The following is a 230,686-nucleotide window of genomic DNA, read 5'->3' as shown; positions in this document are numbered from 1 at the left end:
ACCTTAAAAACAATTGAAGAGCCGTTGCAAACTGCTTCAGCTGTAGAATTCTCAGGAGACCTTTACCTTTCACCGCTTGTAAAATCAATAGCACAGCAGGAAAACATCTCTGAATCTGAACTGAAGTCTATCAAAGGAAGTGGTTTAGAGGGCAGAATTACAAAAGAAGATATATTAGCCTACGTTTCCAACAGAGGAAGCCAGCCAGCTCAACAAGCTGTACCGGTACAGGAGGCAGCGCCTGCAGCGCCAAAAGCTCCGGTTTCGGCACCGGTATCTACTGTTTCTGTAGCAGCAGGTGATGAAATCATCCCGATGGACAGAATGAGAAAGATCATTGCTGAAAACATGGTAAAAGCAAAGCATATTGCTCCACACGTGACTTCTTTCATCGAAACAGACGTTACCAACGTTGTAAAATGGAGAAATAAGCATAAAGATATTTTCGAAAAACGTGAAGGTGAAAAACTAACTTTCATGCCGATTTTCGTGAAAGCGATCGTGAAAGCAATTCAGGATTTCCCAATGATCAATGTTTCTATCAGTGGCGACAACATCATTAAAAAGAAAAACATCAATATTGGTATGGCAACTGCTTTACCAGACGGAAACCTTATCGTTCCTGTCATTAAAAATGCGGATCAGTTATCCCTTTCAGGCTTGGCAAAAGCGATTAATGATTTAGCGTACAGAGCAAGAAATAAGAAATTAAGACCTGAAGATACTCAGGGAGCTACTTATACGATCTCTAACGTAGGAAGTTTCGGAAACCTTATGGGAACTCCGATTATTCCTCAGCCTCAGGTCGCTATTTTAGCGATCGGAGCTATCGTTAAAAAACCTGCAGTTCTTGAAACGAAAGACGGTGATGTAATTGCCATCCGCCAGCTGATGTTCATGTCTCACTCTTATGATCACAGAGTGGTAGACGGATCTCTAGGCGGAATGATGCTTAAACATGTTCACGATTATCTTCAGAACTGGGATCTGAATACGGAAATTTAATCCATGATGATTGATAAGTGATCTCTTATCCAAAAGATATGTTGAACTTGTCAAAACATCTTACCATACAAAACCTCCGAAAAATTCGGAGGTTTTTTCTATTAAAAGATTATCTGTATTTTTAAGTCAATCCCTCTCTGAAAGTATAAATCATCCAATTGCCTAATTAAAAAAACAACTCTATTTTCAGCTATGAACCGATCTTTTTTAACAGGATTCGTTTTAATATAAATGCTTTAAACCTTATTAACACAACAGAGCCGATATTCTTTCCACTGGTCGTATATTGGGTATAGGAATTATCCTGAAATAATTTTATCTTTAAAAACGTACAAATTTGCATTCATGGAATTAGATTTCAGAAAATTACATCCTTCTAAACTATTTGACTTTTCTAAAAAAGAGGAAAGTTTAATTCTGGAAGTTTATGAAAAGTTATTTGAAAATTATGACCTTTCGGTGATAAGGATTGAACAGTCTCCTTATAATGAGTTCAAAACTGATGACGAAAATCCATTGATCGCTCCAAAAATAGTTTACTGCATTACAGACAGGTACAAAAAGTTTTCTTTTTATCTGTTTATTGTCAATAAAAAAGGAACAACGGTAAAAGGAGCCCGTACAACCAGTGAATATGACAGTCTGCAAATCTGGGGACTCAAAAAATTAAATGATAATTTTGGGTTTATTACCATCAACAAAAAGAAACTCGCTGATAAAATAGCAGGAATTTTCAGCAGTTTTTCTATTAATTTCAATAAAGATTCGGACTTTAAAGATTTCTATGTTTTGGGAAGTGATCAGTATAAAACCATGTCATTTTTAACCCTTGATAGAAAAAAAACAATCAAAGCATTCCCTGATGACGAGTTTCAACTGACCATTAAAAACAACCTGTTAAGTTTTGGGTTACCTAAAGATCTTTCTGTAAACAACGCTTTAATGACAGCCAACTTTCTCAAAGAAATCTAATTTTACCTTTTTAACTTTGTGCCCTATAAAACAAACCAATGCTGAAAATTTTCTCCCTCCTGCGAAAAGGCCTTAAAAAGTCTTTTGACAACATCCGCAACGAACAGCTGAAGAATAACCTTCTTCAGGCGATTCCTTTCTGGATCGGATCTGTGATCACCGGTTTTTTTGCGGTGATGTATGCCAAGATATTTGCATGGGGAGAGCATCTGCTGAATTTCATGATGAACTGGCACGCCTGGACGATTTTCATTATTGCTCCCATCGGTTTTGTGCTTTCCTGGTGGCTGGTGAAAGAATTCGCACCCTACGCCAAAGGAAGCGGCATTCCACAGGTGATGGCAGCTGTGGAACTGGCCAACCCAAAGGAACACACCAAGATCAGGAGTCTTTTAAGCCTAAAAATCATTGTATTCAAAATCATTTCATCCGTCGTTCTGGTCATCGGAGGTGGCGCTGTGGGACGTGAAGGGCCAACCATCCAGATTGCCGGTTCCGTTTTCAGAAAAGTGAATGAATACCTTCCTCACTGGTGGCCGAAAATATCAAAGAAAAATATGATTATGACCGGGGCAGCAGCGGGACTTGCAGCGGCTTTTAATACTCCTTTGGGCGGAATTGTATTTGCGGTGGAAGAATTGTCAAAAACACATATCAATTATTTTAAGACTGCTTTATTTACGGCGGTAATCATTGCAGGTTTAACCGCTCAGACGCTAGCCGGATCTTATCTGTATCTTGGATATCCGAAAACAAATGATGTTTCGTTAATGGTGATGTTTCCTATCATTCTTGTTGCCGGAACTTCAGGAATTCTGGCCAGCCAGCTATCTGTCCTGATGCTTAGAATGAGCGACTGGAAAAAAAGAAAGCTCAAAACTGATAAAGCCAATGTTATTTTTTTGGTGATCTGCGCACTGTTGATTGCTTCCATTGCCTATTTCATCAACAGGGAGATTCTCGGATCGGGAAAGGAAATCATGGAACGGGTCCTTTTTACAAAAGATAAGCACGAAGACTGGTATGTCCCGATTTTAAGAATGCTTGGCCCTGCCCTTTCTTTTACTTCCGGTGGCGCAGGCGGAATTTTCGCTCCCGCTCTGAGTGCCGGCGCCAGCATAGGATCTGTGATCTCCGGTGCCATTCACTTAACCCCCAACGAAACCAATGTGGTTATTCTGGCCGGAATGGTAGCTTTTCTTACAGGAATAACCAGAGCACCTTTTACATCGGCTATTATTGTGCTGGAAATGACGGACAGACATTCATTGATCTTTCATCTGATGCTGGCAGGAATGGTGTCTTCTCTTCTTTCTATTCTGGTGAGCAGGCATTCATTATATGATGTGATTAAGGTCAATTTTCTGGCTGAAATCAGAAGCAAGGAATAGTTTTGCAGTAAGGATCCCAGATTTCAGTCCCGGAGTAATAGATTGATCAGAGTTTATAGTATTCATCATCTATATTCAATATCTCTCATTCTTTGTTCCTTTCTTCTCACCATCCATCACCACTTTATATCTGCTCACAAATATTCACACAACTATTGTATATTACAAATATATTTTCTAATTTTGCACCTCGAAATAATTAACAAATTCATTTAACATTATGAACAATTACGAAACTGTTTTCATTTTAACTCCCGTTCTATCTGATGCTCAGGTAGAGGAAGCAGTGAAAAAATTTGAAGATCTTTTAAAAGAAAAGAACTGTGAAATCGTTGCCAAAGAAAGCTGGGGACTAAAAAAATTAGCGTATCCAATTCAATTGAAAAAGAATGGATTCTACACTTTAATCGAGTTTAAAGGTGAAGGTACTGTAGTTGCTGACCTAGAATTAGCATTCAAACGTGACGAGAGAGTAATTCGTTACCTTACTACAAAACTTGACAAGCACGCTGTTGAGTACGCTGTAACTAGAAGAACTAAAATCAAAGCGGCTAGAGCTTAATTATTAACCCTATTTTTTAAAAAAGACAAGACATGGCAATAGACGAAATGGCTAAACAAGCCTCTGCTGGAGGAGAATCAGAAGTAAAATTCCTTACTCCACTTGATATCAATACAAAATCTGAAAAGAAATATTGTAGATTCAAAAAATACGGAATTAAGCACGTTGATTACAAAGATGCTGATTTCTTATTACAGTTTGTAAACGAGCAAGGTAAGATCTTACCAAGAAGATACACTGGAACTTCTTTAAAATACCAAAGAAAAGTTTCTGCTGCAATCAAAAGAGCAAGACACCTTTCTTTACTACCTTACGTAGCTGACTTATTGAAATAAGACAAAAAAATAAATAAAGGAAGAGGGCAACCTCTTCTTTTGTTGCTGAATAAATAATTTTAATTCTAACGATTTTTAGAGAAAAGACAGAAGGTAAAAAGATAAAAGATGTAATGTCTTGGTTCTTACCTCTTTAGTCTTGGTTCTAAAACTAAAAACGGACAACAACAATGGATATCATCCTAAAAAAAGACGTAGAAAACTTAGGACTTGAGTTTGATACAGTAAGCGTAAAGCCTGGTTATGCAAGAAACTTCTTACTTCCTCAGGGAATTGCACTTTTAGCTACTCCTAAAAACAAAGCAGCTCTTGAAGCTACTTTAGAAGCTAGAAAAGAAGAAGAAGCTAAACTAATCGCTACCGCTAACGGTGTAGTAGATCAGTTAAAGAAAACTTCTATCACGATTCCTGCAAAAGTAGGTTCTGGTGACAAGTTATTCGGATCTATCAACAATTCTGACCTATCTGCTGCTCTTGCTAAAGCTGGAGTTTCTGTAGAGAAGAAATACATCAAAATCCCAGGGAACACTATTAAGAGAACTGGTAAAGTAACTGCAAACATCAGACTACACAGAAATGTTGAGTACAACTTCGAATTTGACGTTGTATCTGACGCTCCGGTAGAAGCTCCTAAACCAGCTGCTCCTAAAGCTAAAGTAGTAGAAGAAACTCCTTCTGAAGAAGCTTAATATCTACAGAGATTTTCTCAAATATATAAACCACTTCGCTTGAAGTGGTTTTTTGGTTTTAATCCTATTTTGAAGCTTCATCCCGCTATCCACTCATACTCCTCACGCCAACACACTCCAGCTTCCAGTTGCGGGGTAACCGTTCCTATCGGGGCTAGGACATTCGTCGCCATCATTACTTTTTGTCATTGCGAGGAGTGTAGCGACGAAGCAATCTCAAAACAAACTTCACACTGCAACTTCTTCACCATTTAATTTGTCATTCCATAGGAATCTAGTCTCCTTTTGTAGAGATTGAGTTATAAAACTATTATTGAGATTGTTTCAGAATAACAAACTTAGTGGAACACCCAATCTATTAAGCTAAATTTTCTTGCACTAAGAAATTGCTTCGTCAATGACCCCAAAATACAGTAAAACATTGCACCTCTCTCACTCACCGATTCCCTTTCAGCTTCTGCTGATATTCCGTTGGCGGAACTCCTATTACTTTTTTGAAAATATTACTAAAGGAAGATAAACTGTTATACCCTACCATCATCGCAATCTCATACATATTGTACTTTCCTTCCAGCATGAGCTCCAAAGAACGGGTGATCCTCAACGCCCGCAGAAAACGGACGTAATTCATGCCTAAAATCTCTTTAAACTTCCGGGAAAGGGTTCTTGTACTCATTCCAAATTCTTTTGCCGTAGATTCTATGGTAAGAGGCTTTTCAAGGTTGGCATGAATGTACTTGGCAATCTTCAGCAGCGTTTCATCTTTGGGAAACGGATGCTGAACCGGAAAAGCCAGCTTTTTATCTCTTTTTTCAGGAAGAATTCCTTTCAAAGCTTTGAGGAAATAATATTTTGGAAGATCATTTTTTGTGATTTTCCCATCCCAATCTTTTGTATATAAAATCATTTCTCTCAGGAGATGACTCACTGAATAGATGTTAATTTCATCAAAAAAGCCATTTTCATTTTCTTCTTTTTTAAAGTAAAAATTATAAAGATCCACTTTAGGACTGGTTGAAAAAATATAATGAGGGATTCCTGCAGGGATCCACATAAAACATCTTGCCGGAAGATACCAATGCTTAAGATCTGTAAAAACATGTACTATTCCACCCTCTGCATACACCAGCTGGGCAGAACTGTGATGATGAATCTCTGTGGTCACGTTTCCAGCGAGCACATTATAGACATAAAATTCAGCATCATCTTCCTCTACTGCTTTAAAATGGCTGTCATTCATTAATTAAAGGTAAGAAGAAAATTTCACATTGGCGCAAATGAGCAAATCTTTTTCTGTTTTCACAAATCAGGTCCGATGCTCTCCACCGTAACTTTGCAGCATCAAAATCACTTTAGCAAAAATCCTTTAAATAAATTATGAATATGACATTTAACGCATGCCGATATCAGTGCATGTCGTTGTGCTTACTGCTGACAGGCAGTTTTTTACACTCACAGATGATCGATTACCAGCGTCTCAGTCTTCAACAGGCGATAGAGACTGGTTTAAAAAACAACAAAAACATTCAGATAAGCCATTTAAAACAGCAAATGTCTGTCACCAGGGAAAAAGACCTTGCAATGGAAAAGTTACCTGATATTGAGTTCCATACGAGTTACAATCAGGTCACGAACCTTTTCCAGCATCAAAACGGTTTTTTCAATACGGCCACCAAGTATGACATCATCAACGGAATGTATGATTTTACCCTCTCTGCGTCTATTCCGGTATACATGGGTGGAAAAATTAAAAATACAGAGAAAAAAGCAGCCATTGACACTGAAATTTCGGCATTGAAAACCCATCGCGATGAAAGGCAGCTTAAAATGGAGATCATTACAGCCTTTCTTCAGATCCATCATCTCAAAGAACAACAGAATCTTATTCATGATAAAATGAAGGAAGATTCGATCAATATCAAGCAGGTCAAATCTCTAAAAGCTAATGGAGTGGTCACAATCAATGAAGTATTGAGAACCTCTTTACAGCTATCAAATCATACCATGAGCTGGACAGAACTGGACAATGATATTCAGATTGCGGAACATAAGCTTAAAACCATCCTTTCGCTTCCGGAAAGCCAGGAAATGCATGTGAATACCGAAGATCTTATCTCCGACAGAGCAGAAATTCCTTACATCAGTGAACTAACCGAAACGGCCTTGGATAAGAACGAATCGGTAGAAATGACCCATAAAAACCTATCATTAAAGGTACTGGACCAGAAGATCATTAAAGCAAATTATTTACCTAAGATCACAGCAGGTGGAGAATATTTTATAAAATACCCGAATATGATGTTTTTTCCTCCTGAACCTTATGCCTACCGTTTGGGAATGCTGGGGGTGAATCTAACCTATCCTATCGAAAATCTGTATAAAAATAAGTACAAAATGCAGGAAGCCAAAGAAAATATTGATCTGGCAAAACTTCAGATTGAGGAGAACGATGAGAATGTAAGACATAATGTTTATGAAGCGTACAAAAAGTTTGAACAAACCGATCAGAAAGTAAAAATCGCAGAGGAAGCTATTGGCCAGGCTAAAGAAAACTATCGTATTGTAAAGACAAAATATGCTAATAAGCTAAGTCTCATCACCGAACTCATCGATGCAGACAATGCTTATCTGGAGGCTGAATCCAATCTTATCTCCGTAAAAATTAACCGACAATTAAAATATTACCAACTCCAGTACACCATTGGCAACTTATAAAAACTATGGCAAAGAAACAACTGACACAAAAAGAAAAAAGAATTAATAAAACGATCACGCTTCTTGCCTGGATCCTCATTATCAGTGGAATTACAGGAATGGTAAGTTTTTATCTTTTTTCAAGAAAAAATGTCACCACCAATGATGCTCAGATCGAACAATATATCACTCCCGTTTCCAGTAAGGTTTCAGGCTTTATTAAAACCATACAGTTTGATGAAAATCAGTTTGTCCACAAAGGAGATACGCTTATTATCATAGACAATCGGGAATTCGTTAATCAGGTTAAAATGGCCGAAGCAGGGCTTCATGCCAATGCTGAAAATATCACCACCATAGAAAGTGGAGTTAACACCAAAGAAAGTGACTCCAAAATTATCGATGCCAAGATTGCTTCAGCGAAAATCGATATATGGAGAACGGAACAGGATTTTAAGAGGTACAAAAACTTGGTTTCTGAAGATGCAGCAACTGAACAGCAGTTTGAAAATGTAAAAGCATCCTATGAGCAGGCAAAAGCTAATCTTTTAGCTTTAGAACAACAGAAAAATGCTGTAAAGGCAGGTGCCAGCGAGCAGCAGACTAAAGTAGCCCCGGTGAAAAGCCAGATCCAGCAAAGCTCTGCAAGCCTGAACAATGCTAAACTTTTCCTTTCCTATACCGTGATCACGGCTCCTTATGACGGCTGGGTAGGTAAGAAAACCATTCAGGAAGGGCAGCTGATCAAAGAAGGTCAGGCTCTTGTACAAATGGTAAGCAAAGAAAAATGGATTATTGCCAACTATAAGGAAACACAACTTGGACAGATTGATCCGAAACAGGAAGTAACCATCACCGCAGACGCTTATCCTGACATTGAATTTAAAGGAAAGGTGATTTCCGTATCGCCTGCATCAGGTTCACAGTTTTCACTGGTAAAACCCGACAATGCTACAGGAAATTTTGTTAAGATTGAGCAGAGATTTCCGGTAAAAATTATCCTTGATAACAATCAAAATAACGAAAAGCTTCTTTCCGGAATGAATGTTCTGGTAAGTGCGAAGAAAATATAGTGATTTTGTGTGAGTGTTAGAGAATGTGAGGGTGTGTGAATTATTAAAACAGTTGAGTAGGAATGCAGAAGAATACTTTAATAATGATCACACCAGCACATTTTTAAAAGAATACATGATAATAGTCAATACATAGCCAGATTAGATTTTTTTTAACGGAAAGGCAGAACTGCAGTGACGGGCTACTGATGATTCATTAGCATTTGTCATTTACCTTTTACTTTTTTTACAACCTGCTCTTTTGTCTTTCCGTTTTTTTTTTCATTATAAAAGATCTTCAGGCCTATCAATACATCTGTACATTACTTAATCCCAATTAATTATACCAATACATCCTCATGCAACATAATACCGTGTATCATCAATGGGTTCCCCAATGGCTGAAACTGCCACTCCTGGTACTCGCCTTATTTCCCCATCTGATGCTGTTATCTATTTTACATTCCAACAGTGCTTTTACGTCTTCTTTTATGGATGTAGACTCAGATGACATTCAGTATTTAATGATTTTGATGTACGGAACATTTGTAGTCACCCTTTTGGTTTTGCAGCGGTTTATGGCTTATTTCAGTGTGAAATATTATATCCTTCTCATGTCTTCGATTTCGGTCATTATTCTTTATGTATTATCCGTCACCAATAATTATCAGGTCATTCTGGTGATAAGGTTTCTGGAAGGAATCTTCGGATTGATGGAAGGCGCCATCTTTCTTCCGCTTATCATTGCTGAATTAAAAACGAAACACGCCAAGGTTATCGCCTATCTTTTTATGTATACTATTATGCTTACAGGAGGAACGGTAACAACTTCTTTACTGAAATCAAGCATTGAGAATTATAATTTTCAGCATATGATCCTGATGATGGTTTATTTTCACATTTTTGTCCTGATTATTGGCATCGCTCTTTTCAATACCAACAGGTTTTTTCCTAAAATGCCTCTTTATCAACTCGATATTACCAGTTGGTTTCTGCTGTGGGCCTGTCTGCAGTCCGGAGGATATGCAATTATTTACGGCAAAAGACTGATGTGGTTTGAGTCTGATACGATTACCCTGTGTCTTTTTATATTTCTGCTTTCAGGAGGATTATTTATGCTCAAACAAAGGAATTCCAAAAGACCGATCTTTCATTTTGAAGTTTTCAGTTCAAAGAATGTTATTGCAGGAATGATTCTTTTTTTCATTTTTTACCTGATCCGTTCCGGGCTGAATAATGTGTACAGCATTATGGCTACGGTCTGGAAATGGCCATGGGATTATATTGTCAATATTCAATACTGGAATGTAGCAGGAACTTTATTGGGGGTAATTTTATCAGGAATATGCCTGATGCGGGGAATTTCTTCAAGAATTGTTTTCTTTACCGGATTTCTGCTTCTGGCCGTGGATTGCGCATGGTTTACCTATACCTTTTATCCTGACACTACCCTTTCAACGATCTGTCCGCCTCTATTCCTGCAGGGAATTGCCCAGGGATTACTGTTCACCCCGTTGGTTTTCTTCCTGATTTCTGGAATGCCGGAGCAATATGTAGCTAATGCAACCGCTTTAGGAACAACAACCCGTTTCTGGACCACCGCCATTGGGTATGCTCTGATGCAGAATCTGATGCTCTTTTTAACGTTAAAACATTCTGATACTTTAAGTTTCAATTTAACCGATACGAATCCTGTCTTCTATAGCCAGTGGAGCCAGCTGTTTGGCGCCAATCTGTCTAAACTTCCTGTTAATGAGTCTTTATCTATGACTGCCGGAACATTTAAAGCCAAAATAACAGCGCAATCCATCCTTCTTTCCAATATGGAAATTTTCACGGGATTGTTCTGGCTGGCTTTGATCACAGCATTTGCTCTGCTACTCTATCACCCTGTAAAAATTGCAGTGAGAAACATTATGTAATTTTTAGGCCGAAAATTTGCTATAATTCAGGAAATTTGATTTTATGGAAATTCAGGAAATCGTATCGAATCAGAAAGCCTTTTTCAAAACCCAGCAAACGAAGAACATCAAGTTCAGAAAAATGTATCTTGAAAAACTTCGGGATATCGTTATCAAAAATGAAGACCTTTTGTATGAGGCCATCCATAAGGATTTCGGAAAGTCAAGGTTTGACACTTTTACCACGGAACTGTCCTTTGTTCTGAATGATATTGATTATTATCTGAAGAATGTAAGTTCGTTTTCAAAACCTAAAAGAGTGACAACCAATCTGTCTAACCAGATCGGGAAAAGCAGTATTCATCCTGAACCTTTAGGCTGTGTTCTGGTTATCGGTGCCTGGAATTACCCCTATCAATTATCGCTCTCTCCTATGATTGCTGCCTTAGCTGCGGGAAACTGTTGTATTTTAAAGCCGAGTGAAATAGCCGAAAATACAATGAAAGTGATGGCTCAACTCATCAATGAAAACTTTCCTCCTGAATATCTGTATGTTTATGAGGGCGGAATTGATGAAACCACCGCACTTTTACAACTGAAATTTGATAAAATATTCTTTACAGGAAGCACAAAAGTAGGAAAGATTGTATATAAGGCTGCCGCAGAGCATTTAACGCCCGTTGTCCTTGAATTGGGCGGAAAATCGCCTGCCATCGTCACCAAAGATGCCGATCTTGAAGTCGCAGCCAAAAGAATTGTATGGGGTAAATTTCTCAATGCCGGACAAACCTGTGTAGCTCCCGATTATCTGCTTGTAGAAGAATCTATCCATGAACAGTTTCTGGAAATGCTCAGAAAACAGATCACAGAATTTCAATACGGGCCGGATGCTGAGCAGTATACAAGAATTATCAACAGGAGAAATTTTGATCGTTTGGTGAAGCTTATCGATAAAGACCAACTCTATTTTGGAGGAAATTCAGATGAAAGAAAATTATATATAGAACCGACCCTTTTAAATAACGTCAACTGGGAAGATGAAGTGATGCAGGAAGAGATTTTTGGTCCTTTACTTCCTGTTATAAGTTTTAATAGTTTCAACCTTGTTCTCAACACGATTCTGGATCTTGAAAAACCACTTGCAGCCTATCTTTTTACCCGAAATTCTGAGGAAAAAGATGCCTTTACCGCTAAGCTTTCTTTTGGTGGAGGCTGTATCAATGATGTGATCATGCATCTAGGCAATGACAGACTGCCTTTTGGAGGCGTTGGGAACTCAGGAATCGGAAATTACCATGGAAAATTTGGTTTCGAAGCTTTTTCTCATCAGAAATCTGTTCTTGAAAAGGCAACCTGGGGCGAACCTAGCATTAAGTATCCTCCCTACTCTGAAAAGAAATTAAACTGGATCAGAAAATTATTATAAAAAAACCGGGAAAATTTCCCGGTTATATTTTATGATTTAGGTGCCCATTGAGTAAAGAATTCCTGTACTTTTTCTTTACTGTACCCTTTTCCTTCTTCAAGCACTGAACTGTCCTTTAGGACATGAACCACTTTGCCGTTTTTATCTAAAACAATGAAAAACGGATAACCCAGCTTTTCTTTGATATCAACATATTGGCTAAAAACCTTTTCATTTTTATTTTCAGGTGAATAATTCAGGTGATAATATAAATAATTCTTGTCCACTGTTTCTTTTAATTCTGGAGTATTCTGCACAAAATTATTAAAACGGAGACACCAGATACACCAGTTTCCACCAGCCTGGATTATAATATTTTTACCTTCTTTTTTAGCTTTAGCCACTAATTTTTTGATATCAGCCTCTGCATTTGCTTTCGGGTCGTAAGGCTTGGGAAGTTTTGCCTTTTCTTCACCTGCTTTCTTCTTCGCATCCAGTTCTGCATGATCCGCTTTCACCAGAAGCGCATGATCCTGCTTTCTTTCTGCCGGCTGATTTTTGGTATCCTGTGAAAAAGCAATGACACTTAATCCCAGAAAGGCTATGATCGACAATTTTTTCATAACATAAAAATAAAAAAAATATTACTTATTACAAGCAAAAATAGAACCATAATTTTATTATCACTAAATTTGCATGTTTTATGAATTTCTTAATCAAAATATTATATTTAATTTCTAAACTTCCGCTTAAAGTATTGTATATTTTTTCGGACGTTATGTTCTTTCTAAATTATTATTTGGTAGGATACAGAAAAAAAGTGATCACTCAAAATTTACGAAAATCTTTTCCTGACAAGTCAGAAGAAGAAATTGCCGTGATAAGAAAGAAGTTTTATGAAAATTTCTCAGATTATCTGGTAGAAACCATCAAATCTTTCAGTATTTCCGAAACGGAGTCCAGAGTAAGAATGCAACACATCAACCAGGAAGTGTTTCATGAAGCCAAAGCCGAGGGCAAAAATATCATCATGCTTGCCGGGCACGTCTTTAACTGGGAATGGATCAATGCCCTGGCGAGAATTATTCCGCAAAAACACTGCCATCCGGTCTACAGAAAGGTAAACAGCGATTTCTGGGAAAACCAGATGAAGAAAGTCAGAAACAAATTTGGAAACGAAGCGCTGGAGGCTAATGAAGTGATCATGAATATCTTCAGATCTAAAAATGATGGCGAATCAGCGTATATGTTTGTGGCCGATCAAACGCCGCATGTTGCCCATGTCAACTACGGATTAGAATTTTTGCATCAGAAAACCCCAGCTTTTATCGGCTATGATAAACTGGCCACCAGAATGGACCTTGCCTTTATTTATTGCGAAATGAAAAAGGTAAAACGAGGCTATTATCAGGTCAATTATCACAGAATCTATCCTGACGGTGAAAAGTTTACAGAGCATGAAGTGGTAAGAAAATTCCATAAACTTCTTGAAAATACACTGCACAAGCATCCTGACAACTATTTATGGTCACACAGAAAATGGAAATACCAGGACTCGATTAAAACGTTTGATTCCGAAAAAATATAATTCTGATGCCTACCAATTTAGCAGTTGCCATTTTAAACTGGAACGGTAAGAACTGGCTTGAAAAATTTCTTCCAGATGTTGTCCGTTTTTCTCAGAATGCTGACATTTATGTCATTGATAATCTTTCAACTGATGATTCTATAGATTTTATAGAGCGTCAGTTTCCTACTGTAAAAATCATCAGAAACGATAAAAACTATGGTTTTGCAGGAGGATACAATGAGGGTTTAAAAGAAATAAAGAATGAATATTACTGTCTCCTCAATTCTGATGTAGAAGTCACGGAAAACTGGATCAATCCCGTTATGGATCTTTTTGAAAAAGACGCCTCCATAGCCGCTGTTCAGCCTAAAATCTTATCGTTTAATAATAAGAATTATTTTGAATTTGCTGGTGCTGCCGGTGGTCTGATAGACAATCTGGGCTACCCGTACTGCCGCGGACGTATTTTTGACAGTCTTGAGGAAGATAAAGGACAGTATGATGACGAAAAAGAAATTTTCTGGGCTTCGGGCTGTTGCTTTTTTATCCGTTCCAAGGATTTCTGGGCACAAAAGGGTTTCGATGAGAGATTTTTTGCCCATCAGGAAGAGATTGATCTTTGCTGGAGACTGATTAACTCGGGAAAGAAAATCTTCTACACCGGAAAGTCCAAAGTCTATCATGTAGGTGGAGGAACGTTGAACAAGCAGAGCGCTCAGAAGACTTATCTCAATATGCGAAACAATCTTTCGATGATGGTGAAAAATCTTCCTTTTCCCCAACTGATCGGCATCATCTCTTTAAGGCTTGTTTTAGATGGATTTGCGGGAGTTTATTTCGGGCTGAAAAATGGTTTTGCCCATTTCTGGGCTGTTTTAAGAGCGCATTTTGGATTTTACGGACAGCTTCCGGGAACTTGGAAACTTCGTCAGAAAAATCAGAAAGATGATTTCTATCAATCGAAGTGGCTTATTTTTAAACATTTTTTAGGAGGAAAATAAAAGTTAAGCCTATAAGGGATTCTGTTTTTATTGAGAATCAAAATTTTAATTTCATGAAGACTTTTTCTAGCACTGTTTTTTTAAATATCCCATATTTTGGCTTAGTAAAGAGTAGGATTGTTTAGCATTTCAAAATCATTTGATTTCAGAAAAAATTTATATCTTACACGTTAATAATTTTTAGCACCAGCCGACCTATTAAACGTCAAATCATCGATTCCAGTTTATTATAAAGCAGTATCAGCTACTTATCATTCATAATTTTAAACCCATCACTCATTAAAATGGATTTTTGCGCAATAGATTTTGAAACAGCCACTCACGAAAAAAATTCGGCGTGCGAAATGGGCATTTGTGTTGTTCAGGATTCCAAAATCGTTGAAACCAGAACCTGGCTTATCAAACCTCCGAGCTTTCCTTATTTCAGCAGATTCAATATTGATGTTCATGGAATAAAACCTGAAGATGTAAAAGACGCGCCTACCTTTGATGAGATCTGGTATGAAGCTGAAGAAATGATGTACGGATCGCTAATGATTGCCCATAATGCAAGTTTTGACGCAGGTGTTTTAAGGGGCTGCTTCGATCATTATGGAATGTTCACCCCAAAACTGAATTACCTATGCAGTATTCAGCTGGCCAAAAAATCATGGAACTATCTTCCTAAATACGGTTTGAAACATCTGGCAGAACATCATCAGATCAGTCTGAATCATCACCGTGCAGGCGATGACGCTGAAGCTTGTGCAAAAATAGCCCTATTGGCTTTTGAAAAGCTAATCATCACTCAAAATGAAGAAATACATGGCTCTTTTCTAAATAAATACATAAAAAAACTATAACTAAAAACTTAAAAAACTTTTACTTCCGGCTGCTTTTATAGTCAGCAATCTAATCTTTGCAAAAAAGCTCAGAACTTACTTATGAAAGTGTTTTTTAGGAACAAAAGAATTAGTATCAGGAAATCATTCAGCCATAAAAGTGTATCCTAATCCGGTTAAGGAAGGTTTTATTGAGATTAAAGGTCTTGATGATATACAATGGACTAATATTTACAGTTCTGAAGGAAGACTTCCTCCAGTACAATTCTTCTGATTTAAAATGGATGTTTCCTGTCTTTCAAAAGGAGTCTATTTTCTGGAAGCTAAATCTTCGAATGGCATAAGCGGACACCGATTTATCAGAGAATAATCAATACAAATTCGTGGAAAGGCAAATCTGCTTTTAAAAAGTAAAAGCATGATGCTGGAAAAAGGGAGCTCATAAGATGAGAAAAGACAATCTAAATTAAGTTTTCTTTTTTATGCATAAAACTTGTCAGATATTAAATAGTAAAGGACAGCTTCCTTCTTCTAACATCATTAAATCCTATTTTTCCACTTCTGATTCAGGCTAATTGCTTAAAACTTCAGACAACAGATTAAACTTCGGGATTTCTATCTCAAAAGTTTCCTGAGTATCCATGTTTTTAACAAGGTATTTGCCGCTCATATTTCCTACGCCGGACCGAAGCATAACATTGGAGAAATAAGCGAAATTTTCGCTTACCGGAATCTCCGGTGTCAATCCTATTACTCCATCGCCTATAATCTCAGTATATCCAAAGCCTACGTCGAAGATCAGCCATTTTCTTTTAATTACTTTAATCGGAAAACTACCGTCGTTTTCTATCGTAATATTATACTTGAAGACGTAACGGTTTTCAGATGGATAACTGTTTTTACTATCATATTCAGGTATTACTGAAACTTTGATATTGGAAGTCATTTTTGAGAACATCATCTTAGTATTTTCTTAACAAATACAAAAATCTCGCCTTTTTAAGGCGAGATCGTAAGTTATATTATAATTTTATTAAAATCTATAATCCAAGGCCTTTTCTTTCGTCACCTCCCATTAATATTTCAACAGGATTGTCGATACCTTCTTTTACCGCTACAAGGAATCCTACAGACTCTTTTCCGTCGATAATTCTGTGGTCATAAGACATTGCTACATACATCATTGGTCTGATTACAACTTGTCCGTCAACAGCTACCGGTCTCTGGATGATATTGTGCATTCCAAGGATAGCAGATTGTGGCGGGTTGATGATAGGGGTAGATAACATCGATCCAAAAGTACCACCGTTTGTAATCGTAAATGTACCTCCGGTCATTTCATCAACTGTAATTTTACCGTCTCTTACTTTGGTAGCAAGATCTTTGATGTTAGCTTCTACTCCGCTGAAAGACATATTTTCTGCATTTCTCAATACAGGAACCATTAATCCTTTAGGACCTGAAACCGCAATTGAAATATCGCAGAAATCATAATTTATTTTAAAATCTCCGTCGATGGATGCATTCACATCAGGATACATTTGTAATGCTCTAGTAACCGCTTTTGTAAAGAAAGACATAAATCCTAGTCCTACTCCATGTTTCTGAGCAAATTCTTCTTTATATAATTTTCTTAATCTGAAGATTTCAGACATATCCACTTCGTTGAAAGTGGTCAGCATCGCTGTTTCGTTCTTTACAGAAACCAATCTTGAAGCGATTTTTCTTCTTAGAACTGAAAGTTTAGTCGTCGTCGTTGTACGAGCACCCGTTGCAGTAGAAGGAGTTCCTCCTAAAGCAGGAACTGCAGCCAATTCTGCATCTGTTTTAGTGATTCTTCCGTCTCTTCCGCTTCCTGAAACCTGTCCTGACTGAATTCCTTTCTCGTCAAGGATTTTTTTAGCTGCAGGAGATGGAGCTCCCGTTGCATAAGTTTGTGGAGCAGATACCGGAGCCGCTGGTTTTGGCGCTTCCTGTTTAGCAGGTTCAGCAGCTTTCGGAGCTTCTTCCTGTTTTGGAGCTTCAGCAGCAGGAGCACTTCCGCCTGCAGGTTTAGCAGCATCCACATCAATTAAACAAACTACCTGACCAACCTGTACTACATCACCCTCTTCTGCTTTTAATGTAATGACACCGCTTTGTTCCGCTGGCAATTCAAGAGTTGCTTTATCTGAGTCTACTTCTGCGATGGGCTGATCTTTTTCTACGTAATCACCATCTTTCACAAGCCAAGTTGCAATTTCAACTTCTGTAATGGATTCTCCCGGTGAAGGAACTTTCATTTCTAAAACTGACATATTGAGTATTTTTTATTTTTTAATTGGGTATTATTCTTAATTACGCTGTCACGGGTCTTTTTGCAGGAGCATCATCTCTGTCGAAAACTCTGTTGATCACTGCATTTTGGTTTTTCTCAAACATTTTGTGGCTTCCCGGAGCCGGAGCACCGCTTGGTACCGGAGCTACAACCTGGATTCCTGTATCTCTGAAATTTCTCAGGATATAAGACCATGCCCCCATGTTTTCAGGTTCTTCCTGAGCCCAAACCAATTGTGTTCTGTTGTCATATTTGCTGAAGATCGCATCTATTGCATCTGCCTGAAGCGGGTACAACTGCTCTAATCTTACCAATGCAATATTTTCACAATTCAGTTCTTCTTTCTTCGCTAATAATTCGAAGTATAGTTTCCCTGAACACAACACTAATTTTTCAACTTTTTTAGGATCTGCAGTAGGATCGTCCAATATTGGCTGGAATGAACCGTTTGCAAAATCTTCCAGTGGAGAAACCACTTTAGGATGTCTCAATAAAGATTTAGGACTCATTACGACCAACGGCTTTCTGAATGACCATTTAAGTTGTCTTCTTAATAAATGGAAATAATTGGCAGGTGAAGTGATATTGGCTACCACCATATTTTCGTTCGCACAAAGCGTTAAGAATCTTTCTAATCTTGCAGAAGAGTGTTCTGCTCCCTGACCTTCCGAACCGTGAGGCAAAAGCATCACCAATCCGTCCTGGATCTTCCATTTCTCTTCAGCTGCCGCCAGATACTGGTCAACGATGATCTGAGCACCGTTTACAAAGTCTCCGAACTGAGCTTCCCAGATGGTCAATGTATTAGGAGAAACCATGGCATATCCATAGTCGAAACCTAAAACTCCATATTCTGAAAGGTGAGAGTTGAATACATCAAATCTGCTTTCTGACACGTGTCTCAAAGGAATATACTCTTCTTCTGTATCTTCAGTTTTTACCACCGCATGTCTGTGAGAGAATGTTCCTCTTTCCACATCTTCTCCGGAAATTCTTACATTGTGGCCTTCCACAAGAAGGGTAGCATACGCCAACCACTCGCCAAGAGCCCAGTCTAATGAATTTCCTTCGATCGCCTTAACACGGTTATCAAACAGTCTTGTAATTTTATTGATGAACTTTTTATCAGCAGGAAGAGATGACATTTTAATAGCCAGTTCTTTAAGCTTCTCTAAGTCAAATTTTGTATCTACAGGAATCTGAACAGCACCTCTTTTTCCGATAGGATAATTGATCCAGTCATCTGCCATGAACAGGTCCATTGCATTTTTTTCAATCTCCTTGGAAGCATCAAAATCTTTATCTAAAAGTGCTTTGAAATCTGATTCCATTTTGGCAATCACATCGTTGGACGTGATGCTGTCCTTAAGCAATTTATCTTTATAAATTTCTCTTGGATTTGGGTGTTTTGAAATTAATTTATACAGATTAGGCTGCGTGAATCTAGGCTCATCTCCTTCGTTGTGCCCATATTTTCTGTATCCTAATAAATCGATATAAACATCTTTCCCAAACTTCGCTCTGAAATCTGCTGCAAAATGCATTGCATGAACTACCGCTTCAGCATCGTCAGCATTAACGTGCATCACCGGCGATTCTGTTACTTTTGCAATATCTGTACAGTAGGTTGAAGATCTTGCATCTGCATAGTTAGTCGTAAATGAAACCTGATTGTTAACAACGATATGAACAGTTCCTCCTGTTTTATATCCTTCCAGCGTCATCATCTGAGCTACTTCGTAAGCAATTCCCTGACCGGCAATCGCACCGTCACCATGGATTACGATTGGAAGAATCTTGGAACCGTCTCCTTTGTATTTGTCATCTATCTTCGCGCGGCAGATCCCTTCTACAAGAGCTGCTACGGTTTCAAGGTGGGATGGATTCGGGGTAAGGTTGATGGCTACTTCTTCTCCTGAAGCAGTTTTCACTTTTTTAGATGATCCCAGGTGATATTTAACGTCACCGGAGAATACATCCTCTTCGAATTCTTTTCCTTCAAATTCCGAGAAGATTTGCTTGTAAGATTTTCCGAAAATGTTTGACAACACGTTCAGTCTTCCTCTGTGAGCCATTCCCAGAACTACTTCGTCTACTCCTAACTGAGAAGATCTCGAGATCAACTGATCCAATGCAGGGATTAAAGTTTCACCACCTTCCAGCGAGAATCTCTTTTGTCCTACAAATTTGGTGTGAAGATAGTTTTCAAAAGCTACTGCCTGATTTAATTTTAATAAAATCTCAGTTTTTTCATTTGCAGAAAGACTTGGGTGGTTTTCGTTCACCTGAAGCCATTTCTTGATGAAGTCTTTTTCTTCAACGTTGTTGATATACGTGTATTCTACTCCGATAGAATCGCAGTAGATACTTTCCAAATGCTTGATCAGGTCCTGTAGTGTTGCAGGTTCTTTCATTCCTGTTTCAACAGCACAGTTGAATTTCGTATTTAAATCCTCCTTGCTAAGACCGAAGTTCTCGATGTCTAAAGTAGGCGTATAGTGTCTTCTTTCTCTAACTGGGTTGGTCTTTGTGAACAAGTGCCCTCTCGTTCTGTAAGCCTCAATAAGGTTTACTACCTTGAACTCTTTTTTGATGTGCTCAGGAACTTCTCCGCTGGATACTGCCTGAGAGATTTGCTGTACTGCCGGAGCAGCGTTGGCCGGGGCCTGAATGTATTGAACGTTATCATCATCTCCATAGTTCTCCAAAGCAAAATCGAAACCTTGAAAAAAGGCTTTCCATGATGGCTCCAAAGAATCCGGGAATTTTAAGTACTGTTGGTATAAATCCTCAATTAACTGAGAATGAGCTGCGTTTAGGAATGAAAATCTGTCCATTATTACAGTTTATCTATTATTAAAATTTATTTGTAGAATTAATCTTCAAATTTAATAAAAAAAACCGAGTTAAGACAGCCTGAGACCGTTAAAAAAAATTAAGAAAAAAATAATTAAAAAAAAATCACTTAAACACTGATAATGAGAGCTTCATGTTGACCTCCTGCCCTTCGATCGGACGTTCAATAAAGGTCTGACGGATATCTCCGAAGCGCATCTCGTCTTTTTTGGCCTTCTGAATCAGCTGCTGAACTGCCCTTATTCTGCCTTCATAATTTCCTTTGTAGTACATCACGTAATTTTGAGAAGCATTCACCGTACGGAAATTGAAGTTATTATCCGTTACTCCAATCTTTTTGGAAAGTGGAATTCCCATGAAGTAAGAAACCTCTTTGTCTTTATAATTATCCGCATCGGTAATAAGTACAGGAAAGCCGAATTCATCGTCTTTTTTGCCCAGATCCATTGTTACATAATTATAAATCTTACTGTAATTCATCACAATATTTTTATAAAGGGATTCTTTTTTGTTGGACGCACTTACATTGATTCCCAAAAGCACCTTACTTTCTTCATTTTCCACCATCAGACTGTCATATTTGATGGAAGCCATCTGGTTATCTTTTTCCACTTTATTACCCAAAACATTTTTGAGGTTAACCATACTTTTGTCAATATTTTCAGCAAACCGGTCTTCTGTCCAGAAATTCTCTACTCTCCTCAACACAGAAAGTTTTGGGGTGTGGACAAGCCATGTAATCTTTGTTTTTTCTGCAGAAATGGCTTTAAATTTAACATCAACTACCGTAGGATTTTCGTTTCTGTCCTCGAAAAGCTGATAACGCAGACTTTTTTCAGGGTTTTCGTAGCGGATGAACATTTCTCCGTCTGTATCATTTTTTGGATCGACATAACTGATTGCCCCTCCCTGGCCTTCATAAGGCGTATAATAATCTATATCAATAGACGGTGAACTCGTAAAAAAGTTATTCCAGCGGGTAAAGTGCTGAAGATTATTAAACTGGGGAAAGACTTTATCGATAGGATAATCGATCTCTTTTTCTATCTTAAAATCCTTGTTTTCATCTACAAAATAGTACATGGAAGCAGCATAAGCTCCTACCACTAAAACAAGAATTACGGCTATAATTTTAAAAAAACGCATCGCACAAAAGTAATACAAATAAAAAAAGTGACCAATATCATGATCACTCTAGTTTTTAGGTTTAACACTTATTAACCTCATGAAGGTTAAAGTCAGAAAAAATGGATAATGGAAGATGGAATACTATTTGGGAATTTAATTATTCAAATTCCTTCGTGATTCTTTTGGTAGGAAAATTTCACCCATCAATCTTCCATCTCCCTTTCTATTCAGCCTATATGAGTTCCGGAAGGAAGAACAGCTCCTTTTTTCACCACAACAATTCCATCCTGAACGGAATGGGTTCCGTAGTCGCCGTCCGGAAGATGTTTCCCTCCAATAATCTTCACATTGTCTCCGATGTAGCAGTTTTTATCAAGGATCGCCTTCTCAATGTAGCAGTATTTTCCGATTCCCATATTGGGACGCCCGCTTCTGTCGTTGATGACAATTTCTGTCGTATTCTGGTAAAAATCGGCCCCCATTACATAGGAATTGACGATGGTACTCCCTTTGTCTATCCTGGTTCTGTTTCCGATCACAGAATTTTCGATCTTATCAGCCATAATGATACATCCGTCTCCGAAAACAGCTTTACTTACGTAAGAACCGTTGATCTTTGATGGCGGAAGCATCCTTGCTCTGGTATAAATGGGTGAAGAAGAAAACAGGTTAAACTGCGGAAGATCCTGACAAAGATCCAGATTCGCTTCATAAAATGATTCTATCGTTCCAATGTCTGTCCAGTAGCCTTCGTACTGATAACTCAAGGTTTTATATTTTCCGATGGAGTTTGGAATGATATCTTTTCCGAAATCATCACCAGCCCCGTCTTCAAACATTTTTTTCAAAATCGTTCTGGTGAAAATATAAATTCCCATCGATGCCAGATATTCTTTCCCTTTATGCTTGTTTTCCTCTGAAACTTCAGATTTCAGGCCATCCAGGATATCATATTCCGGCTTTTCATAGAAAGAGGTAATGTTGCCGTCATCATCAGATTTTAAAATTCCGAATCCAGTAGCATCTTTCGCCACTACGGGAATGGTAGCAATGGTGACGTCGCCTCCGTTTTCAATGTGAAAATCCAGCATTTCCCTGAAATCCATCTGATAGAGCTGGTCACCGGAAAGGATGAGAATATAGTCATAATCATACTTTTCCAGGTGCTTCATCGACTGGCGTACTGCATCTGCCGTTCCCTGATACCAGCTTTCATTTTCCACATTCTGCTCGGCAGCAAGAATATCTACAAATCCTTTGCTGAAAATGTCAAAGTGATAAGAATTCTTGATATGTGAATTTAAGGAAGCTGAATTAAACTGCGTTAAAACCAGGATTTTATTCAGTCCTGAATTCAGACAGTTAGAAATAGGGATATCTACCAGCCTGTATTTTCCTGCAATAGGAACTGCCGGTTTAGATCTTGAATATGTTAACGGGAATAATCTTGTCCCTCTGCCGCCTCCCAAAACAATGGAGATTACATTTCGTTTCATAGGTATCTTGCGTTTTGTTGAATTAAATTTACTGTTGTATTCTTAGTGTTAATTGCTATTTTAAAGCACTCTTTATTCTTGTATACGAATGCATTGACATCCCCCAATGACCCGAAATTTATTCTTATTATTCAGTTCCATCATTTTGATTATCCTTTTCTAAATGGAAAGAATGGTGATTATGAGGAAAAATAATCCGGGAGTTTTACTCCCATCAGTTATTGTATAAAGCTATATATTTTTCAGCAGATTTCTCCCATGCAAAATCAAAATTCATGTTGGCATGAATAAGTTCTTTCATGACCCCTTTCTGATTATAAATCCCTAATGCCCTGTTCATTGCATGAACGATATCGTCTACTCCCGGATAGGTAAAGTTCAGTCCTGCTCCTCCTGTTGAAATATCTTCTACGGTATCCCTGAGTCCTCCGGTGTATCTTACAACAGGTACCGTGCCATATCTCATAGAATACATTTGGTTCAGTCCGCAGGGTTCCACTCTTGAAGGCATCAGCAGAAAGTCTGCCGAAGCATAGATCTTATGGGAAAGATGTTCTTTGTACCCGAGATCTAATGCAAAATTGGTATAGGTATATTCATACTCTTTCAGCTTGTTTTCAATATAACTATTTCCGGAACCCAGAATCATAATATTCAAGGCGCCATAGCTTTGTTTGATGCTCTTCCAGACAACATCAGGCAGAAAATCTGCTCCTTTTTCCGTAGCAAATCTTCCAATAAAGGCAAACAATGGAAGATCGGGCTTTAAACCATATTCCTTACAGAGCTTTTCTTTATTCTTCTTTTTTTGGGCCACTGCATTTTTTATATTGAAATTAAAATCCAGCATCGGGTCGGTCTCAGGATCCCAAACTTCCGTATCAATTCCGTTGATAATACCGTATGCTTTCCCAAACTCTTCACGCACCAAACTCTCCAGTCCTCGGAAGCTGATAAAAAGTTCTTCCAGATAACCCTCTGAAACGGTTGTAAAAGCGTGAGAACATTTGATCATACTTGCCAGTGGATTGATAAAACCGTTCCAGTCCATTAAACCCCATTTGTAGGCATCAAAAGACGGCAGATAATTCGCCATATTCCAGCTCATCATTCCCTGATACTCTCCGTTGTGGATGGTTCCTATTGTTTTTACTCCTTTTAAAAATTCAAATTCAGGACAATGCTGGGTCATAAAAGGCACCAACCCTGTATGGTAATCGTGACAGTGCAATACATCGGGACGAATCTTCATAGCACTCAGCCAATGCAATACACCATGCTGAAAAGCGATAAACTGAAAACTTTCGTCCTGATAACCGTAAGGGTTTTCTCTGTCTAAAAGCCCCGGTATTTTTACCATATAAAGCTCAAATCCCAAAACATCTGATTTCTCCTTCATAACCTGAACCTGAAGCATGTCCGGGCCCTGATGAATGAAGCCATCAAAAACTATGTCAAACTCATGATGATGAACAAAAGATTTGTTGTACCAGGGCATAACTACCTTAGCGTCTATCCCTTTTATTTTATTCTGATATTTTGGCAGCGCGCCCACAACATCAGCCAGACCGCCCACTTTGGCAATCGGGTAACATTCTGTACTTAGGTGATATATTATCATAGTCTTTTCCTTACTCATTCTTAAATATCGTTTATTTTTTATTCTAAACCATCTGTATTCCGTTGTCCATTCACATTTTTACTAATCCTAAAAATAGGAATCAAATGGCCGTCTTCCAGCCTTTCCCGTTGAATCACAATACTGATCTCTTGTGATGTGAATGTCAGGATTCCATAGTTTTGTAATCTATCTATATCAAATGGTTCCGATCTCTCATTTTCGGAATGCATTCTTTTAAGCTGTACCTTACCATGATCTGATGCTTCAATATCTTTCAATTCTGCATGATCAATGGATTCTGCAGAAAAGTAACTGAACATAAAGTCAGTTTGATCGATCAGGTATTGTATCATCAAAACTGCTTCGTCATCATGGGCCGTAAAAATGACTTCAGATACCCTATTGTCTGAAAATTCTACTTTATGTTTTTCTATTTTAAAATGAAAAAAGTAAAGTTCTTTATTCAATCTCCCTTCTAAAAGAGGTGGATCAAATCCTGCTTCATCAAATTCTTTCAGTGTTTCTTCATCGAAATCCAATCGTACAGTGTATTCTTTTATTTCCCTGTACTCTTTTCCTAAAATATCTAAAACCTGAATCATTTCTTATGCTGTTTTATCCTGTGAATCTTATACTTTTTATCTTTTTTCTGTCTTAAAACAATACCCGCCAGCGGAGGCAGCTTTATCGTAATGGATTTTGGATGCCGCATCCATTCTTCAGATTTTTCATTCAAAATATCCGCATCTGCACCACTTCCATTGTATTTCTGATCGTCGGAATTAAGAATGACTTCCCAATGCGTTCCTGCATTGACTCCTATTTTATATTCTAAAACATTAGGAGTAAGGTTGAGAATCACCATCAAAACATCCTCTCTCTTTTTACCTTTCCTCAGATACACATAGACAGAATTCTCAAGATCATCAGCTTCTACCCATTCAAAACCGTTTTTATTAAACTGATTTTCATAGAAGGCAGATTCATCACGATAAAGATGATTCAGATCCTTTACGAGAGTCTGCATTCCTTTATGAACAGGATACTCCAGCAAATGCCAGTCCAGACTGCGGGTAAAATTCCATTCGCCTGTTTGTGCAAATTCGTCTCCCATAAAAAGAAGCTTTGCTCCCGGATGGGTATACATATAAACATACAATGCACGGAGATTGGCAAATTTCTGCCATTCGTCTCCCGGCATTTTATAGATCAGACTTGCTTTTCCGTGGACCACTTCATCATGGGACAGCGGCATCATATAATTTTCATTATACATATATACGGAGGCAAAGGTGATTTTATGGTGGTGGTATTTCCTGTTTTCAGGAGCTTCTTTAAAATAATCCAGCGTATCATGCATCCACCCCATCATCCATTTCATTCCGAAACCTACTCCACCGTCATGAACGGGTTTTGTAAGCAAAGGAAAATCTGAGCTTTCTTCGGCTATCGTAATAATACTGTCACCAAATTCTTTATAAACCGCTGTGTTGAACTCCTGGAGAAAAGCTTTAGCTTCAAGGTTTACATTTCCGCCTTCAATATTGGGTTCCCACTCGCCTTCATTTCTGGAATAGTCCAGATGAAGCATCGATGTGACTGCGTCTACCCGAAGTCCGTCAGCGTGATATCGGTCTAACCAGAACATGGCATTGGAAATGAGAAAGGATTTAACTTCATTTCTGCCATAATTAAAAATATAGGACTTCCAGTCGGGATGAAAACCTTTTCTCGGATCTTCATGTTCATACAGATAAGAACCGTCGAAACGGTGAAGTCCGTTGGCATCACCCGGAAAATGAGAAGGGACCCAATCTAAAATTACTCCAATATCATTTTTATGAAGTTCATCGATCAGAAACATCAGATCCTGAGGAGAACCAAACCTTGATGTCGCCGCATAAAACCCTGTAATCTGGTATCCCCAGCTCGGATCATAAGGATATTCCATAACAGGCATCAATTCAACATGGGTAAAGCCCATTTCTTTTGCGTAAGGAACCAATTTTTCAGCGATGTCACGGTAATTCAAATACTTTTCCGGAGCGTTGCCTGGCCTTATCCAGGAACCTAAATGAAGTTCATATACCGATATCGGTGCGTCCAGACTGTTGATTTCCCGGCGCTTTTCCATCCATTCTTTATCGGTCCACTCATACCAGGTCGTAGAAACCAATGAGGCAGCCTGCAGATTTTGCTCCCAGCTCAAAGCATAAGGATCACTTTTTTCGAGAATTTCTCCTCTGGCTGTTTCTACCGCATATTTATATAAAGTTCCCCAGGTAAGTCCGGTTATAAAACCTTCCCAGATCCCGGATCCATCCCATCGCGGGAACAGAATATGATCTTTATGATTCCAGTTATTGAAATTTCCTATCACGGAAACTTTTTTTGCATTGGGAGCCCAGACCGAAAAATAGACGCCTTTTACACCGTCTTTTTCAACAGAATGTGCACCAAATTTCCCATACAGCTTGTAGTGTCTTCCTTCTTTGAAAAGGTAGACATCATGGTCAGTAAACAGTGTATAGGTTTTAACAGAATTCATCAAGATATTATTATACTTTATTTTTCTTTGAAACTACGAAAATTCCCTGCAATAATGGTTAAAAATTAATCAAATAATTATTATGTTAATTACTCTCATTTCGGCACATTGATCAAATATATTATTTTTTACATTCATTTTTTTATGATTTTAAAACAATCTTTTTTATAAATTTAGCTGCCAATTTATATTAAACACATAAGATGAGGTTTGAACTTTATACAGAAGAAAGCGACGACAGAACGGTATACATCACCGGAAATTTCAACAACTGGAACCCCAGAGATTCCAATTATCAGCTTAAACAGCTGGATTCACACCATTATTTCATTGAGATCAATAGCGAAATCCTTGCCGATATTGTGGAATACAAATTCACGAAAGGAGGTTGGGAAAATGTAGAGCTCGACAAATATGGAAATATCACCCCCAACCGTAAGGCTGAAAAGTCCGCGGGAAAGGCATCAGATATCATAGAAAAATGGAGGCTCAACTGGGGACCTTTCAAAAAAGAATTCTTCCCGATTGCAGAAGTGATTTCTGACGAATTTTATATTCCACAACTTGAACGGTACCGGAAAGTATGGGCTGTTCTCCCCTATGATTACTATGTTGCAGACAAAAGTTATCCTGTCCTTTATCTTCAGGATGCTCAAAATCTTTTCAACGAAGGAAGCGGGTACGGAAACTGGGAAATTGATAAGAAACTTTCTATCCTTGCGGAATACAGCCGTGGCGATGTCATTATTATAGCTATAGAACACGGCAGTGAAGAGCGTATCAAGGAATATATTTTTGATAATGATCATGTAGCCAATGGCTCTGAGGGTAAAAAATACATCCGCTTCATCACAGACACTTTAAAACCTTTTGTGGATGACCACTACCGCACCAAAAAGGATCGTGACAATACAGGAATCGGAGGCAGCTCTTTAGGTGCACTGATCAGCATTTACAGTGGTTTTCTTTATCCGGAGGTTTATTCTAAACTGCTGATTTTCTCTCCGTCACTGTGGGTAGAGCCGAATAATAATTTCCCGATGATGAACTTCAGAGTTCCGTTTAAAACAAAGATCTATCTCTACGGAGGAGGTCAGGAAGGCTCTAAGATGGTCAAAAGAATCCATGTTTTTGAAGAATATTTAAAACGCTGGGAGAAGAAAAATCTTTTTGATTTTGAGTTTAAAACCAGCATCAATCCGGAAGGAACCCACAGTGAATTTTACTGGTCTCAGGAATTCCCAAGAGCTATTGAATGGCTTTTCTACGACAACACAGAAAATCCCGTAGAAGTACAACCACAACAACAAAGTATTAAAAATTAAGTTTATGAAACTAATCAATAAAAAAAATAAAAACTACACCCAGATTTTTCAACTTTTCACAGAAGAAGAATGGAAAAAATCGGGTAAAAAATACAATAAAAATATAGCCTCCTTTTTCAGCGGAAAGAAACATGAGGTATTTATTCATACTGATTCAGAAAGTATCACTTATCTGATCGGCTTAGGAAAATCTACCCTGCAGAACTTCGAAGTCCAGCAGGTGGCGGTAAAATTTACTCAAACCCAGAAAGAAAAAATCCAGGCTGCGCCTACTTTGGTTTTAGCAGATTTTCTGAACGAAAAACAGTTCTCAGAATTCGTAAAAGGCTTATTGTTGGGAACTTACCATTATCCTTTTGACAAAAAGCATGCGTTCTGGAACTCCAGATTTGAGATTCACTTTGAAAATTTAAGCCAGAAAAAATTAGATGGTATCAGTGAAAAAGCCGAAGCACTGGCTAACGGGCAGACGGCCTGTCAGGAATGGCTGAACAAACCGGCCAATCTTAAGAAACCAGATATTTTAAGTCTTTACCTTAAAAATTTAGCAAAGAAATACGAGTTAAAGTACACGGTATTTAACAGGAAGAAATGCGAGGAATTAGGTCTTGGCGCTTATCTGTCAGTCAATCAGGGAAGCGCTTATGATGCTGCCTTTACGATCATAGAATATAAAACCCAAGTAAAAAATGCCAAAACATTTGGTCTGGTGGGAAAATGCGTTCTTTTTGATACCGGTGGAATCTCTCTGAAGAATCCGGACAATATGCACTATATGAAGTCTGATATGGGGGGTGCAACAGCTGTTATCGGAACATTAATTTACGCAGCAGAGATGAAACTTCCGGTGAATATCGTGGCGGTACTTCCTATCACAGACAATGCAATCTCTGAAAATGCTTTCCTTCCAAGTGATGTCATCACTGCTTACAACGGAAAAACCATTGAAGTACTGAATACAGATGCAGAAGGCAGAATGATTCTTGCAGATGGTCTTTCTTATCTGTCAAAAAACTATAAAACAGATTTCCTTATCGATCTTGCGACGCTGACGGGAAGTTCTGTCAGAATGTTCGGTGATACTTGTGGAGCGATGTTTTCAAACAATGATGAATTGAAAAATATTTTGATAAAAACCGGAGATACCACCAATCAAAGAGTATGGAATCTTCCTTTGTGGGAGGTATGGAAAGATGATATTCAATCTGATGTGGCAGACCTTAAAAATATCTCAATGAAACCTATCGGAGATTGTATCGTAGCCGCTAAATTTTTGGAGCAGTTTATTGAAAACCACCCTCGATGGGCCCATCTGGACATCGCAGGTGTTGCCTTCGGAAGTACGGGATACGCAAAGGGGAAGGCAGCAACCGGTTTTGGAGTACAATTGCTGGCCGATTTAATGGAAAATTATCACTAAAAATTAGTTTTTTTCAAAAATTCTCTGTATACTTGATTATAGATTCTCAAAAACGCAGTTTATTTCTATTTTTACCATTGATTAATCAATAGAAATACGCTTTTATCTTTGATAATTTACTAAAAATTAAAAAACATTATATGGAGGAGAAAATTATAGTATGTATTTCGTGCTATTACAAGGGCTATGACTTCATGGATGAAATGAAGAAGCTCGGTAACAAAATCATCTTAGTAACATCAGAGAGTCTTAAAGAGAAAAACTGGCCATGGCATGCTATTGACGAGGTCTTTTATATGTCTGAACTGAAGCCATCTGTGTGGAATCTGGAACATCTCGTTCAGGGATTTTCACATCTGATGAAAACCAGAAAAATAGATGCTGTGGTCGCACTTGATGACTATGATGTAGAAAAAGCAGCACTGATCAGAGAAACATTCCGCATTCCCGGAATGGGACAGACTACTCACAGGTATTTCAGAGATAAACTGGCGATGCGTCAGAAGGCAAAAGATTCGGGAATCAATGTTCCTGAGTTTACGGCAGTTTTTAATAATGATGAGGTCAACAATTTTACAGAAAAAGTTCCGGGTCCGTGGGTATTAAAACCCCGTTCGGAAGCATCTGCATCGGGCATTAAAAAGTTTTCTTCCAAAGATGACCTCTGGGCTGAACTGGAATCACTCGGGGAAGAGCGACACCTGTTTCTGCTTGAAAGCTTTAAACCAGGAGATGTTTATCACGTAGACAGCCTGACCTTTAACAAAGAAATTGTCTTTACCTCGGCTTCCAAATATCTGGCTCCGCCTATGCAGGTTTCTCATGAAGGAGGGGTATTCCGATCCAAAACTCTGGGAAGATATTCTGAGGAATTTAAAGCTCTTGACGAAGTGAATGCAAAGGTTCTTTCCAGTTTCGGACTTCTCAACGGGGCTACACACACTGAATTTATCCGTGGAAAAGCTGACGGGAAATGGTATTTCCTTGAAACCTCTTCCAGGGTTGGTGGTGCCCATATTCCTGATCTTGTTGAGGCTTCAAGCAATATTAATATCTGGCGCGAATGGGCCAAAATTGAAGATGCCCTGCTGCGTGGAAAAAGCTATAAGGCTTCAAAACCTACCGGTTACTATTCCGGACTCATCGTAGCCCTGATCAAAGACAAACATCCTGATTACACTGCTTTTGAAAGTGAAGAAGCGGTCAGTTTCCTTCCGATTGATTACCATGTGGGAATTGTTTATAAATCTACAGACCCGGATATCATACAGGAAAGATTAGACAGCGCTGCAGAAAAAATTCAGGCTGAAATGCTGAATATTTTACCTCCCAAAAGCAAATTGACCAGCTAAAACACCGTATAACAAAAGAAAATTTATAATGCCGCATATAGAACATACAGATTATTATTCAAATATATTGGGAACCCGTCTTAAGGTAGAAGTTACCGGACATTATGGTCATCCGATCATCATGTTTCCCACTTCTCAGGGACAGTATACCCAAAATAACGATTTCCATCTTAATGGAAGTATCAACTGGTTTGTAGAACAAGGGAAAGTAAAACTTTATAATATTCAGACTATTGATGCATGGAGTTTTTATGACGAAAAGATTTCGCCTCAGCAAAGGATAAAGAATTATGAGCTGTATATGCAGTTTCTTATCCAGGAATTCATTCCCTATATCCAGAAGATGCACAAAACCCACCGTGTTGCAGTGGCCGGAGCAAGTTTCGGAGGTTATCATGCTGCCAATTTTGCGTTCAGATTTCCGGATGTAGTTTCCCATTTATTCTGCCTTTCGGGAGCATTCAGCATCAGGAATTTTATGGATGGATATTCTGATGAACTGGTCTATTTTAATTGCCCGAAAGAATTTGTGAAGAATGATGAAGCCTGGAAATACAAGCATATGCACATTGTCCTGAGTACTTCTGACCAGGATATCTGCAGGGATAAAAACATTGAAATGGCTGAGATTTTACGCTCAAAAGGGATTGATTTCTGGTATGATGAAAGAAAATGGATCAATCACGACTGGACCTTGTGGAGAATGGTATTTCCCACATTTATAGGTGCCTTTTTTTCCTGAAAAGCAGTACATTTAAGAAGATAAAATAATAATACATACACCAATTAAAAAACAGAAATTATGGCAAAAAAAGTGGGAATTCTATTCGGTATGGAAGATACATTTCCTTGGGCGTTTATCGACAAAGTGAATGAACTGGGTGGCGGAGAAATCATTGCTGAACCGGTAAATATCGACAAACTAGAACAAGGCGCTGATTACGGCTATGCAGTCATTATCGACAGAATTTCGCAGGATGTTCCTTTTTACAGAGCGTATTTGAAAAATGCAGCACTCAACGGAACTTATGTTATCAATAATCCTTTCTGGTGGAGTGCGGATGAAAAATTTTTCAATAATGCACTGATGTCAAAACTGGGAATTCCGCTTCCTAAAACGGTATTGCTTCCTTCGCACGAAAGACCAACTGATACCTCCGAAACCTCATTCAGGAACCTTAAGTTTCCTCACGACTGGGAATATATTTTCGATTACGTAGGTTTTCCTGCTTATATGAAACCTCATGACGGTGGCGGCTGGAAAAGCGTTTACAGAGTTGAAAATCCGGATGATCTCTGGAATAAATTAAGCGAAACAGAACAACTGGTCATGATGGTTCAGGAAGAAATTGTTTTCGATGATTACTACAGGGTTTATTGTCTGGGTAAAAAATATGTTCATATTATGCCTTATGAACCCCGTAATGCCCATCATTTGCGATATGCCACAACACATCAGACTCAGGGGGCAGAGCTGGAAAAACTATTAAAAACGATTCATGATTACACGATCACTATGAATGAAGCCCTCGGCTATGATTTCAATACGGTAGAATTTGCAATCAGAGACGGAATTCCCTATGCTATCGATTTCTGCAATCCGGCTCCTGATGCAGACCGAAATTCTGTAGGCGAGGAAAACTTTGCATGGATCGTTGAACATTCGGCTAAACTGGCTATTGAAAAAGCTAAAGAATATGTTCCTGGAAAACCTAATATTTCGTGGGGCACCTTCGTAAAAGATTCAGTAAAATAAATATTTAAATAAAAAACACGAAAAGAAATGCATCAATTTACCATAGGAATCGAAGAAGAATATCAGATTATTGATGTTGAGAGCAGAGACTTAATATCTCATGTTTCGAAAATTATTGAAGGCGGAAAGGCGGTTTTAAGCGAAAATTTAAAACACGAAATGCACGAATCCATGATTGAAATGGAAACGGGTATCTGCCAGAATATTCAGGAAGCGAGAGCTGAACTTACGAATTTAAGAAGGCATTTGATTAATACCGCCCATGAACAAGGCCTTCGTGTTTCCGGAGGCGGAACGCATCCTTTTTCCAACTGGGAACACAATACCATCACCAATGGTGAACGTTACAACAAGATTGTAGATGATATGGGAGATGTTGCCCGCGGAAATCTTATTTTCGGGCTGCATGTACATATCGGAATTCCCAACCGTGAAGAAGGGGTCAGAATTCAGAATGTAATGCGCTATTTCCTTCCTCACGTGTACGCACTTTCCACCAATTCACCTTTTTGGATCGGAAGAAATACGGGTTTTAAATCATACAGACAGGAGATCTTCGTCAAGTTTCCAAGAACAGGGATTCCGAGCTATTTCAATTCATTAGCGGAGTTTGACAGCTATGTAGATCTTTTGGTAAAAACGGGAACCATAGATAATGCCAAGAAAATCTGGTGGGATCTCCGGGTACATCCATTCTACCCTACTATAGAGTTCAGAATTTGCGACATGCCATTGAGAATAGAAGAAACGGTATGTATGGCTGCTATTATGCAGTGCCTGGTTGCAAAAATTTATAAACTTCACCAGCAGAATCTGAGCTTCAGAAGTTACAGAAGACTGCTGTTAAACGAGAATAAATGGCGGGCTTCAAAAAGCGGAATCGAGGCCCATCTTATTGATTTCGGAAAAGAAGAATCTGTTCCCTATCCACATCTGCTGAAGGAACTTCTGGAATTCATCGACGATGTTGTAGATGAGCTGGACTGCAGAAAAGAAGTGGAATATGCCTGGACCATTTTAGAAAACGGAACGGGTGCAGATCGTCAGCTTCAGGTATATAAAGAAACCGGAGATCTTACCAAAGTAGTAGATTATATGATCTCTGAAACGGAGTATGGTATCACCCACGGAGAAATGGCTTCATAATATTTTTGGTAACTTTACAAAAAATATGAAGTAGTTATGAAAGATATTCGAATCGCTCTGCTGGATATGAACAACAATCATGTCAATCAAGGCTTTAGAAATATTAAAGAGATTTCCGAGGCATTCCAGCAAAGCTCTGAAGAAAATGTGATCATCCAAACATTTGAGGTAAGGTTCAAGAATGAAATGCCGAACATTGACGATTTTGACATTTTTATTTCTTCGGGCGGACCGGGAAATCCACACAGAGAAGGTCTGGAGTGGGAGGACAGATATGCAGGTTTTCTTGATGCTGTTTTAGAGCACAACCAATATAATGAGGATAAAAAATATCTGTTCCTGATCTGCCACTCATTCCAGTTGGCAAGTATTCACTGGAAGCTTGGTAATATCTGTAAAAGAAAATCTTATTCTTTTGGGGTAATGCCCGTTCATAAAACAGAAGAAGGAGAGCAGGAATTTTTATTCAAAAATCTTCAGGATCCTTTTTATGCCGTAGATTCAAGAGCTTATCAGTTTATTGAACCGGATATGGACCGTTTTGATGAGTTGGGGATGAAAATCATGGCCATTGAGAAATCCAGACCGCATATCAATCTGGAAAGAGCGGTAATGGCTGTTCGTTTCTCGGATGAAATCTTCGGGACCCAGTTCCATCCGGAAGCTGATCCGCAAGGCATGATCGAAAATCTGAAAGACGAGAAGAACAAAACGGCAATGATCGAGAATTTCGGAATGGAGAAATATCTTGAAACGGTAGACAGAATAGACGATGAAAACAAGATCATTCTTACGAGAGCCCAGATTCTGCCAAGGTTTCTTCAGTCAGCAAAAAAAAACATTTTGAAAGGAAGTGAAGCTTTAGCGTAAACTTTTTATACAATCAATAAGATATTGTATTAACCATAATAAAACTAAAATCGGGCAATCACTGCTCGATTTTTTAAAATCAAACCACAAAGAAAAAAATATGATCCCAAAATACAGAAAGCAATTTAACCAGGAGTTTTCGCAGGAGAAATACGAACAACTTAAAGATCGTCTCGCTCAGAAAGGAGGTATTGAGCCGGCATTCCGAATTTCAGAAAGTCCGCTTTTTCTTACCCATGAATTTAAGAACAAACTCCTTGACGCCAGCAACAGTATTATTGACCAAATCAAAGAACTTCCTGCTGAAACTCTTTATAAAGCAGTTCCTGAAAACTGTAGGGTTCCCAACGACACGCTTCAACCTCACTTTTTCACAATAGATTTTGGGATCTGCAGAAGCGAAAACGGAGCCATAGAACCGCAACTGATCGAGCTGCAAGCCTTCCCATCATTATATGCTTTTCAAAAGACTTTTGAAGAAACTTTTTGTGAGGTCTACCCTTTTCTCTCGGAAATCAGAAATAAAATGCCTGATGATGAGTTTAAAAATCATTTGAAAAAACTGATCGTAGGCGACGAAAATCCTGAAAATGTTATTCTGCTTGAGATATTTCCGGAAAAACAGAAAACAGCCATAGATTTTGCATTAACAGAAAAATTACTTGGTATAAAAACAGTCTGTCTGACGAAAGTAAAAAAAGAGGGCCGGAAATTATTCTATGAAAATGATGGACAACTCTTTGAAATCAAAAGAATTTACAACCGTGTTATCTTTGATGAACTGGACCGGATTCCCGATGTAAAAGCCGGATTTGATTTCCGTGAAGATATTGACGTAAAATGGATCACTCATCCCAACTGGTTCTTTAAAATCTCGAAGTTTCTTCTTCCGATGCTGAAACATGATTTTGTTCCGAAAAGCTATTTCCTGCATGAATTTCCTGAACATGAAAACCTGGAAAACTTTGTATTAAAACCTTTGTTTTCATTTGCGGGCAGCGGGGTGAATTTAAATCCTACAAAAGAAATCACAGAAACTATCATCGATAAGGAAAATTATATTTTGCAGAGAAAAGTAACTTATGAACCTATTTTTGAAGATATTAACGGTGAGTTTTCAAAAGCAGAGATCCGTCTGTTGTATGTATGGCATGAAGACCAGGAACGCCCTATTCTGCTGGAAAATCTTGGAAGAATGACAAAAGCAGCGATGGTCAACGTAGATTTTAATAAAAAGGATGCGATTTGGATCGGAAGCTCCAATGCATTTTTTGGAGAGGAATAGTCTTTAGAATAAACCATCATGAAATCATTTTTAATCCCTAATTTTTAATAATTACAGAAAGACAATAATGACTCTTCAAAATGTTGATGAAACCATTTTTCAGCCGCTTGGCCTGAAACTTTTAGATGCAGAGGAAGATCTTGAATGCAGAGAATATTCTGGTTGTAGCTTTACCCTGAATGGTCTGAACATTAAATTCCGTACAGCAAAAATAACGCCTGCAAAAACAGGTCAGTTCGTTACGATATGGAAACGGAATGACCAAGGAGAAACAGCTCCGTTTGATTCGGATGATCCTTATGATTTCTATCTGATCTCAGCCTCAAAAGATAATGAGAAAGGTATTTTTATTTTCCCGAAAGAAATACTTGTAAAAAAAGGAATCTTGTCTCATGAAAACAAAATGGGAAAAAGAGGAATCAGGGTCTATCCTGATTGGGATCATACAGAAAGCAAACAGGCAAAAGCTACTCAAGTATGGCAGATGGACTACTTTATTGATCTTTCTGATCGATCAGAATTATATCTCCAAAAAGTTAAACGATTGTTTGATTTTAAATTAAAACAGTCTGTATCTTCATTCAAAGCTACATAAGTAATGTGTATTTTAATGGTTTAAATGAACTTTTCTAAAACTTCACATTTAAACCAAAACCTATAAACCAAAACAGCGGCTGAAAATTCAGCCGCTGTTTTTATAATTATTGATCTTCCTATGAATTTTTATCTTCTTCCTGAATCTCTCTTGCCTGATACTCCTGAACAAGGTCAATAGCATTCGAAATAACGTCACTTAAAGCGGTGATAAAAGTCCCGTCCTCAGCCATTCCCATGGCATGCTTAAGGGCTTCTATTTCTTTAGGAATGATCTCATAGCTTACATCTCTTCCTGCTTCATTGATCCCGTCAATGATCAGTCCGTTGATCTCTTCTTCCGTTCTCCCTCTCAGATGCTTTTCATTTCTGATGATGATATAATCAAACATTCGACCCGCAATTTTACCGCACTCACGGATATCACTGTCACGTCTGTCTCCCACTCCGGAAATAATACCAATTTTCTTTGTAGATTCTACATTTTTAAGATAATCTTCGATGGCCTCGTACCCTGAAGGGTTATGTGCGAAATCAATCAGAACCTTAAAACTTTTGAATTTAAAAATATTCAGCCTTCCGGGCGTAAGCTGCGCACTTGGAATAAAAGTTCTCAGCGAATTAGAAATATCTTCAATGCCAAAACCATAGAGATAACTGGCTAAACTGGCTGCCAAAACATTTTCGATCATAAATCTCGCCTTGCCTTCCATTGTAATCGGGAAGTCTTTGGCTTTTCCTATTCTGATCTTCCAGTCTCCTTTTTTGATGGTTACAAAACCTTCTTCATAAATGCAGGTAATTCTTCCTTCTTTGGCAAACTTTACAATATGAGGATTGTTTTCATCCATGCTGAAGATCGCGATATTGCTGTCAATATCATTCATGATCTTCATAGAATATTCATTATCAGCATTCAGTACGCTCCAACCACCTTTCTTCACACTATCCAGAACAACTCTTTTTACCTTGGTAAGGTCTTTCAGATTATGAATGTCGTTCATTCCCAAATGATCTTCCTCAATATTGGTCAAAACTCCTATATCACACTGTGAAAAGCCTAAGCCTGAACGCAGGATACCTCCTCTGGCTGTTTCCAAAACAGCAAACTCTACCGTAGGATCTTTTAAAACAAATTCAGCAGAAAGTGGTCCTGTGGTGTCTCCTTTTGTTAACATGGTATTTTGGATATAAATACCGTCGGAAGTTGTAAAACCTACTCTGTACCCGTTGCTTTTTACAATATGGGAAATCAGTCTTGTTGTTGTTGTCTTGCCATTCGTTCCTGTTACTGCAATAATAGGAATCGTATAAGGCTTTCCGGGAGGATAGAGCATATCCACAACCGGAGCAGCTACATTTCTTGGAAGACCTTCACTTGGTGCAAGGTGCATTCTGAATCCCGGTGCCGCATTCACTTCTATGATCGCAGCTCCGCTCTCTTTTAAAGGCTGTGTAAGGTTTTCAGCCATTATATCAATACCGCAGACATCCAGACCTATAATTTTAGATACTCTTTCAGCCATCGTTATATTTTCAGGATGTACCATATCTGTAACGTCTATGGATGTTCCTCCCGTAGAAAGATTAGCCGTTGATTTTAAATAAACTATTTCTCCTTTCTGAGGAACTGTTTCAAGGGTATAATGGAGCTTTTCAAGAAGTTCCATGGTGTCCTTATCCACTTCTATTTCAGTAAGGACATTTTCGTGACCATATCCTCTTCTCGGATCGCTATTTTCTTTATCTATCAGCTGCTGAATGGTCATTTCACCATCGCCTACTACATGAGCAGGAACTCTTCTTGCGGCAGCCACCATTTTATTATTAATGACTAAAACCCTGAAATCATATCCGGTAATGTATTTTTCTACAATGACTTTTCGTGAATATTTCTGGGCATGCTCCAATCCTATTTTTGCAGCTTCCCAATCGTTGACGTTAATGGAAGAGCCTTTTCCATGATTTCCGTCCAGCGGTTTCAGAACGATAGGATAGCCAATTTTACTGATCACCTCATTCAACCCTTCTTCGTCTACAATCAGATCCCCGATAGGAACCGGAATAGCAGCATCATGAAGCATTTTCTTTGTTAATTCTTTATTGCATGCAATATCTACTGCAATGGAGCTTGTTTTTCCTGTAATGGTAGCCTGAAAACGCTGCTGATTTACCCCATAACCAAGCTGTACCAAAGAATTTGTTCCTAATCTGATCCATGGAATTTTTCTGGAAACAGCTTCTTCCACAATACTACCTGTAGAGGGTCCCAGACGGACCCGTTCTCTGATCTCCTTTAATTTGTGAATACAGGCCTGAATATCGTATTCTTTATCTTCAATAAGAGCTTCAGCGATTTTTACCGCTTCTTCACCAGCATAAATCCCCGCATTCTCTTCAATATAATTAAAGACCACATTATATATTCCCGGTGATTTTGTTTCCCTGGTCCTTCCGAAACCTACATCCATCCCTGCCAGCGTCTGTATTTCCAGCGCTATGTGCTCGATGACATGTCCCATCCAGGTACCTGTTTCTATCCTGTGAAAAAATCCGCCTTCTACTCCTTCTGAGCATCTGTGGGTAATCAGAGATGGAATAAGTTTTTGGATTCTCTCTCTGAAACCGTCGATCTTATTCGTAGGATAATTTTCCATTTCTTCCAGGTCCAATCTCATCTGTATCAGCTTCTTTCTTCTGATACTCCAGATATTTGGGCCGCGTAGTGCCTGTATCTTCTCAATTTTCATAATCTATTTGCATTTTTATCAGTTAACAATAACTCCTTCAAAAATCAAAGATAATGTAAAACCCTAAACGAAACTATACCACATTTAAACATTTCTCAAAAAAGAATTAAAATAAATTAACAATCCTAAAACATTAAAAACCATTTAAATGTGGTATGAATTTCGCCAAATGTCAAATATTTTTTAAATTTGCACACTATGATGAGACCCGTTGGAAAATTAATTATTATCGGAGGCGCTGTAAACAAAGGAAGTTTTGCAGAAACCGATTTCGATCAGAGCATTGAAAAAAACCTTAATTTCTTTGAAAGAGGAATCTTGAGAAAGATTATCAATGAATCAAAACACAAGGAAAATTCTGTCATCGAAATTGTGACGACAGCGTCCCAAATCCCTCAGATTGTAGGTACCGAATACAAAAAAGCTTTTGAATTTCTGGGTGCCAAAAATGTAAACATCCTAGACATCCACAACCGTGAAGAGGCCAATTCTGATGCTATGGCAGCAAGAGCCAATGCTGCAGATGTGGTGATGTTCACAGGAGGAGATCAGCTTAGACTGACTTCTATTCTGGGGGGAACAAGATTTCACGATACTATTTTACTGAAATATCAGGAACAGGATTTTATCTATTCCGGAACTTCTGCTGGCGCTGCCGCAGCTTCTGAAAACATGATTTATCAGGGAAGCAGCTCAGAATCTCTTTTAAAGGGAGAGATCAAAACAACTCAGGGACTTGGTCTGATCGATAATGTCATCATCGATACCCATTTTGTACAGCGAGGCAGAATCGGGCGTCTGTTCCAGGCAGTGGTTAATAATCCGAGAACCTTAGGAATTGGTTTGGGTGAAGATACCGGACTTTTTATCCATGATGATGTCATGACTGCTGTAGGTTCCGGGCTTGTGATTCTGGTAGACGGAAGATTTATTAAAGACACCAACCTAACGAATATCAATCTTGGAGAACCGATTTCAATTGATAATCTTACCGTACATGTCATGTCTATGAATGACCATTACGATCTTACAACGAAGAAACTCACAATCGAAAACTCACAGTTTAATCCGATACCTCAGGATAAATAGAATATCTCTGTTTTCAGGTACAACTTTAATAATATACACCCTTCTTTTGAAGGGTTTTTTTGTAGAAATCAGGGTCGCTAAAATAAGTGATAAGAAGAAAGTAATTCACAGCGAATAATAAGATACCGATATCGGGAAAATTCTTATCTTGTCTCTTTATTTTGAAAATACACGAGTATGCTAAATGTAATGAATTTAACTCTTAAATTTAAAACGCAACTCAAAACCCGAAACCCATAAATTCCTATGAAAATCATCATCCACGGCGGTTTTTTCTCTGAAAGCGACCAAAGCCATGAAGTAAAGACCGCAAAACAAAATTCTTTAAAACATATAACAGAACAAGCCTTTGAATATCTTCGGACGCATTCTGCTTTTGACACGGCAGCTTATGCAGTTTCTCTATTAGAAGACGATCCGTTGTACAATGCAGGTATCGGCTCACAGATCCAGAGCGATGGGGTAATCCGCATGAGTGCGGCTATTATGGATGGTACAACACAAAAATTAAGCGGGGTGATCAACCTTCAGGATGTGAAGAATCCTGTTTTTGTAGCGAAGGAACTGATCAAAGAAGATGACAGGGTCCTTGGCGGAAACGGGGCCAAAATTTATGCATCTGAGCATGGATTTGAAAATTTCTCAACTGAAATTCCACAGAGAAGAAGCGAATATGAAGCTAAACTTAAGACCGGAGGAAAAGGAACTGTAGGCTGTGTAGCGCTTGATAAGGATGGAAAACTGGCGGTAGCAACCTCTACAGGCGGAAAAGGTTTTGAGATTCCGGGAAGAATTTCAGATTCAGCAACTGTGGCCGGAAATTACGCCAATTCTATTTGTGCGGTGAGCTGCACCGGCGTAGGAGAAGATATTGTAAGCAACGCCACCGCTGCAAAGATCGTCACCAGAACCACCGATGGAATGAGCCTGAAAGAGGCCTTTAGTAAAACCTTTGAGGAACTTAAAACGATTGATGGCTTTGCAGGAGCGATCGCCATTGATAAAGATGGAAATATTTACCATCAGGATTCTTACCCTACGATGGTCTTCGCAAGTTTCGACGGAGAAAATTTTGATATCTTTCAATAATTTTAACATTTATTTATCATATGATTGAATTTTTTGGCACGTATTTTACATATTGATTAGTAACAAATTTTAATACAACATTTTAAAAAATAGAAATCATGGGAAATAAGACAAAAGGAATACTAGCTTTATTAGGTATTGGTGCTTTAGCATATTGGAAATACAAAAATTCTTCAGAGGAAGAAAAGCAGGCAGTAAAAGATAAAATTAATACGGCAAAGGACAATCTAAACAAATGGGGAAATGATGTAAAAAGCAAAGCGAATGATGTTGCTTCCCAGGTTCAGAACAAGGTAGATGAAGCTAAAACAAAAGCTGAAGACGCTTTGAGCTAAAAGCAAATTAGTTTTTTTAACATTCATATATAGAAAGTCATCATAGTCTTAGGATTATGATGACTTTTTTTATACTCAATGTTATGATGCCAATGAAGAAAATACGTTTCGACTCTCCTTTACACCAAAGATTTTTTTTGCTTAAAATTCTTGTCTTTTCTTCAGGGATAAATTCAAATTCTATTTTTTTTGTCCTTTTAGACTATACACTAATGGCATTTTATTGCCAAACTGTGAAATTCTCCATTTACCCTTTTCAAATTCTTCAACATGGTTGAAGCATGGGTATGGCGACCAGTCAAATTCCTGAAAAGTGTCAATTCCTATTTTATGTTTGATCAAATTCTGCAAAACTTCTCCCAAAGAATGATTCCACATCACATATTCCTGAACAATATCGGCTGATTTATCCGCATAGGTTCCTTCATAAGTTTCTAAGATAGGTTTTTCATTAAAATAGCTGTAGGTAACCTTTGTAAAATCGTCATCGAACATCCAGACTGCCGGATGAAACTCTGCCATCACAAATTTCCCGCCCGGTTTTAGAAAGTGGCTGATCACTGCTGCCCATTGATCAAGATCAGGAAGCCAGCCGATTACTCCATAGCTTGTATAGACGATATCAAATTTTTCATCCAGAATATCTGGCAAAGTATAGACGTCCGAACAGATAAATTTGGTATCAGTTCCACATTTTTTTGCAAGATCTTGTGCTGCTTCAATGGCTTTATCAGACAAATCCACACCAGTGACTTCGGCTCCTATTCTGGAAAGGGAAATAGAATCCTGCCCAAAGTGACATTGCAGATGCAGAATACTTTTGCCACTGACCTCTCCTAAAAGCTCAAGTTCTATAGAGTTGAGTGAACTTCTCCCCTGTAAAAATTCATCCACAAAATAAAAATCCGACTTCAAATGTGGATCTACCTTGGCGTTCCAGGATTTTTTATTGATTTCTAAGTAATTTTCCATGGTTTTATAGTTTAGGCTAATATAGCCAATCTTTTTAAATCTTCTTATAGGGATGTACAGAAGTTATTTTGGAGCCCGGTAATGCTCTTCTCAGCTTTTCAATTTCCACTTTTGAAATTTTATTTCCCCAAAAGTATAAATGCTTCAGGTTTTTAAGATTTTCAATCCCGTGCGGCAAGATTTCCAGATCACAGTATGAAAGATCTATAACCTCAAGATTGGAAGCATTGTATAATTCATGGAGAGGAATGCTGTCTGAAAAATCAAATACCAGGAATAACGATTGAAGTGTAGTTACTGTAAAGTTTCCATCCCATCGATTGGTAGAGCATTTTCCCCTGCTCTGTTGCTACCAGAAAATTCTTGGAAATACCTTTAGATAAAGCGATCTTTTCAAGTTCCTGCATCAGGAAACTGGCGAGACCTTTTTTCCTGTGATTCTCTTCTGTTAGAATTCTGTCATATACTGCGAGATCGTCTATAAGCACAATACGACCTATAGAAGCCTGTTCCCCGCTTTTTGTAGTAATCTTGACTACTGTTGTGGAATTATATTCTTCGGATTCAATCCGGTATCCCTGACAAATATTTGTTACAGCATTCTTCATCGGTCCGAAACAGAACATCATATATCCGGGAGGCTGCAAGATCCATTTTTCTGAAACCACTTTTGTGACCTCATCCGGAGAAGCGCAGACTTTGAGATAAATCCATGGCTCATCAATCTGGTTGGAGAGTTCAATAAAATCATTATTAATCTCAGAAAAGACATATCGTATTTTTTGTTTTTCCTCTCCTACTTCTACTTTAAAACCCGAATAATGTCTGATGGGAAGTGGTAGTTTTCTTGATAACGACCAAGCTTTCAGCCATTGCTCAACGATATCATGAGATCCTTTAGGTTCCATGCTTTTGCCGCTTTTTATTTATGAAAGCTGCTCCAGCAGTTTCTTTTTCTGCTCTGTAAATTCTTCTTCGGTCAAAATTCCGTTTTCTCTTAATTTACCTAGTTTTTCAAGCTGTTCAAAAATAAGAGCCGATGCTGCTTCTTTTGTGGGAGCTATTTGCTTCTCCACTTTAACCTGATTATAAATTTTGCTGATAAACCCGTAGAATCTTTCCGCATCCAGCCTGTCACAGAAACATTCGAATTCCACGACTCTGTCTTCTGTGTGAATTTTTATCACCGGAGATATAGGATTGCTTACAAAACTTACTTCGGTGATGCTTTCGTTGGAATATGCATTTACCTTTACCGGGGCAAACATAGCCTTTGAGACCGAAACCATTCTTTTTGGTGTGACCAGTAAGATTCCGGCATCTACTGTTTTTAAGAACTGGGCATCTGTAGCTGCAATAATTACTTCATCCACAGCAAGTATACGCGGTAATTCTTTGATTTCCCCTTTTGTAAACATCGACAGATTGGCCCCCACCTGCTCCAGCTGATATTTTATTTCCTTCAGTCTTCTCTTATAAATATCATTCGGCATATCACCGGATTCATTAAATTGAACCAGACTTTCTATCTGAATTTCTTCTGTCTTTTCCCTGGGATTTTCATTTTCCTGTTCCATTTTTCCTGTTTGAACAAGGTTTTTAATATCATTGATACTGAACGCGTTGAGGTTATACAAAAGTTCCTGATGGGTACTGCTTACTTTATCCAGGCATTTATTACACAGATTTCCTCCGTCTGAAAGTTTGTTTTCGCCTAAAAGGGTGTCTATCGACGTCAGTTCAGCGTGGCATAATGCACAGGTATTGCTCATTTTTTTGGTGTTTTTAAAGTTTAGCCAGCAGCTTTTTCTTTTGTTCGGCAAATTCTTCTTCTGTAAGAACCCCTATTTCCCGAAGTTTCCCCAATTTTTCAAGCTGATCAAAAATAACCGCTGGAGCTTCTTTGTGTTCAGAATTCGATTGTGCAGGATGAGGTTGCTGTACTATTGGCTGTTGTTGTATCTTGGCTTGCATCTGCTGAAGTCTGATCTGATCCTCAGAACGTCCTATATAATCCTTTACAGCATCATAGAAGTTTTTGGCAGCACTCTTTATATAAAGTTTAAATTCCGCTGTAAAACCAGGGGTATAAACTTTCAGTGTTGAAGACATCAGGCTGGTATCATGTTGTACCGAACTAACTTTGTGCAGCGGAAACTCGTTTTCAAACACACCGCCAAAAAACTTTTTATCAATAAAAATGATTCTTTTCTCTGTTGAAACTACGATTCCTTCCAGATTATTATAAAGATATTTCCCTTCTGCAATCGCGATAAGTTTTTCATTTTCATCAAGAACATTGACCAATTCCTCCACTTCACTGTTTACAAAAAGGCTGAGTTTGGCACCCGTTGCTACAATTTGATCTTTTATTTCGTCAAGTCTTGAAGGTGCGTCTGGTGTATAGGTAAACTGAATACTTTGGGATGGGGTTTCTACAATCCTGGGTTGCGCGATTTGTATGGTTTGAAATTCTTCAGTTTCAATGGCCATCTCCTGTTCCGCAACTCCGTTCAATACCATATTTCTTATCTGGACAATATTATAATTTCCAAGGTCGGATACAAGATCTTTATTGATATTAGTGGCTTTATTCAGGCACTTATTGCAGAGAATCCCTCCTTCCGAAAGTTTGTTTTCGCCTAAAAGCGTATCCATCGATGTAAGCGGAGATCCGCATAAAGAACATTCAGTGTTCATCTGGTTTTATGTTTAATAGTTTACTTGATTAATGCTAAACTGTATTTGCATTAATCCAAATTACAAATTTGTGTTGATAATGAAAGATAATATTACAATCTTTCCAGTAATTTTTTCTTTTGTAATGAAAATTCTTCCTCTGTTAATATTCCCCCTTCTCTCAACTTCCCCAGCTGTTCCAGTAAAACGAAAACAGATTCTTGATGATCATCCTCTCCTTTTGTGCCATCCTGATTATGGCCAAATATAAAGGTATTCACTCTTTTATTAAATTCTGAAGCCATCATTTCACCAACTTTTCCAATGCCGAAAACTTTATCTTCTGTATAAACAGAAATCATCTCCTGAGGTTTCAGATAATTGATTAAGGTAATTTTTTCATGAGGAATTACTTCCATAAAATCTGCTGCGATTCCTTTTAAAATCACCCGTCGATTGGTAGATAGAAGAAAAACGGCATTACCGTCATAAATTCCGTCGATAATATGAATCATATTTTCACTTTCCATCAGAAAATCAGAAAAGTCACTCATTTCTGATTGTGCCCATGAAAAAAGATCGGGATTTATTTTTCTGATCTGATATTCAATATTTTCCATGATTCTTTTTTAGAGCTTCTCCATGAGTTTTTTCTTCTGCGCAAAGAATTCTTCTTCCGTTAAAATTCCACTGTCCTTCAATCTTCCCAGCTGTTCCAATTGATCTAATACGGTAGATTCTGATTTACTTTTAAAGTATTCTCTGGGACGGGCCATAAAATCTCTTACTTTTTCACAAAATAATTCTGCATAATATTTCCCAACGTTATCGATCTCCAGAATATTCTCAGAGATATGAATATCTATTGAGGCCAGCATCAAAGACTTTTCATATTGTATGGAGCTTACTTTATCATAAGAAAAATCTTCTACTTTCAGTCCGTACATGAACTCTTTGTCTACAAAAATCAATCTCCTTTCTGTGGCAACTAAGATAATATGGTGATTGGTCAGTTTATTTCTTCCCTCGATCAGATACACAATTTTCTCATTCTCTGAAAGTATATCCGGCAAGGCGTGAATTTCTTTTCTGGCAAAAATAGTGGGATTGATGTCTAATATTTCCAGCTCATCTTTTATTTCGTCTAATCTTGATTTTTCACTCATTATTTGTTTTTATAAATGGTAGATATTACAAATTTAATTTTTTTCTAAAATACGGAAAGGCCTAAGCAAATATTTTAAATCAAATTATTTCGTGTGCCGATATCTTCTTCAATAGTAAACAATGCTTCGGAGTCAATAAAATAAAAAAGCATTACCGAATAGATAATGCTTTTTATTTATATTTTTTCAGATATTATCCTAAAAATTCTTCCAGGGAAAGTGTTTTCTGCTCTCCGGCAGCAAGATCTTTAAAGGTAACCTTTCCGTTTTTAATTTCTTCTTCTCCTAAGAAAACAAGGTTTTTAATTCCTTTCTTTTCCGCGTAGGTAAACTGTTTATTTAGTTTTGCATTTTCAGGGTAAAGCTCAGCAGAGATTCCTTTTTCTCTAAGTTGCATAATCAGTTTTAAGGCTTCTACCGTTCCTTCTCCTCCAAAATTAGCAAACAAATATTCTACTTGCGTTGAAGCTTCTTCAGGGAAAAGATTAAGCTCTTCCATCACCAGGTAAACCCTGTCCAAACCAAATGACACCCCAATTCCCGGAATATTTTTAACTCCGAAAACTTCTGTAAGGTTATCATATCTTCCTCCACCGCCAATAGATCCCATGGCTACCTCATCTGCTTTTACTTCGAAAATAGCTCCGGTGTAATAATCGAGACCTCTCGCCAGTGTAATATTGAAGACAAGATTTTGCATGTCTACCCCAAGATTCAGAGATTGTGTCAGAACAAACTCCAGCTCTTCTACTCCTTTCAGCCCGATTTCACTGTCTGCAAACTTCTCTTTTAGCTGCAGAAGGTTTTCCAGCGCATCATCTGACTGATTAAATAAAAATTCTAATTTATCAATAGATTCCTGAGAAATTTCTCTTTCCAGTAACTCTTTTACCACACCTTCTTTCCCGATCTTATCGAGTTTGTCCAAAGCCACGGTAAATTCGATCAGTTTATCTGTAATCCCAGCATATTCTGCCAAACCGGAAAGGATCTTTCTGTTGTTCATGTGAATGGTAACAGGAATTTTAAGGTCTGAGAACGATTTCAGGTACAGCTGAACCAAATCCACTTCCTGCAACAGGCTTTCACTTCCTACCACATCTGCATCACACTGGTAAAACTCTCTGAATCTTCCTTTCTGTGGACGGTCTGCTCTCCATACCGGCTGAATCTGATAACGCTTGTATGGAAAGGTAAGCTTTCCATGATTCATCGCCACGAATCTTGCAAAAGGTACGGTAAGGTCGTAACGAAGTGCTTTATCAGAAATTTGCGAAATCAGTTTCTGATGGTTTTTATTGTCCCAGTCTTCCTGATTCACTTTTGAAGCATATTCTCCTGAATTTAAAATTTTAAAAATAAGTCGGTCTCCTTCTTCTCCGTACTTTCCTGTCAAGGTCGAAAGATTTTCAAAGCTCGGTGTCTCCAACGGCTGAAATCCGAATAATTCGAAATTCTTCTGTAAAATATTAATGATATATTTTCTTCTGGAAACTTCCTGTGCTGTAAAATCTCTGGTTCCTTTTGCTAAACTTGGCTTCATTTTTATAATTGATAAATGATATTAATAATTAAACCTACTTAAACTAATCCGAAAGTTTAAACCACAAAAGAGACAAAAGCAAAGCACTTAAGTTTCATTGAAGTTGATCATAAAAATGGTTTATAAGAACACTTAAGTTTTGAAAATCTTTTATTTTCTCCCTGACATCATTTTATATAAGTCAAGAATCAAACTTTAATATACGTTCTCTAAAGTCTTTTTCTAAAATAACTTTTACAGATTGAATAGATAAGCAGTGCAAAAATAAGGAATTGAAAGGACTTTTCCGAAACATAAAAAACAGGGGAAGAAATCTTCCCCGGCTTTCGATGCATTATCAGTATTGGTCTGGGAAATCAGACGCTTTCCAGGATTTCCAAGATCTCTTCACCATAATTTTCAATCTTATGTTTTCCGAAACCTTTGATGTCAAGCAGCTCTTCTTTTTTCACCGGCTTGTATTTGGCTACAGACATGAGTTCTTTATTGCTCGCGATAAAATATGTGGGGAGATTCTGTTCTTTCGCCTTCTCTGATCTCCAGTATTTCAGGGCATCTAAAATTTTTTCCTCATCGGAGTTTAAAACGTCATTATCTGCAGAGTACTTTACTGCCTTTGGTTCTTTCACTATACTTTTAGCCGCTTTGGGCTCTTCAAAATACAGGACAACAGACCAATAAGATTCATCATTTACAAAAGCGGTTTCCACTTTTATAATTTCGTTCACTTCCAGAAATTGATCAAGCATTTTCTGATCTTTGTAGAGAAATTCTTCGGTAAGTCTGATTTTAAAAACTTTTACTTTCATCATTTGTGTTTTTAGTATTATTTACCTCCCAAAAGAAGAATTTCATCAACTCTGATCTCTGTAATATATCGCTTCACGCCATCTTTATCATCATACGATCTGTACGTAAGCTTTCCTTCAATAGCAATTTCTTTTCCTTTAGGTACAAATTTTTGAAGGATCTCAGCTACTTTTCCAAAAGCAATCAGGTTGTGCCATTGCGTTTCTTCTACCTTTTCGCCTTTGGCATTGGTGTAATGATCGCTGGTTGCCAGAGACACACTGGCTTTTACGTTTCCGCTTTCGAAGTTTACGGTTTCAACTTCTTTTCCTGTGTAACCAATTAATGTTACTTTGTTTCTTAGTGACATAGCTTTAAAATTTTTAAGATTAATAATTCAGATAAGAGACGTTCACTGTGTTTCTCAAATCTCTGTTGCAAAGATTGTCACGTTGCAGCACCTTAATCGGTTATAAACTATTTAAATTCGCTTGTAGTCGTTTGTAAATGGATAGTGAAATTTTTAAAATACTCGTTTTATTACATTTTATTTACTTAAAAAACTTTTATCCATTTTTAGATTGAAAATATCATCAAAGAAAACCACCTTACAACATAAATTTCATTACTGCTCAAAAGACATTAAAAATCAAGCTGGTGTCAACACTTTTTTTGCTTACATTTTTTAGAGTAAGAATAAAAAAAACAGATTGATTCTTACTCAAAACTACCCGTTTTCAAACGGATAATTCCGTACCTTTGAGGAAATATCATCTATGAAAAGGAATATCGATATTTTTGAATTCCCTCTCCATCTCGGGCTTAAGAAAAAGAATCATGAAACGGAGCCCGGTGTGAAAAAACTCCCGGATTGGCTCAGAAAATTTGATTTTCATAAAGAAATCAATCCAGCCCATATTTTCAGACTGGAAGCACCCGACTACTCCATGGAATATGATCACGAATCGGGTGTTTTAAATGCTGAAGGCATTATCGAATATACCAAAGAACAGGCCGATTTCATCTCGGAAAACCATCAGAAAAATACGTTCAATATTATGCTTGGTGGCGACTGCAGCATTCTGATTGGAACTGCTCTGGCCTTGAAGAAGCTTGGAAATTTTGGATTATTTTATCTGGATGGGCATACTGACTTTATTCCCGCTCATCTTTCAGAAACTTCCGCCGCCGCAGGAATGGACCTCGCCATTATTACCGGAACAGGTCACGAAAAATTAACCGATATTCGAGGGCTGAAGCCTTATTTTTTAGAAGAAAATATTTACTGTGCAGGAAATGATGAAACAGATGATGAAGAATATGTACAGCAGATCATCAATTCTGACATTCATTACTTTGATCTTTACGAGCTTAGAAAAAAAGGGTTCGGGAAAACGGCAGAGGATTTTCTAAAAATGATCAGCAGCAAAGCGCTGGATGGATTTTTCATTCATCTTGATGTGGATGTTCTGAGTGATGAGCTGATGCCCGCCGTAGACAGCAGAAGGGAAGACGGAATCGACTATGCAGATTTAAGGGAAATTCTGAAACCGCTGGTCCATTCTCCCCTATGTTTCGGAATAGAGATCACGGTTCTGGATCCTGATAATGATGAAACCGGAACCTATACCCAAACGTTTGTAAAGAATTTAATTCAAATAATAAAAAATAAAGAAGACTAATGAAGAAGACAATCAAAAGAACATTCAGAGTTTCAAAATACGTGATCTATAAGGAAACGCTTGTTGACTATAAAGAGCATTTCTGGTCATTTCTGGGAGCGTTCGTAGGAATTGGTATGATTGCTTTTATTCAGTCCCATTCCGTATCCGCTACAGAGAATATATTCCTGATCGGGTCTTTCGGGGCATCCAGTGTTTTGATTTATGGAGCCATTCAGAGCCCTCTGGCTCAGCCAAGAAACCTGGTGGGCGGACACGTTATTTCAGCCATAGTGGGTGTTACCGTCTATAAAATTGTTCCTGACATTATCTGGCTCTCTGCGCCGCTGGCCGTGGCCTTTTCCATTGTGTTGATGCAATATACCAAAACACTTCATCCGCCCGGAGGAGCTACTGCCCTTATCGCTGTGAGTTCTGTAGGAAAGATTCCCGAACTGGGATACTGGTATGTTCTTTCTCCGGTCCTGTCAGGGTGTATTATTCTTCTCTTTACAGCTTTACTGTTCAACAATATGACCGCGAACAGAAGCTACCCTACCCACAACAGGTTCAAAAGACTGCTGCGAAAAAAACATGAGCATACACACAAAATGAAAAAATAATAAACATGGAATGTCTTGAATGTGGCGAAAAAATTATCGGAAGGTCTGATAAAAAATTCTGCAATGATGCCTGCCGGAATGCCTACAATAATAAGCAGAACAAAGATTCCACCAATCTGATGCGAAATGTAAACAACAAACTTCGCAAAAACTACCGTATCCTGATGGAACTGAATACGGATGGTAAAGCAAAAATAGCAAAATCCCGAATGGATGGCTTGGGTTTTGATTTCGATTACTTCACCAATCTGAAAGTTTATAAAAACGGCTCTGAATACAGGTTTATTTATGATTATGGCTATAAACTTTTAGAAGAAGACTTTGTTCTGATTGTAAGAAATCAGGCTTAATTTTACACCATTCAAAAATAAAGTATTATGAAAGAAATTGTTCTGATAACCGGCGGCGGCGGTATGATCGCCCGTAAGTTGTCTAAAAAAATAGAAAAAGATTATACCGTAAGATTTCTTACCCGAAAGAAGAAACATGAAAATGATTTTGAATGGGACCTGAAAAAGGGAACGATGGATGAATCTGCGCTGGATCATGTTTCCCACATCATCCACCTTGCAGGAGCCAATATTTCTGAAAAACGCTGGACAGATGAGCGAAAAAAAGAATTAATCTCCAGCCGGGTAGATTCTGCAGGACTTCTTTTGAAAACTTTGAGAAAGAAGAATATTAAACTTAAATCCTTCATTTCCGCCTCTGGAATCAATTATTATGGAACCGTAACTACCGATAAAATCTATACGGAACAAGATCCACCGGGAAATGATTTTCTGAGTGAAGTGGTGGTGGTATGGGAAAAAGCAGCAGATGACTTCAAAGAGCAGAATCTTGCCGAAAGAGTGGTAAAAGTAAGGACAGCCGTGGTACTGTCTAAAGAAGATGGTGCCCTGAAGAAAATGCTTCCAACCATACAATACGGAATAGGATCTCCTTTAGGAAGCGGGAAACAGTATATGCCATGGATTCACATTGAAGACATCTGTTCTATCTATGAGTCAGCTTTGAAAAACACCCATATGGACGGCGCTTACAATGCGGTTTCTCCACAACACACCACCAATGAAAATTTAACGAAAAAGATCGCGGAAGTTCTGAAGAAACCTTTATTTATGCCCAATGTACCATCATTTGTTCTGAAACTGCTCTTTGGAGAACTTTCAGATGCTTTGCTGGAAGGTTCCCGGGCTTCTGCACAAAAGATTTTGGATACCGGATTTCAGTTTCAATTTCCTGATCTGAAAAAGGCATTGGAAAATTTATTAATTCATCATCAAACAAAATAAAAATCATTCAAAAGATTTTATCGATACAACTATGCAGAATCCTAACATTACTATTCTTACAACAGAAATTTTATCAGACAACTGGTACACCCTCAATAAAGTCACTTACAGCATAGAAAAGAAAGACGGCACCAAGGAAACCCAGAGCAGAGAAGCTTATGACAGAGGAAACGGAGCCGTAATCCTGCTTTATAACAAATTGACAGGAAAGGTGATCCTTACCAGACAGTTCAGACTGCCCACTTTCATCAATGGAAATACAACAGGAATGCTTATAGAAGCCTGCGCAGGTTTACTGGATAATGATCATCCCGAGGAATGCATCAAAAGAGAAACTGAGGAGGAAACAGGATACAAAATCTCAAAAGTGGAAAAAGTATTTGAAGCCTATATGTCACCCGGCTCTGTAACAGAGATTCTTCATTTTTTTACCGCTGAATATTCAGCTGAAATGAAAATCGCAGACGGCGGCGGACTGGAAGAAGAAGGTGAAAATATTGAAGTTTTGGAACTTCCTTTTGAGCAGGCACTTTCTATGGTAGCTACAGGAGAAATCATGGATGCCAAAACCATTATGCTGTTGCAGCATTTACGGATTAAAGGTATTCTATAAAAATACGATGAGAAAGTTACTCCTTGTTTTTGGAGGTGATGCGTTTTATTGGAAAAAGGAAAAATAAAGTATCTTGGAAATTTAGATATCGAACCCAAAAATGAAGAAAAGAAATTAACAGATGTCTTAAAAATAAAAGAATCAAATGATGGGATCACTTTTACATTTGATACAGATTCATTACTGTTGAAACCTGGAAATAAAGATATCATCATCAAAAACAATCATGTACAATATGTTTATGACCATCACTCATTAAAATTACATAGATAGCCGCTGAAGCTTACAGACCATTTTGAAAACCAGATAAAAAGATAAACTGACAATGATACAGGATCATATTACGATAGAAAACCGCCATAAAGATTTCATTAAAAAAGTCACCGAAACGGAAATCATCTATGCATTACAGGATGACAACGGATTTGCCGTCTCCTACTCCAACGAGCTTGAATATGAAGATGGTGAACCTGTACAGATCATCTGCTTTTGGTCTGATGAGGCAAGAGCAAAATCTTGTATTAACGACGAATGGAGCCATTATAAAATTTCATCTATTCCCCTGAACGAGTTTATAGAAAACTGGTGTCTCGGGATGAATAATGATGGTCTGGTTGCAGGAACCAATTTTGACAGTAATTTATTCGGTTTTGAAGCAGAACCTTTGGAACTTGTGTTGGATATTATAGAAGAGCTTAAAAGAACAGGTAAAACCATCAATCTGGTAAAGTTTGAAAATATCCAGGATATGGAAACACAGATCAAAGATGTTTTAAGCAGCTAAAATAAAACCATCACTATTAATAAATTTAATTTGGCAGAAACACGAATAGCACCAATTTCGAACACAGATTTTCACGAAAAATTGGTACTGTTTGTGGAAAACATTCGTGTAATTTGTGTTAAAAAAAAAGAAAATGGAAATAGAAAACATAGACCACATCGTTCTCACGGTTGCCAGTATTGATCAAACTGTAGAGTTTTACACTTCTATTCTGGGCTTCCAGGCAATCACTTTCGGGGAAGGAAGAAAAGCGCTTACATTCGGAAATCAAAAGATCAATCTGCATCAGAAAGGTCATGAATTTGAACCGAAAGCGGAAAATCCCACCTGCGGCTCCGCAGACCTTTGTTTTATTGCAAAAACGGATATTCAAAAGGTGATGGAAGAGCTTAAACAGAAAAATATCGAAATTATTGAGGGAATTGTCGAAAGAACCGGTGCTCTGGGGAAAATGAAATCTTTGTATTTCCGCGATCCGGATATGAACCTGATCGAAGTAAGTAATTACTCATTACACTAAACCTATTTCAGCCTATTAAGATCAAACAGGATTTCTTTCTCTTTCAAATCTAAAATAGTAATTTTACAGCTGCATTATAAAAGACATTTCAAAAAAACATCGCCTATCCGGATCTATGAGAAAATTACTAATTCCCCTTTCATTGGCTCTTTCTGTAACAGTCTCGGGGCAGAAAAAAAACACCAAGACCAATACTCTGGTATTGTACACGTACCAAACCTTTAACTGTGACAATACAGGGTATTTTGATCCCGAAAAATATAAAAAAGAGGAAATAGATGGGGTTAATAAGCTTTTGTATCAATTCAGCAGTGGTCTGTTTGACAATCATACTGTCTTTAAACTTTCTGATCTGGACGATGTAAGAAAAAATAAAAACATCTATCTGCAGCAACTGGAAAAACAATACCAGGAAAAGAAAAAAGAGCTGTACGGTATACTGGTCATCAATCTTCCGGAGTGGAAAAAACTTCACCAGGAAACTATTCAGACTTTTGAAAACGAATATCAGCTGAAAAAAGAAGATCTTATCGCCTATTCTGATCCTGCCTCGTTGAAAAACAGCAAATATTACAGTACCTGCAAAGAATATATTGATGCAGTTTCCTCTCCCGACAAACAAAAAATGTACACCGTCTGGAAAAACTTTGCCGAAGCCAAAAGCAAAGAAAATTCTAATCCACAATTAGTAATGGATAAATTCAAGGCCCAATTCAACGATCCAAGGAAAGATGATTATGCCCTGATTCAACTGATTGGTTTCGGCTTTTACAACTGTGCCAATGGTAGTTTCAGACCCGACCCGAATGATGAAGGAACGCTCTATGAAAAATTTGATAAGGTCTTTACAAAACTGAAGGCAGATTGTGATGAGCCGTGATTTTGATTTAAAGATTGAAAAATTGAATGATTAAAAAATTATAGTAACAGTATTCGTTGGGATACTGTTTTTATTTTTTTAAATATTCACTCCATGAATGTTTTTCACTTCAGCCATCACAAAAGTACTGTGCGCGCTACCGATGGAATCTACTGAACCCAGTTTATTGAATACAAAATCCTGGTAATGCTTCATATCCCTTACCTGAACTTTGAGCAGAAAATCAAAATCTCCGGAAATATTGTAACATTCGGCAACCTCGTCAATCTGTACAATTTCTTCCACAAATTGATTTCCCACGGAACGGTCATGGATCTTAAGTTTGATCTGACAAAAAACCGTAAAACCTCGATTCAGTTTTTCTGCTTCCAGAACCGCTGCATAATGTTTAATGTATCCCTCCTGCTCCAGCCTTTTCACCCGTTCGAAAACAGGTGATGGTGAAAGATTAATTTCTTTTGCAAGCTCCTTTACCGTCAGTTTCGCATTCTTTTGAAGGATTCTAAGCAGCTGAAGATCCTTTTCGTCAAGTCTTTCCACAGAATAATATTCTTTTTAGGGTTATTTTTTTCAAATGTACAGAATATTTAACTTTAAAATAAAATAACGAAAGAATTATATTCTTAATTTAAATCATTATACCAATCAATTCACTTTAATCAATACCTTTACTCCAGATTTTGTTCTTTAACATTCTTCATCAAACAGAAGAGGTTTTACTTAACGTAGATTAATAGGGAATCGTGTGAGAATCACGAGCTGTCGCGCAACTGTAAGTAACGCATCAAAGGTTTTTATCCATGGATATCCACTGCGAAAGCGGGAAGGATGATAAAAACTGTTACAAGCCAGGAGACCTGCCTATTCTGAATGGACAATGCTTTCGCGGTTTGAAGCTTTTTAAGTCATACAGATGATACTTTTTGAACGTTTAATTTTCAATAGTTTTGATTTTAAACGCAAATATTTTTTATACTAATGCCTTATTTTAGGTTGCAAAGAGATGTGATTAATCGCTGATGAAGCTTATAAATAAAACGTTAGCTTCATAAAATCAATTTATTGATTCCTTTTTGCTTTCTTAACCTATAAAGGAATTTAAATTAAAACTTTGCGTTAAAAACTTTAAACCTATTCTCAAATTACGCCCTCACTGTATCTATTCTATTTCTGAAAACCTCTCATCGTCGGCATTGCGAAGCATTCTAAAAGAACTTTACCATTATTATTTAATTAAAAAGTTGAAAAGAAAATGCAAACACACCTACTTGGCTATCCGCGTATTGGTAGCAACAGAGAATTGAAAAAAGCCTGCGAAAATTATTGGTCGGGCAAAATCGTTTTAGACGAATTACTTGAAGTTGGCAAAACCATCGTACACAGCAACTGGAACCTGCAAAAGGAAGCCGGAATAGATCTTATTCCATGTAACGATTTTTCCTACTACGACCAGGTTTTAGACATGACCTTAACCGTGGGAGCGATTCCGGAACGTTATCAGGAAATTGCTTTCAAAAAATCTGAACCTGATCTCTATTTTGCGATGGCAAGAGGTTTTCAAAAAGACGGTCTGGATATCACCGCAATGGAAATGACGAAGTGGTTTGACACCAATTATCACTATATAGTCCCTGAATTTCAAAAAAATCAGGAATTCAGATTATTCTCCAATAAAATCATCCAGGAATTCATCAGCGCAAAACAAGCCGGAATCAATGCAAAACCTGTCATTATCGGTTTGCTGACTTATTTATTATTAGGAAAAGAAAAAGAAGAAGGTTTCGATAAGCTGGATTTAGCTCAAAACTTACTTCCGGTGTATATTCAGATTTTAAAAGAACTGGAAAATCACGGTGCAGAATATATTCAGTTTGATGAGCCTTTCCTAGCATTGGATTTAAATGAAAAAGCAAAGAAAACCTATCAATTGATTTATACGGAAATCAGAAAACAATTTCCGAATTTAAAGTTCATTTTGGCCACGTATTTTGATGGTTTAAAAGATAATCTTTCACTGGCAGCTTCACTTCCGGTGGATGTTTTACACATTGATCTGGTTCGCGCTCCTGAACAGCTGGATGAGGCTTTACAGGCTATTCCTCAGACACTGAGCCTTTCTTTAGGGATTGTAGACGGAAGAAACATCTGGAAAAATGATTTTGAAACATCATTACAATTTATAGAAAAAGCAATCCATGCCATCGGTTCAGAAAGGGTTTTCATCGCTCCATCCTGCTCACTTCTCCACTCCCCTTTCGATCTTGATTCAGAAAAAAATGAAGATATTCTATCGCCTGAGATCAAACAGTGGCTGGCTTTTGCCAAACAAAAAGTCTATGAAATAGTAGCACTAAAAAAACTGGCTTCCGGAAAAGCAGATTACCAGGCATTACAGCAATATGCCGAGAACAAAAAAGCCATTGATGCCCGTAAAACGTCAACGCTGATCCATAATCAGCAGGTAAAAGACCGTGTAGAGGTAACTACTGAAGATGATGCAAAAAGAAACAACCCGTTCAGTACAAGGAAAGAAGAGCAACAAAAAGTTCTGCAACTTCCTATGTTTCCAACGACCACCATCGGGTCTTTTCCTCAAACTAAAGAAGTAAGAACCTGGAGATCAAAATTCAAAAAAGGGGAACTGACTGCCGCACAATATGATGATCTGCTAAAAAAGGAAACGGAAAGAACGATCCGCTGGCAGGAAGAAATCGGCATCGATGTATTGGTTCACGGGGAGTTTGAGCGAAATGATATGGTGGAATATTTTGGCGAACAGCTCGAAGGATTTGCTTTTACTCAAAACGGTTGGGTCCAAAGTTACGGAAGCCGCTGCGTGAAACCTCCGGTCATCTATGGTGACGTGCATAGACCCCATCCAATGACGGTTTACTGGTCTCAGTATGCTCAGTCTCTCACTCAAAAATGGGTAAAAGGAATGTTGACAGGGCCTGTAACCATTCTTCAATGGTCTTTTGTGCGTGATGACCAACCTCGTTCATTGACTTGTCAACAGATTGCTTTGGCGATCCGCGATGAGGTAAACGATTTGGAAAAAGCAGGCATCCGAATTATCCAGATAGACGAACCAGCCATCAGAGAAGGACTTCCTCTCAGAAAATCCGAATGGCAGCAGTACCTGGAATGGGCTGTAGAAGCTTTCAGAATTTCAGCTTCTGGGGTAGAAGATACAACACAGATTCATACACACATGTGCTATTCTGAATTCAATGATATCATTCAGAATATTGCGGATATGGATGCTGATGTGATTACCATCGAATGTTCCAGAAGCCAGATGGAATTGCTGCAGGCTTTTGCTGATTTCAAATATCCGAATGAGATTGGTCCGGGAGTGTATGATATTCATTCACCAAGGGTTCCTTCCAAAGAGGAAATGATTTATCTGCTGCAAAAAGCACAGGCCGTCATTCCGGCACAGCAGCTTTGGGTAAATCCTGATTGCGGTTTGAAAACCCGTCATTGGGATGAAACGGAAAAGGCGTTGATTGCAATGGTGGAAGCCTCCAGGGAAGCAGCCGCAGCTTATGTACTACAGGAAAGCTAAAGATACAATCATTATAATTTGTAAGCAGGAGTTTTTACTTCTGCTTTTTTATGTTTTGGCTAAAGACCTTGTTATGCAAATTAAATGACAAGTGGTCTTAAGCCCGTTCCTGTTGGATTTTTTAAGAAATAATGTTAGCCAAATTAATCTCAAAATATTTTTTTCAACATAAAAAATTACCGTAGTTTTGATACCAAATCCATCATCAAACGATTATCCCTAATGAAAAAAACCATCATCGTTGCAAGCCTGTGCATCATCACATCAAATTTATTTGCACAGACCGAAAAAAATCCTGATCTGAAACCGGATCAACAATCGGATCAGAGCGTTAAAACGGATAATGACAAAGATTTTGAACGGTGGATAAAGGAAAATAAAGTTCCAAATGTTGGACTTGGCATTATTAAAAACGGAAAAATTGAAAAGATAAAAGTCTATGGAACATTGAGGAAAGGAAATGCAGCACCTGAAAATACATTATTCAATGTAGCTTCCCTCACTAAACCAATGACAGCCATCGTGGTCTTAAAATTGGTCAGTGCAGGAAAATGGAATCTTGATGAGCCTCTGGACAAGTACTGGACAGATCCTGATATTGCGCAGGATCCCAGAAATAAAAAGCTGACAACCAGAATCATCTTAAGCCACCAAACAGGATTTCCTAACTGGCGTTGGATGAATGCTGACGGAAAACTGAATTTTCAGTTTGATCCAGGAACAAAATATCAGTATTCAGGAGAAGGTTTTGAATATTTGAGAAAAGCTTTGGAAAAGAAATTCAACAAAACACTTAATCAACTTGCCGAGGAACTTATTTTTCGCCCTTTAAAGATGAATGACACCTCTTATATCTGGAATGAAAAAAAAGATGTGATACGATTTTCAGAAGGCTATGATAAAGACGGTAAAATGTACGAAACCGTAAAAACAGAAACATCCAATGCAGCAGATGATCTTATGACCACTGTATCAGATTACAGTCGGTTTTTAATCAGTGTGATGAATGGTGACGGACTTTCTAAAAAAGTTTTTAAAGATATGAAAACCAGTCAGGTGACTACTAAACAAGGGAAATCATTTGGTCTGGGCTTTGAAATCTACGATTTGGGCGATGGAAATATCGCATTGTCACACAGCGGAGCAGACAAAGGAGTACAGACCCTGTTCGTTATCATCCCTAAGACGAAAGACGGGATTGTGATTTTCACTAATGTGGATGATGGCTATAAAGTCTATGAGAAGCTTGTAACAGAATATCTGGGAAATTACGGCAGGAAAGTTATTGACATTGAGACGAAGTAAATTCAAGCTCTTATAAGCTCTATTTCAATAATGAAGGAAATTACAAAATATTCATCTTCTAAAGAATTGAAATCCAATGTAAAAAGCGCACCAGAATTCTGATGCGCTTTTATATTGTATTATTCTGAGAATTATTTCCCCGATTTATTCTGCTTCTCATTAAGCCTGCTGATTTCTTCTTTGAGCAAGCTAATATATTCCTGCAAATTCTTAATTAAAGAAATGCTGAGTTCATTATTGAATGTATTAACATTTCCACCTCCGCCACCAGAGGCAGCTCCATTAAATGTTGAGTTATTATTGTTAATGATCGTTGTAGCTTCCTCTTCTTCGTAAATTTCCTCTAGCGGAACCTCCAGAAAAGCAGCAATTTTGTCCCATTCCCTTTGTATAATCCTCACATCACCACTTTCTTTTCTGCTATAATTAGATACATCGGTCGCAAGAATATCAGCAATCTGCTGCTGAGTATATCCTTTTCTCTTTCGTACTGTACGTAATTTTTCTTTTTGCATATTTGCTTTTTTACAAATATAAAAAAAATAAGGACGAATAAATCATCTATCATTTGTATTTTAAGGATGCTGAGTTCAGAATCGTAGCAAGAACTGAAGGATCCATTTATTGTTTTTTTACCTAAATAAATTCCTTTGAAGAGATGATTTCAGGAGGAAGCCTTGTCAAGGTTTAAAACCTTGACAAGGCTAACGAGCTTATCCCTTTGGTAAAAAACAAAAAACACAGTGGATTTTATTTATTTCTTAAACATGAAATAAATTAATACTGAATAACTTACGATTTTCAAATTAAAAAGCTTAATTTTGCACCCCGAAATAAAGGATCATACATATGAAAAGAGTTGGTGAACACAGAAAGCTTCTTGGAGTTGATAAAACTGTCACTTTAAAGGAATTAAAAACAATTTACAGAAATACGATGAAAGATTCGCATCCTGATAAATTTGCCAATGACGAAGCCGGAAAGCTGGAAGCAGAAGAAAAAAGCAAGGCCGTGATTGAAGCCTACCACTTTTTGGTAAGCATCAACGAGGAAACGCAGGAAAAATACAAAGAAGAATACACGGAAACGATCACAAAATCTAATATTCAGGATTTTTATCTTGAGAAAGCAGTGTTGAAGGTTCAGCATCTGAACGGAAATATGTATGAATATATTGGTGTTCCAAGAAATACGTATATCAAAATGGTGAATTCTGATTCTCCAAGCCGTTTTGCAAGAAGACACATTTACGGAAGTTTTATCTACAGAAAAGCCGGTGAGGCGATGGCAGATTAATTCTCCAACTACCATATAATATAGGCTTTCAGTTCATTCTGAAAGCCTTTTTTTATGATCAAAAAAAAACACTTGACATTTTACAGACAAGTGATTTATATTTATCGTTTATCGGCGACAAATTTACAATTTTACAGGCATAGACCAGGTATGACATTGAACCTTCCAAACTGAATTTTCTAAAACCCAGGTAACGGAATATTTACCTTCACCAATAACTTTCTTACTTAACAGCTCAATATCTTTGAAAATATCAAACTCAAATGCTAAATTTTCGCTGACCATAAGATTTTCTGCTTCAAAAATCACATCAACTCTACCCAAGCCGCCTTTCATAAATTCAAGAATACTTTCATTTCCTTTAATAGCTGGTTTGCCAGGGGGAAAAATTAAAGCAGTTTCTGAATACACATTTTTGAAAGTTTCGGCATCTGCACTACGCCAGGCATCAGTCCAGACTTTCATTGTAGGTTTCGGCATCTTTTAATTTTTTCGTTGAAAATAGGTAAAACCTGCATCTGTTCCACCACCCCCAAAAGCAATAGCAATATTCAATTGTGCAATGGCTTCCAGATTACGGGAATTTTTAATTCCACCAACAATAAACCCATTAAAACCAGCATCATCAGCTAATTTTTTTATTGTTGCAGACGCTTCTGTATCATCAGACGCAATAAAAGCCGTTAATTTCTGACCATCAAACAGCTGTTTATCTTCTTTCATCACATCAGCAAAAATGGTATTGAATGCCTTTACTACTTTACTTTCGGGTAATAGACGAGCCGTTTGTTCGCCACCACTGTCTTCACCTAAAAACAAAGGAGACCAATCAGAAATGTTGATAGCATTCGTAATATCCACTACAATTTTACCTTTTAAAGCTTCCTTATTTGCCGTCAAAACATCGTGCATTGCAGAAAAAGGAATAGCAAAACACACTACTTCCCCAAAGGAAATAGCATCCACAACAGGCAGTTGACTATCATTCGGATTTTGTGTTCCGTATTTTACGGTATGACCAGCATTCGTAAATAAGGACCCAAGACTTGATGCTACGTTTCCAGCACCGATGAAACTAATATTCATAATTTACTATTTAAATTGAGTTGCAAATATCAGAAGGTATAGTTATTTTTGCAAGTAGTTACTAAATTGTATGGTAGTTACCAAAAAGTAAGTACATGACATCAAGAAAAGAAAATTCAGTTAATTTAGAAAATGAACTGGCATTAGAAACAGACTGCCCTTTTATTTTTGCGTTATCATTAATGGGTAAACGTTGGAAACCTGCCATACTTTGGAAAATGACCGAAGGAATCTATCGTTTTGGCCAAATGAAAAGAGCTATTCCTCAAATAAGCGAAAAAATGCTCACACAACATTTGAGAGAATTAGAAACAGACGGACTTATTACAAGGACAATTTACCCTGAAATGCCACCAAGAGTTGAATATGCCCTGACAGAACTAGGTTCATCTTTACAGCCGATTTTAGAGCAACTAAATAACTGGGGAGAAAAAGCAAAGAAAACCAAAACAAAGAAATAAAACAGTCTACAACAAGACTTTTATGCTTATGCCTAATTCAATAGTTTAGTCAACCGCGTAGCTGTTATTCTTTACTTCCCTTAAAATAAAAAACCGTATCATTTTTTTGATACGGTTTTTCGGTTAATTAAGGTTAAATATTTTAGTCTATGTGTTTCGGAGTATATCCGTCTTCACTTAGTTCTTTATGGTCATATTCAGCTTTCATTTCAGCATCATAGTCTACTTTTTCACCTTTGCCCATTCTTCTCAGAATTGAATCAAATAATGAATACACTACTGGTACAATGATCAACGTCAGGAATAATGATGAAGTCAAACCACCAATGATTACCCAAGCCAATCCGTTGTTCATCTCCGCTCCTGCTCCTTTTGCAATCGCAATCGGGATCATACCGAAGATCATGGCAATCGTTGTCATCAGGATCGGACGAAGACGTGCGTGGTTAGCCTGAATCAAAGCGTCATGCGTATTGGCACCGGCTTCTTTTCTCATATTCGCAAAGTCGACAATCATAATCGCGTTCTTTGCCACCAGACCAATCAACATGATCATCCCCAGCATCGTAAAGATGTTTAATGAATTTCCGGTGATGGCCAAAATAACCATTACCCCGATCAATGCCAAAGGAATTGAGAACAATACCACAAACGGATAGACAAATGAATCGTACAGTGAAACCATTACCAGGTAAACCAATACAATAGCAGCCATCAATGCAATTCCTAACGTACCGAAACCTTCAGTCTGGTTTTCCATATCACCACTCCAGATATAGCTTACTCCTGCCGGTTTAGTCTTCGCATTATCCATGAACTGAGCTGCCCATTCGTTGGCAACATCTCCTACAGGACGACCTACAACTTTAGATTTTACCTTTACAGAAGGCGATTTATCTCTACGTTCCAATAAACTTGGTCCGGAACCCATTTTTACATCAGCAAACTGGCTTAGTCTTACCTGTTCTCCCTTAGGGTTGGTAAACATAAGATTTCTTACATCATCAATAGACTGTCTGTTCGCATCGCCAAAACGGATGTTGATATCATATTCATATTCTCCGGCTCTGAATTTTCCGTCTGTATTTCCACTGAATGCAGTCTGCATCGTTTGTCCTACACTGGAAAGATTTAAGCCTAAAGACGCCATTTTATCTCTGTCGATATTCACCTGAACTTCCGGGTTTCCAGAGTCCGTTGATAATTCTGCATCTACAGATCCCGGTACTTTTTTAAGCAATTCAAGAATTCTGTTCGCTTCTTTATTGGCCGTTTCGTTATCCTGAGCTGTCACCACCATTTCAATCGGTGCATTATCTGCTCCCATTAATCCGATCGGTGCTGTTTTAAATTCAACTCCTGTGAATTTTTCTTCTAAGGCTCTTTTGATTTTTGCAGATTTGATATCTGTACTTTCATTACGCTCAGATTTATCAACCAAGATCACCTGGATCTCGGATTGGTACAAGGTAGCCTGTGCCCCACCAAAACCTGATGACTGCTGACCGACCGTGGTGATCATATCCACTACATCTTTATCATTTCTAAGGTATTTTTCAACCGCTAAGGTCACCTGATTGGTTTTTTCTACGGAAGCATCTTTTGGTAATTCCATCTGAACAAGGAACTGTCCTCTGTCCATTTTAGGGAAGAATTCACCTCCAATAAATCCGAAAGCCACCAACATGAATGAAGAAATCAGGATAATGAACGTTACGATAACGGTCATCACTCTTCTTAATGTAGATTTCAATGCCCACTCCAGAATTCCTGTGATCCAGTGCGTGAATTTTTCCAATTGCTTTTCAAACCAAAGAATAAATTTCTCAAAAGGATTTTTACCTGTCAAATGCACCAGTTTACCATATCTTGAAGATAACCAAGGAATGATGGTAAATGAAGCTAATAACGAGAATAATGTCGCAATAACTACCGTGACACAGAACTGCGCCAGGATATCAGATACCAAACCGGAACTCATCGCAATCGGTAAGAATACCACCACAATTACCAGGGTAATAGCCGTTACCGTAAATCCAATCTCCGAAGCACCATCGTAAGCCGCACGGATTCTGCTTTTCCCCATCTCCATGTGACGGTAAACGTTCTCCAAAACAACAATCGCATCATCCACAAGGATACCCACTACCAATGAAAGTCCAAGTAAACTCATCAGGTTCAAGGTATATCCCATCAGATACATTCCGATTACCGTTGCAATCAATGACATCGGAATAGAAACCATTACGATAAATGCGTTTCTGATGTTGTGAAGGAACAACAACATTACTACTGCTACAAGGATAATCGCCAAGAATAAATCGAAGATCACGTGGTCTGCCGCTTCAAGCGTAAAGTCTGTGGTATCATCTACAATATTGATCTTAATGCCCTGAGTTTTATAATTGTCCTGAACATTGGCAATTGTTTTCTGAATCGCTTCTGAAACCGATACTGCATTGGCATCAGACTGTTTCTTAACCTGAAGTAAAATCGTTGAATTCTGGTTGTATCTTGCTACTTTTTCAACATCTTTTTGGGTATCGAAAACCGTTGCAATATCAGATAAACGAACCTGAGCTCCATCTTTATTGGAAACTACAAGATTGTTCATTTCCTGTACGCTTCTGTACTTTCCGGAAAGTCTGATCGTAGACCTTGATGTTCTCGTTTTCAAAGCTCCCGTAGGGAAATCCAAGTTGGAAGAAAGAATGGCCTGCTGTACATCTGCAATAGCCAGACCGTACCCCTGCATTTTCTTTTCATCTAAACTTACCTGAATTTCTCTCTCTTGTCCTCCTACAAGATCCACCTGAGCTACCCCGTTGACACGGGAAAAAATAGGTTCAATCTTTTTATCTAAAAGGTCATAAAGATCTTTATTATTAAGCTTATCACTGGAAATACTCAACGTCATGATCGGTAAATCATCCAGTGAGAATTTTTGCAGTGAAGGCGGATCTGCATCGTCCGGAAGATCTGCCAGAATAGCATTTACTTTTCTCTGGGCATCATTCAACGCATAGTTTACATCGGCACCGGTATTCAGCTGAACCATAATAACCGATAAACTTTCGTAAGATGAAGATTCTACTTTTTTTACGTTTTCCAGTGAACCTACGGCATCTTCAATCTTCCGGGTGACCGAAGTTTCCACCTCAGCAGGCGAAGCTCCAGGATATACCGTAGAAATGGTTACCATATTGGTTTCAAACTTCGGAATCAACTCGTACCCCATCATGGAGTAACTTAATAAACCACCCAACGTAAGTATCGTAAACAATACGATAACCAGGGATGGCCTTTTAATGGATATTTCTGCTAACTTCATGTTATCTTACTTTACGATATTGATTTTCGAACCGTTATCAAGGTTGATCTGTCCGCTGGTAATTACCTGTTCACCGCCATTCAGTCCGCTTAGGATCTGAACTTTATCACCGTATACTTTTCCGGTTTGTACTTTGATCAGTTTAGCTGTTCCGTTGCTTACGATAAACAATTGTCCTGAACTTACTCCATTCACGAAAGCTTCCGCAGGAACAGTCAGCATATTTTGAGTTTCAGCACCGTGATTGGTTTTGAATAAAGCCGTTGCATACATACCCGCTTTTAAGTTTCCTTTATTCTGAACTTCAATTTCAACAGGGAAATTTAAAGAGGCATCACTTTTAGGAGCAATAAATGTAATTCTACCGCTGAACGAATCTTCAGGTAAAACATTAACAGTAATGGGAACTTCCTGACCTAATGCAATTCTTCCCACCTGGCTTTCGTCTACCAGTACAGATAATTTAAGGCTGTTGATATTAACGATTTCAAACATCGAAGTTCCGATGGAAACTACCGTTCCCGGCTCAACCATTTTTTTGTTGATCGTTCCACTGATTCCGGCACGGATACTTGCATCATTTACTCTTACTCCCTGTGCTCTTACCGCTGCCTGTGCATTTTTCAACTGCAATCTTGAATTGTCAACCTGCTGCTTGGTAACACCTCCTGTTTTAAAGGCATTTTCATAACGCTGATTGTCGATAATAGCATTCTGCAGGTTATTTTGAGCCTGCGCTACATCTACTTCAATAGCATCTTTTTTAATGGTGGCCAGAGTCTGTCCGGCAGAAACTCTTGATCCCTCTTTTACCAGAACATTTACAATACGTCCTGCGATTTCAGAAGACTGGTTCATTTCCTGCTTGGGAATGAAAGTTCCGTTCGCTGAGTAATCAGTATCGATATTTTCTCTTGCAACCGTTACCACATTCACGTTGATCTTATCAACCTGCTTGGCTACTTCTTTTACTTCTTTGGTCTGTTTCTCCTTATTATCTGCAATCTTGTAAGCCGCTAAACCGACTAAGACCGCTGCTACGATGATATATATTAAAGTTTTTTTCATTTTAGTTTATTATAAGTTTTGTAGTGTGTTCAGTTCTCCTTTAGCTTTTATTAATTTGATCTCGGCCTGTTTGTAATCCAGCAATGCGTTTGAATAGTTCTGTTTTGCCTGTGTTAAAGCATTTTCAGAATCCAGCACCTCAGTCAATGTTGCTAAACCGTACTGGTAGTTGGACTGTGTATTTTTCTGAACTCTTTCCGCAAGATCAACATTATCTTTCATGCTCTGAATATTGATAATGGCATTTTCCATATTGGCAATGGCATTTTTATGATCCAGATCCAAAGTCAGCTGTGTATTCTGGATATCCTGATCAAGGTCCTGGATATCAATTTCCGCCTGCTGAATTTTAGCTTTTGTAGCACCTCCTGTGAAAATAGGAACATTGATGTTCAAACCTATGGCAGAATAGTCGCTCCAAAGAACTCCGTTATTAAGACCGTTCGTTAAAGGAAATTTTTTCCCCATACCAGCCCAGCCATAGTTTGCGGTAAGGCTCACAGTAGGATAAAGATAAGCTTCGGTAGCTTTTTTGTTAAACTGAAGAAGCTCTCTGTTCTTATTCAAAACTTTGATTTCCGTACGGTTATCAAGATTTAAAGTACTTGCAATCAACTCCGGTTTTGGCTCAATTGTTTTTTCTTCAAGCTCAATTTCGGTACCGATAGGAACTCCCATATAAAACTTAAGGGCATTTTTTGAAAGCTCAACAGAATTGATTAATTGCTGCTTGCTTGAACCGATATTGGTTAACTGAACGTTGGTACGGTCAAGGTCAATCGCTTTTGCCAGACCATTATCCACTAAGCTTTTAATAACGTTTCTTACTTTTTCGGTATTCGTATAGCTTGCTTCTACCGTCTTCAGATTTTCTACCTGTACAAATACCTGATAATAAGCGGTTGCTACATTTTCAATGATCTGTTCATTCGTCAGCTGAGCATTCAAAACGTAGAATTCTCTTGTAGATTTTGCCGCTTTAAGACCTGTAAACACTCTCTGGTCAAATAAAGCCTGCTGAAGTTGTACGGAAGCAGTAGAACTCCAGGGTTGTCCCAACTGAGCTCTGATTCTTTCTCCACCAAACTCAAGCAAAGATTCCTGAATAACCGGATTATAGGTTAAACCTGCCGTCGCACTGATCTGAGGTAAAGCTCCCGCTCTGGCCTCATCAATTTTGTATTCAGCTTTTTTGATCTGTAACGCCGCCTTTTTGGCTTCTGCTTTATTCTGCAGTGCCTGCTTGATGGCTTCCTGTAAAGAAACCTGCTGCTGGGCAGATACGGATGAAAAACCGAAAATCATAAATGCTGCAGCTATCCCAATTTTTAGCTTTGTAGCAGTTATACGTTTTCTTTTCATAATAATATACTTCGTTTATTTTTTTAATGTAATTTTTCTCGTCAATGTTTTTGTTTCTAAAGGACGTATCATTTCATAAAATACTTTAACATTTTTTAATTTTTAAAAAGCATATTGATAATGATCTCCTTTCTTTCTGAAATAATCTTGTCATATTCCTCATCGCTGATCATCAGATTCTCCATAAACAAAGGCCTGATGGCACTTGGGAATACGAGCAGAGAGACCATATTCAGAATAAACTGAACCGGAGCCATTTTTTCAATATTTCCGAGTTCCATCTCTTTTTCAATATCTTTATAAAGAGTTTCGAGGACATCTTCTTCGATTTCTCTCTGATGACAATTTCCTTTATTGATCTGTGAAACAATATAGGTTTCCAGATAAGGATACTGAAGGCTTGTGGAAAGACTGCCTTCTACAAATTTGCTGATCTTTACTTTGAAAGGAAGATCTGCATTCTGAATGATCTTGGATTTTTCCTGTTCCACTCTCTGAGCTTCGTCGAAAATGATCTGAATCAGATTATCTCTGGAACGGAAATAATAGTTGATCAATGTTCTGTTCACTCCGGCTTCATCGGCAATCTCCTGGGTAGTAGCATCAAACTTCCCCTTCACAAAGAATAAATTCTTCGCTGTCTCCTTGATCAATTCCTGTGTTTGGTCTTTTTTCGCTTGATTTGACATTATTGTTAAACAATTTTGTGCAAATGTAAATCAAATTCTGTTTTTGACAAAATTGTTAAACAAAATAATTAAACATAATTGTTATGATTTGCATCATGTTTTTTGATGTTCAGTTTGAGATTATTATTATTTAATCTTTGACGGAAAGGGCATTTTTATATCTTTGCCGCAAAAAAAAATTAATAACTGATGCGAAAAATTTTATTTCTTTTCACGGTTCTCACCTGTGGATTTTTATTCTCTCAGAAAAACATTTCAAAAGAAAATCAATATTACTTTTACGAAAATAAAGGACAGATCGTTGATCAGGATGGCAAGGAAAATGCCGATGTAAAGTATCTCTTCCACTCTGCCGGATTGAATGTACAGTTGCGTTCTAACGGATTTTCTTATGATGTTTATCAATTAGAAAAAATAAAAGAAAACAACTCTAAAAAGACTCATAATTTATCTGATCAAAGGCAGGAAAAAATAAAATATAAATATCATCGAATTGATATAGATTTGGTCAATTCTAATCTTAATGCAGAAATTATTGCCGAAGATCAATCTCCCGATTATGAAAATTTTTATAACGTCCCGAGTAAACCTTATGGAGTAACAAACGTACACAGATTTAAAAAAGTGATCTATAAAGGTATTTATAACAATATAGATCTTGTTTTTTTTAAGCCAAAAGATACTTTAAAACCGATTGAATATAATTTTATTGTAAGACCAGGCGGAAAAGTTTCAGACATTAAAATGAAATTTAATGGTGCTAAAACATCATTAAAAGATAATAAAATCATGATGAAAGTTCGCTTTGGAGAGATTCAGGAAAACATTCCTCTTTCATGGTTACTAGAAGGTACATCTAAAAAGGAAACGGCGATTAATTTTAAACAAATTGATGAAAATGTTTATGGATTCATTGGTAAACAAGATGTATATAATAAAACTTTGGTTATTGATCCTGTACCTACACCTTTATGGATTAAAAATTTGTCAAATTGGGTATGGCATTCAGAGTATGGATATTATAGGGTATTAGCAAATTCTAATCAGGAGGTCTATACAAGTTTTACAACTATTGCAAGATATAATATCGCTACCAGCACCTATACTGTGATGGATTTTGATTCTCAAAACTATGGATATATCTCAAAATTTGATCCTTCAGGAAATAAAATATGGGGAACATATATTGGAAATCATCACAATAGCGGAGATGAAACCAATGTATTAAAAGATATCGTAATTAATAGCAACAATGATATATATGCTGTAGGCTACGCAAGAGATACACAAGCTGGAACAAATACTATTACAACTCCGGGAGCCCATAAAGAACATTCATCATATGTAAATCAATTCTACCCATCTGATAATACAGATGCCTTTATCGTAAAATTAAATGATAATGGTCTTAAAATTTGGGGAACTTATTTTGGAGGAGAGCATTTTGACGCTATTAATTCTTTAGTTCTTGATTCTAATGAAAATTTAGTATTGGCGGGTATTACAGCAGGTAATAACGGGATTGCAACTTCCAATGCTGCAATTTCAACCAATCTATATTTATATAACGGAACAGCATTTATAGCTAAATTCACACCTAACGGACAACAAGTCTACGGTTCATATTTTAATTTAAGATATGGAATAAAAAGAATAGCAAAAGATGACGCAGGCAATATATATGTAGCCGGAGACGTACATAGAGATTATAATAACAGTGGACCTGGAACACTCGGCACGCACCAACAGACAGTTATAGGAGAATCAAATGCATATGTAGCAAAGCTAAATGGTAATCTTCAATTATTGTGGGGAACTTATTTTGGTGGAAAAAACGGATATGGACTTCAGAGTAATTCTAATGAAGGAAGAACATATTCAAGAGATTTAAAAATAGATAAAGACAATAATATAATTCTTTTAGGAAATACGGATGCTCATGAAAGAATTTCAACACCTGGAACCCATCAGACAACACGTACATCAAATCTTGGAAACGATATATTTTTAACAAAGTTTAATTCGAATGGAAATCAAATCTGGGGTACTTATTATGGAGCTACAACAACCAATGCTGTAGATGATGACCAAGCTTTAGGGCTTTCTGTAGATGATAATAACAACCTTGTATTTGCCGGACAAACATCAAACAATGCTCAAATCGCTACTTCCAATGGATTCTTACCTAACAATGGCGGAGGTTATCATTCAGGCTTTTTTACAAAATTTAGTCCCTTAGGAAATCAAGTTTGGGGCTCTTACTTTTATAGAGGTATACATTCTATTTTTGCAAAAAGCAACAATATTTATACTTTAGGAGGAACTAATACAACCAATAACTTTGCAAAATTTTATGATTGTGCCGCAGGAATTTCTGCAACCTCAAACTCTCCTGTCTGCACCAATTCAACAGTCCAATTAAGCGCAACAGGTGGCACAACCTACAATTGGACAGGTCCCAACGGATTTACATCAAATCTGCAGAATCCCACTATCCCAAATGCTACAGCAGCCCATTCAGGAACTTATACCTGCCAGGTTTCAGGCTCGGGAGCTTGCGATGGTAGTTTTACGGTCAATGTTGTGGTTGGAGATATCTTAGCTCCTGTTCCGGATATTGCAATCTTACCCACTATCACAGGCGATTGCCATACGGTTATTACCAGTTTCCCAACTGCAACAGACCATTGTGCAGGAGCTATTACAGCTACTACATCGGATCCTCTCTCTTACTCACTTCCGGGAACCTATACTATTCACTGGAATTATAATGACGGAAATGGAAATATCTTTACACAAAATCAAACGGTCACTGTAAATCCTGTTCAGACTCCTATAGCAAACACTGCTCAAACCTTCTGTGCGACCAATATTCCAAAGATCTCTGACCTTCAGGTAACAGGACAGAACATCAAATGGTATGATGCCGCAGGAAATATTTTGCCGACTACTACTCTACTTATTAACGGACAGACTTATCATGTATCTCAAACTATCAACGGATGTGAAAGTGGTAAAATAGCGGTTCAGGTAACCATTAAAAGCACCCCAAAACCTACTGCCAATACGATGCAGGATTTCTGTGTATCAGCATCTCCTACTCTTGCCAATGTGACTATTACCGGTACCTCTGTTATTTTTTATAACGCTTCAGGAAATGTTATTCCTACAACTACACCTCTTGTCAACGGACAGATCTATTATGCGACACAAACGCTCAATGGATGTGAATCTGAAAAGCTGGCTATATCTGTAACCCTTTCTACCAATAATGTTCCGGCAACCAATCAGACTATAGTCTTTTGTAACAGTACCACAGCCAATACAATGAGTGTTAATCTTCATTCTTACGAAAGCAATATCATCAGCAATCCCGGAAACTATATTTTTACCTATACAGATAATGCAGGAAACGCCATCACCAATCTCACCAACTATATTTTAAATACAGGAACAACAGTCATTATTGTGAAGGTGGCTACTATTGACGGATGTTTTACCACGGTAAGACTGACCCTAACCCTGAATCCGAAACCCTTCATTGAGCTACCGGAAAAAATAGATTTCTGCCAGGGTAAAACGATTACCCTTGATGCAGGACAAGGCTTTACTAGCTATCTTTGGAGCACAGGAGCGACTACCCGAGCAATTACAGTTTCTTCTCCGGGCACCTATTCCGTAACCGTGAAGAATATTTTTGGATGTGAAAATACCAGAACCATTCAGGTAACCTATTCTGTTCTGGCAACAATTGTAGCGGTCAACATCAACAGTAATACCGCTACCGTTATTCTCTCTGAAACCGGAAACTATGAATATTCTTTAGATAATTTTACATGGCAGGACTCCAATATATTTACGCATTTAAGCACAGGAGAATACACGGTTTACGTAAGAACAAAATCAGGCTGTATCATAGGGCAAAAGAAATTCTCAATATTTAACATTCAAAATGCGGTGACGCCCAATGGTGATGGAAACAATGATACCTGGAAAATTGCCGGACTGGAAAATTATCCGGGAACAGAAATATATGTGTATGACAGAAAAGGATTTGTTATTTTAAAAGAAATCATAACCAACAAACCATTTGTATGGGACGGAAAATACCATCAGCAGCCTCTCGCTACAGGAAACTATTGGTATACAATCAAAGTTTCAGACGGAAGAACCTACAGCGGATGGCTTTTAGTAAAGAACAGAGATTAAAACAAAAACGAGCAGAAAATTCTGCTCGTTTTTTACTTTATACTAATTTTATTTTATCGTCCATAATTTCAACGATCTTATCTTTGTACAGTCCGCCGAGGGCCTTTTTAAAATTCTTTTTGCTCATCTGAAGCTCATCTTTGATCTCTTCAGGCGTAGATTTGTCTGACAGAAAAAGAAGTCCGTAGTTCTCTTCCAGTTTGTCAAGAATTTTTTGCTTGAATTCATCTACATTCTCAAAACCTTCAGGCTGCAAAGAGATATCGATCTTACCATCTTCACGGATGGCCTTGATGTATCCGCCTTCTTCTGACAATGGGTATAGTTTTTTGAAAACATCCGAGGTGTACACAAGCCCGATGTATTTTTTATTGATGACTACATTCCAGCCTAATTCACTTTCATTCATGATAATCAGGTCCACTTTTTCACCTTTTTCAAAAGGAAGATCCTGATACTGTGGATTTCTTTTGAATTTTGTAGTTCCTGTGATCAGTCCCAGAGCATCATCTACATAAAGATAAACCAAATATCTTTTTCCTTCAATAATTTTTGATTTCTGCTGTTTGTAGGGGATAAAAAGGTCTTTGATAATTCCCCAGTCCATAAATGCACCGCTCGGAAGACTTTGTACACAGCCCATTACGGCATACTCTCCTACTTCAGCCAATGGTATTTCAGTGGTGGCCTTTAATTTTCCGTCATCCTGATAGACAAAAACTTCAACATCATCATCAATTTCTTTGTCATCACTGGTGAAAACCTTAGGTAAAAAAGCTTTTTCACCTGATTCATCCACCAGGATCCATCCTGAATGATTTTTTTCTGAAATTTTTAAAGTCTGGGTTTTTCCGAGTTGCATTGAATATAAAATTAGCCACAAAGGTACGGAAAATTGAAGATTCTAAAACTACATATCCCATTTTACTCCAAATCATCGCATTCTTCTGTCTTAAAACTGCAGATAAAACCTGTACATTTGATCAAAAATTACTAAAAAAAGCATCTTCCTGTTTTTTATATTCCGTATACATCATTCTTATTGAGCAACGTTGAAATGAGCCTGAATACCTTTTAATTTCGAATCTATCTTTCCTAATAAATCGTTAGAAAGATGATCAAGGTTAAAGTGATTTTTCAATAAAAGAGTTAATTGATCCTGATCTGTCATTTCAGAGCTTTCTTTTCTTCCATCATTCCATCGGACCGTCAGTGTACTGTTAAAAAGAGCATATCTCGCCTCTTCATCTACTCTTGTAATCATCAGAAATTGATTAAACACAGAATTTGGACCGGTCGCAATATACCAGTTGGCCATTTCCAGATCTGAGAATTCTACTTCTTCGAGAGAAAATTTGTAAATAGGCAGCCACTCATCTTTTAAAACCTCCAGTCTGTAGAAACCATCTGTATCCACCAGGCGAAATAAACCGTTCGGAGTTTCCTGTTCAATACCTGTCTCCAATACCATCGGTGAAGTAAGGGTCATAGAACCAAAACCAACGTCTACCAGATACTTTACCCCTTCTATATCTGTACTGAGCATCATATGAGAGCGGGCGGTTCCGGTTCCGTCTTTACTGCCCCATACTACCCTTGCAAGGTGCATTTTAATGGTAAACCCTAAACTTTCCAAAACATTTTTAAACAGTGAATTTTGTTCATAGCAATATCCTCCACGCTGAAGCTGTACTAATTTGTTGAAAATAATATCCGACTGTAATGACGGAGTTTTTCCTGTAAAGGGATCTATATTTTCAAATGTGATATGTTTAGGATGAAGTTGATGAAGTGTTTTCAGTAGTTTTAATTTCCCTTCATTAACGTCTGTATTTTCAGCACCAATCCGTTTAAGATATAATTTCAATTCCTGGTTGTCCATAATGATGACCTTTTAAATGTATTTTTTTACAAATATCGGGATTATTCATGTTTGAGAGTAGCTTAAAAGAGAGAATTATATCGACCCATCAATCATTTCCTTTCTTCACAAAAAAAGAGAAGCAAAATGCTTCTCTTTAATCTTAAATATTTGAATTTTTAAATCTTTCAATCAAAAAATTACATATGGATCGATCTCTTATCTGTTGCATCCAATGCTGCTTCTTTAATCGCTTCAGCATAGGTTGGGTGAGCGTGAGAACTTCTTGCAATATCTTCAGCACTTGCACGGAACTCCATAGCAATAACGCCTTCTGCAATAAGGTCAGCAGCTCTTGCTCCGATGATGTGCATTCCTAAAACTTCATCAGTCTTTTCATCTGCAATGATCTTCACAAGACCATCGATATCACCACTTGCACGGCTTCTGCCTAACGCTCTCATCGGGAAAGAACCCACTTTGTAAGCGACTCCTTCTTCTTTCAGCTGCTCTTCAGTTTTACCTACTCCAGCTACTTCAGGCCAGGTGTAAACAACACCAGGAATCAGGTTGTAATTGATATGAGGTTTTTGACCTGCTAATTGCTCTGCAACCAACACCCCTTCTTCTTCAGCTTTATGAGCAAGCATTGCTCCTTTGATAACATCACCGATCGCGTAGATGTTGGCAACGTTAGTCTGTAGATGATCGTTTGTTTTTACTCTTCCTCTTTCGTCAAGTTCTACTCCTGCTTTTTCAAGCGCAAGACCGTCTGTGTAAGGTTTTCTTCCTACAGAAACTAAACAGTAATCTCCTTCTACCGTTACTTCTTCTCCTTTCTTATCTTTAGCTGTGATCTTTACGGTATCTCCGTTTCTTTCAACCGCAGAAACCGCAGTAGAAAGCATAAACTTCATTCCCTGCTTTTTAAGAACTTTAGTCAGCTCCTTACTTAAAGCTCCGTCCATTCCAGGAATAATTTTATCCATGAATTCAACAACAGTTACCTGAGCTCCTAATCTTAAGTATACAGAACCTAATTCAAGACCGATAACTCCTCCTCCGATTACCACCAGATGCTTAGGGATTTCTTTAAGGTTTAAGGCTTCTGTAGACGTAATCACTCTTTCTTTATCCAGTGAGATGAAAGGAAGTGAAGATGGCTTAGAACCTGTTGCGATAATTGTATATTTTGATTCGATCGTTTCAGAAGAACCGTCTTTTTTTGTTACTTTGATCTGAGTAGCAGATTCAAAACTTCCAAGACCTTCAAAAACAGTAATTTTATTTTTGTCCATCAAAAAATTGATCCCCTTGGTGGTCTGCTCTACGACTTCGTTTTTACGCTCAACCATTCTTGCGATATCAGCCTGTGGCTCATTGATGATAATTCCGTGACCTGCGAAATTGTGTTTCGCGTTTTCGAAATGCTCAGAGCTGTCTAAAAGCGCTTTTGACGGAATACATCCAACGTTAAGACAAGTTCCGCCTAAAGTTGAATATTTTTCAATAATTGCTGTTTTGAAACCTAACTGAGCTGCACGGATAGCAGCTACATAACCTCCAGGACCAGAACCGATTACGGTAACATCGAATTGACTCATGTTATTATATGAATTTGTTTGTTATTATCTTACTTAGTTCTCACAAATTTACTGATTAATTGCCACACCCCCAAGTGAGTTTTGTCAAGTTTAGGGATGAATTGAGGATTTAAAAAAAATAGTGATTATCTATTGGCACCGATCTATATATATAATTACAGTAAAACAAATCAAAGGAACTTCAATTTTAACCTCTCCTAAAGTCATCAATACTATTCCTAACAAAAGAACTATAGCATTTGCTCTATATTATGTTTATACAACTGCAAAAAATTAATCCTGAAATAATAAATATAACCAATATTCTGATCTATTCTTTACTTGATAACAGAACTTATGCATCTACATTCATTTTTCCACTTCCCAATATTCCGGTAGTTTCAAAAAACGAGCCGCCATATACATACCATTCAAGACTTTCCAGATAGTCAACTGCATTTTCAGGGGTTATTTGTAAGCGGTCTTTTTTTGAAACGATTCCTTTATACCATCTTCCCGATTTGGATAAATGCTCGAATTCAACAAAATAACGAATCCATATTCTTTGACAAAGTTTGCACTGTTGAATGGTTACTTCTGCATATCTTCCGGTGGTATGGTCTATTCCCAACTCAGAACTTCTGTATTCAGTATAGTCCGAAGTAGGTTTTTCACAAGCACATCCAATTTTGGGGATTTTATTCATTGAGGAATATTGATTTTAAATAAAATTAATGAGGGCCAAATGTAAAAAATATGAAGCTATAACGCAAATCCGCCCATTATTTCTTCACCAGATCAATCAAAACCTTCTCATATTTATCGAGAATGATATTCTTTGAAAACCTGGATCTGATCGAGTTTTTTATGCCATCCCGATTATGATTATCCTGCAGCACATTGATTAGTCTCTGGGAAAAATTGTCATAATCTTCAATATCTGCAACTTCCCCATTCACCTGATGCTGAATGATCTCATTGATTCCTCCCGGGCAGTTGTTGGCGAGAGAATAGGTCCCGCAGGCTCCGGCTTCCAGAAGAACATTCGGAAAACCTTCATACCTTGAGGAAAGGATAAAAAGATCGGCAAATTTAAGAAACTTGTAAGGGTTATCCTGCCTGCCATGAAAGATGACATTTTTTAATCCCAAAAAATCCTTCATCTGAATCAGTACATCTTTATCTTTACCATCTCCCAGAATATGGAGCAGGATATTTTCGTTTTTAAGCCTTGAAAAAACTTTCAGCAGATTATCAAAACCTTTTCTGGCTGACAGATTCCCAATGGCTACCACATTTTTATAATTGTATTTAAAACATTCCGGTTTCACAGCACCTTCCAGTTTTTCGTTGATAAAATCAAAGTCTACCGGATTGTTTATTTTAACGATTTTCTTTTTCTTAATATTAAAGTTATCAATCAGATCATGCATCATATCGTCGCTTTGCGCAATGATTTTCTGATAATTATTGTAAAAATTATAGAAGAATTTAATCTCTTTTCTGGTCACATGCTGAGATACTACATTGGTTTCGCGGGCGATAAACTTTGTTCGGGGAAAAAGTTTAATAAACATAGCCAGATATGCATTTACTTCGCCAAAACCAGAGAATACGACATCGGGTTTTCTGCGGTAAATTTCACCTAAAATTGGTTTTAGGGAATGCCGGATTCTTTCCGTATTGATATCAATAATTTCAACGTCTTTTTTCAGAAAATTGAGGTATCCGCCCTGTTTGCGGAGAAGCAGGATTTTCGGCTCAAAACGGTCTCTGGAAAGATGATTGGCAATGGTGGTAACAATCCTTTCTGCACCACCGGTTTCCAGGTCCGGCAGAATAAATATGACAGAAATTTTTTTCATTAGTTAAAGTTAGTAAAAAGTTTAGTTATCTTTCAAATATCCTTCCTGACACTAAGAACAAAAGTCAGCAAAATATAAAAGTAACTGACTACCTAAAAATAATTTTCAAAGAAAAAACCTGCCCCTGGGATTGAGTCTAACTTAGGTTGAATAGCAGGATAACAGGAAACCCATCTATGCAACTCAAAATTACTTTTTATTTTATCATTAACAGGAATAGAAACATATAGTCTATTGTTATAAATATTATGTTTTAAGTACAGTACTAAAAACCTTTTATCTATATTTTTCTCAGCCTCGGAAAATGACAAATCTACCATAGATCGTCCTTTATAATCCTTATCACCAACTTTAAATGAGTATAAAAAATAGAAACCTGTACCTCTTCCGTATCCTTTAATGCTATTTATTTTGCCAATTGCATATTCTCCTTGGTTTTTATAATTTTTTTTAAAGTCATCTCTCACTGAAAAGTCATAACAAATTATTGCTATTATTAGAAAAAATAAAATTATGGGATAATATCTTTTAAAAAAATCCATATAAATTAATTTATCTCTATTCATAAACTTTTAACACAATAAAAGCCCTTATAAACAGGGCTTTTATTGTATTCCGACTTGTTTTTTTTAGTTGGCTACATCACTGATGAATTTTATTCTTAGCATTCTCACTTCTTCATCAGAAAGCTCATCTCCAAATTCATCAAGAAGCACTTTCATGCTGTCACTTTCAGATTCGGTCATGAATTCCATAAAACCGTCTACAATATCTTCATCGAAATTATCTTCAATATAATAATCGATATTCAGCTTTGTCCCCTGATAAACAATACTTTCCATTTCTTTCAGCAGCTCGGTCATGGAAAGGTTTTTAGCCCTTGCAATATCTTCAAGATCAATCTTTTTGTCCGTGCTCTGGATAATGAAAACCTTATGGCTGGATTTGTTCGCCACCTGCTTCAGGACCATATCCTGAGTACGTTCTATATTGTTTTCTTCAACGTAAGTTTTGATGAAGTCTGCGAATTCTTTGCCGTATTTTTTAGCTTTCCCTTCTCCTACTCCGTAGATTTTAGCAATTTCATCCAACGAAACCGGATACTGGACCGTCATGTCTTCCAAACTTGGATCCATGAAAACCGTGTATGGAGGAATGCCGTGCTTTTTAGCCACTTTTTTTCTTAAATCTTTTAGCTGGCTGAACAGATTCTGATCCAGACCACTGCTGGCCTGCATTTGTACCTGCTCACTCTCTGCTTTGGTCTGACTGAGATCAAACTCTCTGTCTTCGGCAATTAAGAAAGTTTCTTTAGCCTCAGAATTTAAAAAATTCCTTGCCTTCTCAGACATTTTCAACACTCCGTAGGTTTCAATATCTTTTTGGAGAAATCCCTGAACTGTAGCCTGTCTCAAAATGGTTTTCCAGTAATTGTCTTTTTCTGCCTTACCAAAACCAAAGTAAGAAGTCTGTTCAAGTTTATATGATTTTGTGACTGCATTTTCTTTCCCGACGATGACAGAAATCAGATCTTTAGATTTAAATTTTTCTCCAGTATCTCTAATCAATTCAAGCGTTCTTGTAAGGTCTGCTGTAGCATCTTTCAATTTTGGGGGATCAGAAGAATTGTCGCACATATCGGCTCCGTCTCCTTTCACCGGATCGAAATTTTCCCCAAAATAACAAAGAATGTATTGTCTTCTGCTCATTGAAGTTTCGGCATAACCTACTACTTCATTGAGGAGCTGTAATCCGATTTCTCTTTCCGAAACAGGTTTCTGGGCAAGGAATTTTTCCAGCTTTTCAATATCCTTAGGATCGTAAAATGCAAGGCAATATCCTTCACCACCATCTCTTCCCGCTCTTCCTGTTTCCTGGTAATAGCTTTCCAGAGATTTGGGAAAATCATAATGAATAACAAAACGTACATCCGGCTTATCGATTCCCATTCCGAATGCAATGGTCGCTACAATAACGTCCACTTCTTCCATCAGAAATTTATCCTGATTGGCCACTCTTACTTTCTGGTCGAGACCTGCGTGATAAGGCAGTGCATTGATTCCGTTGACCTGCAACAGCTGGGCAAACTCTTCCACTTTTCTCCTGCTCAGACAGTAGATAATCCCCGATTTCCCTTTGTGATGATTGATAAATCTCACAATTTCTTTGTCTATATTGACTTTTGGGCGTACCTCGTAATAGAGATTGGGGCGGTTGAAACTTTCTTTAAAAACCAGCGCATCGGTCATTCCCAAAGTTTTCTGGATATCATCCTGAACTTTTGGTGTTGCAGTAGCTGTCAAAGCGATCACCGGAACATCGGCAATCCTGTCAATAATAGACTTCAGGTTCCGGTACTCCGGTCTGAAATCATGTCCCCATTCTGAAATACAGTGCGCTTCGTCAATAGCCACGAAAGAAATTTTCACTTCTTTCAGGAAATCCAGATAATCATCTTTAATCAATGATTCCGGAGCTACGTACAAAAGTTTGGTCTTGCCGCCTTTGATGTCGTCAAAGACCTGTTTTGTCTGTGTCTTGTTTAATGATGAATTTAAAACGTGTGCCACCCCGTCATCAGATGATAGGCCATTCACGGCATCTACCTGATTCTTCATTAACGCTATTAAGGGCGAAACTACTATTGCCGTACCTTCTGAAATAAGTGCCGGAAGCTGGTAACATAATGACTTACCTCCTCCTGTTGGCATTAATACAAATATATCCTTCCCACTGAGTAGGTTTTCAATGATTTGTTCCTGCTGGCCTTTAAATGTAGAAAACCCGAAATACTTTTTCAATTCGCCTGATAAATTGGCTTTTTTTGCGCTCATCTAATTTTCTATTGCTAAATTTGCATCCAACCCAAAGTTATAAAAATTCTGCTTAAAATAAAAGCGAACGAATTTATAAAAAATAAAACTTATATTAAATATTCTTTTTTAAATATAACGTTTTTCAATGGATTTTTTGTATACCTTATACTTATTAAATGGAAAGAACCGACATTATTTCAATTGCCAAAAGCACTTTAGCGATAGAAATTGCAGAACTTGAAAAATTAAAGAACAGAATCGGTGAGGATTTTGCCAAAGCAGTAGAGATCGTTCATTCGGCAAAGGGAAAATTAATTGTCGTAGGAATCGGGAAATCTGCTCATGTAGGCAACAAAATTGTGGCCACTTTAAACTCCACAGGTACCCCGTCACAGTTTCTGCATGCTTCAGAAGCCATTCACGGAGATCTTGGAGTCATTCAGAAACAGGATGTCGTTTTATGCATCTCCAATTCCGGAAACTCACCTGAAATTGCGAATCTTGTTCCTTATTTAAAAGATTATTCTTCTGCTCTTATAGGAATGACCGGAAATAAAAACAGTAAACTTGCCGAATTTTCCGAAGTTGTTCTGGATACGCACGTAGATGTTGAAGCCTGCCCGAATAAACTGGCTCCTACAAGTTCTACTACGATCCAAATGGCCCTTGGAGATGCCCTGGCTGTTGCTTTAATGGAGCTTAATGATTTCAGAGAGAAAGATTTTGCCAAATTCCATCCCGGTGGAAGTTTAGGAAAGAATCTTGTTTCAAAAGTAGATCAGTTCCTGTCTCCGCAGAAACCTCAGGTGGATGAAAATGCACCGGTAAGAGACGTTATTATCTCTATCAGTGCTTCAAGTCACGGGATTACCGTGGTGACTGATGAAGATAAGATCATAGGAGTGATTACAGACGGAGATTTGAGAAGAATGCTGATGAAGGGAGATGATATCACTAAGGTTCAGGCTAAAGACATTATGTCTGCCAATCCAAAAACCATTGAAAGTCATACTCTTGCGAAAGAGGCTATGAAAATACTTAAAGAAAACAATATTGGTCAGCTGATTGTTACAGAAAACGGAAAATATTCCGGAATCATAGATCTCCATACGTTACTGGATGAAGGAATCAATTAAATCGGTTCAACATTATTTTCACTGATCATCATCAATCATCAGGCGGTATTCATCAAAATACTGCCTGTTTTTTTCTGAAAATCAAACATAAAGGTATTTCCCTTATAAACTTGGATAAAATCCTTTCCAATAATTCTGAATACTGATTATTATTTCATAATTTCGCAATCTTAAACCGCTTCACTCTGACGAGTTTACTATTTTAGATAGACTGTAGTATATGGACGAAAAAAAAGAAATGTCCTTCTTAGGACATATTGGAGAATTAAGAGGACATCTTGTTCGCTCAATTATTGCAATTATCGTGGTTGCTTTTGCCGTAGGATTCAATATCAACTGGATCATGGACCATATCTTTTTTGGACCTACAAGAAATGATTTTCCAACTTTCAGGGTTGTCAATCATTTTTCGAGATTGCTTTTAGGCGAAGACAGTATTCATCTTCCCAAAGAGTTTCCGGTTCGTGTACAGAGGCTTTATCAGCAGTTCAATGTGATGATGGCTGTTTCCGTTTTTGGAGGAATCGTAGGTGCTTTTCCTTATATCGTGTGGGAGTTATGGAGATTTATTGGTCCGGCTCTTCATCCGAAGGAGAGAAAAAACTCTATCTTTATTATCAACGCGGTATGGATTCTTTTTATGACCGGAGTTTTATGCGGTTATTTCTTAATTCTTCCTTTTGCCGTTAACTTCGGTGTTATTTTCAAAATTTCAGATATTATCATCCCGCTTTATGACTTAAGCGATTATACAACGCTCTTTTTACAGGTTATTTTAGGTATGGGAATTATTTTCCTGTTCCCCATTCTTATCTATTTCCTTACCAGTATAGGAATTCTTACGCCCATGTTTATGAAGACTTATCGTCGTCATGCGATTGTTCTGATTATGGTTGTAGCTGCTATCATTACGCCTGCCGATGTTTTAAGTATGATCATGGCTGCTTTTCCACTGCTTATTCTGTATGAATTCAGCATCATCATGTGCTCTTTCACTTACAAAAAAGTACAGAGAAATGCTGCCAATCTTCCGGAAGTTCAGAATTAAAAGAACAAAAAGGGAAATAACTCACTATGCTTATCCGTAAAATTCACTTCCGTTTTTAGGGTATTTCTCTCTGTTAATACATTTCTATTGTGTGATCTTTCTTTAATACTTATGGATAAAGATTGGTTTGAAGTCAAGTGAAAATCTGTTTGACGCGGTAATTCTATGAGCTTGGCAGATAAATATTCTATTTTTGAATCGCATTCCATTAATCTTTGGGAAAACTCATGGATCCTAATTTTGTAAAAACATCATCTTACATAATAAGAATTTCACTTACAAAAACGCAATCAATAAAAAATACTAAAAAACAACTATAAAACACCTAAATACCTCTCTTTTTCATCAAAAAAATATAATATAATTTTCTATTTAATAACAAAATGAGGATTGTATTAATATTAATTTATTTTATATTTGCTTTTACGAAATAAATTATATTATGAAAAAGAGAATTATTCTTGTGTGCGCTTTGGCTTCAAGCTTTATTGGCCTTCAGGCACAGAACTGGGAACCCGTATCCCAAAAAGTGGCTCCGATAAGGAAAGAAGTGAATGTATTGTATGCTTACAAGGTAGACCTGAATGCTTTGAGAGGTCTTTTGAAAGACGCTCCTGAAGCAGGACAAGGCGGCAGCCCAGTGGTTATTTCTTTACCTACAACCAATGGAAAAGTTGAAAGATTTTACGTTTACAGTTCACCTGTTGTAGAGAAATCTATGGCAGACCGATATGAACTGGGAGCTTATTCAGGGGTTGGTGTAGATAATCCACACAAACAAATCAGATTCAGTACAGCTCCTAATGATTTCCAGTCGATGATATTTGACGCAGTAACCGGGAAATATGAATTTATTGAGCCTATCAATAAAGAAAAGGATGTATATGGTGTATTTTTAAAATCCAATAAACCCCAAGGCGGAAATCCTTTTGAATGCAGCACATTCGAGCCTGAGCAATCGAAAAAGGAAATGAGTAAGCTTCTTCAGTCTAAAAATGTTTTAAACTCAGGAAATACTCATAAAAGCAATGATCAAAAATACAGAACTTACAGATTAGCGATCTCTGTCAATGCCGAATATACGCAGTTAGCAGGAGGTGTTGCAGGCGCAGCAGTCCGTATTAACGCTACAATGGCAAGGGTAAATGGGGTATTCGAAAAAGATTTCGGTATCCACATGAATGTTCTGGATCTTCCGCAACTTATCTTCACAGACCCTGCCACCGATCCTTATTCTAATGTAATTCAAAATACAAATGGCAGCTACAGTGCTCCGGGAGCATGGAATCTTCAGGTACAGCAGACCATCACTGCAGCTATAGGAAATGCGGGTTATGATATCGGCCATTTCTTCGGCCACAGAGGAGGAGGAGGAAGCGCAGGCCGTGTCGGAAATGTTTGTATCAACCCTGCAAGTAATAATGATGCAACTTCAAAAGGAGCAGGAATTACCTCTCCTCTTATTGTAGATCAGCCATTTGGAGATACTTATGATATCGATTTTGTAGCCCATGAGATCGGACATCAGTTTGGAGGTGCCCACACCATGTCTCTTGCTTTGCATGGAGCACACATGGAACCTGGATCAGGATCTACGATTATGGGATATGCCGGTATTACCAATGCCAATGTTCAGATGAATTCTGACGCTTATTTCCATACCAAAAATATTGAGGAAGTACAGGCGTATGTGAATTCTAAAGAGTGTGGAACCATTACAACTATTACTAATAATACCCCTCCTACCATTCAGCCACTTGCTAACAAAGCAGTACCAAAAGGAACTGCATTTGCATTAACCGCTTCTGCTGCTGACGCGCAAAATGATCCGATGACGTATACCTGGGAACAATATGATCTTGCTACCACTACTTTCGGACCTGTAAGTGCAACCCGTAAAAACGGAGCCAACTTCAGATCTCTGATGCCTACAGTATCTCCTACCAGATATTTCCCTCTTCTTACTACAGTTCTGAACGGTTCTGTTTCCAATGTTGCAGGATGGGAAACGGTTTCTACAGTTCCAAGAGGAATGAGATTCAAAGTAACAGTAAGAGATAACAATCCTGATATTACCAAACAACAGACTCAGAGTGAAAGAATAAACCTGGAAATAGGAAATGACGGACCATTCAAAGTTACTTCAACGACTGTGTATAATAATACGGCCGGAGCTATTACCTGGGATGTTGTGAACACCAACAACAGTACTTATAATGTACAGAATGTTAAAATTGATTATACAACAGACAACGGAGCAACATGGACTGTAGTAACTCCTTCTACTCCGAATGACGGAGCTGAGCCATTTACATTCTCCTCTCTTGCCACCGGTTCTACCGTGAAGATCAGAGTAAGCGCCATCGATAATGTATTCTATGCCATAGGAAGTGCTACGGTAAGTGCCAGTGCCGGAGCTTGCTCTATTGCAGAACCTACAGGAATAGCGGTTTCAGGAATCACAATGTCTTCCGCAAACATTAACTGGGCTGCACTTCAGGGAGGACAGTACACCCTGAGATACAGAAAGGCAGGTGCTACTGCATGGACTTCTGCAACACTGAACGCCAACTCTTCTTTTGTATCAGGACTTGAAAACAGTACACAGTATGAATATCAGATCGCTAATATTTGCGGATCTACAACAGGGACCTTCTCTCCTGTAAGTAATTTTACAACATTAGGCTATACCCTATGTACCAACAATACCGCCAATCCAGCGGATGAATTTATATCAAATGTAACGGTAACTCCTTCAGGAGGAACTGCGATGTCCAATACAAGTGCAGGTTCAGCGTATACAAGTTATGCTGCAGATCCTGCAAAATTAATCACTCTTACTCAGGGAGCTTCCGGTAATACATTAAGCATTACTAAAGGATGGACAGCTGGTACGTACAACGAAGGAGTTACAGCATGGATCGACTTTAACAGAGACGGAAACTTCTCCGATTCTGAAATAGTGTATACCAGCGCACCAAGTGCTATCACCCCTGTTTCAGGAACATTCTCTGTACCGGCAAATGCTTATTCAGGGACTTCCAATACAACAATGAGAGTGGTATTATCCTATGAAGATCAGCCAACCAGCGGATGCTCTAATTTCCAATATGGAGAAATTGAAGATTATGCAGTAAAAATTCTTCCTCAGGCTTTAGGTACCAGCGATGTGGTTAAAGATAATGACGGAGTTCAGATTTACCCTAATCCAGCTTATGACGTTCTGAATGTGACTAATATTTCTTCTAAAGCACAGTTCAGTATTTTCAATATGGCAGGACAGGCTGTAATGAACGGTGCTGTTGTCAATCAGAAAATCCCAGTATCAAAACTGACTCCGGGAGTATTTGTCATTACGATTGAAGATAAAGGAAACGTTTCAAAACTGAAATTCATTAAGAAATAAGCCAATTATTTTTATACTATCTGAGCCCGGTTGTAACCGGGCTTTTTTGTTGCTATAGTCTAATAATGAGTTCTCTTGTGGCATTCATGCGCCTATTTTATATTTTTTTCAGTGAACGCTGCATTGTGCCATTAATTTTTCTATTTTTGAAAGAATTTAATTTGATTTTTAAATGAAAAAGCTGACCTATACACTTTTATTTGCTTCGGGCCTGGTCTTCGGACAGTTCTTTGAAAAAGACAAGGTTTTTACTAAACAGGATACTTTGAAAGGTTCCAACACCTCCTTCAGAAATTTTTGGGATGTTAAAAAATATGACCTTTCTGTAGAACCTGATTTTAAACAGAAAAGTATTAAAGGATATAATAAGATCAGCTTTGAAATTACGAAAGACATTGCAGATCCTGTTTTCCAAATTGACCTGCAAAAGCCGATGAAGGCTGATAAAGTAGAAGGTGATTTTCCGATTGCCAACTATAAGCAGGATGGTGATTTCATCTTCGTAACAGCAAAAAAGAAATTCAAAAAAGGAGAAAAATATACGATCAATGTAACCTATTCGGGAACACCCGTTATTGCTAAAAATGCACCCTGGGACGGAGGCTGGGTCTTCACTAAAGATGAAAAAGGAAATCCATGGATGAGCGTTGCCGATGAAGGAATCGGAGCCTCCATCTGGTTACCTACTAAAGATATATGGAGCGATGAGCCGGAAAACGGAATTATTATGAAGATCATTACTCCGAACGACCTTGTAGGCGTAGGAAACGGAAGACTGACTGATAAAAAAACGGAAGGTGGAAAAACCACATACACATGGGAAGTAAAAAATGCGATTAACGCCTACTCCATCATTCCCAATATTGGTAAGTATGTGAATTTTAAAGATACATTTAACGGGGAAAAGGGAAAACTTGACCTTGATTACTGGGTTCTGGACTACAACCTTGAAAAAGCAAAAAAACAGTTTCAACAGGTAAAACCAATGCTTTCTGCCTTTGAGTACTGGTTCGGACCTTATCCTTTCTATGAAGATTCTTACAAACTGGTGGATTCTCCGTATCTGGGAATGGAGCACCAAAGTAATGTTGCGTACGGAAATGGCTACACGAATGGTTACCGTGGCTCAGACCTTTCGGGAACGGGTGTAGGTCTTCATTGGGATTATATCATTATTCACGAAAGCGGACACGAATGGTTTGCCAATAATATTACCGCAAAAGATCAGGCTGATATGTGGATTCATGAGAGTTTCACGATGTATTCCGAAGTGCTTTTTACAGAAAAATACATGGATAAAAAGTCTGCTGACCTTTATGCCATGGGAATCCGCGGAAATATTCAGAATGACATTCCTATCATTGGAACATACGGGGTAAGAAACGAAGGCAGCGGTGATATGTATCCGAAAGGAGCCAGCATGCTTCACACGATAAGACAGGTAATTAACAATAATGAAAAGTTCAGACAGATCTTAAGAGGTCTGAACAAGGATTTTTATCATCAGACGGTTACCACCCAACAGATTGAAGAATATATGTCCTCAAAATCAGGAATTGATTTATCAAGTATTTTCAATCAGTACTTAAGAACGGTAAAGATTCCTACCCTTGAATATTCTCAAAACGGAGATTCTTTAAAATTCCGATACACGGATGGTATTAAAGATCTGAAACTTCCTCTCATTATAAATGGCGATCAAACCATCAATCCTACGGAAAGCTGGCAGACCGTGAAACTTAAGAAAAATACTCCGGTGGAGTTGAATAAGAATTATTATATCAATTATAAAAAGGTTCAGTAAAGCTAAAAGGCAAATTCGTTACCCGCGGATTTGCCTTTTTTATTTCCCTTCGCGAGCTAAAAAGAATCGCTCTTATATTGGAAAATCATTAAATCAATAATTTTATCTTCCAAATTTTAAGAAAAGTTTAATACTCCCTTCCGTAACAAATTGTTCAAAAAAACTACTATTTAAGTATAATATTTAAACCTAATGAGAAAAACAGCAATCACCCTGGGTATTTTCGCCGCTTTTTTGGCCAATGCCCAATCTATAAAGACTACAATAGATCTTGTGAATGTAAAAGACGACAAGGTAGCCGTTACGATGGAGTTTCCGAAAATGAAATCCGGAGACATTAAATTTCATTTTCCTAAAACGGTTCCGGGGACCTATTCTGTAGATGACTACGGAAGATTTGTGGAAGGAATCAAATTTTTCGACAATAAAGGAAGGGAGCTAACGTATACAAAAGTTAACGACAATACTTATTCATTAAAAAATGCTAAAGATTTAACCAGGATCACGTATCTGGTGAATGACAGTTTTGATGATGAAATGGATAATTCAAAGCATAAAGCAGTGTTTTCTCCGTCTGGAACTGATATTGAGGAAGGGAAAGTTTATATGGTCAATACCCACGGTTTCGTTGGATACATTGACAATATGCAGGACGTTCCTTATCAGCTGATCATTCAGAAACCTGCTGGCTTTTATGGCACAACGGCTTTGGTAGATCAGGATAAATCTGATGCTACCGATACTTTTACCCTGGCTAATTATGCTAAGGTAACCGATTCTCCACTGATGTACACGAAACCGGATTATATCACTTTCAATGCTGGAGGAATGGATCTGGTATTAGGCGTTTATTCTCCGACCGGAAAGTACAAAGCTGCCGATTTTAAAGACAATCTTGAAAAAATGGTATTGGCCCAGAAGAAATTTCTTGGTGACATGAATACCAATAAAAAATATGCGATCATGCTGTATCTTTCGGGAGGTGACGGACCGCAAATTAAAGGTTTCGGAGCTTTGGAACACCATGAGTCAACCAGTGTGGTACTTCCTGAAATGATGCCTAAAGAAGCTATTGACAAAACCATTACTGATGTGGTTTCTCACGAATTTTTCCACACCGTGAATCCTTTGAAAACACATTCTGAAGAGATCCACTATTTTGATTATGCAGATCCTAAAATGTCTCAGCATCTTTGGATGTATGAGGGCGGAACGGAGTATTTTGCCAATCTTTTCCAGATTCAGGAAGGCCTGATCAATAAGGATGAATTCCTTCAAAGAATCAATGAGAAGATCACCAATTCAAAGAATTATGATGATACCATGCCGTTTACGGTGATGAGCAAAAATATCCTGAAAGACGAGTACAAAGATCAGTACAGAAACGTTTATGAAAAAGGAACATTGCTGGCGATGTGTCTGGATATTGAGCTGAGAAAGCTGTCTAATGGGGAAATGGGATACCGTGATATGATCAGAAAGCTGTCTCAGAGATTCGGAGAAAATAAACCTTTCAAAGATGACAAACTGATTGATGAACTGGTAACGGTAACCGGCTATCCTCAGATCAAAGACTTTTACAATAAATATATTGCAGGAAACCAACCGACCCCTTATGCCGAATACCTGAATATGGTAGGCGTAGAAGCGAAGAAGAAGGATACACCTCCTCTTTTCTGGTTCATCAAAGATCCAAATCAAACTGGTTATAACGATAAGAATAATACTTTTGTATTTGATGAAAGCTCTGCCTTATCCCCTTTTGCAAAAAGTATAGGATTTAAAATCACTGACGAAATTGTTGCTCTGGACGGAAAAACAATCAATGTTCAGAATATGCAGGAGTTTATCAGCTATGCTAAATCAATCAAGGAAGGTCAAAACGTTACGGTTACCATTCTTAGAAAAAATGGTGACAAAACAGATAAAATAGATCTTAAGGGAAAAGCTGTTTTAGATAAAATGACGATTGAAAGTCTGCAATATAAAACGAATCCAACCCCGGCAGAACAAAAACTGCAGGATCAGTGGCTGACTGGGAAGAAATAGTGAATAGTGAAAACTAATAGATAATACGAAAGCGGAGAAATTTCTCCGCTTTTTTGATTTTATAATGAATTAAAATCACATAAAGTACAGGTTATAAATCGTGAGATTGCTTCGCTCTTTCCGCAATGAATAAAGAAATCTTCATGCTTTTTTAATCGTTATTCTGAAGGTGGTTCCCTTTCCAACTTCTGTCTGGGAAATTTTAATATCTCCGTTGTGGTATTCGTGAATTACTCTTCTCGCCAGGGAAAGTCCTAATCCCCAACCTCTTTTTTTGGTAGAATAGCCTGGTTTAAAGGCGTTTCTTGCCTGTTGCTTTGTCATTCCGCTTCCTGAGTCTTTTACTTCTATCAGAAGATTTTTATTCCTTTCAAAAACAGACATTTGCAGGGTTCCGATCCCTTTCATAGCATCCACGGCATTTTTCACTAAGTTTTCTATCACCCAGCTCATCAGAATTTTATTGTGAGGCACTAAAACGGTGTAAGTTGGAAGATGAAGACTGAAATCTATTTTCTTTGAGATCCTGGTCTTCAGATAATCATAATTCTGGACAATCGTCTCATTGAAATTCAGATCGTTGAGCTCAGGGACAGATCCTATTTTTGAAAAACGTTCGGAAATCGTTCTCAATCTTTCGATGTCTTTTTCAATTTCGTAGACGCCTTCAGATTCAGGGGTTTCCAGTTTCATGATCTCCATCCAACCAATCATGGAAGATAACGGGGTACCGATCTGGTGAGCCGTTTCTTTAGCCAATCCTGCCCAAAGATAACCTTCATCTGTTTTCTTGATGGTTCTTAGAAACCAAAATATAAAAAGGAGATAAGAAAGGATAAACAGTCCCAAAAAATAGGGATAATAACGTAAATTATTCAGCAGTTTTGAATTGTCATAAAAAACAAGCTGTTTAGCCCCTTTGGAGATTTCAATTTCAAATGGATCATAATTATTTTCCATTTTTGAAATCAGCTTTTTGAGTTCTTCAGGACTATCCAGTATTTCTTTGGGAATATTTCTGGAGCTTCCGTCAAAAATAAACGGATTTCTGTTTTCATCCGTTAAGATCGATGGAATCTGGTCATTTTCGGTAAGAATGGCAAAAAGCAGTTCCTGAGTTTCTGAACTTTTCTGCTGATTGTCCTGTAAAATTTTCAGTGCGGTAGCAAATACTTTAATTCTTTCCGCCTCTTTTTCCCTTAAACTTTTAATCAGAATATTGGACGAGACAATGAGTGCTATCACAATGACGGTAAGCAGGGTAAAAACAAACCAGTTATTTATTCTTGACAGAAAAGGGCGATTCTTCATTCAGTTTATTTATTTTAAGACATTCAGAATTTTCTGCAGTTCTGTACTTCCGCTTCCCTGATAGTTATTAATAATGATTGAAAATACATATTTTTTTCCATCTTTCGCAGTGTGGTACCCTGCAAAAGATTTGGTATCTCTCATAGTTCCGCTTTTCATCTTCATGCCGTTGTCCTGAACAGGAAAACCATCATAATAGGCATCAAACCAACTTTGTTTTTTTGCATACAATAAAGCCTGAACTTCTGCTTTGGCCGCTACATAATTTTGAGGAGAAAGTCCGCTTCCATCAGCAAAATTGATCATATTCGGGTTGATACCTTTTGATTTCCAGAAATCTTTCAGATACGAAACACCACTTTTAAAGCTGGAGTTCCCTTTCTTTTCTTTTCCTAAGGTCTTGATTAAAGTCTCTCCGTACAGATTAACACTCTTCCTCAGAAACCAGTAGACAATTTTATCCAGAGTCGGCGACTGGTACGTAAGAATTACAGTTTTTGGAGTTGCGGGCACCTGCTTACCTTCTAATTCAAGCTGTGAACTGGTGACTGCTTTTCCTGAGATTTCAATCCCGGATTCTTTAAGCCATTGCTGAGCTTCAGTTCCCAACTGCAGGGGTGGATTGGGCAAAGCACCGGAAACCGTTACTGTTTTTCCTGCCGGAAGCGTTCCGTTGATCAGGGCAACTTCAGAATGCGGAGCCGTAAAAATAAGGCTTTGATCAGAATTACCTCCTGTTTTGAGCTCGTTCAGCCATTTTAGATTTTCAACAGGATAAGAAAAGCCTTTAAACTCTGTTCCATTAATATTGATATCAAACTGATTTTCCCTCCAGTTGATTCCCCAGACTCCCGCTCCGTAATAATTCCCCAGATCATCCCATGGCCATCCTCCGGGAATGGTCTGATGGTCAAAATAAGAATCGTCGACCACCAGATTCCCTGAAATCTTTGTAATTCCTGAGTTTTTGAGAGCTTCAATGAACTTCTTCCTGAAACTTTCGGGCTTATAGGCGTCATAACGCCAGCTTCCCAATGTGGGATCTCCGTTTGAGGTGATGATGAGATCTCCGTTCAGAATTCCTGAAGACAGATTTCCGGAATAGCCGGCTGTTGTTTTAAAAGTATAATCTTTTCCCAGAGTTTCAAGCGCTGCTCCAGCCGTGAAAATCTTCTGCGTAGAGGCTGTCGAAAGGCCTTTGTTTCCCTGATATTCGTAAATAAATGTCCCGTTTTCATCGGTAACATAAAATGATAAACCTGATGAAACAGCCCCCGAAGAATCCATAAGATCTTTGGTGGCTTTATCCAGTTTCTGCGCCATATTCTGGGCAGACAGTATCTGAACCGACAGTACAAAAACTGCAAGTGTTTTTTTCATTGACATGTTTTTATAGATCTGAAATTCATTAATACACTTCGCCTTTACTCAGCATGACCGTTTCCAATTCAGAATGTGGATGAGTCAGTATATTGGATATAAACGGGAAGTGGACCAATGTCAATTCCTGATCAAATATAATAAAAATAAAGGCTTGTTTTCGTGAACTAAAGGGTACTTCCCGCCTCTATTTCATAAGGTTCCTTATCTTTTTCAAAGATTCTTGTCAGCTCGCTGCCTTCTACAGTAATGGTATTTCCAATTCTTCTGATCCAGTTTCCTTCCCGGAGGCCAACTACTTTCATATCATTCTGAGTCAGAAATTCTCTGATTCTGGTTTCTCTGGTTTCGCCGTTGTGTTTCAAATCCGGATTTGGATCAAGATAATGCGGATTAAGATTGAACGGAACAAGTCCCATACATTCGAAACTTGGCGGATACACAATAGGCATATCGTTCGTAGTCTTCATATTCTGACCCCCGATATTGCTTCCTGCGCTGCATCCCAAATAGGCTTTTCCGGTTTCAACATTTTCTTTGAGTACAGACATCAAGCCTTCCTCATGTAAAGTTTTAACCAATAAAAATGTATTTCCACCTCCAGTAAAGTATCCTTTGGCATTATTTAAAGCTTCCACTTTATCTTCAAATTCATGAAGACCTTTTACTTTGATATTGATTGCTTCAAAAAAGGAACGGGCTTTTGCGGTATAGTCGTCATGAGAAATTCCCCCAGGTCTTGGCGAAAGGCACGAAAATGATTTCATCAATTCCGTTATATAATTGTATTAATTCTTCTCTTAAGTACTCGAGATATTCCCCGCCAAAAAGCGTGGAAGTAGATGCTAATATGATATTCATACAGGAAAATTATATTGATTTAAAAAAAATTGAATGACAAAGATAAAGTCAAACATCAACGAATCAAAAATTAAGCTAAAAAAAAACAGATATCCGTTAATATTTTCTAAAAAAGCTTAAAGCTTCTAAAATTTGAGTCTTTATGGAATTATAATTGAACTTTAGACTATAGAATTTTAAAAATGTAAGATTATGAAAATGACTAAAATTAATATCAAAAATCTTTTTGTAGGATTAATACTTGTAGGAAGTGCAGGTTTTGCCAACGCACAGACCACTCAGACAGATAGCGCAAATACAACAGTTACAACCGCTCAGGCAGGAAGTAATTCAACCATAGATGGCCTTAAAAAGCAAATAGAAGCCAATCCAAAGGATACGGAAGCATTAGCAAAACTGGCAGCAGCCTATCAGGATGCTTCAGACTGGACCAATGCCATTGATACATGGAAAAAAATATCTGCATTATTACCGGACTGGACTCCATCATATTACAGCCAGGCGTATGCTTACCAATCGGCTAAAGATGATGCGAATGCAAAACTTTCTTATGAAAAGTATATTGCCACCGTAAAACCTGAAGAGGTTGAGCAAAATAAGAAAAACCTCGCCTATGCCTATTTCTATGTTGCTTTCGCAGAACAGCAAAGTGATCCTGCCAAAGCGAAAGAGCATATTGCCAAATCTATACAGTATGACCCTACCAATCAGGACGCTGTAAAACTTAGCAAAACTTTAAACTCTTAAAATAAAGTCTAAAAATTTTAACTGCCCCAAAAAGCCAGACGCTTTTTGGGGCAGTTTTATTTAAAAGTATTGTTTCAATTATACAATGGATTTGTGTTTATTTTTCACCTTCCTTTCAAGAATGAGGTGTGCGGCATCAAGCATTTTAGTGAGATGAATGTAGGGGCTAACAATATTTCTTTCCGGTACATTATCATAAACGCCCAGTGAAAAGTACACCATCCTAGACAAAAAATAGTCAAATTCATGTACGCTGTATTCTCTGAATGCTTTTTTAAAGACCAACAGGGGATTTTGGTATTCTTTCTCAGAAAGTAAACCAAGAGTGAATTGAGAGGTATTTTCCATCTGAGTAGTAGCCATCCATTTCTTTTCCTTCAGCGTAAAGAGATAGCCTGCACGAATAAACGACTGCATCGACTGGCGAAAGTGAAAAATGACTGCCGGATCTTCCTTTATCCAACTATTTCTCTTTACCGCGTAATGCATAATGTTGGTTAATCTCTTTTTTGAGGCAGCCAGGTCATACAACTGAAAAAAGGTGTCCATCAGCCGGAGTCCGGAGTGCCTTCTGCGAACCGGCCAAAATCTTGTTTCAAAATCTGTTCTATTGTTTTTCATGCGTTTGTATTTTTTTAATAAATAATTCTGTAATGTGGATTGTTTCGCTTCATCATTCACTGGTTGTATTGGATGGAGCATAGCTGTAAATTCCAGCTTACCAGTGTCCGCTGAATCTTATTAAATGATAAATAGGTATAAAATTAGTGTTCCCGTGAAAGCTCTAAAGCCGCAATAGATTGTACACTCTATTGTACTATATCATGATACTGTAGGTTGTGAGCAAGCTTAGAAAAATAGAATGATAGAAAAGCAGGACTGCCTGATAATAAAAACGGCATAGGATTCTACATTATCTAAACTGAAGTACTGGTAGATCTGAGAACAGATAAGAGCGCACACGCCTAGGTCGTGAACTGTTTACTTATCCTCTTGTTTCCTTAAAAATTACCCGTTCCCAGTGGAGAGACTCTAAGCAATAGCTTCTACATTTCTTTGAAGTATCACAAAGCTACTTTCTTGTAGCTTATTTTACAAAGATATGAAAAAAACAATTATTCGATACAAATTTGTATCGAATAATATAATTTAATATTTCAATTTTTACTATATGAAAGAATATAGTAATGAAGAAATTTATGCTTTAGGTCTACAGATTGGTTGTATAATCAGAGTTGAACGACTCAAGAAAAAACTCTCTCAAGAAGATCTTGGATTACTCATAGGTTCTAATAGCACTACAATTGGAAGAATTGAAAGATATAAAAACAGTTCTAATTGGGAACTTCTAATTAAAGTTAGTCAAGCATTAGAAATTGACTTTTATTCACTGTTTAAATTACAGTCATTGAATGAGGTCTTATTTGTCATTAAGGAGTGTTTTAATCTTGAAAAGAAATTAACCAAACAAAAAGAGAAATACTACTCTGATCTTGAGGAATCAGTAAAAACTGCATTTAAAAAGATAAAATACTAACTTTAAATTGGGATTTTTTCGTTATAATAAGATCCTCCGATTTTCGAAATCTGAAGTCTTCGAAATATGTTCAGAGGATTGTTTTTATTTGTTTTTTAAATAGAATGCCACAGGGGGGCTTTAAATTGGCTTATAAGAAAATGCTTTTTCAACGATATCTTCTGCTTCAAGATCTTCGTATTCCAGAGAAAAAAATAAGTTACTGGCATTGGGATCTGGTACGTTATCTAAAAATCTCTGCAACATTGCCTCATTTTCTTCCTCGTTTTTCCCAATAGCATTCAGTATATCTTTTGCCAATTGTATTAATTCATCTTTATTCATGATCATTGAGCTTAACTGGATAAGAGATATTTTTTTTCCCTGCTCTCCGAGGCCTTCATATTTTATTTAGACTAAAAGTTGAGAAAATTTGATATTAAATGATTTATTTTCCATCGATCTTTTTCCCAAAAAAATCTGTTTCACCGTGCAGATGACGGAGGATTTTCTCAACATTCCTGTCTATGCTTGCCTCTGTTTTCAGATTATTGATGTAGCGGATCAGTTCATGTTTTCTTGATGGCGTAAGGTTTTCAAAATTCTTCACTGCGACAGGACTGGATTTAATTGCCTCATCCAGTTTCGGATGAATGGAAATGCTTCGATCTGAATCATCATATTCTATAGAAACCTCAATGGTCTCTCCTATTCTTTTGGTGAATTTTTCAGCATCAACAAGTTGACATACAATCTCCATTCCCCTAAATACTTCATCAGGTTCTGTTTAAATTCCTTTCCATTGACGGTTCCTTTTACAGGTACAGGACTTTTGTTTTTGCCTGCAGCTTTGAAAATATCTTCCAGGATTTCATCAGGAACGAAAACAAAAGGATTAATGCCTATTATTTCAAGTACGGCTGTAAAACTGTTGTCTTTCATGAATAACAAAGTTACCATTTTACGCTGAAAAAGAGGCAGATTGCAGAATTCCACTTTGAAACTGGATATTACGAACTATTTTCTACACACCTATCTCATCTCTCATCTCTCATCTCTCATCTATTATCTACCCTCTATCCTCTATCCTCTATCCTCTATCCCAAAATTAAAATTTTCCACTCACAAAGGGAATCGTTATCTTTGCAGTAATAAATCTATCAAACAAATGAAATTTTTTATTGACACAGCTAATTTAGAGCAAATTAAAGAAGCAAAAGACCTTGGAATTTTAGATGGTGTAACAACCAACCCTTCATTAATGGCAAAAGAAGGAATTCAGGGGAGTGAGGCGATCAAGAACCATTATAAAACGATTTGTGAGCTTGTAGACGGAGATATTTCTGCTGAAGTGCTTTCTACGACTTACGAAGAAATGATCAAAGAAGGTGAAGAATTAGCGGCGATCCATCCTAATATCGTGGTTAAAATTCCTATGATTAAAGACGGGATCAAAGCATTAAAATATTTCTCTGATAAAGGAATCAGAACGAACTGCACCTTGATTTTCTCTGTGGGACAGGCTCTTTTAGCCGCTAAAGCTGGTGCTACGTATGTATCTCCTTTCCTGGGAAGATTAGATGATATTTCTACAGACGGACTTCACCTGATCGAGGAGATCAGATTAGTTTTCGACAATTATATGTATGATACTGAGATCTTAGCGGCTTCTATCCGTCATTCTATGCACATCATCGACTGTGCTAAAATCGGAGCAGATGTCATTACGTCTCCACTTCCTCCGATCTTGAGTTTATTGAAGCACCCATTAACAGACAGCGGATTGGCTCAGTTTATTTCAGATTCTCAGAAATTAGCTTAATCATCAACAGTTATTTAAGATATACAATCCCGAAATTTTCGTTTCGGGATTTTTTTTTACTTTAAAAGATGCATGCTAAATCGGAAGTTCTGTTGTCAATCAGGCGGTCCATTTTCTGCCGGCAAAGTTACAGGTCGCTTTTAGAAAACAAATTCCCCACTTTTTTCTTTTTCTGAAGGGATTTTTCAGTTTTGGATGCGGTCGTCCTGTACCCTATATCCGTCAGAGAATAGTCTATTAGTCTCTAATCAATATTTTTAATAACCTTGCAGGGATTTCCCACCGCAACGCTGTTCTCAGGAATATCTTTGGTAACCACACTTCCAGCTCCTATCACAGCATTGCTTCCAATGGAAACTCCGGGCAAAACCACGACATTTCCTCCCAGCCATACATTATCTCCAACGGTGATGGGATGGGCGTATTCCAAACCTTCGTTTCTCTGCTTCGCATCCAGCGGGTGTCCTGCGGTATAAAAACTGCAATTGGGTCCGATAAAAACATTATCCCCGAACTTCACTTTTGCACAGTCTAAAATGGTAAGATTATGATTAGCATAAAAATTCTCACCGGTTTCAATATTATATCCGTAATCACACCAGAAGGAAGGTTCAATACAGATGTTTTCTTTTGTTTTTCCGATGATCTTTTTAATCAGCGCATTTCTGTTTTCAAGATCAGAATTTTTAAGCTGATTGTACTCCAGGCAGAGGTCTTTACAGGCTATACGTTCATTGATCAGCTCTTTGTCATAGTTGGCATCGTATAAAAGTCCTGCTGCACATTTTTCTTTTTCTGTCATCCTAATTAAAATTAAAGCTCTAAAATTAAGACAATAAAAAGAAAAACAGGATAGTCATTAATAACCATCCTGTTCTCTATTAAAAATTTATGTAAACTACTTCGTCATATCCGGTTCGATCGGGTTGTTGTTTTTCAGGAGAGCTTCCTTCGTTTTCTTCTCCATTTCTTTAAATACCTGATTAGGATCTGAAAGTTCTTTCCCATCTGAAGTTTTCATTTTAAATGAGACTTTGGTATTTGAATCTCCTCCGCTTCTCATCATCATTTCTCTCATATTTTTGGTGGGATCATTCACGTAGGCTTTCCATACTTTTTTGTACTGGTCTTTGCTGATCTCCAGCTCTTTTCCACCCATTCCCAATATGCTCACATTGTCCGGAAGCCGGGTTTCTTTTTCTTCTGATGGACTAGGGATCGTTTTATTTCCAACTAAAGTCATGATATGTGATCCTGTTGAATCTTCTATCTTTACTATCAGCCCGGGAAGACCATAGAATTTATAGGGCCCGTCCTGAAAAGGAAGATCTGCTGAGAACCATGCAGTCCATTCTCTTCCTCCATAGCTTGTTACTGCCTTTTGGGTATTGTATTCCCCGATCTTCTGTTGATCCGGCAGAATTTTCCATTCCGGTTTTTTATCTTCTTTTATCTTGTACTTATCTGTGCTGACGGTTGTAAAAAAATAAGTTTTAAAATCAGGATAATCTTTAGTAACTTTATAAGATACCTGTCCTGGTCTGTCCCTCCTGTTGACACTGATGTTTCCGGTACCGGAATTGATTTGTTTTTCCAGCTCGGCTTTTGAGGTGGAATCGGCAACAAATTTGTCGTGGCTGTAATAAGCAGACCCTTTTTTGTTAATATCCAAAAGCATCATTTCCTTTTTCACCTCTTCTTTATTATTGGAATCCGGAATGAATTTGTATTCATAAAAAAATCTGTTGTTCTGGGCTCCGGCTGCTATTCCCAGAAGTAAAAAGAACAAAATTTTAATTTTCATAATCTGATATTAATGATAAAAAAAGCTTTGCCAATGGATAACTGACAAAGCTTAATGGTACTTATTTCTTTGTCTGAATTCTCATTTCACTTCGCCTGGTATTCAATCCATTATCTTTATTAATGGTAATGCTTGAAATATTTTCAGGTTTCAAGGCCTCAAATTCACCTTTGCTTACTTCCTTTCCGTCTATAAAAACCTGAGTATCATCCCACCCATTCATTTTAAGCTTTTTCACCCCGTTTAATGAAAGAGTTCCGTTAGCATCTCTTTTGATATAATCAGCTTCCAGCTCCATCATTTGTGGCTTACCTCCGGATCTGTCTGAATTGGTGTTTTTATACAAGTAGATGTTGGATCCACCATTCAGAGAAAGTTTTCTAGCTACTTCCAATCTTATTTTTTCGCCTTCTATTCTTGCTTTTTCTCCTTCAATACGGGCTTTTTCCCCTACAATTCTGGCTTTCTCTCCTACTATTCTGGCTACTTCACCCTGCAGTCTTCCGATTTCACCAGCTTTCATTCCCTCAAGACGGGCTTTTTCACCGGCAATTCTGGCTTCCTCCCCCATGGCTCTGGCTTTTTCGCCTAATTTCATGGCCTCCATTCTGGCTTTTTCAGCTTTTTTTCTAGCTTTTCGGGCTTCTTTTTCTGTCTTGGGACTCCAGTTTTGGTACCCTGAACCATTAAATTGCAGGACTCTTACTCCATGAGCGTTAGGCGGTGTAGCTGGAGCGTCCGGGAAATGAATACTCAGATTGGATAAATCCGGAATTTCTATCCCCAGGTTTTCTAAAGTCTTAGTTTTGTTTTTCCATTCATCAGATTTGAAAAAGTCATTCATCTTTTTCGTATCTACTGTGGTATAACTGAAAGCCATTTTAAAAGCATCCGAATTGGCTGCTTTTGACAATTCTCCCGAAAGTTCGCTGATCTCTTCAAGATTCCTCTGAAATTCTTTACTTTCAGGTTTCAGGGTTTTCAAAACTTTACTTTTTTCTTCAATTTTCTTTCCAAGTTCTGTGATTTTCTTTTCACTGGAAGATCCTTTTAAAAATTGGGGTTCTGCAACTTCCTTTTGCTCTATTTTCTCGCTTCGTATCGTGTCTTTTTTGATTTGGGAAACGGCTTTCTCAATCGCTATATTCGTTTCTTTAATTTCTTTGTTCTTCGCATTGACCATATAGGCAAAGGCTACTGAAAATAAAACTGGTAATGCAAAAATTCTTCGCGCATATCCGAATTTGGTTTGTGGTTTTTGTAACATTTTGAGTCGTTTTTTTAGATTTGAACTTAAAAACGGACTGGTGGCAGGCAACTGTGTTCCGGAAAAGTGGCTTGCTAAAAGCATCTGCGCAAATGCTTTGGTGTCCGATTGGTTAACGGCTTTTTTATCCGCCAGGTATTCGTGGATCAGACTGATCTCTTTTTTTATGATATGAAAAAATGGATTGAACCAGAAAACAGAGGTAATGATCTCAATCAATATCTTATCGAAAGAATGCTTCTGCTGAATGTGAACCATTTCATGTTTTAAAATCTGTTCTCCTACCTCAGAATTCAAGGTGATGGTATTTTTCCAGAAAAGATTTTTAAAGTATGAAAACGGCGCTTCGGTCAGGTTTGTACGGTAAAAATTGATCCCTTCAAAACTTTCTTTCTGAAACTGTTTTTTAAGCTTTTGGATCTTAAAGATCCCTACCATCAGCTTCCCTAGAAAATAGAGAGAAACCAGTCCCAGAGCTGAAAAAATAATTCTAAAATAAATGTGGCCATTGTCTATGTTTTTTTCTGTATTAAAATTCTGTATCTTATCTAGAAGCCTGTAGAGGTCACTACTCACTTCTATCGTAAAATCATCTACCCTGATCAGGGGCAGCAGCAGCGATATCACCATCGCACCCAAAAGATAAAATCTGTTATAGTGATGGAATGTCTTGTCTTTTAAAGACAACTGATAGTATAAAAACATTACACCGGAGCTTAATATTACTTTTCCAAAGTACAGAAGTAGTGTTTCCATGGTTTGTTAATTTTTCTTTTTGAGTTCGTTCAGAAGCATTTCAAGATCTTCTACGGTCATTTCATTCTTTTCCACCAGGAAGGAAACTGCACTTTTGTAGGAGCCTTTAAAATAATTTTTCACCAGACTTTTCATTGTTTTCCCGGAATATTGTTCTTTGGTAACCAATGGGAAATACTCATGCTGTCTTCCATATACATGGTAGTCTACAAATTCTTTATCCTTTAATACTTTTAGAATTGTAGAAACGGTATTGGTATGCGGTTTGGGTTCGGGAAAAAGATCCAGAACGTCTTTCAGAAATCCTTTTTCAATTTTCCATAAATACTGCATCACCTGCTCTTCTGCTTTTGTCAAATTCTGAATTTTCATATCCTTTCCATTTATAATTAAATCCTATATCACTAAAAAATTAGTTATACAAATGTAGACATAAAACTGACTTAAACAACTAATTTTATAGTGATAAATAAAAAATGCCTCTAATTAACTGATAATCAGATCAATAAATTTAATTAAAATATGTTAAATTTCTAACATCTCCGTCAAATGCCTGTTTAATTGATAGAAATTATTCATACAATGCGATTAATTTGCACTAAAAAAAGGTAAAGCATCCATATTTTTCATTTTCAGACTCAATAACTGTATCTGTTGAAATAATCCAAACTGTATCTGCAAGCATTGATGAAGTTTGCTGAAATTTGTATACATTGAAGTTCAATGTCAGAACAAATGTTGACTTTTCGGAGTGGAAACAGGTCAACTGACTCAATACATACACTTAAAAAACATAAGAATGAAAATTGCATTAGTAGGTTACAAAAAACAGGACAAGTTTGCCCAAGGGGTTACCAACGACGAAGACGCGGACCTTTTACATTTTTTAACAGAAAAAGGACTGGATGTTGTTCCGGCAATCTGGAATGATGAGAAGGTGGACTGGAGCCGTTTTCATGTGGCAATCATTAAATCTCCCTGGGACTATCACAATCATTTAAATGAGTTTTTGAATTGGCTCTATCGTTTAGAAAAGTTAAATATCAAAGTGTTAAACCCTGCAGAAATCATCCAATGGAACAGTGATAAAAAATATCTGAGAGATATTGCAAAAAACGGACTTCCTGTCATTGAGTCGGAATACCTTGATCAAGGTTCTTCTTTTGACGACCGATATTTTGGGATGTTTGACACTGATCAACTGGTGGTGAAACCTTGTGTGAGTGCGGGTGCTCAAAATACCTTAACGGTTAATAAAAACAACCTGAAAGAACGGACAGAAGAAATTGACCAGCTCTTGAAATCAGAAGATTATATAATACAGCCTTTTGTAGAAGAAATAAAAAACGGGGAATGGTCGTTTTTATTTTTCAATGGTCAATACAGTCATTGTTCATTAAAGAAACCTAAGAAAGATGATTTCAGAGTACAACATTATCACGGCGGAACGATTAGTTATCCAGTACCTGATCCTGTCCACATAGAACAGGCAAGATCCTACTTAAAGAGTCTGCCACAACCTACATTGTATGCCCGGGTGGATGGTGTACTCGTAAATAATTCATTTAAATTGATGGAACTTGAACTGATAGAACCTTATTTATTCCTTAATGGTGATGAAAATTTATTGGAAAACTATTATCAGGCATTAATGGCTTTAATTTCATAATGAAAGTTGGAAGAGGGAAATACGAAGTGATTATGTAATGCTCACAGTGAACGTTACCATACAGTATGGGTTCCTATTTTTTCTGAACTCATCAATTCCCTCTTCCGGCCTTCAACTTTCTTATTGGTTAAATCTAAATGATCATTACCATGGCAAAGGAGCCTTATCTCCATTTTTGTTCTCTGCATAATACAAAGATGACAGGAAATGGGATAAATAAGTAAACTCGGTATAACAATGTTGCATTAACCCAAAACCAATATCCTCCGACAGCGGCGTGTCGGTATCTGCGGCCAACGCGCCCAGGTAAAAATGACTTCTCAGCGTACAGCCGAAAGGAGTATCCCTGGCTACATGAAACATAAAACCATCTTCAGGATCTCCATTGCTATCCAATACTGTATCTTTTCCAAAACCAATTCTGGCATAAATAACTGCCCCCACATTTTCTTCAACATAAGCCTGTTGCAGCAAAGCCGGATTAAATATTTCCGCAGGATCATGAAATTTGATGGTAGCAGGTACAGGCGGAATATCGCCCAATGCTTCGGTAGCATGGATAGTGGCCCCGATATAACGCTCATTTTTCACCCATTTGTGGTCCCAGCCACTATGAAGAATGTGATCATGCGGATGCCACCATTTCAGATGTGCTGTGGTTTCGAAATAAGTAAACCACCAGTCCAGCATTTTACTTTTACATCCATGCAAATCTGTTCTCATGGACACCTGAAGCATTCCGTTTTCCAGTCTTTTTATGCCGGCTTCAAGTCTTAACGGTTTAGGAGATAACAAATGGTCAATATCCCAAAACAAGTTGCGCTGTTCTTCTTTATTCAGTCTCATATTACCTTTGATTAATTATTACTGATCAAAGGTAACTGGAGATCGCGATTAAAAAACTTAACCTTTGTTAAGCTTTTCTAAGAATTGTGATGACTTTGCTTCAGGATTCTGCTGTAGGATTCGGGAGTGATACCTAAAAACTGAGCAATGTATTTAAAAGGTACTTTTTGGGCAATATCAGGATAATGAGTCCGGATGAATTCAATCATTTCATTCTTACCATACAAGAGCTTCACATCAGTAATCAATATATCTTCGGCAATGATTTCAAGAACGATGTTTCTGAGTATTTTTCCGAGGCTGATTCCGTTATTATAATATTCCCTGAAATCGGAAGCCGTCATTGAAATTACGGTACAGGATGTGATACTTACAATCTGGTACCGGGATACGGTCTGGTGAAGTAAACTGTCAAAATTGGTACATAAATTTCCGGGCCGGAAAAACCTGCCAATCACTGTTTTTTCTCCTGCTGTAAATTCTGAGGCCAATATTCCTTCTGCTACAAAAAGTACATCACTGTGCCTGAGGTTGCTTTTTAAAATGACCTCATTCTTTTTGAAGGACTGCAAACGGGCATTTTTAATCAGACTACTCCACTCTTCATCCTGAGGAATCTCATTGAAATTGAACAGGACCCGAAGATGATCTTCCAAACTTTTATTTTTCACTGAAAAGGATTTGTAGGTAATACAATGTAAATATAAAGAAGATTTTAAATGTTCACATCCACACAAATTTCTGTAAAAGAATCGTTCAATAAAAGTATAATTAGGAACTTTAAAAAATACATTGACCTGTTTGTGCAAACAAGTAATTTAATTTAAAAATTGTATTAATAAAGACCTTCTCATCATCATTTATACAATAATGAACAAATTACATTATTGATTTGTTAAAATTTATTAAATAAAATTAAAATGAAGTTGTTTAAAGTGAGAAAATATATTTATTTTAGTGCTTTAAAAATTTCTCATGAAAAGATATAATTTACTGATTGTACTATTACTGCTTATTTTTAACGTGACTACGGCTCAAAAGAAAAATTCTCCGGCTGCTGATCTCAGTATCTTAAAGGAAACCAAAACCAAGATTGAAAATACGGTTCCTCTTGTGGTCAAGCATCTTCAGGCTATCGCTGATAAAGAGGGTGACAACACTATCGTTGCCAACGGAAAGGCTGGTTTAGGAAAAGAATATGGTATTCTTGAATCTGAATGGTTCCTGTACAGAAATAATATGAAGAACTGTATTCTGAACAATTCTTCCAAAAAAGCTAAAAAATGTATGGAATACCATACGCAATACCTGAGAAATACATTCATCAACTATGGTAACTATATCTCAAACCTTACGAGAAAGAACGGATATCTTGGCGTAGAAGGTGATACAAAATTCGATTTTAAACCGATTGATATTACTACAAAACTAAGTGAAGCTTATTTCAATGCCAATGACGCGGCAGGAAGAATGAAAGGGGATCAGAAAAAAGACTTTTTAGGACAAACAATGTCTGATGACAACAAATTGACTCCTTTTGCTCAGTTAGCTCAATAATATTAACCTTACGATCTATACTCAATCCTGCTTTTTTAAAGTGGGATTTTTATTTTGTCAACAATTTGCCATCTTTACTATTTCTCTGAATGACTAACCTCTTGCCTGGCCGGATCTTCTGTTATTTATTTTAAGCAAAAAAGAGAACTACGGATGCAGCTCTCTTTATGGTTCGGATATATACCTGTATTTCATCACTATATCCTGATGAAAAATCTTTCTGAAGGCTATTTGAAAAACGATCTCCGCCTGGAAAGCCCTTATAAATTACTCATAAAAACATTCCGGAAAAAGTAGAAAATGAGGCGGAGATCATTAAACATAAATATACTCTACAACCAGTCTCCTGATCATAAGAGCAGTACAAAAGTAAGCTTCAGGCCTGTACTGCTGAAAAAAATTGTGTAGAATTAAATCGTGCCCCTTGTAGAAGTAATACTACTTTTGAGACAATAGAATCAGCAGATCATAAATTCCTCTGAAAAAGAAGTGTGAAATTCATTCTATTCTATAAAAAACTCCTTCATTTCCACACTGTACATTCTCCACGTTTATTTCCACCAGTGATAATAATTGTGTAAATCATCACGCTCAAACCCACATCTCGGATAAAGCGTATTTCCAATATCATTGGTTTTCTCCGTTTCAAGCATCAGGCCGCAAGCGCCTGTTTCTTCACACCACTTTTTGCTGCGGTCTATCAATCCAACAGACAATCCCTTTCCTCTATACTCCGGATGAACAAATAAATCGCTCAAAAGCCACTGTTTCTGTAGTTTTGTATAATGGAATAATTTATACAACTGAACAAAACCCACTGCTTTTCCGTCTGTAATGGCAAGAAATATCTCTGATTCATGATTCAGGAATCTTTCTTTAAGGAATGCTTTTCCTTTTTCCAGATCAGATTCCTGGCGGTAAAAAATACGGTATAAGTTGAAAAGTTCTGCCGTTTCATTAAGATCTTCAAGACCTGCCTTTTTAATAGTGTAATTCATTTCTGTAATTTTTTTTATTGACAGGACAAAAGTATTTTTAAATAGGACTATATTTGTACTCCACATATTAAACATCAGGTAGTCCAGTATGTTTCCATTTGAACATGTCATTATTATCGATAAAGAGCACGGTACACCGCTATACAGACAGATTGCCGTCTCCATCATTAACGCTATAAGAACCGGAGTCTTACAACCCGGCGCCCATCTTCCGGGAACACGGGAGCTATCCAGAACATTGGGAATACATCGTAAAACTGTAGTTGCGGCCTATGATGAATTGTATGCACAGGACTGGATCACTATCGTTCCCAGAAAATACACTGCCGTATCTGACCATATTCCTTTTCTGAAACCTCAAAAATGGAATACTGCAAGTGTTCTTCCATCTTATGAAAACAGTTTCAAACTTCCGTTCAGAACTATCGATGAAAAGAAAGAAAAATCTGGAATATCTGTAATCCCTGAGCTTGTCATTGACGATGGTCATCCTGACGTCAGGATTTCTCCGATCGATGAACTCCTGAAAACCTATCGGTCTTATACTTCCAAAAGGCATACAATTAAAAATGCCAATATGGGAACAGAACAGGGTACTTTAAGACTAAGAGAAGAACTTGCGCAATACCTTTCCGAAACAAGAGGCCTCAATATCGGAGCAGAGAACGTTCTGATCACTCATGGTGCCCAGATGAGCATTTATCTTACCGCACAGCTTCTTCTTAGCCCTCAATCAACTGTTATTGTAGGAATACCCAATTATCCGGCAGCCAATGCAGCATTTGAACAGACGGGAGCAACCGTTCTGGAAGTTCCTGTAGATGAAAACGGTATGGATATCAAAGCTGTTGAAAGGATCTGCAGAACAAAAAAAATTGATGCTGTTTACGTGATTCCTCATCATCATTATCCCACAACCGTCACACTCAGCGCCGGCAGAAGAATGGAGCTTCTGGAACTTTCCAACACGTTTTCTTTCGCTATTATTGAAGATGATTATGACTATGATTACCATTATACTTCTTCTCCGTATCTACCTCTGGCAAGCGGCAGCCATAATGGAAACATAATTTATACCGGATCTTTCTCCAAGATTTTAGATCCTTCCCTAAGGATTGGTTTTATGGTGGCCCCCGGAAATTTTATTGAGCAATGTACTGCATTAAGAAAAATTATTGATGTGGGCGGTGACGGCTATATGCAGAATGCCTTAGCCTTTCTGATTAAAGAAGGTGAACTGAAACGACATCTAAAAAAAGCAAAAAAGATCTATCATCAGCGAAGAAACTTCCTGGACGTTTTGCTAAAAGATAGATTAAATCCCTATATTTCTTATGTTCTTCCTCCGGGAGGAATGGCCCTATGGATTACGTTGCGGCCCGAATATCCGGTGAGCCATCTGATTAATCTTCCTCAACTGAAGATTTTACGTGCTGATGAGGAGCTGAACGCTTTCAGGTTTGGCTTTGCTTCAATGGATGAAAAGGAACTGGAAACCACTGTCGATTTTCTACAAAAGACATTGAGTTCCATCTAAAAAGACTTTCAATCAGAAAATACCGTGTGTTTCAGATTTTATAAATGATTACAAATACATATCTTATCCTATGGAAAAGCATATTGAGATGACTGATCATGACTATTTCGAAGTTATTTTTTTAATGCCTATGCGGATTTATCCTTATCTTCAAAATATTTCGAGTAGTCTTCATCTAACTCTGCGTCGAAATTCCTCAGCATTTAATTGATTTAAGCCCGACAATATAAATAACAAAAAAAGAAGCAATAAAATTATTGCTTCTTTCGTTCTAGTAGCGGGAACCGGACTCGAACCGATGACCTTCGGGTTATGAGCCCGACGAGCTACCTACTGCTCCATCCCGCGGTGTATCTTTAGAGTGTTTACCGAAAACACTTAACTTAGTAGCGGGAACCGGACTCGAACCGATGACCTTCGGGTTATGAGCCCGACGAGCTACCTACTGCTCCATCCCGCGGTGTATCTTTAGAGTGCTTACCGAAAGCACTTAACTTAGTAGCGGGAACCGGACTCGAACCGATGACCTTCGGGTTATGAGCCCGACGAGCTACCTACTGCTCCATCCCGCGGTGTATCTTTAGAGTGTTTACCGAAAACACTTAACTTAGTAGCGGGAACCGGACTCGAACCGATGACCTTCGGGTTATGAGCCCGACGAGCTACCTACTGCTCCATCCCGCGGTATATTTTTAGAGTACTTACCGAAAGTACTAAACTTAGTAGCGGGAACCGGACTCGAACCGATGACCTTCGGGTTATGAGCCCGACGAGCTACCTACTGCTCCATCCCGCGTTATTGGATTGCAAAGATACGTCTATTTTTTAAAAATCCTAATTTTTCTTTTAAATAAAGGACTTTTATGAAAACTATTTTATTATTTGTATCTTTGTTTTATGGCAAAAATACTGAAAATTTACCCTGACAACCCTCAGGAAAATCTTGTGAATGAGGTTATTAAAACCCTAAAAAACGGCGGACTGATTATCTATCCTTCTGACACCATCTATGCCCTGGGATGTAATATTTTTGATATAAAAGCCATGGAAAAGCTGGCCCAGATAAAAAAAGTAAAGCTGGAAAAGTCTAAATTCTCAATTATTTGTAATGACCTGAGTCATCTTTCAGATTTTACAAGGCCTATCGATACTTCTGTTTTCAGATTTCTGAAAAGCCATCTTCCGGGGCCGTTCACCTTTATTCTTGATGCCAATAAGAGCCTTCCTTTAGCCTATAAAAATCATAAAACAATCGGTATCCGTGTTCCTGATCATCCTATTCCACAGCTTATCGTGGAAAAACTGGGTCACCCGATCGCTTCAACCTCTATTAAAGATGATGACGAGATCATTGAATATTCTACAGATCCGGAACTGATTGCCGAAAAGTATGGTCATCTGGTAGATATTGTCATCGATTCAGGATACGGAGATAATATAGCATCTACTATTGTGGATCTTACGTCCGGAGAACCGGAAATTATCCGTCAGGGAAAAGGAATTATTTAATGACCTATCAATTGTTGAGGAACTTCACCTGATTATTTAGATTATGAGTTTGAACGGAAAATATGCATTGGGAATTCTTTGCACCTTTGTCCTTTTGGCCGCAGTGATGCTCTATGTGTTTCCGTTTATTTATCTTTTAACGGGAATAAAGGCATTGACACCGGTAAATTTCTTCTATACAAGAATTGCGCTATGGACTGTTCTTGGATTGATCTTTCTTTACAGCCTTTTTATTGAGAAAAATAATTTTTTGATCTGGAAGGAAAAGAAGTACCCTGCCTTGTTCTATATCAAGGCCGTTATTGCTCTGTACTTTATTTGCGCTTTTGGCGGAGCTTTCCTCAACCTTATTGTCCAGCTTTTAACCCAGGAAGGGATGAGCAAAAAACTCGCTCAGATTTCTTCTGTTTTTAGAAATAATTATGGGCTGATTCTCTTTACCTGCTTTACGGCAGGAGCTGTAGAAGAACTGCTGATGCGGGGATATATCCAGCCGAGAATTGAAAAAATATACAATAACCCGTCTGTTGGCATCATGGTTTCTGCCGCTTTATTCGGAATTTTGCACAGCACTTACGGAACCATTGGACAGGTCCTGATCCCTTTCTTTATCGGAGCTGTTTTTGCTTCATTTTATAAAAAATATTCTAATATTAAGATTCTGATCATCTGTCATTTTGCGTACGACCTCGTGTCTATGATGATCATGAATTTTATTGACATTAAACATTTATCTGCATTCTAACATTATGAAAATTATAACTTCTCCAGCGAAACTGATGAACGTTGAGAATTCAACAGACCTACTGAGATCCACCACTCCCAAATTCATCGAAGAATCTGCATTCATACAGTCCTATTTAAAACATAAATCGCCGAAATACCTTTCCGAACTGATGGAAATATCACCTAAACTGGCTGATGAAAACTGGGAAAGAAACCAGAGATGGAAAGATAAACCCGCCGCAAAAGAATCAGCTCCGGCCATGTTCGCTTTCACAGGGGAAGTGTACAGGGGACTGGATGCTAAAACTCTGGATAAAAATGCTGTAGACTACTTACAGAAAAACTACAGAATACTTTCCGGATTGTACGGACTGCTGAAACCTTCAGATAAAGTGATGCTCTACCGACTGGAAATGGGACGTCCTTTTGAATTTGATCAATACAAGAATCTCTATGAATTCTGGAGAGAAAAAATTACAGATCAGCTTAATTCTGAAATGAAAAAAGGAGAAATTCTTCTTCATCTGGCCAGCAACGAGTACGGAAAAGTGATCGACAGGAAAAAATTAAACCATAAAGTCATTGATTTTGATTTTTATGAACTGAAAGAAGGAAAACTGAAAACCATCGTTGTGTATACCAAGCATGCAAGAGGTCTGGTGGTAAGATTCTGTGCTGAAACCAATGCCAAAACCTTAGATGATGTAAAAGCATTCAACTATGAGGGCTACCTGATCGATGAAGAAAAATCCACAGACACTAAACTGGTTTTTACAAGATAAATGACAATATCAGAATTTAAGAAATATTTCAAAACAGCACTTTCTGAAGTTTACAGTGATTCGGAAAGTGCTTTTTTGGCGGCTGTTTTTATAGAAAAGATTATCGGCATCGATTCATTTCATCAAAGAAGATTATCCGGTCAGGAACTTCTTCTGGATGATGAAAAACAGCTTATGCAGGTGATTTCAGATTTAAAAACCGGAAGACCTTATCAGCAGATCCTGGGAGAAACCGAGTTTTACGGGATGTCATTTTTTGTTGACGAGAATGTCCTGATTCCACGTCCTGAGACTGAGGAATTGCTTGAGATCGCCATTCATAAAATTCACGATCTGGAAATAGATGTCGAGGGATTAAAGATTCTGGACATTGGTACCGGAAGTGGTGTGATTCCATTGGTTTTAAAAAAGCATTTTCCCGGCGCTGACATTTCATCTATTGATTTTTCTGAAAAAGCTTTGGAAACGGCTAAACGAAACGCAGAACATCATCAGCTGGAGATCAGTTTCATTCATGGAGATTATCTTAATTCTGAATTATCCGAAAGCTATGATGTTATTATTTCCAATCCTCCTTATATAGGTATTGAAGAAGAAATTGAAATTGCCGATTCTGTTAAGGAATTTGAGCCTAAAATGGCTCTTTTCTCCCCAGTTCAGGATGCGCTGATCTTCTACCGGAAGATTGCCGAGGATTCTAAAAAGTATTTGAAAGATGGTGGCCTTTTATTTTTGGAAATTAATCAGAAGCTCGGCCCCGAAACCCTTGACTTGTACACTGAATATTTTTCTGAAGCCCAACTCATTAAAGATTTATCTGAAAACGACCGTTTTATCGTTGTAAAGAAATAAGTGATTTTATGTTAATTAAAAAATTACACAGATATCCTATTCAAAATAGGGTTATGCTTTAAATTTAACAGATATAAAAAAAACACAATAGAATACTATGAGGATCAAGTCTCTATGATTCCAACAAATAAAAAATTGGAAGGAATTTTATTTTGTTGAAAGTAGTAAACAGACCAAATCAATTTTGGAGAACTATTGGAAGATGAATTAAATATTTTTTCAAAATATCCCCCCTCACTAAAGTTTATTTTTGGATTTTTAATAAAATACAATGACTTACATATTAAAAATAATATTAATAATTCATTAATCATATAAAAATTTAAACTAAAATACGTTAATTAAATTAAAAACAGCGGATAGATTAAAATTAATCATCTGAAGCTGAGTACTTAAAACATTTTATTCGTAAATTTGCAAAAAACACGAAGGAATATGAATCTTACTTATGTAGCTTACAAAGCGACTTAACTCAATTTTCTTTTTCGACTATTTCAGATAAGACATAAAATGCTCTTCTTATAAAGCATACATGTTATATCTGTTATTGATTTTGGGAACAAAGGTCTCCTTATACCATTGCTGAATACAACAACTCATTATTTAAATGGATTGTTGATGGTACTTATTTCTTTAATAGAATTAGGTTGTCTTTGAATACCTTTTAAAAAAACATAAAAACAAAAAATACACAGATAAAAAATTATTAAGTACATCATGATTAAAAAATTATTTCTATCAATCGTTTTCGTAAGTTCATTTTCATTTGCTCAGATCGGTATCAATACCTCGACACCTGATGCAAGCGCTGCGCTGGATATTTATAGTCAAAGTAGAGGTATGTTGATACCAAGGCTTACCACTGCAAAAAGAGACGCTATTTCCAATCCGGCCACCTCACTGCTTATTTATGATACTGATAAAAAATGTTTAAGCCAGAATATTGGTACACCTACGAAACCTGACTGGTTATGTATAAGTGGTAGTGCTGTAAAAATGTTTTACATGCCTAGTGTTTCATTTGATACTTCCAGCAATGCCATTGGCCGAACTAAAGATTTGTATACATTGTATAAAACTCAGTTCGGATCTCCAAAAGCAAAGAGTACCAGTGCACCTGAAGCGATTCCTTTTTTTCCATCAAGTAAAGATCTTTACTATTACGTGACTGATGCTGACTCTAATGTATTCAGCAATATTTCTATTTCTGATGATGGTGTAATGAAATACGATGTAAAAGCAGCAGCTACAGACTGTTCTTTTATTAATATTGTTTTTGTTGTTAAATAATTGAGTTATGATAAAAAGTACCTCAATTGTACAAAGCAAAAGATTTTTGCTTATTTTTTCATTGTTTATTTTCTTCCAAAATATTCAGGCGCAGAATGAACAAGGAACCGGCTATCCGTATTTTGTTAACTTTACTCAGGGATTACAACCTCAGGAAGCCTACAAAGTATCTACCAGCGGTGTTCAGAATGACGCTACTTTTACCACCGAAGGATTACGAATGACCCGAAGTGTTAATAATATTTCAGGCGGGATTATCCTTGCTGATAAAATATTCAAAAGTGATCAGGGAATTAAATTCGAATTTGAATTTGCAATTTATGGAGGAAATACTAATGGAGGAGATGGTATTTCTATCTTTTTAGTAGACGGATCTATTCCTAAAGAACAGCTCAATATCGGATATTTTGGAGGAGGATTAGGATATAGTTTTGTTCGTGGAAGTGAGTCTACGGAAGGACTGAGAGGAGCATATCTGGGAATAGGTCTAGATGAATTTGGAAATTTCAAAACAACCTTTAACCAGGGTGAAAGAGTTAGAAATGGAATTTTTGGTGTAACATTAGCTAATGGGCGAAGCAATATTTCTTTAAGAGGTAAACGCGGAAATCAGTATCTGTCGGCATCTGAACCTGCGGGATACAATGGTTACCCACTACTGTATAGTACGGCTACCAATGTTTCCCCTTCCAGCAACAATAGATCCATTTATCTGGATACACAGACAGGGAAATTTATTGGCATTAAAAATCCGAATCTTCAGCAATTCAGTATTGAGAGTGGCGGAACTACGATTCCCCTAAATGAAAATGATGTAAGATTCCGTAAAGCATTTGTCACATTAATACCCAATCCTTCCGGTGGTTATAATATAACCCTGGAAATACAGCACGGAGATGTGAAAGAAAAAGTTATTGATAATTATTATTATCCTACTTCTCTGAAATATACAGAGAGTACAATATCCTCCAGTACGGTAAGAACTCTGGATACGTCACCCCCTTCTACTTTCAGAATTGGTTTTGCTGCTTCTACCGGAGCTGCTAAAAATATACATTTATTGAAAAACTTAGGAGTTACCAGACCTTATGCTGCCGAAGTAACAGATGATCTCTTTGAAGGATGTCCAGGGATAAAATCTACGTATTTCCCTTTACTTAATGATGCAGCTTATTCTTCCGCAAGTGGTCAAAACCCGCCAACCCTTTCTTATAACAACCTTGATTTTAGTTCATTTCGTTTTTTAGATATCAATGGTAATGTGATTCCGAATATAACAGGTGGAGTTTATACCAGCAGTCAGGGTACCTGGACCTATTCATCCACTACAGCAGCGCTTTCCTTCAGGCCCGCGATTGGATTCACAGGAGTTGCCCAAATACAATATGATATTAAAGGCGGCGGAAGCAATGGTACTGAAGCTCCTTACAATAAAGAAGAATACAGATCAATGCCAGCGTTGATACAGGTTAATATTTCAAGCGCAAATAACTGCAGCAAAGCCTGCGTTATTTCAAACAGGAATGTTACTCAGAAAATATCAAGATAATTTGATAAAAACCAGCTTTTAAAGCTGGTTTTTTCATTTTAACGGAGTGAAAATCAATGTTTATTTTTTTTAGTAAATGCTGAACGGCCACTTCAATCGCATTATCAACAAGCAGATACCTTACTCCCAATTCTTTTATTGATTCCCGGTTTGAAGTAATGATGATGGATTCTTAAAACTTTCATATGAGCAGAGCTCAGACTGGTCTTTATTTTCAGCCTTCTCAGGGCGTATCCGCTCTTTCCCATCATATCCAACATCGCATCCGGAATCAGAATCATTAAAGAATTCTCTAAAGGCAGGATTCACAATTATTACTTTTATTTCTCTGCTTTGCTGCAAAAAGATAATTCTCTGACTCCAGTTTGCTTTGGGCATAAAAAGAATAGGCAAAAGGATAAAGCTGTGGAATATTTTCGTTTCCCGGTACAGCAAAATTTTCATACCCTAAAGTATTGGCTGTACTAACGAAAAAGAATTTTTCCACTCCGGCCTCCGTAGTTTGAGAGAATAAATGGATGGTAGCATCATAATTCTGAGATTAATCCCTTAAGTGTTGGCAGAAAACTGCTGAATTCTTTTTTTTGTGTTTCCTGATGGCAAAGTATGAACGGTCAGTACAGGATAAAGCCTGGAAAAGGATTAGGCCAATAAATATAACATTAAAAACAGTCTGATCTTCAAATCCTCCAAATCGTTGCAATAGAATAATAACCTGAAAATTGCTGTACTTCAGGTCTGAAATTTTAAATTTAAAGGAAGGAGTGGTGCAAAATAACACACTGAAATAAAATATGACCGGAGTGAGAAACAGGATCATATGAACTGTAATTATAGAATGAATCTCAATCGATAATTCCTTAACCAACGTAAATACGCCATCCATCCAGAAGCTAGATGATAATAAAAGAAAGATCCCGAACCAGAAATTATCTTTCCTGTTTACCCGTAAAGGATTGGATCATTTCATTAGAGAAAGCAAAACCAATGAAAACCAGATTAATACAACGATGAAACCGTTTAATTCTGATGTGTTCATTGGTTTTGATTTTGTGATAAAAGATAGTGGTTATCCTATTCTCTTCCTGACAAAAATTTCGTAGCCCAGATAGATCAGTGGCAGCGACATGGCTCCTAAATAAAGAATATTACTCATAGCTTGTTGAGGATGCAGTGTAATAGAATAGACAAGTCCAAAGAATGCCCCCCCTAAATGAGCGGCATGTCCTAGATTATCCCATTGCTTAGGATTCAGCATCATATAAACAGAATATCCAAAATACAATGTTCCAAACAACCATCCCGGTAAAAAGTTAACGCTAATCTCATTAGGAGCCATTGCAATAGAAGCAAAAATGACACCCGAAACAGCTCCTGATGCTCCGATAGCAGAGTACCATGGCTGTTTTTTATAAATCATAAGACTGAATAAATTTCCAAGGATCATTGATCCAAAATAAATAATCACAAAGCCTATATTTCCAAAAAATGACGTCACAACTCCCTGGAAGAAGTATAAAGAAAGCATATTGAAAAATAAATGCATAAAATCGGCATGCAAGAATGCTGAACTGATAAGTCTTATATATTCTTTACGATTGGCAATTGCCCCAACGTTAAATTTATATTTCTCGAATAAAGCCGTATTATTGAACCCAAAGTAACTGATAATACAGGTTACGGCCATAATGACTAAAACAATTGTACTCATAATTTAAATTCTTAATTTTCAGGTTCATCGCTTTCAAAGAGATCCCCGATTACTGTTCGGTCATCATCCACAATACCGTCTCCGGTTTCCGGCTCTTCATATATTTCCGGTTCCTCTTCCACAGGTTCAGGAATGGTGATATTGATGGTTTTCACTTTAAATTTTGTAAACTGATTTCCTATGGCTTTTATTCCTTTTACAGTAATAAATTCATCCAGATGTATGATTTCAGCATCACGGTCTTTCCCTTTATCTTTAGCAAAAATAATCTCTGCTGTGGCACCGTTGGCCACAATCACGTTTTCAATGAATGATTTCGGATGTTCCGATGGCATAAAGGTCTGCAGATTCACTGTATTTTCCAAAAGGAATCTCTTAATAAAGTACATCTCTTTTTCTCCATCGTAATAAATACAGGTCACAGGTTGTTGTGGTTTCCACTTTTCCAGAACCAGATATTCATCATCGAAACGGTTCCCCAGATCGAAAGAAACCAACTTCACTTCACCGTTGGTATTAATGGTCAGAATTCTATCATCTCCTTTGAAGCTGCCTAAAAGAGTTCCTCTGGCATCGGCATTCAGTCTCCTCACCGTATCATCGAACCATATTTTTCTGGGAGCCAGCGTAGAAACACCTTCTTCCTTCATATCCACTTTTTTCACTGAATATTTGGTTACCAGATTTCCTTTAGAATCTCTTCCTTTAATGGCAAGATCAGAGAAATCGATTTCCATTTTATTTTTTCTGATTCTCGGATTGGGTTTTAGAAGAACGGTTACGGTTTCTGCTTCTCCGTTTGGATTAGCTGAAAAATAGAGTACTTCTGAACCTTTTTTATCGGAAGCCAGCGGATAGTCCGTGTTTCTGGTCACTGCAGTTACAGAAAAACGCTTCATATAATAAGGTCCTTCCCTGCCTTCGCGGTAGATCATATTGTAAACTGTCCTTTTGTCGTTCTTCTTCCATATGGCAACGCTCAGAAGGTCTTTTCCGACAAAGATTTTGGCGTCCACTTTTACAACCTTCATCGTTCCGTCTTTTCTGAATATAATGATATCATCAATATCCGAACAGTCGAAAAGATACTGGTCTTTTTTCAGGGATGTTCCAATAAAGCCTTCTTCAAAGTTGGCATAGAATTTCTCATTCGCCACCGCTACTTTTGTTGCATCAATGGTATCAAAAATTCTAAGCTCAGTTTTTCTTTCTTTATCTTTTCCGTATTTCTTCTGAATATTTAAATAATAATCAATCGCATAAGCAATCAGATTCGCAAGGTTGTATTTTACCTGCTCTATTTTGCCTTCAAGGGCTGCTATATTTTCCTTAAATTTATCTAAATCGAATCGTGAAATTCTCTTGATTCTGATCTCGGTCAGCTTTAAAATATCTTCTTCCGTTACGGCTCTTAAAAGGTGCTTCGTATGGGGCTTTAATCCTTTATCAATGGTTTTAATCACCTCTTCCCAGGTCTTTACCTCTTCAATGTCATGATAGATCCTGTTTTCTATGAAGATCCTTTCGAGCGAAGAAAAATGCCAGCTTTCCTGAAGCTCATGAAGTTCTATTTCCAACTCTTTTTTAAGAAGGGAAACCGTGTGTTCCGTGTTCATTTTCAGAATGTCGGAAACGTTCATAAACATCGGCTTGTCGCCTACGATCACACATGCATTCGGAGAAATGGTAACCTGACAGTCTGTAAAAGCATAGAGTGCATCGATGGTTTTATCCGGTGAGACATCATTATGAAGATGGATCAGGATTTCTACTTTGTCGGAAGTATTATCTTCAATCTTTTTGATCTTGATCTTTCCTTTTTCGTTGGCCTTCAGAATAGAATCAATCAGGTCGCTTGTTGTTTTTGAGAAAGGAAGTTCGGAGATCACCAGCATATGCTTGTCGGTATGGGTAATTCTGGCTCTCGCCCTTACCTTACCTCCTCTGTGTCCGTCATTATATTCTGAAACATCAAGATATCCTGCCGTCAAAAAGTCGGGAAACAATTCAAATTTCTTTCCTTTCAGATGGGCAACGGAGGCATTGATCAGTTCATTAAAGTTATGAGGGAGAATCTTTGTAGAAAGTCCTACACCGATTCCTTCCACTCCCTGAGCAAGAAGCAGCGGAAATTTAACGGGAAGATCTATGGGTTCATTATTTCTTCCGTCGTAAGATTTCGCCCATTCGGTAGTTTTTGGATTAAATACTACTTCCAGTGCAAAAGGAGTCAGTCTGGCTTCAATATATCGGGCTGCTGCCGCAGAGTCTCCGGTATAGATATTCCCCCAGTTTCCCTGCGTATCTATAAGAAGTTCTTTCTGCCCGATCTGTACCATAGCATCGGTAATGGAGGCATCACCGTGAGGGTGATACTTCATGGTATTTCCTACGATGTTGGCTACTTTGTTGTAACGGCCGTCTTCCAGTTCCCGCATAGAGTGCATGATCCTCCTCTGAACAGGCTTTAGCCCATCATAGACGGAAGGAATCGCTCTATCCAGAATTACATAGGATGCATAGTCCAGAAACCAGTCTTTATAAAGTCCTGAGACTTTTTTCAAGCTCTCACCTTCGTGCGAGTTTTCTTCTGTCGTCATCTGTTTTTAATCATTTTTCTCCTCATTCGCTTTTACGACTTTATTCAGAGAGATTTTTAAATCGTTTACTTCTTTTTGGCTCAAATAGGATATTTCATACTTGAGTATGGTAGAACCGCTGTTTTTACTTGAGATGGTAACATATAACCTTTTGATAAAAAACACACTTACCATTTCATACCTGATCAGTTTATACTTCGGAAATTCATCATGAAGCGCTTTATCCATGAAAGGAATAATGTTCCTGTTCTTAAAGTTCAGCGCTTCTCCATCACTGTCATACTCAAAGATCTGTCTGCCGTTGAGGTGAAAAACCACCAGCAGTAAGATCGGAAGAATAAGAAGTACGTAACTTTCTTTTCCTACAGCCTGAAACCTGTATTCATTAAGTAAAAATGCAGCAATCCCAAATACGACCAACATCAGCAGCAGCGAATGCATAAAATTATAAACTGAAGCTTTGTTGCGGTTGCTAAGTCTCATTTCTGGTTTTTATGTTTATTAGTTTATTTTTTTAATCAGCATCTGTATCCAGCATCTCTTTCTTATCAATGTCCGGATCTTCCACTACCAGATTTTCAAGGATAAACACCTGTCTGTCTGGGGTATTTTTTCCCATATAGAATTCCAGCAGCTGGTCTATCGTCTGGTCTTTACCAATCACAACAGGTTCAAGGCGAATATCTTTTCCGATAAAATGTTTGAATTCATCGGGAGAAATCTCTCCAAGTCCCTTGAATCGTGTAATCTCAGGGTTTTTTCCAAGTTCATTCAGAGCTTTGATTCTTTCCACTTCAGAGTAGCAGTATCTTGTTTCTTTTTTATTTCTTACCCTGAACAATGGGGTCTGAAGGATATACAGGTGGCCGTTCTTGATCAGATCCGGGAAAAACTGAAGGAAGAATGTAATCATCAAAAGACGGATGTGCATTCCATCCACATCGGCATCGGTAGAGATAATAACCTGATTGTATCTTAAGTCTTCAAGGCTTTCTTCAATATTTAAAGCGGCCTGAAGAAGGTTGAACTCTTCATTTTCGTACACTACTTTTTTGGTCAGCCCATAGCAGTTCAGCGGTTTCCCTTTCAATGAGAATACAGCCTGAGTTTCCACATCTCTTGATTTTGTGATGGATCCTGATGCAGAATCTCCTTCGGTAATAAAGATCTGGGTCTCTCCTTTTCTTTCGTTTTTCTGATCGTTATAATGCTGTCTGCAATCACGTAATTTTTTGTTATGCAGAGATACTTTTTTGGCTCTTTCCCTCGCCAGCTTCTGGATTCCTGAAAGTTCTTTTCTTTCTCTTTCAGAAATAAGGATCTTCCTTTGGATAGACTCAGCAATTTCCGGATTTTTATGAAGAAAATTATCAAGTTTACTTTTCAGAAAATCAATGATAAATGTTCTTACAGTAGGTCCGTTGGGGCCCATATCATTAGATCCCAGCTTTGTTTTGGTCTGGGATTCAAATACAGGTTCTTCTACGTTGATAGAGATCGCCGCAATGATCGATTTTCTGATATCTGAGGCATCAAAATTCTTATTGAAGAACTCACGGATTGTTTTTACATACGCTTCACGGAAGGCATTAAGGTGTGTTCCTCCCTGCGTGGTATTCTGGCCGTTTACGAAGGAAAAATAGGTTTCAGTCTGCGATTTGTCAGAATGGGTAATCGCTAATTCTATATCGGTGTCTTTCAGGTGAACGATAGGATACAGAATTTCATTTTCCATTTCCTCTTCCAGAAGGTCTTTAAGACCATTTTCAGAATAATAGGTTTCTCCGTTGAACAAAATTTTCAATCCCGGATTAAGATAGGCGTAATTACGCAGCATCTTGGCTATATATTCTTTTCTATACTTGAAATGAAGGAAGATATCACCGTCAGGAACGAAAGAGATTTCAGTCCCGTTTCGGTCTGAGGTATCTTTCTCCTCGTGGTTTTCTGTGATCAATCCTCTTGAAAATTCTGCCATCTTCATTTTTCCGTCACGGAAGGATCTTACGCGGAAATATTCAGAAAGTGCGTTAACGGCTTTGGTACCTACCCCATTCAATCCCACTGATTTTTTGAAGGCTTTACTGTCATATTTACCCCCCGTATTCATTTTAGAAACAGCATCTACAACCTTTCCCAGTGGGATTCCACGGCCAAAGTCACGGATACTGACTTTACCGTCGTCTACTTTTATTTCAATTCTTTTTCCTGACCTCATTCTGAACTCATCAATAGAGTTGTCCAGAATTTCTTTCAGCAGAATGTAAATACCGTCGTCCGCAGAGGAGCCGTCTCCGAGCTTCCCGATATACATTCCGGGGCGCAGACGGATGTGTTCCTGCCAGTCGAGGGTTCTGATATTATCTTCGGAGTAGATTGGATTTATTTCTTGTGACATATATGATTTCAGCAAACATACAAAAGTACGAAATTGTACAAAAATATCCGAATTTTTTCCATTCGATTTTTATCAACATCTAATCTTAAACATTGCACTGTTATCAATCAAATTATATATTTACAGCATTATTCAATATCACGTGAAAAAAATAATTCTTTTATGCTTATTTTATTTCATTTTGTTATCCTCATCATTATATTTTGCACAAATTCCCGGAATGGTCAATTATAATGAAGAGGATGATCTGAATAATTCAAATACCTATTCCCTGAGCCAGGATCGAAGTGGATTTCTTTGGATTGGAAAGTGACAATGGAATTTTCCGGTTTGACGGAAAGAAACTCAAGTATTTCAACAATAAACAAAGGCTAAATATTCAGACAGCTTTCTGATACTCATATCATTCTTGAGATCCATGATCTTACTGAAAAAGAACAAAGACCTCGAACCCGGATCAAACTTTATATACCACCTTATGAAAACCAAAACATAAGTATGCGCTGAAAATTTAGAATAAAATTTTTGATGAGAAATTTCACTTGTTCTGTTTTTTATTTCTCTTCAAGTTTTATAATCATCTTTTTAAGCATCACCGGGACAATTAACTGATGGAAAGGACGTACGGGCAGGAAATACAATATTCCCATCCAGTTATGGTATTTTACAGTCGTTGAAATCGTTAGAGAGTTTTTTCCGGTATTTCGTTTGGCTTTATCATAAAGAACAGAAACTCTGAAATCGAGATGCTTATCATTTTCTCCCATGATAATTTCATTTTCTGTCTTATCAAATATTTTGAAAATTCCCACCTGTTGCCCCACTTCAAGTTTAAGATCCCCGGGATCCTGTATTTTGCTGCGATCTGTTCCGGTTTTCAATCCAAACATTTTAACGATGCTGTTTCTGAAGGCGAACATTTTCTTCCCCCACTGAGGCGTACTGGAGAAAAAAGCCTTGCCTATCTCTGCGGTAGTAATGTTTCCATCTGCATTAAGTACTTCTCCCATAAAACTGTCTGTATAATCGAATATTACTTTTTCTCTGGACAGAGCAGATTCTTTGGGAAATTCAGTTTTTTTTATCTTCATGGTACTGATTTTAAGGCCATTTAGTCTTTGTTCTGACAAATGTAAGTGGCTTTGTGCAGAAAAGAAGTGAGCAATCTCAGCTTTTCATTAAAATTTATGTGAAGTATAGTTTTAATCAGAAAGCGAAATGCTACACTTAACTTCCATTTAATAACACTTATTAGAAAATAGACCAAACTTACCAATTCACATCATGAGAGATTTTAAAATCTCTTAAATTTATTAAAAACTAAAAAGTGCTCATCGACATTGATAAAGTAAGGGTTGAATATTTGGCCGAGCATTTTTATGATAAAAAGTTTTTCAAAAAACATTTGGTTTCTCTCGCAGGACGGGGAAATTCCACCGTTATGTTCTGAGGAATTCTTGGCTATATCAGAATCCATGATCCTCTTTTAAATAAAGCACAAATAAGCAGGGGGTCGTTTCAAAAGAAACGGCCTTTTTTATTAGGGCCTGTTTCAGGATTGCAAAAAATGAATTAAATTCGGTTACCTAAAACAGATCTTCATGATACAACTTCCTTTGTCTAAACTTTCAAATGTAGGAACTACCATTTTCAGCCAGATGACGCAGCTTGCCAATGAAAATGAGGCCATCAATCTTTCACAGGGATTTCCGGACTTTATGCCGGACTCAGAACTGCTGGATCATGTAGACTATTTCATCAAAAAAGGTTTTAATCAGTATGCGCCATTGGGAGGAATGATGCCATTGAAGGAAGAGATCGCCAGAAAAATCGAGAACAGTCATCACGCCATCTATCATCCTGATTCCGAAATAACGGTGACGGCAGGAGGAACCCAGGCCATTTTCACAGCGATTGCCACGTTTGTAAAAAAAGATGACGAAGTCATTATTTTTGAACCTGCTTACGACTGTTACGAGCCTACTGTAGAGCTTTTCGGAGGAATTGTAAAGCGTTTTGAAATGAAAGCGCCGGACTACGAAATCGACTGGAATGCGGTAAAAGGTCTGGTAAGTAATAAAACAAAAATGATTATTCTCAACAATCCGAACAACCCTTCAGGAAAGATTTTAAAGGAAAAAGACCTGCAGGAATTGGTGGAGATTGTAAAGAATACTTCCATCCTGATTTTAAGTGACGAGGTATATGAAAATATTGTCTTTGATGGAAAAAAGCATGTAAGCATCTGTCAATATCCTGAACTTAAAGAAAGAAGCCTTCTTGTGGCCTCATTCGGGAAACTCTTTCATGTCACCGGCTGGAAAACCGGCTATTGTGCAGCGCCTAAAAATCTTAGTGACGAATTCAGAAAAGTTCATCAGTTCAATGTTTTCTGTGTAAACACTCCTATTCAGCTGGCGCTGGCGGAATACATGAAAAATGATGATCATTATCGTCATTTGAATACTTTTTTTCAGGAAAAGAGAGACTTTCTGAGAAAAGGGCTTGAAGGGACATCTTTCGGCCTTCTGGATTGTGAAGGAACGTATTTCCAGGCCCTGACTTATGATAAAATTTCGGATAAAAACGATTTTGATTTCGCTTCCGAGCTGACGATCAGTCATAAAGTCGCTAGTGTTCCTTTTTCATCGTTCTATAAAAATAAAAGAAATGATCATGTGATCAGACTGTGTTTTGCTAAAAAGCAGGAAACTCTGGAAAGAGCCATAGACCATCTTTCCCGACTCTAAATCCTATATAAGGGGAGAAAGCAATCTGGCCAGATGTTCAAAGAAGACTTTGTATTTTGGCCTTTTCTTCCATGAATCAAGATGGATTTCCTCGCAGTCATTCATATCTTCACGAAACAGGTCCTGAAGCTTTCCGTTGATCTTTTGATCAAAAACCAAAGCATTGACCTCAAAATTCAGTTCCTGACTTCTGACATCCATATTGGCGGTTCCTACAGAGGAGAATATATCGTCAATAAGCATTGTTTTAGCATGAATAAACCCTTTTTTGTAAAAGAAAACCCTCACTTTATTCTCCAGAAGTTCCTCGTAATAAGAGTAAGCAGCAGCGTTCACCACGATTGAATCGCCTGATTTGGGAACCATCAACCTCACATCTACTCCGGAAATAGCCGCCTGTTTAATGGCGTTGAATACAGTTTCCACGGGGATGAAATAAGGCGTCACAATATAGATTCTTTTTTTGGCAGAAAGTATGGCAGATGTTGTACTCAGCATAATAGAAGGTTGGGTATCCGGTCCGCTGGCTGCCGTTTGGATAAGGGAACTGCCATCTTCAAGGCTTTTGGTAAAATAGAGTTGGGAGATCTCAGGGATTTTTTCCGTTGCAAAGATCCAGTTGCTGAAAAATAAAAACTGAAAATAAAAAGCAGCTTCTCCTTTCATATACAGATGAACATCTCTCCAATACTGTTTAGGATTGGGATTAATATATTTATCCGAAACATTAATTCCACCCGTAAAAGCTTCGGCTCCGTCTACAATAATAATTTTTCGGTGATCCCTGTAATTGACTCTGTTGGCCAGAAGCCTGAATGTGATTTTATTAACGGGAGATACTTCTATTGACGCGTCTTTAAGTCTTTGCAAGAGTTTCTTTCCAATTTTCCCACTGCCCATGTCATCATATAGAAAACGGACTTTTACGCCTTGTCCGGCCTTCTTAATAAGTAAATCCGCAAGTCTGTTGCCTATTGAATCATTATCATAAATATAATATTCAAGATGGATATGATGAATGGCTTTTTCAAGAACCTCAAAAACTTTTTCAAATTTTCCTTCTCCATTTACCAGTATTTCTGCATAATTCCCCTGAGATAACGGGGAGTGACCGGCATTATAAAGAAAATTAACTGTGGTCAGAAATTGATCCATCTGCTCCTGATGACTTTCCAGCGTTTTGTGATGGGTTTCGCGGATGTAGGTGCTTACAGCCTGGTAGACCTGCTCGTTTCTCTCTATTTTAAAGGTGTAAAATTTATTTTTCCTGTAATTAACGCCAAAAACAAAATAGATGATTATTCCCAGTACCGGAAGAAAAATAATCAGCATGAGATACGCAAGTGTCTTACTCGTATTACGGGTATCCATGATAATTTTTCCTGCCAGAAAAATAATTCCGATGAGATAAAGACCTTCAAGTCCCAGAAGAATGTACGGAAACTGATCGAAAAATTCTTTAAGCATACTTTTGGAACTTTGTGTATACTAAAGGTAAGTAAAAAGAGGAAAAGAAATAGGGGCTTACATAATAAAAAATGTACCATCAGCGCTATTTCAAAACTGGTGGTACATTTTAAACTGTATATTAAATGAAGATTTCTTTGCTGCTTCGCAACATCATGAGATTTCTCTTTCTATAAAAACATTCCTCCGGACGCTTCTATTCTCTGTCCGTTGATCCAGCCTGCATCATCGGTACATAGGAATGCAACTACCCCGCCGATATCATCCGGAAGACCGGCTCTTCCTAAGGCTGTAATATTGGAAATCATTGAATTAACATTTTGGTCGTCCCGCGTTCTTCCCCCTCCGAAATCGGTTTCAATAGCTCCCGGTGCGATGACATTGGCTTTAATTTTACGCGATCCCAATTCTTTTGCCATATATTTTGTGAGCATTTCCACACCCGCTTTCATAGAACCGTAAACAGATGATCCCGGCAGGGCAAATCTGGCGAGTCCTGATGAGATATTGATGATTCCACCTCCATCATTGATGAAAGGAATCATTTTCTGTGTCAGAAAGAAAACTCCTTTGAGGTGGATATTGACCATGTCATCAAATTGTTCTTCTGTAGTTTCCGTAATAGGAGAATATAATGCTGTTCCTGCATTATTAATAAGAAAATCAATATTTGAACTTCCAGTTTCTGCTTCCAGATGATTGGTCATATTTTTTATCAATGCATCAAAGCTTTTTACCTCTCTGGTATCCAGCTGGAATGCTGCTGCTTTCTGACCGATAGCCTTTATTTCATTCACTACAGCATCCGCTTCTTCTCTGCTGTTTTTATAGGTGATCATAACATCTAATCCTTTTTGAGCGATTTTAAGAGCTGCATTTTTTCCAAGTCCGCGGCTTCCACCGGTTACGAGTGCAATTTTTGTTTTTGTATTCATCTTTTTATCTTGTTATGATCAATAATTAATGGTACAAAGTTGGAAAATTTTGCTGAAGACAGGGTTGCCTGAATCAATCTGAAATTTGCACAATTCAAATCATGAACGAAATTCCATTGGGGTAAAAGATGTTTTTCTTTTAAAAAAGTTGGAAAAGTGGGCCAATTCTTCAAAACCCAATGCATAGGAAATTTCTGATACATTCCATTTGGTTTGTCGCAGAAGAATCTTGGCTTCCTGAATCATTCGGTCTGCAATACATTCTGTCGTTGTTTTTCCGGTACTTTCCTTTATTTTTTTATTTAAATAATTTACATGTACAGCAAGCCTGTCGGCGTAGTCTTTTGCTGTTTTCAACTGGAGTCGATGTTCCGAAGATTCAATAGGAAACTGTCTTTCCAAAAGTTCTATGAATAAAGTAACGACCCTTAATGAAGCATCATTTGAGGAAGAGAGTTTGGCGGCAGGCAGCAGTTTCTGTCCGTAGTGAATGAGTTCCAGAACATAGTTTCGGATGAGATCATATTTGAAAACATAATCGGAAGCTATTTCCTTTTTTATTTTGGTGAAAAGAGCTTCTATTTCGTCTGCCAGTTCATCTTCAATTTCAAATAACGGAACATTTCCAGGCTGAAACAGGGGTAATTCTTCCAAGGAGAACTGAGATTGCGCTTTAATAAAGAAGTCTTCTGTAAACACACAAAAACTTCCCGACTGATCCGGATCTTCCGGCACCCAGTGATAGGGAACTTTCGGAGTAGCAAATAATAAAGCATTTTTCTTAATCGCAATAATCTTGTCTGCATATTCTGCCCTGTTTCGCCCCCTGATTAAACTGATCTTATAGTATTTTCTTCTGTTGTAGGGCATTTCCGAAGTGGCTTTTGCCCTTTCAATAGTTTGTCTGATGTCGAATACATTAAAGTGTCCGATCTCTTTATGGAGTCCTTTTGGAAAAACACTTTCAAGATCTTTTCCCAGCTTGCCGGTCATCTCTTTATAAAAATCTTCAAGGGATGCGTGTGCTATTTTTTCCATAACTGACGGTTTGTAAAATTCAAATATACAAAGTTGGTGGGATATGAAAATTAAAAACATAAAAATTTTAAAATGAGATCATCTACCTATTTTTTATACCTTAGGTTAACTCAACAACATCATATTATTATGAAAAATCAAATTTTAGAAAAAGGAAAAAAGTTAAACAAGAGAGAACTGAGAGGTATTACCGGCGGATTAATGATGTGCCTTGATCCCAAAACCAATCAGTGCCGGATTTTTTCAAAAGGCTGCGCGGACCCTCAATGCCGTCTCTCTTTATTGGATTAGATCTTGAAGCAAAAATACCACTCCTCACCGGAGTGTTTTTTTTTATGAATATCCTAATTTAATCATGAATAAACCTCCATTAAATCACCATTTACCTCACTTACTTAAATTTTTATCATGATATTGTGATATAATATCAATTATTTTCTCTACTTTAGTTAAATCTAATACACTAAAAATCAAAACAATGAAAAATCAAGAATTACCAAAAGGAAAAAAACTGAACAAAAAGCAATTAAGAAGCATCACTGGAGGATTAATGGACTGCATTGATCCGATGACCGGAGGCTGCAGAAAAGTATCAATAGGCTGTGCACAATTGCAGTGCAGACCTACAATAGATCCTTTATAAAAAATATAAAAGCTGTTCAGTTAATGGATGGCTTTTGTTTTTAAATCATCGAATATAATTTTAATCTATTTTCCTCATCTTCGTTTTCAACTCAATCATTAAAAAATCAAAACAATGAAAAATACAATTTTACAAGGCGCTAAAAGATTAAGCAAGAAAGAGCTTAAAACTATTGCAGGCGGTAAGCTATACTGCCTGAGACCCAACCCTTGCATGGAACCTTGTGAACAGGCTCCTTCCCCGACCTGTACCTTAATTTCTGTCAGCTGCGTAGAAATAGAATGCAGACCACAATAATTCTCATCAATAATATAAAAAACTGATCAACAACAAGTAAAACTAAAAATCATGAACACAATATTTTTACATGCGAAAAAACTCACAAAAAAAAGAACTTAAAACTATTGCAGGCGGTAAACTGGACTGTATGAGATCAAATCCTTGCATGGAACCGTGTGAACAGATTCCTCCCGGTACCTGCACGCGAATTTCCATCAACTGTGCCCAAAAAGAATGCAGACCCCAGGTTATAGATCCATCCATTGATTAACTTTTATTACAAAAACCATAGAATTAAATTAAGCAAACCAAAAATCAAACCTCATGAAAAATCAAAATTTAAACAACGGAAAAAAATTAAACAAAAGAGAATTAAGAACAATTGTTGGCGGAAAGGAGATGTGCGTTGACCCTTTTACAGGAGAATGTAGAAAATATGGAAGAACATGTGCAGAACTGAGATGCCAGTTGATCATCATAGATCCTATTTAATTTTAAAATACAGTACCAATGCAAAAAGCGCTCCCACAATGTATTGTAGAAGCGCTTTTTTATTATATAACTAACTTTAATATATTCTTATACGTTGAACCTAAAGTGCATGATGTCACCATCCTGAACGATATATTCTTTACCTTCCACAGAAAGTTTTCCTGCTTCTTTGATTTTAACCTCAGAACCGTACGTTACATAGTCATCAAATTTGATTACTTCTGCACGGATAAACCCTTTTTCGAAATCTGTGTGGATCACCCCTGCTGCCTGAGGCGCAGTCCATCCCTGTCCAATGGTCCATGCTCTTACCTCTTTCACCCCAGCGGTAAAGTAAGTCTGAAGCTTTAATAAGTCATACGCTTTTCTGATCAAACGGTTTACACCGGGCTCTTCAAGACCCAATTCTTCAAGGAAGATTTCTCTTTCTTCAAATGTTTCCAGTTCATTGATATCTGCCTCGATCTGTGCAGCCAATACCACTACTTCAGCGCCTTCATTTTTAGCCATTGCTTCGATCTTTCCTATCCATTCGTTTCCGTTTTTAATAGAGTTCTCGTCTACGTTACAAACGTATAAAACAGGCTTTTTAGTTAAAAGCTGGATATCATCGATGATAGCCTGTGTCATATCATTAACCGGAAATTCTCTTGCATTTTTCCCGTCTTCAATAAATTTTTCCAGGTTTTGAAGGGTTTCATAAACAAGGATATCGTCTTTCTTTCCGGATTTGATGAATTTTTTAGCTTTATCCACTGCTTTTCCTACAGTTTCAAGGTCTTTCAACTGTAGCTCAATGTCGATAATTTCTTTATCTCTCATTGGGTCTACTGAACCTTCAACGTGGATGATATTTCCATTGTCAAAACATCTTAAAACATGGATGATTGCTTCACATTCGCGGATATTGGCAAGGAACTGATTTCCCAATCCTTCTCCTTTGCTCGCACCTTTTACAAGACCTGCAATGTCAACGATTTCAACTACAGCCGGCAATACTCTTTCAGGATTAACTAATTTTTCCAGCTCAAAAAGTCTGTGATCCGGTACAGAAACCGTTCCTAAGTTCGGTTCTATGGTACAGAAAGGATAGTTAGCGGATTGTGCTTTAGCATTGCTTAAGCAGTTAAAAAGAGTTGATTTACCTACATTCGGAAGGCCTACAATTCCACATTTCATATTGTAAAATTCAAAGTTTAATGTTCAATGATACTGTTTCAGGGTTCAAGGTCTCATCTTTAAAGTTTGTCCTTTATCAACTGTAGACCACTGAACTTTCAGCCTGCAAAGGTAGTGATTTTAAAGAGAGATTCATAATAAAAAAATCTGTCAGTATTCTGACAGATTTTTAATCAATTTTTCTTCACCAATCGGTTTTATGGATTCTCTCCGGTAGCCTCCTGAGCCAGCGGAACGTCATTGGGTGTATTTTGTAGTGCTTTATCCAAAGTAAATAATGATTCATCGGTTGCTCTGTCGCCTCCTGCAATCTTCAATTTATCGATCAGGTTGGCCGCCAGAGTTTCCTCTTCGATCTGCTCCTGAACAAACCACTGCATGAAATTCCAGGTCGCCCAGTCTTTTTCCTCTAACGACATATCTACAATCTTGTAAATCGCTGTGGTATTGTCAACTTCATGTTTAAAAACATTGTCAAAACATTCGGTTAATGATTGAGGATCGGCAGGCGGAGCAGGAATGGCATCTACTTTTGGTTTTCCACCTCTGTTCAATACGTATTCCATGAATTTAATGGAATGGTTTCTTTCTTCCTGCGAATGTCTGTAAAGGAAATTGGCAATTCCCTGGTATCCTTTGTCATCTGCCCATATTCCATACGATAGAAAAATGTGTGATGCGTGAATCTCTTTGTTCATCTGATCACTTAATGCTTTTTCAATAGTCGCGGAAAGTCTGTTGGTATTCATAATGCTATATTTTTGTGATTATGGGAATAATGATGCAAAAATGGTTCCGCGAAGAATATTAATTTTAATCAAAACATTAAAACACCTTTACAATTCACTGAAATACATCAATTTAAACTTATAATTTATAGTTATTCTAAAATAAAAACAAGGTAAATGACGACAATTATTCATACTTTAGAATGGTATTAACCATCCAAACTATGACCATGAAAAATTTCAAAAAATTAAACCGCGTCGAGCTAAAAACTATTTCAGGAGGGGGATTGCTTGATCCTGTGTGTAAACTGATCTGTACCCTGGCAGATTCTGGACTTCTCAATCTTACGGATGTTCAGGTACTTTTATGTCCTGATCTGGATTGTTTAAACTTGTAAGAATGATTCTCGTTTAACGATCTTAAAGGAAAACAAAAATAAAACCAGCTCTTCTGAACTGGTTTTGTTATTTCTTTATTACAGAAAGGATTCAATATTGACTAATGAAAAAAATATCTTTATGAAAATAAATTCTATATTTTTATTTTACTTTTCTGGCGGTATAATCACTTTCGTTTCCGAGTCGGTCAACAGCTTTTATCGCGACTGCATTTAATTTTCTACCGTCTTTATTTTTCGGAATATCTCTTGAAAGGGTATCCAGCGTAAGGATTTCTGTTTCCCATGCTCCGTTATATTGAGTAAAAAGGATCCACTGGAATACTTGTCCTATATTTTTGATGCTCCAGCTGGTTTTTACAGCGTTCCCATTATCAGCAACAAATATGGTAGGCGTCTGTAATGGAACTGATTTAATCCAAGGTGTTTTCGGAACCAGTGCCTTATCTTTGTAGGGTCCGTTTTTCAAAACAGGAAGCATATTAGGATTTTTCGTCAGTCCGGCAATACTCCAATGAATTTCTCCGGCATCGTTTTTTAAGATCTGTCTTGAAATGTCAATCTGATTTTTAATTTCGGTCGGACGGTCGGATACTTTGATCTCAACGGTGTTAAGCCCCGGCCACAAATGACGGTTCATGGTATTTTCAGATTTCCACCAATTCAATAACGCTTCAAAGCTCTGCCCTTTTGAATCGATAGGCCAATAAAGCTGTGGCGAGAAATAATCTACCCAACCTTTATTCAGCCATAATTTAGCATCAGCATACAGTTCATCATATTGAGATGATCCCACGATTCCCGCGGGATATCCTGGTTTCCAGATCCCAAACGGACTGATCCCGAATTTTACATAATTTTTCTCTGCGTGAATCTCCTTATAAATTCTTTCAACAAATCGGTTGACGTTGTCTCTTCTCCAGTCTGGTCTCGACAATGTTCCTCCGTTTCTTAAATATTCATTCCAGCTTGCGTTATCAGGAAAATCGGCTCCCCTGTTATAAGTAGCATAAGGATAGAAATAGTCGTCAAAATGAACTGCATCTATATCATATCTTTTCACAATATCTTTAACGACATTGGAAACATGGCCCTGGGTTTTTGGGTTGGCAGGATCGAACCAATACATTCCGTTCTTTAATTTAATCACAATATCGGAGAGCTTGCTGGCCATAGACAGGCTGTTTACAACTCCACCGTTCGAGTGATGAGCACGGTAAGGATTTAACCAGACATGAAGCTCTAAACCTCTCTTATGAGCTTCCTCAATCCAAAACTGAAGGGGATCATAATTCGGATAAGGAGCTGTTCCGGTTTGTCCGGTCAGAAAGTACGACCATGGCTCTATATTGCTTGTATAAAGCGCATCTGCAGATGGTCTGATCTGGAAGATCGCGGCATTGAAGTTATTGTCTTTCAGCATATCGAGCATGCTGATGGCTTCTGCTTTCTGCTGGTCAACCGTTAAATTATTTCTTGATGGCCAGTTGATATTGGCTACACTGGCAATCCAGGCTGCGCGGAATTCTCTTTTAACTTCTGGGAGTGTGGTTCTGAAGTTTTCCTCAGCGGGAGGTATTGCAGTTACAGGCTTGGGTGCAGTAACGGTCTCTTTGGTTTTTGATGTATTGCCGTTTGGCTTGGCTGTATTTTTTGTGGGTGTTGATTTTACAGTATTGCTTTGTACGGAACAACTGGCGCATGATGCAAAAATTCCGGCAAAAACAGTAAGTTTTATAATATTCATTCTCATCGTTTGCAAACTACTTTAGATTTATTTTTTGTAAGAGATTATTGTGCCAAAATAAACATTTTACGAGATAGTCTCATAAAAAAAGCCCCGAAAAATTCGAGGCTTTTCTATGATATAAGAATTTCTTAAGCTTTCGCTGATCTTTCTACTCTTTTTCTTTCTTCTTCAGAAAGGATTTTCTTTCTCATACGGATAAAGTTTGGAGTTACCTCGATCGCTTCATCACTCTGGATATATTCCATACATTCTTCAAGAGAGAATAAGATTTTTGGAGCAACACCAGTATCTTTATCTTTACCTGAAGCACGCATGTTGTTCAATTGTTTTGCTTCAACGATATTGATTACCAGGTCACCAGGCTTGTTTTGCTCACCGATGATCATACCTCCGTAGATTTCCTCACCCGGATCTACATAGAACTTACCTCTATCCTGTAGTTTAGCGATAGAATATTCTGTAGCCGGACCTTGAGTCTTACTCACCAATACTCCATTACTTCTTCCAGGAATAGCCCCTTTGAAAGGCTTATATTCTGTGAAACGGTGCGCCATAATAGCTTCACCAGCAGTGGCAGTCAACATTTGAGAACGCAATCCGATCAAACCTCTTGAAGGAATTTCGAATTCCATGTGCTGCATCTCTCCTTTAGTTTCCATAACATGAAGATCACCTTTTCTCTGAGTCGCTAAGTCGATTACTCTAGAAGCATACTCATCCGGTACGTCTACTACCAAAGATTCATAAGGCTCACATTTTTCTCCATTGATTTCTCTCAGGATAACCTGTGGCTGACCAATTGTCATTTCATATCCTTCTCTTCTCATGGTTTCAATCAAAACTGACAAGTGAAGAATACCTCTACCGAATACAAGGAAAGTGTTGGCATCATCAGTCTGCTCAACTCTTAATGCAAGGTTTTTCTCTAATTCTTTAGTTAATCTTTCTTTCAGGTGGTTTGAAGTTACATATTTACCATCCTTACCAAAGAAAGGTGAATTGTTGATAGAGAACGTCATGTTCAGCGTAGGCTCATCAATTGCCGTTCTTGGCAATGGTTCAGGAGTTTCAAGATCTACGAATGAATCACCGATCTGGAACGCGTCAAAACCTACAACAGCACAGATATCCCCTGCTTTTACTTCTGAAACTTTTTTCTTTCCTAATCCTTCAAAAACGTACAGTTCTTTTACTTTTCCTTTCAAAATTTTACCGTCTGCCTGAGCTAAACCGATCCACTGAGATTCTTTGATTTCTCCTCTGATCACTTTTCCGATCGCAATTCTTCCCAAGAAAGAAGAAAAGTCAAGCGAAACAATCTGCATCTGTAAGCTTCCTTCTTCTACTTTAGGTTCAGGAACATACTGTAAAATACCATCTAGTAATGGGAAAATATTTTCTGTCTGTTCTAATGAAGTATTGAACCAACCTTGTTTAGAAGAACCGTAGAATGTTGGGAAATCCAACTGCTCTTCAGTTGCTTCAAGGGCAAAGAATAAATCAAATACTTTATCATGAACTTCTTCAGGACGACAGTTTGGTTTATCTACTTTGTTGATTACTACCAATGGTCTAAGTCCTAATTCCAAAGCTTTCTGAAGTACAAATCTTGTTTGAGGCATCGGCCCTTCAAAGGCATCCACCAACAAGATTACTCCGTCCGCCATTTTTAAAACTCTCTCTACTTCCCCACCAAAATCGGCGTGACCAGGAGTATCGATTACGTTAATTTTAACGTCTTTATAAGTAACAGAAATATTTTTAGATAGAATGGTAATACCTCTTTCTCTTTCAAGATCGTTATTATCCATTATTAATTCTCCACTTTCCTGATTTTCTCTGAAAATGTTTGTAGCATGAATAATCTTGTCAACCAAAGTCGTCTTCCCGTGGTCAACGTGTGCGATAATCGCAATATTTCTAATGTTTTGCATGAATGATTTTTACGGGTGCAAAAATAGTGATTTCTAATGAATAATAAGCAAGAATATACATTAATTAACAAATTCATAATGAGAAATTTAAGTAAATCCTTAAAAAAAGCCGGATAAAATAACATACGTCAAGTTCTGTCGTTACACGCATTTATCTTTGCTTCAGTAGTTTTCCTGCAGGAAACAAATTATTAACATCAAAGAACAAAAAAAATGGCAACAATTGAATTAAATGATCAGTATACCGGAGAGTGGACTGTTTTTCAAGAAGAGGTATATAAGTATGACGATATCAATCCGCTCACTCCACCAGTTCCGATCACAGCGAGTGATTGTGATGATATTATTTACAAGCAAGTAAACAACAAATTTTATCGTAGAGTATTGGTTGATGATACTGTAAATGTTCAGTGGTTCGGTGCAACAGGAGAAGGAATAGCGAGTGTAGATGACAGTATGGCGGTACTAAAAGCGTGTGAAGTAAAAAAAAACATCTATTTTCCTGCGGGCATTTACCACATTAATATTAATGTACAACATAAGGCTAAAATTTTTGGTGCCGGCAGCGGTGCTACTTTTTTGAAACCTTACGATGAGAATAAACCAATTATGATCCTCAGCAAAAACCTGGGACCATTCTGGCAGTATGCAACCACAATTGAAGGGCTAACATTTTTAGGAGAAAATAAAAAGGGATGTGGGGTCAGCATGGCAAAAGCTGTAGAATCAGAATATGAGGCTAACGACGAGAATAATAGTAATATTACTTTCAGAAATGTAGATTTTAAAAAACTGAACAAAGGGCTCCAGTGCCTGTTTGGAAATATTGGGATGGATTTTTATTCAGTAGGAATACATGACAATAAATACGGAATGTATTTTCTTGACAATAAATTTGGTAATGATTCCCAAACTATGCATGCAGGAAATAAATATTTCTACAGCGGCGAAATTTCTAACAATGAGGTAGGTATTTATATTCATAATTCAACACAGGGATTTGGCGCGGTAAGTTTCAATAATGCCATATTTGAATTTAACTATATCAATACGTATATTTATAATGATAGTAACTCGATCATACCAATCGTTATTGATTCGTGCTGGAATGAAGCATCCGGAAGTTCAACCTATTCCAATCCTGTAACTATTGATACATGGTCCGGTACAACAAAGGGTGAAAAAGTAGTCACTCCCCATGCTCATATATTTGAAGGAAAAAGCTTTACCTGCAATGTTTACAATTCATGGGTTTCTGATTATTATATCAACGGTGATAATATAATTGTGAAAGCCACCAACTGTTATACAGAATCCAGTTCAGGTGTAGGGGCTGCGCAGTCAAATGCAGTTGGTAATAACAGCTATCTGATACTCTATCGTCCAATCACCATATTTGGCCTTCCTACAGGAAACAATGTCATCATGGCAGATAGTTATGATTACAACAGACAACTCTATATCAACAGTGACACCAGCGCTTCTCTCATAAGACCTGCTATCAGTACCGCAAGGTTTAACAAAGTTACAGACATCAAAAACAAGATAAAATCTGTGACAATGAAAACTGAAGAAACACTAACGGGATCTTTCCCTCCTATACAGGGAAGCCTTGTAAATGATTCATTAATCTTTGAATCTTCCAATAAGTTTAATATCCCTTTCCCTACACTTCCTTCGGGTGGAGATCCAAATTATGAGATAAAATACATGGGACTGCAAAGCAGTGTCGTGAGTACAAATAATAATACTGGTGGTTGGTACGTGATCACCTTTGATGTAAAAGTAAATTCAGGAGATCCTACATTATTCTTATGGAACAGGAATCAATATCAGGTCATGCAGTATAAACCTACCGTCAAAAATAAATGGCAAACAGTCGTCTGTTATGCGGTTGCAGATCCCAATAATCCAAACTTAGAATTCTTTCTGGATGTTTCTGCCTTCGCTCCGGTTGAATTACAGTTATCAGCCTATCAGGTATTAAAATTTGACACTTCTATTGAAGCAAAGGCTTTTCTTGAAAGCAAAGTATATGCTTTATAAATACTACAAAACTCTCGAAAGGGAGTTTTTTTTTATACCAAAAATCTAAAAAACTTCAAATAGCAAAGGATAAGAAATCCCTGAATCAAAACCACTCCCGAAAATTTCAGCAAAAAAGATTTTTTAGATATTTTATGCCTGAAAATAAGCATCCCTACAATCGCACCTCCGGTTCCTCCCACGCATGTCAATCCTAAAAGTGTATTTTCCGGGATTCTTCTTTTATATTGAATAGCAAGTTTTTTGTCCCACCCAAAAAAAATGATGGTGAGCAGATTTATAATGAGCAGAAGGTAGATCATGGGTGTAAAAGTAGTGAATTGTATGGTGACTTCGAGTGCCTCAGCCACCTTATATCGGTCTTTTTTGATCAGAAAATTGTCTTTTTTTCCGTTACTACGAGGACAATTATTTCTAACGTTATTTTCAAAAAGTGACCGAGATCAACCTCTATTGTCCAACTTATTATTGACATAAAATCAATCTCCAACTAGATTTCAAAAGGTGGCTGAGGTACTCGAAGCTACCTTATCCTTCAGAAAACAAATCTCTATATGCCACGGCCAGTTGAGGCAATAGTTGAATATCCCCTCTGATCTTCTTTGTGCTTACGACCCTGTTTATCTCTGTAGAAAGCTAAATCAATGCGTTCATATTCTTCAAAATAGATAAGTCTTCCGGAAACCTTTTTTTCGTATGATTAGCCCCCTCACCTGAATGGTGCTGAATAATTCTACGTTCAAGATCATTGGTACTTCCTGTATAATAGCTTCCATCTGCGTATAATAAGATATACATCCAACCTATAATTTCCTCTTTCGTATTTATGTTTTTATAAATATAAAAATATTTATTATTCTCACAGTTTCTAGTACCCAATATCCACAAAAAAAGCTGCTTTCATAAGAAAACAGCTCTCTGTATTTGTATCTAACAATTATTTTTTAGCTTTAACGTCAACAGCGATCTCTATATCCTTGCTGATCATCCATTCTGCAGGATCTGTTTCAGAGGTACCAAACTTGATTCCCCAATCTGCTCTGTTTACTGTAAATTTAGCCTGAACTGCAGCTGAAGTATCTGTTACATCCACTTTAGCAGGGAAAGTGACATTGATTGTTTTTCCTGACAATGTTAGGTTTCCACTTACTGTTTTATTAGCTCCTGCAACAGCATCCTTTGGTGCGTCTTTCAAATCTGTAACACTAGTAATTTTGAAATCCGAAGTAGGATTCTTTGCGGTATCAAAGAAGTCAGGAGTTTTCAAATGAGCTTCCAAATCTGCCGGTTTTTTATCTTTTTCAGTTACTGAAGCCGGATCTACTTTGATAGAATTCATATCGATCACAAAGTTTCCTGCTGAAAGCTGACCGCCTTCAACGCTTAGATCTCCTGATTTTACGTTAAGTGTTCCCCAACGAGGAGCCATTCCACCTTTGTGAAAAGCTTTCCAGTTTACTACAGAAGCAGCAACATCAACTGGCAATACTTCACCCTTACTCTCAGCTACTGTCTGCTCCGTAGCGGTAGATGCAGTTCCTGCTGATTTGTCTTTATTACAAGATGCTGCAAGCAATCCTACTCCTACTAATGCAATTACACTAAGTTTTTTCATATTATTTATTGTTTTAAAAAATTTAATTAAAATACTAAATTTCAGGATTCAAAAATATAAAAACCTACCCACTTATCACCTTACCATACATCAAGAAATAGAATTTTTAATATTTCGTGCCCATCAAAAAAATATGAAATCCTGCGAAAAAGGAGATTCTAAGGTACTTAAAACCACGTAAAATTGGCTATTTTAGCTGTTTGGATCTATCATAACTCTATGGATAACCATATAAATTTAGGCGCAGAGTAAGAGGGAGATTTATTTTAAATTGCTTTCAAAAATTATTATCTTCGTGATTAGTCACAGCGGAACCTTTGATGAAAGATCCCATCAGGCCGTTGTGAATTGCTTTCAAAAATTATTATCTTCGTGATTAGTCACAGCAATAGTGGTGTTTTCTCAGGTGTGACCACAGTTGTGAATTGCTTTCAAAAATTATTATCTTCGTGATTAGTCACAGCTTCTAAGAAATTGTAAAATTGAACAATTTCGTTGTGAATTGCCTTCAAAAATTATTATCTTCGTGATTAGTCACAGCCATCCTCTCCGTCTCCCCATCTTACATGCTGTTGTGAATTGCTTTCAAAAATTATTATCTTCGTGATTAGTCACAGCCTAAATGATGAGCTTAATGCCCTGAAAAGAGTTGTGAATTGCTTTCAAAAATTATTATCTTCGTGATTAGTCACAGCTCCCAAATAAAAAAAGATTTAGTAGTGGTAGTTGTGAATTGCTTTCAAAAATTATTATCTTCGTGATTAGTCACAGCTCATAGTAGTAAATGGCTGTAGTGGTAGTAGTTGTGAATTGCTTTCAAAAATTATTATCTTCGTGATTAGTCACAGCAAGATTATCCGATGCAAAGAAAGCCGTACAGTTGTGAATTGCTTTCAAAAATTATTATCTTCGTGATTAGTCACAGCTCCAGGTATTGGGTACATGTTTACCATTAAGTTGTGAATTGCTTTCAAAAATTATTATCTTCGTGATTAGTCACAGCGTGCCCTACGTGCGGATCACTATTAGGACAGTTGTGAATTGCTTTCAAAAATTATTATCTTCGTGATTAGTCACAGCCCTACTTTAGCCCTCCACTCCCAGTATCCTGTTGTGAATTGCTTTCAAAAATTATTATCTTCGTGATTAGTCACAGCCTTACTTAAACTCAGGAGATGATCTATCTGGTTGTGAATTGCTTTCAAAAATTATTATCTTCGTGATTAGTCACAGCACTTGTTCAGCATCAAACTCAATCTTTTTAGTTGTGAATTGCTTTCAAAAATTATTATCTTCGTGATTAGTCACAGCTACACAATATGGATCTTTTCAAGCTTTCCGGTTGTGAATTGCTTTCAAAAATTATTATCTTCGTGATTAGTCACAGCCTCAAAAAACAATCTACTGATTTTCAGTAGATTGTTTTTGTTTTTAGGATTTAAAATTTAGAATAATTCAAGCTGTTGGAAGGTTGGAGGTGGCTCTTCTTTATTTCTGGCAAAGAAAATTTCAATATCCCCAAATTGCTTATCCGTAATACTCATAATGGCCACTTTTCCTGCTTTTGGCAACATAAATTTTACTCTTTTAATATGAACCTCAGCATTTTCACGACTTGGACAATGGCGGACATACATCGAAAACTGAAACAATGTAAATCCATCATCGATTAAAGCCTTCCGAAAGCGATTCGCATCCTTCATGTTAGCTTTAGTCTCGGTCGGTAAATCATATAATACTAAAACCCACATAATTCTGTAAGCATTAAACCTTTCGGCGTTCATATCAGTTCAGGATAAGAAATAAGACGTTTTTCTCCGGTATAGCATTTATAAAGCGAAGTGACCGTTGTTTTTACAGCGACCATTAATGGTCTTATTTTGTCATCAATCTTCACATCTTTCGTTGCTATTTGAAGAATATGCGCTTTAAATTCTTTATTTAATTCTTCTGTTTCAGGATTTGTTTGCAGCCATTGCATGACTAATAGATCAACGAATGGACGATAAGGTTCCATCAAATCATCAGCGAGACAATAAGGATTATATTTATTTTTATGAAAAATTCCGAGAACGGGTAGTAAACCTGTTTCAACTATTGCTCTTGCTACAATACTTCTCAAAACGGAATATCCAAAATTGAAAAACTGATTGGGTGAATCTCCGAAACGTTCCCTTAAAAAATCCAGACTAATAAGATATTTCCAGTAATGCTGCGCTGCAATTCCTTCCATATTGGTAATATCACCGGACTTTACATTTCTCTGATATCCAATCATTGGTTCGTGATAGTTTCCTAATTTCACTAAAACATTTTTCTGATTTTCAATCTTACATTCTATGGTTTGTTTCCAGAGTTGTTTTTTCAAAGGTTCAGTGGCTTCCAACTGATCTTTTACCCTATCAGAATGTTCTGTATGACCATACAGTGGCAACATCATTCCATGAGGCAAATGATGATGATCACAACTGATTACCACCACATTACTTCCCATCATTTTCTGAATTAAACTGTGTGAAATTGTTATTTGAAAATGATCCAACATCAGCAAGCCCAAATCTTCCACAGGAACACTCCCCTTTTCTGTCTTGGTTTCAGGACAAAGGATTTTCATCTGCTCGTCTTTGAGTTTGAGATATGCAGGATTACCGATGTAAATGGAACGGGTTATCATATTTTTCAATTTTTAATACTCTCCTACCTGAACTATTTTACCCAAATGATTCAGTCGGATTTTTAAAATTCCTTTTAATCCATTCAACCCTTCTCTTCTCCAAGCGACTCCTTTTAAGTTAGAATTATCTTCCACAGTAGTTTCTAAATGATGTCTAAAGAAATAATCTTTAGTAGCTATTTTTTGGACCCTGAACAAATTTTTAGAAATCAAACTCAAATTCTTATCATCAAACAAATCAATTTCTTTTGGATTGAAATCTTCCGAAGGAAATAAAAACATTTCATTTTGCTTCATGGTAAAAAGAAACTTCCATCCTAAATCTTGATTATAATCTTTATCAATAATTGTAAGGCCTTGATTTACTCTCTCAATGGCTTCATAGAAGCTCACCACTCTTTCCTGTAAGTTTCCATCTGCATCTTCATAAATAGCGACATGATGATTATTTCCTGTACTTACAAAATCAACAGCTACCTTTTTTCCATTTTCATCTAAGATATCTTTTCCTAAATGATCTTTTCTATAATGTATAGCCTCAGCATTATTAATTCCGGTAATTGTAACCGTTTTCACAACAATTCCTTTAGACTTATTAAGCCAAATCGGATTCTTTTCCAAATCTGAAAAAGCTTCTTTAGAATTTCCGTTAAACGCTTTTAATCTCTCTGTTAAAATATCACGAATTCGTTTATCAGTAACCTTTTCAATATTTTTGTAATCTTTAAAATTATCAGGATTCACCACTTTTCTGATTGTATAACCTATTTCATACCAAGCTAAACTGACTGTTTCAGGTAATTGTTCTGTTTGATCATCATTAAGAAATATTGGATTTTTAGAAATCACATTTTTTCCAGTGAATGCTTTCTTAGGATCTCCACCAAATTCCTGCAATCTTCCTAATAAAGCATTTCGGAATTTTTCATTCTGAACTTTATGAATAGTTTCCAGATCAAACTTTCCGGATATTTTTTCCTCTTTTGTTTTAAGGAATTTTGAACTTCCATAAATAGTTTCTTTATGAAGCTGGCCTCTCGGTGTCAGTTCTGTTTTTGCAACTACACTTCCCTTTTTCTTAATTTTATTAATGTTCTTGGTAACGACTTTATTTTTGGCTTTATGAGAAATCAGTACTTCATCCAAATGCCTTTTAGCATCAATTCTTAAATTTTTAATCGGCTCAATAAATTTTCTTTCTTTTGAACCGTTTTTCTTTTCTATAACTTTTGTAATAGTGTTCTCAATAGCAAAAATATTTTGATGTTCCTTATGCTTTTCATCTTTTCTTGCATTCAGATAATTTAAGTATTGAATATGATTATGCGTAGTAAAAGCAACTGTCAGAGCATCCATTGCATGATGGCGATGGTCGTTTCTTTTGGTCCAGTCTATAATTCTTTGTTTCTCTTCTCCTTTTGAATTAATGATCGTTTCTGTCAAACCTAATTTCTTGTATTTCTCCAGATTAAGCTCCTTCATTGTGTTGACAAGATTCCAGTCTTCCCTAAGCTTATCCGTTATTCTTCCCGAAGTGGAAACTACAGAATTGGTAATTCCAAAAAGTATTTCTTTAGCTTTTTTAGCGATATATTGAGTATTGCGCAAATCTCTTTCAATAAAACCATCGCCTATTTCGATGCCTTTTTTTTGAAGTTTTTCATATTTAGCTTTAGTAATAACTCCTTTATCATACAATTCTTTGATAATATTGAGGAATTTTTCTAATTTTTCCTTTCCTTCAATTTCAAGATAATCGAAAGCCGTGAAATTTCCTTTTTTAAGATTAGCACTTCTTGGAACTAAAACTTTATTGGAAAAACTGTCATCAAAGAATCGGGATTGTGGAATGATATGGTCTATATCATATTTCTCCGTGAATAAATTTTCTCTTTCAATTTTCACATCGGTGTATAAATCTTTAAAGCCATTATTCGCCAGCTCCAAATATAGCTTGTAACGGATTATATCATTTCTTGATGGTGCTTTAATACCAAACTCTCGTTGTAAAATTTCCGTATATTTCTGATGCTGTACCGTTGCCTTATTGATTTCGGAAGTCATATTAGCGCGCTCTTCAGCATTATTTTTAAGTTCTCTTGCTAATTCTATTCTTATTTCATCGGGTCTCCAATATTCTTTGGATACTTCATTTACCAGATTGATCATTTGGTTTAAAATCTTTTCAACCACAGGATTTCGTAAAGAATTTTTTGGAAGAATCTCTAATTGATCTTTTAAAACTCTGTTTTCTAATTGTTCTTTGGTCAATGAATTTTTAGAATGATTATAACCTGCATAATTACAAGCAGTACTATATTTATGCTCTTTGATGTAAGGATAAATTTTTCGCATCGCCTTAGAACTCAGACTTCCATAATCCTGAGGAAAACCAATTTCTGCTAATATTTTGGAATGTTCTTTTTTGAAACCGAATTTCTTTTCCAACAATTCATACAGTTTTTCGTTTCCAGAAGGAGAATCATCACCTTCATAAGAGTACAACAAGTGCCAAAGCTGATAGGAAGCCTGATTTTCAAAATCACTTCCGTCCAATTCAGAATTAAAATCCAGAATAGAAGTATTGATTCCTAATTCTGATAGTTTGTCTTTGACGAATAGTTTTATAGTTTCAGCAGAAGAATTTACCTTAGCCACCTTAATTTCATCGTCAATAGTTAATTTAAATTCTTTTGGAAATTCAATCCCCTCATTTCCTATAATTCTCAGGAAAGCATTATATAAATTCTCATTGGTATTATTACCTTCAATATCTTTAAAATTAGTTTTCCATTCTTTACCGGAATAGCCAACAATATCTAAAACTTCTTTTGCAGAAAGTCTTCCCTTAATATTAACTTCATTGAAAATGGATTGTTTAAAATCCAAATCAATAGGAAAAATTTCTTTCGATTCTATATTTTGAAATTGTAAATTATTAAGAACCTGCCATATTTTGAACTCCTGGAATAATGGAGAAGACTTTGGTGCTACTTTTAAACCAACCGTTTTCTTTTTTGTTTTTCCGCTTTCTGTTATGTCGATTTCTCTGTTTTCAAATTCACAAATACTGATTAATCCTTTTTGAGATTTAAGTTTTCTTTGATAAAAAATAACAATATCACGAATTTCCTCCTTTAACTCTTTGGTTAATTCATTATGATATTTTGATTGCGTTTCCCATATTTTTTCAAATTCATCCAAATAATCCTGTCTGTAGAAAACCTGATTTTTAAGCTTCGTATGCGGATTCTCTTTAAGCTGCCCAAATAAATACTCTCCAACGGTCTGATTATTGAAATACAATTCTTTGCTCCTGTCACTGATCGCGCCGAGATAACCACTGGAATTATTCAGGTTACTGTTAATTTCCTGAAAAACAATGGCCAGACTTTCAAAATCCAATTGTTTTTTTACCGCTTCACTTCTCCAAAAGTATTTTTCTGCTTTTTTCTCCTGCATCGTCCCGGTCTGCTTAATGCCTACAAGAGAAAATGGAATCTCTAATTCTTTCCAGGTTGCATTTCTATTTTTACCTCTAAGTCTTTCATAAAGCTCATTTGTGAAAATTTCAGGATTGAATTGTTTCTGAAAATCCCAGATTTGATCAAATTCCGTCTGCAAATCTGAACGGTAAAAATCAGGCAGTTGTTTTTTGCCCTGTTGTATAAGTTGATATGAATATTCTCCGGGTGTCAAATTCTCTTCATACAATTTTTTGGCAACAGCCATTCCGTCTACAATCTGTCCATCCTCATCATTTTTAGCTTTACGACTGCTTTTATATCCTCTTTTTTTATTAATAAGAAGCAGAACTCTGGCCAATTCTGAAAGTTCTATTTTTTCTTTTGCCGCCTTTGCTCTTAGTTCCTGAGTTTGAAATGTTGAATTTTTACCAACTTCGGCAAGTAAGTCAGATTGTTTAAGAATATTATTTTTTTTTAAAACATCAATAAGGTTGGATCTTCTTAACTTAAACCTCTGCAGATTTCTTCTCGCACTTCTGGCTAAAGTTCTTCCGGCATTGGTTGTAATCGGTTTTCCCTTTTCAAAATTTAATTGTTCATCAACAGTTAATGGATTTACACGAACTCCCAGTTTGATAATTTTATTGTTTTCAGAATTTTCAGAATCCTCCTGAACGTAAGCCCAGCCAATTGATGAAACTCCCAAGTCCAGTCCAAGAATATTTCTAATCATAAGTTTCAGTTTTTAAAGTAAATAAAAATAGCAAGAAAAAAATTATCAAAAATGAGGTTTTCCGTAAATCAACTATATAATTTTTCTCTTATATTTGTATCAATAATTTTGAAAAGCAATTCACAATAAGGATTATTCCGTTGTGAAAACATTCAAGGCGGGGCAACTCGCCTTTTTTCATTATAAAGCCTTATTTTAGCCTTCCGAAAACAAAATAATGACGACCGTAACCTTTATACAACAACAGCTCAACATATCCGAAAAGAGCATCAACAATACCCTCCAATTATTAGCAGAAGACTGCACTATTCCTTTTATTTCCCGTTACAGAAAAGATAAGACCGGAAATCTGGATGAAGTTCAGATCGAACAGATCTCCAAAATCAGCAAACAGTTTGAAGAAATTGTAAAGCGAAAGGAAAGCATCCTGAAATCAATTGAAGAGCAGAATGCTTTAACTCCGGAATTGAAACAAAGGATTGAAGAAAGTTTTGATATCCTGGAGCTTGAAGATTTATACCTGCCCTTCAAAAAACGCAGAAAAACGAAAGCGGATACCGCTAAAGAAAAAGGACTGGAACCTTTAGCCAGGATCATTATGAGTCAGAAAAGCAATGATCTGCAGTTTCTGGCCTCCAAATATGTGAACAATGATGTTTCATCTGAGGAAGAGGCACTACAGGGCGCAAGAGACATCATGGCGGAATGGATCAATGAAAATATGTACGTGAGGAAAAATCTTCGCCGACTGTTTCAGCGTAAAGCATTGATCACTTCTAAAGCGGTCAAGGCTAAAAAAGATGAAGAAAATGCACAAAAATTCTCGCAGTATTTTGAATGGGAAGAAAGTCTGAGCAGAACTCCCTCTCACAGGCTTTTGGCCATGCTGAGAGCTGAATCGGAAGGTTTTGTGAAAGTAAATATTGGTATTGATAAAGATGAAGCCGTTGATTTTATAGAGAAAGCCATCATTAAATCCAACAATGAAAGTTCGGAACAGATCGCGCTGGCGATCAAAGACAGCTACAAAAGACTTTTAGAACCCGCCATTTCAAATGAGGCTTTACAGGAAGCCAAAGAAAAAGCGGATAAAAAAGCGATTGAAATATTTTCTGAAAACCTAAGTCAGTTGCTTCTTGCTCCGCCTTTAGGAGAAAAAAGAATTTTAGCCATCGATCCAGGATACAAAAGCGGATGTAAAGTGGTCTGTATTGACGAAAAAGGCGATCTGCTCCACAATGAAACCCTCTACCCTCACGCTCCTCAGAATGAAAGTGGAATGGCAATGAAAAAGATCCGCTCCATGGTGAATGCTTATAATATTGAGGCCATCTCCATAGGAAACGGAACAGCAAGCCGTGAAACGGAATTTTTCATAAAAAAAATAGCTTTTGATAAACCATTGCAAGTTTTTGTAGTTTCGGAAGCTGGAGCATCGGTCTATTCTGCAAGTAAAATCGCAAGAGACGAGTTTCCATCGTATGATGTGACGGTACGGGGTGCCGTTTCTATCGGAAGAAGACTGGCAGATCCGCTGGCAGAGTTGGTAAAAATTGATGCCAAATCTATTGGTGTGGGACAGTATCAGCATGATGTAGATCAAACCCAGTTGAAAAACGAACTTGACTCAACGGTGATGAAGTGTGTGAACTCCGTAGGAATCAATTTAAATACAGCCAGTAAATCATTGTTGAGCTATGTTTCTGGAATCGGAGAAAAAATGGCGGAAAACATCGTTAACTACCGTACTGAAAATGGTGCTTTTGAAGATAGAAAGCAGCTTAAGAAAGTGCCAAGACTGGGTGAAAAGGCTTATCAACAGGCCGCAGCGTTTGTAAGAATTACCAATGCTAAAAATCCTCTGGACAATTCTGCCGTGCATCCGGAAGCTTATGACATTGTAGAAAAAATGGCTAAAGATTTGGGCATTAAAACCAATGAACTGATTGGCAGTAAGGAAAAAACAGCTTTAGTAAAGCCTGAAAATTATATTACAGAAGAGATCGGAATTTTAGGGATCAAGGATATTTTAAAAGAGCTTGAAAAACCAGGCTTAGACCCCAGAAAAGCGGCCAAAGTATTTGAATTTGATCCTAATGTAAAAAGCATCCGGGATTTGAAACCAGGCATGATCCTTCCCGGAATTGTCAATAACATTACAGCATTCGGATGTTTTGTAGATATGGGAATCAAGGAAAGCGGGCTGGTTCACATTTCTCAACTGAAAGAAGGATTTGTCTCTGATGTGAATGAAGTGGTCAAACTTCATCAGCATGTGCGCGTAAAAGTAACGGAAGTAGATGAGGCAAGAAAAAGAGTGCAGCTAAGTATGATTTTATAAGTTCTGCTTTATAAAGATCTTCAATAATACCAACCAAGTAACAATACATTTTGAGCTATAAAAATTTAATTTTCGATTTAGACGGAACGCTTTGGGATTCCAGAGCTACCATCATTAAAATCTGGAATCAGGTTTTAAATAAATACCAATTGATCGACAAGGATTTGAAGCCTGAAGATATGGACCAATACATGGGATTACTGGCCGATACTATTATAAAAGCTATCGTTCCCGGCATTTCCAATCAGCAGGTTCACGAAGTTCTTTCCGAAATCATTCAACATGAAAATAAAATCCTGCATCTTGAAGGTGGTATTCTCTATACCGGAGTGGCAGAAGCCTTAAAGAATTTAGCAAAAGACCACCAACTTTTTATTGTGAGCAATTGTCAGGACGGCTACATCGAAGCATTTTTAGAATACTATCAGTTCAACGATCTGTTTACAGACATTGAATCCCACGGCCGGACTAAAAAACCGAAGTCAGAGAATATTCATCTGATTATGGAAAGAAATCATTTAAGCATTGAAAACTCAGTTTATATTGGTGATACACAAACCGATTACGATTCTGCAAAAGCAAACAGCCTACCTTTTATTTTCTGCGAATACGGCTTCGGAAAGCTGATTACAGGTGATTACAAACCTTCTGTTTCAAAGTTTTCTGATCTGGAATTATTTGTTTAAACCTCCATTTTTAAACTTAAGAAAAAGATTCAGGCCATGAAATAAACAGAATCATAAGAGAACCAATGAGAATATCAGAACTTAAGGACAGAAGAATGATCCGCAGGCCAACCCGTCAGTTTGATGAATTCGGATACAGGATTTATAATTCTTTTGAATATGATTTTCCCTATGAGACTACTTATAAAGGCAATGAAAGAAAAAGGCTTTTGCTAAGCTCATTGACATCCTACCCTTCTTCCTTATCTTCTTCTTTCTGTTTGGAAAAATAGCGATCATCAGTTTTCTGTATTCCATTCCCTGTGCTATTATTTCGGGGACTCTATGCGAATGGTATTGGGGAACGACTCTAGGAAAGAGTATATTTAAAATAAAAGTGATTGATGATTTTGGAAATGATCCGGGTCTCTGGTTATCTTTAAAAAGAAACTTTTTGTGCCTAGCGAATTTCTGGCCTATCTTTTCAGATTACATCCCGCTGGCAAATGATAATTGGGAAAAAGAATTTACTGAGATGCATTTCAGTATGAATCTGAACAACAAAATCTGCAAAACCTACATCGTTAAAGAAAATAAAAGGCAGGAGATCAAAAATCTTCTTTACCCAAAAAAAACAAAGGCTGTACAATAATAATCTGTACAGCCTTTTATATTGTAAAGGATGGTGACAAAAACAGTATTACGAGTGCGCCGTAATATCAGTTCCCTCAGTCCCAGTCCAAAATTAATCTTAATCTTAATCTTAATCTTAATCTTAATCTTAGTCTGAAATCTCACGTCTGATGTCTGATATCTAACATCTGACGTCTATCCCATTTATTTATACTCCTTAGAATCTCTCTTCGGCTCCTTAACTTCCGGCCACTTTACCGTTGCGCCTTTATCGTCCTGAGGCATCACTCTTCTTTCTCTGCTTGTAAATTCAGGATCTTCTGATGCCATATAGGCCAATGCAGCGGTTAAAACCACATTATTTTTTACCTCATCAAAAACGATCTTATCGTAGGTGTCTTTTGTGGTGTGCCATGTATAACCGAAATATCCCCAGTTCAGGGAGCTCAGAGAAAATCCTGGTACCCCTGCTGCCACAAATGAAGCATGGTCAGAGCCACCACCACCCGGCATTCCAGGGAAATCTGTTTTAATCTGATCTCTAACTGTTTTAGGAACTCCGTTCAGCCATTTTCCGATATAGCTGTAGGAGTCTACAAATCCCTGCCCGCTGATATTGATCACGCGGCCTGTTCCATTATCCTGATTGAACACGGCCTGTGTTCCTTTCATAATCTGAGGATTGTCTGCTACAAAGCCTCTTGAGCCATTCAGTCCCTGCTCTTCACTTCCCCAAAGTCCTACAACGATGGTTCTCTTGTTGTTTGGGTAATATTTCTTCAGGATTCTCATTGCCTCAAGCATCGTAAGCGTACCCGTTCCGTTGTCTGTGGCTCCCTGTGCTCCGTCCCATGAATCAAGGTGGGCGGAAAGAATCACATATTCTTCAGGCTTTTCCTTTCCTTTAATGATTCCGATGGTATTAAAGTTTTTTGCATCGGGAAGAATCCTGGACTGTACTTCAACTTTAATTTTAGGCTTAGCTCCATTTTCTGCCATTCTGTAAAGCATTCCATAATCCTCAACATCAATGTCGATCATTGGGATTTTTGAGGTTTTGGCTCCAAAAATTCTGTTTGCGCCCATGATTCCCGTCCAGTTTGAAATAGCGATTCCGGCTGCTCCTGCTTTTTCCAATGCTTCAGGAAGCGTATTATTATCATAGCCGATATTTTTCACATAATCGCGGAAGTCTTTGGAAGCCTGTTCTTTTTCTGCTTTCAGTTTTTCGTACAGTTCCGGAGTGGCAAATTCTTTGATCTGCTCATCAGAACGTCCGATTTTCTGGTATTGCGCGATAAGCACTATTTTTCCTTTCGCAGAAGGAAGCCATGCATCAAATTCTGCTTTAGAAGAAACTTTTGGAAGCACTACCACCTCAGCTTCTACTGCTTTTTTCGTTGCCGGGCTCCAGGCAAGCTGTGTGGCAGCCAATGATTTTACACGCGGATACGTCATATCTACATGCGTAATGCCACGCTGCCATCCTTTCCATGTTCCGAACTGCTGAAGGTTGGATTCTATTCCCCATGAACGGAGTTTAGCAGCAGACCATTCATTCGCAGCTAACATTTCCGGAGTTCCCACAAGACGGGGTCCGATACCATCCAGAAGCTCATACGCCATATTTTCAAGCTGAGAACTGTTGTTGATTTCATCTACAAAGCTTTTTACAATAGGGTCCAGTTTTTCTTTCGGATCTACCTTCACCTGCGCCCATGAGAACTGGGCAGCCAGCACAACTGCTGGAACAGCAAAAAATCTATTTATCTTCATAACATATATTGAATGCTTAAAGATAAAAGAATTTGTGGGATTGAAGAAGAGAACGGAGCGTTAAAAGGGAAAATCTGGTGATTTGATAATGGAATGTGGTGGCTCCATGAAAAAAACTACAGCAAACCTTAAACTACAGATTTCTGGAAAGGGGAAAATTTCAAAGGGTGATTACTGAAAAAAAGAATATAAAAAAGCCGGCTCAATGAGCCGGCTGGGGAACGAATTATTTTTTAGCTTCGTCAACTGAAACTTTTCTGAATTCTTTGAACAATTTGCTAAGTTCTAAAGCTGATTTACGAGCTCTTGTACCTGCAGCTTTGTTTCCTTTTTCTGCTTGTTGGTTAGCCTCACTTGCAAACGCTTCGAATTCAGCGTTGATTTTTTCAATTAGTTCTTTCATTATTTTTAAAATTTAGGGTGCAAATATAGGTTTTATGGTAATTCCAGCCTAGCTCCGGCTAAAAAATTTTAGACCAAAATGCTATTTTCTTCTTTTTTTCCTCCACCGTACCGTCATTTTTTATGTTTCTGTTAAAAATTCACATCTTTTATTAGGTCCTGTCGCTCTGTACAAGGATTATTCAAGGATTATATCATCCATTTGTCTTGTACATTTATTCTTATTCCAAAATTCTATGACGGTCATAGATCCCTCATGGCAACGGCAGGCCTTTTGGGTGTCAGAAAATGCAGAAGATTTTAAAACCGGATGTCGCTTTTTATCCAAACGGTAAGATTCATTAACACTGTATTGGCTTATCACCTGTTTATAACTTTCATCATTGTCAAAATACTCATATTCTTCAAACAGAATATCGTTTTTATAAACTGAAGAAAGTACCCGATCGTAATTGTGTTCTGTGTATTCGTAAGTATATTCATCAAATTCATTTCCTCTCTGGTGAAAAGAATAAACCAGATCACCGTTTTTATCCCTGAAATAATATCGAACTTCATAGTCCGGATCATTTTCTTTGTCGCTTCTGTAGAAGGAAAGATACTTATTCTTAGTATCGGGGCTGAACGTATCGGGAGAGAAACTTTCTATCTTTTCCGTACCTCTGTATATCGTATTCAGTCCATCATTAATGAAGTACAGCTTTCTGTTATCTTCTTTTTTCTGTGCGTAATAAAAATTTCCTTCATAGCTTGTTTCAAACTGCACCTTCTCCCCACATTTAAAATCAATGGTATTGGCTTCAAAAAACCGGGGCAACCGGATTCTTTCCAGGTCTTCAAATCTTCCGTATAGGGCCACTGGTTTTTGTATGACCAACGCATCATCAGAACTGGGAAATTTAATCTCAGAAATCAATCTTTCATTATTGATACAGGTGGTTTTTAGTGATCTCAAAACACATTCTACCCCGTAAATATATCGCTGTCCGAAAATAAAAACCGGGAATAAAGCAGTTAACAGTATAATGATTTTCATACCTCCTAAAATACAAAAAAGTATGCTTCAAACGGACAATCTTACAAAGCTGCCTGCTTCCTGAAATTGATGCTTCCCATGAAATAAAACAGCAAACTGAACAGCAATAGAGGCCCCAGCATCACCAACCAGTTGACTTTACTCTTTTCATTGTAGTATTCCAGCTGAAATTGCTTCCAGTTGATACTTCCCGTAGGTTCGTTTGCGAAGATTTTAGGATAAAAAAGGAGTCGTTTACTTTCATGAAAATGTTCTGCCGCCTTTGTGAACCTCAACTGGTCTGCCAATCCGGAACCCGTAAGATCATTTAACTGAAGCTGTGCATGAAGTCCTGGAACAAAATAAGAAAGCGTCCTGCTCATTTCTTCCCGCTTCCAAAGCTTTGCTTTCAGCTGATCCGACTGAATTTTGGATTCATCGTCTCCCATCTGCTGCATGGCATAATACCAAAGCCAGTTGAAACTTTCTTTCGGAAAACCATAGGATCTGAACTGTGGATAGTGTTTGTAAAATTTTTCTAAAGTCGGCTTTTGATCGGTATCCCATTTTTCATGATACGCTTCTCTCTGCTCAACCGCTGTATCCAACGCTTCCGGGAGCGGATATTGGCTTAAAATAAAATGATTGAGAACAGCCGGAAGGATAACGGTGAGTACAATCCAGAAAAACAAAAGTCGTGCAGCGCCTGCTCTTGAGCTTTTATTCCAGGAAACAACCCAAAAGCTTATCGCAAACCATACGATAATATAAAAGAGTGAAACCAGAAAAAAACCGGCTAATGCTCTGTTAATACTTAAATCCAGGAGTGGAACAGCCAGAATAATCAGAAACAGTAAAACTCCTGCAATGACTGCAAAACGGATCACAAACTTTTTATACAAAATTCTGAAAGGTGATGGCGACTGTACAGAAAGAAGAATCCATGTACTTTCTTCTTTTTCTTCCGACAACAGATTGTAACAGTAGGAAATAATCACCAGCGGAAAGAGAAAAATGATCACAAAACCGAGATCCAAACTCCCCAGAAGCAGACTGACCGGATTTTGAAGATCGGTATCATACTTCTGTCCTTCCAGATTTCTTATCGTTAGGTTCTGTATAGAAGGATTTACATCTCTCTGACCTATGGACAGGGCATTCAGATGATCTGTTTGGTTGACTAATCCAAATTTCAGATAGTATAACAAAAGACCAAGGTCTTTTTCTATATATCCTGTATATCGCTGAATATGTTCTCTCTGATATATAGCTGTATGTTCAATAGTGGCTTTTTGCTTATTGATAAACTGTCTTCCCACAAAAATACTGACTAATCCTGATAACAGCAGGAACAGCATTCCCAAATAAGCAGACTGGGAACGAATGAAGTTCTTAAATAATAAAAGGTACATGATTAATTTATTTTTAGTGTTTTAGACATTAAATGAATAATAACAACAAGACCCAATGTCCAGAGAAGCAAAGAAAGTACAGAAGTGATTTCATTCTGAAACAACATCGTCTGACTTATAAATCTGTATCGAAAATCAGGAAGCTCTTTCCAGTGATCTTTGCTGATGGTATAAGATTTATCATTTGCCTGTTGCTTTTTATTACTTATATTTTCCATCTGCAGTTTGTTCATCAGCTGAGCCAGTTGATATCTGTACTCTTCCACCTGCTCCTGGTAGCTGATATAGGAATTAAAATCTGATCCCGTAAGAGCTGCCGAAAGGTCTTTCATTGCCTGAAAAGGATTAACAAAGGCGAGCAAGCGGTTGATGCTGTTTTGTTCTTCGTAAATAACAAGCTGTTTTTGCCAGTGTTTATTATAGATTCCTGAACTTATCTTTTCACCTTCGGCCATGATATAACCGCTGTAGTTAAAGGGCAGTTCTTCCACTGTTTTTACCTGATAAGCCTGTAGAAGAGAGTCTTTTATTCCTTTGTAATACACATCATTCGGATTGTGGCTGTCTCCTGTTTTTACCAGCTCGTTTTCCACTTTGGTGTCAAAATCTATTTTTGACGGAGCCGGATACAGATAGCCCCCGAAGGCCTGTGCCGTTCTCGGAATAATAACAATGAAAAGAATCCATAAACCGATCAGTTTTATTAAAGAGGATTTTGAAGTTTGGCTTACTGCAGAAACCATCACGCACACACTGCATACAATAAAAAAGTAGATAAAATAAGCGGCAGCGATCCAAAAAAGACGTAAAAATTCATCAATAGTACTCTTAAAACCGGTCAGCGAAAACCACATGATTGCAGAAAGGATCATGACAGGAATAAAAACCACACTGACAAGACCAAGCAGTCCCAGTATTTTCCCGGACAGTAACTCTTTCCATCGTACTCCCTGACTAATCAGTACTTTCAGAGTATTGTTTTCCCGTTCTGCAGAGATGCAGCTGAATCCCAGGAAAAATATAAACAACGGAATAAGGGTTTGCAGAATCATCGCCATACTCACTTCTCCAAATCTTAGCATTCCGGATGAAAATCCCGCTTCTGAAAAATTAACGGTATTCTGTTTATGCGCTTCCAGAAATACGGAATTTCCCATGTACCGTTCCAAACCATAATCAAAAAAACTCAAAGGGTGTCTTGCCCTGAAGATCAGATAACCGTAATGAGCCATTCTGTGAGGATGTTTATCCGGTTTACTTTCCCATTGATGACGTACATCCACCTGATGTTTAACTCTGATATCTTCCTGCACTTTATAATCCTGTCCTCCGGTGTAAGCGGCAAAGGCAAACAAAATGCTCAGGACAGACAGAAGAAAAATAACCGCCTTATTTTGTAATGACTGTTTCCAAAGCTGTATTGAAATCAGACGTATTATATGTACTCTCATATTTATTAGATTTAAAATTTATAGACTGCGGTGAGCATTGCATTTCTGGGAGCCCCGGGAAATAAACGGAGGTAATTTTGTGCACCGAGCCAGTACGTTCTGTTAAAAATATTGTTGACATTGAAAGCTATTCTCACAGGTCCCTGCTTAGGTGTGTAATAAACGGCAGCATCAAAAAGCGTATATTCAGGAACCAAAAATGAGCGGTTATACATCGGCACTTTATTTCCACTGTACTGAACGCCCACTCCTATCGCTATATCTTTTAGAAAAGAAGATTCTCCAAAGCTGTCAAAGCTGTATTTCTGCCAGATATTGGCGCTGTGAAACGGAGTGTTCTGCTTTCTTGCTCCTATCAGCGCAGGATTGATGTCGTCAACAATTCTCGCATCATTGTATCCGTAAGATGCGAATACCTGCCACTGAGGTAATACATTCCCGATAATGTCCATTTCAAAGCCACGGCTTCGTTCCTGCCCTCTTGTGACGAGACGGTCCGGTTCTGAAGGATCATTGGCATTCAGCAGGATATTCTGCTGACGGATTTCGTAGATGGCAAAATCAATATGAATCTTTTTATTAAAAAAATCAGCTTTCATCCCGATCTCTTTAGACTTACTCTTCAAAGGGTCAAAAGCTCTGCCCTCAGGAATGGCTACCGGAGCCAGTGAAGCGGTATTCGACTGTGGCTGGAACCCTTCTGTGTACGAGGCATAAACATTGATGTTTTCATTCACATGATAGGTAAGACCAAGTCTTGGGATCAGTTTGCTGTCTTTTACAACGATCTCATTATTCTCTTTATACCGGGTAATATCCTGAAACCATTCCTGTCTCAGGCTTAGAAATAAATTAAAATGGTTCCAATTGATCTGGTCCTGAATATACATTCCATTGGAACGGATCAAAGCAGGGGTCAATGCAGTTTTTGAAAATACATACTCTTCAGGATTTTTAATGCTGTAAACAGGATTAGCCAGATTAAAGTGCTCTACATTGGGTTTCGGCATGGTAATCCCGTTGATTGTTACCATTTGATAGGCATCTGCATTCTGAGGATTATAGGAAGAAGTTGTCTTTCCGTCCTTCAGAAGATATCCTCTTGCGGTGTTTTGCGCTCCACCTTTGTATTTATGGGTACTGATCAAATCATAGCCTGCCAGAATTTTATGTTGAACAGGCCCTGTGTTAAGATTGAATACCAGATACGCATTGAGATTATCCGTATTCCAGAACTGATTCCGCTGTACCATCTGCATTCCTGCAAGGGTTGGAATAGGTTTATTCTCTGCATTTACAGCAAAAGCATTGGTTGTTCTGTGCTCCTGAAGATCTTCCTTCCATGTCTGCTTCATATATGATGCATTGATGCTGATCTTATCGGTTATACGATGGGTAAAATTGGACATAATGATCAGTTCCTTTGATTTAAAATAATCGTTAATTGCTCCTAAATTGAAGCTTACAGGTGTACTTCTCAGATCCGTCATTCCATCTGTCGCTCCGAAAATAGGCTGTCCTCTGTCTATTTTTCCGTTCAGGTCGCTGTAGATCATTTCTAAGTTGATAGCGGTCCTGTCATTTGGTATATAGGAAATCGAAGGGGAAATCAAAACACTTTTCTGGGACTGTATATCCCTGAAACTCTGAGCCTGTGCATATCCTGCGTTCAATCGGTATAAAAGAGTTTTCTCCTTATTCAGTGGTCCGGTAAAATCGAGTGAGCTTCTTATAGTACTAAAGCTTCCTACGCTCATACTGACTTCCTTACTAGGTGTTTTCAGCGGTTTCTTCGTCACCAAAACGATGCTTCCTCCGGGATCTACGCTGGAAAGAACAGCGCTGGCCGGGCCTTTGATGACTTCTATTTTCTCAAGGTTGGTCGTCATGGGCTGCATAAAATAATACTGTCTCGTACGCATTCCATTGATGATGGTTCCTTCTTCATTCTGCGCAATTCCTCGGATACTGAACTGGTTATAATAGCTCACAGGGATTACACTGCTGGCCATTTTCACAGCGTCACTTAATTGAAAAGCCTGCCTGTCGTTGATCAGTTCCTTGCTGACGGTAGAAATCGAAAACGGAATATCTTTGTTCTGAACTCCAATTTTTGTAGCTGAGAATGAATAGTCACTATGGTATTTTTTTGATGCTCTGCCCAAAATTTCCACTTCCTGAATAGTTCCGACTTTATAAAGATGAATGACTATTTTTTTTGTTAAAGAGATACTATCTGCTTCAATTTGTTCTGTATGGGTTTCGAAAGATTCAGCATTCACTCTGAGCTCATAAATACCGGTTTTAACATCCGGGATACTGAAATTCCCATCCCGGGAAGTGGTTTCATATTTGTTTTCGTTATTTTTAATAGTGATTCTTGCGTTTTTAAGCCTTTGATGATTTTGTCCAACCACTTCTCCTGATAATGTCTGCTGCGCACAAACCTTCACACTGGCAATAGCCAGTGCAGCGGTGATATACAAGTATTTCATTTTTCTGTTGTTAAATGGTTTCCAAATAAATTCTCTGAAGTTCATCTGCTGTAACAGAACTGGCCTGCAGGATATGAACAAGGCTGCCTTCTTTCATAATCCCGATACGCGTTCCTACATTCACCGCATTGAAGATATCATGCGTAGCCATCATAATACTCTTCCCTTTGGCTGCAAGATCTTTACAGATCCTTGTAAATTCGGCGGTGGCTTTCGGATCAAGTCCTGAAGTGGGTTCGTCCATTAAGATGAGGTCCGCATTTTTTGCAACAGCAATAGCAATGGCTACTTTCTGACGCATCCCTTTAGAATAGGCAGACAGTTTTTTGTGATGGGCAGCCTTCTGAAGACTTGTATTCTCCAAAAATGCTCCAAGCTCTTCTTTGGAATAGCAAAACCCAGCCATCTGACTGAAAAAACCTAAATTTTCAATTCCTGTAAGATTGGGATACAACTGTACCACTTCCGGAATATAGGCTATATACTTTTTAGTGGTTCCACCATTCATTTCCACCGGAATTCCATTGATAAGGGCCTGACCTGAGCTGGGTTTTAAGAATCCTAAAAATATATTGATTGTGGTTGTCTTACCGGCTCCGTTTTGCCCGAGCAGACAGAAAATTTCTCCTTTTTGTACGGATATATTGAGACCGCTTAGAGCAGTGACATGGTTGTACTGCTTACTAAGCTCAATTGCTTGTAATATTGACATGAAAATGTATTATGTAATTAAATAATTAAAATGGTAAGCCCGCAAAAGCAGGCAAAGGATATTTAAAAATTATCATACACCGGAGGACCTCTGTCCGCTAAAGAAAAAAGAGTGTTAGAAAATAGAAATCCGGGAGAAGAGAAAATTTTTCCCGTAATTTTTGTTAATGAAAATGCAGCAGTATCAATCTTACCGATTCCTCCTTCACCCCATAGTTTGTGGTGGCAGACCGGACATTTTGTATCACATGATGAAAAAGCTTTTTTAAAGATCTTTCCATTCTCTTTTGAATGCTGAAGAGAGTTTCCTGCATTCTGACTGTGAAGAAAATGATGGTGAAGATATTCTGCCGGAGAAACAGCAAAAGCATATACAGCAATGAATATTGCCGTTAAAAAGTTTTTAAAATGCTTCGTGATTCTCAATAGATAGATTTACTGATTGAATTTGAATGCTGCGAAATTAAAAAATATTTAATGAACTGACGACTTTACTTAAAACCAATTTCAATCTTCTTCAACGATTGCCGCTATTCAATTATGGGTAAGATTTTGCTTTTAATCCTGCTTTTTCTAATAAAGTAAGGCTTTCCGGTGTGATCCGGTCTGCAAAAACAATCCGAAAATGATGGCTGTACTTATCCGTAAATGAAAATGTATTTCCCGGAGTAAAAAGAATTCTGTTTTTGTCACAATAATCAAAGAATGCCTTCATATCTGTTCTTTCCGGTAGTTTTCCCCAAATACTGTAACCTCCCTGAGGACTTTGAAAACAGGCATCGTCGGGAAAGTAATGACGTAAGGCATCAAGCAGCTCAACGGCTTGTCTGTTCAGTTGTTTTCGGAAAGATCGCAGGTGCCTCTCATAGCTGTTTCCCTGAAGAAGTTTCAGCATCAGCTCCTGATAGATCGGAGAAACAGATCTACCCATAGCAAACCTTGCCTTTTCGGAACGGGAATAAAAACGTCCGGTATTCAGCCAGCCTAAACGGATACCCGGGGCCAGTGTTTTTGAAAACGAAGAATAGGTCATTACCAGGCCGGAATGATCAAAGCTCCTGATACAACTTGGCCTTTTTTCACCAAAATAAAGATCACCATATACTTCATTTTCAATAATCGGGATCTGATAAATGGATGCAACGGCTAACAGTTCTTTTTTAGCGTCATCACTCATAACGATCCCGGTCGGATTTTGAAAATTTGGCGTTAATATCACCGCCTTTACCTCATTGGAGACACAGACCTTTTTTAAGTACTCTGTATCAAAACCTGTTTCATAGTGTACAGGAATTTCAATTATTTTAAGACCTAGATTGGCCACAGCCTCCAGAATGGAAAAGACACACGGACTTTCAACAGCTACGATGTCACCAGGTTGAATGACTGCTCCCAAAGCTATGGTGAGAGCCTGCAATGCACCATCTGTAATGATCAGTTCATCGGGATTCATTAAGCACCCATGTGATGCCATCTGTTTGGAAATTTGTTTTCTAAGGTCCTGCAAACCATTGGAAGGATAGTACCTCAACAATGCAGCTCCCTTTTCACGGATGACTTCCTGCATCGTTCTGAGGATAAGTTTTTGAGGAATTACAAGATCTCCCGGCGCTGCGCTATTGAAAGAACTCACTTCAGAAGGTTTGTTTCTGGCTGAGGTGAGCATAATATTTTTCGCAAATTCAGGATCTCTTACCACAAGAGGCATCTCTACTCTGGTCTGAAAACTATTGTCTTCAGGGGTGTAGGATACAAAATAGCCTGAACTGGGACGGCTTTCTACCAATCCTTTTATCATAAGATGATCAAAACCACTTTGAACTGAACTTGTACTCAAATTATATTGAGTTTTAATCACCCTGACGGAAGGTAACCGCTGCCCCTTGCTCAGAATTCTCTTTCTGATCTGCTCTTCAATAACTGAAGTGAAAATTTCATATTTGTATGATTTCATCTTTAATCGGATAAACTGTACCGTACAAATTTACAAAATAAGTAACTGTACCGATTAAATTAATGGGAACTGTATCTCTTTTGAATGCTATTATCTTCTAATTTTGAATAAAAAAGATTCATGAATATAATTTCAAAATTTACAGTGGGTTCTGAGGAGGGAATTTCTGATCTTATAACGATTATCGATGCTTCAGTGTATGCATTACACCAGGAACTTGTTCCTGAAAAGGACATCAAAAAACATATTGAAGAGGACATTGATCCCAGAAAGATGATCAATGATCTGAATGACCTTTCCAATCAGCTTATCATTACATACGCAGATGATCAACCTGTGGGATACAGCATTCTTAAAAGCGGCGTGAGTCACCCTTCTCTATCTGAAGAGAAAAGAGCTACAGAGATGAGTTTTGTAATCCTGCCGGAATTTAACTCACCGGAAATCAGGGAATCACTCTGGAAAAAAAGCAGATCTGCTGCCAGCTTCACCGATATTATCTGGATCAATATAATGACGAATGATCCCCTTTTAGAGTTTTTAAAAGAGTCAGGATTTTCCGTAGCAGCTGACACTACAGCAGGACCTTTCCATCTTCCATCCCATATTCTGCAATTAGAAATCAGTAAAAAACAGGAAAATCAACGATTTTACTAAAGCTTAAGGGTACTTCTTTACAGAATAAATTTTAACTTTAAATCAGCTCAAGTGTTCAAAAAATTTTGTGGCTTTTGTGGTGAATGTTTTAATCTCCCACAGATTTCACGGATAACACAGATCATGAAATATGAAGAAGATTTTTAAACATTGTAGATCACTTTAGTTTAAAGTGTTACAGACCTGTGTCATTGTCAAAGGCCATTCAAAGGAAATTGAGAAAATTCTTGGACCGATCAGGAGTGCCTCATAGAAAAATATCAGGATTAACAATGGTTTCTGTATCTTTGATTTTTATAATTTCTGTATTATGAGTGATCAGCTGGAAACCATTGAAGATTATTACAAACGCCTCAGGAAGAATCAGATGAAAATGTTTGATTCGGATGATTTCGAAACCGGAAAGTCGCATTTCAATGTTTCTATGCGGAAGTACTGTAGTTTTAAAAGTCCTTATAACCGCCGTGATTATTATAAAGTAAGCTTTATCCAGGGAAAAGGTACGTTTCAGTATGGTGCTTATGAACTGTATATTGACCGTCCTGCCCTGTTTTTCCCTTCGCCCCATATTCCGTATTCATGGGAATGTGACGGGGATCTTCAGGAAGGATATTTTTGTCTTTTTAATCAGGAGTTTTTTAATGGGAATTCTGAATTCAATTTATTTAAAAAGACTTCCCTGTTCAAAGAATGGAGTAAACCCATTGTTTTTTTAACGGATGAGCAAACGCAGCTGGCGACGCTGTATTTTGAACAGATGTATAAACTGAACAATTCGGCATATCCTTTCCGATGCAGCAGCATCAAAAGCCATCTGGCCTCTGTGATGCATCTTGCCCTGGAAAATCGTGTGGATGACATCAATCCTAATGAGCTTCCGGCCAATATCCGTCTATACCGTTTGTTTGATGAACTTCTTAATAAACAGTTTCCACTGGATTCCCCGGCTTATCCGCTGGCTCTGAAAACGGCTTCTGATTTTGCTGAGCATCTTAATGTCCATGTCAACCATTTGAATTCATCAGTAAAATCGGTAACGCAGCTTACTACGACCCAGATCATTAAAGAAAGGGTATTTGAAGAGTCTAAAAATCTATTAAAATACACGAACTGGGATATTGCTGAAATAGGATATACGCTTGGATTCGACCAGCCGTCTCATTTCAATAATTTCTTTAAAAAGCATGCTGAGGTTTCACCGTTAAAATTTAAGAATTCTAATTAAATCTTTGATTTTTGTAATTTTTACTTTGTCTTTTAAAATTCAACAGGACCTTTCTTGGCTTATTTTTGCACTGTAAAATAACGAACGAATATGTTGTTGAAAGAAGCATCTGAGAAAAGAATCAGATTAATAACCATTATGGCTTTTGTGTCGATCCCGCTTTCGGGGTTTGTCACTGATATTTATTTGCCCTCATTTCCTTCGATGGCCCATGAAATGCAGGTATCCGAAAAAGACATCCAGATCACTTTAACGTCTTACTTACTAAGTTACGGGATCTCCCAGCTGTTTGTAGGTGGAATTCTTGATAGTATCGGGCGTTACCGGCCTAAATTAATTGCCTTATTTCTCCTGATCATCAGCAGTATCCTGATTACAATGACGGACAGCATCCTATTGATCTGTCTGCTCCGTATTCTTCAGGGCGCAGCCGTTTCCATCCTTGTTGTATCTACCCGGGCTATTTTTGTGGATCTTTATGATTCGGAAAAGGTGAAACATTATCTGAGCTATTTCACCATCGTCTGGTCGTGCGGACCTATTCTGGCCCCTTTTCTGGGTGGATATCTTGAAAAACTGTTTAACTGGCACGCGAATTTTTATTTTCTTGCTTTTTATGCAGGTGCTCTGTTTCTGTTTGAATGGTTTTTCAGTGGTGAAAGTTTACCGGAGAAAAAGAAACTTAATCTTTCCGAGAACATCAGTCTTTATAAAATGATGCTTAAAAACAGGATTTTCATGCTTGGAATCTTTATTTTAGGACTGAGCTATTCTATTGTGATGCTTTTTAATATCACGGGGCCTTTTATTATTGAAAACACGTTTCACTTTACGCCGGTAGTCATCGGGTACTGTACCCTGATATTAGGATTTTCATGGATGATCGGAGGTTTTATAGGAAAAAAGAGGCTTAAGCTTGACTTTAAGGACAGAATTTTACAGCCTATCATTTTACAACTGGTACTGATTGTGGGCTTGATTGCCACCAGCTTTTATGCGGAAAGCCTGTTTATCATGATTCCATTTGCCTTTTTCATTCACATTTGTTCGGGAATTCTATTTACTTCATTTTTTACAACGAGTATGCTTTATTTCCCTAAAAATGCGGGAACAGCAGGAGGATTAATGGGCGGACTGGTGTATGTGATCACTTCTATTACAAGTTTTATCATATCTGTCAGTGGCAATGTTACAGAACAGGGTGGACTGGCCTGGCGGTATCTGGCGATTGCGATCATCCTTTTAGGAATTATCCTCGTGATGCATCAGGCAGTTAAAAAAGAAAAAGCAGGGAATTGATTCTCTGCTTTTTTTATGCTTATCAGACGTATGTATAATTTATTTCACGATGAAAAAAGCTAATTTCAAAATAAACAGGACACAAAAAAAGGATTAAATCGTTATTAAATTTACAAATGAACATTTTTCAATATACTTCAAACAGCCAATGAATAATATTTTAAATAAATATTGATTTACAATAAATTACAGATTAAAAAACGCAAATTATTTTTAAGGCAATACTGTCAACAGATCACCGAATATATATTATCAATCTTATTATTTACAATAAAAACAGTTTAATTATCGTATATTTATAAAAATGTCTATTAATACTTTATAAAATGAGTTGTAAACATTCATAATTTTAAAATAATATAAAATGAAAAGTGTTTACATGGGCGAAAGCGATGGGTATGAAATCGGCAGTATACCGATGAAATCGATGAGTATTGCGTACTTAATTCTGGTACATCGCCTCCCAAATCAGTTCAAAAAACTTTTTACAGCCATTTACGAATCTACCAACTTTTATCTTATTCATATTGACAAAAAAGCGAGTCAGGAAATTGGCGAAGAGGTCAGAAACTTTTTAAAACCCTATTCAAATGTACAGATCCTTGACAGTGAAAATGTAGTATGGGGAGGATACAGTATGGTGCAGGCTGAATTGGACGGGATGCAATATCTTCTCAACATGGATGCGAAATGGGACTATTTCATTAATTTAAGCGGTCAGGATTATCCTCTGAAATCACAGAAAATAATTAAAGAGTTTCTATCCAAAAACAACGGTAAAAGCTATATTAAAGTAGCCGACCAGAAAAAATCAAGGCCTGAAACCATGAACAGAATTGAAAATTATTTTGAGGAACTGGAAGATAAAATTTCAGATAAAACCCACAAAAGAAAGTTCATGAAAGATGTTGTTCCTTATATTGGCGGCCAGTGGATGATTTTAACCAGAGACTGTTGTGAATTTATCACGAACAGTACCGAAGTAAAAAAGTTTGAGGAGTATTATCTGAATACCTTGATTGCCGATGAATCTTTCTTTCAGACGGTGTTAATGAATACTTCTTTTACAGGTACTCTGGTAGATGACGACAAGAGGGCCATTATCTGGATTCCGGACGGGGATATCAAATTGCGTCCCAAGACTTTCACAAAAACAGACTTAGATTTTCTTCAGAAAGGGAGTCATCTTTTTGCCAGAAAGTTTGATGATAATGTAGACCATAGCATTATTGACTCTATTAAAATACAATATGATCAGCCTTTTAAAACTGTCGTGAAGATGATAGATGTAAGAAACATAAGCGCAAGTGTTTCTCACTTAAACTAAAATCTACGTCATTATAATATACACCTTAACCACAAGCTGGTTAGGGTTTTTTTGTAAAAATTATCAAAATACGTTATATCCAATTTTGGACATTTCTTCATTTAAAGAGTCTTTCCGATATCAATCTTAAAAAGCTAGCACAGTGTACTACAAATAGACCTATAAAATGAATGTAAGGGATGAAACAGATCACTTCTACTATCTTTTATAGCCCATTGAGAGGATTCCAATCAAAAAGCACTTGAAAAACAAGTCACAAAAAGATATAATTTAAGAAAAACCAGCAGTCCAAAGCAAAAATTACGGAAAATCAATCACAAAATCCATATTTTTAATTGAAAATAAATAAAATCACATTTATTTTTAACAATTTAACAATTAAATAAATTAAAGTATTGTAGATTTAATGATGTAGAAAATGAATCGGAGTAATCATTATTTAAAGAGAAATCTTATCCGATCATTCGATAAACCATTAAAAAAACAAAAAATGAAAACACAAAGCAATTTATTTAGAATGGCCTGTTTAACGGCGATTCTTTTGGCAAGTACATCTTGTGAAAAATCTCAAAAAGACCATCCGGTCACTTTTGATCAAGAGGAAATTATTGATGATGAGTTTTTAACTGAAAAATTTCAATCCCAATTAACTCCTGATTTTGTAATAGACATTCTTAAAAAAAGAAATAAGGAATTTGTGGATGAGAGACTCACCATCCGTAATACTTCACAAAGAATAAGAACGGCTTCTTTAGGACAGTATCCCGGAGCTGTCATCCTTTCATGTTTAGATTCACGGGTTCCGGTAGAGGATGTTTTTCATTCCGGAATCGGTGACCTGTTTGTCGCAAGAGTTGCCGGAAATATAAGCAATGAAGATATTATAGGAAGTCTTGAGTTTGCATGCAAAGTTTCCGGTGCAAAAGTAGTGATGGTCTTAGGACACGAACATTGTGGTGCTATAAAATCTGCGATTGATAATGTAGAACTTGGCAATATTACCGCTCTTTTGGCTAAAATAAAACCGGCCATTGCTGCTGTACAAAATTTCAAAGGGGAAAAAACCTCTAAAAATCCCGACTATCTGGAAGCGGTAACCCAATCCAACATCAATGAAACCATTTCGAATATAAGAAAAAACAGCCCTATCCTGAAAGAAATGGAGGAAAAGGGAGAAATCAAAATTATTGGTGGGGAATATCACATGGAAACCGGAAATGTGGAGTTTATCAAGTGATCATCATAATGGATATTCTTATGGCTTAATAGCCCGATTGTAAAATAAACTCTAACCCGATTCGGGTTGGAGTTTTTCAATGCTCACCGCCATAAAAAAAGTCTTCCCGGAGGAAGACTCAAAAACACAAATGATGAAAAAAAATTATTTTTCGGTCTAAATATAATACATTTTTCACTCTTAAAAAGAGCGGTATCGTGACTTTATGATTTTTTTGTGACTAAAATATTTCACTTCTTTCTTATCATTACAGTAAATAAAACTGATCAAGCTTTTCTTCGCAAAGAGTCTTTACTACTTCTATCCAGCGGTCTTCATCATTCAGGCAGGGAATGTAATGAAAATGTTCACCTCCCGCATGCAGGAACTGTTCTTTTCCTTCTACAGAAATTTCTTCCAGAGTTTCAAGACAGTCGGAAACAAAGGCCGGACAGACAATAGCCAGATTTTTAATTCCTTTTGAAGGAATTGTTTCTAAAGTTTCATCGGTATACGGCTCCATCCACTTATCTTTTCCAAGCCTGGACTGGAAAGAAACAATAGTCTTTTCTCTTGGCAAACTCAGCTTTTCAATCACTTTTTTAGTCGTGTCAAAACACTGGTGGCGGTAACAGAACTGATGGCTTGGATTGCTTTCTCTAGAGCAACAGTCATTAAGATTACAGGTTTTGGTAGGATCTGTTTTATAAATATGTCTTTCGGGAACTCCATGATAGGAAAACTGCAGCGCATCAAAATTTTCCGGAAGTTTCTCCTTAATGCTTTCTGCCAGACAATTGATGTAAATATCTCTGTGGTAAAAAGGCTGAATATAATTGATTCTCACCTTTGGAAATTTCTTTTTTCTTACTTCTTCTGCTTTTTCAATGACAGATTCCGTTGTACTCATGGCATATTGCGGATAGAGCGGAAAAAGCACAATTTCAGAAACCCCCTGATCCACCAGTTTTTGAATTCCTGTTTCAATGCTGGGCCGTGCATATCTCATGCCTATTTCTACGGGAACATCCACAATTTTTTGAAGTTTTTCCTGAACCTTTTCAGTGATAACAATCAGTGGAGAGCCTTTATCCGTCCAAACGGTTTTGTAAGCTTCAGCTGATTTTGCAGGTCTTGTGTTTAAGATAATTCCACGGACAAGCAGCGCACGGAAAATCCAACGGTAATCTATTACCCGTTCATCCATTAAAAATTCGTCAAGATACTCCTTTACATCCTTTACCGCTGTAGATCTTGGTGACCCAAGATTTACCAATAAAATTCCTTTTTTAGCCAATGTTCTTTATTTTAATGATGAATGATTTTATAAAATGGTATTGTCGTGTATTCAATTTAATGCTTTTTTATACGTCTCCAAAGCTCTTGCTCTGGCAAATTTGTGCTCAACCAACGGTTGTTGTATTTCCTTACCCGGAAGCCATTTTTTGATGTATTTCCAATCTTTATCAAACTTTTTGGTCTGCTCTTCGGGATTGAAAATTCTAAAATAGGGAGCGGCATCACAACCACAACCTGCAGCCCACTGCCAGTTTCCATTATTAGCCGAAAGATCATAGTCCAGAAGCTTTGCAGCAAAATAAGCTTCTCCCCATCTCCAGTCGATCAGAAGATGTTTGGTAAGGAAACTCGCAGTGATCATTCTTACCCGGTTGTGCATAAAACCGGTTTCGTTCAGTTCGCGCATTCCTGCATCTACAATAGGATATCCTGTTTTGCCTTCACACCATGCTTTGAACTCTTCTTCATTGTTTCTCCAGGGAATGTCTTCATATTTTTTCTTAAAACAGTGGCTGACGACATGAGGAAAATGAAAAAGAATCTGCATGAAAAACTCTCTCCAGATAAGTTCACTAAGCCATGTTTCGCTATGTTGAAGGGCAAATTTCACACATTTTCTCACAGAGATAGTTCCAAAGCGAAGGGCAATGCCGAGATGGGTCGTATGATCCATGGATGGAAAATCCCTGTATTGCTGATAAGAATCAATGATCTTTTTATCCAGAGAAGGTTTGTTAAACTCCATTCCTGTCTTTTTAAAACCAATGTCCTCAAGGCTGAGCATTGTTTTATGATCTTTTAATGATTCAAAATTGACGAAATCGACGGGATAATCTTGAATATTGCCTAAGTTTTCTCTCCATCTTTTTGAATAAGGAGTATAGACCGTATAGGGAGACTGATCACTTTTCAGGATATCATTTTTTTCGAAGATCACCTGATCTTTGAAGTCTGAGAATGTTACTCCGCTTTTTTCAAGAAAGTCAGCCACTTCCTGATCTCTTTTAATCGCCTGCGGCTCATAATCCCTGTTGCAGAATACGGTATCCACCTCAAAATCTTCAGTCAGTTTTTTGAAGATATCCAGTGGTTTTCCGTAATAGGTTTTGAGTCCGCTTTGATGGCTTTCAAGTTCTTTATTGATATTCTCAAGCGCCTGGTGGATATAGTCTACTCTCTGATCTGATTTATCCTCCAGCTTTTCCAGGATTTCGGAATCAAATATAAAAACAGGAATCACTTTCAGTCCGGCCTTAAGCGCATGATACAACCCTGCATTGTCTTCAAGTCTGAGATCTCTTCTGAACCAGAAAATATTAATTTTGCTCATTTCTCTTCAATTTTTGAAATAAATAAATATTCCACAGAATCATTTCATATCCGTAAACGGTATCTTCTATAGGAATGGTCAGCATTCTGATTCCCATAAAATCCTGAGGATTGTAGTTGACAATCGGAGATTCAAGGCCTGTGCCGGTAAGGATCCCGTTGACCAGCAGAAATCCGGGCATCAGCACCAGATAGATGAATGAAGCTTTGCCGATCCACCTTGATTTTAATACAAAATAAAGCGTGAACATACTTACCGCTGTGGATAAGAAAGTAATAAATGTATAAATCTTATCATGAAAATAAAAAGCAATTCCCACTGATGAAACAATGGAAATGATCACAAATATTTTTTCAGGCAGTGGTTTCCAGTCCAGTTTAAAAAACTGATCCAGACAGAAGTATGTGAAAATACATGAAAAAGGAATACAGAAGAAAAACAGGATTTCTTCAATTGGCAGGTTGTACACCCGGATTCCTAAAAGATAGGTATCATTGAACCACCACACTCCCCTTTTGGTAAACCAGATATCCCAAAAAATAAAAACAAGAGCTACCATCAACGCTGCCTTAAAAAAAGCAGAAAAATGCCTGTTGAATTTTATTTTAGGATGAAATGAAAAAACAAAACAGATGATGACCGTAAAAAAATTAATTAAAAGATAGGTGTAATGGAGCATGATCAGGCTTTATGTTTATTAAAATACATTTTAAAATACTTGATGGGAACCCACAAAAATCCAAAACACTCTCCTTCTTCTTTTCCGGTATGCTTATGATGCTGCTTATGGGCCCGTCTGATAGCCAGTAAATATGGATTTTCTGTATTGCGCAGTATTTTAAGCCGTTGATGGATAAAGATATCGTGGACAAAAAAATAAGCCATTCCATACAAAGCGATTCCCACGGCAATATAAAACCAGAAATTAAAATTCTGTACGGTTCCGTAATACATCAGAAGAATGGTTGGCAAAGCAAAAATGAGAAAGAAATAATCATTTTTCTCCATAGCCCCTTCATTGCTGTGATCATGATGATCCTTATGCAGCATCCATAGAAAACCATGCATGATATATTTATGAATGAGCCACGTCATTCCTTCCATGATGAAAAAAGTACCTACTACAATCAGGAAATTCATTATTTTGTTTTTTTATTGAAGCGTTCTTCTAAAACTTTATACCTGTAGCTGAACACATGCTCAAGCTTTTTTCTTACAAAAATTGTATGGGCTATTTCACCCAGAAATCCCAAAGGAAGTTCATAATCTACTGTGTCCTTCATCAAAACTCCTTCTTCATTGACTATAAATTCGTGGTGATGATTCCAGAGTTTATAAGGTCCTTTTTTCTGAAAATCTGTAAAACTTTTTTGAAAATCAACCTGGGTGATTTCCGTTTTCCATTTCATTTTTATGCCTAATATCGGGGAAACATAATAATCAATAATCATCCCTTCAAAAATCTCATCATCCGTCATTTTGGTCAGGACGATAAAATTCATATCCTTCGGTGTGATTTCCGAAAGGTTATTGGCAGAAGAAAAAAACTTCCATGCTGTTGCGATATCGCAGTTCAGCTGCTGTTCCCTGTAAATTTTATGTATCATTCTATTCTCTAAGATTTAGATATTCGTGAGCTTACAGAAGCGATGCTTTATACTGTACATAACTGCTCATCATTAAAGATAATTTTTTTCCGTTGGATATCCTTATTCTCTGGTTAATCATATTGCTGGCAGAAGTTCGCTTGATTTTCCGGAACAACGAAACATAATACCGATAAGCGAGATAGACTCCGAACCTCGCGGAACCGGGAAGTTTTTTGATCCCCTCCAAAGCGGTTTTAAATTCTTCTTCGATCTCTTTTTCAATATGAGATTTCACGGTATTGTCAAAATAGGAAATATCAACATTCGGAAAATAGCAACGTCCCAAAACCTGATAGTCATCTTTCATATCCCGGAGAAAATTAACTTTCTGAAACGCAGACCCGAGAATCATGGCATAGGGTTTCAACTTCTCAAATTCTTCCGTATTTCCTTCTGTAAAGACATGAAGACACATCAGACCCACCACTTCAGCAGACCCTACAATGTATTCTTTATATAATTCTGAATTATAATCAATTTTCTGCAGATCCATTTCCATACTTTTCAGAAACTGATGAATCAGACTGTAATCAATTTTGTACCGGTGCACCGTTTCCTGAAACGACTGCAAAATCGGATTCAGGGAGATTTTTTCTTCCAGCGCTTCGAAAGTTTCCGCTTTGTATCTTGATAAAAGTTTATGTTTATCATAATCATGAAAGCTGTCTACAATTTCGTCGGCAAGACGGACATACCCGTAAACGGCATAGATCGGATTTCTGATTTTAGGGGAAAGCGCCATTATTCCCAGAGAAAAACTTGTGCTGTATTGTTTAGTTGCTTCTCTGCTCACTTTGTAAGAAAGGTCGTCAAACAATTTTTTCATAATTAATAAATTTTACTGGCTTCGTTAGCTGCTATTTTTCCTGAAATAATAGAGGGGGGAACTCCCGGACCAGGAACAGTAAGCTGGCCTGTATACAAGAGATTCTTTATCTTTTTATTCCGGATGGAAGGCTTTAAAACGGCCGTTTGTGATAAGGTATTGGCAAGACCATACGCATTGCCTTTATAGGCATTATAATCTTGTTGAAAGTCATTAATGCAATAGCTTCTTTTATATTCAATTTTTGAAATAAGATCTGAAGTTCCTGTATGTTTTTCCAATCTTGCGATCATCTCGTTAAAATATTTTTCTCTCATTCCCTCAGAATCTTCTATTCCGGGAGCTACCGGCATCAATAAAAAAATATTCTCACAGTTTTCAGGAGCGGTGCCTTGATCTGTTTTCGATGGGCAACACGCATAAAACAAAGGCTTTGTAGGCCATTTTTTATCTTCATAAATTTCGTGGGTATGAAGTTCCAGATCATTTTCAAAGAAAAGGGTGTGATGCTTCAAATGAGGCACTTTCCCTTTGATTCCAAGATAATAAATAAGACATGACGGAGCAAATGTTTTTTTCTCCCAATAAGATGGCTTGTAGTTTCTATACTGCTCAGGAAGAAGCTGACTTTCTGTATGATGATAATCGGACGAAGCAATGACAAAATCAAATTTCAGGACTTCTCCATTCACTATCAAAGCATTGGCTTTATTGTTTTCAACTGTTATTTTTTCAACATTTGAGTTAAAGTGAAAATGAGCGCCCTGTTCTGCTGCAATCTGCATCATTGCTTCGGTAACTTTTGAAAAACCACCCATCGGATACCAGGTTCCCAATTTATAACCTCCATAATTCATCAGACTGTATAATGCCGGAATATTTTTTGGTGCCGCGCCCAGAAAAATCACGGGAAATTCCATCAGCATAATCAGTTTGGGATGACTGAAATACTTTCTTACAAACTGGCTGAAATTGGTAAGTAAATCCAACTTCAGGGCATTCTTTGCCATTTTGGGTGAAACAAACTCCAACCATGAGTGGCAGGGTTTATTCACAAACTCTTTCATGCCGATTTCATATTTGATCTGAGCATCTTTCATGAAGTCATCAAGCTTTTTTCCGGCTCCCTTTTCCATGCTTTCAAATAAAACCCTCATTTCCTCATAACGGTCCGGAATATTCATCACACCGTCTGAAAATACCATTTCAAACTGAGGATCCAGCGGAATCAGCTCATAAAAATCAGATGACTTTTTTCCAAAATCCTCAAAAAATGCCTCAATAATATCCGGCATCCAATACCAACTCGGGCCCATATCAAAAACATAACCTTCCTCAGTACGAAACTGTCTTGCTCTGCCACCTACCCCACTGTTTTTTTCAAACACGTGTACTTCATTTCCCTCTTTTGCTAAATAGGAAGCTGCAGATAAGCCAGAAAAGCCTGAACCAATGACGGCTATTTTTTTGTTCATGATCAATTTTTTATGAATGAATACTCTTTACTGATGATATCAATAAGGTTTTTAGCATCAATATTGCGGTTGAATATCGGCTGGTGAAATTTTTCAAGTTTGTCCAGAATACGGATCAACTGCATTTTTTCAGAATAACTAAGATCTCCGGCCACAATGTTTGTTGCCGTTCTTATCTTTCTCATCTGATTTTCCAAAGATCTGATACCTGAATTGGTGATCTTTATAATTTTAGTTCTTTTATCGGTATCAGAATCCGACTGTTCTACCAAGCCCAGATTGATAAGCCTGTTGATGATCAACATTCCCACAGACTTTTCGTGAACATTCTTCTTGATAAGCTCCATTTTAGTCATGGCGCCGAATGTTTTTAAATTAATCAGATAAATAAAGTCTTCCTGCGTCGCAAATTCTGAATCGATGATAGCTGATTTTGAATACGATTTGGCATACCTGTTCAAATGAACCAGTGAAGTACTGATGGCGCTTTCAGGACTCCTACCACTCTCTTTACCAGCCCAATAGGGTTCATCTGTTTGATTGTTTAGCGCCAGAGGCTCCTTTCCGCTTAACCATGCCTTAAAGCCTTCAACATCCGAAGGGTAAGAATTCATCTTATTCTCTTCATCAAATTCCTCAAGCAATCTGATAACATCTTTTACGACTGAATAATTCATCTTATTAACAATTAGTACACAAATATACTAATTAAAACAAAATAAAGATTATAAATGAACTAAATTTTAAATTGTAATTGAGTGCAGATTTAATAAACAGATAAAAGAAAAATACCTAAACGCTGAAAAACAAGTTATTAACTTCACCTTAGGAGAACGAAAGGATCGTTTTATTCATCATTTAATAAGCTTTTCTCATGCAAATTATTCAGAAAATATTCATATCAAGGTTTAAACTTTAACATGGATCACCGTTAAAAATTTATATGCTGTTAAGAAAAGTGACTAAATTATCCTGTCTTCCCAGTCCGACCTTGCTTTTTATTCTTGTTTTGTACACTCGGATGGTCGCAGTCGTAGTATCTTCAAGAGCTGATATTTCTTTTGAGGAAAGATTCATTCTAAAATAGGTACAGAGTTTCAGTTCTCTTTTGGTTAAAACCGGATAAAGAACTTCAAGTTTTCCTAAAAACATCTTACTTTCATTGCTGCTTTCATTTACGAAATCATCATTTTTCTTATCGATCTGGATCAGTTTACTCACTTTCAGATGCAAGTCACGGAGAATTTGTTCAGAATCCGCATCGGCAGATTTCTTTATCTTTTTTATGTTCTGCAAAAACGCTTTTTCGGTTTCTATTTTTAAATTAAGATTCTGATGCAGGTTTTTGATCTTTTCATTTTGAAAGAGGATGTCTTTTTCAAGGACTCTTTTTTTGCTTCTAAAATTTCTCTTTGTTTTTCAGCATCCTTCTTCTCGCTTTTCTTTGTAGTCCAGATGTTTAATGCAATAAGCGCTATGGTAATCACGATCAGACAACACATCAGCAGGGTTAAAAACTGCTTTTTCTGATGGATTTTAATCTCATAATCATACCGTTCATTAATGCTTTTAATAACATTTTTATTTAAGAGATCTGAAGTTTTCTGGATATTCTCGCTGTTTTCATCATCAAATTCATGATTCAGCATAACCAGCTTTCCTGATACCTCTTTCAGACGCTGAATATCATTGTTTGCAGAATAGTATTTCTGAACAATTTCATTAACCATAATCTTATGATAAGTATCCGTGAGAAAAGGTTCAGTATGGAGAAGGTAATCGACAATTTGTCTCTGTTCAGCTTTTTGCCCGGTGACAGCATAGAGATCATAAAGTCTCTCAGAAGCGATAATCAGTTGAGGAAAGAGTTCTTTTTTGTTTTTGCAATATTCAAACTCTCCGGTAAGCAAATTTTCAGCGGACGTATAATCTTTCAACTGATAATAGTAAAACCCCAGACTTCCCTTCATATCCATCAGAAAATCAGACTCCTCTTTTGTCAGGTTGTTTTTACTTTCCAAAATATCTATGCCTTTTTGAGTTTCCTGAAGCGCTTTCCCGATATTGTTGAGTTTAGCATAAGTCAATCCAAAATTGTTATGCATTGAAGCAGTATAAAGGTAATCTTCCGGCCTGAAGCTTTTTAACGCTTTATTAAAATAGTACAGCGCAGAAGTGTAGGATTTACTATTATAATAAAGCCTCCCTTTCATATGATAAAGATGTCCGCTATAATGTAGTGCGGTTAAGGTTTTATTAAAAATAATTGCTTCATCTATGAAATGCATTGCCAGCTCCGGAGAAGTCTTTTCCAATTGAATGGATACATTATAATAAGAGGTCATCGAAATATATTCATACCTGTTATTATTCAGTTTGAGCAGTTCATACACAAGCGGAATTTGCTTATTTGTATTATTCCGGTATAAGAATAACTCTACATATTTTGAACTTATAAGATATTGTTCATCTCCACTTTTTTTATATTTTCCGAGCTCTTGCTGCTGAAGTTGAGAAATTTTAGCCGGATAATCAACAATAGGTTTAAGCTCCTTTGTTAACTCATGAAAATAGTCGTTACCCGTAACTTCAGGACGTGGAGACATTGATATGCATAAGAAGCAAAAGATAGATAACAGCGTCTTCATAATGATTCATTTTAATTTCGGGCGTAAGCTTTTCGAATATATTGAAAATATGGCATAAAGATCAAGCCAGTCAAAAATAGAAAATTATATACCATAAATATATATATAGTTGTTTTTTTACACACATACCTCAACCAGACAACATAAAATTCTAAATAAATCAATTATTACAAAATGATTGGCAATCAAGCTAATTTAATGAATTCATATTTAACACTTGTAAAACACAACACATTTAAAAACAATATCTTACAATTAAAATGCTAACAATTTGTTTTAAAATTAACTGTTTCTGCTAACAACTATTAACTTAATATTTGGTTCATAATTTCTTCGGATACGTTTATTTTGTACAAAATATTTCACAAAACACATATACTGAAAAGGGTCATTTACCTATGGAATAAATGATGAAAAAAATTCTATTCCACTACCTTTTTTTATTCCATCCCAAATTTTAGTTCCCAACATCAATTGACGGATATCCTTGATTTTTGATCTCAATGATTAAAAAATACTGGCGTATTACTGTCGATAGACTGGGATGCATTTTAAGTAAAAAAAGTATCAGGATGAACAATGATTAGAGCATATGAAAAAAAAAATTATTTCATTTTTTATTGTACTGTGTATTGCCGGATTGAGTAAAGTTCGGGCACAGGACAGTGATGGAGACGGGATCACCAACATCACAGATCTGGATGACGACAATGACGGAATTCCGGACGTTAGCGAGGGCTACTGCTCCAATTCTCTATTTGATGCCGGATGGTTTGGAAATGTTCCAACTGCCACTCAGAACCAGGATGGTTTTTGGGCATCAGCCCCTAATAATCCGGCCTCAATTACCTATGGCGGAGCCCATAATAATGCAGTTGTCAATAGTTCAAACCCTTTTATCTTCAGTACAGGGTTAACTTCTTCCACCAATGGAGGAACTCTTTCCCGCTGGCTTATTACAGGCGTTAACACCCTTACTTTAGCCGGTGCAAAAGCAGGTAATGACTACGCGCAATACAGCTTTACAACACCAGCTGTACTAACAGGTTACAGAGAATTTTCAAAATTCGGATGGGGAGATCAGAATGACAATGGCAACTATAAAGTGGGCGTTGAAGTCTCAACCAATGGGTTTTCGACTGCAGGAACATTACTGGTGCAGGACTTTCAGATTGTGGACGGTACAGGATCAGGTTATGAGTACAAGGTAACAACAGCTTTGCTCAACGCGGTAAAATTACTGCCTAATACCACCTACACATTCCGGGTGTACATTTATGGCGCTGATACTTCCACCACCACGGTCGCTTATGAAGACTTTCAGTTCGGCACCTGCCTTTCAACAGATACAGACAATGACAGTATACCCGACTTTCTGGATCTGGATTCCGATAATGATGGCTGTGCAGACGCTATAGAAGGTGATGAAAACGTGACCACTTCCCTACTGGTAACTGCCGGCGGATCTGTGACAGCAGGAACAGGTTCAGTAGCAGCTAATGAGAATTTATGTGCAGCAGGTACCTGTGTCAATGCTCAGGGAATACCCAACACGGTAAATTCAGGAGGTATAGCTGATATTGGAAATGATGCGGGGCAAGGATCAGGATCTTCGGGAAATGCATTGATCAACGCATGCATCTGCTATAAACCATCAGTTACTTCAGGAACAGTTTTAAATACCCTTCAGGGAATTACCTCACTGGGAAGAGCCAGAGGCAGTGAAAACTGGCCGGCAGTCCGAAAAGGGGCATGGACAGCCCTGGAAGCAAAGACAAAAGGATTTGTTCCCAACCGATTAACAACAGTTCAGAAAAATGCATTGATCCCGGTAGAAGGAATGATGGTATATGATACCACACTGGATTGCCTGAGTATCTATGACGGTTCAGGATGGAAGTGTTTCAACAACCAGACATGTCCGGATATTTTATAAACAATCAACGAAAAAGTAAATGATTATGAGAAATCTATTATCCATCCCATTCCTTTTTATGCTCTGGAATGTTAAGGCTCAGGTAGCCATAGGAAAAACGTCGATAACCAATACCTCCGTATCTCTGGAATTCGGAACTGCAAACAGAGGGATGATCCTTCCGTGGGTAAGTTCGGCAGCAAGTGTAACAGGAGCGGTGAACGGAACGATGGTCTACGATCTCTCTGATCATAAAATAAAGGTAAAATATTCTTCTGCCTGGAAAGACTTGTCCATCGATACCACAGGTTCAACAGTAGATCCTGTAACAAATACAGATGGAGTTTTAATCCAAAATTCAGCCGCTGAAATTACCGCTGCAAAAGTGGCTATCGGCACACGATCTCCGACACCAGGAATTCTGGTATTGGAAGACTCCAATAAAGCTATGATTTTACCAAAAGTCGCCAATCCCTATCTCAATATCATTAATCCCGCAGCCGGAATGATTGTTTTTGATACCACGAAAAAAATGCTGGCGGTTTTTAACGGAAAAGTCTGGAGTTTCTGGAAACCTTAAAAACAGATTATAATACAATGATCAAAGTGCTTCAGCCAGTAGCCTGCCTATACTACATGAATCCACCTGCTGCTCCGGCTGGAGATTTTAAGGAGCTAAAATTTAAATTAGAAGGGTTATGAAAAATTTTGAACACATCCATATTGGTAATTTAATTAAAAAGAGAAAGGAAGAGCTACATATTGATATCCAACGTATTTGCAACTTTTTTGAAAATACAGAAGAAGCTATTGAAGAAATGTATGAATCTGAGAGCCTGGACACAAAAACAGTACTAAGATGGAGTAAACTTCTGGAATATGATTTTTTCAGAATTTATTCCCAACACCTTATTTTGTTTTCGCCTCCTTCTGCAGAGGGCAAAATTCAGAAACAAGCCAGCCATTTACCCCAATTCAGAAAAAACATTTATACAAAAGAAATAATAGATTTCATTGTAGCATTGATAGAAACGAACGAAAAAACGAAAAATCAGGTTATTGAGGAATACAGAATTCCTAAAACAACCCTGCACAAATGGATCACCAAGTATAAAAAAGAAGAATAGTTATCCATCGTTGAGATCATTAAAGCACTTATAAAACCACCCAATACACTGCTAAGGAATGAACAATTTATCACCAGATTATAAACGCATTTACACTGATATTATTAATAAAAACCATCCTGAAAAAAGGGAACTCTGTCAGAAAATTTTGGAGAAAAGTGAGTTGTCCATTCTGGATATTCTCAAGTTAAATGCACTGATATTTACCAATGCCGGAAGAGAAACTCTTAAATCCAATCAGCAGCTTCGATCCTACGACAAAAGTACGATCTGTGAAATTTTAGAATATCAACGTAAAAATAATTACACCAACCATCAGCTGGCCCTGCATTTTAAATTGAGCAAAAACACAATCACCAAATGGAAAAAATTATTCCCTGATCTTTAGTTGTTAGACGATAGATAGATAGATAGATAGATAGATAGATAGATAGACTCTTTTAGTTTGTAAGGTTTGTTATTTTTTTAATTGGAGCAAAGGATGATCCAAGATTCAGCTATTAAACATCAAAATATTATGAAAAAATTACTTTTTACAGCAAGTTTTTTTTCTTTTTTAATCTTTAATTCTCAAAGTATTAATTTAGAAGAATTTGCAAGCGGATTTAACAATCCCGTTGAAATCACCAATGCCAACGACAGCAGACTGTTTGTGGTACAGCAGGATGGAATAATAAAAATTGTACAACCCAATGGAAGTATTGTTCCCACCAATTACCTGAACATCAGTTCGAAGATTCTTTTTGACGGAGGAGAACGGGGACTTTTGGGACTGGCTTTCCATCCGCAATATGCAACAAATGGCTATTTTTTTGTGTACTATAACAATTCTGCAGGGAATATCATTGTTGCCCGATATACGGTAAGCTCAGACCCGAATATTGCTGATCCTACCACCGAAAAAATTCTGCTGAACATCCCCAAACCATTTGACAATCATAACGGTGGAAGCATTCATTTTGCCCCTGATGGAAATTTATGGGTAGTCACCGGTGACGGAGGATATGGAGGAGACCCTTACAACAATGCTCAAAATAAAAATTCTCTTCTGGGAAAAATGCTCCGGATCGATGTGAATTCAACAGGACCTTATGCTATTCCTGCCGGAAACCCTTTTGCCGCCGCAGGAGTTGCCGGAGCGGATGAAATATGGTCTTACGGACTTAGAAATGCATGGAAATGGTCTTTTGATCTTACCACAGGGAATGTGATGATTGCTGATGTAGGACAAAACCAGATCGAAGAAATTAACAGAATGCCGATCACACAGTCAGGAATCAATTACGGATGGCGTTGCTACGAAGGCAACAGCACGTATAATAATGGAGGATGTGCAGCATCTGGCACCATGACTTTTCCGGTCTCTGTTTATGATCATTCCGGAGGTAAATGTTCGGTTACGGGAGGCTACGTTTACAGAGGAAATCTCTACCCTTCCCTCCAAGGGAAATACTTTTTCGCTGATTACTGCTCCACTCAGATCGGTATGCTCAATCCTGACAATTCCATTACCTGGACTCCGGCTTATACGGGAAATAATTTTTCAACCTTTGGACAGGATAGTCAGAAAGAATTGTATGTCGCTGCGGTGAATAACGGAAAAATATATAAAATCAAGACATCCACACTTTCTACTCAGGAAAATACTGCATTGAGCCCAATCAGAATCTATCCCAATCCTGCTTCCGGAAAAATCTTTATTGATGGATTAAATAACAAAAAAATATCTGCAGAAATAATCAATGCAGAAGGAAGAAGAGTATTGGAAAATGCAGCAGTCAACAACGATAGCAGCATTGATATTTCAGAAATACCTTCAGGAGTTTATTACCTTCTTTTAAAATCAGGTGAGCTGAAATCTTACAGTCAGAAGATAATCATTAAATAATTGATTAAAGCCTCAACCGTTAATGATTGAGGCTTTAAAATCAAAAATAAGACCGGCCGTTTTATAAAATCCTAGCCATTGAATTTCGAAATATCCTGCTTAAGGTTATTGCTGCTGAACCCTGATTGTACTCCAGCCAGTTTTTTAAGCATCCCCTTAAATATAATTCCGTGAAATGGTAAAACAGAATACCAGTAAAGTCTTCCTGATATTCCATGAGGTCTGAATACCGCTTTCTGCCAAAGTTTTCCTCTGTACAATTTAAACACAAGCCATGCTTCTCCGGGCAATTTCATTTCTGCAAAAAGAATCAATTTACCTTCCGTACGGTCAGCATACAACACCCTCCAGAAATCCAGCGCATCGCCTTCATGAAGCCGTTGCGGATGTGTTCTTCCTCTTCTCAGTCCCGGACCCCCAACCAGTACATCAAGAAACCCCCGGATCTTCCACAAACCCTGCCCGTACCAGCCATTATTACCTCCAAGGCTAAAGACCCTGTCAAGACATTTTTCACGATCGTCATAAGCGATACTTCGAAGATCGGTAAAACATCCAAAATGAGGCACTTCCATGAATTCTTTCAGACTGGCATCTCTTCTGCTGCTGATGAAACTGTCCTTCCAGCTGGAAATAATTTCGTTAGCCTGAATTTTAGCCAGTGTTCTTCGCAAAGCGGTTTCATAGGAGAAAGGCTGAATTCCGGTAATTCTTTTAATTTCAGAAAGACTTTCACGCCTGCAGATCACTTCAATTTTCATACTTCCTACCAATGCTGAAGCAAGATTGTATGAGGTAGAAGTGATAAAGTACAGCCAATAGGATGAAAGCTTGGGAGTCATGACCGGTAATGTGTAAATATACCTTTTCAGTCCTCTTACTTTTGCGTATTCGGAAAGTATCTGTTTGTAGGTCAGAACATCATCACAACCAATATCAAAACTTTTATGATAAGACTCTTCTTTAAACAAGACAAATATCAGAAAATCCAGAACATTGGCGATTCCTATAGGCTGACACTTTGTATCGAGCCATCTTGGAGCAACCATCACAGGCAGTTTTTCTACCAGATCTCTGATGATTTCAAAAGAAGCACTTCCTGATCCGATAATGATCCCCGCCCGAAGGACGGTAACGGGAACTTTACATTCCATCAGTGTTTTTTCAACCTGATATCTGGAACTGAGGTGTCTGGATAATTCTTTTTCATTAACCAGCCCCGACAGATACACAATATGCTCACACTGCGTTTTTTCTATAATCTGTGCAAAATTTTCAGCACAGATCTTTTCAGAATTCTCATAATCATCCGTATTGCTCATGGAATGCATCAGATAATAAGCTCCGGAGATATCTTCAGGAATAGTACCAAGTGTTTCAGGTTTCAGAAAATCTACTTCAATGACATCAATGAGTGATTCATCGATATCCAGACTTTTCGAAAACCGGCTTGCATCCCTGCAACAACAGACCACTTTATAGCCCTGTGCGGCAATAACGCTTATCATTCTTTTGCCGATATATCCGGTAGCTCCTGTAAGCAATATTTTTTTCATGAGTTCTTTATTATGAGGGTTATGCAACCGTCCGTTTTACTTTCTTATAAGCTCCCTGTTACAGTTTTTCAAGAAGATGACCAAAATAGTCTTTCTTGGTGATCAGGTAATCTTCATTCACCTCATTGGAATCGATCTCCAAAGGAATCCTTTTGCCCAATACGATTCCTGTGTTTTCGAGAGATTTCAGCTTTTCCGGATTGTTGGTGAGTAAATTGACATGATCTACTTTTAAGATCTTAAGCATTTCTATAGCCACATCAAAATTTCTGCCATCAGCAGGAAGACCCAGTTTTAAATTCGCTTCTACAGTATCAAAACCTTCTTCCTGCAGAGCATAGGCTTTTAACTTATTAATGATTCCAATATTTCTTCCCTCCTGTCTGAGATAAATAATGATTCCTCCATTTTCAGACATAAATTTCATGGCGGCATCAAGTTGCTGCCCGCATTCACATTTTTTGGAGTGAAACACTTCACCCGTGATGCATTCGGAATGAAAACGGACATTAACTGTACGGCTGAAATCTGTATTTTCTGCAACCCAAACCAGATGAGGGCTCCAGTCTTCCTCATTTTCAGAAAAAGCGTATACCGTAAACATTCCAAAATCCGTAGGTATATGAGACTGTGCTTGTATCTTCAACATAATTTATTATTTAAATGATCTACATAGTACAAATTTATACTTTATTTTGATTAAAAGTAAAAATATTTACTAATTTTGTCGTAAATAAATTCTATCATGAAAGAAGAAAATGCGGTTACCCACGAAATGATATTGGAGCTTTATGGTGACTATATCCTGAATCACAGCGAGAGACCCAAGAACATCTATCTTTTTGCCAAGGACAACGGATTTGATGAAAAAGACTTTTATCATTATTTTTCAAATTTTGACCAAATTGAAAAAGAAATGCTGGATCACCTTTTCAGGAAGTCTCTGGATCTCACCGCTGAAATCAGTGAATCGGGAGAAATATCTGCCAAAGAGAGGCTGCTCAATACCTATTTCATATTTTTTGAAAACCTTACAATGAACAGATCATTGGTTTTGATGCTTTTAGGAAAAGAAAAAATACAAGGCATAAAAGTCCTCCAGAACCTCCGCGAAACTCATCGCCAGTTTATGAAAACTCTTGATTTCAACACCTGGGAGATCTTTGAAAAAGCGAAAGAAAACATCATGAATTTCAACGAAAAATCAAGACAGGAAGTGCTTTGGCTTCACTTGGTTTCGTGTATAGAATTCTGGAAAAAAGACACCTCTCCGGATTTTGAAAAAACAGATCTTTTCATAGAAAAAACGGTAGATACAGGATTTGAACTGATCGACAATGAACCGTTGAGAAAAATGGTTGATCTGGGGAAATTTTTGTGGAAAGAAAAATTCAAAATACGCTAGGATGAAAACATTAGATAAAATACCTACAGGGAAGATAGAAAGAACAGGCAGCCTGCTGAAAGCCGGAGCTAAAGTGGGTGCCAATTACCTGAAATACTACGGAAATAAAATCACCAAAGACGAAGAACAAGCACGAAAAATCCTCAATCAGGATAACGCTTCTGACATCTACGATTCTCTGAAAGAACTTAAGGGTTCTGCCCTGAAAGTTGCCCAGATGCTGAGTATGGAAAAAAATATGCTTCCGGTAGAATATGTAGAGAAATTTTCTCTTTCGCAGTTTTCTGTTCCGCCCCTTTCCGGAGCTTTGGTGAAGAAAACCTTCCGAAAATATTTTGGCAAAAATCCTGAAGATCTCTTTGACGAATTTTCTTCAGAGTCTGTGAATGCAGCAAGCATAGGACAGGTTCATAAAGCAAAAAAAGGGGGCCAAAACCTTGCCGTAAAAATACAGTATCCTGGCGTCCGTGAGAGTATTTCCAGCGATCTGAAAATGGTAAAACCAATTGCCATGAAAATGTTCAATATCAAAAAAGAAGGTTCAGAATCCTATTTTCAGGAAGTAGAAGATAAATTGTACGAAGAAACCAATTATCATCTGGAACTTGAACGAAGTCAGCAATTCTCTGAAAGTTGCAGCCATCTTCCCAATATCCTTTTTCCAGCCTATTATCCGGAATATTCCTGTGAAAAAATTATTACCATGGACTGGATGTCCGGATTGCATCTGTCTGAGTTTACCCGTAAGCTCAATGCTCAGCAGGACCTCAACAAAATTGGGCAGACGTTGTGGGATTTCTATATGTATCAGATGCATGTTTTGAAAAAAGTACATGCAGATCCGCATCCCGGAAATTTTCTGGTTTCTGAAGATCAGCAATTACTGGTCATCGATTTCGGATGTATCAAAGAAATTCCAGATGATTTTTATATCCCTTACTTTGAGCTGGCTAAAGAGGAAAACCTGAAAAATCCACAAATATTCAGGGAAAAGCTTTATGCCCTTGAAATCCTGCGTCATGAAGACAGTCACGAAGAAAAAGAATTTTTCGCCCAGTTGTTTTACGAACTTCTTGAGCTGTTTACAAGGCCTTTCAACCAGGAAACATTTGATTTTTCCAATGAAGAGTTTTTCCGTGAAATTGCAGATCTCGGACAGCGGTATTCAAAGATCAGCAACATAAAAGGAATGAACACCAACCGTGGATCAAGACATTTTATTTATCTGAACAGAACTTTTTTCGGACTCTATCATATGATGCACGATCTGAAAGCACAGGATGTTGTCATCAATCATTATCTGAATTTTATAAAACCATAAGATATGCCATCCGGATTGCCATCAAAAATATGTGAAAGCTGCGGCCTTCCATTCAACTGGCGCAAAAAATGGAAAAAGAACTGGAGTGAAGTTAAATATTGCAGCGAAAGATGTCGGAAAAACAAAAAACAAAAAGTTTAACGGTAGAACAGAAAGACCGTATCATCGAAATGGCGTGGGAAGACCGAACGCCTTTTGAAGCGATTGATTTTCAGTTTAAAATGCGCGAATCTGAAGTGATTGAGCTGATGCGTTCGGAGCTCAGACCTTCAAGTTTCAGACTTTGGAGAAAACGGGTAAACTCGGGAGTAAGCCAGAAACACAGCAAAAAAAGGAGTACGGAAATCGACCGGTTCAAATGTACCAGACAACGATTGATCAGTAACAATAAAATTTCAAAACGATGAGTCTCTCTGGCTGACTCAAAAGAGCATTTAATCTGTTTTGAACTTACTAAAAACCCATTATTAAAAATATGAAAAATACAGTCATTATAGGATGCGGAAAAGGAATCGGGCTGGCCACGGCACAATTACTCTCTGAAAAACAAAATATTATCGGTATTTCAAGGAGCAGCAGCCCTGAATTACAGAATCTTAACATCGAGTTTCATGAAATGGACGTCATCTCCGGAAATCTGGATAACATTGACTTCCCTGAAGTCATAGACGGGTTAGTGTATGCCCCGGGAACCATTAATCTTAAACCATTCAACCGCCTGACTCCTGATGATTTTAGGCATGATTTTGAAGTTAATGTTCTTGGAGCGGTTAAGTGCATTCAGAAACTCCTCCCGAATCTTAAAAAATCAGGAAATTCATCGATTGTTCTCTACAGCTCTGTAGCGGCCAAACTGGGAATGCCTTTTCACGCTTCTGTTTCTGCCAGTAAAAATGCAGTAGAAGGACTTACGAAAAGTCTTGCGGCAGAATATGCTGCTCAGAAAATAAGAGTGAATGCCATTGCTCCTTCTCTGACAGATACTTCCCTGGCATCACAGCTTCTTTCGACTCCGGAAAAGCGGGAGGCTTCCTCTAAAAGACATCCGCTTCAAAGAATTGGAAGTGCAGAAGAAATCGCAGAGATGACCGCATTTCTACTTTCTGATCAGGCTTCATGGATAACAGGCCAGATCTTTGGAGTGGATGGCGGAATGAGCAATATCAGGCTGTAATTTTGAACAGGAAAACTAAACTTATATCTTTACCCCAAATTATATTATGAATACTGATTTTTTTATTGATCTGCTCCTGCAAGTGAAGGATTTTGAGAATTCGGAGGCCTGCAAACCCAATTCTAAGGTGGACGACTTCCGTAGGTGGATGAATGATAAAAAATACAGGGAAGAAAGTCCTACCAAGCTTTTAAAAAATGAAAAGCATCAGGTTTCATTTACTGAGAATGAGATCTGTAAACAAGTCCTGCTTCTCAGCAGATACTCCAAGCAGCTGATCAGAAAAGGATTGGGAGATTTCCCGGAGCTTGCCAATGAAGAGTTCACGTATCTTTACCGGCTGAAAGACGAGCGTGATCTGACGAAGATCCAGCTTATAGAAAGAAACGGACACGAAAAACAGACCGGAACGCAAATCATTAAACGCCTTTTGGAATACGGCTTGGTTGAAGAAAAAAATGATATGGAAGACAAGAGAAGCAAAAGGCTGAACATTACTCCAAAAGGCGAAGAAATTTTTCATCAATCGGTTGAAAAAGTAAATATTACCTCTAAAATTCTTTCCGGAAAATTAGAAGAGGAAGAAAAAAATGAACTGTTACAGATATTGAAAAAACTGAATGAATTCCATGCTCACCTCTATCAGGAGCACAAAAATTCCGATATAGACAAGATTATTCAATTTGTGAAATAGTTTAAAAATATTTTTTTTGTTTTAGAATTCTTCTGAAGAGCCTTTCAATCACTATTCATCAATCATATTAATATTTTGATTGGAAATTAATCAATAAAATAGTAAGTTTACTATATACAACTAACGAAATACGATTAACCTCATGATTACATGTAAAAATTGCGGAAATAATTTCGAAGGAAATTTTTGCAATCATTGCGGACAGTCTTCTAAAACATCAAGAATCAACCTGGATTTTCTATGGGAGGACATTCAGCATGGAATCTTTCACTATGACAAAGGAATTGTATTTTCCGGAAAGAGCATGTTTCTTAAACCCGGCTCTATCATCAAAGAATATATCGATGGCAAGCGCGTGGGCCATTTCAGGCCAATCAGTCTTTCTCTTGTATTGGCGGGTATTTACGCATTAATTTATCATCTTCTTACTATCAATTTATTAACTTCAGATGATAAAGCCTCAATCGAGTTATATAACAAGGTTTTTGAACATTACTATTGGTTTGTTTTCATCACTATCCCACTTATCTCTTTAGCAACGGCGCTGGCGTTTAGAAAAAAAAGTGAGTACAATTTTTATGAAATCTTCATTCTGGAATCATTTAAAGCTTCACAGAGATTGATCGTCCATATCTTGTTTTTGCCTGTACTCTATTTTTTCAATTCCACTAAATCTGTACAAAATATCACGAACTTACTGATGATCATTGATTTTGGCTTAATTTTATGGACAAACTTACAGTTTTTCAATAAACTTTCATGGACTAATGTGTTGATTCGGTCATTGATAGGCTATGTCGTTTATTTCTTAATGGTTCTGCTTTTGGCTGTAGTTTTACTTTTATTGCTCGGATTTGATATGGATGCATAAATTCCTATAAAATATAAGAAAACCACCAGAACAGAAGTCATGGTGGTTTTTCATTTTTGTAATCAAGACACGGTAACTCCAAAAAAATGGCCTATCAAAGCAGTAATTCCCATGGCAACTGTTCCCCAGAAACAGATTCTCAGGACTGCAATTCCTATTTTAGAGCCTCCTGTTTTAGCAGAAATTGCGCCCAGAATCATCAGGAAAACAATTGAAAATCCATATTGAAAGTATACCATCTGACCAATTGGCGCGGCTAATGAAACAAGAAAAGGCAATAATGCACCCAAGGCAAAGGATCCAAACGAAGCCACCGCTGCCTGTAAGGGTTTTGCCTGAGTAATTTCATTAATTCCCAACTCATCATGAGCATGGGCTGCCAGAGCATCGTGGTCTGTAAGTTCCTGAGCAACCTGCAAAGCCGTTTCTTTACTTACGCCTCTTTTTTCATAGATTTTGGCGAGTTCTTTTAATTCTATTTCGGGCATCTCTTCCAGTTCTCTTTTCTCTCGCAGGAGATCAGCTTTCTCAGTATCTTCCTGTGAACTTACCGAGACATATTCCCCTGCAGCCATGGACATGGCTCCCGCAATCATTCCTGCCAAAGCAGCAAGGATAATGGTATTGCGTTCAGGTGCTGCAGCTGCAACCCCAATCACAATACTCGTCGTTGACAGTAAACCGTCATTGGCCCCTAAAACAGCGGCACGAAGCCATCCTACTCTATTAACGTAATGTTTTTCTAATGGATGATGCATATTAAAAGTTTAAAACCATACCTGCTCCCCAATTTTTGGATTCGAGAACAGGATATATTAATGTTATATTTTTAGATTCCTTGCTGGTAAATAATTTATTTACCGTTGGAAACAACCAGTAAGCCAATTCTGTACTTAAGATTCCAAATCCGGCACCCGCTACCACATCTCCTACCCAATGCTTGTTATTGAGTGTTCTGTATACGCCTTTAAAAACAGCCACAGGATATCCGGCAAGCGAAAGCCAAAAGTTTTCATCCTGATACTCTCTGAAAAGAAAATGGGCTGATGAAAAAGCCGCTGCCGTATGTCCGGACGGAAATGAAAGTGAATTCGAACCATCAGGGCGTTCTTCTTTGACCAGATGTTTTAGAGGCAGTACGAATGCTGCAGAAATTAATTGGGATGTTCCATAAATTATCGTCCTTTCTTTCAACCCGTGCTTACCTTTTATTCCTGCAAGATTAAATCCATAAACCATAACTGCCGGCAGATATTGGGTATAATTATCCAGCTTGATGTGTTTAGGCTGATGTTCTCCAATTTCATATCGGGTAGAATTATTCAGGCTTTTAAGATCATCTGAAAGTAAACTTGCGACACCATATCCGATAAAAACTGCCGGTATGATCAGCTTCTTATAGCTGGGCTTATATGCTTTGTCATTGTATGATAAAGCATGGACTGAGGATGCAGAAGAATCTGCTTTCATCTGCCCGTTGCAAAAAACGGAGCAGACTAAAGCAGTTAAAATGCTGGTTACTAATTTCATGGTTACTATTTGAACCTTAAATTTAATGAAATAATATCAGATTTCATTCCTACAGATTTTGTATAATGCCCATACCGGATTTCCAGCATCGTAAGACGCTCAACACCAAATAACCCGTTCTTCGGACTAAAGCGAATTCCTGCCCCGTAAAAATGACTGTCAAACTTCGACAGATCATAATTACTTGTATAATAGTCATCGAAAGCGGTATGTTCCTGATAAGGAGCGAAATATTTGGTCCCTGTTTGGGTATAGTACCTGTAAAAAGGACTTACTGAAATGAAAGGTGATATTTTCACAGGAGTTTCCAAACTGAATGTATTTGATTTTAATCCCCAGTCATCTGTATAATAGCGGTAGTAGGCTCTCAGAATCACTTTATCTCCCAGAAAATAATTAGCTCTTATTCCTAGTGGAAGTTTAAATCTCTTATCCGGTAATGCTTCCTGATGCACCGAATTGTCTGTAAAATAAACCCTGTGGAAAGGTAAGCTTAAAAAACCGGTCTGCTGAACTCCATCTGCCAGCAACTCGATCTGAAAATTATGGTTAATAATCTGGGAATAAGATAAGGAAAGAGCAAAGGTATTTCTGCCACTTGTTCCGTAATTGTCATGTTCACCTCCCGTATTTCCCCCGGTTCTTAATTCTATGGGAGTCACCAGTTTTACCTGATCCAGATAGGCCTGAAACTTCGCTGTAAATTCACCCATTTTATTGGGTGTTTTCTGTGAAAAACCAATATTGGCACCATAAGACTGGTAGTCAAATTCTGTTGAAAATGAAGCTCCGGCCATCAGTGTAGTTCCCTTGCTTTCGTTCTCCCGACTCCAGGTCAGTGCAGGATAAATCCTATTGTCTGAGTGAGATGCTGAAGAATTGGCTTTAAGATCAATCATATCTGAGGATGCTGAAGTATAGTGATCTATTCCGACACTGAAATTAAATTTATTTTTCCTGTCCTTTTTGTCATACTTCACCATGGTGACATCGATGGTATTGGAGATATCAGTAAGTTTTTCGGAACCTACTCCTCCCGTTACGGCTGAATTATTTCCATCCTGATGATAATAGCTTGAAACTAAGTTAGCTTCATCAAACGTAAGCTTCTTAGGCTGTTCGCTGTTGGTATTCTGCTGTGCTTTTGCATTGAAAAATCCAAAAAGAGCAACAATACTTATTATAATTTTTTTCATTTTAAATCACAATTAAATTGTATAATCCCTTTTTTTAGTTACAACCGCATCCTCCACCTACTTTTCCGGAATTCGCTCCGGAAGATCCTTCTCTGTAGGATTGAAAGCTCAGCTCTGTTTTTTCAATGGTTCTGTTTCCCAGGGCCATTTCGGCATCATTCAGTTTATTTTTTTCGTATTCTTTTACAACGGTACAGGAATGCATTGACTCCATTGCCGTAATCATACCTATTCCTATGATTATTTTTATAAGAAACTTTTTCATTTGAAATTAATGTTTTGAGATGAATAAATCTGGTTTTGTTCATCAATGATGATACATTCCAGGTGATTGATCTGATTGACCAGATGTAATGCCGCTTCAATCCCCATAATACTTACAGGAGTGGCCATTGCATCGGCAATTTCAGCATTTGGACAAAAGATGGTTACACTTTTAACTCCAGAAACCGGCATTCCCGATTTCGGATTGATGGTATGGGAATATTTTTTACCATTGATTACAGCAAATTTTTCATAATTCCCCGAGGTTGCCACTGCCCTGTCTGTGATCGTCATATAAGAAAATGGCTGTTTTGCATTGTCAGGATCAGCAATTCCAATGGTCCACGGCTTTCCATTCGCCTGGTGTCCCCAGGCTGTCAGATCGCCGGAAGCATTAACAATTCCGGACCTTACCCCGCTTTCCTGAAGCAGCCTTTTAGCCATTTCGGCAGCATATCCTTTTCCGATGCCACCGAACCCGATACGCATTCCTTTTTCCTTAAGAAATACGGTCTGATTTTCCCGATCGAGGTGAATATTTTTGTAGTTGACCAGTTTTAAATGCTCCAAGATCAGTTCAGGATTAGGAAGCTGCTGCATTTCGCGGTCGAAATTCCAGAAACTTTTATCAATACCTCCGTAAGAAATATCAAAATATCCGTCTGTAATCTTACTGATCTTCAAACTTCTTTCAATAAGCTCAAACACTTCCAAATCTACTTTTACCGGCTGTATTCCAGCATTTTGATTGATAAGATGAGTCTGGCTTTCCTCACTGAAAGTTGTGAGCAATTGCTCAATTCTCTGAATCTCCCTGATTGCCACATCAATATGCTGATGAGCTTTTTTTTCATCATCACCTACAACGGTAATTTCAAAGGCATTGCCCATTAGCCTTTGAGCCCTTTTGAATTCTTTTAACATTTTATCGAGTTTGCTGTTGCTGCAGATCCCTGATTTCTTTACTGAAAGCCAAAGCATTTTCAGACGGAAGACCTTCCCATTTTTTTACTACTTTTCCATCACTGTCCAATAGAAGCGTATAGGGAAATAATCCCTTTGGATTGTATTGGTCGGCCAGTGAAGCATTTTCTTTTTTTATGTCAGATGAAAGCTGATTTTTTTTATTTCTCGGAAAATCTGCATTGATATACACTATGATTTTATCTGATCGAAGCTTGCTGAAATCTTCTGTTTCAATGATGTTCTTATGAAGTTTAATGCATGGAATACACCAGTCTGAACCTGAAAAACTGAGCAATATAAGTTCTTTGTTTTCCATTGCTTCTTTCTTTGCGTTTTCGAGACGGTTTTGAGCATTCATACCCATAGAAAACATAACCATCATAATGGCTGATATGATTGTTTTCATTATTTTAAATTTTATACGGATTGATAATGACTGAGGCAAAATTTCCCCAGAAAAGATGATTTGACCGCATGACAGCCAAATAAATTGATGCTATTTATGAGAATAAATACCTTGGAGGCTCCCAAACAGAACTGAGAAAGCCTTTATAGCAAAAGTCTTCATCTTTTGATGGAATTTTATGGGATTTCATTTGTTTAAAACCAACATTTTTTAAATCAAAAATAAATCTTTGACCGATAGTAAAAACCAATGAAAGCGGGATACTGTGAATAATGAACGGTAATTTCTGATCTTTACTATAATCGCCATCTTTAACAGGATGATCATAGTGGGTTTTCAAAAATGCAGTAAGAGACATTTCAGGATTTAATGTCTTATGTTCCCAATAATGCTCTATAAGGGCCGGAATTTTCAAAAGCTGATATACTTCGGTCGTAGAGACCAAATACAAAGATAATAACAATATGGAAATCAAATTTTTCACTCAATCAAAATTATGAAATGTTTTCTTAAGAATGATTTTAAATAAACCATAGTAGAGAAAAAAAATATTTTTTTTTCAGACGCAATTCATAGGAAAAATAGCACTTTAAAATCTATTTTATCTATTTAAAATAATTCTAAATTAGGTGAAAATAAAATTCTCCACAACCTTCTTCGATAAAGACTTTCCGTGACATCGTTCAAAATAATCAGATACAAATTAGGTAGAAATACTGAATGACAGGTACCACATTCTGATTAATTTTGAGTCAACAAAAACTGATAACTATGGACCGCTTAAAAAAAACCAGCCATTTCTGAAAAAGGAAAAAGGTTCTGCAAAGGTATCAAAAATGACCTGCACGCTACGATTTCATCACTGATGTCTTCCCTATACCGGAAGATTGACGATACTTTAACCATCAAATTTTAACGAAATGATTATTATTAACAAAATCCTCAACGTCGACGATTATTATTTCGACGTGTTTATGTCTGTCTCGGAAGCACTGACCGGATTTCCTGTCAATGAATTACAGTCAACAGGTCTGGCAGAAACCTATTACACTCACATTTTAAAAAAACTGGAAGCTGCCACTTTCGAAGAATTCCTTACGGTTTCGATGAATATATTTGAAAAATCATCGAGCCCGGAGCAGCTAAAAGCAGCAATCGCCTCAGAAATCATGGACAATCCCGGAATGAACGAGATGGCAGTCCAGGTGATCACCCTTTGGTATCTTGGAACATGGGAAGGTGCTTATATCAATGACCTTTCTTATCAGGAAGGATTGGTTTGGAACGTCATGCACGCCCATCCACCGGGAGCCAAACAACCCGGATTTAAATCATGGGCTATTCAACCAGTAAACAGCAACCTATGAATCAGACAGACAATAAAAAAGATGTGATCATCGTAGGAACGGGAATCGCAGGATCACTGATCGCCAAACTTCTGACCGATCATGTATTTGATACGGAAAAGGGTAAAATGATTCACCGGTTGGATGCCAAAAAACCAGAGAATATCCGTGAATTATCTGTACTAATGTTTGAAGCCGGGTTACAAGCCGGTATTAAACTGGACTCGGTATCGTCAATGACGAATTATACAGAATATATCCGTACTTTTTATACAGAGGCCGCGAAAGTTCCGAATTCACCGTATCCTAAACTGAAACCGGCACCTTCGCCCAATATTCTGGATATGGAAAAAATTGTACCTCCGTTTCCGGATAAAAAAGGATATCTGGTTCAGTTCGGACCGATGCCATTTGCCAGTGACGCCATCAGAGTGGGAGGCGGAACAACCCTTCACTGGCTGGGAACAACACCAAGAATGCTTCCCAATGATTTCAGGCTCACCAAAAAGTACGGAATTGAAATCAACAAACCTGATTCTACTGAAAAAGCGCCTATCGACTGGCCCATAGATTACGAAACATTAAAACCTTATTATGAAATGGCTGAATTTGAGATCGGTGTTTCAGGTGATGTTTCTAAACAGGAATACCCCATTTCTGAAAGTAGAGAACAGTATTATGGGGATTATGTTTTTCCGATGGAAGAAATTCCACAGAGTTATATGGATCATAAGATCATGAATGGTCTTGCGGGAACCAGTGTAACATTAAATTCTGAAGAGATTCCATTGTTGATGGTTCCTTCTCCGCAGGGAAGAAATTCTATCCCGAATCCAAAATACGGAAAAACAAAAATAATTAAAGCTGAAACCCAGTCCTCCGGATACAAGCTGGTTTTAGACCGCTCGGAAAAAGTTGAATACAAAGCGCTTGGCTCAGTATGGAATCCTTATATGGGCGAACGTTGCGAAGGAAATGCCTCATGTGTTCCTATCTGTCCGGTTCAGGCCAAGTATAATGCGTTAAAAACATTGAAAAAAGCATTATACAAGATGAATGAAAAAGAAAATCTTAAACGTCACCCGTATCTTGAGATCAAAGCTCAGAGTGTTGTCTACAGGTTAAGTGTGGATCCCGCGGATCAGGATAAGATTTCAAAAGTTCATGTAAGAAGATATGTCTCAAAAGATAAGACAGATTTCGTTGAAGAGGTTATTAATACTTCAGATTCCATCGTCATCCTTGCAGCGAATGCTTTTGAAAATCCAAAAATTTTACTGAATTCAAAATATACGGTGATCGAAAAGGGACAAAAAGTTGAAAAAACGGCAGCCAACCGCAGTGATCAGGTGGGAAGAAATCTCATGGACCATATGGTCATGCTGACCTGGGGACTTTTCCCCGAGCCTGTCTACCCCTACAGAGGTCCCGGTTCCACCACCAACATCTCCTCTTTCCGTGATGGAAATTTCAGAAGTGATTTTTCAGCGTGGATTTCGCCGCTTGACAACTGGGGATGGAGCTGGCCTGCATTCTCTCCGGGATCCGATCTTTCAGCATTTCTAAAGGATGGTCTTTTCGGAGCAGAATTGAAAGAGGCTTTGGCGACCAGACTTTCAAGACAGGTATTATTCCATTTTGAGATTGAACAGCTTCCAAATCCCAACAACAGAGTAACGATCAACGATCAGTATATGGATCCTTTGGGAATTCCCCGTCCGGTTATCCATTATGAACTCACAGAATACGAAAAAAAAGCCATGCAACAGGCAAAACTGGCCTCCGACCAGATGTTTAAAAAATTAGGGATCGAAGATTGTACCGAATATACTGAAAAAGATAAAAACACCTTCCTATATGATAAGGTGAGATATTCCTACAACGGAGCAGGACATATCGTTGGGACGCACAGAATGGGTTCCAATCCGGATGATTCGGTCACGAACAGCTATTGTAAAGCCTGGGACCACCCGAATTTATACGTCGTCGGAGCAGGAAATATGACTACGCTGGGAACATCCAATCCTACTTTAACTCTATCCGCATTCACGATCCGTTCGGTAGAATCTATTCTGGCTGATCTGGAAATCCAATTAAAAAAATAAAACTATGAGACAAAGACTTATCAATAAAACAGAACCTCAGGAAACTTTATGGCAGGAAACTTTATTACAGGGAGATTCCATTTCAGGCAGAACTGCGGTCGTTGCGCAACCTATTTCATTACAATCATTATTACTGGATTCAACGATCACTAAAGAGGATTGGATTGCGGGCGTAAAACACCACAGCAAAAGGGTAACAAATCTTTTGCTTAATGATCAAATCGAAGAATTTAATCAATATTTAAGTTCACAGTTGGGATCAGAAACCGGAGAGTCACAAGCGTTGAAAGCTATTGATTACCGACCTGTTTTACAAGATCTTTTACAGACCGCTATTCTGATTGAGCATTCTACGATTCCTCCTTACCTTACTGCTTTGTATTCCATTAAGGATGGAAAAAATACTTTGGCTTCTCAAATCATCAGAAGTGTCGCGGTAGAAGAAATGCTTCATATGATCATGGTTTGTAATGTGATGAATGCTGTGAGTATTCAGCCGCATGTGAACCAGGAGCAGAACTACCCTGTTTACCCGATGAAATTACCTATGAATGTTGATTTCTATGTAGGTTTGGAAAAATTCTCAACCAATAGCATCGCCACATTTATCGCCATCGAAAGCCCAAGCAATCCTTTGGTAAAAGCTCCAACGTACGATGAGCCGGTTGATGTGAATACATTTTCCGCTAAAAGTTTTTCATTAGAAGAAAATAACTTCTGGACGCTTGAAAACATGAAAGGTTTCATCATGGAAAATGTACATACCATTGGTGAATATTATGATGTTTTATTCTTTTATATCACCATTTTCCAGATCATGGCGTACTATAACGAGCATGGAAAGCTTCCCCAGAGTTTTGAGGAATTAAACACAGGGGGAATCTTCAAAGGTGATCCGGCTAAACAGATCCGCCCCGAGCAATATTACGGAAGTGGTGGAAAACTCCATGCTGTGGAAGCGTTAGCAGGAGTTATCGCTGTTTTTCAGGAAATCAAAGGACAGGGTGAAGGTGCGGATGATTCTATTTTCGATGTCGATCCTTCCCAGTTTGAAGAAGGAGCAGAACTTGCACATTATTTCAGGTTTAAGGAAGTATTCCATGAACATTTCTATCTGGGAGGGAAATATGAACCTTTTATGGATGAGAACGGAATGATGCCTGTAACGACTCCCCCTACAGGAAAACCTCTACCGGTAGACTGGAACGAAGCTTATCCTATGAAGGAAAATCCCAAACTGAGCGACTATGCTCACAACAAAGAATTGTATGCGCAGGGGCTTGAATTTAATAAAACTTACAGACGCCTTTTAGACGCCATTCAAAGTGCGGTGGAAGGAAATCAGAAAGATCTGGAAAAATCAATTATGTATATGTATGCGCTTAAAGAGCAGGCTGTGGGGCTTATGAACCAACCATTGGATGAACAGTCGAATGCAGGTCCCACGTTCGAATACACCAATTTATAACCAAAAAAACTATATATCATGCTTACACGTAAAAAAGAAAGTCTTGAAACAGGGGATCAGTTATTCCGTAAAAGTTCAGGCGAAAATCAAGGTACTCTGGCACAAATCATGTCAGGATATTCAAAGCTTCTCATCGATGATCCTGTTATGCCTTTTAGGGAGGAAAATCTTCAGGAAATAGCAGGTAATGTGGACTATGGAGTGCTTGAAGCACTTGATGGCACATGGGTAAGTTATAATGCCAATTACAATAAAAACGTAGGTGAAGCTTCACTGGCAGGCGGAATACATACGACGATCATGCCTTCACCCGGTACGAATTCAGGAACAATTCCCGGAAAATTCAGTTTTGATTGTGAGGAATATATCGAAAAGCTTACCTTTTCTCTGGTTCCCGGCGGTGTCCGTAACCGTGGCGGTGCCAGTGAGTTATTTTGTGGTGCTGTGAAATATGAGCAGACGATCAAAAGTGTCAATAAAGAAGCAGGACAGCAAAATTTACAATATGAATCAATCCATGAGGAAAACGGCATGTATTTGTGGCTGAGTAATGTATACAACCATGCTGCGACCAAAGAATCAATAGAAAAAGACCGGGGTATTCACGCTTTTTCTGACGAGGATTTTGAAAAATACGGCTACAAGGGAGAATACAGAGACGAACCGCTGGTTCAGGTAAAAGATGAAAATGGTACGCCTTCCTATATCCTTTTAAGCGACTTAAAGGAAGGACAGGAATACTTTGAAATCATCCCTGCTCAGGAGCTAAAACCAGGTGATGGTATCAAAGGGCCTTATTTTATTCCTGACTACTCTATTTCAAGAAGTGGTGTTATTCCTCATGGGAGTACGATTACTTTACTGGGAGATATTGCTCCAAACGGTAACCATTACTTAATCAATGGGGCCCCCCAATTCCCTTATGGGCTTCCTGCCTGGCAGACTGACCATCTTTCGATTTCAAAAACCATGGGAGGAGCCGGGCATGAGCCTATCAATCTTGATCTGCCTGCACCGGAATGGGTTCATGAAACACTGACCGATAAAAATGATGAGGGTTCAAATAAAATTTATACGCAGCGAATACTTGCCGATCATTTATATCCTTATTCTGTACGACCGGATTTACGATTAAGAGATACGTTAAGCGGCCAGAATGTAAGCAACTATGTCTTTGTGCAAATGTCATCAAAAATGAAGACGGGAGCACAGGGAGGAATTTTAAATGTTCCTTTTGTGAATCGCTTTGTGCCCACGGTTGAAGTAGACTTCCGTCTGTGGATTGAAACAGTGATTGAAGATGGAAAAGAAATCATTCAGCTGCAATATGAGCAGATTGTATTTTTTGAATTTGATTTCGGAAATGACGGAGGTACGACGAGCTGGCCTCATATCCAAGTGAATACCCTTCGTAGATTAGAGGATATTCCTGAAGATCAGCGAAAGGTCATTGAAGAACAGTTCTTTGATAAAAAACCAGATACGATCGCTACAGGTGATACGGCTAACCCGGCTGCCGGATGTCCTTACCATAAGGAATAAATACAATTCAAATATAAAAAAAAGAGGCACTAATTTGCCTCTTTTTTATTTTCTTTACAGTGGGTTTTGAAATCAAAAGCTCACCTGCGATATATCTTACTTACTCATTTTACAGTATCCTACAGATTTTCATAGGTCTGATCTATTAAAAAAGACACTGCTTTTTTGATTTTCTCACGGCCGTCCTCCGTACTAAGGTCTATCCCGCAAAAAATGCTCCCGTTCACAGACGAATACATGTTCAGATAATAAAGTCCGGAAATGATAATAGCCGTTATGGCCCGAAAATCCTGCGTCCGTTCTCCGAAATGCGGCTCTATGATGAATTTAAAAAGGCTTTCTCCGTTTTCCTCCTGCATGTTGGTCATTTTGGTTAATGACTTTCTGGATTCAGATAAACGCCACAGCAATAATTTCTGCACTTCCCTGTTCTTAAATATATAATCAAATTGCTCTAGTAACATGGCTTCGGTAAATAATCTTCCGCCGGTTTCCAAATCCGGTGCCATTTTTTCGGTCGTTACGTTACTCCAATAGTCCTTAGACCGGATGTATTCGTCCATAAGACCGTTTATTCCTCCAAAATAGGTATAGATCATTTTTTTATCTACCCCTGCGGTGGTGGCAATATCATTTACCTTTAATCCTGCATATCCCTTCGTTTTCAGAATTTTTCCAACCGCGTCCAAAAATTTCTTTTTACTGCGTTCCTTGTTTCGGATACTGCCTGCTGCTGATTTTCTTTCCATGATTAAACATTCAATGATACAAGTTTATGAAATTTTTTATTATTGTAAACACTTTGTAGTGTCTTATTTTGTATATTTGCAGAAACTAAGCCATTCAATATATATTTAAACACTCATTAAGTTGAAAAAACTAAGAACAATTCCGGTCGCATTATTGCGTATGTAAGGGCAAAAAAGCCTTCAGACACAGGGAAAATAAGATTTTTATGACATCCTTTTATCCTCGGATAAAATGTTAATGAAAAGTAAAACGATTTCTTTTAAAGAATTCATTTTTTTTTCGGTTCCGAAGATTGTATAAATGATGGATGGATGGAATAATCGATCTGAACTCCAAATTTCGGAAAGGATCAGTGAAGACAACTTTACAGCATTAATCTCTAAAGCTGCAGAAGTTGATCCATGAAAACTGAATGATCCTGTCGTTAATGGTTCCCTCAGTTTATTCTCTCAGTTTAAGAATGCTTCTGAAATAACCATCCGAAGCAGTTGAGAAATGATGGTTTGAACACACTTATGATGAAGTTTTGAAAAAGCGAAAATGTGGTTGTACCCGTAACATAAAGACAATTTCGAGCTCACTAAGGTAAAAACACTTAATGTAGACAGCAACGCTAGATTTCTAATGTTGCTGTTTTTTTTGTTTTCTCAAAAAAATTCTGCTCGTAAATCAGACGATTAAAAAACATTTTCCTTTATTTTCTGCTGACAACCACCGTCACACCTCTGCCCTACTTTTGTGATATAATTGAAAAGCTTCAAAAAAATGAATTTAGTATCAATGCGAATGATCACCGCCAATATCGAAAGCTTAGTGGATTTTTATCAACAGGTAACCGGGATTCAGTCCATCCGGTATACTCCCGATTTTGCTGAACTGAAAGCAGCATAACGATCAACAGCTTTCGCATCATTCACCACAAATGAATCGTGAATTCATTGCTTCTCATCAGCCTTTTATAAGGTTATTTTCTGAGCAAAAAACACCCGTCTGTCTTTTCATATACAATTTAAAAGATCAAAATTGCAAAATAATTTCAATTATAATGTAAATTGGAACAAGATTGGAAAGTAATTTGAAATATTCATATACAAATTTCAAAGATTGGCTTTGTATTTTAACACCAATAACAATATAAGATGGAAAAAAAACTACCGAACAAAGGAACAGGAAAAAGAAAGAAAGTCGTACTGATCATCATTGGGACATTGATTTTTTTAGGCCTTATTTTCCCATTTGTGCTGAATATTTATCTTAAAAATAAATTGCCGCAACTGGTCAATGAAAAAACGCCCTACCAAATCAGTCTTAAAGATTTTAGTCTTAATCTTTTTAAGGGCCATATTTCCGCTCACTCAATCACTATTAAAACCAAACAGACTACCGATCCTTCGGTGACTCAAATTAACGGAGACATTAAAAGTCTGCGTATTGAAAATTTTGGGATCTGGAATGCCATTTTCAACAAGTCTTATCACATCAGAGAGGTCCAACTCATTGATCTCAATGTGAAAATGATACTGGGCCAATCCAAAAAGAAAAAAGATCCGTCGCAAAAGAAGATAAATTTTGGTGTTGAAAATATTCTGGTGACCAATGGAAATATCTCTGTTAAAGGCAAAGACAAAAAAGATCTCATGACCGGAAAAAATGTAAACATCCATCTTTCGGAAATTAAGCTGAGCCAAAATGCAGCAAAATTACCTGTTGAGTTTAAAGATTTTAAAATTGATGCCCACGATGTACTGATTACCGTCAACGATTTCTATCAGATTTACGCCACTACCATTGATGCCAAAAATAAACAGCTGAATATTTCTGAGTTTCACCTGAAACCTATTGAAAGTCCTGCATTGTACAATGCTAAAAATGTGTTTGACCTGAAAATCAATCAGCTTGCTGCAGACAATTTCAGCATCAATCAGGATTCTCTGATCATCGAGAATGCAAAATTCGTAAAACCTCAATTGATTGTTACCTCAACGAACAAAAAGGAAGTAAAAGAAAATCCGAAAGAAGTTAACCTCAAAATTGGGATTAAAAATCTTGATTTTGGACAGGGTTCAGTTCTTGTTCAGCACAGGGATAAAACGAAAGTAGCTTCTATAGATAACTTTCATCTTAATTTAAAGGATATTGTTTTCGATAAAAAAACGGTCAAAGAAAAAATCCCTTTTGCCTTTTCTACCCACAATATTGAATTTGAAAACATCTATTTCAAATCTGATCCTTTGCAGGCGGTGAATATCAAAAAAATCACCTCGAACGATGCTAATATTTTAATTAGTGATGTAGAGTTTAAAGCCATAGGAAAAAGTGCCACAAAAGATCTGTTCAACATCAAAACGGAGAAAGTTGAGATCCTGAATAATACCTCAAAATTTGCAGGACAGCAGTTGCAATTGCAGCTCGGCAAAATCAATGTGTATCACCCGAGTGTAGAAATTATTGCAGCAACCCGTAAAGTGAAGGCTCCTAAAAAAACAAATACGGCAACACCGGATCTGCTGGCTAACCTTGGTTCGCTTCATATTATCGACGGGACTTTTATTCAGAAAAAGCAAGGTCAGGAAAAAGTAAAGGTCGGGAATTTTAATGTAGAACTCAATTCAGTGACCACCAATAAAGACATTCTTAAAGAATCGATTCCTTTTCATGTTAAAAATCAATTAATTACTGCTAAAAAAATAGATGTAGACGCCGGAAAATATTACCGCCTGAAAGTGGATCATATAAAAAATACAGGAAAACTGACGGCTGCGACCAACTTTGCCTTTCTTCCTAAATATTCAAGGGCTCAGTTTAACCGTTTAATTGCAGTTGAGGAGGATCTTTACACCATAAAGGCTAAATCGATCATGATTACGGATAAAAACTCAGCATTGGGAGGAAAAACAAGTATAGATCTGGATCATATTGTTTTTGACGGTATCGACTGTAATATTTATCATGACCTTGCTCCACCGGATGATATTGGTGTACGGTATATGTTCAGTAAAAAGCTTCGTGATGTAAAATTTCCATTATACATCAAACAGATCGACATCAAAAATTCAAAGCTTTCGTATGAGGAAGTGGCTGAAAAAGCCAATATTCCGGGTAAGATCACTTTTGGGGATTTCAATGCGAAAATCAGAGATGTCAACAGTGCGAAGATGAAAGGCAAACCAACATTGGTAAAAGTGGATTCAAACTTCAATTTTTTTGGAGATGCTCCTACAGATGTACACTGGCAGTTTGATGTCGCTAATAAAAATGATGACTATGCCATCAATGGTACGATAAAAAATCTTTCTGTAGATAACGCCAACCTGTTTGTAAGGCCATATCTTAATGTGAGTCTCGACGGCCAGATTCAGTATCTGAAATTTGATTATAAGGGTAACAGTAGTAAAATCGGGGGTAACTTTTACTTTAAATATACCGATATGCATGTCAACTTTTTAAATAAGAACACAGGAAAAGAGAAAAAAGTACTGAGTGCGATTGCTAATATTTTCGTTAAAAATGATTCGAAAGGTGAACCTGATCATGTAGAAGTTGATGTAAAGCGTGATCCCAATAAAAGTTTCTTCAATACTTTGTGGCAGGGAATTATGGAGGGATTGAAAAAATATCTGATTTAATATGAATATAAATTAGAAAAGCACAAAACCGGAAGGGGAAACTTTGAGAGCATCAATAAAACATGGTGAAATGATGTATTTTTTAAACTTGCAGCTTTCCTTTTCCGGTCTGGGGCTTCGTTATCGTATGATTATTTTTTTGAGATGAAACTGATGGCTTCCTGAACATTTTTGTCTGCCAGCAGATCATTAAAATTATCCTGTTTTGAAACCGCGATATCAGGAATGATAGGGTCATAGTAAATACCGTTTCTGTCCGTATCCAGGGCAACGCTTAGAATCAGCACGGTACTGAAAGGCAATTCTACATTTACATTGGCGGTGGTCATTCCGAATGTTTTTTCTCCTATAAAGATGGTATTAGGCCTTCCTTTAAAAGCCAATGCTGTTACTTCTCCGGAACTGGCCGTTAACTGCCCTGTAATGACTGCTACTTTTGCCTGGTCAAGTAACTCTCCACTCGGGGTGATATGCGATGTTTTTTTAGAGTTGTCCAGGTACTTTCCTTTTTCCAGTCTGACCTTACTTTTTTGTTTTTTATTGACATCAACAGTCCCCCAAATATCATTATCTCCAAGGAAATCGTACAAAGCAAGTAACATAGGTGCAGAATTTCCGCCCGTATTCAAGCGCAGATCGATAATCCAGCCTTGCAGTTTATTTTTAGCTTTAATCTCAGCAATCTGATCATACATAGACTGAGCTGTTTTATGGGTGTTTTCCTGACTAAAATCTAAAGATTTGATTCCAGGCATCATAATATATCCTACTTTCCCGTCCAGAACTTTTACTTCAAAGCCCGGTTTTGTAGCATATTTGTCTTTCCATTGCTGACTTAAATTCTCTGCTGAGGCTTTCAAAGTTACTCCATAGACTTTATCTTTATAAATCACTTTACAATGCGTCGCCTTAATTTTCCCAAACAGGACCTCAGTCTCTTTTAATGAGCTTTTAAAATCATTGTATTTTTTTAAATTCTGGTTGGTTTCACTGCTGACCGTCTTCCAGTCAACTTCTTTTTTATAGACATAGTCAGATTTGAGCAAGGGCAGTAATTTATCATAGAATACTTTGATACTATCCTGTGAGGTCATTGCTTTTTGTGCATTTAACTGAAGTGATAAACTGCAAATACCAAGCAGTAGCCATAATTTTCTCATGTTATCTATTAATGGTTATCAATGATGTTGTATACCGAATATAATTAAAAAATATATCCTGTTATGTATTTCTGTGTTTTTATTTCAGGATTTGACGCTGTTTTGTTCACTTTATAATTCATCAGAAAAAATTTAAATAGAAAATTATCAAAGATTTATAAAATCTATTATTTCTCCCGAAGCACCGATAGAAAACCGTCACTAACTGATCATCAGAACATTCCACGAAGAAAAGATGAATAATATTTAGCAAACATATCTTATAAAACGTAGCGAAATTGTTTCTTTTGCAGTTTAATTTTTATTTTACTTTGATTTATTTTAGCTTATGGGTAAATTTGTATAAAATTTAAATTAATGAACTTTACACTTGAGCTCAATACACAGAAACCAGGTTCTAATATTGTATTCAACACTATCGTATTTGATTCGTTCAAGGTTAATATAGTTGAAAGGTATTTGGGAAGGATGAATTTTCATCCGAAATTATCCTATGTCTTATTTAAAATAAGGACTCTGGATAATGAAATCATTAAAACAAGAGAAGGAAATTCAAGGGTAAAAATCAAAGGAGATCATTTTGAAACCTATCAAAAACTCGTGCAAGTTTTAAATTCATATGATTATAAAAACAGGCTGATGAACAGACAGGAAGCAGACCAGGATTATGTACATTTCCTTTTAAGTCTTGTTCTGGCAAATTATCAGCTAGCTTAATTAAGCTTTTTAATTAATGATTCATATAGATCATAAAACAGTTTTAGAAAAAGCAAATAAAGCGATCCCGGACCGTGATCATGAAACCTTCCTTGGCTGGCTATTGCACCGATGATGTGCAATGGACCTTCGCAGGAGACAGAGTGCTTTCCGGAAAAGATGAAATACGCGGATATATGGCGGATACGTATAAAATACCACCAAAATTTGATGTAGAATACATGATTGGAGAAGGTGATTATGTGACCGCTGTTGGCACCATAAGCCTGTTGGAGGAGAATAGATGGTTGGAATATGATTATTGTGATGTCTGGAGATTTGAAAATGGACTCATGGCTGAACTGAAAGCCTTTGTCATTAGAAAATAATCCCCCTGAGTCGGGAGTAAGAATGATTGAAATCCTTTACGACAAGGGCTGGAGACTGAACGTCAGTCGGTTATCTGGAATTCATTTTTTTGCAAAAATAAGCAAAGGCTTTCGGGTTATTCCGGAAGCCTTTTTATAACACCTGAAATTCATTAGACCTGTTTTTATTTTTTAATAAAAGCAATGGCATCCACTTCAATGAGCATATGATCCAATGCTAATTTGGGGACAGGAATCAGTGTACTTGCCGGAAATGTATTCTTTTTCCATGTGTTATGCATTTCCTCTGTCCATATTTTAAGTTTTTCCTGATCGTGATCAACGATGAGGATGGTGATTTTAAGCACCTCTGCAACGCCTGCTCCATATTCGGCAAGCACTGTCTCCAAATTCTTCAGCGAATACTTCACCTGGGTTCTAAAATCCTCAGAAAGGCTATGCTTCAGATCTTCTCCGCCACTTTGCCCGGATATGAATACATATTGGCCTTTCCCTTCAGCACTGGTCGCATGAGAAAAAGCAAACGGAGTGGGATCAAAAAGAGTTTTTGGATTTTTATTGGTGACGGAGGTTTTGTTGGTCTGGTCCATGATTTTATTTTGATTCTTATTTTGTGAAAAGATAAGACATCCTAAACAGAGCGCAGACAGACTGAATAATATACGTTTCATGATATTTTTTGTATTGAATTAGTAGGGCAAATGTAAATTTCAAAGTTTTCAAAACCCTCAACATATGTTGACATTTTTACTTTTTATTTGCAGTACTTTCGTTACAATTTTACATTCTGAATACCAGGAAGAAACCGGAAATACAAGTCAACTGTACAGAATCTGTACAAAAATGGACGAATCATTTTAGTGATTCGTCCATCTATTGTCAAAGCTTACAGAGCGATTAACTAGCCTTTCGCCTTCTCATCTGTAAAAAACTGAAACCCTTCTTTTTTCTCAACAAGCTGCATTGGATAAAGCTCAGGATTGTATTCTCCGCTGAGAACTTCATTCAATGCATGTTTTTTTGACTCTCCGAATGCAACAACCAGTATATTTTCTGCTTTATTGATCAATGGTGCAGTCAAAGTAATTCTAAACATATCCTGAGACTTCAGATAATAAGCGGAAACCCACTTTTCTTTTTCCTCTAAAACGCTTTCGCCCGGAAATAAAGAAGCGGTATGACCATCATCTCCCATTCCTAACAGGATGAAATCAAAAACACCTTCATTTCCAAGAATACTTTTAATCTTCTGTTCATATTCCTTAGCATATTCTTCCGGAGCTATTCCGTCCTTATACATAGGGAAAATTTGCTCTTTATTAATGGGAACCTTATCGAAAAGTGCTTCAAATGTCATTTTCGCATTGCTTTTGTCATCATCTAAAGAAACCCATCTTTCATCCACCCAAAAAAAGTAAATCTTATTCCACTCAATTTTTCCGGTATATTCTTCAGTGGCCAGCAAATTAAAAATAGCCTTAGGAGAAGAACCTCCGCTTAATGCGACCACAAAACGGTTATGTTTCTCAATAGATTTTTGAGAAAGATCCAGAAAGGTATCTGCTGCCTTTCTGTAGAGCTTCTGCAAATCATCAAATACGGTGATATTCATTTTTCGTCTAATTTAAATTGATATTGTTTTATACCCAGTTGTGCCCTTGTCTTTCAACCAGCGCAATGCTTTCTTTCGGTCCCCAGCTTCCGGCTTCATAATTCGGAAAAGAGGAGTCTTTATTGTTTTCCCAGGCTTCCTGTATGGTTTTTACGACATCCCAGGCTTCTTCTACCTGGTCTGAGCGCATAAATAAGGTAAGGTCACCTATCAGCGCGTCCAGCAGTAATGTTTCATACGCTTCAGGAGTATCTTCCTGACAGGCAAAATTATCAAAAATCATCTCCACCGGTTTCAGCATCAAGGAAAGTCCCGGTTTTTTGGCCATAAACTGCAGTCTGATATCCATCAATGGCTGAATATTAATAATCAGTCTGTTGGCTGACAAATGTTGTGAACTTTCTGAAAATGTAGCATGAGGAAGCGGTTTAAACTGGATGGTAATATAGGAATGCTTTTCTTTCATTTTTTTTCCGGTACGAACGTAGAAAGGAACTTCCTGCCATCTTTCGTTGTCCAGATAGAATTTCACGGCTGCAAAGGTTTCTGTATTAGAGTCCCCGGCAATTCCGTCTTCCTGACGATAGCCTTTAGCATCTACTCCATTGATCATCCCTTTTCCGTATTGACCTCTTACAGCATAATGATCAACCTGGTCCGCTGAAATTCTACGAATGGATTTAAGAACATCTACTTTACGGTCTCGTATCTCACCTGATTCCAGTGAAGCCGGTGGCTCCATAGCAATCATACAAAGAATTTGCAATAAATGATTCTGAATCATATCCTTCAATGCTCCGGTCTGCTCATAGAAAGCGCCTCTGGTCTCAACCCCTACTTCTTCGGCCACCGTGATCTGTACGGACTCTATATGCTGATGGTCCCACAAGGGTTCAAAAATAGCATTCCCAAAGCGGAATGCCAATATATTCTGTACCGTTTCCTTTCCGAGGTAATGGTCAATACGGTAGATCTGCTCTTCTTCAAAAGCCTCTGCCAGTAAACTGTTCAGTTCTATGGCCGACTGTTTGTCATGACCGAAAGGTTTTTCAATGATGATACGGTCTTTTTTAGCATCAGAAGCTAATGACGTATTTTTGATATGGTTGGAAATGGGAGAAACAAAATTAGGTCCGATGGATAAATAAAACAACCTGTTTCCTCTTGTTCCGTAAACCGTATCAAGATCTTCTAATTTCTGATACAGGTTTTTGTAAGAACTCTCTTCATCCAATTGATGTTGAAAGTACGTGATATGGGCCTGAAAACCAGCCCAGTCTTCTGAAGTTATCTTTTTTCTTGAGAAATTTTCAAGATTTTCTTTAATGTAATTTTTAAAATATTCATTGGTATGATCGGCTCTTCCCAGTGCTAAAATAGTAAAACCTTTGGGCATTCTACCGTCGATATATAAATTAAAAAACGCCGGAAAAAGTTTTCTTTTCGCCAAATCTCCTGTCGCACCAAAAATTATAATTGTCGTTGGCTTCAAGACTTTATTGTCATTCATTGTTCCGGATTTTAGTTTTTTGCAGTTTCCCAAGACGTATGAAAAATGCCTTCTCTGTCGATTCTCTGATAGGTATGTGCTCCGAAGTAATCACGCTGAGCCTGAATAAGATTCACAGGCAGGGATTCTGTGGTGTAGGCATCGAAATAGCCCAAAGCCGTCTGAATGCCCAAACTTGAAATCCCGTTTGAAGCAGCAAAGGCTGCTGTTTTTCGTAATGAGTTGATTTTTTCTTTAACGATGACAGCAATATCTTTATTAAGTAAAATATTCGACAGATGGGGATCCTGAGTATAGGCTGAATAAAACTTTTCAAGCAAAACAGAACGGATGATACAGCCTCCTCTCCAAATTTTCACAACATCTTTTAATGGAATCTGGAAATTGTATTCTTCAGAAGCTTTCACCAATAAAGCAAGGCCCTGTGCATAACTGATCAATGTAGCCAGATACAAAGCATCTCCCACTTCCTTAATAAATAATTCTGTGTTTTCCGGCGTTGTCATTTCATTTTTAGCATACAATTGAGATGCCTGAACCCTCTCTTCTTTATATGCTGATAAAATTCTTGAAGTAACGGCAATATCAATGGTTGGGATAGAAACACCGATTTCCATAGCTTGCTCTGAAGTCCATTTTCCGGTTCCTTTTGCACCTGCTTTGTCTAAAATCTGATCCACAAGATAACCGTCCGTTAATGAATCTTTCTGTTGGAAAATATCTCTGGTAATCTCCATTAAAAATGAGTTCATTTCACCATTATTCCATTCTCTGAAAACTTCGTATAGCTGATCGTTATTCAGATTAGCTCCTTTTTTTAGTAAATCGTAAGCTTCGCTGATAAGCTGCATAATGGCATATTCAATTCCGTTGTGTACCATTTTCACATAGTTTCCTGCGGAATCTTTGCCCATATAAGCGGTACACGCCTCCTGATCTACCTTTGCAGAAATAGCTTCAAGCATTGGTTTAAGAAGTTGAAAAGCTTCCCAATCTCCTCCGGGCATAATGCTGGGTCCTGTTCTGGCTCCTTTTTCTCCTCCGGAAACTCCCATTCCCATAAAGTGGAGATTTTTGGCCGCTAAATCAGCAACGCGCCTGTTGGTATCTTTGAAGTAAGAATTACCGGCATCAATAACAATGTCTCCCTTGGTCAAAAGCGGGGTAATGCTTTCCAGAACGGCATCTACAGGCTTTCCTGCAGGAACCATCAGAATGATTTTCCTTGGGGTTTCCAGGACCGATATAAAATCCTCCCAAGTACGAGAGCCTTTTACTTTCATCTCTGAAGTAGCACCCTCCTGTAGTTCTTTTACTTTCTCTTCATCAAGGTCAAATCCAGCAATTGAAAAACCATTATCAGCGATATTATAAAGAAGATTCCTCCCCATCACTCCGAGACCAACCATCCCGTAATTATATTTATCCATTTTTATTGAAATTTATATGAATTCTATTTTACGGAGTATAAAATTACGGAAATGCTAATGAGTAAAAAAATAAAAGACCGGAAAAAATTACGGCCTTTTTTGTATATTATTCATTCATAAGCCAGTAGCATGATATTATATTGATCATCATTCAGCTTATTTTTTTATATCCAATCGTTGACTCTTCAGTTTTCAATAGAGAAGTTCACATTTTTTATCATGATTATTCATTCTTCTTTTTTGCCGAATCAGTACTCACCCTATTTCAGCAATTCTTCCTATGTTTCAAAAGCTTCATATTAGCATTTTTAAAAATAAAAACTCAGGGAACATATTATACTTATCAAAGTCAGACAGAGACTGTTAAAATAAAGAATCCTATGTTAACAAATCGTAATTTTAGAAACTTAGCAATTAAAATAATAATTAATTGAAATAATTTTCTTTTTTTAACGTTATATTTGCATATTTTCCGGACATAGGCCAACAATTAAATCTTATTCACCTCCTCATTTAGTTTACGGTAATTTCCTGTATAAACATTTGATTCCGACAAGGATCATAAAAAACAACCCCCTTATGAAATTATTTTCAGTATTAGAAATCAACACGTTACTAAAAGGTTATATAGTTGGTAGTACTTCTCATTCTGTTTCCTCTCCGGAGCAAATAGAACTTGCCGGTAATCATCAAATTACTTTTATAGGTAATAAAAAGTATGAAAAACTTTGGGCAGACAGTAAAGCTTCAGTAGCTGTTGTCAATAACGATATCTCTATTGAGCCCGGTATCAACAGGGCCTTTATAAAAGTTAATAATGCCGACCTTGCCATGTCTCAGGTTTTGGAATTGTTTGCCCCTCTTACTCCACAATTTGACACGGACATTCATCCTTCAGCAACAGTACACCCCACTGCTATTGTTGGCACAGGTACCCGTATCGGAGCTGGAAGCTACATTGGACCTCATGTAAAACTAGGGGATAATGTAACGATTTATCCTAACGCCACTATTCTGGATAACAGTACTGTAGGCAAAAACAGTACCGTATGGAGCGGTGTTGTGATTCGAGAAAACTGTCATATTGGTAGCCATACGATTCTGCACCCCAATGCAACGATCGGTGCTGATGGTTTTGGTTTTAAACCTTGTCCTGAAAGGGGTCTTGTAAAAATTCCACAAATTGGCAATGTGATCATTGGCAACTGGGTAGAAATAGGCTCGGGTGCTTGCGTAGACCGTGGTAAGTTCAGTTCTACTGTTGTGGGTGATGGCTGCAAAATTGATAACCTAGTACAGATAGGTCATAATTGTGTCTTGGGTAAGTTTTGTATAATGGCTGGCAGTAGTGGGCTGGCTGGCAGTGTTACCCTTGGTAATGGGGTTATTATTGGTGGAAGTGCTTCTATAAAGGATCACGTTACCATTGGCGATGGCGCTACTATAGGAGCAGGATCGGGTGTTGCAGGTGATGTCCCTGCGGGTAAGACCTATCTTGGTTACCCTGCCGCCGAAGCACGTACTACCCTTAAACAATGGGCTGCGCTGAAAAGACTTGCTGCCAATAGTTAAATCGTTTTAGAAAAAAATATAGATAGAAAAGAGAATTTGTAAATCACTACAAATTCTCTTTTTTATTTAATACTTTCTTTTATGGTCAATAAGTATTTAAGATGTGTCAACCAGAGATGACATTACTGGTTAAATAATGGATCCTCCTTTCAACTGAAAGTCTGCCTTTACGCTTTCATATCTTTTTACATCTATTGGCTTGGAAGCGCGCTCGATAATACTTGATTTAAATCCTAAGTCCAAGGCATCATTAGCGGTATAATAAACGCAAAAATCAGCAGCTACCCCACATACGGCAACCTCTGTAACTCCTCTTCCTTTAAGATAGTCTCCCATCCCTGTAGATTTTTTACGGCCATTATCAAAAAAGCCACTGTAGCTGTCATTTTGTTTTAAATGTTCTATGAACCCTCTATTAGGTAATCTACTGACCAACAAGTAGATTTCGTTTTCTTCCTTAATTCATGAACATTTTACTCAAACGATCTATACGCAAAGCCCCATTAACACAAGCATTTTAGACGAAAAAAAATATGTTTTTTATCACAAAAATCAAACTACCGTTTAGTTTGTTATTAAAGGTTATTCATTTAATTTTGCACGAAAATAATTCAATTTAAATTTTCATTTATGACCAAACATTTATTATCTGCCATTTTACTGTGCTATTCTGCTTTTGCTTTTTCGCAGAATTCGATAACATCAACTTCTACTGCAGCGGGTGCCACAACGACCTACACGTTTAATCTGGTTGCGGGTTCCGGTGGTCAGACCTGGAATGCTATTTCCGCAGTGGTTGTACCAGGTTCTACCCTTCCAGCTTTCGCTGGGAATGCTTCGCCTTCCAGTGTTTCCAATATTGATGTTTTCCTTAACGGATCTACTACTGAAGCCAACGGCTATTTAAGAAATTTTGGAAATGGTGAGCTGAAAATTGATATCAATCAAGCAATTCCTCAAGGTACAACGATTAAAGTGGTGATTAAAAATGTTACCAATCCTTCTGCTCCTGCCACTAATTTAACGTCAAAAATAGCCTTTCAAAACAGCAGCTATGCAAATCTGAACAGCTACTCTGCTCCATTTAATATTACATCTGGAACGTTATCTACCGTTGAACATACATCTTCAGACCATAAAATTGTATTATACCCGAATCCAGCAACAGATTATATTAAAATAACCTCTGTTAATTCTAAAGAAAAATATGCGATCTACAGTTTTAGTGGACAGTTGGTTTTATCAGGGGAGTATACTGCTGATAAAAACATTGATGTACGTTCACTTCTACAAGGGAGCTATATTCTTACCATCAGGAATCAGTCAATTCAATTCATTAAAGACTAATCGTTGATTTATCAATTAAAAATGCAGTTAGTTTTAACTGCTTTTATCATCTCCAAGGTCTCTGATTTTGGAGATTTTATTTGCTTAATATCCTTTAAATTCTCAAAGTTTTACCTATTGGCATAATCAATTTCCAAAGTTTACAAAATGAGGAATGTCTGTCGCAAAACTATTCATTGGTAAAATATTATTCCGGTTGCTGTTAAAATCAAAAACCGAATTATTATCGAAAGGAACACGGGGATAATAAGTAAACGAAATTTGAATCCTGTTGAAAACCAAAAACGGATTATTAATTAAAACACCAACGCCTATTTTTGTATTTGCTGTGGTTTTAAGCAGTTTATCATCAGGCATCCCTAACCAGCCGACTGCTGCTGTTAGGTAGGGACTAAAATGGAAATTTTTCCAGGTTTTATTAACAAAAAGCTGAAGCTGATACCTTAAAACCAATTTTTTAGTCCCGATATAATCTGAATCGAAAACAGGAAATTCGTCTGTAGCGGAAAGATTAATTCTGTCTTTATAGGAATAATTATGCTGTGGATTTCCCAATGCCAAAGTGGGAGAAAAGAAGTGTCTAGCTTTGGCAAATTTCCAATCCATAAGATTCGTAAAATAAGTTCCTTCAAGGCGAAAAGACTCACGATTCGGGCTATCTTCATTAAAGAATCTTCCAAACTGAGCCTTCACATTGAAATAGCCCAGCTTTATAAAATCACCGTAAGACGCTGAAACTCCTAAATAAGGTTTCACGCTGTTACTTCTCGATAAAGCTCCGGCAGTTAGGTTAACCGAACTACCGTAAGCAATATCCTCCGGTAAATCATACTGGAAAATATTTTTCTGAACCGAAAAATTTCTGTGGATGTATCCTACCGACATCAGAAAACTGCTGTAAGAGCTAAAATAGTTATACTGGTCTATTCCGGGACTGTCTTTGTACTGATAATTCTGAATTCTTCCGATCAGGGCAATATTACTGGAAACCTTGTCTTCTTGATCGGATGATACGGGAATTTGATAACCACCCCACAAATCCTGGCTGTATACCTTGATCTGAACTTCCGGAAATTTGGTATCGGTCTCTATCGGCAGTAAAACATTTCGCATAAAATATTCAAAGGTAAGTCCACCGGCCCATTTTGTCAGCGGTGAGAAGAAATCTCTTCTGACATTGAAATTGATTCTTTCATTTTTCAAAAAATCTCTTTCTCCCAAAACCTGGGCATTGATATAAGAACCAAAAAGGTTATAGGCAGTGTAGCTTCCCAAAAGATAATCCTGCTTTTCTTTGGAATCGTTTCTGTAAAGCAAATTCAGTTCGTGTCCCAATCCCAATACATTTTCTTCGGTAACTCCCAGACCAATCTTGCTCCCTGAATAACTGACTCTCGGCTTTAAGCTCCAGGAATCAAGGACTTTCACCACGACATCAATAGAATCTTTGCCGGAAGTACTGTCTGAGACGCTGATATTAACCCTGTTGATAAAAGGCATGGCTCTGAGCAAACGTTCGGATTCGTAGAGTTTCTGAGCATTGTACTCCTCCCCTTTTTTGAAGAGCAAATAGTTATTGACGGTCTTATCTCTCGTATTGGCATGAAGATGATTGGTGAACCAATCGTACCATTTGGTTTTCTCTTTTTTATCTTGCGAACCATATCCAAACGGGTCAATGGTTTCGATCCGGACATTTCTGATGTGCTTTCCATTATACGTCTCCTGCGACAGCTTCTCCGTTGTTGTTCTCACGGAAGCAGAGTCCGCTTCCCTACGAAATATGAAACGGTGAATGAACTTGGTCACCTTTGTCTTATCTGAGAAATTTTCTATTTTATAATAGAGTGAATCTTTTTTTTCCTGTGCATTGAGAAGGATAAAGCCTCCTAAAAAGAAAATTAAAACTGCAAAAAGCTTGTTCATCATAACCAAAGAATTCGATAAAGCTTTTCATATCAATTTATACGCCAAGAGAAGTAAAAAACGAGGTTTTAACGGAAAAAATAAACCAGATCCAAGAAGGGAATTCCTATTTTTTATATCAGCCTTTTGATTAAGCTGCTGAATATGAAATTATTTTATATTGAAAACTCAATATTTTTGATATATAAACTGTTATGGCTTATTTAAAATATGATTAATGAAATCATTCTTGTACAGGATTCATTTTTTTGGTCTTATTATTGAATAAGTTTTACTACCCCTTCAGTTAGTTAGGTTTAGATCAGTTCAGAAGATTCTAGGAATTCTTCATCAGACTTATCCTCTATCTCAATAGAATGCCCATCAACTGAAATAAAGCTTAATCACTAAATAATACGATTATGGAAACTAAAGAAATTTCAAGGATCGCTCTTGGCACATTTTTGATCACGGCAGGCGTTGGCCATCTTACCTTTGCAAGAAAAGAATTTCAGGCTCAGGTACCGGATTGGGTTCCTTTAAAGAAAGATGACGCCGTTATTTATTCAGGGATAGCTGAAATACTTCTCGGGACAACCATTATTGCCACTCCAAAAAAACACCGGAAAACTGTAGGTAAAGTGGTCGCCACATTTTTTGCCGCGGTTCTACCCGGAAATATTGCTCAGTATAAGAACAGGAGAGATTCTTTTGGCCTTAATACCGACAACCAAAGAATTGCGAGACTCTTCATGCAGGCTCCCCTGATTGCATGGGCGTTGAAATCTACGGATGAGTAAAAGCCAATACAAAGGTGACCCGAAGATCGCAACTTATTTCACACAGCTGAAATCATAGTACAAAAAAAACGGACAAGGCAGTACAAAATGCCTTGTCCGTATCATTATATGCATACTTATGACATCATCAATCAAGAGGTTTCCGGCAAGTAATGATCATTAAAAGTAACTACTCCCGCTACTGAATCCTTTCGTGTAGTTTACTACTACAAATCAAACAATCTACAAACAGCCATATGATCTAAAGTAATTTTCATCAGAATAATCTATTACCCTGCTACATCTATAATCTTCCGCAAAAAAATTACGACTCATGAATTATGTTTTTATAAAAACAAAAACTTCCTGATGAAGTCTTGGGAAATAAAATCACACGATTGAATCGTTCGGTAGCGAGAGTAGTAAAACTAAGAGATTACGACAATGAAGTAGAAGTAGAGGTCAAATATATCAACCAATTACCATAGTCAAATAATTTTTAAGAAAACAACTTCCATATGAGGTTATTTTTATAAAATATTAAAAATAAAGTTAATAAACAATGTTTATATTTATATTATATGCATTATCTTCACGCTATCAACATCAAATTATATATTTTTATGAAAAAATCACTTTTTACATTAATTTGTGCATCTACACTGGTTTTTACTAGTTGCTCAAACGACCCTCATCAAGAAAAGGAAGTTCAAGACCAGAATCAAATGGTAACAGCGAAGAAGTCTGTAGGCAAAACTCAGCAAGAAATCGAAAATCTTCTCAAACATTTTACAACAAAGGATTATCATGCTTCTGTTTCCGGCTTAAGTAAGGAGGAAGTGCAAAAAGATATGGCAATGAAATTACTGCCAAAATGCAAACAACTTCTTATGGAAAACGGATATACGGAAGATGATATTAATAAATTTGACGACGATTACAAAACTATTATACTTACAGCATTTAACTTAAAAAAATAATTATGAAAAAGATCTTTTTATCACTTGCACTTGTATTTGGCGCAGCTAATTGTGCCATGGCAGTCCCAACCTTTTATTATAATTTTGGAAGTTATGACGTAGAAGGTTTATTTGTCTATTATTCAAGTCCAACTAATGGAATGGGTTGCTATGATGGAAACATCCTTCCGTTGAAACTGACAAGTTCAAATGTTCTTACAAATATGTATACCGGGGTTGTAGTTCCGGCTAACCAACTTACACATGCCTATGTATGTGGTGCATCTCCCACGCCGGTATGCAGTACCACAACGGATGTAATATTTAGAGGGATGAGATTTTATACAACAGTAAGCAATTTTGCCGGAATGGCAGGAACAAGTTGTACAAATTTCACTCAGGTTCCAACACCTAACGGATGGAAAATAACAATGCCAGGATTGCAAAGTCTAACATTTATAGATATGGGGTTCATGACCCAATATATTTACCAATAAAATAACTCAAATTTTTAATAAATAAGCATCCATATTCCCCAAATTGGAATAAAAATTTGTGATTATAAAACAAATCCTCGAATAATATCGGGGATTTTTACTGTACATAGCACGAATCCTTACGTGTTATTAAGTATTATCTATCCAATATTCTAAAAACAATGGCTAAAAGTTCTTTAAAATACCATGCGATTAACGAATGTAAAACTTAGATCTACATTATTTAGCTTTTCTCTATTTTGTTCTTTAGAAAAATAAAAGTTTAAAAAGCTTTGCTAAATACAAAAAACGGATCACCTTATTAATCGTCCATTTTTATATTTTAATCTATTTTAGCCAAAAGACCAAATCACATTTTTTTCAATATTATCACTGATTACTGAAAAAGATTTTTCCGTGATTTCAAATTGAGTATCGTTAATTATATTATCACTAAAAATAATATTAGTAAAATTACATTTCTTAAAATTACATGTTCTGATTTCTGCATCCATTATTTCCGCACCTGCAAAAGAACAAGCTATAAAGGAACACAATGTAAATGATGTACTATTTAAATTAGATTTTTAAAATCAACATTTTTGAAGGTACATTCATGAAATGAAGTTTGAACAAAATATGTTGAATAAAATGATATTTTATTAAATTCAATGCGACTATACATAGAATTTACAGATATCAGGTCATCCAGATTAATATCGCAAACAATCAAATCTCTAATTTCTATTTCATTAAAACCAGGCAGATCATCGGTCTTGTAATCATTTTGCTCTTTTATAGCACTGTATAAATTAAATACACTTTCCATTTTTATTAAAATTTCACATTTATTTCTAATATTATTGACAATTCTTCTTAATTTAAATTCAAATTAAACCATTTTCATAATATCATCAACTTCATTCATAGCTACTGAATGATTCATACCTGCACTAGCGCCGTTACCGCACGAATCCTTTTGTGATATTTAATATAATACATTAAACTTTCTGAAAGAATGTCTTTGCATTCATTCCCAATAAAAGTATCCGGTCAATCTACAACAGCAAAACTTATGAAATACAATCCTTCAAGATTATTTAATTTCTAAGTGAGTTATCAACTATGTTTTGAGAAAGATAAAGATTTATTGAGAAAATCTTTAAAAATAAAGCCACATAATACAATTGTGCGGCGACGAGAACCCAAATATAAAAACATTTTTAAACAAAATAACCCGCTGTAAAACAGCAGGTTATCTATTTAAAAAGTGACCGCGAAGGGATTCGAACCCCCAACCCTCAGAGCCGAAATCTGTAAAGACTACAATTAATGCGTATTAAATGCGGTTAAACCGTGTTTGTAAATGTAATTATTGAAGCAAAGATATCGGATTGTTACCGATTTTGTTACTTTTTTGTTACTGCATTTTTCCTTATGCAACATGAAAAAAGCATCATATTAATATGATGCTTTTCTGTTCTACCAATCTAAAATTACTTCTTAGACTAATACTTTATTTAAATATTGTATATATTTGCATCATAAACATATACAGTTATGAACGATAAAGAGATATCAATTGAATTACTTAAACTCTACCCTCAATATGAAGGCGAATATACTTTTTTGCAGTTTATTAATCTATTTCAACAATTACGTCAATTCATCCCAAATAAAAAGCGAATGGCTACCAAAATAACCAAACTGAGGTTGAAAGATTTTGATTCAGTGAAAGATGATTCATCGGGTGAATTTGTATTTCTTGAATTTAATACTATTAAGATGCATTAATTTTTCTTCAGGTAGTCATTTCCTTTTGGCGATATTCTAACTATAACATTATGGTTTTCTTCATTACCGCCAAACTTAAGCAAATAACCCTGGTTTATCAACTTTATAACATCGTGATAATTTGTGTGGCTTTCTTCATACTCTTTCGCAGGCACAATTTTTACTTCTTGTAAAATTTCTTTAATGTTCATAATTTATTTTTGTTAGGGTTGTTTTACCAGTCTTTAGAGGCTTCGTATTCTTTATTCATTGGTGTAATTTACAGCGACATATTGTGAACTTGGCACTCCCATAACCATAAAGATATTACTGTCTAAATTTTTAAGAGTAATGTAATTTCCCTGACCACTCACGACTAAATATCTTTCCTTGTAGAATGTACTTACTCTATCAATCGATGCGCTTGTTGATGGAAATGTTACGATAACAGACTTCATTTTTCCAGCCGTATCAAATGAATATGCCAGATTTGTGATATTTGCATTTTCGCCTTTATAACCTATTGCTGTTGCCGTTTCGTTAACTAATACTCTGGTTTCAGAAGCTTTAATTTCTGCCTTTGTTTTTCCAAATAGCAAAGATGGTTCTTTGAAAAATGTTTGGTAAGGACTAATAGTCACTTTTGATGTTACAGATTTTCCATTCTTTGTTGCTGTTACTTGAATCTCTCCAACTTTTTTTGCTGCTACCATTCCACTCGGAGTCACTAATGCTCTTTTTTCATCTGATACAGACCATGTAAATTCAGATGCTGAAATTGTAGATCCATTGTTTTTGATTTCAAATTGTTGAGACTTGTCATAATTTAAGGTAGCAGATCCCGGCGAAATAGTGTAATTTTCATTATTTTCATCATCACTTCCAGAACATGATGTAAAACTGAATACTGAGATAGCTAATACTGAATAAATAAATGCTTTTTTCATTTTGAATAATTATAATTTGTTGTTAAAATTGTTTTTTTTATTATTTCATTTTACGGCTTAATAATTCTTGAATTGATGCTATAATATAGCAGTGATTTGTATGTATTTCAAAATCTGGATACAGTTTCTTGTCTTTATTCCACGAATGTAAAGTAAGTTTTTTATCTGCAATATCATGAGCGATTATTTCCTTAATCATATGACCTCTTTCGCTGTGCAGAATATAGAAAAGGTTTTTGCCTCCATTTATTAACTTGTCACCCCACTTTGCCCGGGGAATATCTTTTGCTAAAAACTTGTCACCATCTAAAAGAGATCTTGCGGTTCCATCATTCATACTCTCTCCTACTGAATCCACTTTATATGCATCCTCTGTAAAATATTCATCCACTTCTATCAGTTCAGTTTCCAACTGCTCAACATATTCGCTATCGAAGAAATTTGATATAAGACCCATTGCAACTTTCTCTGGAATTAACTTAACTACCTTGAATTTTTCTGTCTCAATATTTGGTTGTGCATTTGGCAGGATAGATTTTTGTTTATTTTCCTTGACCTTTTTCAGTTTTAATTGAACTTCTTTTAAGGTTGGGTTTATTTTAGGTTCTGGATCTTGTAAATGTGATAAAAACTTTTTGTTTGAGATATCTTTTGAAGTGACAATATTTTCATCATCAAACAGTAGAAAATTTTCATTTAATTCTGGATAGACTTTTTTTAATTCCATTACTAAATCAATAGAAAACGACTTAATTTTTCCTTTATCAATATCATAGAGGGATTGTCTTTTATTTATGAGCGTACCTAGTCTATTATTATTGGTGTTAAAATAAGAGAGCAAATATTTAAGTTTTTCGGATGCTGTCATTGTTAATAATTAATCAAATATTTAATTTGCTTATATGTAATTAATTACTTATATTTGCTATATGTAAGTAAACATTTACATTCGTAACTTTATTCTGCAAATATATTATAATTTATCTAATTAATTAGAAAATGAGAAAGAAATACAACAAATTAACTCAGACTGAGAGTGTAAAAAGAAATTCACTGATGTTTAAAAAGTTTAAAAAGCTACTAGCAACAGGGAAATACGGAAGAATGAAGCTTTATGAAATGTTAGGGGATGAATTCGATATTTCCGAGAGAAATTCCGTTGGCGGAATCATTAGATCGATGGAAAACAAAGAAAAATCACAAACAGTAAAATCTTAGTTATGGAACTACAATTATTTAACTCCGGGAAAGGAGATCAATTAATGAGCAGTAGAGAAATTGCTCAAATGACGGGAAAAGATCACAGACACGTTCTACGTGATTGTGACAAATTGAATGAAAGTTATGAAGAAATGGGGTTGCCCAAAATTGGGCAGGGGTCTTATACTCTATCAGCCACAGGAAATCAGCAGCATCGTGAAATGCTACTAACAAAAATGCAAACGATGGATCTTATGACGGGTTATAAAATCGAACTAAGGATTAAGGTAAATCGCAGATGGGAGCAATTAGAAAACAGTAAAGTACAAAGTGTTTCCAGAATCGATCTTGCCCGGATGGTAATCGAAGTTGAGGAAGAAAACCAAAGGCTACAGATTGAAGCAAAACAGAATGAACACAAAGTTTTAGTTACTGATGCTGTGATTGGATCTACTTCATCATGTCTTATCGGAGAGCTTGCGAAAGTGCTTTCTCAAAATGGATATACTATCGGTCAGAACAGATTATTTGATTGGCTGCGTGATAATGGTTATTTAGGGAAAATTGGAGAAAGAAAAAATATTCCTAATCAGCAATACATTGAGCAAGGACTGTTTGAAATTAAAAAAGGTGTAAGAAGCGGAAAAGATGGAGTGTTGCACCAAACTACAACGCCAAAAGTAACAGGCAAAGGTCAAGTATATTTTGTAAACAAATTTTTAAATCAGTAAACAATGGAAGATCAAAATCTTTTTAGTGAAATGACAATTGAACAAATAGAACAATTTGAAAAAGACACCAATGGAATAGTTATTTTTAATTCGCTTGGAGAGAACGCTTTGAGTTTTCAGGTTACAGATCAGGCAGACATAATGCTGTTTATCGATAGGGTAGACAGTACAAATGGATCTTGTCCAAATGTTTTCTTACTCGAGCCTGCGCAAATAGCTTATTTACATAATCTTTTAGCGGACATTATTAATTCTAATCCTAAAACCTATAAGCAAATATCTAAATAATGGAAAAAACAATAATCAAAATCAAATTTATTACTATGAAAAAAATTATTATTTCTACCCTAACCCTTTTTTTTCTAAGCAGTTGTACAAAAAATTTTTCTAAGGAAAAAAAGGTTGAAAATAAAAAAAACGAGAAAATCGAGAATAAAACGCTTGTAATTCAACCAGAATTTCTATTTGAAAAGGACGGATGTAAAATGTATAAGTTCACTGATGAACATAGAAGAGTGTATTGGTCAAATTGTAGTGGGAGGACAGAATATAAATCCTCTTTTAAATCAGGTGCTGTAGTGCAGATCACAGATAAAAAATAAAAATATCTAAATAATGGAAAATATCTCACCTGAACTACGTGAAAAAATCGTAATGCAATTACTCGAAAACAAAAAATACATCTACAACCCGCCTTTTGAAATAATTTTAACTGCTGCTGTTATCTGTAATTATGTTCAGTATGGAAAGTTACCAGTTAGATCAGCTAATGGAAATGATTTAATATTAGAAGAAATTGTCCATGATATAGCGAAAAAAGTCTACACCGACCATATAAATACTGTACGAACCACCAATGAGCGCACCCCATCGGACGATGGTCTTGTCATAAAATTCTTCAGATTTCTCGGATTTTAATTCTGAACTAAAAACAGCCTTTTCACCCAACTTAGACGTTTGCAATATTTCAGGAATATTGCTAGGACGAGCCAACCAATGTCCGGTATCTGGATCTTGTTGGCTTTCGTATCCACTAAGGTCAACTAAATATCCTTTATTTAATAATATTACTTTCAGATCCTCATCTTCTTTGAAAGATGGATTACTTCTTAAAAGACACCACAGTTGAAATCGATTTTTTATGTTCTTGAATTTTTTATACTTCAACAAGAATATTATACACCAATCATTCTTGAATGTTTTCATATTTCTATTTTTCTCAAATCTACAAATTAAATAAATTCTTTAAAAATTTTTCAAATTGACTATCAGACTGTTATGTAATTACTTGCATCTTTGTAATTAATTACATTTATTTTTCTTGTTTTGTATGTAATTAATTACATACATTTGTAAGACAAACAGCAAGAAATCATGCAAACATTAACATCATTATCAAACATTCTTTCAGGTCATGTTTTCATTTCAGAAATCACACCCGACACAAATGAGATTGAAATTTCAATAGGTGATTTTATGATCGCTGGTGAAGTTGAATTTAACGGTTATGTAATACCGAAAGATTATGAGTGTAATGTACCTGCTGAATACGTGGTTTTGTCGCAAAAGATCTACCCTACTACTCTATTCGATGAAGAGGGTGACGAGATTGAGCTTTCTAAAAGTGATATCGATGTTATTAACGCTTGGTTTCAACAAATAAAATTAGATGTACAGATATGAAAAAAGAAACATTCATCGACTTAACGGCTCAGATAGAGCTGTTGAGTTCTCAGAAAATAATTCAAAACAACCCAAAACTGAATTAATATGAAAACAGCATTAAACATCATTATCGCTTTTCTGATTTTATTTATCTGGTCAGAATTTGAGAAAAACAGCATGATTGAAAAGTTTGATTACAGCAATTCAATTTTAGCGAGTATAGGTTTGATTTTCACAATCATTCTCAGAATTAATCACAAAAAGTTTGTTGAATTTTTAATTACTGCATCATGAGACTTCAAAACAGATTCAAGAACCGTTTTATCTCACATCAAAAATGGGTTGAATGGTTTACAGCAAAAGACTTTAGAGCATCAGTTGTATGCACACTTGCAAAGTTTGAAAGATTAAGATTAAAAAGAGCAGCATGAAAAGTTTAAGCACAAAAATATTAGATCAAATACCATTAGCACACATCTACAAGTATTTGAGTGACAAAGAAAACGCTTCCAAAAAGCAAAATGGCGGTGAACGAGTGGGATCGAACGCCGCCAGCCGAAAGGCTAAAACAGATGCGATTATCGCTATGACAAGAGAATTAGCAAAATAATAAATACACAATATATGTCAACATTAGAAATTACAACAGTAAATCCATCTGAGTATGGTATCGCAGAAAATCAAGCATCTGAATTAGTTGGTAATCTGCCACAAATTAAAGCAGAAAGAGCAATTCTTGAAGAGCAATATGCTGAGATTATTAAAATGGATATTGAAGATCCAGAGACAGCGAAAAAAGCTAAAAAATTAAGATTGCTTTTCAAAGATAATAGAACCAAAGGTATCAATGTTTGGCACTCTACTACCAAAGAATTTTTCTTAAAAGGCGGTCAATTCGTTGATGCTATTAAGAGAAAAGAGATTGCGGTAAATGAAAGAATCGAACTCAATCTCGAGAACATTGAGAAGCACTTTGAAAACCTTGAGAAAGAAAGAAAAGCACAACTGAATGCCGAGCGTATTTCTGAATTAGAGCCTTTCAATGCATTTGTACCAATGGGGTTGAATTTCGGTGATCTTTCAGACGATGAATACACAAAGGTCCTGAACGGTGCAAAACTTCAATTCGAGCAACAGCAAGCTGAAGAAAAAAAGGCAGAAGCCGAAAGACAGAGACTTGCAGAAATCCAGAATCTTCATAACAATAGAAAAGAATCTCTTTTACCAGTTTGGCAGTTTGTTGAAAACAAAGATGTGAATTTCGGTGAAATGACTGATGTTGAATTCTCTACAGTGAAAGAAAACGCTGATTCAAAAAAGATCCAATTTGATGCTGAGCAAGTGAAGATCAAAGCTGAAAACGAACGTCTTGCAGCAGAAAAAGCCAAAGCCGATGCAGATAAAAAAGCTTTAGAAGAAAAGGCAGCAAAAGAAAAGGCTGAATCTGAAAAGAAATTAGCGAAAGAACGTGCTGAACAAGCTGAAAAACTGAAAGCTGAACAAGATGCCAAAGCAAAACTTGAAGCTGAATTACAAGCCAAAAAAGATGCAGAAGTAAAAGCTGAGAAAGAAAGATTGGCAGAAGAAAAAAGACTAAAAGAAGAAGCTGAAGCATTAGCAAAAGCACCTATCAAAGATCAGTTAAATGTTTGGGTTGCTTCTTTTGAATTACCATCTGCAAACAACGAAAATGAAAAAGCTGATTTGATTAAAGCAAAGTTTGAAGCTTTCAAAAGATGGGCATTCGCTGAAATCGAATTAATGTAATTCTTACAAAATGACAATAGAAAATTATCTATCACAGCCAGAAAGCGAGCGAAAAGAAATCGTTCACAATGCAAGCCTTATAACTTCACCTTTCTGGCTTTGTCAATTGCAAACAGCAATTTTCAATCACTCACCTGCCGGTCTTAGTTTTTTAGATAAAAGATTAGGTTCTGAGTACTGGGTTTTAATCTCTCAAAATTAAAAGTATGTCAACAGATATTCAAAAATTACCAACAATAGCAGATTTAACCACTGATTTAGAAGTGGCTTGGAAAAATGACCAATTAAATTTTCTTCTTAGCAGAAATCCACCGAAAGACTGGATTGCTAAACACCCATTCATAAAAAAAGATATTCTGGTAAACGGTCAAAAGCAGAAAGCACCTTATGAGTATTTGCCTATCGATAAAGTTGAACATTTATTGAGAAAGATCTTCAAAGAATATAAAATTGAAATAACTAGTCAAGGTTCTTCATTCAATGGTGTTTGGGTAACAGTTAGAGTGCATTTTAAAAGTCCTATCAATGGTGAATGGTATTTTCATGATGGTATTGGTGCAAGTCAATTACAGACTAAATCCGGCACAAGTCCAGCCGATTTACAAAATATAAATAACGGTGCTATCTCAATGGCTTTTCCCTTGGCAAAAACACTGGCGATAAAAGATGCTTGTGATATGTTCGGCAACATCTTCGGGGCAAACTTAAATAGAGCCGATTTAGTTGCTTTCACGCTTGATTCAAATCTTGCTGATACTGTTAAATCTAACACTGAAAAAATGCAGGCTCATGGTCAATTATAAAGGTTTTAAAAATGATGAAGAATGGCTGAATTTCCGTGCAAGTTACTTTACAGCAAGTGAGATTTACAAAATTCTTTCAGAGCCTAAAAATAAAGCTGAAGTATTATCAGTGGGTGCAAAGACCTATGTTTCAGATTGTGTTGCAGAAATGCTTTCACCACCAGAACCACAGTTTTATAATGCAGCAATGGAAAGAGGTAATGAAGTTGAACCGAGAGTAGCCGAAAGGATAGCAACTGAGTTAGGTAAAACGGTTAATGATGATGATTTTATTTATACCTCAGTTGGTGAAAGAATTTTCTTCTATAATGATGAATACAATTTAGGCAGTACACCAGATGTGATTATTCTTAATAATATGATTTGCGAGGTGAAGTGCCCGAAGTCAAAAACGCACCTGAAATACTTAATGATTAAATCAGCAGAAGATTTTTTCAAAGTAAGTAAAGACGAAGCGCCATCATCAAAAGATTCTTTAAAAAAATATTACGGTCAGATGCAATTGAATATGTTTTTAACCAATACTGACAAATGTCTTTTTGTAAGCTTCGATGATCGTTTTTTCAATCCCCTACATCATTATCACTCTGTAATGATTCCACGTGATGAAGAGTACATAAAAAAACTCTTAAAAAAGGCAAAGCACGGCAAAGACTACAAAGAACAAATAATCTCAATAATCAATGCGAAATGTCAGTAATCCACCATCCAAACCAGAACGAACCGCCAAAGGTCTACGACAAAGAAGATCATCAACGCTTTTTCCTTTGGTATTTAGAAGCGACACACAGACAGCTCACGAAATCCGAAATGCTGCGCACACAAAAGAATTTTACATACGATTTGGATTATTACATCCAGTTACCGAACCCAAGTAAACACATAGAAATAATATAGATATGAAAAATGCAAATAAGCCAATCGCACCATTAAATGCACAATTTGGTGGCTTAGACAACGAATTAAAAACCGAATATCAGTCTGAGTATTCATTATATCAAATGTCTGGACTGAGTAAAAGAGAATATTTCGCAGGATTAGCAATGCAGGGATTATGTGCTAATTCTATTCCAGGATCTCATCATAACACTAAGAATTTAATTGAAGAAGCAGTTCAGTACGCTGATGAGCTTTTAAAACAACTTGATAATCATGGCTAAAAAAGACCTAACCATAACAAGCGATAACAACTCAGTTGGAAGTCGCTCAGCAAAGATAAAAGAGCATGAAAAGGCACTTGAAGTTTTAGATAAAGCGAAACGGATTCCCCGAAAGGTAGTGTTTCTAAAAAAGGGTGAAGGAGAATTTACGAGAAATAAAAAATCCGAAAATCAAGTCGAAAAAGAAGAAATGCTAAACAGTAATCAGGCTGCAGCATATTTAGGTGTTTCATATCACACTTTTGCGGTTCGTCAAACTAAAAAGCATTTACCATATGAAAAGCGATTCGGTAACCGGAAGTTTTTCAGGATTCCAGATCTAAATCGTTTTCAATCTCATTTTGACAAATAAAAATTTTAAAGCATGATTAATTTAAATGAAAAAGTACAAGAGATAGAATCCAATATTTCAAAGCTTAAAAAGACAGCCGAAAAGCATTTGAATAATAATGACTATCACAAATACAAAATCATCTGTGATACGATTTTACAAAACGAGAAAACACTTGCTCAATTCCGTAGAGAACTTCAAAACACCCGAAAACGATGTCTAACAGTACAATAAAACAGAAAGTAGGTATTTGTATTGACTGTCCTTCAAATTCAAAAGAGCAACCACTTACCGCTAAAAGATGTAGCACTCATTATTGGAATTACAGAGCGAGTTTGAAGCCAGTAAAGATTAAAGACATCGGAAAACCAATTTCAAAAGTTTCGAAGAAAAGAGCAGTTGAAAACGCAAAGTATACAGTTCAGAAAATTGTCTACATGGCAAAACCTGAAAATAAAACTTGCCCGGTAACACAGCAGCCTACTACGGATGTTCATCACGTAATGAAAAGAATCGGGTTCGCTGATGATTGGGCAAGAATTAACAATATCCCTCTTCTTTTAGATACAAGATATTGGTTGGCGGTAAGCCGTGAAGGTCACATTTGGATTCATGATAATCCCAGAGAAGCAAAAGAATTAGGCTACTTAAAATAAAAAGCAATGGAAGAAATTTGGAAAGACGTACAAGAGTTTGAAAATAATTATCAGATTTCAAACTTTGGAAGATTAAGAAGTATTGCTCGTAAAATTAACTCATCGATTCAGCCATGTGGATATAGAATAAACAAGCCTCGAATAATCCTTCCACAAGACAACGGTAAAGGTTATCAACAATATTATGTAAAGTTTAATAATGTTCGGGTTATGAAATATGCTCATAGGTTAGTAGCGAAATATTTTTTAGATAATCCATATGGTAAGTTAGAAGTAAATCACATTGATGGTAATAAAGCTAATAATCATGTTTCGAATTTAGAGTGGAACACACTACAAGAGAATAGAGATCATGCTGTAAATACTAATTTAATGCGCAAAGGCGAAAGATCATATCAGGCTAAATTATCCGAAAAAAATGTTTTAGCAATCAGAAGATTATTCCGAATTAATCCAAAATTCAATAAATGCCAGATTGCAAAAAAGCTGAATGTGCGTGATACTACTATCCATAAAATTATAAATAACCAAAGATGGAAGCATTTAAAAGAGAACGGTTACTCACTAAATAGACTTTAAAAAATAAAATATTATGGGATTAGATACTACACATAATTGCTGGCATGGTCCATATAGTTCCTTCAATAGATTTAGAAGATCATTAGGTAATCAAATAGGAATAAATATAGATGATTACGATGGATATGGCGGAACTCTTCACAAATTAGAAGAAATGAAACATGATTTGAAACCATTATTTAATCACTCCGATTGCGATGGTAGGCTTACTGTCAAAGAATGCAAATCAATTGTAAAAGGTCTTAATAATATTCTTGAGAATTTTAATTCTGAAATAGAAGCGGATTATAATTTTAAAGTTCAAATAATCCAATTTCGAGATGGGTGTTTTGATGCTGTCTCGAAAAAAGAAATGGTTAATTTTCACTAAATAGGCTGTAAGATGAAAAAATTCAAAAAGAGAATCAACATCAATAACGCCACTTCTTTCAAATTAGACTACAGAGATGGCAACGGAGAGATGAAAGAGAAAGAATTTACTTCTTATAAATCAATGGAGCAATTTCACGGCCGACAAGATGCTTTTCTCTACCTGGATTATCATCGATATGCTTTTGTAAATGAAAAATGGCACAGGTTCATGAAATTGAGATCTCCATTTGTCTTTCAGGAAGAGCTGGATTTCATTAACAAAACATTCAATGAAGATGTTGAAGATAAAATTCCTCAATTATCTGAATTTGAAGACAACAAACCTCAATAAGAAAATGAAAAAAGAAATAAACATATTAGAACTATTCTCTGGTATAGGAGGGTTCTCAAAAGGTTTTGAGGATGCAGGTTTTGAAATTAAAAATCATTATTTCTCAGAAATAGACAAACAC

At 37.2% G+C, this 230,686-nt stretch carries 224 protein-coding genes, 5 tRNA genes, 2 pseudogenes, 1 CRISPR repeat array and 1 riboswitch (2 of these 233 only partly in view); of the genes and pseudogenes, 115 read left to right on the top strand and 116 right to left on the bottom strand.

Translation table 11 applies throughout. The features are described from left to right. The 6 genes from EG346_RS17960 to rplI all read left to right on the top strand — a co-directional run. Positions 1 to 1,005, top strand: partial view of a dihydrolipoamide acetyltransferase family protein gene (locus tag EG346_RS17960; RefSeq protein WP_073336308.1) — the 3' portion only. The gene continues 309 nt to the left of window position 1, outside the view; 1,005 of the gene's 1,314 nt are visible here — the last part of the coding sequence; the start codon falls outside the window, past its left edge; its stop codon occupies positions 1,003 to 1,005. A 345-nt stretch (positions 1,006 to 1,350) separates the two neighbouring features. Then, positions 1,351 to 1,977 carry a hypothetical protein gene (locus EG346_RS17955; protein ID WP_123880543.1) on the top strand — a complete coding sequence of 209 codons (627 nt, stop codon included), beginning with the start codon at positions 1,351 to 1,353 and terminating at the stop codon, positions 1,975 to 1,977. A gap of 38 nt (positions 1,978 to 2,015) precedes the next feature. Further along, entirely contained in the window at positions 2,016 to 3,368 is a 1,353-nt protein-coding gene (locus EG346_RS17950; protein ID WP_123880541.1) for a chloride channel protein, read from the top strand. Positions 3,369 to 3,588: 220 nt separating this feature from the next. Next, a complete protein-coding gene (gene rpsF / locus EG346_RS17945) occupies positions 3,589 to 3,930 on the top strand; it encodes a 30S ribosomal protein S6 (protein WP_073336304.1) in 342 nt (113 codons plus the stop codon). Between the two features lie 32 nt (positions 3,931 to 3,962). Beyond that, positions 3,963 to 4,265, top strand: a complete 303-nt coding sequence (gene rpsR, locus EG346_RS17940; RefSeq protein ID WP_034706728.1) for a 30S ribosomal protein S18 — start codon at positions 3,963 to 3,965, stop codon at positions 4,263 to 4,265. Between the two features lie 170 nt (positions 4,266 to 4,435). Then, positions 4,436 to 4,954: a 50S ribosomal protein L9 gene (gene rplI, locus EG346_RS17935; RefSeq protein WP_073336303.1), complete on the top strand. Its 519-nt coding sequence runs from the start codon at positions 4,436 to 4,438 to the stop codon at positions 4,952 to 4,954. A gap of 436 nt (positions 4,955 to 5,390) precedes the next feature. Here the strand turns inward: rplI and EG346_RS17930 are convergent, their stop codons facing one another. Continuing rightward, positions 5,391 to 6,194, bottom strand: coding sequence for a helix-turn-helix domain-containing protein (locus EG346_RS17930; RefSeq protein WP_073336302.1), 804 nt, complete (start codon positions 6,192 to 6,194; stop codon positions 5,391 to 5,393). A 137-nt stretch (positions 6,195 to 6,331) separates the two neighbouring features. Between EG346_RS17930 and EG346_RS17925 the strand changes: the two genes are divergently transcribed. The 4 genes from EG346_RS17925 to EG346_RS17910 all read left to right on the top strand — a co-directional run bounded on the left by EG346_RS17925 (position 6,332) and on the right by EG346_RS17910 (position 12,027). Next, positions 6,332 to 7,669: a TolC family protein gene (locus EG346_RS17925; protein WP_394343268.1), complete on the top strand. Its 1,338-nt coding sequence runs from the start codon at positions 6,332 to 6,334 to the stop codon at positions 7,667 to 7,669. Positions 7,670 to 7,674: 5 nt separating this feature from the next. Continuing rightward, entirely contained in the window at positions 7,675 to 8,721 is a 1,047-nt protein-coding gene (locus EG346_RS17920; protein ID WP_123880539.1) for an HlyD family secretion protein, read from the top strand. Positions 8,722 to 9,059: 338 nt separating this feature from the next. Then, positions 9,060 to 10,622, top strand: a complete 1,563-nt coding sequence (locus EG346_RS17915) for an MFS transporter (RefSeq protein ID WP_123880537.1) — start codon at positions 9,060 to 9,062, stop codon at positions 10,620 to 10,622. 43 nt (positions 10,623 to 10,665) lie between these two features. Then, positions 10,666 to 12,027, top strand: a complete 1,362-nt coding sequence (locus tag EG346_RS17910; RefSeq protein WP_123880535.1) for an aldehyde dehydrogenase — start codon at positions 10,666 to 10,668, stop codon at positions 12,025 to 12,027. Between the two features lie 29 nt (positions 12,028 to 12,056). On the opposite strand, the gene EG346_RS17905 is transcribed toward EG346_RS17910, so the two are convergent. Then, positions 12,057 to 12,629 carry a thioredoxin family protein gene (locus EG346_RS17905; RefSeq protein ID WP_123880524.1) on the bottom strand — a complete coding sequence of 191 codons (573 nt, stop codon included), beginning with the start codon at positions 12,627 to 12,629 and terminating at the stop codon, positions 12,057 to 12,059. An 80-nt stretch (positions 12,630 to 12,709) separates the two neighbouring features. Here EG346_RS17905 and EG346_RS17900 point away from each other — a divergent pair, with 80 nt between their 5' ends. The 3 genes from EG346_RS17900 to EG346_RS17890 all read left to right on the top strand — a co-directional run bounded on the left by EG346_RS17900 (position 12,710) and on the right by EG346_RS17890 (position 15,419). Continuing rightward, positions 12,710 to 13,594, top strand: a complete 885-nt coding sequence (locus EG346_RS17900) for a lysophospholipid acyltransferase family protein (protein WP_073336293.1) — start codon at positions 12,710 to 12,712, stop codon at positions 13,592 to 13,594. Between the two features lie 5 nt (positions 13,595 to 13,599). After that, positions 13,600 to 14,577: a glycosyltransferase family 2 protein gene (locus tag EG346_RS17895; RefSeq protein ID WP_073336291.1), complete on the top strand. Its 978-nt coding sequence runs from the start codon at positions 13,600 to 13,602 to the stop codon at positions 14,575 to 14,577. A 284-nt stretch (positions 14,578 to 14,861) separates the two neighbouring features. After that, positions 14,862 to 15,419, top strand: a complete 558-nt coding sequence (locus EG346_RS17890) for a 3'-5' exonuclease (RefSeq protein ID WP_123880522.1) — start codon at positions 14,862 to 14,864, stop codon at positions 15,417 to 15,419. Between the two features lie 550 nt (positions 15,420 to 15,969). Here the strand turns inward: EG346_RS17890 and apaG are convergent. The 8 genes from apaG to glgB all read right to left on the bottom strand — a co-directional run bounded on the left by apaG (position 15,970) and on the right by glgB (position 27,364). Further along, on the bottom strand, positions 15,970 to 16,359 hold the full coding sequence (gene apaG / locus EG346_RS17885; protein WP_073336287.1) for a Co2+/Mg2+ efflux facilitator ApaG/CorD: 390 nt from the start codon (positions 16,357 to 16,359) through the stop codon (positions 15,970 to 15,972). 79 nt (positions 16,360 to 16,438) lie between these two features. Further along, positions 16,439 to 17,695, bottom strand: coding sequence for a 2-oxoglutarate dehydrogenase complex dihydrolipoyllysine-residue succinyltransferase (gene odhB, locus EG346_RS17880; RefSeq protein WP_073336286.1), 1,257 nt, complete (start codon positions 17,693 to 17,695; stop codon positions 16,439 to 16,441). Between the two features lie 40 nt (positions 17,696 to 17,735). Then, a complete protein-coding gene (locus tag EG346_RS17875) occupies positions 17,736 to 20,552 on the bottom strand; it encodes a 2-oxoglutarate dehydrogenase E1 component (RefSeq protein ID WP_073336284.1) in 2,817 nt (938 codons plus the stop codon). Positions 20,553 to 20,676: 124 nt separating this feature from the next. Next, the gene (locus EG346_RS17870; RefSeq protein ID WP_123880520.1) at positions 20,677 to 21,717 is read right to left on the bottom strand and encodes an SRPBCC domain-containing protein; all 1,041 of its coding nucleotides are present in this window, start codon (positions 21,715 to 21,717) and stop codon (positions 20,677 to 20,679) included. A gap of 209 nt (positions 21,718 to 21,926) precedes the next feature. Next, positions 21,927 to 23,195, bottom strand: a complete 1,269-nt coding sequence (locus EG346_RS17865) for a glucose-1-phosphate adenylyltransferase (RefSeq protein ID WP_073336280.1) — start codon at positions 23,193 to 23,195, stop codon at positions 21,927 to 21,929. Positions 23,196 to 23,409: 214 nt separating this feature from the next. Beyond that, positions 23,410 to 24,816, bottom strand: coding sequence for a glycogen synthase (locus tag EG346_RS17860; RefSeq protein WP_123880518.1), 1,407 nt, complete (start codon positions 24,814 to 24,816; stop codon positions 23,410 to 23,412). Positions 24,817 to 24,854: 38 nt separating this feature from the next. Then, positions 24,855 to 25,418 carry a hypothetical protein gene (locus tag EG346_RS17855; protein WP_123880516.1) on the bottom strand — a complete coding sequence of 188 codons (564 nt, stop codon included), beginning with the start codon at positions 25,416 to 25,418 and terminating at the stop codon, positions 24,855 to 24,857. After that, positions 25,415 to 27,364 carry a 1,4-alpha-glucan branching protein GlgB gene (gene glgB / locus EG346_RS17850; protein ID WP_181876071.1) on the bottom strand — a complete coding sequence of 650 codons (1,950 nt, stop codon included), beginning with the start codon at positions 27,362 to 27,364 and terminating at the stop codon, positions 25,415 to 25,417. Before glgB ends, EG346_RS17855 begins: the two co-directional genes overlap by 4 nt. A gap of 203 nt (positions 27,365 to 27,567) precedes the next feature. On the opposite strand from glgB, the gene EG346_RS17845 reads away from it, so the two are divergent. The 9 genes from EG346_RS17845 (at position 27,568) to EG346_RS17805 (ending at position 37,113) form a co-directional block, all read left to right on the top strand. Further along, positions 27,568 to 28,689 carry an alpha/beta hydrolase-fold protein gene (locus tag EG346_RS17845; protein WP_123880512.1) on the top strand — a complete coding sequence of 374 codons (1,122 nt, stop codon included), beginning with the start codon at positions 27,568 to 27,570 and terminating at the stop codon, positions 28,687 to 28,689. A gap of 4 nt (positions 28,690 to 28,693) precedes the next feature. Then, the gene (locus EG346_RS17840) at positions 28,694 to 30,109 is read left to right on the top strand and encodes a leucyl aminopeptidase family protein (RefSeq protein WP_123880510.1); all 1,416 of its coding nucleotides are present in this window, start codon (positions 28,694 to 28,696) and stop codon (positions 30,107 to 30,109) included. A 140-nt stretch (positions 30,110 to 30,249) separates the two neighbouring features. Beyond that, positions 30,250 to 31,461: an ATP-grasp domain-containing protein gene (locus tag EG346_RS17835; protein WP_123880508.1), complete on the top strand. Its 1,212-nt coding sequence runs from the start codon at positions 30,250 to 30,252 to the stop codon at positions 31,459 to 31,461. A 28-nt stretch (positions 31,462 to 31,489) separates the two neighbouring features. Then, entirely contained in the window at positions 31,490 to 32,203 is a 714-nt protein-coding gene (locus EG346_RS17830) for an alpha/beta hydrolase-fold protein (RefSeq protein WP_073336269.1), read from the top strand. 60 nt (positions 32,204 to 32,263) lie between these two features. Then, positions 32,264 to 33,217, top strand: coding sequence for an ATP-grasp domain-containing protein (locus EG346_RS17825; protein WP_073336267.1), 954 nt, complete (start codon positions 32,264 to 32,266; stop codon positions 33,215 to 33,217). Positions 33,218 to 33,244: 27 nt separating this feature from the next. Next, on the top strand, positions 33,245 to 34,363 hold the full coding sequence (locus EG346_RS17820; RefSeq protein WP_073336265.1) for a carboxylate-amine ligase: 1,119 nt from the start codon (positions 33,245 to 33,247) through the stop codon (positions 34,361 to 34,363). A gap of 36 nt (positions 34,364 to 34,399) precedes the next feature. Continuing rightward, positions 34,400 to 35,233 (top strand): type 1 glutamine amidotransferase, encoded by an 834-nt coding sequence (locus tag EG346_RS17815; protein ID WP_123880506.1) that lies wholly within the window; start codon positions 34,400 to 34,402, stop codon positions 35,231 to 35,233. A gap of 100 nt (positions 35,234 to 35,333) precedes the next feature. Beyond that, complete coding sequence (locus EG346_RS17810) at positions 35,334 to 36,518, top strand: hypothetical protein (RefSeq protein WP_123880504.1); 1,185 nt, start codon at positions 35,334 to 35,336, stop codon at positions 36,516 to 36,518. 67 nt (positions 36,519 to 36,585) lie between these two features. Next, entirely contained in the window at positions 36,586 to 37,113 is a 528-nt protein-coding gene (locus EG346_RS17805; protein WP_123880502.1) for a MepB family protein, read from the top strand. Between the two features lie 118 nt (positions 37,114 to 37,231). On the opposite strand, the gene cphA is transcribed toward EG346_RS17805, so the two are convergent. Further along, on the bottom strand, positions 37,232 to 39,862 hold the full coding sequence (cphA, locus tag EG346_RS17800) for a cyanophycin synthetase (RefSeq protein ID WP_123880500.1): 2,631 nt from the start codon (positions 39,860 to 39,862) through the stop codon (positions 37,232 to 37,234). A 198-nt stretch (positions 39,863 to 40,060) separates the two neighbouring features. Between cphA and EG346_RS17795 the strand changes: the two genes are divergently transcribed. The 3 genes from EG346_RS17795 (at position 40,061) to EG346_RS17785 (ending at position 42,375) form a co-directional block, all read left to right on the top strand. Then, on the top strand, positions 40,061 to 40,951 hold the full coding sequence (locus EG346_RS17795) for a cyanophycinase (RefSeq protein ID WP_394343267.1): 891 nt from the start codon (positions 40,061 to 40,063) through the stop codon (positions 40,949 to 40,951). Positions 40,952 to 41,197: 246 nt separating this feature from the next. Further along, complete coding sequence (locus tag EG346_RS17790; RefSeq protein ID WP_123880498.1) at positions 41,198 to 42,040, top strand: isoaspartyl peptidase/L-asparaginase; 843 nt, start codon at positions 41,198 to 41,200, stop codon at positions 42,038 to 42,040. 98 nt (positions 42,041 to 42,138) lie between these two features. Next, positions 42,139 to 42,375 (top strand): YtxH domain-containing protein, encoded by a 237-nt coding sequence (locus tag EG346_RS17785; RefSeq protein WP_073336253.1) that lies wholly within the window; start codon positions 42,139 to 42,141, stop codon positions 42,373 to 42,375. Between the two features lie 180 nt (positions 42,376 to 42,555). On the opposite strand, the gene EG346_RS17780 is transcribed toward EG346_RS17785, so the two are convergent. From EG346_RS17780 to EG346_RS17735, 10 genes are all read right to left on the bottom strand, one after another. Next, positions 42,556 to 43,347 (bottom strand): class I SAM-dependent methyltransferase, encoded by a 792-nt coding sequence (locus tag EG346_RS17780; RefSeq protein WP_073336333.1) that lies wholly within the window; start codon positions 43,345 to 43,347, stop codon positions 42,556 to 42,558. 34 nt (positions 43,348 to 43,381) lie between these two features. Beyond that, on the bottom strand, positions 43,382 to 43,597 hold the full coding sequence (locus EG346_RS25495) for a leucine-rich repeat domain-containing protein (protein ID WP_394343282.1): 216 nt from the start codon (positions 43,595 to 43,597) through the stop codon (positions 43,382 to 43,384). A gap of 13 nt (positions 43,598 to 43,610) precedes the next feature. Continuing rightward, the gene (locus EG346_RS17770; protein ID WP_123880496.1) at positions 43,611 to 44,255 is read right to left on the bottom strand and encodes a GNAT family N-acetyltransferase; all 645 of its coding nucleotides are present in this window, start codon (positions 44,253 to 44,255) and stop codon (positions 43,611 to 43,613) included. A gap of 18 nt (positions 44,256 to 44,273) precedes the next feature. Then, entirely contained in the window at positions 44,274 to 45,119 is an 846-nt protein-coding gene (locus EG346_RS17765) for a PH domain-containing protein (protein ID WP_123880494.1), read from the bottom strand. 13 nt (positions 45,120 to 45,132) lie between these two features. Continuing rightward, positions 45,133 to 46,047 (bottom strand): PH domain-containing protein, encoded by a 915-nt coding sequence (locus tag EG346_RS17760; RefSeq protein ID WP_123880492.1) that lies wholly within the window; start codon positions 46,045 to 46,047, stop codon positions 45,133 to 45,135. A gap of 92 nt (positions 46,048 to 46,139) precedes the next feature. Beyond that, complete coding sequence (locus EG346_RS17755) at positions 46,140 to 46,646, bottom strand: SHOCT domain-containing protein (protein WP_123880490.1); 507 nt, start codon at positions 46,644 to 46,646, stop codon at positions 46,140 to 46,142. Positions 46,647 to 46,655: 9 nt separating this feature from the next. Then, positions 46,656 to 47,192, bottom strand: coding sequence for a PH domain-containing protein (locus EG346_RS17750; RefSeq protein WP_073336243.1), 537 nt, complete (start codon positions 47,190 to 47,192; stop codon positions 46,656 to 46,658). A 193-nt stretch (positions 47,193 to 47,385) separates the two neighbouring features. Beyond that, on the bottom strand, positions 47,386 to 48,735 hold the full coding sequence (gene hisS / locus EG346_RS17745; protein WP_123880488.1) for a histidine--tRNA ligase: 1,350 nt from the start codon (positions 48,733 to 48,735) through the stop codon (positions 47,386 to 47,388). A 356-nt stretch (positions 48,736 to 49,091) separates the two neighbouring features. Continuing rightward, entirely contained in the window at positions 49,092 to 49,547 is a 456-nt protein-coding gene (locus EG346_RS17740; protein WP_228426058.1) for an HRDC domain-containing protein, read from the bottom strand. A gap of 14 nt (positions 49,548 to 49,561) precedes the next feature. Next, entirely contained in the window at positions 49,562 to 49,894 is a 333-nt protein-coding gene (locus EG346_RS17735) for a single-stranded DNA-binding protein (protein WP_123880486.1), read from the bottom strand. 406 nt (positions 49,895 to 50,300) lie between these two features. Between EG346_RS17735 and EG346_RS17730 the strand changes: the two genes are divergently transcribed. The 8 genes from EG346_RS17730 (at position 50,301) to EG346_RS17695 (ending at position 55,900) form a co-directional block, all read left to right on the top strand. Further along, positions 50,301 to 51,206, top strand: a complete 906-nt coding sequence (locus tag EG346_RS17730) for an arginase family protein (RefSeq protein WP_123880484.1) — start codon at positions 50,301 to 50,303, stop codon at positions 51,204 to 51,206. Beyond that, positions 51,206 to 51,808, top strand: coding sequence for an HPP family protein (locus EG346_RS17725; RefSeq protein WP_123880482.1), 603 nt, complete (start codon positions 51,206 to 51,208; stop codon positions 51,806 to 51,808). Before EG346_RS17730 ends, EG346_RS17725 begins: the two co-directional genes overlap by 1 nt. Positions 51,809 to 51,813: 5 nt before the next feature. Further along, positions 51,814 to 52,158, top strand: a complete 345-nt coding sequence (locus EG346_RS17720) for a hypothetical protein (RefSeq protein WP_123880480.1) — start codon at positions 51,814 to 51,816, stop codon at positions 52,156 to 52,158. A gap of 27 nt (positions 52,159 to 52,185) precedes the next feature. Then, positions 52,186 to 53,103: a TIGR01777 family oxidoreductase gene (locus EG346_RS17715; protein ID WP_123880478.1), complete on the top strand. Its 918-nt coding sequence runs from the start codon at positions 52,186 to 52,188 to the stop codon at positions 53,101 to 53,103. 31 nt (positions 53,104 to 53,134) lie between these two features. Beyond that, a complete protein-coding gene (nudK, locus tag EG346_RS17710; protein ID WP_123880476.1) occupies positions 53,135 to 53,716 on the top strand; it encodes a GDP-mannose pyrophosphatase NudK in 582 nt (193 codons plus the stop codon). Between the two features lie 325 nt (positions 53,717 to 54,041). Next, positions 54,042 to 54,500 (top strand): DUF2750 domain-containing protein, encoded by a 459-nt coding sequence (locus tag EG346_RS17705; RefSeq protein ID WP_073332234.1) that lies wholly within the window; start codon positions 54,042 to 54,044, stop codon positions 54,498 to 54,500. Between the two features lie 133 nt (positions 54,501 to 54,633). Continuing rightward, positions 54,634 to 55,020, top strand: a complete 387-nt coding sequence (locus EG346_RS17700) for a VOC family protein (protein ID WP_073332237.1) — start codon at positions 54,634 to 54,636, stop codon at positions 55,018 to 55,020. A 115-nt stretch (positions 55,021 to 55,135) separates the two neighbouring features. Beyond that, entirely contained in the window at positions 55,136 to 55,900 is a 765-nt protein-coding gene (locus tag EG346_RS17695) for a hypothetical protein (protein ID WP_123880474.1), read from the top strand. 78 nt (positions 55,901 to 55,978) lie between these two features. On the opposite strand, the gene EG346_RS17690 is transcribed toward EG346_RS17695, so the two are convergent. After that, positions 55,979 to 56,440: an Lrp/AsnC family transcriptional regulator gene (locus EG346_RS17690; RefSeq protein ID WP_073332243.1), complete on the bottom strand. Its 462-nt coding sequence runs from the start codon at positions 56,438 to 56,440 to the stop codon at positions 55,979 to 55,981. A 154-nt stretch (positions 56,441 to 56,594) separates the two neighbouring features. Next, a riboswitch (cobalamin riboswitch) is annotated at positions 56,595 to 56,779 on the top strand. A gap of 373 nt (positions 56,780 to 57,152) precedes the next feature. Between EG346_RS17690 and metE the strand changes: the two genes are divergently transcribed. Continuing rightward, positions 57,153 to 59,468 carry a 5-methyltetrahydropteroyltriglutamate--homocysteine S-methyltransferase gene (gene metE / locus EG346_RS17685; protein ID WP_123880472.1) on the top strand — a complete coding sequence of 772 codons (2,316 nt, stop codon included), beginning with the start codon at positions 57,153 to 57,155 and terminating at the stop codon, positions 59,466 to 59,468. A 222-nt stretch (positions 59,469 to 59,690) separates the two neighbouring features. Continuing rightward, complete coding sequence (locus tag EG346_RS17680; protein ID WP_123880470.1) at positions 59,691 to 60,773, top strand: serine hydrolase domain-containing protein; 1,083 nt, start codon at positions 59,691 to 59,693, stop codon at positions 60,771 to 60,773. Between the two features lie 131 nt (positions 60,774 to 60,904). Here EG346_RS17680 and EG346_RS17675 read toward each other — a convergent pair whose 3' ends face one another. Then, complete coding sequence (locus EG346_RS17675) at positions 60,905 to 61,288, bottom strand: helix-turn-helix domain-containing protein (RefSeq protein ID WP_123880468.1); 384 nt, start codon at positions 61,286 to 61,288, stop codon at positions 60,905 to 60,907. A gap of 334 nt (positions 61,289 to 61,622) precedes the next feature. On the opposite strand from EG346_RS17675, the gene EG346_RS17670 reads away from it, so the two are divergent. Further along, on the top strand, positions 61,623 to 62,069 hold the full coding sequence (locus tag EG346_RS17670; protein WP_073332254.1) for a KTSC domain-containing protein: 447 nt from the start codon (positions 61,623 to 61,625) through the stop codon (positions 62,067 to 62,069). Between the two features lie 123 nt (positions 62,070 to 62,192). Here EG346_RS17670 and EG346_RS17665 read toward each other — a convergent pair whose 3' ends face one another. Both EG346_RS17665 and EG346_RS17660 read right to left on the bottom strand, forming a co-directional pair. After that, entirely contained in the window at positions 62,193 to 62,534 is a 342-nt protein-coding gene (locus EG346_RS17665; RefSeq protein WP_164466223.1) for a YybH family protein, read from the bottom strand. Positions 62,535 to 62,552: 18 nt separating this feature from the next. Beyond that, the gene (locus EG346_RS17660; protein WP_123880464.1) at positions 62,553 to 63,155 is read right to left on the bottom strand and encodes an NADPH-dependent F420 reductase; all 603 of its coding nucleotides are present in this window, start codon (positions 63,153 to 63,155) and stop codon (positions 62,553 to 62,555) included. A 95-nt stretch (positions 63,156 to 63,250) separates the two neighbouring features. Between EG346_RS17660 and EG346_RS17655 the strand changes: the two genes are divergently transcribed. After that, positions 63,251 to 63,616, top strand: coding sequence for a winged helix-turn-helix transcriptional regulator (locus EG346_RS17655; RefSeq protein ID WP_123880462.1), 366 nt, complete (start codon positions 63,251 to 63,253; stop codon positions 63,614 to 63,616). Between the two features lie 142 nt (positions 63,617 to 63,758). On the opposite strand, the gene EG346_RS17650 is transcribed toward EG346_RS17655, so the two are convergent. The 4 genes from EG346_RS17650 to EG346_RS17635 form a co-directional block, all read right to left on the bottom strand. Continuing rightward, positions 63,759 to 66,947, bottom strand: a complete 3,189-nt coding sequence (locus EG346_RS17650) for an efflux RND transporter permease subunit (RefSeq protein ID WP_073332267.1) — start codon at positions 66,945 to 66,947, stop codon at positions 63,759 to 63,761. A gap of 6 nt (positions 66,948 to 66,953) precedes the next feature. Then, complete coding sequence (locus tag EG346_RS17645) at positions 66,954 to 68,015, bottom strand: efflux RND transporter periplasmic adaptor subunit (protein WP_073332270.1); 1,062 nt, start codon at positions 68,013 to 68,015, stop codon at positions 66,954 to 66,956. Between the two features lie 9 nt (positions 68,016 to 68,024). Then, entirely contained in the window at positions 68,025 to 69,377 is a 1,353-nt protein-coding gene (locus tag EG346_RS17640) for a TolC family protein (protein ID WP_073332273.1), read from the bottom strand. A gap of 95 nt (positions 69,378 to 69,472) precedes the next feature. Beyond that, positions 69,473 to 70,066, bottom strand: coding sequence for a TetR/AcrR family transcriptional regulator (locus EG346_RS17635; RefSeq protein WP_076504301.1), 594 nt, complete (start codon positions 70,064 to 70,066; stop codon positions 69,473 to 69,475). A gap of 189 nt (positions 70,067 to 70,255) precedes the next feature. On the opposite strand from EG346_RS17635, the gene EG346_RS17630 reads away from it, so the two are divergent. Continuing rightward, a complete protein-coding gene (locus tag EG346_RS17630; RefSeq protein ID WP_123880460.1) occupies positions 70,256 to 74,275 on the top strand; it encodes a DUF7948 domain-containing protein in 4,020 nt (1,339 codons plus the stop codon). 37 nt (positions 74,276 to 74,312) lie between these two features. Here the strand turns inward: EG346_RS17630 and EG346_RS17625 are convergent, their stop codons facing one another. The 7 genes from EG346_RS17625 to recQ all read right to left on the bottom strand — a co-directional run bounded on the left by EG346_RS17625 (position 74,313) and on the right by recQ (position 82,418). Further along, positions 74,313 to 75,137, bottom strand: a complete 825-nt coding sequence (locus tag EG346_RS17625; protein WP_073332291.1) for a CvfB family protein — start codon at positions 75,135 to 75,137, stop codon at positions 74,313 to 74,315. 177 nt (positions 75,138 to 75,314) lie between these two features. Next, the gene (locus EG346_RS17620) at positions 75,315 to 76,157 is read right to left on the bottom strand and encodes an arylamine N-acetyltransferase family protein (RefSeq protein ID WP_123880458.1); all 843 of its coding nucleotides are present in this window, start codon (positions 76,155 to 76,157) and stop codon (positions 75,315 to 75,317) included. A gap of 179 nt (positions 76,158 to 76,336) precedes the next feature. Continuing rightward, complete coding sequence (gene lpdA / locus EG346_RS17615) at positions 76,337 to 77,740, bottom strand: dihydrolipoyl dehydrogenase (RefSeq protein ID WP_123880455.1); 1,404 nt, start codon at positions 77,738 to 77,740, stop codon at positions 76,337 to 76,339. A 334-nt stretch (positions 77,741 to 78,074) separates the two neighbouring features. Continuing rightward, positions 78,075 to 78,425: a hypothetical protein gene (locus EG346_RS17610; RefSeq protein ID WP_123880453.1), complete on the bottom strand. Its 351-nt coding sequence runs from the start codon at positions 78,423 to 78,425 to the stop codon at positions 78,075 to 78,077. 76 nt (positions 78,426 to 78,501) lie between these two features. Next, positions 78,502 to 79,584 carry a glycosyltransferase gene (locus EG346_RS17605; protein WP_123880451.1) on the bottom strand — a complete coding sequence of 361 codons (1,083 nt, stop codon included), beginning with the start codon at positions 79,582 to 79,584 and terminating at the stop codon, positions 78,502 to 78,504. Positions 79,585 to 79,676: 92 nt separating this feature from the next. Then, positions 79,677 to 80,150, bottom strand: a complete 474-nt coding sequence (locus tag EG346_RS17600; RefSeq protein WP_123880449.1) for a hypothetical protein — start codon at positions 80,148 to 80,150, stop codon at positions 79,677 to 79,679. 63 nt (positions 80,151 to 80,213) lie between these two features. Continuing rightward, complete coding sequence (gene recQ, locus EG346_RS17595) at positions 80,214 to 82,418, bottom strand: DNA helicase RecQ (protein WP_123880447.1); 2,205 nt, start codon at positions 82,416 to 82,418, stop codon at positions 80,214 to 80,216. 158 nt (positions 82,419 to 82,576) lie between these two features. Here recQ and EG346_RS17590 point away from each other — a divergent pair, with 158 nt between their 5' ends. The 5 genes from EG346_RS17590 (at position 82,577) to EG346_RS17570 (ending at position 91,843) form a co-directional block, all read left to right on the top strand. Further along, complete coding sequence (locus EG346_RS17590) at positions 82,577 to 83,536, top strand: KpsF/GutQ family sugar-phosphate isomerase (RefSeq protein WP_073332312.1); 960 nt, start codon at positions 82,577 to 82,579, stop codon at positions 83,534 to 83,536. A gap of 220 nt (positions 83,537 to 83,756) precedes the next feature. Then, the gene (tatC, locus tag EG346_RS17585; protein ID WP_123880445.1) at positions 83,757 to 84,584 is read left to right on the top strand and encodes a twin-arginine translocase subunit TatC; all 828 of its coding nucleotides are present in this window, start codon (positions 83,757 to 83,759) and stop codon (positions 84,582 to 84,584) included. A 442-nt stretch (positions 84,585 to 85,026) separates the two neighbouring features. Then, entirely contained in the window at positions 85,027 to 87,990 is a 2,964-nt protein-coding gene (locus EG346_RS17580) for a reprolysin-like metallopeptidase (protein ID WP_123880443.1), read from the top strand. Between the two features lie 172 nt (positions 87,991 to 88,162). Next, positions 88,163 to 89,794, top strand: a complete 1,632-nt coding sequence (locus EG346_RS17575; RefSeq protein WP_123880441.1) for a M1 family metallopeptidase — start codon at positions 88,163 to 88,165, stop codon at positions 89,792 to 89,794. 192 nt (positions 89,795 to 89,986) lie between these two features. Then, on the top strand, positions 89,987 to 91,843 hold the full coding sequence (locus EG346_RS17570) for a M61 family metallopeptidase (RefSeq protein ID WP_123880439.1): 1,857 nt from the start codon (positions 89,987 to 89,989) through the stop codon (positions 91,841 to 91,843). Positions 91,844 to 91,984: 141 nt separating this feature from the next. Here the strand turns inward: EG346_RS17570 and EG346_RS17565 are convergent, their stop codons facing one another. The 3 genes and pseudogenes from EG346_RS17565 to pepE form a co-directional block, all read right to left on the bottom strand. After that, positions 91,985 to 93,154, bottom strand: a complete 1,170-nt coding sequence (locus EG346_RS17565) for a sensor histidine kinase (protein ID WP_073332334.1) — start codon at positions 93,152 to 93,154, stop codon at positions 91,985 to 91,987. A 9-nt stretch (positions 93,155 to 93,163) separates the two neighbouring features. After that, positions 93,164 to 94,534, bottom strand: coding sequence for a D-alanyl-D-alanine carboxypeptidase/D-alanyl-D-alanine endopeptidase (gene dacB, locus EG346_RS17560; protein ID WP_123880437.1), 1,371 nt, complete (start codon positions 94,532 to 94,534; stop codon positions 93,164 to 93,166). A gap of 167 nt (positions 94,535 to 94,701) precedes the next feature. After that, positions 94,702 to 95,395, bottom strand: a pseudogene (gene pepE, locus EG346_RS17555) (dipeptidase PepE). A gap of 192 nt (positions 95,396 to 95,587) precedes the next feature. On the opposite strand from pepE, the gene EG346_RS17550 reads away from it, so the two are divergent. Continuing rightward, positions 95,588 to 96,142, top strand: a complete 555-nt coding sequence (locus EG346_RS17550) for a tetratricopeptide repeat protein (RefSeq protein ID WP_123880435.1) — start codon at positions 95,588 to 95,590, stop codon at positions 96,140 to 96,142. A 78-nt stretch (positions 96,143 to 96,220) separates the two neighbouring features. Here the strand turns inward: EG346_RS17550 and EG346_RS17545 are convergent, their stop codons facing one another. Continuing rightward, positions 96,221 to 96,763, bottom strand: a complete 543-nt coding sequence (locus EG346_RS17545) for a hypothetical protein (protein WP_123880433.1) — start codon at positions 96,761 to 96,763, stop codon at positions 96,221 to 96,223. Positions 96,764 to 97,313: 550 nt separating this feature from the next. Here EG346_RS17545 and EG346_RS17540 point away from each other — a divergent pair. After that, on the top strand, positions 97,314 to 97,679 hold the full coding sequence (locus tag EG346_RS17540) for a helix-turn-helix transcriptional regulator (protein WP_073332350.1): 366 nt from the start codon (positions 97,314 to 97,316) through the stop codon (positions 97,677 to 97,679). 120 nt (positions 97,680 to 97,799) lie between these two features. On the opposite strand, the gene EG346_RS17535 is transcribed toward EG346_RS17540, so the two are convergent. From EG346_RS17535 to EG346_RS25175, 3 genes are all read right to left on the bottom strand, one after another. After that, positions 97,800 to 98,003 (bottom strand): bacteriocin immunity protein, encoded by a 204-nt coding sequence (locus EG346_RS17535; protein WP_123880431.1) that lies wholly within the window; start codon positions 98,001 to 98,003, stop codon positions 97,800 to 97,802. A gap of 103 nt (positions 98,004 to 98,106) precedes the next feature. After that, a complete protein-coding gene (locus tag EG346_RS25180; protein ID WP_228426054.1) occupies positions 98,107 to 98,418 on the bottom strand; it encodes a YdeI/OmpD-associated family protein in 312 nt (103 codons plus the stop codon). Further along, a complete protein-coding gene (locus EG346_RS25175; RefSeq protein ID WP_228426052.1) occupies positions 98,367 to 98,600 on the bottom strand; it encodes a DUF1905 domain-containing protein in 234 nt (77 codons plus the stop codon). Before EG346_RS25175 ends, EG346_RS25180 begins: the two co-directional genes overlap by 52 nt. 226 nt (positions 98,601 to 98,826) lie before the next feature. Here EG346_RS25175 and fsa point away from each other — a divergent pair, with 226 nt between their 5' ends. After that, positions 98,827 to 99,480: a fructose-6-phosphate aldolase gene (gene fsa, locus EG346_RS17525; protein ID WP_073332353.1), complete on the top strand. Its 654-nt coding sequence runs from the start codon at positions 98,827 to 98,829 to the stop codon at positions 99,478 to 99,480. Positions 99,481 to 99,724: 244 nt separating this feature from the next. On the opposite strand, the gene EG346_RS17520 is transcribed toward fsa, so the two are convergent. The 4 genes from EG346_RS17520 to EG346_RS17505 all read right to left on the bottom strand — a co-directional run bounded on the left by EG346_RS17520 (position 99,725) and on the right by EG346_RS17505 (position 103,679). Next, a complete protein-coding gene (locus tag EG346_RS17520) occupies positions 99,725 to 100,282 on the bottom strand; it encodes a sugar O-acetyltransferase (protein WP_123880429.1) in 558 nt (185 codons plus the stop codon). A 96-nt stretch (positions 100,283 to 100,378) separates the two neighbouring features. Then, positions 100,379 to 101,284, bottom strand: coding sequence for a GLPGLI family protein (locus tag EG346_RS17515; protein WP_123880427.1), 906 nt, complete (start codon positions 101,282 to 101,284; stop codon positions 100,379 to 100,381). Between the two features lie 61 nt (positions 101,285 to 101,345). Then, on the bottom strand, positions 101,346 to 103,307 hold the full coding sequence (locus EG346_RS17510; protein ID WP_123880425.1) for a M56 family metallopeptidase: 1,962 nt from the start codon (positions 103,305 to 103,307) through the stop codon (positions 101,346 to 101,348). 6 nt (positions 103,308 to 103,313) lie between these two features. Beyond that, complete coding sequence (locus EG346_RS17505; protein WP_123880423.1) at positions 103,314 to 103,679, bottom strand: BlaI/MecI/CopY family transcriptional regulator; 366 nt, start codon at positions 103,677 to 103,679, stop codon at positions 103,314 to 103,316. 427 nt (positions 103,680 to 104,106) lie between these two features. On the opposite strand from EG346_RS17505, the gene EG346_RS17500 reads away from it, so the two are divergent. Further along, on the top strand, positions 104,107 to 104,976 hold the full coding sequence (locus tag EG346_RS17500) for an ATP-grasp domain-containing protein (RefSeq protein ID WP_123880421.1): 870 nt from the start codon (positions 104,107 to 104,109) through the stop codon (positions 104,974 to 104,976). A gap of 144 nt (positions 104,977 to 105,120) precedes the next feature. Here the strand turns inward: EG346_RS17500 and EG346_RS17495 are convergent, their stop codons facing one another. Together EG346_RS17495 and EG346_RS17490 are read right to left on the bottom strand one after the other, a co-directional pair. Beyond that, the gene (locus EG346_RS17495; RefSeq protein ID WP_123880419.1) at positions 105,121 to 105,822 is read right to left on the bottom strand and encodes a DAPG hydrolase family protein; all 702 of its coding nucleotides are present in this window, start codon (positions 105,820 to 105,822) and stop codon (positions 105,121 to 105,123) included. 77 nt (positions 105,823 to 105,899) lie between these two features. After that, positions 105,900 to 106,493, bottom strand: a complete 594-nt coding sequence (locus EG346_RS17490) for a Crp/Fnr family transcriptional regulator (protein WP_164466221.1) — start codon at positions 106,491 to 106,493, stop codon at positions 105,900 to 105,902. A 304-nt stretch (positions 106,494 to 106,797) separates the two neighbouring features. Here EG346_RS17490 and EG346_RS17485 point away from each other — a divergent pair, with 304 nt between their 5' ends. Then, the gene (locus EG346_RS17485) at positions 106,798 to 107,379 is read left to right on the top strand and encodes a hypothetical protein (protein WP_073332375.1); all 582 of its coding nucleotides are present in this window, start codon (positions 106,798 to 106,800) and stop codon (positions 107,377 to 107,379) included. A gap of 551 nt (positions 107,380 to 107,930) precedes the next feature. On the opposite strand, the gene EG346_RS17480 is transcribed toward EG346_RS17485, so the two are convergent. Next, the gene (locus tag EG346_RS17480; RefSeq protein WP_073332732.1) at positions 107,931 to 108,377 is read right to left on the bottom strand and encodes a GNAT family N-acetyltransferase; all 447 of its coding nucleotides are present in this window, start codon (positions 108,375 to 108,377) and stop codon (positions 107,931 to 107,933) included. A gap of 88 nt (positions 108,378 to 108,465) precedes the next feature. Between EG346_RS17480 and pdxR the strand changes: the two genes are divergently transcribed. Next, positions 108,466 to 109,914 carry a MocR-like pyridoxine biosynthesis transcription factor PdxR gene (pdxR, locus tag EG346_RS17475; protein ID WP_123880415.1) on the top strand — a complete coding sequence of 483 codons (1,449 nt, stop codon included), beginning with the start codon at positions 108,466 to 108,468 and terminating at the stop codon, positions 109,912 to 109,914. 275 nt (positions 109,915 to 110,189) lie between these two features. Here the strand turns inward: pdxR and EG346_RS17470 are convergent. The 5 genes from EG346_RS17470 to EG346_RS17450 form a co-directional block, all read right to left on the bottom strand. Continuing rightward, positions 110,190 to 110,262: transfer RNA gene (locus EG346_RS17470), tRNA-Met, on the bottom strand. 39 nt (positions 110,263 to 110,301) lie between these two features. Continuing rightward, positions 110,302 to 110,374, bottom strand: a tRNA-Met gene (locus EG346_RS17465). A gap of 39 nt (positions 110,375 to 110,413) precedes the next feature. Next, a tRNA-Met gene (locus EG346_RS17460) sits at positions 110,414 to 110,486 on the bottom strand. Positions 110,487 to 110,525: 39 nt separating this feature from the next. After that, positions 110,526 to 110,598: transfer RNA gene (locus EG346_RS17455), tRNA-Met, on the bottom strand. A gap of 39 nt (positions 110,599 to 110,637) precedes the next feature. Continuing rightward, positions 110,638 to 110,710, bottom strand: a tRNA-Met gene (locus EG346_RS17450). Positions 110,711 to 110,811: 101 nt separating this feature from the next. On the opposite strand from EG346_RS17450, the gene EG346_RS17445 reads away from it, so the two are divergent. The 6 genes from EG346_RS17445 (at position 110,812) to EG346_RS17420 (ending at position 116,622) form a co-directional block, all read left to right on the top strand. Next, the gene (locus tag EG346_RS17445) at positions 110,812 to 111,423 is read left to right on the top strand and encodes an L-threonylcarbamoyladenylate synthase (protein WP_123880413.1); all 612 of its coding nucleotides are present in this window, start codon (positions 110,812 to 110,814) and stop codon (positions 111,421 to 111,423) included. Positions 111,424 to 111,466: 43 nt separating this feature from the next. Further along, positions 111,467 to 112,168 carry a CPBP family intramembrane glutamic endopeptidase gene (locus tag EG346_RS17440; RefSeq protein WP_073332393.1) on the top strand — a complete coding sequence of 234 codons (702 nt, stop codon included), beginning with the start codon at positions 111,467 to 111,469 and terminating at the stop codon, positions 112,166 to 112,168. Positions 112,169 to 112,172: 4 nt separating this feature from the next. Then, positions 112,173 to 112,931, top strand: coding sequence for a peroxide stress protein YaaA (gene yaaA, locus EG346_RS17435; protein WP_073332735.1), 759 nt, complete (start codon positions 112,173 to 112,175; stop codon positions 112,929 to 112,931). Then, positions 112,932 to 113,783: a peptide chain release factor N(5)-glutamine methyltransferase gene (gene prmC / locus EG346_RS17430; RefSeq protein WP_123880411.1), complete on the top strand. Its 852-nt coding sequence runs from the start codon at positions 112,932 to 112,934 to the stop codon at positions 113,781 to 113,783. It begins immediately after the preceding gene. Between the two features lie 717 nt (positions 113,784 to 114,500). Continuing rightward, positions 114,501 to 115,073: a phage tail-like protein gene (locus tag EG346_RS17425; RefSeq protein WP_073332400.1), complete on the top strand. Its 573-nt coding sequence runs from the start codon at positions 114,501 to 114,503 to the stop codon at positions 115,071 to 115,073. Between the two features lie 7 nt (positions 115,074 to 115,080). Further along, entirely contained in the window at positions 115,081 to 116,622 is a 1,542-nt protein-coding gene (locus EG346_RS17420; RefSeq protein ID WP_073332403.1) for an L-type lectin family protein, read from the top strand. Positions 116,623 to 116,726: 104 nt separating this feature from the next. Here the strand turns inward: EG346_RS17420 and EG346_RS24900 are convergent, their stop codons facing one another. From EG346_RS24900 to EG346_RS17390, 7 genes and pseudogenes are all read right to left on the bottom strand, one after another. Beyond that, positions 116,727 to 116,903 carry a hypothetical protein gene (locus EG346_RS24900; protein ID WP_164466219.1) on the bottom strand — a complete coding sequence of 59 codons (177 nt, stop codon included), beginning with the start codon at positions 116,901 to 116,903 and terminating at the stop codon, positions 116,727 to 116,729. A gap of 11 nt (positions 116,904 to 116,914) precedes the next feature. Further along, positions 116,915 to 117,145, bottom strand: a pseudogene (locus EG346_RS17415) (NAD-dependent epimerase/dehydratase family protein); the annotation flags it as partial. A gap of 546 nt (positions 117,146 to 117,691) precedes the next feature. After that, on the bottom strand, positions 117,692 to 118,333 hold the full coding sequence (locus EG346_RS17410; RefSeq protein ID WP_073332409.1) for a rhomboid family intramembrane serine protease: 642 nt from the start codon (positions 118,331 to 118,333) through the stop codon (positions 117,692 to 117,694). An 11-nt stretch (positions 118,334 to 118,344) separates the two neighbouring features. Beyond that, the gene (locus EG346_RS17405) at positions 118,345 to 120,933 is read right to left on the bottom strand and encodes a DNA gyrase/topoisomerase IV subunit A (RefSeq protein ID WP_123880408.1); all 2,589 of its coding nucleotides are present in this window, start codon (positions 120,931 to 120,933) and stop codon (positions 118,345 to 118,347) included. Positions 120,934 to 120,939: 6 nt separating this feature from the next. Next, positions 120,940 to 121,416, bottom strand: coding sequence for a hypothetical protein (locus EG346_RS17400; RefSeq protein ID WP_123880407.1), 477 nt, complete (start codon positions 121,414 to 121,416; stop codon positions 120,940 to 120,942). 31 nt (positions 121,417 to 121,447) lie between these two features. Beyond that, complete coding sequence (locus EG346_RS17395; protein ID WP_073332417.1) at positions 121,448 to 123,331, bottom strand: DNA topoisomerase IV subunit B; 1,884 nt, start codon at positions 123,329 to 123,331, stop codon at positions 121,448 to 121,450. 554 nt (positions 123,332 to 123,885) lie between these two features. Continuing rightward, positions 123,886 to 124,422 carry a DUF2867 domain-containing protein gene (locus tag EG346_RS17390; RefSeq protein ID WP_073332419.1) on the bottom strand — a complete coding sequence of 179 codons (537 nt, stop codon included), beginning with the start codon at positions 124,420 to 124,422 and terminating at the stop codon, positions 123,886 to 123,888. A gap of 510 nt (positions 124,423 to 124,932) precedes the next feature. Between EG346_RS17390 and EG346_RS17385 the strand changes: the two genes are divergently transcribed. Continuing rightward, positions 124,933 to 126,081 (top strand): methionine aminotransferase, encoded by a 1,149-nt coding sequence (locus EG346_RS17385; protein ID WP_073332422.1) that lies wholly within the window; start codon positions 124,933 to 124,935, stop codon positions 126,079 to 126,081. 3 nt (positions 126,082 to 126,084) lie between these two features. Here EG346_RS17385 and cls read toward each other — a convergent pair whose 3' ends face one another. The 3 genes from cls to EG346_RS17370 all read right to left on the bottom strand — a co-directional run bounded on the left by cls (position 126,085) and on the right by EG346_RS17370 (position 129,521). Then, complete coding sequence (gene cls, locus EG346_RS17380) at positions 126,085 to 127,548, bottom strand: cardiolipin synthase (protein WP_123880406.1); 1,464 nt, start codon at positions 127,546 to 127,548, stop codon at positions 126,085 to 126,087. Between the two features lie 170 nt (positions 127,549 to 127,718). Next, on the bottom strand, positions 127,719 to 128,483 hold the full coding sequence (locus tag EG346_RS17375; protein WP_123880405.1) for an SDR family NAD(P)-dependent oxidoreductase: 765 nt from the start codon (positions 128,481 to 128,483) through the stop codon (positions 127,719 to 127,721). Between the two features lie 99 nt (positions 128,484 to 128,582). Further along, complete coding sequence (locus EG346_RS17370) at positions 128,583 to 129,521, bottom strand: helix-turn-helix domain-containing protein (protein ID WP_123880404.1); 939 nt, start codon at positions 129,519 to 129,521, stop codon at positions 128,583 to 128,585. A 129-nt stretch (positions 129,522 to 129,650) separates the two neighbouring features. On the opposite strand from EG346_RS17370, the gene EG346_RS24895 reads away from it, so the two are divergent. From EG346_RS24895 to EG346_RS24890, 4 genes are all read left to right on the top strand, one after another. Beyond that, positions 129,651 to 129,812 (top strand): hypothetical protein, encoded by a 162-nt coding sequence (locus EG346_RS24895; RefSeq protein ID WP_164466382.1) that lies wholly within the window; start codon positions 129,651 to 129,653, stop codon positions 129,810 to 129,812. 187 nt (positions 129,813 to 129,999) lie between these two features. Continuing rightward, positions 130,000 to 130,164 (top strand): bacteriocin, encoded by a 165-nt coding sequence (locus EG346_RS17365; RefSeq protein ID WP_123880403.1) that lies wholly within the window; start codon positions 130,000 to 130,002, stop codon positions 130,162 to 130,164. A 114-nt stretch (positions 130,165 to 130,278) separates the two neighbouring features. Further along, positions 130,279 to 130,461: a bacteriocin gene (locus EG346_RS17360; RefSeq protein WP_123880402.1), complete on the top strand. Its 183-nt coding sequence runs from the start codon at positions 130,279 to 130,281 to the stop codon at positions 130,459 to 130,461. 306 nt (positions 130,462 to 130,767) lie between these two features. Continuing rightward, entirely contained in the window at positions 130,768 to 130,935 is a 168-nt protein-coding gene (locus EG346_RS24890) for a hypothetical protein (RefSeq protein ID WP_164466215.1), read from the top strand. A gap of 87 nt (positions 130,936 to 131,022) precedes the next feature. On the opposite strand, the gene ychF is transcribed toward EG346_RS24890, so the two are convergent. Both ychF and EG346_RS17345 read right to left on the bottom strand, forming a co-directional pair. After that, positions 131,023 to 132,114, bottom strand: coding sequence for a redox-regulated ATPase YchF (gene ychF, locus EG346_RS17350; RefSeq protein WP_073332433.1), 1,092 nt, complete (start codon positions 132,112 to 132,114; stop codon positions 131,023 to 131,025). 197 nt (positions 132,115 to 132,311) lie between these two features. Then, positions 132,312 to 132,863, bottom strand: a complete 552-nt coding sequence (locus EG346_RS17345; protein WP_123880399.1) for a ferritin — start codon at positions 132,861 to 132,863, stop codon at positions 132,312 to 132,314. Between the two features lie 209 nt (positions 132,864 to 133,072). Here EG346_RS17345 and EG346_RS24885 point away from each other — a divergent pair, with 209 nt between their 5' ends. After that, positions 133,073 to 133,240, top strand: coding sequence for a bacteriocin-like protein (locus EG346_RS24885; protein WP_164466213.1), 168 nt, complete (start codon positions 133,073 to 133,075; stop codon positions 133,238 to 133,240). A gap of 142 nt (positions 133,241 to 133,382) precedes the next feature. On the opposite strand, the gene EG346_RS17340 is transcribed toward EG346_RS24885, so the two are convergent. Both EG346_RS17340 and typA read right to left on the bottom strand, forming a co-directional pair. Further along, positions 133,383 to 134,993: a glycoside hydrolase family 10-like protein gene (locus EG346_RS17340; protein WP_123880396.1), complete on the bottom strand. Its 1,611-nt coding sequence runs from the start codon at positions 134,991 to 134,993 to the stop codon at positions 133,383 to 133,385. 125 nt (positions 134,994 to 135,118) lie between these two features. Then, complete coding sequence (typA, locus tag EG346_RS17335) at positions 135,119 to 136,924, bottom strand: translational GTPase TypA (RefSeq protein WP_073332441.1); 1,806 nt, start codon at positions 136,922 to 136,924, stop codon at positions 135,119 to 135,121. A gap of 213 nt (positions 136,925 to 137,137) precedes the next feature. Between typA and EG346_RS17330 the strand changes: the two genes are divergently transcribed. Beyond that, positions 137,138 to 138,970: a hypothetical protein gene (locus tag EG346_RS17330; RefSeq protein ID WP_073332444.1), complete on the top strand. Its 1,833-nt coding sequence runs from the start codon at positions 137,138 to 137,140 to the stop codon at positions 138,968 to 138,970. Between the two features lie 32 nt (positions 138,971 to 139,002). On the opposite strand, the gene EG346_RS17325 is transcribed toward EG346_RS17330, so the two are convergent. The 6 genes from EG346_RS17325 to cas9 all read right to left on the bottom strand — a co-directional run bounded on the left by EG346_RS17325 (position 139,003) and on the right by cas9 (position 147,456). After that, a complete protein-coding gene (locus EG346_RS17325) occupies positions 139,003 to 139,320 on the bottom strand; it encodes a DUF1294 domain-containing protein (RefSeq protein ID WP_228426050.1) in 318 nt (105 codons plus the stop codon). A 286-nt stretch (positions 139,321 to 139,606) separates the two neighbouring features. Further along, positions 139,607 to 139,768 (bottom strand): GIY-YIG nuclease family protein, encoded by a 162-nt coding sequence (locus EG346_RS25170; RefSeq protein ID WP_228426048.1) that lies wholly within the window; start codon positions 139,766 to 139,768, stop codon positions 139,607 to 139,609. Between the two features lie 139 nt (positions 139,769 to 139,907). Then, positions 139,908 to 140,585 carry a YceI family protein gene (locus EG346_RS17315; RefSeq protein WP_073332448.1) on the bottom strand — a complete coding sequence of 226 codons (678 nt, stop codon included), beginning with the start codon at positions 140,583 to 140,585 and terminating at the stop codon, positions 139,908 to 139,910. Positions 140,586 to 140,848: 263 nt separating this feature from the next. After that, a CRISPR array of direct repeats spans positions 140,849 to 141,973; the repeat unit is 47 nt; unit sequence GTTGTGAATTGCTTTCAAAAATTATTATCTTCGTGATTAGTCACAGC. A gap of 57 nt (positions 141,974 to 142,030) precedes the next feature. Then, complete coding sequence (cas2, locus tag EG346_RS17310; RefSeq protein ID WP_123880394.1) at positions 142,031 to 142,369, bottom strand: CRISPR-associated endonuclease Cas2; 339 nt, start codon at positions 142,367 to 142,369, stop codon at positions 142,031 to 142,033. Continuing rightward, positions 142,366 to 143,259 (bottom strand): type II CRISPR-associated endonuclease Cas1, encoded by an 894-nt coding sequence (gene cas1 / locus EG346_RS17305; protein WP_123880392.1) that lies wholly within the window; start codon positions 143,257 to 143,259, stop codon positions 142,366 to 142,368. The genes cas2 and cas1 overlap by 4 nt, the downstream gene beginning before the upstream one ends. A gap of 12 nt (positions 143,260 to 143,271) precedes the next feature. Continuing rightward, positions 143,272 to 147,456: a type II CRISPR RNA-guided endonuclease Cas9 gene (gene cas9, locus EG346_RS17300; RefSeq protein WP_123882753.1), complete on the bottom strand. Its 4,185-nt coding sequence runs from the start codon at positions 147,454 to 147,456 to the stop codon at positions 143,272 to 143,274. A 220-nt stretch (positions 147,457 to 147,676) separates the two neighbouring features. Here cas9 and EG346_RS17295 point away from each other — a divergent pair, with 220 nt between their 5' ends. The 4 genes from EG346_RS17295 (at position 147,677) to EG346_RS25490 (ending at position 151,117) form a co-directional block, all read left to right on the top strand. Then, a complete protein-coding gene (locus tag EG346_RS17295; RefSeq protein ID WP_123880390.1) occupies positions 147,677 to 149,800 on the top strand; it encodes a Tex family protein in 2,124 nt (707 codons plus the stop codon). A 50-nt stretch (positions 149,801 to 149,850) separates the two neighbouring features. Further along, positions 149,851 to 150,486 (top strand): HAD family hydrolase, encoded by a 636-nt coding sequence (locus EG346_RS17290; protein WP_164466210.1) that lies wholly within the window; start codon positions 149,851 to 149,853, stop codon positions 150,484 to 150,486. 65 nt (positions 150,487 to 150,551) lie between these two features. After that, positions 150,552 to 150,758, top strand: coding sequence for a hypothetical protein (locus tag EG346_RS17285; protein WP_123880386.1), 207 nt, complete (start codon positions 150,552 to 150,554; stop codon positions 150,756 to 150,758). Then, the gene (locus EG346_RS25490; RefSeq protein WP_123882751.1) at positions 150,707 to 151,117 is read left to right on the top strand and encodes an RDD family protein; all 411 of its coding nucleotides are present in this window, start codon (positions 150,707 to 150,709) and stop codon (positions 151,115 to 151,117) included. The genes EG346_RS17285 and EG346_RS25490 overlap by 52 nt, the downstream gene beginning before the upstream one ends. A 185-nt stretch (positions 151,118 to 151,302) precedes the next feature. Here the strand turns inward: EG346_RS25490 and EG346_RS17275 are convergent, their stop codons facing one another. The 9 genes from EG346_RS17275 to EG346_RS17235 form a co-directional block, all read right to left on the bottom strand. Continuing rightward, complete coding sequence (locus tag EG346_RS17275) at positions 151,303 to 152,874, bottom strand: M20/M25/M40 family metallo-hydrolase (protein WP_123880384.1); 1,572 nt, start codon at positions 152,872 to 152,874, stop codon at positions 151,303 to 151,305. 226 nt (positions 152,875 to 153,100) lie between these two features. Next, positions 153,101 to 153,277, bottom strand: a complete 177-nt coding sequence (locus tag EG346_RS17270) for a BF3379 family histone-like protein (RefSeq protein WP_073332466.1) — start codon at positions 153,275 to 153,277, stop codon at positions 153,101 to 153,103. Between the two features lie 177 nt (positions 153,278 to 153,454). Beyond that, on the bottom strand, positions 153,455 to 154,312 hold the full coding sequence (locus EG346_RS17265; protein ID WP_123880382.1) for a hypothetical protein: 858 nt from the start codon (positions 154,310 to 154,312) through the stop codon (positions 153,455 to 153,457). A 41-nt stretch (positions 154,313 to 154,353) separates the two neighbouring features. Next, on the bottom strand, positions 154,354 to 155,703 hold the full coding sequence (locus EG346_RS17260) for a DUF3526 domain-containing protein (RefSeq protein WP_123880380.1): 1,350 nt from the start codon (positions 155,701 to 155,703) through the stop codon (positions 154,354 to 154,356). Positions 155,704 to 155,705: 2 nt separating this feature from the next. Beyond that, positions 155,706 to 157,154 carry an ABC transporter permease gene (locus EG346_RS17255; RefSeq protein WP_123880378.1) on the bottom strand — a complete coding sequence of 483 codons (1,449 nt, stop codon included), beginning with the start codon at positions 157,152 to 157,154 and terminating at the stop codon, positions 155,706 to 155,708. 11 nt (positions 157,155 to 157,165) lie between these two features. Next, positions 157,166 to 159,649, bottom strand: a complete 2,484-nt coding sequence (locus tag EG346_RS17250; RefSeq protein WP_123880376.1) for a TonB-dependent receptor — start codon at positions 159,647 to 159,649, stop codon at positions 157,166 to 157,168. Between the two features lie 10 nt (positions 159,650 to 159,659). Continuing rightward, a complete protein-coding gene (locus EG346_RS17245) occupies positions 159,660 to 160,361 on the bottom strand; it encodes an ABC transporter ATP-binding protein (protein WP_123880374.1) in 702 nt (233 codons plus the stop codon). Positions 160,362 to 160,423: 62 nt separating this feature from the next. Beyond that, positions 160,424 to 160,786, bottom strand: a complete 363-nt coding sequence (locus EG346_RS17240) for a hypothetical protein (protein WP_123880372.1) — start codon at positions 160,784 to 160,786, stop codon at positions 160,424 to 160,426. A gap of 112 nt (positions 160,787 to 160,898) precedes the next feature. Continuing rightward, positions 160,899 to 162,314 (bottom strand): aminotransferase-like domain-containing protein, encoded by a 1,416-nt coding sequence (locus EG346_RS17235; protein WP_123880370.1) that lies wholly within the window; start codon positions 162,312 to 162,314, stop codon positions 160,899 to 160,901. Between the two features lie 120 nt (positions 162,315 to 162,434). On the opposite strand from EG346_RS17235, the gene EG346_RS17230 reads away from it, so the two are divergent. The 5 genes from EG346_RS17230 (at position 162,435) to EG346_RS17210 (ending at position 168,059) form a co-directional block, all read left to right on the top strand. Next, on the top strand, positions 162,435 to 162,971 hold the full coding sequence (locus tag EG346_RS17230) for a hypothetical protein (protein WP_123880368.1): 537 nt from the start codon (positions 162,435 to 162,437) through the stop codon (positions 162,969 to 162,971). A 310-nt stretch (positions 162,972 to 163,281) separates the two neighbouring features. After that, complete coding sequence (locus EG346_RS17225) at positions 163,282 to 164,196, top strand: helix-turn-helix domain-containing protein (RefSeq protein ID WP_123880366.1); 915 nt, start codon at positions 163,282 to 163,284, stop codon at positions 164,194 to 164,196. 93 nt (positions 164,197 to 164,289) lie between these two features. Further along, positions 164,290 to 165,495: an MFS transporter gene (locus EG346_RS17220; RefSeq protein ID WP_123882748.1), complete on the top strand. Its 1,206-nt coding sequence runs from the start codon at positions 164,290 to 164,292 to the stop codon at positions 165,493 to 165,495. 364 nt (positions 165,496 to 165,859) lie between these two features. Further along, entirely contained in the window at positions 165,860 to 166,822 is a 963-nt protein-coding gene (locus EG346_RS17215; RefSeq protein WP_228426034.1) for a beta-1,6-N-acetylglucosaminyltransferase, read from the top strand. A gap of 490 nt (positions 166,823 to 167,312) precedes the next feature. Continuing rightward, positions 167,313 to 168,059, top strand: a complete 747-nt coding sequence (locus tag EG346_RS17210; protein WP_123880364.1) for a carbonic anhydrase family protein — start codon at positions 167,313 to 167,315, stop codon at positions 168,057 to 168,059. Between the two features lie 247 nt (positions 168,060 to 168,306). Here the strand turns inward: EG346_RS17210 and hemH are convergent, their stop codons facing one another. The 10 genes from hemH to EG346_RS17160 form a co-directional block, all read right to left on the bottom strand. Beyond that, positions 168,307 to 169,335, bottom strand: coding sequence for a ferrochelatase (hemH, locus tag EG346_RS17205; protein WP_123880362.1), 1,029 nt, complete (start codon positions 169,333 to 169,335; stop codon positions 168,307 to 168,309). 51 nt (positions 169,336 to 169,386) lie between these two features. After that, complete coding sequence (locus EG346_RS17200; protein WP_123880360.1) at positions 169,387 to 170,667, bottom strand: cryptochrome/photolyase family protein; 1,281 nt, start codon at positions 170,665 to 170,667, stop codon at positions 169,387 to 169,389. After that, positions 170,654 to 171,346: a lycopene cyclase domain-containing protein gene (locus EG346_RS17195; RefSeq protein WP_123880358.1), complete on the bottom strand. Its 693-nt coding sequence runs from the start codon at positions 171,344 to 171,346 to the stop codon at positions 170,654 to 170,656. Before EG346_RS17195 ends, EG346_RS17200 begins: the two co-directional genes overlap by 14 nt. A 2-nt stretch (positions 171,347 to 171,348) precedes the next feature. After that, positions 171,349 to 171,807 (bottom strand): sterol desaturase family protein, encoded by a 459-nt coding sequence (locus EG346_RS17190; RefSeq protein ID WP_073332502.1) that lies wholly within the window; start codon positions 171,805 to 171,807, stop codon positions 171,349 to 171,351. Next, a complete protein-coding gene (locus EG346_RS17185) occupies positions 171,807 to 172,274 on the bottom strand; it encodes an SRPBCC family protein (RefSeq protein WP_073332505.1) in 468 nt (155 codons plus the stop codon). Before EG346_RS17185 ends, EG346_RS17190 begins: the two co-directional genes overlap by 1 nt. 31 nt (positions 172,275 to 172,305) lie before the next feature. Continuing rightward, positions 172,306 to 173,142 carry a phytoene/squalene synthase family protein gene (locus EG346_RS17180; RefSeq protein WP_073332507.1) on the bottom strand — a complete coding sequence of 279 codons (837 nt, stop codon included), beginning with the start codon at positions 173,140 to 173,142 and terminating at the stop codon, positions 172,306 to 172,308. A 2-nt stretch (positions 173,143 to 173,144) separates the two neighbouring features. Beyond that, the gene (locus tag EG346_RS17175) at positions 173,145 to 174,617 is read right to left on the bottom strand and encodes a bifunctional phytoene desaturase/3,4-desaturase (RefSeq protein ID WP_123880356.1); all 1,473 of its coding nucleotides are present in this window, start codon (positions 174,615 to 174,617) and stop codon (positions 173,145 to 173,147) included. 2 nt (positions 174,618 to 174,619) lie between these two features. Continuing rightward, positions 174,620 to 175,294 (bottom strand): MarR family winged helix-turn-helix transcriptional regulator, encoded by a 675-nt coding sequence (locus EG346_RS17170; RefSeq protein ID WP_073332513.1) that lies wholly within the window; start codon positions 175,292 to 175,294, stop codon positions 174,620 to 174,622. A 262-nt stretch (positions 175,295 to 175,556) separates the two neighbouring features. Then, positions 175,557 to 175,913 (bottom strand): helix-turn-helix transcriptional regulator, encoded by a 357-nt coding sequence (locus EG346_RS17165; protein ID WP_123880354.1) that lies wholly within the window; start codon positions 175,911 to 175,913, stop codon positions 175,557 to 175,559. 23 nt (positions 175,914 to 175,936) lie between these two features. After that, the gene (locus tag EG346_RS17160; RefSeq protein WP_123880352.1) at positions 175,937 to 177,265 is read right to left on the bottom strand and encodes a tetratricopeptide repeat protein; all 1,329 of its coding nucleotides are present in this window, start codon (positions 177,263 to 177,265) and stop codon (positions 175,937 to 175,939) included. A 592-nt stretch (positions 177,266 to 177,857) separates the two neighbouring features. Here EG346_RS17160 and EG346_RS17155 point away from each other — a divergent pair. The 5 genes from EG346_RS17155 to EG346_RS17135 all read left to right on the top strand — a co-directional run bounded on the left by EG346_RS17155 (position 177,858) and on the right by EG346_RS17135 (position 182,195). Next, positions 177,858 to 179,201, top strand: a complete 1,344-nt coding sequence (locus tag EG346_RS17155; protein WP_123880350.1) for a thrombospondin type 3 repeat-containing protein — start codon at positions 177,858 to 177,860, stop codon at positions 179,199 to 179,201. 25 nt (positions 179,202 to 179,226) lie between these two features. After that, positions 179,227 to 179,760, top strand: a complete 534-nt coding sequence (locus tag EG346_RS17150; protein ID WP_123880348.1) for a phage tail-like protein — start codon at positions 179,227 to 179,229, stop codon at positions 179,758 to 179,760. Between the two features lie 118 nt (positions 179,761 to 179,878). Then, on the top strand, positions 179,879 to 180,307 hold the full coding sequence (locus EG346_RS17145; RefSeq protein ID WP_123880346.1) for a transposase: 429 nt from the start codon (positions 179,879 to 179,881) through the stop codon (positions 180,305 to 180,307). Positions 180,308 to 180,365: 58 nt separating this feature from the next. Beyond that, positions 180,366 to 180,695 carry a helix-turn-helix domain-containing protein gene (locus EG346_RS17140; protein ID WP_073332526.1) on the top strand — a complete coding sequence of 110 codons (330 nt, stop codon included), beginning with the start codon at positions 180,366 to 180,368 and terminating at the stop codon, positions 180,693 to 180,695. Positions 180,696 to 180,824: 129 nt separating this feature from the next. After that, positions 180,825 to 182,195, top strand: a complete 1,371-nt coding sequence (locus EG346_RS17135; RefSeq protein WP_123880344.1) for a PQQ-dependent sugar dehydrogenase — start codon at positions 180,825 to 180,827, stop codon at positions 182,193 to 182,195. 71 nt (positions 182,196 to 182,266) lie between these two features. On the opposite strand, the gene EG346_RS17130 is transcribed toward EG346_RS17135, so the two are convergent. Both EG346_RS17130 and ribA read right to left on the bottom strand, forming a co-directional pair. Continuing rightward, positions 182,267 to 183,751 (bottom strand): SDR family oxidoreductase, encoded by a 1,485-nt coding sequence (locus EG346_RS17130; RefSeq protein WP_123880342.1) that lies wholly within the window; start codon positions 183,749 to 183,751, stop codon positions 182,267 to 182,269. A 58-nt stretch (positions 183,752 to 183,809) separates the two neighbouring features. After that, positions 183,810 to 184,400: a GTP cyclohydrolase II gene (ribA, locus tag EG346_RS17125; RefSeq protein ID WP_123880340.1), complete on the bottom strand. Its 591-nt coding sequence runs from the start codon at positions 184,398 to 184,400 to the stop codon at positions 183,810 to 183,812. Positions 184,401 to 184,496: 96 nt separating this feature from the next. On the opposite strand from ribA, the gene EG346_RS17120 reads away from it, so the two are divergent. The 7 genes from EG346_RS17120 (at position 184,497) to EG346_RS17090 (ending at position 189,216) form a co-directional block, all read left to right on the top strand. Beyond that, a complete protein-coding gene (locus EG346_RS17120) occupies positions 184,497 to 185,156 on the top strand; it encodes a TetR/AcrR family transcriptional regulator (protein WP_123880338.1) in 660 nt (219 codons plus the stop codon). A 1-nt stretch (position 185,157) separates the two neighbouring features. Further along, positions 185,158 to 186,477, top strand: a complete 1,320-nt coding sequence (locus EG346_RS17115) for an ABC1 kinase family protein (RefSeq protein ID WP_123880336.1) — start codon at positions 185,158 to 185,160, stop codon at positions 186,475 to 186,477. 3 nt (positions 186,478 to 186,480) lie between these two features. Next, positions 186,481 to 186,618, top strand: coding sequence for a DUF2256 domain-containing protein (locus tag EG346_RS17110; protein ID WP_073332541.1), 138 nt, complete (start codon positions 186,481 to 186,483; stop codon positions 186,616 to 186,618). Continuing rightward, a complete protein-coding gene (locus tag EG346_RS17105) occupies positions 186,588 to 186,884 on the top strand; it encodes a TIGR03643 family protein (protein ID WP_073332543.1) in 297 nt (98 codons plus the stop codon). Before EG346_RS17110 ends, EG346_RS17105 begins: the two co-directional genes overlap by 31 nt. A 68-nt stretch (positions 186,885 to 186,952) precedes the next feature. Continuing rightward, complete coding sequence (locus tag EG346_RS17100) at positions 186,953 to 187,651, top strand: SDR family NAD(P)-dependent oxidoreductase (RefSeq protein WP_123880334.1); 699 nt, start codon at positions 186,953 to 186,955, stop codon at positions 187,649 to 187,651. A gap of 46 nt (positions 187,652 to 187,697) precedes the next feature. Continuing rightward, positions 187,698 to 188,345, top strand: a complete 648-nt coding sequence (locus EG346_RS17095) for a MarR family winged helix-turn-helix transcriptional regulator (protein WP_073332548.1) — start codon at positions 187,698 to 187,700, stop codon at positions 188,343 to 188,345. A 142-nt stretch (positions 188,346 to 188,487) separates the two neighbouring features. Beyond that, complete coding sequence (locus EG346_RS17090; RefSeq protein WP_123880332.1) at positions 188,488 to 189,216, top strand: DUF3667 domain-containing protein; 729 nt, start codon at positions 188,488 to 188,490, stop codon at positions 189,214 to 189,216. A 62-nt stretch (positions 189,217 to 189,278) separates the two neighbouring features. On the opposite strand, the gene EG346_RS17085 is transcribed toward EG346_RS17090, so the two are convergent. The 7 genes from EG346_RS17085 to EG346_RS17055 all read right to left on the bottom strand — a co-directional run bounded on the left by EG346_RS17085 (position 189,279) and on the right by EG346_RS17055 (position 194,062). Beyond that, the gene (locus EG346_RS17085; RefSeq protein ID WP_123880330.1) at positions 189,279 to 189,974 is read right to left on the bottom strand and encodes a VIT1/CCC1 transporter family protein; all 696 of its coding nucleotides are present in this window, start codon (positions 189,972 to 189,974) and stop codon (positions 189,279 to 189,281) included. Position 189,975: 1 nt separating this feature from the next. Next, positions 189,976 to 190,746: a phosphatase PAP2 family protein gene (locus tag EG346_RS17080; RefSeq protein WP_123880328.1), complete on the bottom strand. Its 771-nt coding sequence runs from the start codon at positions 190,744 to 190,746 to the stop codon at positions 189,976 to 189,978. A gap of 5 nt (positions 190,747 to 190,751) precedes the next feature. Next, the gene (locus EG346_RS17075) at positions 190,752 to 191,942 is read right to left on the bottom strand and encodes a DUF3570 domain-containing protein (protein ID WP_123880326.1); all 1,191 of its coding nucleotides are present in this window, start codon (positions 191,940 to 191,942) and stop codon (positions 190,752 to 190,754) included. Between the two features lie 34 nt (positions 191,943 to 191,976). After that, positions 191,977 to 192,207: a DUF4266 domain-containing protein gene (locus EG346_RS17070; protein ID WP_123880324.1), complete on the bottom strand. Its 231-nt coding sequence runs from the start codon at positions 192,205 to 192,207 to the stop codon at positions 191,977 to 191,979. Continuing rightward, complete coding sequence (locus tag EG346_RS17065) at positions 192,204 to 193,130, bottom strand: FAD:protein FMN transferase (protein ID WP_123880322.1); 927 nt, start codon at positions 193,128 to 193,130, stop codon at positions 192,204 to 192,206. The genes EG346_RS17070 and EG346_RS17065 overlap by 4 nt, the downstream gene beginning before the upstream one ends. A gap of 1 nt (position 193,131) precedes the next feature. Continuing rightward, complete coding sequence (locus EG346_RS17060) at positions 193,132 to 193,578, bottom strand: thioredoxin family protein (RefSeq protein ID WP_123880320.1); 447 nt, start codon at positions 193,576 to 193,578, stop codon at positions 193,132 to 193,134. A 94-nt stretch (positions 193,579 to 193,672) separates the two neighbouring features. Then, on the bottom strand, positions 193,673 to 194,062 hold the full coding sequence (locus EG346_RS17055) for a hypothetical protein (RefSeq protein ID WP_123880318.1): 390 nt from the start codon (positions 194,060 to 194,062) through the stop codon (positions 193,673 to 193,675). A 436-nt stretch (positions 194,063 to 194,498) separates the two neighbouring features. On the opposite strand from EG346_RS17055, the gene EG346_RS17050 reads away from it, so the two are divergent. From EG346_RS17050 to EG346_RS17035, 4 genes are read left to right on the top strand one after another with little or no spacing between them, the layout of a single operon-like run. Further along, positions 194,499 to 194,945, top strand: coding sequence for a sugar dehydrogenase complex small subunit (locus EG346_RS17050; protein WP_073332570.1), 447 nt, complete (start codon positions 194,499 to 194,501; stop codon positions 194,943 to 194,945). After that, entirely contained in the window at positions 194,942 to 197,029 is a 2,088-nt protein-coding gene (locus EG346_RS17045) for a GMC oxidoreductase (protein WP_123880316.1), read from the top strand. The genes EG346_RS17050 and EG346_RS17045 overlap by 4 nt, the downstream gene beginning before the upstream one ends. Before the next feature lie 4 nt (positions 197,030 to 197,033). Next, entirely contained in the window at positions 197,034 to 198,497 is a 1,464-nt protein-coding gene (locus EG346_RS17040; protein WP_123880314.1) for a ferritin-like domain-containing protein, read from the top strand. A gap of 18 nt (positions 198,498 to 198,515) precedes the next feature. Then, entirely contained in the window at positions 198,516 to 200,039 is a 1,524-nt protein-coding gene (locus EG346_RS17035) for a peroxidase, FMP-type (protein ID WP_123880312.1), read from the top strand. A gap of 119 nt (positions 200,040 to 200,158) precedes the next feature. On the opposite strand, the gene EG346_RS17030 is transcribed toward EG346_RS17035, so the two are convergent. Beyond that, positions 200,159 to 200,788, bottom strand: coding sequence for a TetR/AcrR family transcriptional regulator (locus EG346_RS17030; RefSeq protein WP_073332581.1), 630 nt, complete (start codon positions 200,786 to 200,788; stop codon positions 200,159 to 200,161). 766 nt (positions 200,789 to 201,554) lie between these two features. On the opposite strand from EG346_RS17030, the gene EG346_RS25385 reads away from it, so the two are divergent. After that, positions 201,555 to 201,680 carry a hypothetical protein gene (locus EG346_RS25385; RefSeq protein WP_262511562.1) on the top strand — a complete coding sequence of 42 codons (126 nt, stop codon included), beginning with the start codon at positions 201,555 to 201,557 and terminating at the stop codon, positions 201,678 to 201,680. A 248-nt stretch (positions 201,681 to 201,928) separates the two neighbouring features. Beyond that, on the top strand, positions 201,929 to 204,415 hold the full coding sequence (locus tag EG346_RS17020) for a DUF748 domain-containing protein (protein ID WP_123880310.1): 2,487 nt from the start codon (positions 201,929 to 201,931) through the stop codon (positions 204,413 to 204,415). Positions 204,416 to 204,546: 131 nt separating this feature from the next. On the opposite strand, the gene EG346_RS17015 is transcribed toward EG346_RS17020, so the two are convergent. Next, positions 204,547 to 205,575 carry a S41 family peptidase gene (locus EG346_RS17015; RefSeq protein WP_123880308.1) on the bottom strand — a complete coding sequence of 343 codons (1,029 nt, stop codon included), beginning with the start codon at positions 205,573 to 205,575 and terminating at the stop codon, positions 204,547 to 204,549. A 357-nt stretch (positions 205,576 to 205,932) separates the two neighbouring features. Between EG346_RS17015 and EG346_RS17010 the strand changes: the two genes are divergently transcribed. Both EG346_RS17010 and EG346_RS17005 read left to right on the top strand, forming a co-directional pair. Continuing rightward, on the top strand, positions 205,933 to 206,292 hold the full coding sequence (locus EG346_RS17010) for a prevent-host-death protein (protein WP_073332589.1): 360 nt from the start codon (positions 205,933 to 205,935) through the stop codon (positions 206,290 to 206,292). Between the two features lie 80 nt (positions 206,293 to 206,372). Beyond that, positions 206,373 to 206,660, top strand: a complete 288-nt coding sequence (locus tag EG346_RS17005) for a nuclear transport factor 2 family protein (RefSeq protein ID WP_228426032.1) — start codon at positions 206,373 to 206,375, stop codon at positions 206,658 to 206,660. 164 nt (positions 206,661 to 206,824) lie between these two features. On the opposite strand, the gene EG346_RS17000 is transcribed toward EG346_RS17005, so the two are convergent. The 4 genes from EG346_RS17000 to gndA form a co-directional block, all read right to left on the bottom strand. Beyond that, positions 206,825 to 207,331 (bottom strand): RidA family protein, encoded by a 507-nt coding sequence (locus tag EG346_RS17000; RefSeq protein WP_228426030.1) that lies wholly within the window; start codon positions 207,329 to 207,331, stop codon positions 206,825 to 206,827. Positions 207,332 to 207,561: 230 nt separating this feature from the next. After that, entirely contained in the window at positions 207,562 to 208,272 is a 711-nt protein-coding gene (pgl, locus tag EG346_RS16995; RefSeq protein ID WP_123880306.1) for a 6-phosphogluconolactonase, read from the bottom strand. A gap of 28 nt (positions 208,273 to 208,300) precedes the next feature. Then, positions 208,301 to 209,782: a glucose-6-phosphate dehydrogenase gene (zwf, locus tag EG346_RS16990; protein WP_073332748.1), complete on the bottom strand. Its 1,482-nt coding sequence runs from the start codon at positions 209,780 to 209,782 to the stop codon at positions 208,301 to 208,303. A gap of 11 nt (positions 209,783 to 209,793) precedes the next feature. Beyond that, on the bottom strand, positions 209,794 to 211,212 hold the full coding sequence (gene gndA, locus EG346_RS16985) for an NADP-dependent phosphogluconate dehydrogenase (protein WP_123880304.1): 1,419 nt from the start codon (positions 211,210 to 211,212) through the stop codon (positions 209,794 to 209,796). Positions 211,213 to 211,791: 579 nt separating this feature from the next. Here gndA and lpxD point away from each other — a divergent pair. Next, a complete protein-coding gene (gene lpxD / locus EG346_RS16980) occupies positions 211,792 to 212,784 on the top strand; it encodes a UDP-3-O-(3-hydroxymyristoyl)glucosamine N-acyltransferase (RefSeq protein ID WP_073332598.1) in 993 nt (330 codons plus the stop codon). A gap of 129 nt (positions 212,785 to 212,913) precedes the next feature. Here the strand turns inward: lpxD and EG346_RS16975 are convergent, their stop codons facing one another. After that, positions 212,914 to 213,219 carry an isochorismatase family protein gene (locus tag EG346_RS16975; protein ID WP_228426028.1) on the bottom strand — a complete coding sequence of 102 codons (306 nt, stop codon included), beginning with the start codon at positions 213,217 to 213,219 and terminating at the stop codon, positions 212,914 to 212,916. A 195-nt stretch (positions 213,220 to 213,414) separates the two neighbouring features. On the opposite strand from EG346_RS16975, the gene EG346_RS16970 reads away from it, so the two are divergent. Next, positions 213,415 to 214,131: a T9SS type A sorting domain-containing protein gene (locus tag EG346_RS16970; protein WP_123880300.1), complete on the top strand. Its 717-nt coding sequence runs from the start codon at positions 213,415 to 213,417 to the stop codon at positions 214,129 to 214,131. Between the two features lie 126 nt (positions 214,132 to 214,257). On the opposite strand, the gene EG346_RS16965 is transcribed toward EG346_RS16970, so the two are convergent. Next, the gene (locus EG346_RS16965; RefSeq protein WP_228426026.1) at positions 214,258 to 216,060 is read right to left on the bottom strand and encodes a POTRA domain-containing protein; all 1,803 of its coding nucleotides are present in this window, start codon (positions 216,058 to 216,060) and stop codon (positions 214,258 to 214,260) included. A gap of 398 nt (positions 216,061 to 216,458) precedes the next feature. Between EG346_RS16965 and EG346_RS16960 the strand changes: the two genes are divergently transcribed. The 3 genes from EG346_RS16960 (at position 216,459) to EG346_RS16950 (ending at position 218,271) form a co-directional block, all read left to right on the top strand. Further along, positions 216,459 to 216,836 (top strand): DoxX family protein, encoded by a 378-nt coding sequence (locus EG346_RS16960; protein ID WP_123880298.1) that lies wholly within the window; start codon positions 216,459 to 216,461, stop codon positions 216,834 to 216,836. Positions 216,837 to 217,438: 602 nt separating this feature from the next. Further along, on the top strand, positions 217,439 to 217,795 hold the full coding sequence (locus EG346_RS16955) for a hypothetical protein (protein WP_123880296.1): 357 nt from the start codon (positions 217,439 to 217,441) through the stop codon (positions 217,793 to 217,795). Positions 217,796 to 217,851: 56 nt separating this feature from the next. Next, positions 217,852 to 218,271, top strand: coding sequence for a hypothetical protein (locus tag EG346_RS16950; RefSeq protein WP_123880294.1), 420 nt, complete (start codon positions 217,852 to 217,854; stop codon positions 218,269 to 218,271). A gap of 553 nt (positions 218,272 to 218,824) precedes the next feature. Here the strand turns inward: EG346_RS16950 and EG346_RS16940 are convergent. Then, complete coding sequence (locus EG346_RS16940) at positions 218,825 to 219,079, bottom strand: hypothetical protein (protein WP_123880289.1); 255 nt, start codon at positions 219,077 to 219,079, stop codon at positions 218,825 to 218,827. A 731-nt stretch (positions 219,080 to 219,810) separates the two neighbouring features. Here EG346_RS16940 and EG346_RS16935 point away from each other — a divergent pair. Further along, entirely contained in the window at positions 219,811 to 220,044 is a 234-nt protein-coding gene (locus EG346_RS16935) for a hypothetical protein (RefSeq protein WP_123880287.1), read from the top strand. On the opposite strand, the gene EG346_RS16930 is transcribed toward EG346_RS16935, so the two are convergent. Genes EG346_RS16930 through EG346_RS16920 form a run of 3 tightly spaced genes read right to left on the bottom strand, consistent with a single transcriptional unit; the run spans position 220,041 to position 221,838 of the window. Beyond that, positions 220,041 to 220,235 (bottom strand): hypothetical protein, encoded by a 195-nt coding sequence (locus tag EG346_RS16930; protein ID WP_123880285.1) that lies wholly within the window; start codon positions 220,233 to 220,235, stop codon positions 220,041 to 220,043. The two genes, EG346_RS16935 and EG346_RS16930, sit on opposite strands and share 4 nt — an antisense overlap. A 51-nt stretch (positions 220,236 to 220,286) precedes the next feature. Further along, positions 220,287 to 220,970: an Ig-like domain-containing protein gene (locus EG346_RS16925; RefSeq protein ID WP_123880283.1), complete on the bottom strand. Its 684-nt coding sequence runs from the start codon at positions 220,968 to 220,970 to the stop codon at positions 220,287 to 220,289. 40 nt (positions 220,971 to 221,010) lie between these two features. Beyond that, the gene (locus tag EG346_RS16920; RefSeq protein ID WP_123880281.1) at positions 221,011 to 221,838 is read right to left on the bottom strand and encodes a hypothetical protein; all 828 of its coding nucleotides are present in this window, start codon (positions 221,836 to 221,838) and stop codon (positions 221,011 to 221,013) included. A 131-nt stretch (positions 221,839 to 221,969) separates the two neighbouring features. On the opposite strand from EG346_RS16920, the gene EG346_RS16915 reads away from it, so the two are divergent. From EG346_RS16915 to EG346_RS16900, 4 genes are read left to right on the top strand one after another with little or no spacing between them, the layout of a single operon-like run. Next, positions 221,970 to 222,188 carry a hypothetical protein gene (locus EG346_RS16915; RefSeq protein WP_123880279.1) on the top strand — a complete coding sequence of 73 codons (219 nt, stop codon included), beginning with the start codon at positions 221,970 to 221,972 and terminating at the stop codon, positions 222,186 to 222,188. Positions 222,189 to 222,190: 2 nt separating this feature from the next. Next, positions 222,191 to 222,901 (top strand): phage antirepressor KilAC domain-containing protein, encoded by a 711-nt coding sequence (locus tag EG346_RS16910; protein WP_228426024.1) that lies wholly within the window; start codon positions 222,191 to 222,193, stop codon positions 222,899 to 222,901. 3 nt (positions 222,902 to 222,904) lie between these two features. After that, positions 222,905 to 223,189 (top strand): hypothetical protein, encoded by a 285-nt coding sequence (locus EG346_RS16905; protein WP_123880277.1) that lies wholly within the window; start codon positions 222,905 to 222,907, stop codon positions 223,187 to 223,189. Positions 223,190 to 223,224: 35 nt separating this feature from the next. Beyond that, positions 223,225 to 223,503 (top strand): DUF4884 domain-containing protein, encoded by a 279-nt coding sequence (locus tag EG346_RS16900; RefSeq protein WP_164466381.1) that lies wholly within the window; start codon positions 223,225 to 223,227, stop codon positions 223,501 to 223,503. 184 nt (positions 223,504 to 223,687) lie between these two features. On the opposite strand, the gene EG346_RS16895 is transcribed toward EG346_RS16900, so the two are convergent. Continuing rightward, positions 223,688 to 224,107: a hypothetical protein gene (locus EG346_RS16895; protein WP_123880273.1), complete on the bottom strand. Its 420-nt coding sequence runs from the start codon at positions 224,105 to 224,107 to the stop codon at positions 223,688 to 223,690. 168 nt (positions 224,108 to 224,275) lie between these two features. Between EG346_RS16895 and EG346_RS16890 the strand changes: the two genes are divergently transcribed. The 14 genes from EG346_RS16890 to EG346_RS16825 all read left to right on the top strand — a co-directional run. After that, entirely contained in the window at positions 224,276 to 224,584 is a 309-nt protein-coding gene (locus EG346_RS16890; RefSeq protein ID WP_123880271.1) for a hypothetical protein, read from the top strand. Between the two features lie 87 nt (positions 224,585 to 224,671). Further along, entirely contained in the window at positions 224,672 to 224,860 is a 189-nt protein-coding gene (locus tag EG346_RS16885; RefSeq protein ID WP_123880269.1) for a hypothetical protein, read from the top strand. A gap of 133 nt (positions 224,861 to 224,993) precedes the next feature. Further along, the gene (locus EG346_RS16880) at positions 224,994 to 225,176 is read left to right on the top strand and encodes a hypothetical protein (protein WP_123880267.1); all 183 of its coding nucleotides are present in this window, start codon (positions 224,994 to 224,996) and stop codon (positions 225,174 to 225,176) included. A 14-nt stretch (positions 225,177 to 225,190) separates the two neighbouring features. After that, entirely contained in the window at positions 225,191 to 226,333 is a 1,143-nt protein-coding gene (locus EG346_RS16875) for a cell envelope integrity TolA family protein (RefSeq protein WP_123880265.1), read from the top strand. 10 nt (positions 226,334 to 226,343) lie between these two features. Next, complete coding sequence (locus EG346_RS16870) at positions 226,344 to 226,535, top strand: hypothetical protein (RefSeq protein ID WP_123880263.1); 192 nt, start codon at positions 226,344 to 226,346, stop codon at positions 226,533 to 226,535. A 4-nt stretch (positions 226,536 to 226,539) separates the two neighbouring features. Continuing rightward, entirely contained in the window at positions 226,540 to 227,136 is a 597-nt protein-coding gene (locus EG346_RS16865; protein WP_123880261.1) for a hypothetical protein, read from the top strand. Continuing rightward, positions 227,123 to 227,836, top strand: coding sequence for a YqaJ viral recombinase family protein (locus EG346_RS16860; protein WP_123880259.1), 714 nt, complete (start codon positions 227,123 to 227,125; stop codon positions 227,834 to 227,836). The genes EG346_RS16865 and EG346_RS16860 overlap by 14 nt, the downstream gene beginning before the upstream one ends. 199 nt (positions 227,837 to 228,035) lie before the next feature. After that, positions 228,036 to 228,296: a hypothetical protein gene (locus tag EG346_RS16855; protein WP_123880257.1), complete on the top strand. Its 261-nt coding sequence runs from the start codon at positions 228,036 to 228,038 to the stop codon at positions 228,294 to 228,296. Beyond that, complete coding sequence (locus tag EG346_RS16850) at positions 228,289 to 228,648, top strand: hypothetical protein (RefSeq protein ID WP_123880255.1); 360 nt, start codon at positions 228,289 to 228,291, stop codon at positions 228,646 to 228,648. The genes EG346_RS16855 and EG346_RS16850 overlap by 8 nt, the downstream gene beginning before the upstream one ends. A 194-nt stretch (positions 228,649 to 228,842) precedes the next feature. Continuing rightward, positions 228,843 to 229,283: a hypothetical protein gene (locus EG346_RS16845; RefSeq protein ID WP_123880253.1), complete on the top strand. Its 441-nt coding sequence runs from the start codon at positions 228,843 to 228,845 to the stop codon at positions 229,281 to 229,283. Between the two features lie 6 nt (positions 229,284 to 229,289). Then, positions 229,290 to 229,862, top strand: a complete 573-nt coding sequence (locus tag EG346_RS16840) for an NUMOD4 domain-containing protein (RefSeq protein WP_123880251.1) — start codon at positions 229,290 to 229,292, stop codon at positions 229,860 to 229,862. 13 nt (positions 229,863 to 229,875) lie between these two features. Continuing rightward, on the top strand, positions 229,876 to 230,232 hold the full coding sequence (locus tag EG346_RS16835) for a hypothetical protein (protein ID WP_123880249.1): 357 nt from the start codon (positions 229,876 to 229,878) through the stop codon (positions 230,230 to 230,232). A 12-nt stretch (positions 230,233 to 230,244) separates the two neighbouring features. After that, entirely contained in the window at positions 230,245 to 230,565 is a 321-nt protein-coding gene (locus EG346_RS16830) for a hypothetical protein (protein WP_123880247.1), read from the top strand. Between the two features lie 4 nt (positions 230,566 to 230,569). Continuing rightward, a protein-coding gene (locus EG346_RS16825) for a DNA cytosine methyltransferase (RefSeq protein ID WP_228426022.1) crosses the window boundary here: on the top strand, positions 230,570 to 230,686 show its beginning. Its footprint extends 912 nt past the window's final position; only the first 117 of its 1,029 coding nucleotides appear in the window; the start codon lies at positions 230,570 to 230,572; the stop codon falls past the right edge of the window.

Source organism: Chryseobacterium carnipullorum (genome assembly GCF_003815695.1).
Classification (GTDB): domain Bacteria; phylum Bacteroidota; class Bacteroidia; order Flavobacteriales; family Weeksellaceae; genus Chryseobacterium; species Chryseobacterium carnipullorum.
This window is presented reverse-complemented; position numbering and strand designations above follow the sequence as displayed.

Bases quoted from the DNA above. Each gene is read 5' to 3' on its own strand.
- pdxR (WP_123880415.1), top strand. From the start codon at position 108,466: ATGTTTCCATTTGAACATGTCATTATTATCGATAAAGAGCACGGTACA.
- EG346_RS16955 (WP_123880296.1), top strand. From the start codon at position 217,439: ATGAAAAAATCACTTTTTACATTAATTTGTGCATCTACACTGGTTTTT.
- metE (WP_123880472.1), top strand. From the start codon at position 57,153: ATGCAAACACACCTACTTGGCTATCCGCGTATTGGTAGCAACAGAGAA.
- EG346_RS16875 (WP_123880265.1), top strand. From the start codon at position 225,191: ATGTCAACATTAGAAATTACAACAGTAAATCCATCTGAGTATGGTATC.
- EG346_RS17080 (WP_123880328.1), bottom strand. From the start codon at position 190,746: ATGAAATTAGTAACCAGCATTTTAACTGCTTTAGTCTGCTCCGTTTTT.
- EG346_RS25170 (WP_228426048.1), bottom strand. From the start codon at position 139,768: ATGTATATCTTATTATACGCAGATGGAAGCTATTATACAGGAAGTACC.
- EG346_RS17705 (WP_073332234.1), top strand. From the start codon at position 54,042: ATGATACAGGATCATATTACGATAGAAAACCGCCATAAAGATTTCATT.
- EG346_RS17575 (WP_123880441.1), top strand. From the start codon at position 88,163: ATGAAAAAGCTGACCTATACACTTTTATTTGCTTCGGGCCTGGTCTTC.
- EG346_RS17235 (WP_123880370.1), bottom strand. From the start codon at position 162,314: ATGAAATCATACAAATATGAAATTTTCACTTCAGTTATTGAAGAGCAG.
- EG346_RS17780 (WP_073336333.1), bottom strand. From the start codon at position 43,347: ATGGAAAATTACTTAGAAATCAATAAAAAATCCTGGAACGCCAAGGTA.
- rpsF (WP_073336304.1), top strand. From the start codon at position 3,589: ATGAACAATTACGAAACTGTTTTCATTTTAACTCCCGTTCTATCTGAT.
- EG346_RS17345 (WP_123880399.1), bottom strand. From the start codon at position 132,863: ATGAATACCAACAGACTTTCCGCGACTATTGAAAAAGCATTAAGTGAT.
- apaG (WP_073336287.1), bottom strand. From the start codon at position 16,359: ATGATGTTCTCAAAAATGACTTCCAATATCAAAGTTTCAGTAATACCT.
- EG346_RS17360 (WP_123880402.1), top strand. From the start codon at position 130,279: ATGAAAAATACAATTTTACAAGGCGCTAAAAGATTAAGCAAGAAAGAG.
- EG346_RS17925 (WP_394343268.1), top strand. From the start codon at position 6,332: ATGAATATGACATTTAACGCATGCCGATATCAGTGCATGTCGTTGTGC.
- EG346_RS17720 (WP_123880480.1), top strand. From the start codon at position 51,814: ATGGAATGTCTTGAATGTGGCGAAAAAATTATCGGAAGGTCTGATAAA.
- EG346_RS17425 (WP_073332400.1), top strand. From the start codon at position 114,501: ATGATTAAAAAATTATTTCTATCAATCGTTTTCGTAAGTTCATTTTCA.
- EG346_RS17855 (WP_123880516.1), bottom strand. From the start codon at position 25,418: ATGATTCAGGTTTTAGATATTTTAGGAAAAGAGTACAGGGAAATAAAA.
- EG346_RS17010 (WP_073332589.1), top strand. From the start codon at position 205,933: ATGAACTTTACACTTGAGCTCAATACACAGAAACCAGGTTCTAATATT.
- EG346_RS17845 (WP_123880512.1), top strand. From the start codon at position 27,568: ATGAGGTTTGAACTTTATACAGAAGAAAGCGACGACAGAACGGTATAC.
- EG346_RS17660 (WP_123880464.1), bottom strand. From the start codon at position 63,155: ATGAATATTAGTTTCATCGGTGCTGGAAACGTAGCATCAAGTCTTGGG.
- EG346_RS16830 (WP_123880247.1), top strand. From the start codon at position 230,245: ATGAAAAAATTCAAAAAGAGAATCAACATCAATAACGCCACTTCTTTC.
- EG346_RS17035 (WP_123880312.1), top strand. From the start codon at position 198,516: ATGCTTACACGTAAAAAAGAAAGTCTTGAAACAGGGGATCAGTTATTC.
- EG346_RS17020 (WP_123880310.1), top strand. From the start codon at position 201,929: ATGGAAAAAAAACTACCGAACAAAGGAACAGGAAAAAGAAAGAAAGTC.
- EG346_RS24890 (WP_164466215.1), top strand. From the start codon at position 130,768: ATGAAAAATCAAAATTTAAACAACGGAAAAAAATTAAACAAAAGAGAA.
- EG346_RS17145 (WP_123880346.1), top strand. From the start codon at position 179,879: ATGAAAAATTTTGAACACATCCATATTGGTAATTTAATTAAAAAGAGA.
- EG346_RS17840 (WP_123880510.1), top strand. From the start codon at position 28,694: ATGAAACTAATCAATAAAAAAAATAAAAACTACACCCAGATTTTTCAA.
- rpsR (WP_034706728.1), top strand. From the start codon at position 3,963: ATGGCAATAGACGAAATGGCTAAACAAGCCTCTGCTGGAGGAGAATCA.
- EG346_RS16925 (WP_123880283.1), bottom strand. From the start codon at position 220,970: ATGAAAAAAGCATTTATTTATTCAGTATTAGCTATCTCAGTATTCAGT.
- EG346_RS17065 (WP_123880322.1), bottom strand. From the start codon at position 193,130: ATGTTAAAAGAATTCAAAAGGGCTCAAAGGCTAATGGGCAATGCCTTT.
- EG346_RS16905 (WP_123880277.1), top strand. From the start codon at position 222,905: ATGGAAGATCAAAATCTTTTTAGTGAAATGACAATTGAACAAATAGAA.
- EG346_RS17895 (WP_073336291.1), top strand. From the start codon at position 13,600: ATGCCTACCAATTTAGCAGTTGCCATTTTAAACTGGAACGGTAAGAAC.
- EG346_RS16900 (WP_164466381.1), top strand. From the start codon at position 223,225: ATGAAAAAAATTATTATTTCTACCCTAACCCTTTTTTTTCTAAGCAGT.
- dacB (WP_123880437.1), bottom strand. From the start codon at position 94,534: ATGAAAAAAACACTTGCAGTTTTTGTACTGTCGGTTCAGATACTGTCT.
- EG346_RS16885 (WP_123880269.1), top strand. From the start codon at position 224,672: ATGAAAACAGCATTAAACATCATTATCGCTTTTCTGATTTTATTTATC.
- EG346_RS16950 (WP_123880294.1), top strand. From the start codon at position 217,852: ATGGCAGTCCCAACCTTTTATTATAATTTTGGAAGTTATGACGTAGAA.
- EG346_RS17910 (WP_123880535.1), top strand. From the start codon at position 10,666: ATGGAAATTCAGGAAATCGTATCGAATCAGAAAGCCTTTTTCAAAACC.
- hisS (WP_123880488.1), bottom strand. From the start codon at position 48,735: ATGAAGCCAAGTTTAGCAAAAGGAACCAGAGATTTTACAGCACAGGAA.
- EG346_RS24895 (WP_164466382.1), top strand. From the start codon at position 129,651: ATGAAAAATCAAATTTTAGAAAAAGGAAAAAAGTTAAACAAGAGAGAA.
- EG346_RS17405 (WP_123880408.1), bottom strand. From the start codon at position 120,933: ATGACGACAGAAGAAAACTCGCACGAAGGTGAGAGCTTGAAAAAAGTC.
- EG346_RS17790 (WP_123880498.1), top strand. From the start codon at position 41,198: ATGAAAATCATCATCCACGGCGGTTTTTTCTCTGAAAGCGACCAAAGC.
- EG346_RS17185 (WP_073332505.1), bottom strand. From the start codon at position 172,274: ATGATACATAAAATTTACAGGGAACAGCAGCTGAACTGCGATATCGCA.
- EG346_RS16920 (WP_123880281.1), bottom strand. From the start codon at position 221,838: ATGACAGCATCCGAAAAACTTAAATATTTGCTCTCTTATTTTAACACC.
- EG346_RS17330 (WP_073332444.1), top strand. From the start codon at position 137,138: ATGGCAACAATTGAATTAAATGATCAGTATACCGGAGAGTGGACTGTT.
- EG346_RS17545 (WP_123880433.1), bottom strand. From the start codon at position 96,763: ATGAAAAACAATAGAACAGATTTTGAAACAAGATTTTGGCCGGTTCGC.
- yaaA (WP_073332735.1), top strand. From the start codon at position 112,173: ATGAAAATTATAACTTCTCCAGCGAAACTGATGAACGTTGAGAATTCA.
- EG346_RS17245 (WP_123880374.1), bottom strand. From the start codon at position 160,361: ATGTCAATATTACAAGCAATTGAGCTTAGTAAGCAGTACAACCATGTC.
- nudK (WP_123880476.1), top strand. From the start codon at position 53,135: ATGCAGAATCCTAACATTACTATTCTTACAACAGAAATTTTATCAGAC.
- EG346_RS17180 (WP_073332507.1), bottom strand. From the start codon at position 173,142: ATGAAAAAATTGTTTGACGACCTTTCTTACAAAGTGAGCAGAGAAGCA.
- EG346_RS17105 (WP_073332543.1), top strand. From the start codon at position 186,588: ATGTCGGAAAAACAAAAAACAAAAAGTTTAACGGTAGAACAGAAAGAC.
- EG346_RS17715 (WP_123880478.1), top strand. From the start codon at position 52,186: ATGAAAGAAATTGTTCTGATAACCGGCGGCGGCGGTATGATCGCCCGT.
- EG346_RS17085 (WP_123880330.1), bottom strand. From the start codon at position 189,974: ATGCATCATCCATTAGAAAAACATTACGTTAATAGAGTAGGATGGCTT.
- EG346_RS17870 (WP_123880520.1), bottom strand. From the start codon at position 21,717: ATGCGTTTTTTTAAAATTATAGCCGTAATTCTTGTTTTAGTGGTAGGA.
- EG346_RS17865 (WP_073336280.1), bottom strand. From the start codon at position 23,195: ATGAAACGAAATGTAATCTCCATTGTTTTGGGAGGCGGCAGAGGGACA.
- EG346_RS17495 (WP_123880419.1), bottom strand. From the start codon at position 105,822: ATGAGACTGAATAAAGAAGAACAGCGCAACTTGTTTTGGGATATTGAC.
- EG346_RS16870 (WP_123880263.1), top strand. From the start codon at position 226,344: ATGACAATAGAAAATTATCTATCACAGCCAGAAAGCGAGCGAAAAGAA.
- EG346_RS17190 (WP_073332502.1), bottom strand. From the start codon at position 171,807: ATGAATTTCCTGATTGTAGTAGGTACTTTTTTCATCATGGAAGGAATG.
- EG346_RS17645 (WP_073332270.1), bottom strand. From the start codon at position 68,015: ATGAAAAAAACTTTAATATATATCATCGTAGCAGCGGTCTTAGTCGGT.
- EG346_RS17755 (WP_123880490.1), bottom strand. From the start codon at position 46,646: ATGGAAAATATTGAATATCAGATCAGAAAAATAAATCCCGATCTTTTT.
- EG346_RS17630 (WP_123880460.1), top strand. From the start codon at position 70,256: ATGCGAAAAATTTTATTTCTTTTCACGGTTCTCACCTGTGGATTTTTA.
- glgB (WP_181876071.1), bottom strand. From the start codon at position 27,364: ATGAATTCTGTTAAAACCTATACACTGTTTACTGACCATGATGTCTAC.
- EG346_RS17620 (WP_123880458.1), bottom strand. From the start codon at position 76,157: ATGGACAACCAGGAATTGAAATTATATCTTAAACGGATTGGTGCTGAA.
- ribA (WP_123880340.1), bottom strand. From the start codon at position 184,400: ATGTTGAAGATACAAGCACAGTCTCATATACCTACGGATTTTGGAATG.
- EG346_RS17825 (WP_073336267.1), top strand. From the start codon at position 32,264: ATGGCAAAAAAAGTGGGAATTCTATTCGGTATGGAAGATACATTTCCT.
- EG346_RS17285 (WP_123880386.1), top strand. From the start codon at position 150,552: ATGAGAATATCAGAACTTAAGGACAGAAGAATGATCCGCAGGCCAACC.
- EG346_RS17650 (WP_073332267.1), bottom strand. From the start codon at position 66,947: ATGAAGTTAGCAGAAATATCCATTAAAAGGCCATCCCTGGTTATCGTA.
- EG346_RS17955 (WP_123880543.1), top strand. From the start codon at position 1,351: ATGGAATTAGATTTCAGAAAATTACATCCTTCTAAACTATTTGACTTT.
- EG346_RS17410 (WP_073332409.1), bottom strand. From the start codon at position 118,333: ATGAGTACAATTGTTTTAGTCATTATGGCCGTAACCTGTATTATCAGT.
- EG346_RS17260 (WP_123880380.1), bottom strand. From the start codon at position 155,703: ATGTACCTTTTATTATTTAAGAACTTCATTCGTTCCCAGTCTGCTTAT.
- EG346_RS17030 (WP_073332581.1), bottom strand. From the start codon at position 200,788: ATGGAAAGAAAATCAGCAGCAGGCAGTATCCGAAACAAGGAACGCAGT.
- EG346_RS16910 (WP_228426024.1), top strand. From the start codon at position 222,191: ATGGAACTACAATTATTTAACTCCGGGAAAGGAGATCAATTAATGAGC.
- EG346_RS17115 (WP_123880336.1), top strand. From the start codon at position 185,158: ATGAAAACATTAGATAAAATACCTACAGGGAAGATAGAAAGAACAGGC.
- EG346_RS17765 (WP_123880494.1), bottom strand. From the start codon at position 45,119: ATGAGCAATACCTGTGCATTATGCCACGCTGAACTGACGTCGATAGAC.
- EG346_RS17700 (WP_073332237.1), top strand. From the start codon at position 54,634: ATGGAAATAGAAAACATAGACCACATCGTTCTCACGGTTGCCAGTATT.
- EG346_RS17340 (WP_123880396.1), bottom strand. From the start codon at position 134,993: ATGAGAATGAATATTATAAAACTTACTGTTTTTGCCGGAATTTTTGCA.
- EG346_RS17725 (WP_123880482.1), top strand. From the start codon at position 51,206: ATGAAGAAGACAATCAAAAGAACATTCAGAGTTTCAAAATACGTGATC.
- EG346_RS16915 (WP_123880279.1), top strand. From the start codon at position 221,970: ATGAGAAAGAAATACAACAAATTAACTCAGACTGAGAGTGTAAAAAGA.
- EG346_RS16960 (WP_123880298.1), top strand. From the start codon at position 216,459: ATGGAAACTAAAGAAATTTCAAGGATCGCTCTTGGCACATTTTTGATC.
- EG346_RS17215 (WP_228426034.1), top strand. From the start codon at position 165,860: ATGAAAAGTGTTTACATGGGCGAAAGCGATGGGTATGAAATCGGCAGT.
- EG346_RS17930 (WP_073336302.1), bottom strand. From the start codon at position 6,194: ATGAATGACAGCCATTTTAAAGCAGTAGAGGAAGATGATGCTGAATTT.
- EG346_RS17225 (WP_123880366.1), top strand. From the start codon at position 163,282: ATGAGTGATCAGCTGGAAACCATTGAAGATTATTACAAACGCCTCAGG.
- EG346_RS17505 (WP_123880423.1), bottom strand. From the start codon at position 103,679: ATGAAAATTCAGAATTTGACAAAAGCAGAAGAGCAGGTGATGCAGTAT.
- EG346_RS17395 (WP_073332417.1), bottom strand. From the start codon at position 123,331: ATGTCACAAGAAATAAATCCAATCTACTCCGAAGATAATATCAGAACC.
- EG346_RS17070 (WP_123880324.1), bottom strand. From the start codon at position 192,207: ATGAAAAAGTTTCTTATAAAAATAATCATAGGAATAGGTATGATTACG.
- EG346_RS17580 (WP_123880443.1), top strand. From the start codon at position 85,027: ATGAAAAAGAGAATTATTCTTGTGTGCGCTTTGGCTTCAAGCTTTATT.
- EG346_RS17565 (WP_073332334.1), bottom strand. From the start codon at position 93,154: ATGAAGAATCGCCCTTTTCTGTCAAGAATAAATAACTGGTTTGTTTTT.
- EG346_RS16930 (WP_123880285.1), bottom strand. From the start codon at position 220,235: ATGAACATTAAAGAAATTTTACAAGAAGTAAAAATTGTGCCTGCGAAA.
- cls (WP_123880406.1), bottom strand. From the start codon at position 127,548: ATGCTTAAAGAATTTTTCGATCAGTTTCCGTACATTCTTCTGGGACTT.
- zwf (WP_073332748.1), bottom strand. From the start codon at position 209,782: ATGAATGACAATAAAGTCTTGAAGCCAACGACAATTATAATTTTTGGT.
- EG346_RS17815 (WP_123880506.1), top strand. From the start codon at position 34,400: ATGAAAGATATTCGAATCGCTCTGCTGGATATGAACAACAATCATGTC.
- EG346_RS17950 (WP_123880541.1), top strand. From the start codon at position 2,016: ATGCTGAAAATTTTCTCCCTCCTGCGAAAAGGCCTTAAAAAGTCTTTT.
- EG346_RS17095 (WP_073332548.1), top strand. From the start codon at position 187,698: ATGAATACTGATTTTTTTATTGATCTGCTCCTGCAAGTGAAGGATTTT.
- EG346_RS16850 (WP_123880255.1), top strand. From the start codon at position 228,289: ATGGCTAAAAAAGACCTAACCATAACAAGCGATAACAACTCAGTTGGA.
- EG346_RS17590 (WP_073332312.1), top strand. From the start codon at position 82,577: ATGGAAAGAACCGACATTATTTCAATTGCCAAAAGCACTTTAGCGATA.
- EG346_RS17670 (WP_073332254.1), top strand. From the start codon at position 61,623: ATGAAAAGAGTTGGTGAACACAGAAAGCTTCTTGGAGTTGATAAAACT.
- EG346_RS17485 (WP_073332375.1), top strand. From the start codon at position 106,798: ATGAAAAGATATAATTTACTGATTGTACTATTACTGCTTATTTTTAAC.
- EG346_RS25385 (WP_262511562.1), top strand. From the start codon at position 201,555: ATGAATTTAGTATCAATGCGAATGATCACCGCCAATATCGAAAGCTTA.
- EG346_RS17230 (WP_123880368.1), top strand. From the start codon at position 162,435: ATGAATATAATTTCAAAATTTACAGTGGGTTCTGAGGAGGGAATTTCT.
- EG346_RS16965 (WP_228426026.1), bottom strand. From the start codon at position 216,060: ATGATGAACAAGCTTTTTGCAGTTTTAATTTTCTTTTTAGGAGGCTTT.
- EG346_RS17140 (WP_073332526.1), top strand. From the start codon at position 180,366: ATGAACAATTTATCACCAGATTATAAACGCATTTACACTGATATTATT.
- EG346_RS17795 (WP_394343267.1), top strand. From the start codon at position 40,061: ATGATGAGACCCGTTGGAAAATTAATTATTATCGGAGGCGCTGTAAAC.
- EG346_RS17015 (WP_123880308.1), bottom strand. From the start codon at position 205,575: ATGAGAAAATTATGGCTACTGCTTGGTATTTGCAGTTTATCACTTCAG.
- EG346_RS17540 (WP_073332350.1), top strand. From the start codon at position 97,314: ATGAAAGAATATAGTAATGAAGAAATTTATGCTTTAGGTCTACAGATT.
- lpxD (WP_073332598.1), top strand. From the start codon at position 211,792: ATGAAATTATTTTCAGTATTAGAAATCAACACGTTACTAAAAGGTTAT.
- EG346_RS17740 (WP_228426058.1), bottom strand. From the start codon at position 49,547: ATGATGAAAGTAAAAGTTTTTAAAATCAGACTTACCGAAGAATTTCTC.
- EG346_RS24885 (WP_164466213.1), top strand. From the start codon at position 133,073: ATGAAAAATTTCAAAAAATTAAACCGCGTCGAGCTAAAAACTATTTCA.
- EG346_RS17375 (WP_123880405.1), bottom strand. From the start codon at position 128,483: ATGAATACAAAAACAAAAATTGCACTCGTAACCGGTGGAAGCCGCGGA.
- EG346_RS17075 (WP_123880326.1), bottom strand. From the start codon at position 191,942: ATGAAAAAAATTATAATAAGTATTGTTGCTCTTTTTGGATTTTTCAAT.
- EG346_RS17270 (WP_073332466.1), bottom strand. From the start codon at position 153,277: ATGAAAGAACTAATTGAAAAAATCAACGCTGAATTCGAAGCGTTTGCA.
- odhB (WP_073336286.1), bottom strand. From the start codon at position 17,695: ATGTCAGTTTTAGAAATGAAAGTTCCTTCACCGGGAGAATCCATTACA.
- EG346_RS17000 (WP_228426030.1), bottom strand. From the start codon at position 207,331: ATGAAACGTATATTATTCAGTCTGTCTGCGCTCTGTTTAGGATGTCTT.
- EG346_RS17610 (WP_123880453.1), bottom strand. From the start codon at position 78,425: ATGAATAAAATCCCCAAAATTGGATGTGCTTGTGAAAAACCTACTTCG.
- EG346_RS17400 (WP_123880407.1), bottom strand. From the start codon at position 121,416: ATGAGACTTAGCAACCGCAACAAAGCTTCAGTTTATAATTTTATGCAT.
- EG346_RS16845 (WP_123880253.1), top strand. From the start codon at position 228,843: ATGTCTAACAGTACAATAAAACAGAAAGTAGGTATTTGTATTGACTGT.
- EG346_RS17920 (WP_123880539.1), top strand. From the start codon at position 7,675: ATGGCAAAGAAACAACTGACACAAAAAGAAAAAAGAATTAATAAAACG.
- EG346_RS17835 (WP_123880508.1), top strand. From the start codon at position 30,250: ATGGAGGAGAAAATTATAGTATGTATTTCGTGCTATTACAAGGGCTAT.
- EG346_RS17210 (WP_123880364.1), top strand. From the start codon at position 167,313: ATGAAAACACAAAGCAATTTATTTAGAATGGCCTGTTTAACGGCGATT.
- EG346_RS17820 (WP_073336265.1), top strand. From the start codon at position 33,245: ATGCATCAATTTACCATAGGAATCGAAGAAGAATATCAGATTATTGAT.
- EG346_RS17900 (WP_073336293.1), top strand. From the start codon at position 12,710: ATGAATTTCTTAATCAAAATATTATATTTAATTTCTAAACTTCCGCTT.
- EG346_RS17295 (WP_123880390.1), top strand. From the start codon at position 147,677: ATGACGACCGTAACCTTTATACAACAACAGCTCAACATATCCGAAAAG.
- EG346_RS17785 (WP_073336253.1), top strand. From the start codon at position 42,139: ATGGGAAATAAGACAAAAGGAATACTAGCTTTATTAGGTATTGGTGCT.
- EG346_RS16895 (WP_123880273.1), bottom strand. From the start codon at position 224,107: ATGAAAACATTCAAGAATGATTGGTGTATAATATTCTTGTTGAAGTAT.
- rplI (WP_073336303.1), top strand. From the start codon at position 4,436: ATGGATATCATCCTAAAAAAAGACGTAGAAAACTTAGGACTTGAGTTT.
- EG346_RS17750 (WP_073336243.1), bottom strand. From the start codon at position 47,192: ATGAGTGAAAAATCAAGATTAGACGAAATAAAAGATGAGCTGGAAATA.
- EG346_RS24900 (WP_164466219.1), bottom strand. From the start codon at position 116,903: ATGATTCTGATTCCGGATGCGATGTTGGATATGATGGGAAAGAGCGGA.
- EG346_RS17875 (WP_073336284.1), bottom strand. From the start codon at position 20,552: ATGGACAGATTTTCATTCCTAAACGCAGCTCATTCTCAGTTAATTGAG.
- ychF (WP_073332433.1), bottom strand. From the start codon at position 132,114: ATGAAATGTGGAATTGTAGGCCTTCCGAATGTAGGTAAATCAACTCTT.
- EG346_RS17695 (WP_123880474.1), top strand. From the start codon at position 55,136: ATGAGAAAATTACTAATTCCCCTTTCATTGGCTCTTTCTGTAACAGTC.
- cas2 (WP_123880394.1), bottom strand. From the start codon at position 142,369: ATGAACGCCGAAAGGTTTAATGCTTACAGAATTATGTGGGTTTTAGTA.
- EG346_RS17005 (WP_228426032.1), top strand. From the start codon at position 206,373: ATGAAACCTTCCTTGGCTGGCTATTGCACCGATGATGTGCAATGGACC.
- EG346_RS17050 (WP_073332570.1), top strand. From the start codon at position 194,499: ATGATTATTATTAACAAAATCCTCAACGTCGACGATTATTATTTCGAC.
- EG346_RS17175 (WP_123880356.1), bottom strand. From the start codon at position 174,617: ATGAACAAAAAAATAGCCGTCATTGGTTCAGGCTTTTCTGGCTTATCT.
- EG346_RS17040 (WP_123880314.1), top strand. From the start codon at position 197,034: ATGAGACAAAGACTTATCAATAAAACAGAACCTCAGGAAACTTTATGG.
- EG346_RS16855 (WP_123880257.1), top strand. From the start codon at position 228,036: ATGAAAAATGCAAATAAGCCAATCGCACCATTAAATGCACAATTTGGT.
- fsa (WP_073332353.1), top strand. From the start codon at position 98,827: ATGAAATTTTTTATTGACACAGCTAATTTAGAGCAAATTAAAGAAGCA.
- EG346_RS16840 (WP_123880251.1), top strand. From the start codon at position 229,290: ATGGAAGAAATTTGGAAAGACGTACAAGAGTTTGAAAATAATTATCAG.
- EG346_RS17420 (WP_073332403.1), top strand. From the start codon at position 115,081: ATGATAAAAAGTACCTCAATTGTACAAAGCAAAAGATTTTTGCTTATT.
- EG346_RS17915 (WP_123880537.1), top strand. From the start codon at position 9,060: ATGCAACATAATACCGTGTATCATCAATGGGTTCCCCAATGGCTGAAA.
- lpdA (WP_123880455.1), bottom strand. From the start codon at position 77,740: ATGAGTCAATTCGATGTTACCGTAATCGGTTCTGGTCCTGGAGGTTAT.
- EG346_RS17275 (WP_123880384.1), bottom strand. From the start codon at position 152,874: ATGAAGATAAATAGATTTTTTGCTGTTCCAGCAGTTGTGCTGGCTGCC.
- EG346_RS17480 (WP_073332732.1), bottom strand. From the start codon at position 108,377: ATGAATTACACTATTAAAAAGGCAGGTCTTGAAGATCTTAATGAAACG.
- EG346_RS17445 (WP_123880413.1), top strand. From the start codon at position 110,812: ATGGCAAAAATACTGAAAATTTACCCTGACAACCCTCAGGAAAATCTT.
- EG346_RS17265 (WP_123880382.1), bottom strand. From the start codon at position 154,312: ATGAAAATCATTATACTGTTAACTGCTTTATTCCCGGTTTTTATTTTC.
- EG346_RS25180 (WP_228426054.1), bottom strand. From the start codon at position 98,418: ATGGAGATTGTATGTCAACTTGTTGATGCTGAAAAATTCACCAAAAGA.
- EG346_RS17130 (WP_123880342.1), bottom strand. From the start codon at position 183,751: ATGAAAAAAATATTGCTTACAGGAGCTACCGGATATATCGGCAAAAGA.
- pgl (WP_123880306.1), bottom strand. From the start codon at position 208,272: ATGAATATCACCGTATTTGATGATTTGCAGAAGCTCTACAGAAAGGCA.
- EG346_RS16970 (WP_123880300.1), top strand. From the start codon at position 213,415: ATGACCAAACATTTATTATCTGCCATTTTACTGTGCTATTCTGCTTTT.
- EG346_RS17390 (WP_073332419.1), bottom strand. From the start codon at position 124,422: ATGAAGATAAAAAAAACTGAATTTCCCAAAGAATCTGCTCTGTCCAGA.
- EG346_RS17195 (WP_123880358.1), bottom strand. From the start codon at position 171,346: ATGCTCCATTACACCTATCTTTTAATTAATTTTTTTACGGTCATCATC.
- EG346_RS17500 (WP_123880421.1), top strand. From the start codon at position 104,107: ATGAAAATTGCATTAGTAGGTTACAAAAAACAGGACAAGTTTGCCCAA.
- EG346_RS17090 (WP_123880332.1), top strand. From the start codon at position 188,488: ATGATTACATGTAAAAATTGCGGAAATAATTTCGAAGGAAATTTTTGC.
- EG346_RS17515 (WP_123880427.1), bottom strand. From the start codon at position 101,284: ATGAAAATTAAAATTTTGTTCTTTTTACTTCTGGGAATAGCAGCCGGA.
- EG346_RS17200 (WP_123880360.1), bottom strand. From the start codon at position 170,667: ATGAGCAAAATTAATATTTTCTGGTTCAGAAGAGATCTCAGACTTGAA.
- cphA (WP_123880500.1), bottom strand. From the start codon at position 39,862: ATGAAAATTGAGAAGATACAGGCACTACGCGGCCCAAATATCTGGAGT.
- typA (WP_073332441.1), bottom strand. From the start codon at position 136,924: ATGCAAAACATTAGAAATATTGCGATTATCGCACACGTTGACCACGGG.
- EG346_RS17060 (WP_123880320.1), bottom strand. From the start codon at position 193,578: ATGAAAACAATCATATCAGCCATTATGATGGTTATGTTTTCTATGGGT.
- EG346_RS17770 (WP_123880496.1), bottom strand. From the start codon at position 44,255: ATGGAACCTAAAGGATCTCATGATATCGTTGAGCAATGGCTGAAAGCT.
- EG346_RS16860 (WP_123880259.1), top strand. From the start codon at position 227,123: ATGGTCAATTATAAAGGTTTTAAAAATGATGAAGAATGGCTGAATTTC.
- EG346_RS17680 (WP_123880470.1), top strand. From the start codon at position 59,691: ATGAAAAAAACCATCATCGTTGCAAGCCTGTGCATCATCACATCAAAT.
- EG346_RS17510 (WP_123880425.1), bottom strand. From the start codon at position 103,307: ATGGAAACACTACTTCTGTACTTTGGAAAAGTAATATTAAGCTCCGGT.
- EG346_RS17520 (WP_123880429.1), bottom strand. From the start codon at position 100,282: ATGACAGAAAAAGAAAAATGTGCAGCAGGACTTTTATACGATGCCAAC.
- EG346_RS17735 (WP_123880486.1), bottom strand. From the start codon at position 49,894: ATGTCACTAAGAAACAAAGTAACATTAATTGGTTACACAGGAAAAGAA.
- EG346_RS17120 (WP_123880338.1), top strand. From the start codon at position 184,497: ATGAAAGAAGAAAATGCGGTTACCCACGAAATGATATTGGAGCTTTAT.
- EG346_RS17440 (WP_073332393.1), top strand. From the start codon at position 111,467: ATGAGTTTGAACGGAAAATATGCATTGGGAATTCTTTGCACCTTTGTC.
- EG346_RS17370 (WP_123880404.1), bottom strand. From the start codon at position 129,521: ATGGAAAAAATAGCACACGCATCCCTTGAAGATTTTTATAAAGAGATG.
- EG346_RS17155 (WP_123880350.1), top strand. From the start codon at position 177,858: ATGAAAAAAAAAATTATTTCATTTTTTATTGTACTGTGTATTGCCGGA.
- EG346_RS17665 (WP_164466223.1), bottom strand. From the start codon at position 62,534: ATGAAAGTCTGGACTGATGCCTGGCGTAGTGCAGATGCCGAAACTTTC.
- EG346_RS17255 (WP_123880378.1), bottom strand. From the start codon at position 157,154: ATGAGAGTACATATAATACGTCTGATTTCAATACAGCTTTGGAAACAG.
- EG346_RS17605 (WP_123880451.1), bottom strand. From the start codon at position 79,584: ATGAAAAAAATTTCTGTCATATTTATTCTGCCGGACCTGGAAACCGGT.
- tatC (WP_123880445.1), top strand. From the start codon at position 83,757: ATGGACGAAAAAAAAGAAATGTCCTTCTTAGGACATATTGGAGAATTA.
- EG346_RS17805 (WP_123880502.1), top strand. From the start codon at position 36,586: ATGACTCTTCAAAATGTTGATGAAACCATTTTTCAGCCGCTTGGCCTG.
- EG346_RS17625 (WP_073332291.1), bottom strand. From the start codon at position 75,137: ATGCAACTCGGAAAAACCCAGACTTTAAAAATTTCAGAAAAAAATCAT.
- EG346_RS25175 (WP_228426052.1), bottom strand. From the start codon at position 98,600: ATGAAAGACAACAGTTTTACAGCCGTACTTGAAATAATAGGCATTAAT.
- EG346_RS17830 (WP_073336269.1), top strand. From the start codon at position 31,490: ATGCCGCATATAGAACATACAGATTATTATTCAAATATATTGGGAACC.
- EG346_RS17150 (WP_123880348.1), top strand. From the start codon at position 179,227: ATGAGAAATCTATTATCCATCCCATTCCTTTTTATGCTCTGGAATGTT.
- EG346_RS17655 (WP_123880462.1), top strand. From the start codon at position 63,251: ATGACATCAAGAAAAGAAAATTCAGTTAATTTAGAAAATGAACTGGCA.
- EG346_RS17760 (WP_123880492.1), bottom strand. From the start codon at position 46,047: ATGAACACTGAATGTTCTTTATGCGGATCTCCGCTTACATCGATGGAT.
- EG346_RS16865 (WP_123880261.1), top strand. From the start codon at position 226,540: ATGTCAACAGATATTCAAAAATTACCAACAATAGCAGATTTAACCACT.
- recQ (WP_123880447.1), bottom strand. From the start codon at position 82,418: ATGAGCGCAAAAAAAGCCAATTTATCAGGCGAATTGAAAAAGTATTTC.
- gndA (WP_123880304.1), bottom strand. From the start codon at position 211,212: ATGGATAAATATAATTACGGGATGGTTGGTCTCGGAGTGATGGGGAGG.
- EG346_RS17160 (WP_123880352.1), bottom strand. From the start codon at position 177,265: ATGAAGACGCTGTTATCTATCTTTTGCTTCTTATGCATATCAATGTCT.
- EG346_RS17675 (WP_123880468.1), bottom strand. From the start codon at position 61,288: ATGCAAAAAGAAAAATTACGTACAGTACGAAAGAGAAAAGGATATACT.
- EG346_RS17100 (WP_123880334.1), top strand. From the start codon at position 186,953: ATGAAAAATACAGTCATTATAGGATGCGGAAAAGGAATCGGGCTGGCC.
- EG346_RS17170 (WP_073332513.1), bottom strand. From the start codon at position 175,294: ATGAATTATTCAGTCGTAAAAGATGTTATCAGATTGCTTGAGGAATTT.
- EG346_RS17045 (WP_123880316.1), top strand. From the start codon at position 194,942: ATGAATCAGACAGACAATAAAAAAGATGTGATCATCGTAGGAACGGGA.
- EG346_RS17570 (WP_123880439.1), top strand. From the start codon at position 89,987: ATGAGAAAAACAGCAATCACCCTGGGTATTTTCGCCGCTTTTTTGGCC.
- EG346_RS16835 (WP_123880249.1), top strand. From the start codon at position 229,876: ATGGGATTAGATACTACACATAATTGCTGGCATGGTCCATATAGTTCC.
- EG346_RS17810 (WP_123880504.1), top strand. From the start codon at position 35,334: ATGATCCCAAAATACAGAAAGCAATTTAACCAGGAGTTTTCGCAGGAG.
- EG346_RS16890 (WP_123880271.1), top strand. From the start codon at position 224,276: ATGCAAACATTAACATCATTATCAAACATTCTTTCAGGTCATGTTTTC.
- EG346_RS17250 (WP_123880376.1), bottom strand. From the start codon at position 159,649: ATGAAATACTTGTATATCACCGCTGCACTGGCTATTGCCAGTGTGAAG.
- cas1 (WP_123880392.1), bottom strand. From the start codon at position 143,259: ATGATAACCCGTTCCATTTACATCGGTAATCCTGCATATCTCAAACTC.
- EG346_RS17385 (WP_073332422.1), top strand. From the start codon at position 124,933: ATGATACAACTTCCTTTGTCTAAACTTTCAAATGTAGGAACTACCATT.
- prmC (WP_123880411.1), top strand. From the start codon at position 112,932: ATGACAATATCAGAATTTAAGAAATATTTCAAAACAGCACTTTCTGAA.
- EG346_RS17365 (WP_123880403.1), top strand. From the start codon at position 130,000: ATGAAAAATCAAGAATTACCAAAAGGAAAAAAACTGAACAAAAAGCAA.
- EG346_RS17315 (WP_073332448.1), bottom strand. From the start codon at position 140,585: ATGAAAAAACTTAGTGTAATTGCATTAGTAGGAGTAGGATTGCTTGCA.
- EG346_RS17640 (WP_073332273.1), bottom strand. From the start codon at position 69,377: ATGAAAAGAAAACGTATAACTGCTACAAAGCTAAAAATTGGGATAGCT.
- EG346_RS17535 (WP_123880431.1), bottom strand. From the start codon at position 98,003: ATGAATAAAGATGAATTAATACAATTGGCAAAAGATATACTGAATGCT.
- EG346_RS17600 (WP_123880449.1), bottom strand. From the start codon at position 80,150: ATGAATAGAGATAAATTAATTTATATGGATTTTTTTAAAAGATATTAT.
- EG346_RS16940 (WP_123880289.1), bottom strand. From the start codon at position 219,079: ATGGAAAGTGTATTTAATTTATACAGTGCTATAAAAGAGCAAAATGAT.
- EG346_RS17905 (WP_123880524.1), bottom strand. From the start codon at position 12,629: ATGAAAAAATTGTCGATCATAGCCTTTCTGGGATTAAGTGTCATTGCT.
- EG346_RS17730 (WP_123880484.1), top strand. From the start codon at position 50,301: ATGAAAAGGAATATCGATATTTTTGAATTCCCTCTCCATCTCGGGCTT.
- EG346_RS17550 (WP_123880435.1), top strand. From the start codon at position 95,588: ATGAAAATGACTAAAATTAATATCAAAAATCTTTTTGTAGGATTAATA.
- EG346_RS17110 (WP_073332541.1), top strand. From the start codon at position 186,481: ATGCCATCCGGATTGCCATCAAAAATATGTGAAAGCTGCGGCCTTCCA.
- EG346_RS17135 (WP_123880344.1), top strand. From the start codon at position 180,825: ATGAAAAAATTACTTTTTACAGCAAGTTTTTTTTCTTTTTTAATCTTT.
- EG346_RS16935 (WP_123880287.1), top strand. From the start codon at position 219,811: ATGAACGATAAAGAGATATCAATTGAATTACTTAAACTCTACCCTCAA.
- EG346_RS17635 (WP_076504301.1), bottom strand. From the start codon at position 70,066: ATGTCAAATCAAGCGAAAAAAGACCAAACACAGGAATTGATCAAGGAG.
- EG346_RS17860 (WP_123880518.1), bottom strand. From the start codon at position 24,816: ATGATAATATATCACCTAAGTACAGAATGTTACCCGATTGCCAAAGTG.
- EG346_RS16880 (WP_123880267.1), top strand. From the start codon at position 224,994: ATGAAAAGTTTAAGCACAAAAATATTAGATCAAATACCATTAGCACAC.
- EG346_RS17890 (WP_123880522.1), top strand. From the start codon at position 14,862: ATGGATTTTTGCGCAATAGATTTTGAAACAGCCACTCACGAAAAAAAT.